Annotated in this window: 212 protein-coding genes, 2 tRNA genes, 1 other RNA gene, 3 pseudogenes and 1 riboswitch (1 of these 219 cut by a window edge); of the genes and pseudogenes, 117 read left to right on the top strand and 101 right to left on the bottom strand. The window is 55.2% G+C overall.

Annotated features, from left to right (window positions below):
• On the bottom strand, positions 1-95 hold the 5' portion of the coding sequence (gene uspB, locus ACVV26_RS01090; RefSeq protein ID WP_161658676.1) for a universal stress protein UspB. Its footprint begins 241 nt before the window's first position; the window shows 95 of its 336 coding nt (coding positions 1-95); the start codon lies at positions 93-95; its stop codon lies beyond the left edge, outside the window.
• A gap of 438 nt (positions 96-533) precedes the next feature.
• On the opposite strand from uspB, the gene uspA reads away from it, so the two are divergent.
• Together uspA and dtpB are read left to right on the top strand one after the other, a co-directional pair.
• Positions 534-971, top strand: coding sequence for a universal stress protein UspA (gene uspA, locus ACVV26_RS01085; RefSeq protein ID WP_312983007.1), 438 nt, complete (start codon positions 534-536; stop codon positions 969-971).
• Positions 972-1,209: 238 nt separating this feature from the next.
• The gene (dtpB, locus tag ACVV26_RS01080) at positions 1,210-2,682 is read left to right on the top strand and encodes a dipeptide/tripeptide permease DtpB (protein ID WP_474799622.1); all 1,473 of its coding nucleotides are present in this window, start codon (positions 1,210-1,212) and stop codon (positions 2,680-2,682) included.
• Between the two features lie 44 nt (positions 2,683-2,726).
• On the opposite strand, the gene ACVV26_RS01075 is transcribed toward dtpB, so the two are convergent.
• The 3 genes from ACVV26_RS01075 to ACVV26_RS01065 all read right to left on the bottom strand — a co-directional run bounded on the left by ACVV26_RS01075 (position 2,727) and on the right by ACVV26_RS01065 (position 6,323).
• Positions 2,727-4,046 carry an MFS transporter gene (locus ACVV26_RS01075; RefSeq protein WP_312983011.1) on the bottom strand — a complete coding sequence of 440 codons (1,320 nt, stop codon included), beginning with the start codon at positions 4,044-4,046 and terminating at the stop codon, positions 2,727-2,729.
• 271 nt (positions 4,047-4,317) lie between these two features.
• Positions 4,318-5,370: an inner membrane protein YhjD gene (gene yhjD / locus ACVV26_RS01070; protein ID WP_474799620.1), complete on the bottom strand. Its 1,053-nt coding sequence runs from the start codon at positions 5,368-5,370 to the stop codon at positions 4,318-4,320.
• A gap of 53 nt (positions 5,371-5,423) precedes the next feature.
• Positions 5,424-6,323, bottom strand: coding sequence for a LysR family transcriptional regulator (locus ACVV26_RS01065; protein WP_474799619.1), 900 nt, complete (start codon positions 6,321-6,323; stop codon positions 5,424-5,426).
• A 118-nt stretch (positions 6,324-6,441) separates the two neighbouring features.
• Between ACVV26_RS01065 and ACVV26_RS01060 the strand changes: the two genes are divergently transcribed.
• Positions 6,442-7,200, top strand: a complete 759-nt coding sequence (locus tag ACVV26_RS01060) for an SDR family NAD(P)-dependent oxidoreductase (protein WP_474799618.1) — start codon at positions 6,442-6,444, stop codon at positions 7,198-7,200.
• A 25-nt stretch (positions 7,201-7,225) separates the two neighbouring features.
• Here ACVV26_RS01060 and ACVV26_RS01055 read toward each other — a convergent pair whose 3' ends face one another.
• A complete protein-coding gene (locus ACVV26_RS01055) occupies positions 7,226-7,768 on the bottom strand; it encodes a GNAT family N-acetyltransferase (RefSeq protein ID WP_474799617.1) in 543 nt (180 codons plus the stop codon).
• 180 nt (positions 7,769-7,948) lie between these two features.
• On the opposite strand from ACVV26_RS01055, the gene ACVV26_RS01050 reads away from it, so the two are divergent.
• Together ACVV26_RS01050 and ACVV26_RS01045 are read left to right on the top strand one after the other, a co-directional pair.
• Positions 7,949-9,544, top strand: a complete 1,596-nt coding sequence (locus ACVV26_RS01050) for an STY4199 family HEPN domain-containing protein (protein ID WP_474799616.1) — start codon at positions 7,949-7,951, stop codon at positions 9,542-9,544.
• A gap of 9 nt (positions 9,545-9,553) precedes the next feature.
• Positions 9,554-10,522: a P1 family peptidase gene (locus ACVV26_RS01045; protein WP_474799615.1), complete on the top strand. Its 969-nt coding sequence runs from the start codon at positions 9,554-9,556 to the stop codon at positions 10,520-10,522.
• Here the strand turns inward: ACVV26_RS01045 and ACVV26_RS01040 are convergent.
• Positions 10,515-11,105, bottom strand: a complete 591-nt coding sequence (locus ACVV26_RS01040; RefSeq protein WP_474799614.1) for an ATP-dependent Clp protease proteolytic subunit — start codon at positions 11,103-11,105, stop codon at positions 10,515-10,517. The genes ACVV26_RS01045 and ACVV26_RS01040 overlap by 8 nt on opposite strands.
• 324 nt (positions 11,106-11,429) lie before the next feature.
• The gene (locus tag ACVV26_RS01035; protein WP_474799613.1) at positions 11,430-11,651 is read right to left on the bottom strand and encodes a hypothetical protein; all 222 of its coding nucleotides are present in this window, start codon (positions 11,649-11,651) and stop codon (positions 11,430-11,432) included.
• A 96-nt stretch (positions 11,652-11,747) separates the two neighbouring features.
• Between ACVV26_RS01035 and ACVV26_RS01030 the strand changes: the two genes are divergently transcribed.
• Positions 11,748-12,512, top strand: coding sequence for an Lnb N-terminal periplasmic domain-containing protein (locus ACVV26_RS01030; RefSeq protein ID WP_474799612.1), 765 nt, complete (start codon positions 11,748-11,750; stop codon positions 12,510-12,512).
• 16 nt (positions 12,513-12,528) lie between these two features.
• Complete coding sequence (locus tag ACVV26_RS01025; RefSeq protein ID WP_312983029.1) at positions 12,529-13,269, top strand: MipA/OmpV family protein; 741 nt, start codon at positions 12,529-12,531, stop codon at positions 13,267-13,269.
• A gap of 5 nt (positions 13,270-13,274) precedes the next feature.
• On the opposite strand, the gene ACVV26_RS01020 is transcribed toward ACVV26_RS01025, so the two are convergent.
• Together ACVV26_RS01020 and ACVV26_RS01015 are read right to left on the bottom strand one after the other, a co-directional pair.
• Positions 13,275-14,597, bottom strand: coding sequence for an HdeD family acid-resistance protein (locus ACVV26_RS01020; RefSeq protein ID WP_474799611.1), 1,323 nt, complete (start codon positions 14,595-14,597; stop codon positions 13,275-13,277).
• Positions 14,598-14,620: 23 nt separating this feature from the next.
• Positions 14,621-15,898 (bottom strand): MASE1 domain-containing protein, encoded by a 1,278-nt coding sequence (locus ACVV26_RS01015; RefSeq protein ID WP_474799610.1) that lies wholly within the window; start codon positions 15,896-15,898, stop codon positions 14,621-14,623.
• A 677-nt stretch (positions 15,899-16,575) separates the two neighbouring features.
• Between ACVV26_RS01015 and ACVV26_RS01010 the strand changes: the two genes are divergently transcribed.
• The 6 genes from ACVV26_RS01010 (at position 16,576) to ACVV26_RS00985 (ending at position 21,414) form a co-directional block, all read left to right on the top strand.
• The gene (locus tag ACVV26_RS01010) at positions 16,576-17,088 is read left to right on the top strand and encodes a ferritin-like domain-containing protein (protein ID WP_312983034.1); all 513 of its coding nucleotides are present in this window, start codon (positions 16,576-16,578) and stop codon (positions 17,086-17,088) included.
• A 71-nt stretch (positions 17,089-17,159) separates the two neighbouring features.
• Entirely contained in the window at positions 17,160-18,077 is a 918-nt protein-coding gene (locus tag ACVV26_RS01005; RefSeq protein ID WP_474799609.1) for a manganese catalase family protein, read from the top strand.
• A 144-nt stretch (positions 18,078-18,221) separates the two neighbouring features.
• Complete coding sequence (locus ACVV26_RS01000; protein WP_474799608.1) at positions 18,222-19,373, top strand: double-cubane-cluster-containing anaerobic reductase; 1,152 nt, start codon at positions 18,222-18,224, stop codon at positions 19,371-19,373.
• Positions 19,374-19,382: 9 nt separating this feature from the next.
• Complete coding sequence (gene yjiL / locus ACVV26_RS00995) at positions 19,383-20,150, top strand: putative 2-hydroxyacyl-CoA dehydratase activator YjiL (RefSeq protein WP_474799606.1); 768 nt, start codon at positions 19,383-19,385, stop codon at positions 20,148-20,150.
• Entirely contained in the window at positions 20,147-20,398 is a 252-nt protein-coding gene (locus ACVV26_RS00990; protein ID WP_474799605.1) for a putative Se/S carrier protein, read from the top strand. The genes yjiL and ACVV26_RS00990 overlap by 4 nt, the downstream gene beginning before the upstream one ends.
• Before the next feature lie 65 nt (positions 20,399-20,463).
• Positions 20,464-21,414, top strand: coding sequence for a bifunctional helix-turn-helix transcriptional regulator/GNAT family N-acetyltransferase (locus tag ACVV26_RS00985; protein WP_474799604.1), 951 nt, complete (start codon positions 20,464-20,466; stop codon positions 21,412-21,414).
• Between the two features lie 51 nt (positions 21,415-21,465).
• Here the strand turns inward: ACVV26_RS00985 and gorA are convergent, their stop codons facing one another.
• Entirely contained in the window at positions 21,466-22,818 is a 1,353-nt protein-coding gene (gorA, locus tag ACVV26_RS00980) for a glutathione-disulfide reductase (RefSeq protein WP_474799603.1), read from the bottom strand.
• A gap of 71 nt (positions 22,819-22,889) precedes the next feature.
• Positions 22,890-23,732, bottom strand: coding sequence for a 23S rRNA (adenine(2030)-N(6))-methyltransferase RlmJ (locus ACVV26_RS00975; RefSeq protein WP_474799602.1), 843 nt, complete (start codon positions 23,730-23,732; stop codon positions 22,890-22,892).
• 176 nt (positions 23,733-23,908) lie between these two features.
• On the opposite strand from ACVV26_RS00975, the gene prlC reads away from it, so the two are divergent.
• Both prlC and rsmJ read left to right on the top strand, forming a co-directional pair.
• The gene (gene prlC, locus ACVV26_RS00970; protein ID WP_474799601.1) at positions 23,909-25,951 is read left to right on the top strand and encodes an oligopeptidase A; all 2,043 of its coding nucleotides are present in this window, start codon (positions 23,909-23,911) and stop codon (positions 25,949-25,951) included.
• A gap of 8 nt (positions 25,952-25,959) precedes the next feature.
• A complete protein-coding gene (gene rsmJ / locus ACVV26_RS00965; protein ID WP_474799600.1) occupies positions 25,960-26,709 on the top strand; it encodes a 16S rRNA (guanine(1516)-N(2))-methyltransferase RsmJ in 750 nt (249 codons plus the stop codon).
• Position 26,710: 1 nt separating this feature from the next.
• Here rsmJ and kdgK read toward each other — a convergent pair whose 3' ends face one another.
• Positions 26,711-27,643: a 2-dehydro-3-deoxygluconokinase gene (gene kdgK, locus ACVV26_RS00960; RefSeq protein ID WP_474799599.1), complete on the bottom strand. Its 933-nt coding sequence runs from the start codon at positions 27,641-27,643 to the stop codon at positions 26,711-26,713.
• Between the two features lie 229 nt (positions 27,644-27,872).
• Here kdgK and pdeH point away from each other — a divergent pair, with 229 nt between their 5' ends.
• From pdeH to ACVV26_RS00940, 4 genes and pseudogenes are all read left to right on the top strand, one after another.
• The gene (pdeH, locus tag ACVV26_RS00955) at positions 27,873-28,646 is read left to right on the top strand and encodes a cyclic-guanylate-specific phosphodiesterase (protein WP_474799598.1); all 774 of its coding nucleotides are present in this window, start codon (positions 27,873-27,875) and stop codon (positions 28,644-28,646) included.
• Between the two features lie 58 nt (positions 28,647-28,704).
• Positions 28,705-30,765 carry an AsmA family protein gene (locus tag ACVV26_RS00950; protein ID WP_474799597.1) on the top strand — a complete coding sequence of 687 codons (2,061 nt, stop codon included), beginning with the start codon at positions 28,705-28,707 and terminating at the stop codon, positions 30,763-30,765.
• A gap of 642 nt (positions 30,766-31,407) precedes the next feature.
• Positions 31,408-32,064, top strand: coding sequence for a helix-turn-helix domain-containing protein (locus tag ACVV26_RS00945; RefSeq protein WP_474799595.1), 657 nt, complete (start codon positions 31,408-31,410; stop codon positions 32,062-32,064).
• A gap of 88 nt (positions 32,065-32,152) precedes the next feature.
• Positions 32,153-33,062, top strand: a pseudogene (locus ACVV26_RS00940) (integrase core domain-containing protein).
• A 345-nt stretch (positions 33,063-33,407) separates the two neighbouring features.
• Here ACVV26_RS00940 and ACVV26_RS00935 read toward each other — a convergent pair.
• The 3 genes from ACVV26_RS00935 to hmsP all read right to left on the bottom strand — a co-directional run bounded on the left by ACVV26_RS00935 (position 33,408) and on the right by hmsP (position 38,533).
• Positions 33,408-34,877 carry a M16 family metallopeptidase gene (locus ACVV26_RS00935; protein WP_474799594.1) on the bottom strand — a complete coding sequence of 490 codons (1,470 nt, stop codon included), beginning with the start codon at positions 34,875-34,877 and terminating at the stop codon, positions 33,408-33,410.
• A gap of 197 nt (positions 34,878-35,074) precedes the next feature.
• A complete protein-coding gene (locus ACVV26_RS00930) occupies positions 35,075-36,361 on the bottom strand; it encodes a dicarboxylate/amino acid:cation symporter (RefSeq protein WP_312983067.1) in 1,287 nt (428 codons plus the stop codon).
• Positions 36,362-36,538: 177 nt separating this feature from the next.
• The gene (gene hmsP / locus ACVV26_RS00925) at positions 36,539-38,533 is read right to left on the bottom strand and encodes a biofilm formation regulator HmsP (protein WP_474799592.1); all 1,995 of its coding nucleotides are present in this window, start codon (positions 38,531-38,533) and stop codon (positions 36,539-36,541) included.
• Positions 38,534-39,639: 1,106 nt separating this feature from the next.
• On the opposite strand from hmsP, the gene pgaA reads away from it, so the two are divergent.
• From pgaA to vapC, 6 genes are all read left to right on the top strand, one after another.
• On the top strand, positions 39,640-42,096 hold the full coding sequence (pgaA, locus tag ACVV26_RS00920; protein WP_474799591.1) for a poly-beta-1,6 N-acetyl-D-glucosamine export porin PgaA: 2,457 nt from the start codon (positions 39,640-39,642) through the stop codon (positions 42,094-42,096).
• 9 nt (positions 42,097-42,105) lie between these two features.
• On the top strand, positions 42,106-44,124 hold the full coding sequence (gene pgaB / locus ACVV26_RS00915; protein WP_474799590.1) for a poly-beta-1,6-N-acetyl-D-glucosamine N-deacetylase PgaB: 2,019 nt from the start codon (positions 42,106-42,108) through the stop codon (positions 44,122-44,124).
• A complete protein-coding gene (gene pgaC / locus ACVV26_RS00910; protein ID WP_312983074.1) occupies positions 44,117-45,445 on the top strand; it encodes a poly-beta-1,6-N-acetyl-D-glucosamine synthase in 1,329 nt (442 codons plus the stop codon). Before pgaB ends, pgaC begins: the two co-directional genes overlap by 8 nt.
• Positions 45,446-45,447: 2 nt before the next feature.
• Complete coding sequence (gene pgaD, locus ACVV26_RS00905; RefSeq protein ID WP_474799589.1) at positions 45,448-45,948, top strand: poly-beta-1,6-N-acetyl-D-glucosamine biosynthesis protein PgaD; 501 nt, start codon at positions 45,448-45,450, stop codon at positions 45,946-45,948.
• 142 nt (positions 45,949-46,090) lie between these two features.
• Positions 46,091-46,321 carry a type II toxin-antitoxin system VapB family antitoxin gene (vapB, locus tag ACVV26_RS00900; protein WP_312983077.1) on the top strand — a complete coding sequence of 77 codons (231 nt, stop codon included), beginning with the start codon at positions 46,091-46,093 and terminating at the stop codon, positions 46,319-46,321.
• Positions 46,321-46,725 carry a type II toxin-antitoxin system tRNA(fMet)-specific endonuclease VapC gene (gene vapC / locus ACVV26_RS00895; protein WP_474799588.1) on the top strand — a complete coding sequence of 135 codons (405 nt, stop codon included), beginning with the start codon at positions 46,321-46,323 and terminating at the stop codon, positions 46,723-46,725. The genes vapB and vapC overlap by 1 nt, the downstream gene beginning before the upstream one ends.
• A gap of 93 nt (positions 46,726-46,818) precedes the next feature.
• Here vapC and ACVV26_RS00890 read toward each other — a convergent pair whose 3' ends face one another.
• Entirely contained in the window at positions 46,819-47,349 is a 531-nt protein-coding gene (locus ACVV26_RS00890) for a hypothetical protein (RefSeq protein WP_474799587.1), read from the bottom strand.
• A gap of 133 nt (positions 47,350-47,482) precedes the next feature.
• Here ACVV26_RS00890 and ACVV26_RS00885 point away from each other — a divergent pair, with 133 nt between their 5' ends.
• Entirely contained in the window at positions 47,483-47,674 is a 192-nt protein-coding gene (locus tag ACVV26_RS00885; protein WP_474799586.1) for a toxin-antitoxin system HicB family antitoxin, read from the top strand.
• Between the two features lie 47 nt (positions 47,675-47,721).
• Here ACVV26_RS00885 and ACVV26_RS00880 read toward each other — a convergent pair whose 3' ends face one another.
• The 8 genes from ACVV26_RS00880 to dppA form a co-directional block, all read right to left on the bottom strand.
• Positions 47,722-48,756: a type II toxin-antitoxin system HipA family toxin gene (locus tag ACVV26_RS00880; RefSeq protein ID WP_474799585.1), complete on the bottom strand. Its 1,035-nt coding sequence runs from the start codon at positions 48,754-48,756 to the stop codon at positions 47,722-47,724.
• The gene (locus tag ACVV26_RS00875; RefSeq protein ID WP_474799584.1) at positions 48,756-49,067 is read right to left on the bottom strand and encodes a HipA N-terminal domain-containing protein; all 312 of its coding nucleotides are present in this window, start codon (positions 49,065-49,067) and stop codon (positions 48,756-48,758) included. Before ACVV26_RS00875 ends, ACVV26_RS00880 begins: the two co-directional genes overlap by 1 nt.
• The gene (locus ACVV26_RS00870; protein ID WP_474799583.1) at positions 49,052-49,183 is read right to left on the bottom strand and encodes a helix-turn-helix domain-containing protein; all 132 of its coding nucleotides are present in this window, start codon (positions 49,181-49,183) and stop codon (positions 49,052-49,054) included. The genes ACVV26_RS00875 and ACVV26_RS00870 overlap by 16 nt, the downstream gene beginning before the upstream one ends.
• Positions 49,184-49,572: 389 nt before the next feature.
• Positions 49,573-50,583, bottom strand: coding sequence for a dipeptide ABC transporter ATP-binding subunit DppF (dppF, locus tag ACVV26_RS00865; RefSeq protein ID WP_474799582.1), 1,011 nt, complete (start codon positions 50,581-50,583; stop codon positions 49,573-49,575).
• Positions 50,570-51,562, bottom strand: coding sequence for a dipeptide ABC transporter ATP-binding protein (gene dppD, locus ACVV26_RS00860; protein ID WP_151602793.1), 993 nt, complete (start codon positions 51,560-51,562; stop codon positions 50,570-50,572). Before dppD ends, dppF begins: the two co-directional genes overlap by 14 nt.
• An 11-nt stretch (positions 51,563-51,573) precedes the next feature.
• Complete coding sequence (gene dppC, locus ACVV26_RS00855) at positions 51,574-52,476, bottom strand: dipeptide ABC transporter permease DppC (RefSeq protein WP_474799580.1); 903 nt, start codon at positions 52,474-52,476, stop codon at positions 51,574-51,576.
• Positions 52,477-52,485: 9 nt separating this feature from the next.
• Positions 52,486-53,505 carry a dipeptide ABC transporter permease DppB gene (dppB, locus tag ACVV26_RS00850; RefSeq protein WP_125292718.1) on the bottom strand — a complete coding sequence of 340 codons (1,020 nt, stop codon included), beginning with the start codon at positions 53,503-53,505 and terminating at the stop codon, positions 52,486-52,488.
• A gap of 114 nt (positions 53,506-53,619) precedes the next feature.
• On the bottom strand, positions 53,620-55,224 hold the full coding sequence (gene dppA / locus ACVV26_RS00845; protein ID WP_474799579.1) for a dipeptide ABC transporter periplasmic-binding protein DppA: 1,605 nt from the start codon (positions 55,222-55,224) through the stop codon (positions 53,620-53,622).
• 729 nt (positions 55,225-55,953) lie between these two features.
• Between dppA and ACVV26_RS00840 the strand changes: the two genes are divergently transcribed.
• Entirely contained in the window at positions 55,954-56,862 is a 909-nt protein-coding gene (locus ACVV26_RS00840) for a LysR substrate-binding domain-containing protein (RefSeq protein ID WP_312983104.1), read from the top strand.
• On the opposite strand, the gene ACVV26_RS00835 is transcribed toward ACVV26_RS00840, so the two are convergent.
• Positions 56,845-57,675 carry an oxamate carbamoyltransferase subunit AllH family protein gene (locus tag ACVV26_RS00835; RefSeq protein WP_474799578.1) on the bottom strand — a complete coding sequence of 277 codons (831 nt, stop codon included), beginning with the start codon at positions 57,673-57,675 and terminating at the stop codon, positions 56,845-56,847. The two genes, ACVV26_RS00840 and ACVV26_RS00835, sit on opposite strands and share 18 nt — an antisense overlap.
• 239 nt (positions 57,676-57,914) lie before the next feature.
• Between ACVV26_RS00835 and ACVV26_RS00830 the strand changes: the two genes are divergently transcribed.
• From ACVV26_RS00830 to ACVV26_RS00800, 7 genes are all read left to right on the top strand, one after another.
• Complete coding sequence (locus tag ACVV26_RS00830; RefSeq protein WP_474799576.1) at positions 57,915-58,574, top strand: cysteine hydrolase family protein; 660 nt, start codon at positions 57,915-57,917, stop codon at positions 58,572-58,574.
• A gap of 71 nt (positions 58,575-58,645) precedes the next feature.
• Positions 58,646-60,196 carry an acyl-CoA synthetase FdrA gene (fdrA, locus tag ACVV26_RS00825; protein WP_474799575.1) on the top strand — a complete coding sequence of 517 codons (1,551 nt, stop codon included), beginning with the start codon at positions 58,646-58,648 and terminating at the stop codon, positions 60,194-60,196.
• A 3-nt stretch (positions 60,197-60,199) separates the two neighbouring features.
• Positions 60,200-61,603, top strand: a complete 1,404-nt coding sequence (locus tag ACVV26_RS00820) for a YlbE family protein (RefSeq protein ID WP_474799574.1) — start codon at positions 60,200-60,202, stop codon at positions 61,601-61,603.
• On the top strand, positions 61,600-62,553 hold the full coding sequence (locus tag ACVV26_RS00815) for a carbamate kinase (protein ID WP_474799573.1): 954 nt from the start codon (positions 61,600-61,602) through the stop codon (positions 62,551-62,553). Before ACVV26_RS00820 ends, ACVV26_RS00815 begins: the two co-directional genes overlap by 4 nt.
• A gap of 56 nt (positions 62,554-62,609) precedes the next feature.
• Positions 62,610-63,005 (top strand): allophanate hydrolase-related protein, encoded by a 396-nt coding sequence (locus ACVV26_RS00810; protein ID WP_474799571.1) that lies wholly within the window; start codon positions 62,610-62,612, stop codon positions 63,003-63,005.
• A gap of 17 nt (positions 63,006-63,022) precedes the next feature.
• A complete protein-coding gene (locus ACVV26_RS00805; RefSeq protein ID WP_474799570.1) occupies positions 63,023-64,621 on the top strand; it encodes a regulator in 1,599 nt (532 codons plus the stop codon).
• 122 nt (positions 64,622-64,743) lie between these two features.
• Entirely contained in the window at positions 64,744-66,294 is a 1,551-nt protein-coding gene (locus ACVV26_RS00800; protein WP_474799569.1) for a sensor domain-containing diguanylate cyclase, read from the top strand.
• Between the two features lie 78 nt (positions 66,295-66,372).
• Here ACVV26_RS00800 and ACVV26_RS00795 read toward each other — a convergent pair.
• The 5 genes from ACVV26_RS00795 to ACVV26_RS00775 all read right to left on the bottom strand — a co-directional run bounded on the left by ACVV26_RS00795 (position 66,373) and on the right by ACVV26_RS00775 (position 70,758).
• Positions 66,373-66,506, bottom strand: a non-coding RNA gene (locus tag ACVV26_RS00795) — RtT sRNA.
• A 35-nt stretch (positions 66,507-66,541) separates the two neighbouring features.
• Positions 66,542-66,618, bottom strand: a tRNA-Pro gene (locus ACVV26_RS00790).
• 89 nt (positions 66,619-66,707) lie between these two features.
• Positions 66,708-68,384 carry a kdo(2)-lipid A phosphoethanolamine 7''-transferase gene (eptB, locus tag ACVV26_RS00785; protein ID WP_474799567.1) on the bottom strand — a complete coding sequence of 559 codons (1,677 nt, stop codon included), beginning with the start codon at positions 68,382-68,384 and terminating at the stop codon, positions 66,708-66,710.
• Positions 68,385-68,673: 289 nt separating this feature from the next.
• Positions 68,674-69,873, bottom strand: coding sequence for an L-lactate MFS transporter (locus ACVV26_RS00780; protein WP_474799565.1), 1,200 nt, complete (start codon positions 69,871-69,873; stop codon positions 68,674-68,676).
• A gap of 174 nt (positions 69,874-70,047) precedes the next feature.
• Positions 70,048-70,758: an autotransporter domain-containing protein gene (locus ACVV26_RS00775; RefSeq protein ID WP_474801679.1), complete on the bottom strand. Its 711-nt coding sequence runs from the start codon at positions 70,756-70,758 to the stop codon at positions 70,048-70,050.
• A gap of 183 nt (positions 70,759-70,941) precedes the next feature.
• Between ACVV26_RS00775 and tag the strand changes: the two genes are divergently transcribed.
• Positions 70,942-71,505, top strand: a complete 564-nt coding sequence (gene tag, locus ACVV26_RS00770) for a DNA-3-methyladenine glycosylase I (protein ID WP_474799564.1) — start codon at positions 70,942-70,944, stop codon at positions 71,503-71,505.
• Complete coding sequence (locus ACVV26_RS00765; RefSeq protein WP_312983137.1) at positions 71,502-71,948, top strand: N-acetyltransferase; 447 nt, start codon at positions 71,502-71,504, stop codon at positions 71,946-71,948. The genes tag and ACVV26_RS00765 overlap by 4 nt, the downstream gene beginning before the upstream one ends.
• Here ACVV26_RS00765 and ACVV26_RS00760 read toward each other — a convergent pair.
• Positions 71,911-74,190 (bottom strand): molybdopterin guanine dinucleotide-containing S/N-oxide reductase, encoded by a 2,280-nt coding sequence (locus ACVV26_RS00760; protein ID WP_474801677.1) that lies wholly within the window; start codon positions 74,188-74,190, stop codon positions 71,911-71,913. The genes ACVV26_RS00765 and ACVV26_RS00760 overlap by 38 nt on opposite strands.
• 220 nt (positions 74,191-74,410) lie before the next feature.
• Between ACVV26_RS00760 and ACVV26_RS00755 the strand changes: the two genes are divergently transcribed.
• From ACVV26_RS00755 to ghrB, 6 genes are all read left to right on the top strand, one after another.
• Complete coding sequence (locus tag ACVV26_RS00755; protein ID WP_474799562.1) at positions 74,411-75,073, top strand: OmpA family lipoprotein; 663 nt, start codon at positions 74,411-74,413, stop codon at positions 75,071-75,073.
• Positions 75,074-75,186: 113 nt separating this feature from the next.
• Positions 75,187-76,206 carry a LacI family DNA-binding transcriptional regulator gene (locus tag ACVV26_RS00750; protein WP_474799560.1) on the top strand — a complete coding sequence of 340 codons (1,020 nt, stop codon included), beginning with the start codon at positions 75,187-75,189 and terminating at the stop codon, positions 76,204-76,206.
• Between the two features lie 108 nt (positions 76,207-76,314).
• Complete coding sequence (locus ACVV26_RS00745; RefSeq protein ID WP_474799559.1) at positions 76,315-77,064, top strand: sugar phosphate isomerase/epimerase family protein; 750 nt, start codon at positions 76,315-76,317, stop codon at positions 77,062-77,064.
• A 3-nt stretch (positions 77,065-77,067) separates the two neighbouring features.
• Positions 77,068-78,027, top strand: coding sequence for a sugar kinase (locus tag ACVV26_RS00740; protein ID WP_474799558.1), 960 nt, complete (start codon positions 77,068-77,070; stop codon positions 78,025-78,027).
• 43 nt (positions 78,028-78,070) lie between these two features.
• Complete coding sequence (locus ACVV26_RS00735) at positions 78,071-79,351, top strand: MFS transporter (protein WP_474799557.1); 1,281 nt, start codon at positions 78,071-78,073, stop codon at positions 79,349-79,351.
• A gap of 66 nt (positions 79,352-79,417) precedes the next feature.
• Positions 79,418-80,395, top strand: a complete 978-nt coding sequence (gene ghrB / locus ACVV26_RS00730) for a glyoxylate/hydroxypyruvate reductase GhrB (protein ID WP_474799555.1) — start codon at positions 79,418-79,420, stop codon at positions 80,393-80,395.
• A gap of 7 nt (positions 80,396-80,402) precedes the next feature.
• On the opposite strand, the gene ACVV26_RS00725 is transcribed toward ghrB, so the two are convergent.
• A complete protein-coding gene (locus ACVV26_RS00725; RefSeq protein ID WP_474799554.1) occupies positions 80,403-81,599 on the bottom strand; it encodes an MFS transporter in 1,197 nt (398 codons plus the stop codon).
• 78 nt (positions 81,600-81,677) lie between these two features.
• Between ACVV26_RS00725 and ACVV26_RS00720 the strand changes: the two genes are divergently transcribed.
• Positions 81,678-82,400 carry a MurR/RpiR family transcriptional regulator gene (locus ACVV26_RS00720; RefSeq protein ID WP_474799553.1) on the top strand — a complete coding sequence of 241 codons (723 nt, stop codon included), beginning with the start codon at positions 81,678-81,680 and terminating at the stop codon, positions 82,398-82,400.
• Between the two features lie 13 nt (positions 82,401-82,413).
• Here ACVV26_RS00720 and ACVV26_RS00715 read toward each other — a convergent pair whose 3' ends face one another.
• The 3 genes from ACVV26_RS00715 to ACVV26_RS00705 all read right to left on the bottom strand — a co-directional run bounded on the left by ACVV26_RS00715 (position 82,414) and on the right by ACVV26_RS00705 (position 86,267).
• Positions 82,414-83,784, bottom strand: coding sequence for a family 4 glycosyl hydrolase (locus ACVV26_RS00715; protein ID WP_474799552.1), 1,371 nt, complete (start codon positions 83,782-83,784; stop codon positions 82,414-82,416).
• A complete protein-coding gene (locus ACVV26_RS00710; protein ID WP_474799551.1) occupies positions 83,781-85,361 on the bottom strand; it encodes a PTS transporter subunit EIIC in 1,581 nt (526 codons plus the stop codon). The genes ACVV26_RS00715 and ACVV26_RS00710 overlap by 4 nt, the downstream gene beginning before the upstream one ends.
• Before the next feature lie 195 nt (positions 85,362-85,556).
• On the bottom strand, positions 85,557-86,267 hold the full coding sequence (locus ACVV26_RS00705; RefSeq protein ID WP_474799549.1) for a DUF3053 domain-containing protein: 711 nt from the start codon (positions 86,265-86,267) through the stop codon (positions 85,557-85,559).
• Between the two features lie 312 nt (positions 86,268-86,579).
• Positions 86,580-86,674, top strand: a riboswitch (guanidine-I (ykkC/yxkD leader).
• Positions 86,675-86,728: 54 nt separating this feature from the next.
• Between ACVV26_RS00705 and ACVV26_RS00700 the strand changes: the two genes are divergently transcribed.
• From ACVV26_RS00700 to ACVV26_RS00670, 7 genes are all read left to right on the top strand, one after another.
• Positions 86,729-87,784: a putative urea ABC transporter substrate-binding protein gene (locus ACVV26_RS00700; RefSeq protein ID WP_474799548.1), complete on the top strand. Its 1,056-nt coding sequence runs from the start codon at positions 86,729-86,731 to the stop codon at positions 87,782-87,784.
• Positions 87,785-87,799: 15 nt separating this feature from the next.
• A complete protein-coding gene (locus tag ACVV26_RS00695; protein WP_474799546.1) occupies positions 87,800-88,612 on the top strand; it encodes an ABC transporter permease in 813 nt (270 codons plus the stop codon).
• Positions 88,613-88,621: 9 nt separating this feature from the next.
• Entirely contained in the window at positions 88,622-89,422 is an 801-nt protein-coding gene (locus ACVV26_RS00690; RefSeq protein WP_474799545.1) for an ABC transporter ATP-binding protein, read from the top strand.
• A 9-nt stretch (positions 89,423-89,431) separates the two neighbouring features.
• Complete coding sequence (locus tag ACVV26_RS00685) at positions 89,432-90,151, top strand: urea amidolyase associated protein UAAP1 (RefSeq protein ID WP_474799543.1); 720 nt, start codon at positions 89,432-89,434, stop codon at positions 90,149-90,151.
• A complete protein-coding gene (locus tag ACVV26_RS00680) occupies positions 90,145-90,780 on the top strand; it encodes an urea amidolyase associated protein UAAP2 (RefSeq protein ID WP_474799542.1) in 636 nt (211 codons plus the stop codon). Before ACVV26_RS00685 ends, ACVV26_RS00680 begins: the two co-directional genes overlap by 7 nt.
• A gap of 74 nt (positions 90,781-90,854) precedes the next feature.
• Entirely contained in the window at positions 90,855-94,427 is a 3,573-nt protein-coding gene (uca, locus tag ACVV26_RS00675; protein WP_474799541.1) for an urea carboxylase, read from the top strand.
• A gap of 273 nt (positions 94,428-94,700) precedes the next feature.
• Positions 94,701-94,991 (top strand): HTH-type transcriptional regulator, encoded by a 291-nt coding sequence (locus ACVV26_RS00670; RefSeq protein WP_312983173.1) that lies wholly within the window; start codon positions 94,701-94,703, stop codon positions 94,989-94,991.
• A 149-nt stretch (positions 94,992-95,140) separates the two neighbouring features.
• Here ACVV26_RS00670 and ACVV26_RS00665 read toward each other — a convergent pair whose 3' ends face one another.
• The 5 genes from ACVV26_RS00665 to ACVV26_RS00645 all read right to left on the bottom strand — a co-directional run bounded on the left by ACVV26_RS00665 (position 95,141) and on the right by ACVV26_RS00645 (position 99,531).
• A complete protein-coding gene (locus ACVV26_RS00665) occupies positions 95,141-95,299 on the bottom strand; it encodes a Hok/Gef family protein (protein WP_474799540.1) in 159 nt (52 codons plus the stop codon).
• 324 nt (positions 95,300-95,623) lie between these two features.
• Entirely contained in the window at positions 95,624-95,782 is a 159-nt protein-coding gene (locus ACVV26_RS00660) for a Hok/Gef family protein (RefSeq protein WP_312983176.1), read from the bottom strand.
• Positions 95,783-96,070: 288 nt separating this feature from the next.
• The gene (gene glyS, locus ACVV26_RS00655; protein ID WP_474799539.1) at positions 96,071-98,140 is read right to left on the bottom strand and encodes a glycine--tRNA ligase subunit beta; all 2,070 of its coding nucleotides are present in this window, start codon (positions 98,138-98,140) and stop codon (positions 96,071-96,073) included.
• 9 nt (positions 98,141-98,149) lie between these two features.
• The gene (gene glyQ, locus ACVV26_RS00650) at positions 98,150-99,061 is read right to left on the bottom strand and encodes a glycine--tRNA ligase subunit alpha (protein WP_002435350.1); all 912 of its coding nucleotides are present in this window, start codon (positions 99,059-99,061) and stop codon (positions 98,150-98,152) included.
• A 161-nt stretch (positions 99,062-99,222) separates the two neighbouring features.
• Positions 99,223-99,531 carry a YsaB family lipoprotein gene (locus ACVV26_RS00645; protein ID WP_312983180.1) on the bottom strand — a complete coding sequence of 103 codons (309 nt, stop codon included), beginning with the start codon at positions 99,529-99,531 and terminating at the stop codon, positions 99,223-99,225.
• Positions 99,532-99,706: 175 nt separating this feature from the next.
• On the opposite strand from ACVV26_RS00645, the gene ACVV26_RS00640 reads away from it, so the two are divergent.
• Positions 99,707-100,702 (top strand): acyltransferase, encoded by a 996-nt coding sequence (locus ACVV26_RS00640; RefSeq protein WP_474799537.1) that lies wholly within the window; start codon positions 99,707-99,709, stop codon positions 100,700-100,702.
• On the opposite strand, the gene ACVV26_RS00635 is transcribed toward ACVV26_RS00640, so the two are convergent.
• The 4 genes from ACVV26_RS00635 to xylA form a co-directional block, all read right to left on the bottom strand.
• Positions 100,695-101,612 carry a GlxA family transcriptional regulator gene (locus ACVV26_RS00635; RefSeq protein WP_474799536.1) on the bottom strand — a complete coding sequence of 306 codons (918 nt, stop codon included), beginning with the start codon at positions 101,610-101,612 and terminating at the stop codon, positions 100,695-100,697. The two genes, ACVV26_RS00640 and ACVV26_RS00635, sit on opposite strands and share 8 nt — an antisense overlap.
• Positions 101,609-102,151, bottom strand: coding sequence for a cysteine hydrolase family protein (locus ACVV26_RS00630; RefSeq protein WP_474799534.1), 543 nt, complete (start codon positions 102,149-102,151; stop codon positions 101,609-101,611). Before ACVV26_RS00630 ends, ACVV26_RS00635 begins: the two co-directional genes overlap by 4 nt.
• 107 nt (positions 102,152-102,258) lie before the next feature.
• On the bottom strand, positions 102,259-103,713 hold the full coding sequence (gene xylB, locus ACVV26_RS00625) for a xylulokinase (RefSeq protein ID WP_474799533.1): 1,455 nt from the start codon (positions 103,711-103,713) through the stop codon (positions 102,259-102,261).
• A 43-nt stretch (positions 103,714-103,756) separates the two neighbouring features.
• Positions 103,757-105,079: a xylose isomerase gene (gene xylA / locus ACVV26_RS00620; RefSeq protein WP_474799532.1), complete on the bottom strand. Its 1,323-nt coding sequence runs from the start codon at positions 105,077-105,079 to the stop codon at positions 103,757-103,759.
• Positions 105,080-105,585: 506 nt separating this feature from the next.
• Here xylA and xylF point away from each other — a divergent pair.
• From xylF to xylR, 4 genes are all read left to right on the top strand, one after another.
• Positions 105,586-106,578 (top strand): D-xylose ABC transporter substrate-binding protein, encoded by a 993-nt coding sequence (gene xylF, locus ACVV26_RS00615; RefSeq protein WP_312983190.1) that lies wholly within the window; start codon positions 105,586-105,588, stop codon positions 106,576-106,578.
• A gap of 68 nt (positions 106,579-106,646) precedes the next feature.
• Entirely contained in the window at positions 106,647-108,188 is a 1,542-nt protein-coding gene (locus tag ACVV26_RS00610) for a xylose ABC transporter ATP-binding protein (RefSeq protein ID WP_474799531.1), read from the top strand.
• A complete protein-coding gene (gene xylH, locus ACVV26_RS00605; protein WP_144131862.1) occupies positions 108,166-109,347 on the top strand; it encodes a xylose ABC transporter permease XylH in 1,182 nt (393 codons plus the stop codon). The genes ACVV26_RS00610 and xylH overlap by 23 nt, the downstream gene beginning before the upstream one ends.
• Positions 109,348-109,443: 96 nt before the next feature.
• On the top strand, positions 109,444-110,622 hold the full coding sequence (gene xylR / locus ACVV26_RS00600) for a D-xylose utilization transcriptional activator XylR (RefSeq protein ID WP_312983194.1): 1,179 nt from the start codon (positions 109,444-109,446) through the stop codon (positions 110,620-110,622).
• A gap of 53 nt (positions 110,623-110,675) precedes the next feature.
• Here the strand turns inward: xylR and ACVV26_RS00595 are convergent, their stop codons facing one another.
• Entirely contained in the window at positions 110,676-111,500 is an 825-nt protein-coding gene (locus ACVV26_RS00595; RefSeq protein ID WP_312984211.1) for a protein bax, read from the bottom strand.
• 312 nt (positions 111,501-111,812) lie between these two features.
• On the opposite strand from ACVV26_RS00595, the gene ACVV26_RS00590 reads away from it, so the two are divergent.
• Together ACVV26_RS00590 and avtA are read left to right on the top strand one after the other, a co-directional pair.
• Entirely contained in the window at positions 111,813-113,849 is a 2,037-nt protein-coding gene (locus ACVV26_RS00590; RefSeq protein WP_474799530.1) for an alpha-amylase, read from the top strand.
• Between the two features lie 134 nt (positions 113,850-113,983).
• Entirely contained in the window at positions 113,984-115,240 is a 1,257-nt protein-coding gene (gene avtA / locus ACVV26_RS00585; RefSeq protein WP_474799529.1) for a valine--pyruvate transaminase, read from the top strand.
• A 4-nt stretch (positions 115,241-115,244) separates the two neighbouring features.
• Here the strand turns inward: avtA and ACVV26_RS00580 are convergent, their stop codons facing one another.
• Positions 115,245-115,733 (bottom strand): 4Fe-4S dicluster domain-containing protein, encoded by a 489-nt coding sequence (locus ACVV26_RS00580; protein ID WP_474799528.1) that lies wholly within the window; start codon positions 115,731-115,733, stop codon positions 115,245-115,247.
• 227 nt (positions 115,734-115,960) lie between these two features.
• On the opposite strand from ACVV26_RS00580, the gene ACVV26_RS00575 reads away from it, so the two are divergent.
• Positions 115,961-116,845: an ROK family protein gene (locus tag ACVV26_RS00575; RefSeq protein WP_474799527.1), complete on the top strand. Its 885-nt coding sequence runs from the start codon at positions 115,961-115,963 to the stop codon at positions 116,843-116,845.
• A gap of 24 nt (positions 116,846-116,869) precedes the next feature.
• Here the strand turns inward: ACVV26_RS00575 and yiaY are convergent, their stop codons facing one another.
• The 6 genes from yiaY to ACVV26_RS00545 form a co-directional block, all read right to left on the bottom strand.
• Positions 116,870-118,018, bottom strand: coding sequence for an L-threonine dehydrogenase (gene yiaY / locus ACVV26_RS00570; RefSeq protein WP_474799526.1), 1,149 nt, complete (start codon positions 118,016-118,018; stop codon positions 116,870-116,872).
• A 202-nt stretch (positions 118,019-118,220) separates the two neighbouring features.
• Positions 118,221-120,065, bottom strand: coding sequence for a selenocysteine-specific translation elongation factor (gene selB / locus ACVV26_RS00565; RefSeq protein ID WP_474799524.1), 1,845 nt, complete (start codon positions 120,063-120,065; stop codon positions 118,221-118,223).
• Positions 120,062-121,453, bottom strand: a complete 1,392-nt coding sequence (gene selA, locus ACVV26_RS00560) for an L-seryl-tRNA(Sec) selenium transferase (protein WP_474801999.1) — start codon at positions 121,451-121,453, stop codon at positions 120,062-120,064. The genes selB and selA overlap by 4 nt, the downstream gene beginning before the upstream one ends.
• Before the next feature lie 69 nt (positions 121,454-121,522).
• On the bottom strand, positions 121,523-122,131 hold the full coding sequence (locus ACVV26_RS00555; protein ID WP_474799523.1) for a glutathione S-transferase: 609 nt from the start codon (positions 122,129-122,131) through the stop codon (positions 121,523-121,525).
• Positions 122,132-122,229: 98 nt separating this feature from the next.
• Positions 122,230-123,366, bottom strand: coding sequence for an HlyD family secretion protein (locus ACVV26_RS00550; protein ID WP_474799522.1), 1,137 nt, complete (start codon positions 123,364-123,366; stop codon positions 122,230-122,232).
• A gap of 2 nt (positions 123,367-123,368) precedes the next feature.
• Positions 123,369-123,704, bottom strand: coding sequence for a DUF3302 domain-containing protein (locus ACVV26_RS00545; protein ID WP_474799520.1), 336 nt, complete (start codon positions 123,702-123,704; stop codon positions 123,369-123,371).
• A 654-nt stretch (positions 123,705-124,358) separates the two neighbouring features.
• On the opposite strand from ACVV26_RS00545, the gene ACVV26_RS00540 reads away from it, so the two are divergent.
• From ACVV26_RS00540 to ACVV26_RS00525, 4 genes are all read left to right on the top strand, one after another.
• The gene (locus ACVV26_RS00540) at positions 124,359-126,278 is read left to right on the top strand and encodes a PTS mannitol transporter subunit IICBA (RefSeq protein ID WP_474799519.1); all 1,920 of its coding nucleotides are present in this window, start codon (positions 124,359-124,361) and stop codon (positions 126,276-126,278) included.
• Positions 126,279-126,383: 105 nt separating this feature from the next.
• Positions 126,384-127,532, top strand: coding sequence for a mannitol-1-phosphate 5-dehydrogenase (mtlD, locus tag ACVV26_RS00535; protein WP_474799518.1), 1,149 nt, complete (start codon positions 126,384-126,386; stop codon positions 127,530-127,532).
• The gene (gene mtlR, locus ACVV26_RS00530; protein WP_312984186.1) at positions 127,529-128,119 is read left to right on the top strand and encodes a mannitol operon repressor MtlR; all 591 of its coding nucleotides are present in this window, start codon (positions 127,529-127,531) and stop codon (positions 128,117-128,119) included. The genes mtlD and mtlR overlap by 4 nt, the downstream gene beginning before the upstream one ends.
• A 55-nt stretch (positions 128,120-128,174) precedes the next feature.
• Positions 128,175-128,537 (top strand): YibL family ribosome-associated protein, encoded by a 363-nt coding sequence (locus tag ACVV26_RS00525; protein ID WP_474799516.1) that lies wholly within the window; start codon positions 128,175-128,177, stop codon positions 128,535-128,537.
• A gap of 53 nt (positions 128,538-128,590) precedes the next feature.
• Here ACVV26_RS00525 and ACVV26_RS00520 read toward each other — a convergent pair whose 3' ends face one another.
• Entirely contained in the window at positions 128,591-129,073 is a 483-nt protein-coding gene (locus tag ACVV26_RS00520) for a hypothetical protein (protein WP_474799514.1), read from the bottom strand.
• A 359-nt stretch (positions 129,074-129,432) separates the two neighbouring features.
• On the opposite strand from ACVV26_RS00520, the gene lldP reads away from it, so the two are divergent.
• The 3 genes from lldP to lldD are packed head-to-tail and all read left to right on the top strand — an operon-like array spanning position 129,433 to position 133,075.
• Positions 129,433-131,088, top strand: coding sequence for an L-lactate permease (gene lldP, locus ACVV26_RS00515; protein ID WP_474799513.1), 1,656 nt, complete (start codon positions 129,433-129,435; stop codon positions 131,086-131,088).
• A complete protein-coding gene (gene lldR, locus ACVV26_RS00510) occupies positions 131,085-131,867 on the top strand; it encodes a transcriptional regulator LldR (protein WP_312984178.1) in 783 nt (260 codons plus the stop codon). The genes lldP and lldR overlap by 4 nt, the downstream gene beginning before the upstream one ends.
• Positions 131,867-133,075 (top strand): FMN-dependent L-lactate dehydrogenase LldD, encoded by a 1,209-nt coding sequence (gene lldD, locus ACVV26_RS00505; RefSeq protein ID WP_474801996.1) that lies wholly within the window; start codon positions 131,867-131,869, stop codon positions 133,073-133,075. The genes lldR and lldD overlap by 1 nt, the downstream gene beginning before the upstream one ends.
• Before the next feature lie 38 nt (positions 133,076-133,113).
• On the opposite strand, the gene ACVV26_RS00500 is transcribed toward lldD, so the two are convergent.
• From ACVV26_RS00500 to yiiM, 3 genes are all read right to left on the bottom strand, one after another.
• Positions 133,114-133,425 carry a CcdB family protein gene (locus tag ACVV26_RS00500; RefSeq protein WP_474801993.1) on the bottom strand — a complete coding sequence of 104 codons (312 nt, stop codon included), beginning with the start codon at positions 133,423-133,425 and terminating at the stop codon, positions 133,114-133,116.
• 2 nt (positions 133,426-133,427) lie between these two features.
• Positions 133,428-133,664, bottom strand: a complete 237-nt coding sequence (locus ACVV26_RS00495) for a type II toxin-antitoxin system CcdA family antitoxin (protein WP_474799512.1) — start codon at positions 133,662-133,664, stop codon at positions 133,428-133,430.
• A 130-nt stretch (positions 133,665-133,794) separates the two neighbouring features.
• Positions 133,795-134,484 carry a 6-hydroxyaminopurine reductase gene (yiiM, locus tag ACVV26_RS00490; protein WP_474799510.1) on the bottom strand — a complete coding sequence of 230 codons (690 nt, stop codon included), beginning with the start codon at positions 134,482-134,484 and terminating at the stop codon, positions 133,795-133,797.
• A gap of 220 nt (positions 134,485-134,704) precedes the next feature.
• On the opposite strand from yiiM, the gene ACVV26_RS00485 reads away from it, so the two are divergent.
• Both ACVV26_RS00485 and ACVV26_RS00480 read left to right on the top strand, forming a co-directional pair.
• Positions 134,705-135,418: a hypothetical protein gene (locus ACVV26_RS00485; RefSeq protein ID WP_474799508.1), complete on the top strand. Its 714-nt coding sequence runs from the start codon at positions 134,705-134,707 to the stop codon at positions 135,416-135,418.
• 156 nt (positions 135,419-135,574) lie between these two features.
• Positions 135,575-135,802, top strand: a pseudogene (locus ACVV26_RS00480) (type VI secretion system tube protein Hcp); the annotation flags it as partial.
• Positions 135,803-136,000: 198 nt separating this feature from the next.
• Here ACVV26_RS00480 and sodA read toward each other — a convergent pair.
• Positions 136,001-136,618 carry a superoxide dismutase [Mn] gene (gene sodA, locus ACVV26_RS00475; RefSeq protein WP_312984171.1) on the bottom strand — a complete coding sequence of 206 codons (618 nt, stop codon included), beginning with the start codon at positions 136,616-136,618 and terminating at the stop codon, positions 136,001-136,003.
• Positions 136,619-136,903: 285 nt separating this feature from the next.
• Between sodA and ACVV26_RS00470 the strand changes: the two genes are divergently transcribed.
• Together ACVV26_RS00470 and rhaT are read left to right on the top strand one after the other, a co-directional pair.
• Positions 136,904-138,325, top strand: a complete 1,422-nt coding sequence (locus tag ACVV26_RS00470; RefSeq protein WP_474799507.1) for an arabinose isomerase — start codon at positions 136,904-136,906, stop codon at positions 138,323-138,325.
• Positions 138,326-138,522: 197 nt separating this feature from the next.
• The gene (gene rhaT, locus ACVV26_RS00465) at positions 138,523-139,557 is read left to right on the top strand and encodes an L-rhamnose/proton symporter RhaT (protein ID WP_474799506.1); all 1,035 of its coding nucleotides are present in this window, start codon (positions 138,523-138,525) and stop codon (positions 139,555-139,557) included.
• On the opposite strand, the gene rhaR is transcribed toward rhaT, so the two are convergent.
• Together rhaR and rhaS are read right to left on the bottom strand one after the other, a co-directional pair.
• On the bottom strand, positions 139,554-140,417 hold the full coding sequence (gene rhaR / locus ACVV26_RS00460; RefSeq protein WP_474799504.1) for an HTH-type transcriptional activator RhaR: 864 nt from the start codon (positions 140,415-140,417) through the stop codon (positions 139,554-139,556). The genes rhaT and rhaR overlap by 4 nt on opposite strands.
• Before the next feature lie 136 nt (positions 140,418-140,553).
• The gene (gene rhaS, locus ACVV26_RS00455; RefSeq protein WP_312984165.1) at positions 140,554-141,390 is read right to left on the bottom strand and encodes an HTH-type transcriptional activator RhaS; all 837 of its coding nucleotides are present in this window, start codon (positions 141,388-141,390) and stop codon (positions 140,554-140,556) included.
• Positions 141,391-141,679: 289 nt separating this feature from the next.
• Here rhaS and rhaB point away from each other — a divergent pair, with 289 nt between their 5' ends.
• The 5 genes from rhaB to rhaM are packed head-to-tail and all read left to right on the top strand — an operon-like array spanning position 141,680 to position 146,753.
• Positions 141,680-143,149 carry a rhamnulokinase gene (rhaB, locus tag ACVV26_RS00450; RefSeq protein WP_474799503.1) on the top strand — a complete coding sequence of 490 codons (1,470 nt, stop codon included), beginning with the start codon at positions 141,680-141,682 and terminating at the stop codon, positions 143,147-143,149.
• Positions 143,146-144,405 (top strand): L-rhamnose isomerase, encoded by a 1,260-nt coding sequence (gene rhaA, locus ACVV26_RS00445; RefSeq protein ID WP_474799502.1) that lies wholly within the window; start codon positions 143,146-143,148, stop codon positions 144,403-144,405. Before rhaB ends, rhaA begins: the two co-directional genes overlap by 4 nt.
• Before the next feature lie 51 nt (positions 144,406-144,456).
• The gene (rhaD, locus tag ACVV26_RS00440) at positions 144,457-145,281 is read left to right on the top strand and encodes a rhamnulose-1-phosphate aldolase (protein WP_474799501.1); all 825 of its coding nucleotides are present in this window, start codon (positions 144,457-144,459) and stop codon (positions 145,279-145,281) included.
• A gap of 12 nt (positions 145,282-145,293) precedes the next feature.
• Positions 145,294-146,442 (top strand): lactaldehyde reductase, encoded by a 1,149-nt coding sequence (fucO, locus tag ACVV26_RS00435; protein ID WP_474799500.1) that lies wholly within the window; start codon positions 145,294-145,296, stop codon positions 146,440-146,442.
• The gene (rhaM, locus tag ACVV26_RS00430) at positions 146,439-146,753 is read left to right on the top strand and encodes an L-rhamnose mutarotase (protein WP_474799498.1); all 315 of its coding nucleotides are present in this window, start codon (positions 146,439-146,441) and stop codon (positions 146,751-146,753) included. The genes fucO and rhaM overlap by 4 nt, the downstream gene beginning before the upstream one ends.
• Before the next feature lie 33 nt (positions 146,754-146,786).
• On the opposite strand, the gene ACVV26_RS00425 is transcribed toward rhaM, so the two are convergent.
• Positions 146,787-147,335 (bottom strand): helix-turn-helix domain-containing protein, encoded by a 549-nt coding sequence (locus tag ACVV26_RS00425; RefSeq protein ID WP_474799497.1) that lies wholly within the window; start codon positions 147,333-147,335, stop codon positions 146,787-146,789.
• 102 nt (positions 147,336-147,437) lie between these two features.
• On the opposite strand from ACVV26_RS00425, the gene ACVV26_RS00420 reads away from it, so the two are divergent.
• The 6 genes from ACVV26_RS00420 to ACVV26_RS00395 all read left to right on the top strand — a co-directional run bounded on the left by ACVV26_RS00420 (position 147,438) and on the right by ACVV26_RS00395 (position 153,315).
• Positions 147,438-148,097: an AzlC family ABC transporter permease gene (locus ACVV26_RS00420; RefSeq protein ID WP_474799495.1), complete on the top strand. Its 660-nt coding sequence runs from the start codon at positions 147,438-147,440 to the stop codon at positions 148,095-148,097.
• Positions 148,097-148,420 carry an AzlD domain-containing protein gene (locus tag ACVV26_RS00415; protein ID WP_474799493.1) on the top strand — a complete coding sequence of 108 codons (324 nt, stop codon included), beginning with the start codon at positions 148,097-148,099 and terminating at the stop codon, positions 148,418-148,420. The genes ACVV26_RS00420 and ACVV26_RS00415 overlap by 1 nt, the downstream gene beginning before the upstream one ends.
• A 180-nt stretch (positions 148,421-148,600) precedes the next feature.
• Positions 148,601-149,047 (top strand): PTS fructose transporter subunit IIA, encoded by a 447-nt coding sequence (locus ACVV26_RS00410; protein WP_474799492.1) that lies wholly within the window; start codon positions 148,601-148,603, stop codon positions 149,045-149,047.
• Between the two features lie 14 nt (positions 149,048-149,061).
• Positions 149,062-150,516: a PTS fructose-like transporter subunit IIBC gene (locus ACVV26_RS00405; RefSeq protein WP_474799491.1), complete on the top strand. Its 1,455-nt coding sequence runs from the start codon at positions 149,062-149,064 to the stop codon at positions 150,514-150,516.
• Complete coding sequence (locus ACVV26_RS00400) at positions 150,506-151,567, top strand: aminopeptidase (RefSeq protein ID WP_474799489.1); 1,062 nt, start codon at positions 150,506-150,508, stop codon at positions 151,565-151,567. Before ACVV26_RS00405 ends, ACVV26_RS00400 begins: the two co-directional genes overlap by 11 nt.
• 2 nt (positions 151,568-151,569) lie before the next feature.
• Positions 151,570-153,315, top strand: a complete 1,746-nt coding sequence (locus ACVV26_RS00395; protein WP_474799488.1) for a putative frv operon regulatory protein — start codon at positions 151,570-151,572, stop codon at positions 153,313-153,315.
• Here the strand turns inward: ACVV26_RS00395 and fdhD are convergent.
• Positions 153,305-154,135 (bottom strand): formate dehydrogenase accessory sulfurtransferase FdhD, encoded by an 831-nt coding sequence (fdhD, locus tag ACVV26_RS00390; protein ID WP_474799487.1) that lies wholly within the window; start codon positions 154,133-154,135, stop codon positions 153,305-153,307. The two genes, ACVV26_RS00395 and fdhD, sit on opposite strands and share 11 nt — an antisense overlap.
• A gap of 200 nt (positions 154,136-154,335) precedes the next feature.
• Between fdhD and fdnG the strand changes: the two genes are divergently transcribed.
• From fdnG to fdhE, 4 genes are read left to right on the top strand one after another with little or no spacing between them, the layout of a single operon-like run.
• Positions 154,336-157,386: a formate dehydrogenase-N subunit alpha gene (gene fdnG / locus ACVV26_RS00385; protein WP_474799486.1), complete on the top strand. Its 3,051-nt coding sequence runs from the start codon at positions 154,336-154,338 to the stop codon at positions 157,384-157,386.
• A 12-nt stretch (positions 157,387-157,398) separates the two neighbouring features.
• Positions 157,399-158,322, top strand: a complete 924-nt coding sequence (gene fdxH / locus ACVV26_RS00380) for a formate dehydrogenase subunit beta (RefSeq protein WP_312984135.1) — start codon at positions 157,399-157,401, stop codon at positions 158,320-158,322.
• Positions 158,319-158,954 (top strand): formate dehydrogenase cytochrome b556 subunit, encoded by a 636-nt coding sequence (gene fdoI, locus ACVV26_RS00375; protein ID WP_002435439.1) that lies wholly within the window; start codon positions 158,319-158,321, stop codon positions 158,952-158,954. Before fdxH ends, fdoI begins: the two co-directional genes overlap by 4 nt.
• On the top strand, positions 158,951-159,880 hold the full coding sequence (fdhE, locus tag ACVV26_RS00370) for a formate dehydrogenase accessory protein FdhE (protein ID WP_312984133.1): 930 nt from the start codon (positions 158,951-158,953) through the stop codon (positions 159,878-159,880). Before fdoI ends, fdhE begins: the two co-directional genes overlap by 4 nt.
• 43 nt (positions 159,881-159,923) lie before the next feature.
• Here the strand turns inward: fdhE and ACVV26_RS00365 are convergent, their stop codons facing one another.
• The 4 genes from ACVV26_RS00365 to ACVV26_RS00350 form a co-directional block, all read right to left on the bottom strand.
• Positions 159,924-160,298 (bottom strand): type II toxin-antitoxin system VapC family toxin, encoded by a 375-nt coding sequence (locus tag ACVV26_RS00365; protein WP_474799484.1) that lies wholly within the window; start codon positions 160,296-160,298, stop codon positions 159,924-159,926.
• 3 nt (positions 160,299-160,301) lie between these two features.
• A complete protein-coding gene (locus tag ACVV26_RS00360) occupies positions 160,302-160,544 on the bottom strand; it encodes a ribbon-helix-helix domain-containing protein (protein WP_474799483.1) in 243 nt (80 codons plus the stop codon).
• Positions 160,545-160,817: 273 nt separating this feature from the next.
• The gene (gene yicI / locus ACVV26_RS00355) at positions 160,818-163,142 is read right to left on the bottom strand and encodes an alpha-xylosidase (protein WP_474799482.1); all 2,325 of its coding nucleotides are present in this window, start codon (positions 163,140-163,142) and stop codon (positions 160,818-160,820) included.
• Between the two features lie 3 nt (positions 163,143-163,145).
• Entirely contained in the window at positions 163,146-164,549 is a 1,404-nt protein-coding gene (locus tag ACVV26_RS00350; RefSeq protein WP_474799481.1) for a glycoside-pentoside-hexuronide family transporter, read from the bottom strand.
• 291 nt (positions 164,550-164,840) lie between these two features.
• Here ACVV26_RS00350 and ACVV26_RS00345 point away from each other — a divergent pair.
• The 3 genes from ACVV26_RS00345 (at position 164,841) to ACVV26_RS00335 (ending at position 167,311) form a co-directional block, all read left to right on the top strand.
• Positions 164,841-164,935: transfer RNA gene (locus tag ACVV26_RS00345), tRNA-Sec, on the top strand.
• Between the two features lie 161 nt (positions 164,936-165,096).
• The gene (locus ACVV26_RS00340; protein WP_474799479.1) at positions 165,097-166,263 is read left to right on the top strand and encodes a tyrosine-type recombinase/integrase; all 1,167 of its coding nucleotides are present in this window, start codon (positions 165,097-165,099) and stop codon (positions 166,261-166,263) included.
• 22 nt (positions 166,264-166,285) lie between these two features.
• Positions 166,286-167,311, top strand: coding sequence for a ParA family protein (locus ACVV26_RS00335; RefSeq protein ID WP_474799477.1), 1,026 nt, complete (start codon positions 166,286-166,288; stop codon positions 167,309-167,311).
• Positions 167,312-167,383: 72 nt separating this feature from the next.
• On the opposite strand, the gene ACVV26_RS00330 is transcribed toward ACVV26_RS00335, so the two are convergent.
• The 4 genes from ACVV26_RS00330 to ACVV26_RS00315 all read right to left on the bottom strand — a co-directional run bounded on the left by ACVV26_RS00330 (position 167,384) and on the right by ACVV26_RS00315 (position 170,336).
• Positions 167,384-168,022 (bottom strand): hypothetical protein, encoded by a 639-nt coding sequence (locus ACVV26_RS00330; RefSeq protein WP_474799475.1) that lies wholly within the window; start codon positions 168,020-168,022, stop codon positions 167,384-167,386.
• Positions 168,023-168,752: 730 nt separating this feature from the next.
• Entirely contained in the window at positions 168,753-169,328 is a 576-nt protein-coding gene (locus ACVV26_RS00325) for a phage polarity suppression protein (protein WP_474799474.1), read from the bottom strand.
• An 18-nt stretch (positions 169,329-169,346) separates the two neighbouring features.
• Positions 169,347-169,583, bottom strand: coding sequence for an ogr/Delta-like zinc finger family protein (locus tag ACVV26_RS00320; RefSeq protein WP_002437740.1), 237 nt, complete (start codon positions 169,581-169,583; stop codon positions 169,347-169,349).
• A 3-nt stretch (positions 169,584-169,586) separates the two neighbouring features.
• Positions 169,587-170,336, bottom strand: a complete 750-nt coding sequence (locus ACVV26_RS00315) for a capsid protein (protein WP_474801990.1) — start codon at positions 170,334-170,336, stop codon at positions 169,587-169,589.
• 876 nt (positions 170,337-171,212) lie between these two features.
• Here ACVV26_RS00315 and ACVV26_RS00310 point away from each other — a divergent pair.
• The 7 genes from ACVV26_RS00310 to ACVV26_RS00280 all read left to right on the top strand — a co-directional run bounded on the left by ACVV26_RS00310 (position 171,213) and on the right by ACVV26_RS00280 (position 177,416).
• A complete protein-coding gene (locus tag ACVV26_RS00310) occupies positions 171,213-171,479 on the top strand; it encodes a helix-turn-helix transcriptional regulator (protein ID WP_313397213.1) in 267 nt (88 codons plus the stop codon).
• Complete coding sequence (locus ACVV26_RS00305) at positions 171,476-172,030, top strand: host cell division inhibitor Icd-like protein (protein ID WP_474799472.1); 555 nt, start codon at positions 171,476-171,478, stop codon at positions 172,028-172,030. The genes ACVV26_RS00310 and ACVV26_RS00305 overlap by 4 nt, the downstream gene beginning before the upstream one ends.
• The gene (locus ACVV26_RS00300; RefSeq protein WP_312320018.1) at positions 172,027-172,257 is read left to right on the top strand and encodes a hypothetical protein; all 231 of its coding nucleotides are present in this window, start codon (positions 172,027-172,029) and stop codon (positions 172,255-172,257) included. The genes ACVV26_RS00305 and ACVV26_RS00300 overlap by 4 nt, the downstream gene beginning before the upstream one ends.
• Positions 172,254-172,574 carry a DUF5375 domain-containing protein gene (locus tag ACVV26_RS00295; protein WP_313048861.1) on the top strand — a complete coding sequence of 107 codons (321 nt, stop codon included), beginning with the start codon at positions 172,254-172,256 and terminating at the stop codon, positions 172,572-172,574. The genes ACVV26_RS00300 and ACVV26_RS00295 overlap by 4 nt, the downstream gene beginning before the upstream one ends.
• Positions 172,575-172,588: 14 nt before the next feature.
• Positions 172,589-174,922, top strand: a complete 2,334-nt coding sequence (locus ACVV26_RS00290; protein ID WP_474799471.1) for a primase-helicase zinc-binding domain-containing protein — start codon at positions 172,589-172,591, stop codon at positions 174,920-174,922.
• A 378-nt stretch (positions 174,923-175,300) separates the two neighbouring features.
• Complete coding sequence (locus tag ACVV26_RS00285) at positions 175,301-175,999, top strand: hypothetical protein (RefSeq protein ID WP_474799470.1); 699 nt, start codon at positions 175,301-175,303, stop codon at positions 175,997-175,999.
• Between the two features lie 296 nt (positions 176,000-176,295).
• Positions 176,296-177,416, top strand: a protein-coding gene (locus ACVV26_RS00280; protein WP_105580531.1) for an IS3 family transposase whose coding sequence is annotated in 2 segments (ribosomal slippage) — positions 176,296-176,554 and positions 176,554-177,416 — 1,122 coding nt in all. Because the reading frame shifts where the segments join, the coding sequence is not laid out codon by codon here.
• 677 nt (positions 177,417-178,093) lie between these two features.
• Here ACVV26_RS00280 and ACVV26_RS00275 read toward each other — a convergent pair.
• Together ACVV26_RS00275 and ACVV26_RS00270 are read right to left on the bottom strand one after the other, a co-directional pair.
• Positions 178,094-178,225, bottom strand: a complete 132-nt coding sequence (locus ACVV26_RS00275; protein WP_474799468.1) for a hypothetical protein — start codon at positions 178,223-178,225, stop codon at positions 178,094-178,096.
• A gap of 148 nt (positions 178,226-178,373) precedes the next feature.
• Entirely contained in the window at positions 178,374-178,541 is a 168-nt protein-coding gene (locus ACVV26_RS00270) for a YlcI/YnfO family protein (RefSeq protein WP_474799467.1), read from the bottom strand.
• Between the two features lie 127 nt (positions 178,542-178,668).
• Between ACVV26_RS00270 and ACVV26_RS00265 the strand changes: the two genes are divergently transcribed.
• On the top strand, positions 178,669-178,977 hold the full coding sequence (locus ACVV26_RS00265) for a SymE family type I addiction module toxin (protein WP_312984117.1): 309 nt from the start codon (positions 178,669-178,671) through the stop codon (positions 178,975-178,977).
• A gap of 93 nt (positions 178,978-179,070) precedes the next feature.
• Here ACVV26_RS00265 and ACVV26_RS00260 read toward each other — a convergent pair whose 3' ends face one another.
• Both ACVV26_RS00260 and ACVV26_RS00255 read right to left on the bottom strand, forming a co-directional pair.
• Positions 179,071-181,653 carry a bifunctional diguanylate cyclase/phosphodiesterase gene (locus tag ACVV26_RS00260; RefSeq protein ID WP_474799465.1) on the bottom strand — a complete coding sequence of 861 codons (2,583 nt, stop codon included), beginning with the start codon at positions 181,651-181,653 and terminating at the stop codon, positions 179,071-179,073.
• A gap of 198 nt (positions 181,654-181,851) precedes the next feature.
• The gene (locus tag ACVV26_RS00255; protein WP_474799464.1) at positions 181,852-182,817 is read right to left on the bottom strand and encodes a sensor domain-containing diguanylate cyclase; all 966 of its coding nucleotides are present in this window, start codon (positions 182,815-182,817) and stop codon (positions 181,852-181,854) included.
• 550 nt (positions 182,818-183,367) lie between these two features.
• On the opposite strand from ACVV26_RS00255, the gene ACVV26_RS00250 reads away from it, so the two are divergent.
• Positions 183,368-183,898 (top strand): formyl transferase, encoded by a 531-nt coding sequence (locus ACVV26_RS00250; RefSeq protein ID WP_474799462.1) that lies wholly within the window; start codon positions 183,368-183,370, stop codon positions 183,896-183,898.
• A gap of 38 nt (positions 183,899-183,936) precedes the next feature.
• Here ACVV26_RS00250 and ACVV26_RS00245 read toward each other — a convergent pair whose 3' ends face one another.
• Both ACVV26_RS00245 and ACVV26_RS00240 read right to left on the bottom strand, forming a co-directional pair.
• The gene (locus ACVV26_RS00245; RefSeq protein WP_125292856.1) at positions 183,937-184,416 is read right to left on the bottom strand and encodes a YciE/YciF ferroxidase family protein; all 480 of its coding nucleotides are present in this window, start codon (positions 184,414-184,416) and stop codon (positions 183,937-183,939) included.
• Between the two features lie 221 nt (positions 184,417-184,637).
• Positions 184,638-184,805 (bottom strand): con-10 family general stress protein, encoded by a 168-nt coding sequence (locus ACVV26_RS00240; protein ID WP_183170747.1) that lies wholly within the window; start codon positions 184,803-184,805, stop codon positions 184,638-184,640.
• Positions 184,806-185,201: 396 nt separating this feature from the next.
• Between ACVV26_RS00240 and ACVV26_RS00235 the strand changes: the two genes are divergently transcribed.
• Positions 185,202-185,450 carry a ParD-like family protein gene (locus tag ACVV26_RS00235; RefSeq protein WP_312984108.1) on the top strand — a complete coding sequence of 83 codons (249 nt, stop codon included), beginning with the start codon at positions 185,202-185,204 and terminating at the stop codon, positions 185,448-185,450.
• Positions 185,447-186,229, top strand: coding sequence for a type I methionyl aminopeptidase (gene map / locus ACVV26_RS00230; protein WP_312984106.1), 783 nt, complete (start codon positions 185,447-185,449; stop codon positions 186,227-186,229). Before ACVV26_RS00235 ends, map begins: the two co-directional genes overlap by 4 nt.
• A gap of 26 nt (positions 186,230-186,255) precedes the next feature.
• Here the strand turns inward: map and ACVV26_RS00225 are convergent, their stop codons facing one another.
• Genes ACVV26_RS00225 through ACVV26_RS00210 form a run of 4 tightly spaced genes read right to left on the bottom strand, consistent with a single transcriptional unit; the run spans position 186,256 to position 189,361 of the window.
• Entirely contained in the window at positions 186,256-186,885 is a 630-nt protein-coding gene (locus tag ACVV26_RS00225; protein ID WP_474801987.1) for an amino acid ABC transporter permease, read from the bottom strand.
• Positions 186,886-186,931: 46 nt separating this feature from the next.
• Positions 186,932-187,711: an amino acid ABC transporter permease gene (locus tag ACVV26_RS00220; protein ID WP_474799461.1), complete on the bottom strand. Its 780-nt coding sequence runs from the start codon at positions 187,709-187,711 to the stop codon at positions 186,932-186,934.
• Positions 187,711-188,529: an amino acid ABC transporter ATP-binding protein gene (locus ACVV26_RS00215; protein ID WP_474799459.1), complete on the bottom strand. Its 819-nt coding sequence runs from the start codon at positions 188,527-188,529 to the stop codon at positions 187,711-187,713. The genes ACVV26_RS00220 and ACVV26_RS00215 overlap by 1 nt, the downstream gene beginning before the upstream one ends.
• A 1-nt stretch (position 188,530) precedes the next feature.
• Entirely contained in the window at positions 188,531-189,361 is an 831-nt protein-coding gene (locus ACVV26_RS00210) for an ABC transporter substrate-binding protein (protein WP_493341416.1), read from the bottom strand.
• A 675-nt stretch (positions 189,362-190,036) separates the two neighbouring features.
• Between ACVV26_RS00210 and nrfA the strand changes: the two genes are divergently transcribed.
• The 7 genes and pseudogenes from nrfA to ACVV26_RS00175 all read left to right on the top strand — a co-directional run bounded on the left by nrfA (position 190,037) and on the right by ACVV26_RS00175 (position 196,698).
• Entirely contained in the window at positions 190,037-191,482 is a 1,446-nt protein-coding gene (gene nrfA / locus ACVV26_RS00205; protein ID WP_312984095.1) for an ammonia-forming nitrite reductase cytochrome c552 subunit, read from the top strand.
• 45 nt (positions 191,483-191,527) lie between these two features.
• A complete protein-coding gene (gene nrfB, locus ACVV26_RS00200) occupies positions 191,528-192,094 on the top strand; it encodes a cytochrome c nitrite reductase pentaheme subunit (RefSeq protein WP_474799457.1) in 567 nt (188 codons plus the stop codon).
• The gene (gene nrfC / locus ACVV26_RS00195; protein WP_312984091.1) at positions 192,091-192,762 is read left to right on the top strand and encodes a cytochrome c nitrite reductase Fe-S protein; all 672 of its coding nucleotides are present in this window, start codon (positions 192,091-192,093) and stop codon (positions 192,760-192,762) included. Before nrfB ends, nrfC begins: the two co-directional genes overlap by 4 nt.
• Positions 192,759-193,709: a cytochrome c nitrite reductase subunit NrfD gene (nrfD, locus tag ACVV26_RS00190; protein ID WP_474799456.1), complete on the top strand. Its 951-nt coding sequence runs from the start codon at positions 192,759-192,761 to the stop codon at positions 193,707-193,709. Before nrfC ends, nrfD begins: the two co-directional genes overlap by 4 nt.
• A gap of 21 nt (positions 193,710-193,730) precedes the next feature.
• On the top strand, positions 193,731-195,599 hold the full coding sequence (locus ACVV26_RS00185; protein WP_474801981.1) for a heme lyase CcmF/NrfE family subunit: 1,869 nt from the start codon (positions 193,731-193,733) through the stop codon (positions 195,597-195,599).
• A pseudogene (gene nrfF / locus ACVV26_RS00180) lies at positions 195,592-195,930 on the top strand (heme lyase NrfEFG subunit NrfF); the annotation flags it as partial. The gene ACVV26_RS00185 and the pseudogene nrfF, both read left to right, overlap by 8 nt.
• A gap of 27 nt (positions 195,931-195,957) precedes the next feature.
• Positions 195,958-196,698 (top strand): TPR domain-containing protein, encoded by a 741-nt coding sequence (locus ACVV26_RS00175; RefSeq protein ID WP_474801978.1) that lies wholly within the window; start codon positions 195,958-195,960, stop codon positions 196,696-196,698.
• On the opposite strand, the gene hypF is transcribed toward ACVV26_RS00175, so the two are convergent.
• Complete coding sequence (hypF, locus tag ACVV26_RS00170; RefSeq protein WP_474799455.1) at positions 196,689-198,926, bottom strand: carbamoyltransferase HypF; 2,238 nt, start codon at positions 198,924-198,926, stop codon at positions 196,689-196,691. The two genes, ACVV26_RS00175 and hypF, sit on opposite strands and share 10 nt — an antisense overlap.
• The gene (gene hypA, locus ACVV26_RS00165) at positions 198,923-199,264 is read right to left on the bottom strand and encodes a hydrogenase maturation nickel metallochaperone HypA (protein WP_125292869.1); all 342 of its coding nucleotides are present in this window, start codon (positions 199,262-199,264) and stop codon (positions 198,923-198,925) included. Before hypA ends, hypF begins: the two co-directional genes overlap by 4 nt.
• Positions 199,265-199,742: 478 nt before the next feature.
• Here hypA and hybO point away from each other — a divergent pair, with 478 nt between their 5' ends.
• The 7 genes from hybO to hybG are packed head-to-tail and all read left to right on the top strand — an operon-like array spanning position 199,743 to position 205,993.
• The gene (hybO, locus tag ACVV26_RS00160) at positions 199,743-200,873 is read left to right on the top strand and encodes a hydrogenase 2 small subunit (protein WP_474799454.1); all 1,131 of its coding nucleotides are present in this window, start codon (positions 199,743-199,745) and stop codon (positions 200,871-200,873) included.
• On the top strand, positions 200,870-201,886 hold the full coding sequence (gene hybA, locus ACVV26_RS00155) for a hydrogenase 2 operon protein HybA (RefSeq protein WP_474799452.1): 1,017 nt from the start codon (positions 200,870-200,872) through the stop codon (positions 201,884-201,886). The genes hybO and hybA overlap by 4 nt, the downstream gene beginning before the upstream one ends.
• Complete coding sequence (hybB, locus tag ACVV26_RS00150) at positions 201,879-203,054, top strand: Ni/Fe-hydrogenase cytochrome b subunit (protein WP_474799450.1); 1,176 nt, start codon at positions 201,879-201,881, stop codon at positions 203,052-203,054. Before hybA ends, hybB begins: the two co-directional genes overlap by 8 nt.
• The gene (gene hybC, locus ACVV26_RS00145) at positions 203,051-204,751 is read left to right on the top strand and encodes a hydrogenase 2 large subunit (protein ID WP_474799448.1); all 1,701 of its coding nucleotides are present in this window, start codon (positions 203,051-203,053) and stop codon (positions 204,749-204,751) included. Before hybB ends, hybC begins: the two co-directional genes overlap by 4 nt.
• Positions 204,751-205,248 carry a HyaD/HybD family hydrogenase maturation endopeptidase gene (locus ACVV26_RS00140; RefSeq protein ID WP_474799445.1) on the top strand — a complete coding sequence of 166 codons (498 nt, stop codon included), beginning with the start codon at positions 204,751-204,753 and terminating at the stop codon, positions 205,246-205,248. The genes hybC and ACVV26_RS00140 overlap by 1 nt, the downstream gene beginning before the upstream one ends.
• Positions 205,233-205,721, top strand: a complete 489-nt coding sequence (gene hybE, locus ACVV26_RS00135) for a hydrogenase-2 assembly chaperone (RefSeq protein WP_474799443.1) — start codon at positions 205,233-205,235, stop codon at positions 205,719-205,721. Before ACVV26_RS00140 ends, hybE begins: the two co-directional genes overlap by 16 nt.
• 23 nt (positions 205,722-205,744) lie before the next feature.
• Positions 205,745-205,993 carry a hydrogenase maturation factor HybG gene (hybG, locus tag ACVV26_RS00130; RefSeq protein WP_474799441.1) on the top strand — a complete coding sequence of 83 codons (249 nt, stop codon included), beginning with the start codon at positions 205,745-205,747 and terminating at the stop codon, positions 205,991-205,993.
• Between the two features lie 5 nt (positions 205,994-205,998).
• On the opposite strand, the gene ACVV26_RS00125 is transcribed toward hybG, so the two are convergent.
• From ACVV26_RS00125 to ivbL, 4 genes are all read right to left on the bottom strand, one after another.
• Entirely contained in the window at positions 205,999-207,087 is a 1,089-nt protein-coding gene (locus tag ACVV26_RS00125) for an AAA family ATPase (RefSeq protein WP_474799440.1), read from the bottom strand.
• Between the two features lie 103 nt (positions 207,088-207,190).
• Positions 207,191-207,472, bottom strand: coding sequence for an acetolactate synthase small subunit (ilvN, locus tag ACVV26_RS00120; RefSeq protein ID WP_002435498.1), 282 nt, complete (start codon positions 207,470-207,472; stop codon positions 207,191-207,193).
• A gap of 3 nt (positions 207,473-207,475) precedes the next feature.
• A complete protein-coding gene (gene ilvB, locus ACVV26_RS00115) occupies positions 207,476-209,164 on the bottom strand; it encodes an acetolactate synthase large subunit (protein ID WP_474799438.1) in 1,689 nt (562 codons plus the stop codon).
• A 112-nt stretch (positions 209,165-209,276) separates the two neighbouring features.
• A complete protein-coding gene (ivbL, locus tag ACVV26_RS00110) occupies positions 209,277-209,375 on the bottom strand; it encodes an ilvB operon leader peptide IvbL (protein ID WP_125292878.1) in 99 nt (32 codons plus the stop codon).
• A 578-nt stretch (positions 209,376-209,953) separates the two neighbouring features.
• Here ivbL and tisB point away from each other — a divergent pair.
• The 3 genes from tisB to emrD all read left to right on the top strand — a co-directional run bounded on the left by tisB (position 209,954) and on the right by emrD (position 212,132).
• The gene (gene tisB / locus ACVV26_RS00105; RefSeq protein ID WP_125292879.1) at positions 209,954-210,043 is read left to right on the top strand and encodes a type I toxin-antitoxin system toxin TisB; all 90 of its coding nucleotides are present in this window, start codon (positions 209,954-209,956) and stop codon (positions 210,041-210,043) included.
• A 113-nt stretch (positions 210,044-210,156) separates the two neighbouring features.
• A complete protein-coding gene (locus ACVV26_RS00100; RefSeq protein ID WP_474799437.1) occupies positions 210,157-210,780 on the top strand; it encodes a histidine phosphatase family protein in 624 nt (207 codons plus the stop codon).
• A 167-nt stretch (positions 210,781-210,947) separates the two neighbouring features.
• Entirely contained in the window at positions 210,948-212,132 is a 1,185-nt protein-coding gene (emrD, locus tag ACVV26_RS00095; RefSeq protein ID WP_474799435.1) for a multidrug efflux MFS transporter EmrD, read from the top strand.
• Here emrD and ACVV26_RS00090 read toward each other — a convergent pair.
• The 5 genes from ACVV26_RS00090 to ibpA form a co-directional block, all read right to left on the bottom strand.
• Entirely contained in the window at positions 212,129-212,467 is a 339-nt protein-coding gene (locus ACVV26_RS00090) for a DUF202 domain-containing protein (protein ID WP_474799433.1), read from the bottom strand. The two genes, emrD and ACVV26_RS00090, sit on opposite strands and share 4 nt — an antisense overlap.
• Complete coding sequence (locus ACVV26_RS00085) at positions 212,460-212,807, bottom strand: YidH family protein (protein WP_474799431.1); 348 nt, start codon at positions 212,805-212,807, stop codon at positions 212,460-212,462. Before ACVV26_RS00085 ends, ACVV26_RS00090 begins: the two co-directional genes overlap by 8 nt.
• Before the next feature lie 116 nt (positions 212,808-212,923).
• A complete protein-coding gene (locus ACVV26_RS00080) occupies positions 212,924-214,585 on the bottom strand; it encodes a putative transporter (RefSeq protein WP_474799429.1) in 1,662 nt (553 codons plus the stop codon).
• A 154-nt stretch (positions 214,586-214,739) separates the two neighbouring features.
• Positions 214,740-215,168 carry a small heat shock chaperone IbpB gene (ibpB, locus tag ACVV26_RS00075; protein ID WP_474799427.1) on the bottom strand — a complete coding sequence of 143 codons (429 nt, stop codon included), beginning with the start codon at positions 215,166-215,168 and terminating at the stop codon, positions 214,740-214,742.
• A gap of 107 nt (positions 215,169-215,275) precedes the next feature.
• Positions 215,276-215,689, bottom strand: coding sequence for a small heat shock chaperone IbpA (gene ibpA / locus ACVV26_RS00070; protein ID WP_312985034.1), 414 nt, complete (start codon positions 215,687-215,689; stop codon positions 215,276-215,278).
• Between the two features lie 303 nt (positions 215,690-215,992).
• Here ibpA and ACVV26_RS00065 point away from each other — a divergent pair, with 303 nt between their 5' ends.
• Complete coding sequence (locus ACVV26_RS00065; protein WP_474799426.1) at positions 215,993-216,319, top strand: YceK/YidQ family lipoprotein; 327 nt, start codon at positions 215,993-215,995, stop codon at positions 216,317-216,319.
• Here the strand turns inward: ACVV26_RS00065 and ACVV26_RS00060 are convergent.
• From ACVV26_RS00060 to yidA, 7 genes are all read right to left on the bottom strand, one after another.
• On the bottom strand, positions 216,313-217,569 hold the full coding sequence (locus ACVV26_RS00060) for a YidR family protein (protein ID WP_474799424.1): 1,257 nt from the start codon (positions 217,567-217,569) through the stop codon (positions 216,313-216,315). The two genes, ACVV26_RS00065 and ACVV26_RS00060, sit on opposite strands and share 7 nt — an antisense overlap.
• Positions 217,570-217,649: 80 nt before the next feature.
• Positions 217,650-218,942 (bottom strand): MFS transporter, encoded by a 1,293-nt coding sequence (locus tag ACVV26_RS00055; RefSeq protein ID WP_474799422.1) that lies wholly within the window; start codon positions 218,940-218,942, stop codon positions 217,650-217,652.
• Positions 218,943-219,075: 133 nt separating this feature from the next.
• Complete coding sequence (gene dgoD, locus ACVV26_RS00050) at positions 219,076-220,224, bottom strand: galactonate dehydratase (protein WP_474799421.1); 1,149 nt, start codon at positions 220,222-220,224, stop codon at positions 219,076-219,078.
• A complete protein-coding gene (locus ACVV26_RS00045) occupies positions 220,221-220,838 on the bottom strand; it encodes a 2-dehydro-3-deoxy-6-phosphogalactonate aldolase (protein WP_474799419.1) in 618 nt (205 codons plus the stop codon). Before ACVV26_RS00045 ends, dgoD begins: the two co-directional genes overlap by 4 nt.
• Complete coding sequence (locus ACVV26_RS00040; protein WP_474799418.1) at positions 220,822-221,706, bottom strand: 2-dehydro-3-deoxygalactonokinase; 885 nt, start codon at positions 221,704-221,706, stop codon at positions 220,822-220,824. Before ACVV26_RS00040 ends, ACVV26_RS00045 begins: the two co-directional genes overlap by 17 nt.
• The gene (gene dgoR / locus ACVV26_RS00035) at positions 221,703-222,392 is read right to left on the bottom strand and encodes a D-galactonate utilization transcriptional regulator DgoR (RefSeq protein WP_474799417.1); all 690 of its coding nucleotides are present in this window, start codon (positions 222,390-222,392) and stop codon (positions 221,703-221,705) included. Before dgoR ends, ACVV26_RS00040 begins: the two co-directional genes overlap by 4 nt.
• A gap of 271 nt (positions 222,393-222,663) precedes the next feature.
• Positions 222,664-223,476: a sugar-phosphatase gene (gene yidA, locus ACVV26_RS00030; protein ID WP_474799416.1), complete on the bottom strand. Its 813-nt coding sequence runs from the start codon at positions 223,474-223,476 to the stop codon at positions 222,664-222,666.
• A 383-nt stretch (positions 223,477-223,859) separates the two neighbouring features.
• Between yidA and ACVV26_RS00025 the strand changes: the two genes are divergently transcribed.
• Positions 223,860-224,405 carry a hypothetical protein gene (locus tag ACVV26_RS00025; RefSeq protein ID WP_474799415.1) on the top strand — a complete coding sequence of 182 codons (546 nt, stop codon included), beginning with the start codon at positions 223,860-223,862 and terminating at the stop codon, positions 224,403-224,405.
• A gap of 132 nt (positions 224,406-224,537) precedes the next feature.
• On the opposite strand, the gene gyrB is transcribed toward ACVV26_RS00025, so the two are convergent.
• From gyrB to dnaA, 4 genes are all read right to left on the bottom strand, one after another.
• Positions 224,538-226,952, bottom strand: a complete 2,415-nt coding sequence (gene gyrB, locus ACVV26_RS00020) for a DNA topoisomerase (ATP-hydrolyzing) subunit B (protein WP_474799414.1) — start codon at positions 226,950-226,952, stop codon at positions 224,538-224,540.
• Between the two features lie 28 nt (positions 226,953-226,980).
• Positions 226,981-228,054, bottom strand: coding sequence for a DNA replication/repair protein RecF (recF, locus tag ACVV26_RS00015; RefSeq protein WP_474799413.1), 1,074 nt, complete (start codon positions 228,052-228,054; stop codon positions 226,981-226,983).
• Positions 228,055-228,201: 147 nt separating this feature from the next.
• Complete coding sequence (gene dnaN / locus ACVV26_RS00010; protein ID WP_474799412.1) at positions 228,202-229,302, bottom strand: DNA polymerase III subunit beta; 1,101 nt, start codon at positions 229,300-229,302, stop codon at positions 228,202-228,204.
• A 4-nt stretch (positions 229,303-229,306) separates the two neighbouring features.
• Positions 229,307-230,686, bottom strand: coding sequence for a chromosomal replication initiator protein DnaA (gene dnaA, locus ACVV26_RS00005; RefSeq protein WP_474799411.1), 1,380 nt, complete (start codon positions 230,684-230,686; stop codon positions 229,307-229,309).

Below are 230,686 nucleotides of genomic sequence, written 5' to 3'. Positions count from 1 at the left end.
ACCACAAGCAGCGCACGCAACGATGAGAAGTAGCGCGCCATATTGACGACGCATACCACACATAAGGCCCAAAACAGCGCAACAGTGCTTATCATAACACCTCCCCGGCGATAGCCACGGAGACACCCCCCGGACGACCGCACCCCCGATACCAAGTCAGTCAACTCGTTCCAAATGAGAGAGATACCAAAAGTCGATCGGGTTCACATTTATTTACCCGACTGACTCATTTAATAGTGTAGAAGATCAGGTTATTTTTTTGCCACATCGTTCTGGTCAATCATTCGTGATAATTGTATTTCGATTTAGAATGAATGCGGACACAGCGGATTGACGGATTTCTTCCTGGGCGATAAGGTAAAAAGAGACCGTTATGCTTAAGTCTTTCTATATCCTCATGCTTCAGGCTGAAGGATATCGTTTACAGGTTCCCGCGAGAGCGGTATGCAGGACGCGGGGCAAGGACATCATCGATAACCTAAAGCGTTGTCTGATCCATTGTCATCGACATCTTATGGAAGGAGTAAAAAATTATGGCTTACAAACATATTCTTATCGCAGTCGACCTCTCGCCTGAAAGTAAAGTGCTGGTCGAAAAAGCCGTATCTATGGCGCGCCCGTATAACGCCAAAGTTTCACTGATTCATGTCGATGTAAATTACTCCGATCTCTACACCGGCCTGATTGATGTGAATCTGGGCGATATGCAAAAACGCATTTCCGAAGAGACTCACCATGCGCTGAGCGAGCTGTCCACTAACGCCGGTTACCCGATTGCGGAGACCCTGAGCGGCAGCGGCGATCTGGGCCAGGTGCTGGTCGATGCCATTAAAAAATACGACGTCGATTTAGTGCTGTGCGGCCATCATCAGGATTTCTGGAGCAAACTGATGTCGTCTGCTCGTCAGCTGATCAACACCGTGCACATCGATATGCTGATTGTGCCGCTGCGCGATGAAGAAGAGGAATAATCGCCCTTTCTCGCTGCCCACGCCCGCTTATGCGGGCGTTTTTATTTCCGCCCTGCCAACGTAAATCACTGACTTCAATAAATTCATTAGTGTGATCTGCCGCTGCGATCGTTTTTCTCCAATATAATACCCTGATTTAAAACTCATTCTCGGCATTACTGGCCGATAAATGACAAAGCGGCGCGATCCTGACGCCGCGTACATACTTTTACTGGCGTCACCTTAAGGCAACGGAAAAATGAACAACTCTGCACCTGTCGGCTTACTGCAACAGCCGAAACCCTTTTTTATGATCTTCTTTGTCGAACTGTGGGAGCGCTTTGGCTATTACGGCGTTCAGGGCATTCTGGCGGTGTTCTTCGTCCAGCAGCTCGGCTTCTCGCAGGAACAGGCTTTTGTCACTTTCGGGGCATTCGCCGCGCTGGTGTATGGCCTGATTTCAATCGGCGGCTACGTTGGCGACCATCTGCTGGGCACTAAACGCACCCTGGTGTTAGGGGCAATCGTGCTGGCGATCGGCTATTTTATGACCGGCCTATCGCTTCACCAGCCTTCGCTTATCTTTATCGCCTTAGGGACCATCGCGGTGGGTAACGGGTTGTTTAAGGCCAACCCCGCGAGTCTACTGTCCAAATGCTATCCGCCGAAAGATCCCCGTCTCGATGGCGCTTTTACGCTGTTTTATATGTCGATCAATATCGGCTCGCTGCTATCGCTGTCACTCGCGCCGGTAATTGCCGAACGCTACGGCTATGCGGTGACCTACAACCTGTGCGGCATTGGGCTGATTATCGCGCTGCTGGTCTACTTCGCCTGCCGGGGCATGGTGAAGCACATCGGTTCTGAGCCGGACCACGCGCCGATGAGCTTCAAAAATTTGCTGCTGGTACTGGTGGGCACGGTCGCCATGGTTTTCCTCTGCGCCTGGCTGATGCATAACGTTATGGTCGCCAACCTGGTGCTGATCGTGTTATCCATCGTGGTGATTATTTTCTTCTTCCGTGAAGCGTTCCGGCTGGATAAAACCGGGCGCAACAAGATGTTTGTGGCCTTCATTCTGATGCTGGAAGCGGTGCTGTTTTACATTCTGTACGCCCAGATGCCCACTTCGCTGAACTTCTTCGCCATCAACAACGTGCACCATGACATTCTCGGTTTCACCATCAACCCGGTGAGCTTTCAGGCGCTGAACCCGTTCTGGGTGGTAGTGGCGAGCCCGGTGCTGGCGATGATTTACACCCGGCTGGGCAGCCGGGGCAAAGACCTGACCATGCCGATGAAATTCACCCTCGGGATGTTCCTGTGTGCTCTCGGCTTCTTAACCGCCGCTGCCGCAGGCATGTGGTTCGCCGATGCCCAGGGGCTGACGTCGCCGTGGTTTATTGTGCTGGTGTATCTGTTCCAGAGCCTGGGCGAACTGCTGATTAGCGCGCTGGGGCTGGCGATGGTCGCCGCGCTGGTACCGCAGCATCTGATGGGCTTTATTCTCGGGATGTGGTTCCTGACCCAGGCCGCCGCGTTCCTGCTGGGCGGGTACGTCGCCACCTTTACCGCGGTCCCGGAAGGGATCACCGATCCGCTGCAAACCCTGCCGATTTACACCGGTGTGTTCAGCAAAATTGGCCTGGTGACGCTGGGCGTGTCGATAGTGATGGCGATTATGGTGCCGTGGCTGAACCGGATGATTGCTACGCCGGAAGAGAAAATCTAAGGGAGTGTGGGCGCAGGCGATACGCTGCCGGCGCCCTTTTTAACTTACAGCGACTGATGCTTAGTCTCATGCGTCAGCAGCAACGCAATCAGCGTCAGCGCCGCCATCGACGCCAGATAAACCCCGACGTAAAACAGCCCGTAGTTCGCCTGTAACCAGGTGGCGATATACGGCGCAACGGAAGCCCCAAGAATCGACGCCACGTTATAAGAGAACGACGCCCCGGTATAACGCACTTCGGTCGGGAACAGCTCCGGCAGCAGCGCGCCCATCGGGCCAAAGGTCAGGCCCATAATGCTCAGGCCAATCAGCAGGTAAGCCATCACCATCGCCGGGTTGCCGGACTGCAACAGCGGCGGGAACACGAACAGCGCAAACAGAATAATCAGCGTGGTAATCACAATCATGCTCTTACGGCGACCGAATTTATCCGCCAGCACGCCAGCAATCGGCACCATCACGCCAAACCCGATCACCGCCATCATCAGCATCCACAGCACTTCGTTGCGCGGGAAGCCCAGGCCATTCGGCACTGCTGCGGTACTGAAGGTCATTGAATAGACCGTCATGATGTAGAACAGCGTATAGGTCGCCAGCATGATAAAAGTGCCCAGGATGGTGACGCGCAGATGTTTGGTCAGCAGCGTGCCCAACGGGACTTTCACCTGTTTGTTGGCTTTGGCGATTTTGGCGAATACCGGCGTTTCATGCAGGGAAACGCGCACATACAGACCAATCAACACCAGCACGGCGGAGAACACGAACGGCACGCGCCAGCCCCATGACATAAACTGCTCGTCGGTCAAAATCCACGACAGCAGCAGAAAGGTGCCGTTGGCGAAGAAGAAGCCGATAGGCGCACCCAGCTGTGGGAAAGAGCCGTACAGCGCGCGTTTACCGGCAGGCGCGTTCTCGGTGGCCAGCAGCGCCGCGCCGCCCCACTCACCGCCCAGACCCAGACCCTGGCCGAAACGGGCCAGGGCCAGCAGCAACGGCGCTAACACGCCAATGGTTTCGTAGCTGGGCAGCAGGCCGATCACTACCGTGGAAATACCCATGGTTAACAATGAGGCCACCAGCGTGGCTTTACGCCCAACGCGATCGCCAAAGTGCCCAAACACCGCAGAACCGATAGGACGCGCGATAAACGCGATGGCAAACGTCGCCAGCGACTGTAGCGTGGCGGCAGTCGGGTCGCCCTGCGGGAAGAAAATATGGGGAAAAACAATAACCGCCGCAGTGGCGTAAATGTAGAAATCGAAAAACTCGATGGCGGTGCCAATGAGTGATGCGACAACCACTTTACTGCGTGAGTTAACCGGAGGTGCGTCGTGATCAACGGATGTCGTGATGGATGCTTGCATATATTTTTCTTATTTATGTGAAACGAAATTGCATATTACGCATAGCAAAAGCCACATTTCAATGCGGCACAAAACGTGAAGTTGTTCAGAAAAGCGGCAAAAAGAGGATAATTTTCAGGCTCGCAATTTCACTTCTATGAAATGCTTCACACAAATTTTAAATCAGCATGAAAAACCAGAAATTGGTTAAATAAAAGTTACGGAATGGATTTATCGTCTAAAACGCTGGCTCGGGCTGAAGTTTTTTGCGTTTTACTCCAGCCCGGCCTGTTTATCGGTGGGATTTACCCGGCATCCGCTTGTCGTCTTTGTACTCTGCGGTGGCAATCCAGGCCGCGCAAAACAGCGTCAGACGGGCGAAGAAATAGAAGAACGCCATAATCCCCAGCACCGAGCCAAACGCCGCGCCGGAGGGCGAAGTCATCAGCGATGGCAGCGTCCAGGTCATAATGATTTTGATCACCTCAAAGCCCACGGCAGCCAGAATACTGCCGCGGATCAGCGCCTTTTTACGCGGGCGGTGGCGCGGCAGACGCCAGAAGATCCAGAAGAACAGCAGGAAGTTGGCGCACATCGAAATCGCCAGGCCAATCAGTTGCCAGACAGGTTTGAGCCACGGGATATAGTCGAGATACAGCCAGCGGATAATCATTTCCTGGGCCGCACCCGCCACGGACGTGATGGAAATGGTAATAATCAGCGCCACCAGCAGGCCAATCAGCGAGACAAAATCGCGCAGGTATTTTGCCCACCATTTTTCTTCATCCTGAGCGGTGCGCTCCCACACATCGCGCGACTGGGCGCGGATCGCCTCGCGCAGGTTGCCCATCCAGTTCACCCCGGAATAGAGCGCGACGGCGAGCCCGACGATCCCCACGGTGGTGCGCTGCTGTACGGCGGTATTGATGGTGCTTTTCAGGGTAGTCGCCAGCGTCTGGTCGCTGACGTTCATCAGGATCTTATTGAAAATGTCCTGCAACAGCGTCGGATGCGACGCGAGAATAAAGCCCGCCGCCGCGAAAGACACCATCAAAATCGGGATCATTGATAAGAAAGAGAAATAGGTTATTGCCGCGCCAAACTGGTTACCCAGCCGGTCGTTGAAGCGTTCCGTGGCCCGAATAATGTGGGCGATCATCGGGCGGCGCTCCAGTTTTTCTACCGTCTCGGTCACTTTGGCAATCGGCCCCTCGCCTTTGTCGCGGCTATCTTCCTGTTCAGGATGATCTTTTTTCGCCTCGTCAGACCGGGTATCCAGTTGGGGCACCGGCTTATAATCCAGATCGTTGGTCGGGCGTTTCGGGGTATTCTCCGGGGTTGTCATCGAACGCAATTCCTTGTCAGTGATAAGCATCATGGGAAAAGTATAGACTTACGTTAATCAACGTAACCTTTCATCACGCTTCCTAACCATTCCATAAATAAATGCACCCGCCGCGACAGGTTGCGGCGATGCGGGTAAAGCAACGACACCGGCATCGGTTCCGGGCGGTACTGCGGCAGGATTTCAATCAGCGTACCGCTGCGCAGAGCGTCTTTAATCCCCACGCGCGGCACCTGGATAATACCCAGCCCGGTCAGCGCCGCCGCCTGGTAAGTTTCGGTGCTGTTGACCGTTAAGATGCCGCCGGTTTTGACCCAGTGGGTTTGCTTATCCATCGCGTATTCAAACCCCTGGGGGCGGCTGCCAAAATGCGTGGAATAGTGCACCACCGCATGGCTGGCTAAATCCTCAAGCTGTTCAGGAAAGCCGAAACGCTCCAGATAATCCGGGCTGGCGCAGTTCACCACGGTGAGTTTACCAAGCGGGCGCGCCACCAGACCGGAATCTTTCAGGTGCCCGACCCGCACCACGCAGTCGAATCCTTCGCGCACCACATCCACCAGCCGGTCGCTGCTGCTGAGTTCCAGCTCAATGCCCGGATACTGCTGTAAAAACGCCGGCAGTTTCGGCATCACCAGATTTTTTGCGATGCGCAGTGGCATATCTACCCGCAAGCGCCCGCTAACGCTGGAAGGATCGTGCAGAAACAGCCCGTCCAGCTCATCAAGATTGGCCAGTAAATCGCGGCAGCGCTCATAGTAGACCATGCCGTCCTGGGTAAGCTGCACCCGGCGCGTGGTGCGGTGCAGCAGCCGCGTACCCAACGCATTTTCCAGCGCCTGGATTTGCCGCGATACGCTACCTTTAGGGAGTCCGAGTGTTTGCGCGGCCTGGGAAAAACTCTCCAGATCCGCCACCCGAATGAACAACTGCATTGCGTGAATTTTATCCATCGGTTGGGCTTATTGTTGTTGAAAACGAAACAGTGATGCGCAACGCAGCATCTTTATTGATTTCATAGCAGCTAATAAGCTTTCCCTCAACCACCGTAATAACGCAGACGAGGTTTTTATGACGCAACGTATCGCAATTGTGACCGGCGGCAGCCGCGGCCTTGGGAAAAACGCAGCGCTAAAGCTGGCGGAGAAGGGAATTGCCATTATCCTGACCTACAACAGCCAGCGCGAAGACGCAGACGACGTGGTGCGCGAAATTGAGAAAAAAGGCGTTAAAGCGCTGGCATTACAGCTTAACGTCGCCGAAAGCGACAGCTTTGCCGGATTTGCTAATGAAGTGAAGCAGCAGCTTAAACATGTCTGGCAGCGCGAGAGCTTCGATTATTTATTGAACAATGCCGGGATCGGCATTAACGCGCCGTTTACTGACATTACCGAGGCGCAGTTTGATCAGTTAGTGAACATTCACTTCAAAGGGCCATTCTTCTTAACCCAATCCCTGTTGCCGCTGATGAAAAATGGCGGGCGCATCCTGAACGTCTCCAGCGGCCTGACGCGGTTTGCGCTGCCGGGCTATTCCGCTTACGCCGCCATGAAGGGCGCGATGGAAGTGCTTACTCACTATCAGGCTAAAGAGCTGGGCGCACGCGGCATCTCCGCCAATATTATCGCCCCCGGCGCAATTGAGACCGACTTCGGCGGCGGTGCGGTGCGCGATAACGCTGAACTGAACAAGGCGATCGCATCACAAACGGCGTTAGGTCGCGTGGGCCTGCCGGATGATATTGGCGAAGCCATCGCCGCGCTGCTGGGCGACGGCCTCGGCTGGATGAATGCCCAGCGTATTGAAGTCTCAGGCGGGATGTACATCTAGCCAGCGTTTACGCCGGGCGGCGCTATCAGCCCGGCGTAAATTCTCGCGCCAGCAGGCCGAACAGCCAGTCGTCCTGCCAGCGATCGTCGAGAAAATAGTTTTCCCGCAGCGTCCCTTCCAGCACAAATCCGCTCTTCTCCAGCACCCGCTTCGACGGTTCATTGCCTACCGTCACCGTCGCGACCAGTTTCCGGTAATGGCAGACCTGAAACGCGTAGCCGCAAATTGCCTGTAACGACTCATAACCCAGGCCCTGACCGTGCACCCGCGTCGCCAGCAAATACCCCACTTCCGCAATCCCGTCGCCGCGATCGATAAACCCGGTCACGCCGAACGGTTCGCCGCTGCGCTTTTCGCGCATCACCAGGCACAGCCAGTGGCTGCTACCCGGCGCCCATCGTGGTAATCGGCTGTCAAACGCGGCGCGCATCGCCTCATCGTCGCGGGCCGACGCCAGATAGCGCGAGATGCGCGGGTCACGCTGAAGCGCCACAAAAAAAGGCCAGTCTTCAGCGGTAATTTGCTGATAAGTGATGCGGGTTGAAGTTACGTCGTCTGCGGGTTGCACGCGGGCTCCTGTTAAATGAAAAATATATCGAACGCTTTTCGCCCGATGGTAAGACATGTAAATGGTCTATCTTTGAGTTCACTGTCAGTAACGCTCAACACAGCAATATACATAATCATAATAATTTAGCGCTAATCCCAGGCAGAGCGGGTGGGCGCGTTAACGAGTGTAAGGATAACCATGACTCGTTCAGCACAGCTTATCGCAAGAGAACAATTCGAAGCAGCCTTGCAGGCGATCCGTCAGGCGTCGAAAGAGATCCTCTCCCTGCTCGGCAATCCGGTGGCGGAAGCCAAAGATCCGCAATGGTTTTTACAGCAGATGGATAACGCCCGGCAGCATCTCGGCAGTTGGGGGCTGGTCGCGAAGCGGCTGCATATCAACGATGCCGAACTGTCGCAATTTACCCTGCAATTACGCCATCTCCAGCAACTGGTGCCGCAATATGAAAGCGGGGCTGAAGTCAGCGCCACGGCGCTGATCGCCGCGCTGCGGTTTGTGGCGACGCTGGAGCTGGTGCGCCTGCGCCAGCCGCTGTTGCACTACAGCACGGATCTGGCGCTCAGCCAGCCGCCCCAGCCGCGCGCCGCCAGTGTCCAGTTACGGGGTCTGGAACTGATGCTAAAAAGCCTGATCCGCGAGGCCTGGCCGGATGAAGTGACGCTGGTCAACCATCTCAAAATGCTGTTCGGGGCTAACAAAGTGCGGCGCTGGCTGAAGTTCGCCAAACCCGGCGACATTCTCAGCGGGATGCAGTTCAGCGAACTGGCGCAACTGCTGGTGGATAAAAAAGAGTTCGCTAAACACTATGCCGCGCATTTTCCGGAAAGCGGCGCGTTAAGTTTCCTGATTGAGCCGCGTAAATCTCTGCTGACGTTTCTGGATGATGTGCGGCTGATCCGCAACCATGCGCTGGGCCAGCAACCGCTCTCATCGGTCCAAATGACGCTGCTGGAAAATTATTACGCCGCTATCACCTCTCCTGTCCAACAGCGTTATGTCCAGGGCAAAACCCAGGTGCATCCCGGCGGGTTCAGCGCCTGCGATGACGACGAACTCAGCGCCTTTTTTACCGATGCCGAACAAAAACACCAGACGATGAGCGGCGATATTTTCGAGATCCGCGATGCGATTGATTCACCACGCCACAAACCGCCGCGCACCCGCGAACAGCGTGAGCAACTGGTGGTCGGCGTATTGTGGGGCGCAGTGGGCCTGGTAGCGATAGCGATTGCCGTCGGAGGGTTACATCTGGTCAATCAGACCCGTAAACCCGTGGCGGCAAGCCCGCCAGCGGCCTATGCCGCGCCCGTTGAACCTGTCGAAGCCCGCGAGAGCACGCCGCGCCAGCAGTTAAATCGTCTGGGTATCGCCTGGGACGAAAACCATTTTCGTTCCGCGATTGACCGCGATGATGACCGCATCGCCCGGTTATTTTTACAGGCCGGGATGGAATGGAAAGTCTCCTGGACCGAGCAGGCGCTGGAGCGTAAACAGCATAACGTGCTGGATTTGCTGCTCGGTTATCGCCTGCAAATGAACGAACCCAAGCCGTGCCGACGGATGATTGCCTCGCTCGGCCACGCCCTTTCCCAGGGGCAAGCTTTTAGTTCAATCCGTAAGTCTTACCTGAAAGCGTTTTGCACCACGCCCGCCGTGGTCAAGCGCCAGGGCAGTGATTACGCCCAGGCGCAGGCGCGAGCCGCCGCCACGGGTGATAAAAACGATGAAAAATGGGCGGGGATCCAGAAAGCGATCTATAACGAAATCAAATAGCGCGAGGCCATGTCTATGCAAAACACCCACGGCAGTCTTATTGATGTTCCCGGCGTCAACGTCGGCCACGCCGCAGATGCATTAAAACAAACCGGCTGTAGCGTGGTGCTGTTTGAAGACGGCGCAGTGTGCGGCGTGGACGTTCGCGGCGCAGCGCCCGGCACCCGCGAGACCGACTTGCTCAATCCCACCAACTTGATCGACAAGGTCCATGCCGTGGTACTGAGCGGCGGCAGCGCCTTTGGCCTGGATGCGGCTTCCGGCGTGATGCAATGGCTGGAACAGCGCAAAATCGGCTTTGATGTGGGTGTGACGGTAGTGCCCATCGTCCCGGCGGCGGTGCTGTTTGATTTAACCTTCGGCGACCCGGCGGTGCGGCCCGATGCTCAGATGGGCTACCGCGCGGTGAATGCAGCATCGACAAACCCCTTCCCGTCAGGCAATACCGGCGCGGGCGTCGGGGCGACCATCGGCAAAATGGCGGGAATCGAAAAAGCGATGAAAGGCGGGCTGGGTACAGCCTCGATGACCGGACCGGACGGACTGATCGTAGCGGCGATGGTGGCGGTCAACGCGGTGGGCGAAATTCGCGACCCGCAAACCGGGCAAACTATCGCAGGCGCCTGCGATGCGCAGGGTCATCTGCTCGATATACAGGCCAGTGTGCTGAACAATCGCGATAGCCACTTCAGCGCGGGCACCAACACCACCATCGGGATTATTTGTTGCAATGCCGCTTTCACCAAAAGCCAGATGCAAAAAGTGGCGCAAATGGCCCATGACGGCCTGGCACGCACCATTTACCCGGTACATACCCTGAGCGACGGCGATACGCTGTTTGCCGCCACCACAGGCGGTGTCGAGACCACGGTCAACATCGTCGGGATGATGGCAGCGGAAGTGATGGCGGCGGCGGTGCTGGATGGGGTGCGCGCCGCACGCAGCGCGCATGGCGTACGCGGCCTGGCGGCTAGTTAATGTAGTACGCCACGTCGGTGGGTTTCATATCTGTCGCCGTCTGGGTAATCAACCCCTGGGTTTGCGCCTCTTTGTAATACAGTAGCTTACGATTCGACTCGCTGGATAAAATAGTATTCAGTTCCGCGTCATCGTATTTGGTACAGGTTTTATAAATTGCCGCAAACAGGTCATTCCCCATGGAAAGCGACTGGCTGAGCATTTTGATATCGTTAGGTTTCAATTCTTCGGAAACGTTAACCAGGGGCAGGGCCGCAGGATGCAGAAGAAACATTGCCTCAGGCATGCTACGGCGGTTTGGCGCGGCGCAATAGAGTAATGTCGCGGCAGAGGCGATTTGCGAAAGATTCACCGTTTCAATCGGCAGCGAGAAATTCTTAACCGCTTCATACCCTGCATAACCGGCATCCATTTCGCCGCCGGGGCTATTGATATACAAACTGACCTGTTTGGTATTCGGGTAATTCATGACGATACCATCCAGTGCTTTCATTAAGTTGGCGATACTGGCATTGGTGACAGACGTGTTATAAACAATTTTAATGGTGGAAACGTCCAGCGGCGTTAGCCGTTGTGTTTTCATTTCAATTAATTGCCCATAACTGCCAAACGAACAAAGACCCAAAATCATAATTAACGACAAGGTTATTTTTCGCATGAGAGTGGCCTTATAAAAGACAGTGTGTCAGAAAAATGAGGCACACGTAGCGTAGCAAAACGGCTTTTATTTGACAAAAACTCATCGCACGCCAGGGGAGTTTTTTTAATAAAATATAATATATTTCACTTAAGCTCGGCGATAATAAAATAGCCCGTCAGGCTTCTGGGATGACGGGCTATCTTAACTCGGTGGGGTTGATAAAAAACTTATTCTTTCATAAGGTCATTTTCATTCTCCTTTACGATATTATGCTTTTTTAGCGGTCACGGCTTTGCAGGCAAAATAAGTCACCAGGGCAATAATCAGCGGCGCAACGATATGGGGGTTAACATCATGGCCCGTTTTTTCTTGCACGATTTCAGTGAGATAATCGCAGCCCAGGATGATGGCAAAATAAATACACACCATCAGTGCCAAAAATTTTGGTTTAGTGAACGCATTATTTTTACGGTTATTTCGATTCATCATGATCACCACTCGTTAGCGGGCTTGCTTAATGATTGAAGCTTACGCCCGGGTTTATCAACCAATTATCAATATAGCGCTAAAAATTAGGAGCACGGGGTGTTTAAACGGTTATTCTTTCGGGATAACAATAAGATCCACTGGTCTCCCGGTTATGAAGAAAAGCCGGAGATCCTGTTTGGGCAAGACAATACTTTTACCATCAGGAACTTTCGTAATGCCTTCATGATCGATAATACCCTGCATTTTGAATGGCAGGATAAGACGCTTAATCTTGATGATATCGCCAGCGTCGATCTGGTTATCTCTTACTGGTCCAGCCGGCATATTGCCCATGTGTTTCTTTCTTTTGGTTTTTTCAGTGGCGACTATGTGGCGATTTCCATTGAAACCCGCCGGCGGGCTTCACAAACCTATTCCACCTGGAAAGGCTTTTTCAACACTTATGAATTGATTTACGTGGTGGCGGATGAAAGAGATTTAATCGGCGTACGGGCCAATATCCGTAAAGAGGATGTCTATATTTACCGGGTCAACGTGACCAAAGAAGTATGCAGGCAGGTATTTCTGGATTATGCCGAACGCATTAACAGCCTGAAAAACAGTGATGAGTTTTACAACACGCTGAGAAACAACTGCACCACCAATATCTTACGCCACAGCCGTAAGGCCGCGCCTGACTTTAAATACAACTGGATGGTGCTGTTAAGCGGTCATGTCGATCAATATTGCTACGATTTAGGATTGCTCGACAAAACATTCACCCTTGAAGCGTTACGGGCCAATAGCAAAGTCGCGGCGGTTGTCGGCACGCTCAATGACGATTATTCACAACGGATCCGGCCCGGTTACCATGAGCCATAACAATACAGGACGCAAAATGATGATCAAACGTACCGCCATTGGGATGGCGTTGCTGATACCGCTGAGCGGAGCCACAGCGGCGGAGATCGGCCTGGGCATCGAAGGTGAAGCGCAGTTTAACCCCTATAAGAGCTATAAAACCGACTACTCCGTCATTCCCTATCTGGGCTATGACAATAAGATCGTTTACCTGGACGGCACCGAAGCGGGGGTCTATTTCGTCAATGACGACAAGAACGAATTCAAAGCGCGCGTCTGGTATCTGGACGTGGAATTCGACCCGGACAACGCCCGCCAGTGGGCGATCCGCCAGCTAAACTCACGCCACAGCACGATGATGGCCGGGGTGAGCTATCAGCGCATCACCGATATCGGCGCGTTTCGCGGGGAGTTTTCCGGCGACACGCTCAATACCAGCAACGGGCTGATGGCGACGCTGGCCTGGGCCGGACAACTTGTCGCAGAGCCAGTGACGATTTATCCGCAGGCGGGCATCGACTGGTATAGCGACAAGCTGGCGCGTTATTACTACGGCATCAGCGAGCGCGAATCCGCTAAATCAGGGTTAGACGCCTGGTCCCCCAATGACGCCTTTGCGCCCTGGCTGGCGGTGGCGGCAGACTGGAAGGTGACTGACAATCTGCATTTCTACCTGCAACCGCGCGTCACCTTCCTGCCTTCAACGATACGCCACAGCCCAATGGTGGATGACAACATCCTTGCCGACATTGAGTCCGGGCTGGTGTGGTCGTTTTAAGCCAGTTATTCCTGCGCCGTGGAGCGTGTTTTCCACGGCATGCGTTTGTACCAGGGCTGTGGGACCGGATGAACAATGGCACGTAATGCCCGGGCGTAATCCATCACCAGGCCCGGCGTCCAGGCCATGGTTAAGGCTCTTTTACGCACCTGGGACGCGATCCACAGTTCCGGCATAAACAGCACTTTCAGGGTAGTCAGCCAGCTTCCCCGCCGGTTGGCTAACACCCCGTCCAGCGCCGCTTCCAGCGAATACGCCACGCTGCTTGAGCAGTTGCGGTAAGTCAGGTTGTAAATTTCATCTTTGCGATAATTCGTCCAGAACCGGTGCAGCGCCTCGCCGTTAAACCCGTGGAAATGGATTTTCATATCGGAATGGCACCAGTTGCCCGACTCCGTGACGTAATCGGGCTGATATTTCCCGGCGATGTCGTTGTCGTGGGTGGCTTTCAGCAGGCGGAAAAACTCAGACGGCGAGCGGTCGATATCTTCAGCCGGGTACAGGCTGACATAAACATGGGGAGACGCCTCCAGCGCCGCATGGCCGGTCGAGATCACGCCGTGGGCATCTACCGCAGCAATATAGCGGTTGATCACCGGGCGCGGTACCGCGGGTTCATTAGCAGAGCCTTCCGGCGTCCAGATATGCACGGTCAGCGGCGAGGTAAACTCCAGCGGCGGCGTCACCGACCCGGCGGCTTTTTCTGGCACCGGGCTGCCCTTCACTTTGGTGGTAAAGCCTTTGGCGAACTCACGCGGCACCATGATCTGGAACACCGAGGTAGCATTTTTTAACTGCCTTGCCCGCATCGCCACGCGCAGCGTGTTAATGCTGCCCGCTATCATCAACACCCCCAGGAAAAACGACACCGTGGCGCTGGAATGGGTAATTAAAAACCCGGCAAAGGCGATTTGCAGGCTGCCCATTACCAGCGACGCGCGCCAGCGCGGGAAACGCACCACCCAAGCGGAGGCAATAACAAACAGGCCGATGACGAAATACGAGAAGCCAAAAATCACCGACAGCAGGATATTACTGTAACGGGCATCCACCAGCATAATTAACGAAACGAAGAAAAAGACGCCGCCTTTAAAATAGAGCACCGCTTTTTGCGCGCCTATTCCGCTTGCCGCCACGCTCAGGGTGATCAGGCTCTCTAATAACAAAACGATGCCAAAGGTTTTTAACGGGAAATACGTTTGACCGTCAAAGCCATCAATAAAAATCAGAACGCCCGCGATACCCCACAATAAGCCACTTATCCAAAGATATTTGGCTTTATCACGCACAAATTCTGCACCGAAAAGCAATAATGCGATTTGTAACATAACGACTCTCCGCCTCTCTGCGCTTAACTGAACGTGGTGGTGCCACTGATTCGCCAGTTGCCAATAATAATGGGTTGTGACTGGTTATTAATCAGCACGTTGCCGCTGTCAGTGATGGTGACCCAGCGGTCATTTTTATCTTTAAACCGAAATGAGATAGTGGGCAGCTTATGCGCCTGCCCGATGTCGCTCCACTGGCGCTGAAATTTCTCGCGGTCGTCCGGGTGTACGCGTGCCAGCATTTTTTCTTTATCGGTCAGCTCGTCGGTAGCGATGTCGTCCAGCACATCCAGCGTGTGATCCCAGTAAAGTTGCCCGGTAACCAGATTGAGTTGATAGATAGCGTCGCGCGCGCTTTGCACGCCGTTACGATTATCCAGCCGCTGGGCGCTGCGGGTTAATACCCGAATAAATACCATTAATAACGCCGTGGCGGTTAAATAACATTGTGCAATCAGCAACGGCTCACCGGCTCGTAGCCCTTTAATAAAGAAGGGGCCCATTTTTTGAATCGAGAACCAGATAACAATCGCGCCGAGGGTTAATAACGCAAAGGATCCGCCCCGGTTGCCCCACAGTATCGCCAGCGCCACCGTTAACACGATGGGAATACAGGCCGCCGCAAAACGCAGCACATCGTAGCGATGGGCATTGAACGCATCGGTGATATATTTCACCGAGTCGCTGAATATCCAGGCGGTAATCAGGATCAGCAGCACCCACACAAAGCCCCCGGCAATCATTATCCTGCGGTGCATACCTTGAGTGCGCAGATGATTATTCAGGAAGCCCATAATGATGGTGGTGGCGAAGAGGATGCCGGTAACGTCGGCAATTAACCCCGGCCAGAACGTGCCGCTAAAGGATTCGTTGCGGAAGTACCACAACCCCCACGACAGCACCAGCGCATCTACCACGCTCACCAGCACCGTGGCAATCAGCCACATTACGATTTGGTGCAGGTCATCGCCTTCACGTGAAAACCGTCTGACAAGCCAGGCGATAGCCATGGTGGAAGGCATGGATAACACCGCAAACATCAGGTTAGTGGGGAAGTTATCCGTGGTGGTGTTATCCAGAATGAGGTTGAGAATGATGAAGCCGGCGAGAAATAGCCACCATTGCCGCCACGGCGCGCACAGAAACGCCGCCGTCGCGACCCCTGCCGGGAACCACACAATGGAAAAATCAAGGCTCGGATCATCAAGCTGTAGCGAGACCAGACCGGACACATAATAAATGAGCATCCAGATGGCAAAGGAAACGGTCTGATGCATAAACGGTGAGAGTTTGCCTTTCATCGGGACGTCTCGTTGGTTTCAGGAAGTCTGTATTATCGGCGATAATCCGAAAAGTTTCATAGCCCCAGGGTAAACGCAGCGACGATTTTTGCGCTTTTAAGCGCACCTGACGCAACGATATATCATATAAATCTCTCCTCCCGAATGGCTCGCTTGCACCGCCGGGTTTTTGCTATTTTTTACCGGGGCATTTGCTGTTATTTTCGTAGCGCAACACAAAACGCAACACGAAATTTATTTTTGTACACATATTTTATTTACCGCTTCGTTTTCAGCAAAACGGCACAGGCCAAATATATAAAATATTATCAGCGACAAACCTTCTATCCTGGCGTATGTCTGGTCTGTAAATTTTTATTAGCGTCCATTTAAGAAAAATCCTGAAACTATTCTAAATGACCACAACCGAGGATGAATCGGGCATTGGCGTCTATCCTTATGCAGGCCAGACAAAAAAACTGGCACGACGATAATACTCATTATTTTTTATTAAAAAACGATGGGTTACGGTCTGAGAAAACTACCGCGAAATCGAAGACCTGATATTTATCCGTGGGTGGTTCTGTTATTGCAGAACGGAACGGAGAATAAACCGACCGTTATTTTCGACCAGGATCGCCATGTCGAAAACGCGCCGGGAGATTTTCGATAAGGTGTTTAATCTAAGAGGAATAATCATGGCAACGACTTACGAAGAGAACTATCTGGACTGGGTAAGAGATGCGCATGCGATGGAGAAACAGGCTGAATCCATGCTTGAAAAAATGGCTGGACGTCTGGAGCACTATCCGGATCTGAAAGCCCGGATTGAGCAGCACATTGAAGAAACTCGCCAGCAGCAAACGCTTATTCAGTCCGTTATCGATCGTCACAATACCTCTAACTCCGCCTTCAAAGACGTCATGGGCAAAATGGCCGCTACCGGCCAGGCTATGGGCGGTATGTTCGCCGATGACGAAGTGGTCAAAGGCGCCCTCAGCAGCTATGCGTTCGAACACTTTGAAGTGGCCTGCTATACCTCGCTGATCGCAGCGGCGCAACTGGTCGGCGACCAGGAAGGCGCACGCATTTTTGAACAGATCCGTGAGCAAGAAATCGCGATGGCGGAGTGGGCATTAAATCATATTCCTGATGTTACCGAGCAGTTCCTGGTTCGTGACGCCGCACCAGGCGTTGAAGCCAAAAAATAATCCCTTCTTTTGCATGATGCCCGCCGCTAAGGCGGGCATTTCACTGCCTTTTACTTTTGCGGAGTGAGCTTATGTTCAGACATGTCAAAAAACTACAGTACACAGTGCGCGTATCAGAACCGAACCCTGGCCTGGCGAACCTGTTGCTTGAACAGTTCGGCGGCCCACAGGGCGAGCTGGCGGCGGCATGCCGTTACTTTACCCAGGGTCTGGGCGATGACGATCCGGGCCGTAAAGATATGCTGATGGATATCGCCACCGAAGAATTGAGCCACCTGGAAATCATCGGCTCGCTGGTGGGAATGCTGAATAAAGGCGCGAAAGGCGATCTGGCCGAAGGCACCGAAAAAGAGGGTGAGCTTTATCGCACCATCACCGGTAACGGCAACGATAGCCACCTGACCTCCCTGTTGTATGGTGGCGGTCCGGCGCTGGTGAATTCCGCCGGCGTTCCCTGGACAGCGGCGTACATCGACACCATCGGCGAAGTTACGGCGGATTTACGCTCCAACATTGCGGCAGAAGCCCGCGCCAAAATCATCTATGAGCGCCTGATTAACCTGACCGATGACGTTGGCGTAAAAGACGCGTTAGGCTTCCTGATGACCCGCGAAGTGGCGCACCAGATTTCGTTTGAGAAAGCGCTGTATTCGATTCGCAATAACTTCCCTGCCGGGAAATTGCCGCCAATCGAACAATACTCCAACGTTTACTTCAATATGTCTGAAGGCGATGACATGCGCGGTAGCTGGAACTCCGACGAAAACTTCACCTATGTGGCCGATCCGCAACCTGCGGTAGACGGTGGCGACGGTTTGGCAAACGTACAGCTGCCTCCTTCGCAGCAAGCCAATCTGGACAGCATGATTGCCCGCACCGCATCTGACCCGTCGGTTAACCCGGTCACCGGCACCGATATCGGTTCGGTTCCGCCGATCGAAAATGAAGCCGCCTCCAGCAAATCTCCGGTGAAAAAGCCGAAGAAATAAGGTAATACGTGACGGCTCACAGAGCCGTCACCGCCTCCCGCCCGAGTGACATATTCCCGCCAGAGATCAACAAAACCATTCATTCAGTGTGTCTATAATGCGGAGCCAATTTTACTCTCGCCCGTGTAACGGGGAAGGAAAAATATGTCTCTTATCACTGAATTACCCGCCATTTTCGATCAGTTCTCAGAAGCCCGTCAGAAAGGTTTTATCACCGTTATGGATCTCAAAGAGCAAGGCGTTCCGCTGGTCGGCACCTATTGCACTTTTATGCCGCAAGAGATCCCGATGGCCGCAGGCGCAGTGGTGGTCTCGCTGTGCTCCACCTCAGATGAAACCATCGAAGAAGCCGAAAAAGACCTGCCGCGTAACCTCTGCCCGTTGATTAAAAGCAGCTACGGTTTTGGGAAAACCGATAAATGCCCTTACTTCTATTTCTCCGACCTGGTGGTAGGCGAAACCACCTGCGACGGCAAGAAAAAGATGTATGAATACATGGCCGATTTTAAAGCGGTCCACGTAATGCAACTCCCAAACAGCACCGCCGACGCTGCGTCACGCGCGTTGTGGAAAGCAGAAATCCATCGCCTGAAAGACGCCGTTGAACAGCGTTTCGGCGCGACGATCACCGAACAGGCGCTGCGCGACGCCATCGCGCTGAAAAACAAGGAGCGCCGCGCGACAGCCAATTTCTACCACGTCGGGCAGCTTAATCCACCCGCGCTCAGCGGGATGGATATCCTCAAAGTGGTGTATGGCGCGACTTTCCGCTTCGATAAACAGGCGCTGATCGACGAGCTGAACGGCATGGCGGAACGCGTGCGCCAGGAATGGCAGGACGGCAAACGTCTGGAAGCGCGCCCGCGTATTCTGATCACCGGCTGCCCCATCGGCGGCGCAGCGGAAAAAGTCGTGCGCGCCATCGAAGAAAATGGCGGCTGGGTGGTGGGTTTTGAAAACTGCACCGGCGCGAAAGCCACCGAACACTGCGTGGAAGAGACCGGCGACGTGTACGACGCGCTCACCGACAAGTACCTGGCGATTGGTTGCTCATGTATTTCCCCTAACGACCAGCGCCTGAAACTGCTTAGCCAGATGGTGGAGGAGTACCAGGCCGACGGCGTGGTGGATGTCATTTTGCAGGCCTGCCACACCTATGCCGTGGAATCGCTGGCGATTAAGCGCCACGTGCGTGAACACCACCACATCCCGTATATCGCCATTGAGACCGATTATTCCACCTCGGATATCGGGCAGCTCAGCACCCGCGTGGCGGCTTTTATCGAAATGCTTTAAGGAGCGGTTGTGGCTGTATCAATAGGGATTGATTCCGGTTCCACCACCACCAAAGGCGTACTGTTGCAGGACGGCGCCATTGTGCGCCGCTTTCTGTGCCCGACGCCGTTCCGCCCGGAGACGGCGATCCGCGAAGCCTGGCAGAGTCTCAGCGCCGGGCTGGATGAGCGCCCTTTCCTCACGTTGACCGGTTATGGTCGCCAGTTGGTGGACTTTGCCGATAAGCAGGTTACGGAGATTTCCTGTCATGGCCTGGGCGCGCGCCTGCTGGCCCCGGATACCCGCACGGTGATCGACATCGGCGGACAAGACAGCAAAGTCATTCAACTGGATGAACAGGGTAACCTGGCCGACTTCCTGATGAACGACAAATGCGCCGCAGGCACCGGACGGTTTCTGGAAGTGATTTCCCGCACTCTGGGCGCAAGCGTCGACCAGCTTGACGCGATTACCCGTGGCGTGGAACCCCACGCTATCACCAGTATGTGTACGGTTTTCGCTGAATCTGAGGTGATTAGCCTGCGCTCGGCGGGCGTCGCCCCGGAAGCGATTCTGGCCGGGATCGTCAACGCGATGGCGCGCCGCAGCGCCAACTTTCTCGGCAGACTGTCGGCACAGGGCCCGGTATTGTTTACCGGGGGCGTTAGCCATTGTGCGGTATTCGTCGACAAGCTCACAGATCACGTGGGCATGACGGTGCAAACCCATCCCGACGCCCAGTATGCCGGGGCGGTAGGCGCGGCGCTGATCGGCCAGCAGCCGGGGAAACGCCGATGACCGAATACCTGTTTCTGTTCCACAATACCCTCGGCGTGGTGAAAACCCGCCGGGCTTTGCAGGCGGCGGGGAGGGATTTCCGCGTTACGGATATCCCTCGCCAGCTGCGCGGCGGCTGCGGGCTGTGCATCTGGATCGCCTGTCCTGAAGAGTCGTATCAGGAATGGGTTATGGCCGGGCTGACGGAATCGGTGTATCGGGTGCAAGGTGAACAATGGGACTGCATCGCCACGTATCCACCAGCGTGAATCGTTGACAGACATGCAAACAAATGGTTGTATTGCACAACTATTAAATCTTATCCGATGCCGCCATGATCGACTCTGCTATTATTAACGACATCCGTGTCTCCTCCCGTCTGATGGTTCGCGAACTGGGCTTTATGAATGCCACTCTCGCCGCCACGGAGTATTCTCCTTCCGCTGTCCATACGCTGGTGGAAATTGACGCCCACGGTGCGTTGACTGCCGCCCAACTGGTGCACATTCTCGGGCTGGAAAAATCCAGCGTCAGCCGGATGGTCAGTAAACTGATCGCTGCCGGTGAGTTGCAGGAAACGCCCTCAACACAGGACGGACGGGTAAAGCAATTGCAACTGACCGAAAAAGGCCGGGAAAGCGTCGCGCGGATCAACCAGTACGGCGCGATGCGGGTCGTCGACGCGTTGGAGCAGCTCAACCCTTCCCAGCAGCAGTCCGTGGCCCGTGGGCTGGCGGCCTATGCCTGCGCGCTGGAGGCTTGCCGTAACGGTGCGCGCGTTAGCGAGGCCAGCCCGTTTGAGATTGTCACCGGCTATCACCCCGGTATGATTGGCCGTATTAGCGAAATGCACGGCAGCGACTACGCCAAAAATTATGGTTTCGGGCACTTCTTTGAAGGCAAAGTCGCGTCGGGCCTGGCGGAATTTTGCGGGCGGCTGGACAAGCCCTACAACCAGATCTGGTTGGTGATGCATCACGGACGGATTGTCGGCTCGGTTGCCATCGACGGCGAGGATTTAGGTAATAACGAAGCGCATCTGCGCTGGTTTATCCTTGACGACGACTGTCGCGGCAGCGGTATGGGCCGCCGGTTGTTGAGTGAAGCAATAGATTTTTGCGACCAGCAGGGGTTTTCGGCAACGCAGCTCTGGACGTTTAGCGGGCTCGACGCGGCGCGTCGGCTGTATGAGTCGTTTGGATTTACGCTTGCCCGCGAATGGCAGGGCGACCAGTGGGGACGGGAGATGTTGGAGCAGCAGTTTACGCGGATGGGGCGTTCATAAAAAATGCCCACCATAAAGGTGGGCACTGGTTTCATTAATCCAGACAGCGAATTAACGCATCGTCACAAACTCTTCCGCCGCCGTCGGGTGGATTGCCACGGTATTATCAAAGTCTTTCTTAGTCGCGCCCATTTTCAGCGCCACCGCGAAGCCTTGCAGGATTTCATCCATCCCGAAGCCAATCCCGTGAATACCGACGATTTTCTCTCCCGGGCCAACGCACACAAGCTTCATGCGGCACGGCTGGCGGTGAGAGGTCACAGCGGTGTACATCGCGGTGAAAGAGGATTTATATACTTTCACCTGGTCATCGCCGTACTGCTCGCGCGCCTGCGGTTCGGTCAGGCCCACGGTGCCGATCGGCGGGTGGCTGAACACCACGGTCGGAACGTTGGTGTAATCCAGATGCTCTTCCGGCTTGTTGTTAAACAGGCGTTCGGAGAGACGGCGACCGGCAGCAACCGCGACTGGCGTCAGTTCCACGGCACCGGTGTTGTCGCCTACCGCGTAAATGCCTTCAACGCTGGTATTCTGGAACTTATCGACGACAATGTAGCCTTTTTCATTGGTTTTAACGCCCGTTACCGCCAGATTAAAGTTGTCGTTAGCCGGTTCGCGGCCAATCGCCCAGATCAGGCAGTCAACGGTTTCGCTGCGACCATCCTCCAGTTGCAGCGTCAGGCTGCCGTCAGCGTTTTTCACTACCGCTTTCGGGATCGCCTGGGTGTGCAGCGTCGGGCCTTCGGTGTTGATCACTTCCACCAGCGTTTCGACAATCAGCGGATCAAAGTTACGCAGCGGCGCGTGTTTACGCACAAACAGGTGGGTATCAGCGCCCAGGGCATTCACCACGCCAGCAATTTCCACGGCAATATAACCTGCGCCCACCACCGCAACGCGTTTCGGCATCTCGTCCAGCTCAAAGAAGCCGTCGGAATTAATACCGTATTCCGCGCCCGGAATCGACGGAATAGACGGGCGGCCACCGGTGGCGATCAGGATATGGTCAGCGGTAATGGTTTCGCCATTCACTTCCACGGTATGCGCATCGACAAAACGCGCGAAGCCACGGATCACATCAACAATGTTTTTCTTCAGCACCGTCTCGTAAGAGGTATGGATGCGATCGATGTAAGCGGTACGGCTGGCAACCAGTTTCTTCCAGTCGAAATGGTTCACGGTGGTATCGAAACCGTAATCCGGGCCGTACAGATGGATGGCTTCCGCGATTTGCGCCGCATGCCACATCACTTTTTTCGGCACACAACCGACGTTGACGCAGGTGCCGCCCAGCTCTTTGGCTTCAATCAGCGCGCACTTCTTCCCGTACATGGCTGCCCGGTTAATGGAGGCAATACCGCCGCTGCCGCCGCCGATAGCGAGGTAGTCGTAATGTTTGGTCATGAGTCTAATCCTTAATGTCTGATTGCCGCGATTGTATACCTGAAATCAATAGGTTCCATCGATGGCTGTGATTATTCCGGCACGATCCAACTGACGGTAGCGTGCCCGGTTCCTGCCGGCACCAGCTTTTTATGTAGCCACGGCAAAACGGTGTTCATCTGCTGTTCCAGCTTCCACGGCGGGTTAATCACAATCATCCCCGACGCGGTCATGCCGCGACGATCGCTGTCCGGCAACACCGCCAGCTCGATTTGCAGAATACGGCGAATGCCGGTTTCTTCCAGCGCGTGAACCATGCGTTTGATCTGCTGACGCAGGACTACCGGATACCACAGGGCGTACACACCGGTCGCAAAGCGGCTGTAACCCTCTTTAATGCCGGTCACCACCGCCTGATAGTCGGTTTTCATTTCATAGGGCGGATCGATAAGAACTAATCCACGACGCGACACCGGCGGCAGTTTAGCCTTCAGTTGCTGATAGCCATCGGAACGGCTGACGGTGGCGCGGTCGTCTTTCTGAAATTCGGAACGCAGCAGCGGGAAGTCGCTGGGGTGCAGTTCGGTCAGTTGCATACTGTCCTGTGGGCGCAGCAGCTGACGCGCGATCAGCGGGGAACCGGGGTAGTAACGCAGTTGCCCGCCACGGTTAAAATGCTCCACCGCGCCGATGTACGGCTCCAGTTCGGCAGGCAAATCATCCTGCTGCCAGATGCGCGCGATGCCTTCCAGATATTCGCCAGTACGCTCCGCATGTTCGCCGCTTAACTGATAGCGCCCTGCCCCCGCATGGGTATCCAGATAGAGAAACGGTTTCTCTTTTTCTTTAAGGGATTCAATGATAAGGCTTTGTACAGTGTGCTTCAGTACGTCGGCGTGGTTACCGGCGTGGAAGCTATGGCGATAGCTAAGCATGTAAAACGTTTCCAGATGGGATCTAAGGGTATGGGCACAGTATACCGGAAAGTTAACCCAACCGGGGATTGCCGACGGCGACCATTGAAATCCACTACACTAAACCCCAGATCACCACACAATGAACAAAGCGCCGCTCGATGCGCTTCACTTACCTTTTAATCAGGAACGCGCTTATGACCAATCCATTACTCGTCCCTTTCGAGTTGCCGCCCTTCTCCACCATTAAACCCGAACATGTGGTTCCCGCTGTGACGCAAGCGTTGGATGCCTGCCGTCAGCGTGTGGAAGAAGTGGTTGCGAAAGGCGCGCCGTACCGTTGGGAGACGCTGTGCCAGCCGCTGGCGGAAGTGGACGATCGTTTAGGGCGCATTTTCTCCCCGGTCAGCCACCTCAATTCGGTGCAGAACAGCCCGGAACTGCGCGAAGCCTACGAACAAACCCTGCCGCTGCTGTCTGAATACAGCACCTGGGTCGGCCAACATGAAGGGCTGTATAACGCGTACCGCGATCTGCGCGACGGCGAGCACTACGCCGCCCTCGATACCGCCCAGAAAAAAGCGGTGGATAACGCGTTGCGTGATTTTGAACTCTCTGGCATCGGTTTGCCGAAAGACAAACAGCAGCGCTATGGTGAAATCGCCGCGCGCCTCTCCGAGCTGGGCTCGACCTACAGCAACAACGTGCTCGACGCCACGATGGGCTGGAGCAAGCTGGTTACCGATGAATCTGAACTTTCCGGGATGCCGGAAAGCGCTCTGGCCGCCGCCAAAGCCCAGGCCGAGGCCAAAGAGCAGCAGGGTTATCTGCTGACGCTGGATATCCCGAGCTACCTGCCGGTGATGACTTATTGCGACAATCAGGCGCTGCGTGAAGAGATGTACCGCGCCTACAGCACCCGCGCCTCTGACCAGGGCCCGAACGCCGGGAAATGGGATAACAGCCCGATTATGGAAGAGATCCTGGCGCTGCGTCATGAACTGGCGGAACTGCTGGGCTTCGAAAACTACGCCCATAAATCCCTTGCCACCAAAATGGCGGAAAACCCGCAGCAGGTACTGGATTTCTTAACGGATCTGGCAAAACGCGCCCGTCCACAGGGTGAAAAAGAACTGGCCCAGTTGCGTGACTTCGCTAAAGCGCAGCATGGCGTGAACGAACTGCATCCGTGGGATATCGCTTACTACAGCGAAAAACAGAAACAGCATCTGTACAGCATCAGCGACGAACAGCTTCGCCCGTACTTCCCGGAAAACAAAGCGGTTAACGGCCTGTTCGAAGTGGTTAAGCGCATTTACGGCATCACCGCCAAAGAGCGCAAAGACGTTGACGTCTGGCACCCGGATGTGCGCTTCTTCGAGCTGTATGACGACAGCGGCGAACTGCGCGGCAGTTTCTATCTTGATTTGTACGCCCGCGAAAACAAACGCGGCGGCGCGTGGATGGACGACTGCGTTGGCCAGATGCGCAAAGCCGACGGCTCGCTACAAAAACCGGTGGCCTATCTCACCTGTAATTTCAACCGTCCGCTGAACGGCAAACCGGCGCTGTTTACCCACGACGAAGTGATCACCCTGTTCCACGAATTCGGCCACGGCCTGCACCATATGCTGACGCGCATCGAAACCCCAGGGGTGGCGGGCATCAGCGGTGTGCCGTGGGATGCGGTAGAGCTGCCGAGCCAGTTTATGGAAAACTGGTGCTGGGAGCCGGACGCGCTGGCGTTTATCTCTGGCCATTATGAAACCGGCGAACCGTTGCCGCAGGAACTGCTGGAGAAAATGCTGGCGGCGAAAAACTACCAGGCGGCGATGTTTATCTTGCGCCAGCTGGAATTCGGCCTGTTCGATTTCCGCCTGCATGCGGAATTCAGCCCGGATTTGGGGGCGAAAATCCTCGAAACCCTGGCAGAAATTAAGAGCCAGGTGGCCCTGATCCCGGGTCCGTCATGGGGCCGTTTCCCGCACGCTTTCAGCCACATTTTTGCCGGTGGCTATGCGGCAGGTTACTACAGCTACCTGTGGGCCGATGTGCTGGCGGCGGATGCGTACTCCCGTTTCGAAGAAGAAGGGATTTTCAACCGTCAAACCGGCCAGTCGTTCCTCGACAACATCCTGACCCGTGGCGGGTCCGAAGAGCCGATGGCGCTATTTAAACGCTTCCGTGGCCGCGAACCGCAGTTGGATGCGATGCTGGAACACTACGGTATTAAGGGTTAAACCCACTCGTGAACATCTGTTTAATTGATGAAACTGGCGCCGGAGACGGCGCCTTATCACTTCTGGCGCAGCGCTGGGAACTGAACCACGATGCGGATAACCCGATGGCGCTGGTATTAACGGCGGAGCATCTGGAATTACGCAAGCGCGATGAACCGAAGCTCGGCGGGATTTTTGTCGATTTTGTCTCCGGAGCGATGGCCCATCGCCGTAAATTCGGCGGTGGACGCGGCGAAGCGGTCGCTAAAGCGGTAGGTATTAAAGGCGATTATCTGCCGGACGTGGTGGATGCCACGGCAGGCCTGGGGCGCGATGCCTTTGTGCTGGCGTCGGTAGGGTGCCATGTGCGGATGCTGGAGCGTAATCCGGTGGTCGCAGCTCTGCTGGATGACGGCCTGGCACGCGGCTATCAGGACCCGGAAATCGGCCCCTGGCTGCGCGAACGGTTACATCTGATCCACGCTTCAAGCCTGACGGCGCTGGAAAACATTAACCCGCGCCCACAGGTTGTGTATCTTGATCCGATGTTTCCCCACAAGCAGAAAAGCGCGCTGGTGAAGAAAGAAATGCGGGTGTTTCAGTCACTGGTGGGGCCGGATATCGACGCGGACGGATTACTGGAACCCGCCCGACGTCTGGCGACCAAGCGCATTGTGGTCAAACGCCCCGATTATGCGCCGCCGCTGGCGGGCACCGCCACCCAGTCGGCGGTGACGACCAAAAGCCATCGCTTCGATATCTATCCGCCGCTGGTTTAGATTACTGCGGCATCGCCTCACGCGGAATAATCGCGCCGCGATACTGGATCACCGTGCTGGCGGTAAGGTGGCCGCGCTTCGCCGCCGCTTCGGCATCACCGCCGGTCAGACGCACCGCCAGATAACCGGCGCTGAACGAGTCGCCCGCTGCGGTGGTGTCGATCACTTTCTCTTTCGGCAGCTTCACCGCCGGGACCTCCAGCAGCGGTTCGCCGGCAATCGCCACCAGGCAGGAATCCGCGCCGCGCTTAATCACCACTTCGCTGACGCCTGCCGCCTGGGTGCGGGCAACCACTTCATCCACCGGCTTTTCGCCCCACAGCGCGTCTTCGTCGTCCAGCGTCAGGAACGCGATATCGGTGCAGGTCAGCATCTGCTGATAAACCTGTTGGGTCACTTCTTTGCTGGCCCACAGCCGCGGACGGTAGTTGTTGTCAAAAATGACCTTCCCGCCGTTGGCGCGGCATTCGCGCAGCAGCAACAGCAGTTTCTCACGGCTTTCCGGGCTTAAAATCGCCAGGCTGATGCCGCTTAAATAGATGTAGTCAAACTGCGCCAGCTCGGCGCAAATCGCCGGAGCCTGCTCGCTTTCCAGCCAGAAACGCGCGGCGGCTTCGTTACGCCAGTAATAGAAGGTGCGCTCGCCGGTCTCGTCGGTTTCGATGTAGTACAGGCCCGGCAGACGGTTTTCCATACGCTGGATCAGCGACGTTTGCACCTGCTCTGCCTGCCACGCTTCCAGCATCTGCTGGCTGAAGCTGTCCTGGCCCAGCGCGGTCACGTAGTGAACGCCTAGTTCCTGAGCATCCACCTGACGGGCGATATAAACGGACGTATTCAGCGTATCGCCGCCAAACCCGCGGTTTACTTCCGCGCCTTTCTGCGACAGTTCAATCATGCATTCGCCAATGACGGCAATCTTTTTCAACGACATAGTGGCCAACCCGGATTATCAAAATGATGCGCAGTGTGTGCTGCGAACGAAAAGTCGTCAAATATTTTAAAACAATGTTCCGATAATTTTTTTGAGCCAGGTGGCGATCCTGAAACTAAATCCACAAAAAACTGCCAGAATTGGTTACGAACGAAACATAAAGTTCTCAAGCGCGGGGCCGATAATCCCAATGTCCAGGTATGTCACCCCGTTAAACAGGACGACGACGATGAAGTTAAAGCAGGTCACTCACCGGCTGACAATGCCCGCCGCGAGTATCGAAAATTTAGAAGAGCATCGATATTGGTTGCAGTGTGAGCGTGCTTATACTTATCAGCCAATCTATAAAACCAACGGCAAACTGCTGGCGGTGGAGCTGTTGACGGTCGTCACGCATCCTGGCAACCCCCAACAACGCATCGCGCCCGATCGCTATTTTGCCGCCATCCCGGTGCGCCTGCGCCTGAGCGTGATTGAAGAACAGTTGCGGATGCTCAGGGAGCGAGAAAGTTTCTTCCAGCGCCACGAGGTGCTGGCATCGGTCAATGTCGACGGTCCTACGCTTATTGCTATGCGCGAACGCAGCGACATTCTGGCGCTGGTTAACGAACTGCCCTGGGTGCGCTTTGAACTGGTCGAGCACATTCGCTTGCCGGAAGATTCTAACCTTGCGGGCATGAGCGAGTTTGGCCCGCTGTGGCTGGACGATTTCGGCACCGGCATGGCGAATTTCTCGGCGTTAAGCGAAGTGCGCTATGACTACATCAAAGTGGCGCGCGAACTGTTTATCATGCTGCGCACCACGCCGGAAGGCCGTAATCTGTTTACCCAGTTACTGCAACTGATGAACCGCTACTGCAACGGCGTGATCGTCGAGGGCGTCGAAACGGTCGAGGAATGGCAGGATGTCCAGGCGTCGCCAGCGCTGGCGGCGCAAGGGTATTACCTCTCGCGCCCGGTCTGTTTCAGCACCCTTGATGAGGTAGAAATGCGGATGCTCTGATGCCCTTTCTCTGTGCTGAACTATCTTTATTAAAAAAGATAATCAGACAGAGGTGGGCATGACGCGAACCGGAAAAATTATAAGCGGAATAGCAGGCGCTTTTTTGTTGTTGGTTGTGGTGGTTGTCATTGTTATTGCAACATTTGACTGGAACAGGCTGAAGCCAACTATCAACCAAAAAGTTTCTACTGAACTGAACCGTCCGTTTGCTATACGCGGCGATTTACATGTTGCCTGGGCGCGCAATCGCGACGAACCGGGCTGGCGCAGTTGGGTGCCGTGGCCCCATGTGTACGCCAACGATATTATCCTGGGCAATCCGCCCGACATCCCTGCCGTCACGATGGTGCATCTCCCGCGCGTGGAAGCCACGCTTGCGCCGTTAGCGTTGCTGTCGAAAACCGTTTATCTGCCCTGGATCAAGCTGGTTAAACCCGACGCCAGGCTGATCCGTATTAATGAAAAAACCAATAACTGGACCTTCGATATGGCGAAAAGCGATAGCGAAGAAGAGGCGCAGCAGCCTTCGTCGTGGTCGTTCCGCCTGGACAATATTCTGTTCGATGAAGGACGCATCGCAGTGGATGACAGTGTCTCGAAGGCGGATGTGGAAATCCTGGTCGATCCGCTGGGCAAACCGCTGCCGTACAGCGAAGTGAGCGGTCAGAAAGCCAAAGACGACGATAAAAAACCCGGGGATTATATTTTTGGTTTGAAAATGAAAGGCCGGTACAACGAACAGAGCGTGCAGGGCAGCGGGAAAATCGGCGGTATGCTGGCGCTGCGCAGTGAAGGCACGCCGTTCCCGGTGCAGGCTGATATTCGTTCCGGCAATACGCGGGTAGCGTTTCAGGGCACCGTCAACGATCCGATGAAAATGGGCGGCGTCGACCTCCAGCTTAAATTCAGCGGTGACTCATTAGGTGAACTGTATGAACTGACCGGTGTACTGTTGCCGGATACCCCGCCTTTCGAAACCGACGGGCGTCTGGTGGCGAAAATCGATGCCGATAAAGGCTCGGTTTACGACTATCGCAGCTTCCGTGGCCGTATCGGTGACAGCGATATTCGCGGCTCGCTGACCTACAGCCAGCGCAAACCGCGCCCGAAACTGGAAGGCGACCTGGAATCGCGCCAACTGCGGCTGGCGGATTTAGGGCCGTTGGTCGGGGTGGATTCCGGCAAAGGCGCGGAGAAGAGCCGCCAGTCAGAGCAGAAAAAAGGCGAGAAGTCAGCACAACCGGCGGGCAAAGTGCTGCCGTATGACAAATTTGAGACCGATAAGTGGGACACGATGGATGCCGATGTGCGGTTCAAAGGACGGCGCATCGAACACAGCGCCACGCTGCCGCTAAGCGATCTCACCACCCACATTCTGTTGAATAACGGCGATTTACGCCTGAAGCCGCTCAAGTTCGGCATGGCGGGCGGCACTATCTCGTCCAATATCCATCTCGACGGCAGGAAAAGCCCTATGCAGGGCGAGGCCGATATTCAGGCGCGCCGCCTGAAGCTCAAACAGTTGATGCCGGACGTGGAACTGATGCAAAAAACGCTCGGTGAAATGAACGGTGACGCCGAGTTCCGCGGCACGGGCAACTCCATCGCCGCGCTGTTGGGCAGTAGCGACGGTAATTTAAAACTGCTGATGAACGATGGCCTGATCAGCCGCAACCTGATGGAAATCCTCGGCCTGAACGTTGGCAACTTCCTGGTCGGGCAAATCTTTGGCGACGAAGAGGTGCGGGTAAACTGCGCTGCCGCTAACCTGGATATCCGCCGGGGCGTGGCGCGACCGCAAATCTTCGCGTTTGATACGGAAAATGCGGTGGTGAATATTACCGGCACCGCCAGTTTTGCTTCAGAGCAGCTCGATTTGACCATCGACCCGGAGAGTAAAGGAATACGCATCGTGACGCTGCGCTCGCCGCTGTATGTGCGCGGCACCTTTAAAAACCCGGATTACGGCGTGAAGCCGGGGCCGTTGATTGCCCGTGGCGCGGTCGCTGCGGCACTGGCGACGCTGGTGACGCCTGCTGCGGCGCTACTGGCGCTGATTTCCCCGTCGGAAGGCGAAGCGAACCAGTGCCAGGTGATTTTGTCACAGATGAAGAAGTAAATATAAGGAGCGCGCCCGGCGAGGGCGCGTTTTGCACAGGGTTATGCATTTAAAGGGAAGACCGTTCGCGTTCCTTATTCTATCGCTTTCTGTGCTCAACGCGCATAAGAGCTATTTTAAAGGAAGCCATGTAAAAAACCGGAAAAAATTAAAATAAATAGCGCCTGATAAGGCAGGATAATGATAAATTCTTAAAATAGCATTTAAGTAATGTCAAATGACACTGAAAAGATAGAGACATTTTATAATTTAGCTTCTAATATTTATAAATCATTGATTTAGAAATGGTCACTAATGACTATTTCGGCACCAAAAAACTCAAATCTGAATATGTTAATAATGAGAGCAATATTTTAGAATAATGTTATAGCTAAAAGCCCCAAAAAAAATCGCAAGCTATTGATTTGGATGTTTTTTCAAAAAGTCGAGGCTTGCTTAAAAAATAAACAACCTGCTGCTTTTCCTTGTATGCTTTTACTGACCAAAGACAATGTTGAATTTTAATTCCTAAAGAGTGAGTAAAACCCTGGGTGCGTACACTTAATTAATTTCAAATAACAATTTAACACATATAAATTCCTATAATTTTTATCAGTATTAAAATCGCTGAAATTTCTCACATTCTTCGTGAATTTCATACCTATGAACTATAACTATAATGAGCATTACCGTGAACCGAACTCAACTCGAGTACCTCCTCAATATGCCATTGAGATCCTTGAGAAAATGCTACCGCACATCACATTCAAGGCCTATCCGGTCGGATACAGAATAAGTTATAGTGCAACCAAACAATCGCATGTTTATTTACTGCGAAAAGGGGTTATATCATTATACAGGCAACCAGATGATATCTTATTAGATATTTTCGAAGCTCCCATGCTGAGAGGCATCATTCCCCTACATGATATGTCGCAATCTGTTTTTACTTTTAAAGCCATTACGTCCATTGAAATGGCCATTGTAGACAGACAAAAATTCGAAAATTTATTGAATCAACTAGATTTATGGCAAACTTTTGCCAGTCATTTGCAGTTAGTGTCCAGTATGATGACAGAGATCTTGTTTAAGCTTATCTCACCTTCAGCTTTTGATATTGTACGTCTTCAGCTTTATGAGTTGATGGCAAAACCAGAATATATCCGTGAAACTATCACTATTGAAAGTTACATTAAGGGAAAATCAAGAATTTCCAGATCAGCAATTATGCGTATATTGTCTGAATTGAAGAAAGGTGGGTATATTACAGCGGAAAACGGCATTCTTAAAAAAATCAATTATATCCCTCAAAAATATTGATTATCCCTTTGTAAGGATCCCACATAATCGTGCCATTCATATTTAGAGATCATCCGGCATAATCATTCTGCCAACGAAGGAGATCGCTATGCGTAAAGTCCGTTTTACTGAGCATCTGATTATGGCTGTGATTCAGTCGGTTGAAGCCGAACGAACCGTTAAAGATGTCTGCCGGGAGGCCGGTATCGCTGAAGCTACCTACTACAACTGGAAGTCCAGATACGGTGGTATGGAAACTTCTGATATTAAAAAGATCAAGGTTCTTGAGGATGAAAACCGCTATCTTAAACAGATGTTTGCTGACTTGAGCCTGGAGAATCAGGCGCTGAAAGACGTTATCGAAAAAAGCTTTAAAGCCAGCTTTTAAACGTGAGCTGGTCACTCGTCTGATAACGACATTCGGGCTCAGTATCCGTCAGGCAACCTGAGCAGAACGGTTTATCACTACCGCCCGGATACCACGCGTGATGAACCCGTTATTGCCGCCCTGCAGGCAGTGGCTGAGCGATACCCACGATACGGTTTTCCGAAGCTTTTCCAGGTTCTGCGACGGCAGGGATACCTGTTGAATCACGAAAGGCTCCACCATATTTAGTGTCTGTTGAAGCTGAATTTTCGCCGTAAGGGCAAGCAACGGCTGCCGGTACGCCATCTCTCACCACTGGCTACGCCGGAAAGCGCTGAACCAGAGCTGGTCTGTCGATTTTATGCATGATGCGCTGGCTGATTGGGCAGAGAGGCACGCAGTAAAACTGGAGTTTATCCAGCCGGGTAAGCCGACGCAGAACGCTTTCATTGAGCGTTTAAACAGAGCATACCGTACAGAAATACTCGGTTTTTATCTGTTCAGAACGCTGAATGAAGTGCGGGAAATCACGGAGAAATGGTTATCAGAATATAACTGTGAATGCCCGCATTAATCACTGAACAATATGACACCGGAGGAATACCGAAAGCGCCATTATTTGGCCGGGATCTCAAAAAATACATGGAACTAAAACGGGTCTATTTACATATTTTCTTTTAAATTAAAACATTATGATTTGCCGCTAGTGATACACATTAGAGGATTTTTGATGGGTTATGCGGGTAGGATGAAGTATCATGTGAAATGGTTCTTTATAATTAACAATATTTCAACGCATATACAACAGAAAAGCAATCGCGGTGCCGACTACGCACCGCGATTAAACGACCAAAAAAACTGAGCGATCCCTTGAATTATAAAATGACTCTCAACCGCTCTTTTTCTCTCCAAATGTAATCGCGTTACATCTGTGAACGAACGCTATACATACTTAACACTTGTTTTGAATATTTCTCTTCGACCGAACAAGAAAATATTATTGCCCAGCAGGAGCCTCTGCTTCAGGAGAAGCATCCTCTACAACAGGTTCTTGTTCCATAATTTTGTCCCAGGTTGCCTTCAGCACTTTCACATCAAACTCAGGCTCGCCTTTCGGCTGCAAAAGAATCAATGCCATTTCGTGAGATAACTGCTGGCGCAAATCCTGGTTCAGCTGCTCTACCGTTAAGCCATTGAGAAAATCCTGACGCAGTTTCTGGTATTGCTCTGGCGCGATATCCACCACCTGGTTTTGCAGCGTACGCAGCCGCTGGTTAATCAAAATATCGGTGTCGGTACGGGCATAGGTTGCGAACAGCTTCTGCAACTCGCCTTTTTTCTGGTTGATCAGCGCATCAAATTCTTCCTTCGACAGCCCTTTGCTGCGCACATTCGCCAACTCTTTCGCCACCAGATTCAGGTTGCTGTCCAGCTTCTCGCCCGGCGATTCGATATTAATGGCGCACTGCGCGCGCTGGAACAGTACCCGGCAGTCAAAGCCGAGATTAAGATCTTTGACGTTGCTGCGGGTTAAGTACTGCTGCACGTGCCAGAACAGCGCTTCACGCGCCAGGTCGGCGCGCCAGTAGCGCAGCAGCGCGCTGGATTCGCGGATTGGCTGCCACGGCGTGTCCCAGGTAATACCAAGGCGATCCTGACGCACGGCATCCGTCATAATGCTGACCGGTTCATGGCGCAGCGGGGAAAGCGTCGGCACTGGCGCTGGGGTTTCACGTTTGCCCTTCAGGCTGCCAAAGGTTTTATTGATTTGCTCTGCAACCGCGCGGCTGTCGATATTGCCGACCACGATCAGCGTCATTGCATCTGGCGTGTACCATTTCTGGTAAAACGCTTTTAAATGCTCGGCGTCTACCGGTTGCTTCGGCGATTCAGAGGGATCGTGCCCCAGCAGCGTCGAGCCTTTCAGGCGGTAACGCCAACTGCCTTCTTTGGTATCGGCGGGCGCAGTCAGCACCATGTCCTGAGTTTGCAGCGCGTGAGTCACGCTCTGCGGCGTGATGGTCAGATTGCCTGCGGCATCCGCCAGCCAGGTCAGCGACTCTTTCAGCAGGTCGTTGCGGCTGTTCGGCAGGCTCAGGCTAAATTGCGTAAAGTCGTAGGAAACAACGGCAGGCGGCATTGGACGTTTAGGATCGATGCTTTGTTGCCATAAAGAACGCGCCTGGACGGGCTGTAAGCTGCCGCTTTGGGTAAGGGCAACCCGGGGTAAAAAATGGCTGTAACCTGTTTGCTGGGTACTTTCAGTCAGTGAACCGGTATTGATTAAAAAGCGAATTTCGATGCGGTCGCTGGGACGCTGTGGAGTAGCCAGAACCTGCCACTGAAAACCGTTTGAAAGTGTGCCCTGTTGCCATGCCGGGTCCGGCTGGAGCGCTTCTGCCTGCACGTTACCGGCAATGGCTAACAATAAGCCGCCGGTGAAAATTCGAGTAAATGTGCCCTGCATGTGAACCCCTGATCAACATTCCTGGTTAAAAACAAGCAAAGGCGGCCCGTCCTTTTTACGTGGGCCACCTAAGGTAACGTTTCGCTACAGCGTTTGACCGCGCAAACTGAAAAACGTCACGTTAAAAAGTAAAAATTAGGGCAATTATGCGCAGGAGCCCGCAGCGAGGGCAAGTCGCTGCGGGCAAATGAGTGATATCAAGAGGATAATTGTTGTTTCGTTTCGTTACTGTTGCGGTTGTTCAGGGTGTCATTGAGCTTTTTCTGGTCCAGTTCTTTTACCCATTTCGCTACGACGACTGTCGCTACGCCGTTGCCCACCAGGTTGGTTAACGCGCGCGCTTCAGACATGAAACGGTCAATGCCGAGGATCAGCGCCAGGCCCGCCACCGGTAAATGCCCAACGGCGGAAATGGTCGCCGCCAGCACGATAAACCCGCTGCCGGTTACCCCTGCGGCGCCTTTAGAGGAAAGCAGCAGCACTACCAACAAGGTGATTTGATGGAAAATATCCATATGGCTATTGGTCGCCTGGGCAATAAACACCGCTGCCATCGTCAGGTAAATCGAGGTGCCGTCGAGGTTAAAGGAATAGCCCGTCGGGATAACCAGCCCCACCACCGATTTACGGCAGCCCAGTTTTTCCATTTTATCCAGCATACGCGGCAGCGCGGATTCCGAAGAAGACGTGCCGAGTACGATCAGCAGTTCTTCACGGATATAGCGGATGAACTTGAAGATGCTGAAGCCGGTCGCGCGGGCGATACTGCCGAGCACCACCACCACGAACAGGATACAGGTGATATAGAAGCAGATGATCAACTGGCCCAGTTGCACCAGCGTGCCGACGCCATATTTGCCGATGGTGAACGCCATCGCGCCGAACGCGCCGATAGGGGCCAGACGCATGATCATGTTGATGATGCCGAAAATCACCTGCGAGAAGCTTTCAATCACGTTGAAAATCAGCTGGCCTTTGTTGCCCAGGCGATGCAGCGCAAAACCAAACATCACCGCAAACAGCAGTACTTGCAGAATGTTGCCGCTGGCAAACGCGCCGATCACGCTATTCGGGATCACGTCCATCAGGAACGCGACAATGCCCTGCTGTTCCGCCTGTTGGGCATACACCGCGACGGCTTTCGCATCGAGGGTCGCCGGGTCGACGTTCATTCCCGCGCCAGGCTGCACGATATTCACGATCACCAGGCCAATAATAAGCGCCAGGGTAGAGACGATTTCAAAGTAGAGCAGCGCCACCGCGCCGGTGCGGCCCACCGCTTTCATGCTTTCCATACCCGCGATGCCGGTTACCACGGTACAGAAAATAACCGGGGCGATAACCATTTTAATCAGTTTAACGAATGCATCGCCCAGCGGCTTCATCTGCGCGCCGAGTTCAGGGTAGTAGTGGCCGAGTAAAATCCCGATAGCGATGGCGGCCAGAACCTGAAAATAAAGACTTTTAAATATTGAGATTTTCATAGGGTGTCCTTGCGAGGAAATGTCCACAGGATGAACAGGGTCTTTATGCATCCTGTGGCGCTAAAAATAACACCCACCAAACAGTGCAGATATAACAATGCATCAAAATTGAAACATAAATGTTAAGAAACTTGAGCTGGCTCGCACCAGCCCCTGTCGTCGCGCTGCGCTAAAACCTCATACTTTCGGATTAGATAACCCGTTTTTTTCAAATTCGGCTGGCGTTACCGCTTTGCCAAAGAGATAGCCCTGGGCGACAACCACACCCGCGTCGGCTAACCATTGGCGCTGGGCATCGTTTTCTACCCCTTCGGCAATCACGTCCAGTTCCATGCTTTTCGCCATCGCGATAATGGCGGAAACCATGCTGTGGTCATCCGGAATGCCCTCTACGAAGTTCTTGTCGATTTTCAGGATATCCACCGGCACGGACTTCATGTGATGCAGATGACGCAGGCTGGCGTAACCCATCCCAAAATCATCCAGCGCAATGCGCACCCCGGCCTGGCGCAGCGGACGCAGAATATTCACTGCGGCATCGGGATCGTCGATACGGCGGCTTTCGGTCACTTCCAGAATCAGCGTGCCCGGTTTGATGTGATAGCGCGACAGCAGTTCCAGCACGTCATTCATCATGTTGTGGTGCAGCAACTGGAGCGCCGAGAGGTTCACCGACAGCGGCAAATCAATATTGCGCGACTGCCAGGCCGCCAGCAGGCGGCAGGCCTCTTCCAGGATCCAGTGCCCTACCGTAACCATCAGGCCGCAGGACTCAATGCGATCGATTAAATCTTCCGGCAGTTCCCAGTTGCCGTCCGGCTGTTTCTGGCGCAACAACACTTCGGCGCTGACCAGCTCACCGCTGCGCAAATCCACCTGCGGTTGCAGCCAGATGGCGAACTGGTCGCTGTCCAGAGCGGTAATAATGTCGCTCTCTTCGGTCAGGCGCTTTTGCGCCAGCGCCATTTGCACCGGGTCGAAGAACTGGATCTGGTTTTTGCCTTTGCGGCGCGCGCTAAAGGCGGCGGATATCGCCCGGCGATACAGCTGCTCCGGGCTTAAACCGCCATAAAACATGGCGATGCCGATGCTGGCGGTTGGGCGCAACTGAATCCCGTTAATCGGCAATTTTTCACCCAGCTCTTTTTGCAGACGCTGCGCCAGGGTAATCGCGTGCCAGGGTTCTTTTACCCCGTGGGCGATAATCGCGAAATCATAATGGCTGACCTGCGCCAGCACCATGCGCGGCGGCAGCGCCGCTTTCAGTTTACTCACCAGCGTCAGCAGCAAGACTTCGCGTTGTTCTTCATTCAGTACGCCCGCCACGTCCTGCAACGTTTCGCAGGCAATCACCAGTAACGCCAGCGGGTGGCTGTTGCCGGTGGATTGCTCCAGCAACGCCATTAGCAGCGGTTTATTGGGCAAATCCGTGGACGGGAAACGCGTGGCCTGGGATGTCATCTCTTCATGCTGGCGCAGCAGCGTTTGCTGATTACGGTTGTAACTGCGCACCAGCATGCCGATCTCATCGTCATGATGCAGGCGCAGCAGCGGCAGCTGATGTCCGAGCACGTCCTGGGCATCGAGATGATTCAGCTCGCGCGCCAGCTTACGCAGCGGACGCACCATCAGCCGGTTGATGCACCAGGTGATTGCCACGGACAGCATTAGCGACAGCAGCAGCCACGACGTCACCAACGTTGAAATGGCGCTGATAATGAATTTGTACATTCGCCAGGAATCCGCCTGCAGCACCAGATAGGCCAGCGGCTGCGGATTGGCGGGGCGCTCCAGTGAATAGAGCGGCAGAGAGATTTGCACCGGGATTTCAAAAATACGCGCGATCATCACCGGAATCGGCCTTTCAGGGGCAAAACTCACCCTCAGTGCCTGAAATTGGTTGGGCAGCACCACATCCGCGCGGCTAATCACACCGGCCGGTTTGATCTGCTGAAGGATGGCCTCCGCTTCAGGAATATCGGCTTTCAACACGGCGGCGGAAAGCGGCAGGCGCACGGAACGGGCAATGCTTTCCATCTGCATCGCGGTGTTATAACGATTTTGCTGCACGAAATGGAAAAGCAAAATCACAACAAAAATGAAAATAAAAACCACGGCAACGATCGAAACCATCGCCATCTGCTTTATCGTTAACGAACGACTGACTCGCAAGCTCTTTCTCCAAAGATACGACTACTCGCCAGGATACACTCATCATTATCCTGCGCGGGCAGAGTATACTGCATTGCGGTGGGTTTTAATCAGACCAGCAGGGGCTTTAAAGATTAATCCTGACACGCGTCAGCATGAGGCAACACCCGCTGCCGCTGCTTCGCCCTGTTGTTAAGCCGGTCCGTTCAGTCCCCTTACGCATACGCTCTCTTCCCTGCGGCCGAGATTAACCGCCCTGCGAAGAGTATAGACGCTGCACGGTGAGCGGCAGGCCCGTAGACCGGCAACTCCTCAGTGAGATCAGTAGATTGAACGCATCATTATTTTCACAGCGGGCCACTGAAATTTTTGCCGGTAAAATTCTCGCGTCCCGTTAAAAAAATAACGGCGGAAATTAAATAGCCCACATAAAATAACCGGTAGCTTAATTTAGAAAATCCGCAATACGAAAATAGAATAAATTTTAATCATGAGAAACCCGCGAAATCATACCCTCCTGTAATTAATTAAGCGCTATGGATATAACAACCGGTTCCTCGGCTTCTTTAGCAGAAAATGAGCAAAATAATGCTAATGGATGAGAAATAATAGTGCCCAGTATTGTACATAAACACAGGGTAAGGGCCGCTAAATATATAAAAAACCGGGCTATACTCATCGCCACATCGTTGTGGGAGATCATGATCGCTGTCACTTTTTTTAGCAAATTCAGTCTGTATTCCTTATGAAATAATTAATTTTCCTTAAGGAAAGAATATTGGCAAGTGCCTGTATTTCCTGTTTTTGTATAAGTATTAATTAAAAAAAATCTTATCACCAAACAGAAAACATTAACTATAATCACCGGTAACTTTGTTAAGTAACAGTGTTCAACCTGTAAATAATCTGGACACATAAATTTCGCTTGATATAATTTTTGCGTTTTCACCTGTGAATATGGAGTTTCACAAATATCTCTGACCGGGTGGTCAATAAGCCTTTCGCATGATTTATCTTTTAAAATCTGGGGAAACTCAGCAATTCCCCGGCCTTGATATATACGTATTGCAATATGCAATGTGTAGCGTTGACTGTCTCGGGCAGGAATAAAAAATATAAGGGGTGTTATGCGTACCGCACAGCAATATAAAAAGATTGCCTTCAGGCAAGGTCTACGAGCGTCCTGCGCTCTGGGTTTGTGTTTATTTTTTCCAGTACTGGCAAACGCAGCGGATACAAACTACGACCAACTCATTATTCAGGCGCGTGAAGGTAATACGCGCGGGTTGCTCGATTATATGCGGATGCAGGAACAGCAAAATGAACTGAACGCCAACCAGGTCGCCGACTGGCTACAGGTGGCGGGCTGGTCCGGCAACGATGCGGAAGTGACCCGCATCTGGCAACGCTATCACACCAGCATGGATATTCCCGCCCGGGGTGTCGCTGCCGCTGCGCGCGCGTACCGTAACCAGAAGCAATGGAACACGTCGCTCAGCTTATGGGAACAGGCACGCCAACTGGAACCCAATAACGATGACCTGCATGTCGGCTGGGTGATGACGCTGGCGGACGCGAAGCAAAACTACCGCGCCCTGGAGGAAGCCGAAGCGATGCTGGTCGCGGACCCAAGCGCGAAGCACTACCAGCTGCTGGCTTATGTTTATCGCTCACAGGGCAAAAGCTGGGATACGCTGTTCGCCACCACGCGCGCCGAGGGGATTGAACCCACTAACGCCGAGCTGGAAAAATCGCTGCTCGGTACGCTGTCGGCCAACCGCATCTCTGGCCCGGCGCTCAATATGTCTCAGTCCACCAATATCTCTCCGCAATTTGAACGCACCCTGGAAGCCGACGCCGCCGCCGAGCTGGTTCGTATGTCTTTCACCTCCACACGCAGCGAGAAAGACCGTTTTATCGTGGCCGACAAAGCTCTCGCCCGTTACGACGTGTTGCTGAAAAAATGGAAAGACGACCCCGACGCCGCCGTGGAGTATCGCCGCGCCCGTGTTGACCGCCTCGGCGCGCTGTTAAACCGTAACCGCTACAGCGAAGTGGTGAGCGAGTATGAATCTCTGCTGGCCGACGGCAAACCGGTGCCGGATTACGCGCGCCGCTGGGCTGCATCGGCGTATCTGGCTGACCGTAAACCGCAGGAAGCGCAAAAACTGTTTTCCGAGCTGTTCGGGCCGACCAACGCCGTGAACCTGCCTACCGATGATGAGCAGGACCTGTTCTACGCCTACATGGAAAGCGAGAACTACGCGTTAGCCCAACAGGAAGTGGTGCAGATCCTCGAAAAAAGCCCGTACCAGCGGCACTTTTACGGGTCGCCTACGCCAGGGCCGAACGATAAGTGGTTGCTGGGGCGTACTCTGCTGGTGCAGTACGAGGTGATGACCAACGATCTGCCCGCAGCGGAAAAACTCAGCTATAACCTGGCGCGCAGCGCGCCGGGCAACCAGGGACTGGTCATCAACTATGCGTCGGTGCTTGACGCGCGCGGCTTGCCCCGTGCCGCCGAGCGGGAACTGAAAATCGCCGAAGCGCTGGAACCCTCCAACCTTGAGCTGGAACGCCAGCAGGCCTACGTCGCGCTGGATCTCCAGGAGTGGCAGCAAATGGATCTGCTGACCGATGACGTGGTTAACCGCAGCGCTGAAGACCCGGCGAGCCAACGGCTCGACCGCATTCGCGATATTCATCATAAATCGGAATTGCGCATCAGCGGTTCGCAGGGCATTGACTCCGACAGCCCGGTGAGCGGTAGCCACGACTTCACGCTCAACTCGGCAATTTATGGCCCGCCAATGGGCGATAACTGGCGGCTGTTCGCGGGCTTCAACTACGCCAACAGCGAGTTTGAAGAAGGCAAAGGCATCACGCGGGATGCGCTGGGCGGCATCGAATGGCGCGCCCGCGATTACTGGATTGAAGCCGAACTGTCGAACCGTAACTACAACGGCGGCAACAAATTAGGCGCGCGGCTCTCCGGCTGGCACGACCTCAACGATAACTGGCGCGTCGGCGGCTCCGCCGAACGGCTGTCGCAAAACACGCCGTTACGCGCGATGCGTAACGATGTGACGGCGGATGGCGGTACGGCGTATGTGCGCTGGTACCAGAACGAGCGCCGGGAATATCAGCTCAGCGTCGCGCCAAGCTGGTTCTCTGACGGCAACAACCGGTGGGAATTCGGCCTGAGCGGCAAAGAGCGGATGTTAACCCGTCCAACCTTCACGCTCGATTTCACCCCCAGCCTGTACGGCAGTACCAACAGTAAAGAGAACGTGCCCTATTACAACCCGAAACAGGACTTTTCCGTTACGCCCGCCATTCAGGCGGAACACATCATGTACCGCCGTTATGAAACGGTATGGAGCCAACAGTTTGCCGCAGGCGTGGGTGCCTACTGGCAGAAAAATTACGACACCGGTTTGATTACCCAGGTGGGATACGGTCAGCGGTTGCAGTTAAACAATACCTTCGACGCCGGCGTCATGTTGACCTGGGACAAACGTCCCTACGACGGGAAACGTGAGCAAAACCTTGGCGTCGCCTTTGATCTGAATGTACGGTTTTAAGGATTAATCATGCTGAAACAAGTGTTCCGTATCGCACTGTTGGTGGCGTCCTGGTTGCTGATCACCGCCTGCGGTAACGCACAAAAGCCCCGTTTCCTGCCGCCGGAGCAGCGTCCGCAGCTGGAAGCCAACCGCCCCTGGCCGCAAAACAGCTTTTTAGTACTCGGTTACCATGACGTGGAAGATAACGCTGCCGATCAGCGTTATCTGTCGGTGCGTACCAGCGCCCTGAACGATCAGATGGCCTGGTTGCGCGACCACGGCTATCACCCGGTTAGCGTTCAGCAAATTCTTGATGCCCATAACGGCGTCCGTCCGTTACCTGCCAAAGCCGTATTACTGACCTTCGATGACGGTTACCGCAGTTTCTATGACCGCGTCTGGCCGCTGTTGCAGGCCTATAAATTCCCTGCGCTGTGGGCCCCGGTGGGAAGCTGGGTCGACGCGCCGCCGAACCAAAAGGTGAATTTCGGCGGCTTAATGACAGCGCGCAATAAGTTCGCCACCTGGGATATGGTGCGGGAACTGAGTAAATCGCACCTGGTGGAAATCGGCTCCCATACCTGGAACTCGCACTACGGTAGCCAGGCCAACCCGCAGGGAAGCCAACTGCCCGCCGTTGCTAACCGGTTGTATGACAAAAATACCGGTAAATATGAAACCGACGAGCAGTTCACCCAACGTATCGAAAGCGACGTGGTGCGCATAACCGATAAAATCACCGAAGTCACCGGCAAAGCGCCACGCGCCTGGGTTTGGCCATACGGTGCCTCCAACGGCACTTCGCTGGCTATCGCCAAAAAACACGGTTACCAGATGGCGTTCACGTTGCAGGATGGCCTGGCGAACGCTAACGATCTCAGCAGTATTCCGCGCATACTGATTTCCGATAACCCGAATATCCGCGAATTCGCCAATACCCTGAATCAGGTGCAGGAAGTCTGGCCGAAGCGCGTAATGCACATCGATCTTGATTACGTGTACGACAAAAATCCGGCGCAGCAGAAACGCAATATCGATAAGCTGATCCAGCGCGTGTACGACATGAAAATCACCCATGTCTATTTGCAGGCCTTCGCCGACCCAACGGGCGATGGCACCGTGAGATCGGTGTACTTCAATAACAGCATCCTGCCGGTGCGTGAAGATCTGTTTAACTATATGTCGTGGCAGCTACAAACCCGAACTGGGGTCGTCGTGTATGCGTGGATGCCGGTGCTGGCAGTAGATTTAGAGAAGTCGATCCCTCGCGTTGAGGCCTGGAACCCGAAAACCAATCGGGTAGAAAGGGGCAAACAGCACTATCAGCGGATCTCGCCGTGGAGCCAGGAAGGCCGCCAGCAAATCACCCAGCTTTACCAGGATCTGGCGCGCTATGCCTCGTTCCGCGGCATCCTGTTCCATGACGACGCCATGCTGACGGATTTTGAAGACGCCAGCCCGGTGGCGATGAACGCGTACCACGCCGCCGGTTTTAACGGCACTATCAGCGATATTCGCAGCAATCCGGAGACGTTCCAGCGCTGGACGCGCTACAAGAGCCGCTACCTGATTGACTATACCCGCTCCCTGGCCCAGGCGGTGCGGGATATTCGCGGCCCGTATGTGAAAACCTCGCGCAACATCTATGCGATGCCGATCCTCGAACCGGAAAGCGAAGCCTGGTTCGCGCAAAACCTCAACGATTTCCTCTCGACTTACGACTGGACCGCGCCAATGGCGATGCCGCTTATGGAAGGCGTACCTTTGCAAGAGAGTAATGCCTGGCTGGATAAGCTGGTACGAACCGTAGCGAAAGACCCGAATGCCCTGAATAAGACGGTCTTCGAACTTCAAGCCAGGGACTGGAACAAGGATGACAATCACTCGGAAATCAGCGGTGCGCAGTTGGCCGAATGGATGAAGCAGCTCCAGATGAGCGGCGCCAGACATTTTGGTTACTACCCTGATGATTTCATTAATGATAAGCCTGAGATGTCCCAGGTCAGACCGGCATTCTCATCTTTCTGGTATCCGAAAAATGATTGATCGTTTAATAGCTTTTCTCGTTCTTTGCCTGGTATTCAGCATCCCGCTCGGCGTGGCGGTGATCTTTACCGGCGAAATGATGCTGAACTTCGTGTTCTTCTGGCCGCTGTTTATGTCCGCCATCTGGATAACCGGCGGGATTTACTTCTGGTTCTACCGCGAGCGCAAATGGCCGTGGGGCAAAGAGGTGCCTCCGCCCGTGCTGGAGGGCAATCCGCTGATTTCCATTCTGATCCCCTGTTACAACGAGGGGCTGAACGCGCGGGAAACGGTGCAAGCTGCCATGGCGCAGCGCTATGAAAACATTGAAGTGATCGCCATTAACGACGGCTCTTCCGATAACACCGCCGAGGTGCTCGATATGCTGGCTGCGGAGTATCCGCGCCTGCGCGTTATCCATCTGGCAGAAAACCAGGGGAAAGCGGTGGCACTGAAAACCGGGGCCGCTGCCGCGCGTAGCGATTTCCTGGTGTGTATCGACGGTGATGCCCTGCTGGACCGCGACACCGCCGCCTATCTGGTCGCGCCGCTGTTGCAGTTCCCGCGCGTCGGCGCGGTAACCGGTAACCCGCGCATCCGTACCCGCTCCACGCTGATTGGCCGCGTTCAGGTGGGAGAATTCTCCTCCATCATCGGGCTGATTAAACGTACCCAGCGCATTTACGGGCAGGTGTTTACCGTCTCTGGCGTGATCGCCGCGTTCCGCCGCAGCGCGCTGGCGGAGGTAGGCTACTGGAGCCCGGATATGATCACCGAAGACATTGATATCAGCTGGAAATTGCAGCTGCGCCACTGGTCGATATTCTTCGAACCGCGCGCGCTGTGCTGGATTTTGATGCCGGAGACGTTAAAGGGTCTGTGGAAACAGCGCCTGCGCTGGGCGCAGGGCGGCGCGGAAGTCTTCCTGGTGAATATGCGCCGCCTGGCCGCCTGGGAATATCGCCGCATGTGGCCGCTGTACTGGGAGTTTACGCTGTCCACCACCTGGGCCTTTGCCTACGCCATGAGCGTGGTGCTGTTTGTGCTGGGTTACCTTGTGCCGATGCCGGAGGATTTACAGATCCACAGCCTGTTCCCACCGGCGTTTACCGGCCTGATGCTGGGCGTGGTGTGTTTAGTGCAATTCCTGGTCAGCCTGTTGATTGAGCGCCGTTATGAAAAAGGCATCGCCGGCTCGCTGTTCTGGGTGATTTGGTTCCCGGTGGTGTACTGGATGCTGAGCCTGTTCACTACCCTCGTCGCCTTCCCGAAAGTCATGTTGAAACGCCAGCGCGCCCGCGCGCGTTGGGTGAGTCCTGACCGTGGTATTGGGAGAATATAACGATGGAACATCCATTAATTTTCACCGAACAGCGCAAGCTGCCGAAATTTATCGATCTTGTTATGACCGCGGGTGCCTGGCTGGGGTTCGCTTATCTGATTTATTTGGGGCTGGTCAAGGCGCTGTCAGAAAACGCGTTTATGGGGCCGCGCCCGTTTGAATCCACGCTGGTCACCCTGGCGCTCTATTTTCTCATTGCGCTGATTAACGGACTGGTGCTGATCCTGTGGGCCAAATATAACCAGCTGCGCTTTCGCGTGGAACGCCGCAAACGCCGCCCGGCGCTGGCGGCCAAAGAACTGGCGGTCAGCTTTCATATTACGCCGGAACTGGTCACCGAACTGAATAAAGCGCGGGTACTGACGGTTTACCACAACTCCACAGGCGGCATTTCTTATGTGGACATTAAGCAGGGTATTAACGATAACCTGCTGCCTGCTCCGCCGCTAAAGTTGCAAATGATGCCCCCGCCGCTGCGCCAGAGGACACCGGCGACGTTATAGGGGGACGGTAAAGAAGAACGCCAGCGATACGCTGGCGTTTTTGTCTGGAATCATGGCCGCAATAAAATGTATATCCCATTGACATATCCCATGAGCCTTTTATTCTTTTAGATTAAATGACGTACACATACCGGAGGCCATCATGGGAAAAACGACTGTATTCAAAAGCAACCGCAGTCAGGCGGTTCGCTTGCCAAAAGCCGTTTCGTTACCGGAAGACGTTAAGCATGTCGAGATTGTCGCAGTGGGCCGTACCCGTATCATCACGCCCGCAGGAGAACGGTGGGATAGCTGGTTCGATGGCGAAGGTGTCAGCGATGACTTTATGTCCGACAGGGAACAACCGGCAGCGCAAAGCAGAGAAGATTTTTAATGCTTAAGTATCTCCTTGATACCAATATTTGTATTTTTACAATGAAAAACAAACCACAGACTGTCCGTGATGCTTTCAATCGGCATGACGGGCAAATGTGCATCAGTTCAGTGACGTTGATGGAACTGATTGTGGGAGCGGAAAAATCACTACAGGTTGAGAGAAACCTACACGCAATTGAAGGTTTTACCGCTCGTCTGGTGGTACTGCCTTACGACGCCGGGGCGGCTAATCATACGGGCCAAATCAGAGCGGAATTAGAGCGAAGAGGCTCAACAATTGGCGCTTATGACTACATGATAGCAGGCCATGCTCGTTCTCAAGGATTGATTGTAGTGACGAATAATCGGCGCGAATTCGATCGTGTGCCAGGGTTAAGGATAGAAGACTGGTCAGTGCAATAATCTTTTATTTATTAAAAGATTAACTGACAGTAATGTACCATCAGTGGCGTACATTACTGCCAGAACGCGGCAAATTTCGAAAATGAATCGTGGTTAATGAACGCCCTTTCCGCCTTCACCGCCAATCATCACCAACCCGGCTTCAGTCTGCACAAAGCGCGGCGCTTTAAGATCCGTGACCAGCACCGAGACTAATTCAGATAACAACCCGGTAATCGACGCCTCCTGTTGCGCCGTCTGCTGATGTTGTAATAACAGCAGAGCGAGCGCCGCGCAGTACTCCCGCAGTGTTTCGGAATCCGTTGAGAATGGGCCGCGATAATCACCTGGCGTTGCCGCATCGATGGTTAGCCTGTCGATAAGATGCAGTGGCAATGTCGCGTCTAACGCGCTTCTTAACACTTCCAGCCCGGCGAGTAACCGCCCGCACAGCGCCATGCGCTCGGTGTGGTTGTCGCTTTCAATCAGCGCGTCGGCAAGGTGACGGCAGCGGTCGAGTAATTCGAATAAATCCAGGCTGTTACCCAGTGGCGCAGAAAGCAGAAGCGGGATCGCAGAGTCGGTATCTGACTCGGGGAGCGTGATTTCAGGACGAGCGAATGTGGTACTATTAGCGTTAGCCATAGCGTTACTCCGTATAACGATTGTGGTTATACGCCTCGGTAGTGGTTCCAAGCACTCCGGGGCGTTGTTTATGGTGGTTTCGCTATGTTAAAGTGGCCACCAATGAAAGCTAAACTATTCCGTAGGTGGCCTCTTGTCAATTATCAAAAGAGATAAAAAATCGACAATTGGGGGACAGGCCCCACAATTCAAAATGCGTATTGACCCGGCATTGCGTGAGCAACTCGACGCCGAGGCCGCAGTACAAGGCGTAAGTCTGGCGAACTGGTTCAAAAACCTGGCGCGTGAGGCGTTACGGCAGAAAGGAATTGAGCCGAAGGGGTAAGACAGTTATCAGATTTTTGCCTGGCAACGTTGTAGAGCAATGAGTTTTCACAGCTCCACCTCATCCACATTCGTCAGCCGATGGAGCCGATGCCGATAGCACTGCAATACCAACGCCACATCGCTTTCAGGCATAAACGACGCGCGATAAACCTTCTCAACCGTCACCGCCTCTTTCTGCATCTGCGCAAACAGACGTAACACCACGGCACGCGCCAGCCCCATCGCCTCGCCCAGCAGTAAAAAATCTTTGCCGAGATATTCGCCGTAGTGGGTTTTCATGCCCGGAGCCCGATCCCGTTCCCCTTCTTCGCAGCGCAGAAGCGGCAATGCTAAAAACCCGCTGTTAAACGCGGCCGGATAAGGCGCAACGCTGACAAAATCATAAACCGGAGCCAGTTCAGGAGCGCCCGCGACCGGCAGGATCAGCCCAAAGTTACGCAAGTGTATATCGTTGTTGCCCAGCAGGTAAGCGTAAGCAATGCGCCGGAACAGGTCGATTTTAAACGCCAGGTTGTCATTAACGTGAGCAAGCAGGAACTCGGCCAGTTGTTGATAACTCACATACTGCTTGCCGTCTTCGCGAATTTTGCCGTACTTTTCGCCCACGTTCATCGCAGCGTCCAGTTGCTCCTGATGCAATGCTTTTCCCTGGGCGTCCCGGTCGAAGCGGCGCACGATAAAGGCGTATTCATCTGCATCGCCAGGCTGGGTGTTAGCAAAACGTACCAACCCGTGCGGTGGCACGGCAAACCCCAGGCGCGACATTAACGTCATAGTGGCGTGTTCGTTTTCCGCCAGGAAAGGAAACTCCGCCGGAGAGGGCTTGAGAATATAGTCGCCCTGATGATCTACCACGTTAAATGCGCCGTTTTGCTGTACGAACTGTAATTTGGGCTGATAGCCGGAAATACTCATGCCCGCCTGCGTCCTGGGTAGCTCAGCAATAAATTCGCTGCGGGAGAAAGGTAATTGCGGGTCAGTTCTCCCATTGCCGGTGAGCTGTTTTAAACCACGCGAGGAATAACCCGTCGCCTCATCGCGTGGATGCAACAGCGTCAGAGAGATTCGACAGTTTGTCATTACGCCTCCTCAGCCCTGAGTTGCACCGCGCCAATCAGGTTTTTACCGTTATCAATAAGCATCCCGAGCAGATCTTTTTCATCCCGCTGTTGAAGCTGGCTATAGCGATTCCTGAGCCAGCCTTCCGGAGCCAGTGAGACAAAAAAAGGGTGCAGCGTGGCGCAGTGAAAGGTGCGCTGACTGACCGGCAGACTCAGTGACAGCGGCGGCCCCTGATAGTTATCGCGATAGGTAAAGCGAAAACCGCTTGCTTCCTGCACCAGTTCGCCAACCGGTTCGCCATACAGCAACACGGTTACACGGCGGTGCATAGTTTCACCCCCAGCGTTCGGGCGACGGCCAGAACGGTGCCGAATTTGACCTGTTCAGGATCTTTAAACAGCCGTTTGAGGGTTGAGACCGATACGCCCGTTTGCAGCTCAAGCATGGCCAGATCGATGCCCAGCTGTTTACGTCGGTCATTGAGTAAAGTACCAAGCTCAGCGGGAGTTTCAATTGCTTGCGCGCTACCCGACGGTGCAGCAGCATCATGATTTAGCAGGTTTTGACGAATTATGATTAAGCTCTTCGCTCAGCGCTTGCAGTTTCCAGGTGACAGAGGCAAGGGTGTTTTCGTTCATAAATGAGCCTTATGAGGACAATAAATAATTTACAGCTCAAATAAGGAACGTAAAAAAGTGTTCTGGTCACATAAAGTCTATTTTATTTCGAAAAACAATAAAAAGTTTATATATGACCCATTGAAGGTTTCTTATAAGCATATGCGCCTATAAAAAAACCGGAGCAATAGCCCCGGTTCGTTCACGCTCCGTTACCTTACGGCAGCGGTTTTTCCCCGTTCTCATCCTGGTCCACTGCGAAGCAGGCGACTAACTGCCCGCCATAAGACTTCAACTGCGGCTGCAATTGGGTGCAGGGGCCGAAGCGGCGGCGGCAGCGGGCGTTAAACGCGCAGCCCGGCGGCGGGTTGAGCGGGCTTGGCAGCTCGCCGGTGAGTTTGATGCGCTCGCGTCGGTCGTCCGGGTTCAGGCGCGGCGTGGCAGAAAGCAGCGCCTGGGTGTACGGATGACGCGGATTGTTAAAAATCTCATCCTTCGTGCCTTTCTCCACGCAGCGGCCCAGGTACATCACCATCACTTCATCGGCAATGTGCTCTACCACCGAGAGATCGTGGGAAATAAATACATAGGACAACCCCAAATCCTGCTGCAAATCCATCATCAGGTTCAGCACCTGGGCGCGTACCGACACGTCCAGCGCGGAAACCGGTTCGTCGGCGATCACCACGTCCGGATCGAGCATCAGCCCACGGGCGATAGCGATACGCTGGCGCTGCCCGCCGGAGAACATATGCGGATAGCGGTCGTAATGTTCGGTTTTCAGGCCGACTTTCGCCATCATTGCCAGCGCTTTCTCGCGGCGCGCGTCCTTGCTGAGATCGGTGTTGATCAGCAGCGGCTCTTCGAGGATCTGGCCCACTTTTTTACGCGGGTTGAGCGATCCATACGGGTTCTGGAACACGATCTGGATTTTCTGGCGGCGCAGCTTTTGCGCCTGCGGATCGTGCTTAAGCAGATCCTGGCCCTGATAATAGAGCTCGCCGCCGGAAGGCGTTTCGATCATGGTCAGCAGACGGCCCAGCGTGGATTTCCCACAACCGGATTCGCCCACCACCGCCAGGGTTTTGCCGCGCTCCAGGCTGAATGACACGCCGTCCAGCGCTTTTACCAGCCGCTCCGGGGCAAACATGCCTTTTTTCACCGGGTAGTGTTTCTTTAAATCTATAGCCTGCAACAACGGTTGCGTGGTGGCCTCAAGCGTACTCATAGTTAGGCCTCCCGGCATCATCGAGTGGGTAGTGGCATTTCGACTGACGACCGTTGTCGACGGTGTTCAAATCGGGTTCTACGCTACGGCATTTGTCGGTGGCGTAGGGGCAACGCGGGTTCAGCAGGCAGCCGTTCGGGCGGTCGTATTTACCCGGAACCACGCCCGGCAACGACGCCAGACGCGCTTTATCCTGGGCAAACTCCGGCAGCGCGCGCAGCAGCGCCTGGGTGTACGGATGGCGCGGCGCGCGGAAAATATCCCGCGAGTCGCCCGCTTCTACCACCTGTCCCGCGTACATCACGATGATTTTATGGGCCGCTTCCGCCACCAGCGCCAGGTCATGGGTGATCAGGATCAGCGCCATGTTCTCGCGCTGTTGCAGCTCCAGCAGCAGCTCGATGATCTGCGCCTGGATGGTCACATCCAGCGCCGTGGTCGGTTCATCGGCAATCAGCAGTTTTGGCCGGCAGGCAATCGCCATGGCGATCATCACGCGCTGGCTCATCCCGCCTGATAACTGGTGCGGATACACGTCCAGACGCGAGGCCGGATCGGGAATGCCCACCTGGTTAAGCAAATCAATCGCCCGCTGACGGCGGGTTTTTTTGTTGCCGCCCTGGTGCACCTTGATGGCTTCCATGATCTGGAAACCCACGGTGTAACAGGGGTTCAGGCTGGTCATGGGGTCCTGGAAAATCATCGCCACTTCTGAGCCCACCAGGTTACGGCGCTCTCTTTCTGAAATGCGTTTCAAATCCTGGCCGTTGAACTCCAGGTTATCCGCCATCACGCGGCCCGGATAATCAATCAGCCCCATAATCGCCAGCGAGCTTACCGATTTACCGGAACCGGATTCGCCGACGATACCCACCACCTGACCTTGCTCCACGCTGTAGCTGACACGGTCAACGGCACGGAACGGGGTGCCTTCGTCGCCGAAGTGCACCGATAATTTATCTACATTCAATAACGCCATCTCGTGCCTCTTTACTGCTTGAGTTTGGGATCGAGCGCATCACGCAGGCCGTCACCCATCAGGTTAAATGCCAGCACCGTCAGCAGGATAGCCAGACCCGGGAAGGTCACTACCCACCAGGCACTTTGTGCGAACTGCAACACGTCGGAGAGCATGGTGCCCCACTCCGGTGTTGGCGGTTGCGCACCCATGCCGAGGAAGCCAAGGGCGGCCATATCGAGAATGGCGTTAGAGAAGCCCAGCGATGCCTGAACAATCAGCGGCGCGAGGCAGTTAGGGAAAATGTTGATGAACATCTGGCGCATCGCACCTGCGCCCGCTACGCGGGAAGCGGTCACGTAATCGCGGTTCACTTCCACCAGCACCGCCGCGCGAGTTAAGCGCACGTAGTGCGGCAGCGCCACGAAGGTGAGCGCCAGCGCGGCGTTACCGATCGACGGGCCGAAAATCGCCACTAGCACCAGCGCCAACAGCAGGCTGGGCAGCGCCAGCATGATATCGACCACGCGCATGATGATGTTATCGACGATACCGCCGAAGTAACCGGCAATCAGGCCGAGCACGATGCCCATCACCAGCGACAGTACCACCACCAGGCAGCCCACCAACAGCGACAGGCGCGCGCCGTACATCAGGCGCGACAGCACATCGCGGCCCACGTCGTCCGTACCCAGCAGATGCGCCAGGCTGCCGCCATCCTGCCAGGCAGGCGGTGCCAGTAGCGCGTCGCGGAACTGGTCAGCCGGGTTATAGGGTGCGATAAAGTTGGCGAACACGGCGATAAAAAGCACCACCACCACGTACACCAGCCCCACTACCGCGCCTTTGTTGCGTTTAAAGTAGTGCCAGAACTCCTGCATCGGCGTCATTGGCACCGGTGCGGCCACCACCTTGTTTTCTGTCATTTGCGTCATGATGGCCCCTTATTTCTTATGACGAATACGCGGGTTCACCACGCCGTACAGCAAATCGACCAGCAGGTTGACCAGGATAATCATGGTCGCCACCAGCAGTACACCGCCCTGCACTACCGGATAATCACGGCGTTGCAGCGCGTCAATCAGCCAGCGCCCCAGGCCAGGCCAGGAGAAGATGGTTTCGGTGAGGATCGCCCCCGCCAGCAGCGTGCCGACCTGCAAACCGATTACCGTCACCACCGGCAGCATCGCGTTACGCAGGGCGTGGACGATGATAACGCGCATACGGGTCAGGCCCTTGGCGCGCGCGGTGCGGATGTAATCTTCACCCAGCACTTCCAGCATTGAGGAGCGCGTCATACGCACAATCACCGCCAGCGGAATGGTGCCGAGCACGATGGCCGGTAAAATCATATGGGCCAGCGCATCGATAAAGTTGCCCTCTTCGCCCCAAATCGCGGTGTCGATCAGCATAAAACCGGTCAATGGATTGGCGTCGTCAAGGAACACCATGTCGCTCACCCGCCCGGAAACCGGCGTCAGGTTCCATTGCACCGAGACCAGCATGATCAGCATCATGCCCCACCAGAAAATCGGCATGGAGTAGCCAGTCAGCGCCAGGCCAACGGCGGTGTGATCGAAGATGGAGCCGCGTTTTACCGCTGCCAGTACCCCAACCGGAATACCCACCGCAACGGCGAAAATCATGGCGCAAACCCCGAGTTCCAGCGTAGCCTGGAAGCGAGGAACGAATTCGTCCCAAACCGGGAGACGGCTTTTTAACGAAATGCCTAAATCACCGTGCATCACGCCCCAGATGTAATTGACGTACTGCTGCCACAGCGGCTTATCAAGGCCGAGCGCCGCCAACATTTCAGCGTGACGTTCCGGAGAGAGCCCGCGTTCGCCAGCCATAATCATGACCGGGTCACCAGGGATCATATGGACGAATGCGAAGGTGAGTAGGGTGATGCCTATAAAGGTGGGAATAACCAACCCCAGGCGTCGAAGGATGAACTGCAGCATATCCCGAATTCTCAGTAATCTCCCGGCGCGTTGCCGCGTCAGGATTGTATTGCTCACAAATCTTTCACCCACTCCCCTGGCGGGGAGTGGGAATAAAAGCTCTTTTAACTTTTATTATTCGACAGAAACGTTTTCGAAGTGATGCTTGCCTAATGGATCAACCACATAGCCTTTAACTTCTTTACGCACAGGCTCGTAAACGGTGGAGTGAGCGATGATCAGCGCCGGAGCCTGGTCATGCATCACTACCTGAGCTTGTTTGTACAGTTCGATACGCTTGTTGTGGTCTTCCGCAGCACGCGCCGGTTGGATCAGATCTTCAAACGGCTTGTAGCACCAGCGAGAGTAGTTAGAACCGTCTTTTGCTGCGTCGCAGCTGAACAGCGTCGCGAAGAAGTTATCCGGGTCCCCATTGTCGCCGGTCCAGCCCATCATGACGGCCTGGTGCTCGCCCGCTTTGGCGCGCTTCAGATACTCGCCCCACTCGTAGGTCACGATCTTGGCCTGAACGCCGATTTTCGCCCAGTCAGCCTGAATCATCTCCGCCATACGGCGTGCGTTCGGGTTGTACGGACGCTGTACCGGCATCGCCCATAGCTCAACGGTAAAGCCTTCCTGACCGGCTTCTTTCAGCAGCGCTTTGGCTTTCTCAACGTCGTAGGTGTAGTCCTTAACGTCGTCGTTGTAGCCCCACATGGTCGGCGGGATCAGGTTTTTAGCCGCAACGCCGGCGCCCTGGTAAACCGCTTTGATGATCGCCTCTTTGTTCACCGCGTAAGTCAGCGCCTGACGCACTTTCACGTCATCAAACGGTTTCTTCTCGGTGTTGAAGGACAGGTAGCCCACGTTCAGACCGGCCTGCTCCATCAGGTTGATGTTTTTGTCCTGCTTCATGCGCGCGATGTCTGCCGGATTCGGATACGGCATCACCTGGCATTCGTTTTTCTGCAGTTTGGCGTAACGCACGGAGGCGTCCGGGGTAATGGAGAATACCAGGCGGTCGATCTGCGGTTTGGTGCCCCAGTAACCTTCAAACGCTTTGTACAGAATACGAGAGTCTTTCTGGTACTGCTGCAGTTGGAAAGGACCGGTGCCGATTGGGTTCAGGTCGACTTTCTCCGGCGTACCGGCTTTCAGCATGTTGTCAGCGTATTCTTTAGAGAGGATCGACGCGAAGTCCATCGCCAGGTCAGCCAGGAACGGCGCTTCCGGGCGAGTCAGCACGAACTGAACGGTTTTGTCGTCGACTTTTTTCACTTCAGAAATCAGCGCCGGGAGGCCCATGCCTTCGAAGTATTCATAGCTGCCGCCAGACACTTTATGGTACGGGTTCTGCTCGTTTTTCTGACGATCGAAAGAGAACACCACGTCGTCGGCGTTAAAGTCGCGCGTCGGTTTGAATTCTTTGCTGTCCTGCCACTTCACGCCTTCACGCAGGTGGAACGTGTAGGTTTTGCCGTCTTCGCTGACTTCCCACTTCTCAGCCAGGCCTGGGATCACTTCGGTAGTACCGGTTTTGAACTCAACCAGACGGTTGTAGATTGGCACGGAGCTGGCGTCATAGGTGGTGCCAGACGTGAACAGCTGCGGGTTGAAACCTTCCGGGGAACCTTCTGAACAATAAACCAGGGTTTTCGCTTGTACACTTGCTGCGACAGTCATCGCCACCAGGCTAAGACCAAATTTCAGCATCCCTGACTTCTTCAAGGAAATACTCATTATTCTGCTCCAATGTGATTTGTGTTGTGTTTACTCGCCCTGGTTCGTTTTACTCATCTTCGGGGACGCGTAGGCACCGGGAAAAACTCCGGGTGTGGCTGCGTTACCGTAGCTGTAAACCGAAATACGTTGAGTAATTACCGTCAGACCTTTTTTTGTTTTTTACCGGTCTTAACGGAATCTGCCCGAAGGGCAATGTGAGGATGGGGAATCCTTTCATTTGAATGTCTGAGTTGCAGTACAGATCGTCCATAAAGTGCCCCTCACGCCCTACAATCTGTCAACAGAATGTGAAAACGTCAATACAGGGCTCCGTTATTTACAACCGGGGTGAGAAACGGCAGACAAAGATTAAAAAAACTTCGCACCGCTATTTCCAGCACGGAAAATTATGCTACCGGCAACCTGGCAGAATAATCGTCTTGCTTATCTGCTCAGACCAGCCATATCCATTTGTTGACGATATTTGAAATTTCTTGAGCAATGGCGAAGATATGAACGCTAAATGCCGAAAAGTTTGCGCCTTTCAGCAAAAAATCCTGACGCTATCCATAAGTAGAGCGGAAAACCCACACCGGCTTTCATAATAAAATTCAATGAAAAATGTCACAAAACGGTGACGATGCGGTAAAAACGTTGCTAATTATCATTAACGAATTAAGTTCCAGTTTCTGCTGCGTAATTCTGATAGCCTGATAGCCCCTTACGGCGTTATCAGGAGGAAGGTGTATGCACATTACGGCCCAGGCTCTTCATGTGGTGATTACCACAGCGCGCTGTGGAAGTTTTGCGGCAGCGGCGGAAGAATTACATAAGGTCCCGACGGCCCTGAGTTATACCGTGCATAAACTGGAAAGCAGTTTGGGTGTGCGTTTATTTGAGCGCGATGGAAAACAACTGCGCCTGACGGAGGCCGGTCGCTTTTTTATTAAAAAGGGCGAACTGATCCTGGCAGAACTGGATGAATTAAGTTTTTCCACCCAGCGTATTTCCGCAGGCGTGGAAACACGGCTGAGCCTATCGCTAAATAACATCATCAGCCTGAAACCCATTTATGAATTATTGCGCGAGAGCGAGCGCCATTTTCCCCAAACCGAAATTCATATTTCCATTGATGTGCATGACGGCGTCTGGGACGCGTTACTGGATAAACGCGCGGATATCGCCATTGGCGCGCCGAATTTAAAAGCCGGTAATGAAATTCGCTGTGAAGATATCGGCACGGCGGAATGGGTATTCGCCATTAGCCCGGATCATCCGTTAGCCGCTTATCAGCGCCCGCTGCGCGCTGAAGATTTACGCCCGTGGCCCGCAGTCTGCATACGTGATACCTCGGTGCGGCTGGAGCCGAAAGTCGCCTGGCTGCTGCGCGGCCAAAAAGCGCTGGTGGCCCCGGATTACCACAGCAAAATCGCCATGCATCTGGCGGGACTGGGGATTGGTTTTCTGCCGTATCACATCTGCAAGCCCTGGCTGGATGACGGGCGCTTAGTCTGCATGACCATCGAAGAAGCCAAACAGCCGACGCCGCTCTATCTCGCCTGGTCGTCGGAACATTCGCGCCCGTGTTTTTCCTGGTGGATGGAACAGCTACGCAAGCCGGAAATCCAGCAGCAGTTTCTACAGCCGCTGGCCTGACAGCGCGCGCAGGGTAAAGAACAGGCCAGTTAACATGTCGTGGCCGGACGAATGACCGTATTCCGCCACGCGCAATAACCGGTGATTCAGCGATATGTTGCCAGGCGTGGTCAGCGCCAGCAGTTGCTCGCCGAAATGCCCGCGGCAGCCGTAGTAAAGCATTGCCCGGCTGATCGTGGTGGTGCGATCCAACAGAGCGGTTATTGCCGCCGCCAGGTCATCAACCCGGCGATGACGCGTCGTTTTCAGCGCAAACAACATGCCCAGCAAAAAATCATCCCCGGAGGGCGTCAGGCCCGCGCCCGCGCCGATCAGCGTTTTTAGCGCGTCACCCGGCGCTTGCGCGTCATCATCCAGCCAGGCCGCCAGTTGCCGCACCGCCTGCATCATCCGTTCATTGCTGCTGTGCAGAATATTCCAGATGCCGTACTCCGGCGCGATGACGGGCAAAAATACCCGCAGTTGCGCCAGTAAGTTTTCCGGGAAAACCGCATCGTGCGGTACGCGGGTGGACTGGCAGGGAGTATTCGTCAGCGTTAAACGACAGCCCGCAGCGGCAAACGTACCGTCCGTCTGCCACCTCAGCGTCTCACCAGCCGAAAACCGCGGACGCAAATCTGCGCACGCCATCCGCACCGCGCCGGGGGCCAGCGGGGTATCCTGCGTTAACAGCGTTAATAAATGATTGTCCGGCGTGGTGAGATTGCAGGCATGATGAAACACCGAGTGCACCACCAGCGCCCCGCCGTTCAACTGCTGCGGCACGCTGTCGCACATCACAATGGCCGTTAAATCGTTCAGTTTTCCGTTCACGTTTTCCCGCCTTTTTTTATCGCGATCACAAATTCGCGCTTTGCTTTTTCCACGTTTGACGTAATGGTCTATGGGCGATGTTTTCGCCAGGCCAGAGGCCGCAAGGCCTGAGCCATTGTGCCTGCAATAAAACCTCGCTGCCCTCAGTTTTTTTGAGGGTGAAGCAGAAATCCTTTTTGGGCGCGCGCCATGACGCTTTCCTACACTGACCAAAGAACATACACCAGCAAGGAGCAGGTATGAAAACCCTTGATGCACAACCTTTTGCGTACTCGTTCGACCCGGCGACCACTGCGCTTATCGTTATCGATATGCAACGCGATTTCGTCGAGCCCCACGGCTTTGGTGAAGCGCTGGGCAACGACGTTTCCCTACTGCGCCGGGCGATTGAGCCTTGTCGCCGCCTGCTTGAAGCGGCTCGCCACACCGGATTATTTGTGATGCACACCCGCGAAGGGCACCGCCCGGATCTCAGCAACTGCCCCACCGCAAAACTCACGCGCGGCGGCAAAACCTTTATCGGCCAACAGGGCAGCATGGGACGCATTCTGATCCAGGGCGAACCCGGCCACGACATTATTCCCGAACTCTATCCTCAGGCTGGCGAGCCGATTATTGATAAGCCCGGCAAAGGGGCATTCTTCGCCACCGATCTTCACCTCATTCTTCAGGCCCGTGGCATTACCTCGCTGATTATTTGCGGCGTCACCACGGAAGTCTGTGTTCAAACCACCGCCAGGGAAGCCAATGACCGGGGCTATGAAGTGCTCATCCCCGAAGATTGCTGCGCGTCGTATTTCCCGGAATTTCACCGGGCCGCCCTTGAGATGATCAAAGCCCAGGGCGCGATTGTTGGCTGGGTGAGCAACGCCGACGCCGTTATCGACGCCCTGCGTTAATTCCCCCGCTAAGGCTGTTTTTCTGCGCCGCGCGCTGCGGTGCAGGCACCCTATTATCTCAGGAACTGATAATGAAACTGCATTGCAAGAGTTACCCTAACCTGTACAAAGACTCGGTTTCTTTGATGCAGGTCTCCGCCAAACTTAACGCTTTTGAAGGCGTAAGCCAGGCGTCGGTAGCGATGGCCACCGACGCTAACATCGAGCGGATGCGCGACGCCGGGATGAACATTGAGATGGATGCCCGGCCAAACGATCTGCTGATCGCCCTGATGGCGGACGACGAAACTGGCGCAGCGGCGCTGGAGATGGCCGACGCGCTGTTGCGCCCGGATAACAGCCGCGACGGCCAGCAGAGCCTTGAACAGCGCGAGCCCACCAGCATCAGCATGGGTGTGGAAGACCAGCCGGACGCCACGCTGGCGCTGATCTCCGTGCCGGGCCGCTATGCGGGCGGCGAAGCGATGAAAGCCTTGCAGAACGGCCTGAACGTAATGTTGTTCAGCGACAACGTCCCGGAAGACGAAGAGCGCGCCATCAAAGAGTACGCCGCCGAACAGGGCCTGCTGGTGATGGGCCCGGACTGCGGCACCGCTATCGTTAACCACCTGCCCCTCGGCTTCGCGAACGTGATCCGCCCTGGCGCTATTGGCCTGGTGGCGGCCTCGGGCACAGGGCTTCAGGAAGTGAGCTGCGCCATCCACCACCTGGGCGAAGGCGTTTCCCAGGCGCTGGGCACCGGCGGGCGCGATCTGCATGACGAGATCGGCGGCCTGAGCATGATCCAGGCGATCCGCATGCTGGCCGACGATCCCGATACTCAACTGATTACCCTGATTTCTAAACCCCCCGCACCTGCGGTCGCCGGGACGGTGCTGCGTCTCGCCGCAGGCTGCGGCAAGCCGGTGGTGGTGCATTTCCTCGGCGCAGACAGCCAGGAGATCGCCCGCTATGGCGTAACGGTAGCCAACAGCCTGCAACACGCCGCCGCCGTCTCCGTAGCGGTACTGCGAGGGCAAACCCCGCCTGCACCGGAAGACCTGACCCCGCAGCAGATCGACCGGCTGCGCATTGAAGCCGGGAAAATGGCCGCCGGGCAACGCGATATTCGCGGTGTATTTGCCGGCGGCACCTTCTGTTACGAAGCCCAACTGGCGCTGATTGCCTCCGGGTTGACCTGCGAATCCAACTCCCCAGTAAAAGGCGCAACGCCGCTGCGCGACAGCCATCGCGGCCAGGGCCACAGTTTTGTGGACATGGGCGACGATGAATTCACCCAGGGCCGTCCGCATCCGATGATCGACCCGACACTGCGCGATGAGCGTTTAAAACGCGAGGCCGCCAGCCCGGAAACCGCCGTACTGCTGTTTGACGTGGTGCTCGGCTACGGCGCCAGCGCCGATCCGTGCGCCGGGCTGATGCCGCTATTACGCGAAGCGCAACAGAACGCCCAACAGCAGGGCCGCCACTTGCTGATTATCGCCCACGTTTGCGGCACCGAACGCGACCCGCAGTCGCGCCAGCAGCAGATCGCTGCGCTCACCGACGCAGGTGTGCTCGTCGCAGACAGCAACGTACAGGCCGCACAGATGGCGGCGTTTGTCGCTCAATTACGGAAATAGATTATGACTACGCTTTTTGAAAAACCGCTCAACGTGATCAGCCTGGGGCTGAGCAGTTTTGCCGACAATTTACGCGACGCGGGCGGCGATGTGTTGCACCTGAACTGGAAACCGGTCGCCGATGGCGACGCACTGGCCAACTGGCAACTCGCCACGCTGCTTAACGATCCGCGCATTAACGCCGCCAACGAACAGGCTATCGCCCGCTATCTGGAGGCGCAGCCGGAACTGGTGGGCGTCAGTACCGCCAGCGCGGCGATCCCGGCGCTTAACGGGCAAAAACGCATCCTCCACTCTGGCCCGCCTATCGCCTGGCAGGCGATGTGTGGCCCGGTGCAGGGCGCTATCGCCGGTGCGATTGTTTACGAAGGCTGGGCCAGCGATGTCGACCAGGCGATGGCAATGGCGGCGCGCGGCGATATCGCGCTGGAGCCTTGCCATCACTACGGCGCGGTTGGCCCGATGGCGGGGATTATCAGCCCGTCGATGCCGGTTTGGGTGGTGGAAAACCGCACTCACGGCAACCGCACATTCTGTAATTTCAACGAAGGGCTGGGCAAAGTTTTACGCTTCGGCGCGAACGGCGAAGAGGTGTTAACCCGCCTGCGCTGGATGGGTGACGTGTTAGCCCCGGCGCTGGCTAAAGCGCTGGAAAGCACAGGCAGCATTGAACTGAAGCCGATGATTGCTCAGGCGCTGCATATGGGCGACGAGTGCCATAACCGTAACGCTGCCGCCAGCGGTCTGTTCTTCAAGCGCATGGCCCCAACGCTGGCGCGCATTGAAAACGGCCCGGAGGCGCTGGAATTTATCGCTGCCAACGATCATTTCTTCCTGAACCTGTCGATGGCGGCCTGTAAAGCGATGCTCGACGCCGCGCGCGATGTGCCGTTCAGCTCGATGGTCACGGTAATGGCGCGTAACGGCGTTAACTTTGGCATTCAGCTTTCCGGCACCGGCAGCCGCTGGTTCCAGGCCCCAGCCAACCCGGTGGATGGCCTGTTCTTCCCCGGCTTTAGCGTGGAAGACGCGGCGGCGGATCTCGGCGACTCAGCCATCACGGAAACCGCGGGCATTGGCGGCTTCGCGATGGCGGCCTCGCCGGCGATTGTTAAATTCGTCGGCGGTACGCCGGTGGACGCCACCCGCCACAGCATGACCATGCAGGAAATCACCCTGACGCAAAACCCGGCCTTTACCCTGCCCGCGCTTAACTTCGCCGGTTCCGGTAGCGGCATCGACGCGCGTCGGGTCATCGACCGCACTATCCTGCCCGTCATTAATACCGGGATTGCCCATAAGCGTGCAGGCGTGGGCCAGATCGGTGCAGGCATCACTACCGCGCCGCTGCCGTGCTTTATTGAAGCCCTCGCCGCGCTGGCGGAAACGCTGGAGGGGAAACCATGAGCCAGAAAAAAATCGCCGTTGTCGCGGTGGGCGGCAACGCGCTGATCCGCAGCCGTGATGCCGTGTCGCTGGACGCGCAGTACCAGGCAGTCAAAGAAACCGCCCATCACGTGGTGGCGCTGATCGAAGCGGGCTGGCGCGTGGTGCTGACCCACGGCAACGGTCCCCAGGTGGGGTTCATCCTGCGGCGCAGCGAAATCGCCCGTGACGATGTGCCGGTGGTGCCGCTGGAATACGCGGTGGGCGACACCCAGGGCGCGATTGGCTTTATGTTCCAGAACGCGCTGTACAACGAATTGCAACGACGCGGCATCAGCGACACGCCGGTGAGCGCGCTGGTCACCCAGACGCTGATCGACCCCAACGACCCGGCGTTTAACGCGCCGGACAAACCCATCGGCGCGCATATGGATCGCGACGTGGCGGAAAAACTGGCCGCCAGCCAGGGCTGGAAAATCGCCGAAGATGCCGGGCGCGGCTGGCGGCGCGTGGTGGCCTCGCCGAAGCCGCTGCAAATCATTGAAAGCTCGGTGATCCGCCGTCTGCTGGAGGAAAACGTGCTGGTGGTGGCCTGCGGTGGCGGCGGCATTCCGGTTTACCGCAACGAAGACGGCACGCTCAGCGCCGCACAGGCGGTTATCGATAAAGACCGCGCCTCCGCGCTACTGGCACAGGAATTGAATGCCGACATGCTGCTCATTCCTACCGGGGTGGAGCAGGTGGCGATCAATTTCGGCACGCCAGAACAGCGCTGGCTCGACACGCTGACCTGCCAACAGGCGCAGGCGCTGCTGGATTCCGGCGAATTCGGCGCGGGCAGTATGGCTCCGAAAGTCGAGGCGATTGTTAGCTGGCTACGTCACGCCCCGGGTAAAACCGGGATTATTACCAGCCCGGAAGCCATGGGCGACGCCGTCGCAGGCCGCAAAGGCACACGCATTACCGATTGATTAAGTACTTTTTTCCGACACCAGGGAACCCATTTCTACACACTTAAGGAACAGTAATGATGAACGGCAACATTCTTCTGGCAGTAAACGGCACGCTGATGCGGGGACTCAAGCTCAACCCCAATATGCTGGCGGTCGGTGCCAAATTTGTCAGCAGCGCCAACACCGCGCCGTGTTACCGCTGCTGGACTATCAATGACGATCACCCCGGTATGCTGCGCACGCCCGGCGAAGGTGCACGCATCGCGCTGGAGCTGTGGGCGGTGCCGCCTGCCGGGCTGGGTCAAATCCTGCAAAATGAACCTGCCGGATTGTGCATCGGCAAAGTGGCACTGGACGACGGGCGCGAGGTGCTGGGGGTGTTAGCAGAGCCCTGGCTGGTTGAAGGTCAAAAGGAAATTACCGAACTGGGAGGCTGGCGCGCCTATACCGGCCAGCTCCTGGACGAATAACAGATAAGGAGAGCATCATGGGTTCTCAGTCTTCTGCTTTTCGCCCCAAACTCTGGGTGCCGGGCGATCTCAACGCCTTTTTCGGGCTATTCACTAACGTGCTGTTAAACGTGCTGGTCCTGAGCGGGCTGGCGTTGTACGTGGCGCAAATCCCGGCGGAAACGGTGTTTGGCCGTATTCTGCCTGCGCTGGGGATCGCGCTGCCTCTCGGCAACCTGTTTTACGCTTGGCTCGCCTGGAAACTGGCGAAGCGCGAAGGGCGCAGCGATGTGACTGCGCTGCCTTACGGCCCCAGCGTGCCGCATATGTTTATCGTGGTGTTCGTGGTGATGCTGCCAACGCTGCTGATCCACAAAGACTGGATGCTGGCCTGGAAGCTGGGGCTGATCTGGGCGATGATCGTCGGCGTGATTGTGCTGGCCGGGGTGATTGTCGGGCCAACCATCCGTAAATACACGCCGCGCGCCGCCATGCTGGGCACGCTGGCCGGGATTGCGATTGCGTTTATCGCCATGCGCCCGGCGTATCAGATGTTCGATACCGCGTGGATTGGCGTGGTCTGCTTCGCCATCATCCTGCTGAACTGGGTAGGTAACGTGCGTTTGCCGTTTGGTTTACCGGGCGGCTTGGCGGTAGTGCTGGTAGGCTGTCTGCTGGGCTGGGGCGCAACCCTGCTGGGCTTTAGCGACATAATGAACCCGGCGGCGGTAGACGAAGCGGCACAGCGCTTCTCGTTGCATCTGCCGTCGATTTCCGGGGATGTGTTCTCGGTGCCGATGGAGCTGGTGTGGCCGCTGCTGGTTACCGCCATCCCGTTGGGTATTTTCAACTTCACCGAAATCCTCAATAACGTCGAATCTGCGGCCGTAGGCGGCGACAGCTACAACCTGCGCGCGGTACTGGCGGCAGACGGCGTGGGCGCTATCGTCGGCGCGCTGCTGGGCTCGCCGTTCCCTCCGGCGGTGTATATCGGCCATCCGGGCTGGAAAGCCATGGGCGGGCGCATCGGTTACTCCCTCGGTACCGGTATCTGTATGGCGCTGGTGTGCTTCCTCGGCTTAACCGCCCTGCTGCTGTCGATCATTCCGCTGGTGGCCATTGTGCCTATCCTGCTGTTTATCGGGCTGGTAATTGGCGCGCAGGCGTTCCAGGTGTCGCCAAAACGCCATGCTCCGGCGATAGTGCTGGCGCTGGTGCCGAACATCGCCGAATGGGCGAAAACCCAGGTGGACGGCGCGCTGTCTGCGGCGGGCGCTAATCCCGTGCAGTTACCGGCAGACATCGCCGCCAGTATGGCGAACAACGGCGTGCTGTATCACGGCATGGCGACCACCGGCGGCGGCGCGGTGCTGGCAGGGCTGATGCTCGGCGCGATCGCGGCGTTTATTATCGACCGGCGCTTTAACTGGGCGGCAGTCTATTCCGCAGCGGCCACCATCCTGTCGTTCTTCGGGTTTATCCACGGGCACCAGATGGCGTTTAACGCCTCGCCGACCGTGACCTTTGGCTATGGCGTCGCCACGTTGATCTTTATCGTGATGGCCCTGCAACAAAGCAAAGCCGACGGCAAAACCGACTGGTCGCCGATTGATAATGGCGATGAGCCGATGCACTGATTACCGTGCCGTAAAAGGTAAAAAGCCCAACCCTCACGTTGGGCTTTTTGTCATTTAACTCCGCAAAATTTCTTAAGTATGGGTAAGCTGTAGAGGAAGACGTTTTCAACGGGAGCTGTGATTTGTCTTTTCGCCAGAATATAAGCAGAACGCTTGCGCTTGATACTTCGCTTGGCAGGACGCTGACGGTTTTTATCGCCTGTTTGCTGATCGGCACCCTTGCCGCCAATATTTTATCGTTATACCTCTCCTGGGAACGAACCGTACAGGAGGCGGAAAGCGAGGCGATTAACCTGTCGATTTCCCAGGCCAGGCAGGCCGAAGATACCTTTCTGCAAACCGATCTGGCACTCCAGCAGATCCGGCGCGCCGTGGGCAATGACGCGCCAAATGAACGGTATAACTACCTGCTGTCCGATTTAAAGGACCGGCTTCCTCAACTGCATGGCCTGTTTGTGTTTGACGCCCAGGGCAACTGGAAAAGTACCTCGTTTAACTATGCCCCGCCGGAAGTGAACAACTCGGACCGCGAGTATTTTACTTATCACCAACAGAACCGGCAGGCGGGCACCCATATCGGCCATGTGATCCGCAGCCGCACCACTGGCGACTGGATCATCCCCGTTTCTATGCGTATTAACGATCCGGATGGGGCGTTTGCCGGGGTGATTCTGGCAACCATCAAGCTGGATTACTTTAAAAAGTTTTATGCTTATTTCGAAATGGGCAATAAGGATTTGCTGGCGTTACTGTTGCTGGACGGCACCGCGCTGTATGTCCGCCCGTTTACCGAAACGGTGATCAACCGGAACCTCTCTTATAGCCCGCTATTTAAACGGGAGCTGGTTCGCGTGGATCAGGGTAGCGCCACCTGGCTGTCGGCGCTGGACGGGATAGTTCGGGTCTATGGTTTCGCCCGTATCGAAAACTACCCGCTGGTGGTGGTCGCGGGTTTTGACCGCTCTGCACTGCGTCGCCACTGGATTGAAGCCAATCTCACCGACTGGCTGATTAACGTGCTGCTGCTTGCCGGGCTGCTGGTGATGGGGCGCGTGGTGTTCAGGCAGGTGCGGATAAATAGCGACGACCAGCTTGAAATGTCTCACCTGAGAGATGATCTGGTGAAGATTAACCAGACCCTCCAGACTATGGCGATGGTCGATGGCCTCACCGGCCTGGCTAACCGCCGGAAATTTGATGCGGCACTGCTCCAGGCGCTGGCGGATTCAGCGATTACTGGTAAACCCGTTTCGCTGATCCTGCTCGATATTGACTACTTTAAACGTTACAACGACGCCTGCGGCCACGTAGCTGGCGACGCCTGTCTACGTATTGCCGGAAACGTGCTGGAAACGGCAGCGCTGCGTACCGATGATCTGGTGGCGCGCTACGGCGGCGAGGAGTTCGCCATTATCCTGCCGAATACGGCGGCGGAAGATGCGCTTAAGGTAGCCTGGCGGGCGGTGCGTCGAGTGAGTGATAAAAAAATCCCGCATCCGGCGACCGATAATGAGGAGCACATCGTGACCATCAGCGCAGGCTGCTATTCGGTTATTGGCACCGGCTCTGAACAGGATGTGGCGGCGCTGATCCGCGGCGCGGACCGCGCGCTGTATCAGTCGAAGGAACAGGGGCGAAACCGGGCGACGTGTGCGTCAGGTGAAGGGGAATAACGTTGGCCCCGGAGGTTCAAATCCTCACTGGCCCCGGAAAGCAAAAAACCCAACCTTGCGGTTGGGTTTTTCTAAATTTGGTCGGTGATAGAGGATGACTCGCCGCTGCGCGGCTCGCCCTTGCGGGCCGTTGCTGCGCAACGTTGTCTCGCTACGCTCGACTCGAACCTCCTGCCCCCGGAGGTTCAAATCCTCACTGGCCCCGGAAAGCAAAAAACCCAACCTTGCGGTTGGGTTTTTCTAAATTTGGTCGGTGATAGAGGATTCGAACCTCCGACCCCTTCGTCCCGAACGAAGTGCGCTACCAGGCTGCGCCAATCACCGAATTGCGGGGCGCATCTTACTGCCGCGCACCCCAACCGTCAATCCCTTAATCAAAAAAAGCCATCCGATCGGCTGAAAAGCCAGCAACCTTACTTCCCTTCCGGGACGTGGCACCAGTTGTTGTTCTCATTAATGCCGCCATCAGGCGAGGTGTAACCCAGGCAACCCATAATGGTGTCGTACAGCTCCACGTGGCGGCGCGGCACTTTCATGTTCGCCTGCTGCTTGAGGTGCTGGAACGAACGCTGATGCGCCGGGCTCTCCAGATATTTGTCAGACATCCACACCATCATCGGCACCCGGAACTGCTCCGGCGGCGCGATGTTGCGCGGCGTGCCGTGCAAATGCTCTTTCTCGTTGATGGATTCACCGTGATCCGCCGCGTAAAACACAATCGCTTTCTTATCGCGCAGCTGGTCGATCACTTTATCGATAAAGCTGTCGACGTAGAGCACAGTGTTATCAAACGCGTTGACCAGTTGCTGCTTGCTGCAATCTTTGTCGATGCCCATGCATTCCGGCTGGAACTTCGCGTAATCGCGGGTATAACGCTGAACGTAGTTATAATGCGACCCCTTGGTATGCAGGATAATCATATGCTTGCCGTTCGGGTGCCCGGCCAGGGAGTTTTGCATCTCGTTGACCAGCAGCATGTCGTCCACCTGCTTGCCGCGGTTGCGCGGCTCCGCGCCAATCTGTTCGCGGTAGGCGATGTTGTCCGCCATGGTGTTGCTGTAGAACCAAAGCTCGCTCTGCATCGCCAGCACGTCGGCGCTAAAGCCCAGCTGTTTCAGCACGGCAAACACGTTCTGTTCTTTCAGGGTACGCTGCGGATTGTCTTCCGCGCCGCCCTCACGCACAAACATACAGCGCAGCGAGAGCTTGGTGGCGGTGTCGCAGGAGTAACCCCGGAAGGCGACCAGATTCTTCTCTTTGGCGAGTTTCGGTGTGGTGTCGCGTTCGTATCCCAGCATACCCATGTGATCCCAGCGCGTGGTTTCACCGATGATAAACACCATGTAGGTGTCATCAATATCAGCAGGGGCCTGATAGCTGTACTTCTTAGCCGGGTTGATCAGCGATTTGTTGTCGTTGGACTCATCCACCTGCGCCCAGGCATACAGCCCCAGCGCCGACAGCCAGTTAGACGGCAGATAGGAGTTCGCCACAACGCCGCCATAGCTCGGCATATCCACGCCAGAGCGGCGTTCAACGTTCTTCTGCTGCATATCCAGCAGGCGAATCGGTGCCCACACCAACAGGCCCGCCATAATCACCACCGCCGCACTGCGTAAACGAACGCCGCGCGTGGTGAGCTGTTTCCACAGCGTGTCGTCACAGCGGTTAAACCAAATCAGCCACAGCGGGACCGCACTCACCAGCGCCATCCAGACGAAGAACCCCCAGCCGACCACCTCTTTGGACAAATCAATATCTGTGGTCATCACCGAGGCGATAATGCCGTAGCCAATCACCACATTCAGGAAGGTCATGTAGTAGCTGGCGCCGGACGAGAATAAAACAATCAATGTGGTCAGGACTTTCCATGCGCGCCGCCCTGACAGCGAAAGAATGCGCAACAGAAAAAAGGTGACTAATACCGTGCCGACCAGCTCCACGACGGCTGAAATTCCTTTTATGGCGGTAAAGTTTTGGGCGTATCCGTCAAAGCGACGGACAAAAACCGCGCAGTTTAAAAACAGGCCGATGTAAACCGCGATCAGAAAACTCAGTTTCTGATGCGTCATCGAATTCAGGTATTTCATGCAAAGCCCCTGGAACAGGTACAAAATTCTCTGACCCGTAACCGGGCGTCGAGTTCTAATAGCCAACAAAGCACCAGCAAAACGGGAAGATTCCTGGTGAGAGCGCGGCTAGTAGACCATAACGTTCAGTAAAAGTTGTGCGGAGTTAGCATTCAGGGACTGAATTTACAAATTAATGCTACTGAATTCTCATCTCCCGCCAAAAGCGTCTCCTTGTGGACAAGGGTCAGGCGAGGACGTAAAAAAGCCGCGCTTAAGCTTCAGCGCGGCCTTGATAACCTTATGTAAATCAGGCGTGGGCGTGTTTAAGCACCTGACGCTGCGGCTGACGGATGGTCGTGGACAGCGCCAGCGAGACAATCAGCAGCGCGAAGATCACGCAGAAGGTGACATAGAAACCGCCGAACAGCGAGGCGATGGCGGAACCGCAGATACTGCCGATACCGAACCCCAGGTAAATCACGCCGTAGTTTTTCGCCAGGTTGTTCAAACCGAAGAACTCGCTAACCAGCGACGGGTACACCGTGATGGTGCCGCCGAAGTTAAAGGCCACACAGGCGATAGCGGCGAAGAAGGTCATTTCATTCAACGGCGCGAACAGCAGCGCGGCCATGCCGACCAGGGAAATCACCTGGCCGATGGTGATAACGCGGATCCGCGACATTTTGTCAGACAGAATGCCCAGCACCAGGCGGCCGCTGAGGTTGGCGATGGAAATCACCGTCACGGCGTTGGCGGCAGAGGCCACATCCAGATTCACCAGGTTTTGGGCGATATCTTTCGCCACACCAATCACATACAGGCCGCTCATGCAGGCGGTCAGGAACATAGTCGCCAGCATCCAGTATTGCGGTTTACGCATGGATTCCGCGAGAGTGAAGTCATTGCTGGTGACACCGTTCACCGACTGCACCGGTTGGTTCGGGGCATCGGTCATCAGCATCGCGCCGAATACCACCATCACCAGAGCGATTGCGCCCCAAATCATAAAGGTGTGTTCCAGGCCGACGCTGGCCAGCAGGTGGCTGTCGATAAATTTAAAACCGAGGCTGCCAAGACCGTAGGCACCGATAGACAGCGCGGAGATCAGTCCCTTACGCTCCGGGAACCACTTCACGCAGTTAGAAAGTGTCAGCAAATAGCCCGCGCCATCCGCCAGGCCGACCAGCACCCCGGCGCTCAGCCACAGCATCATCAAATTGTGGGAATGGGCGGTAAGGAAAAAACCCAGACCGAGCAGTAAGCCGGAGGCGATCGTCACGCGCCGCACGCCGAAACGCTCCTGCAATTTCCCGGCGACGGAAGACGAGAGCGCCAGGCCGAGGCTCAGCAGGCCGAAGGAAAACGCCACCTGGCTGATGGGCACATCCAGCTTTTCGGAGAGCGCGCTGTTAAACAAACTCCAGGTATAGACAGAACCCAGCGCAAACTGGGTCACGATAGTGCCGAAGAGGGTAAGCCAACGGGTACGGTTTTGTAGGGCGTTCATGGCAGTTATCTCATCCAGAAAGGGAAAGTTATCTGCCTGTAAGCCTAACGAAAGCCCTTCAAACCAGGGGGTGAAACGCCATGAAGTGCCGTGAGAACGGAATGAACTGCCGCGAAGCGGGAATGAAACGCCTTGTATTCCATTCCCGCCTCGCTTTTGGAAAGCGGTTTTTACTCAGAACCGCGCATTAACGCCGAGGTTATAGGACGTCATATCCCCCGCCATAATCCCTTCGGACTGGGAGAACGACGCATAGGCCGCGAGATTTTTATTCAATGGCATATCGGCACCCACCGTGACGTCCATCCAGTTGCCATATTGATTCGCGGCAGGCACGGCATGCATGCCCGACTGGGATTTCCAGACGTTTTCGCCGTACTGCTGGTTGTAACTCACCTGCGCCCACGGGCGCACATAGCCGAATGACGAATCAACGCGCCAGCCCAGGGAACTCACGCTGGCATGCCAGAGCCGGTCTGCGCCGCCCGAACGCGCCACGCTGTCGCCATATTCATTGAACATCGATGCGGTGCTGCCGTCCCAGTGCCATGAGGCAACCGGGCCGGTGGTGACATTTTTGTAGACCGGGATCGCCAGCCCTACTCCCAGCGTCGACGGCTGGGTGGTATAGCTATTCTGTGCTGAGGTTATCAGATTAAAACCGGACGAATAGGCCATATCCAGCGGCGCATTAAGGCGTTCCGCCAGGATGTCGTTGTAATCGGGTTGGTGATCGCTGTCCCAGGTATAGCGCTCAAACGTATTACTTTCAGGGTCATCAACGCTATATTCTTGCTGCCAGGCGAAAGCACCTTGTGAATAAATGCAACATGCAAAAATCGCCACACTGCTTAACGTGCGGCGGCCACTACCTATAGTTGTCATCATTATGCGACTCCAGAAAGAGCCAAAATCCGGCGTTTTTTATTTTTTTGCCTGAGTGAGAGGCTGAATTACCCGAATAATTTGCGCAACTGTGGCTTGAATTACGAAGGGTATAGCCCTGAATTAACTATTGTCTTTTTCACTCAGACGTCAAGTAGGGTTACACAAAAAGAGGGAGATTTTATGCAGCGTTGTGGATGGGTAACTCAGGACCCCCTGTATCTTGCGTATCACGATACCGAGTGGGGCATCCCGGAAACCGACAGCCAGAAACTGTTTGAGATGATCTGCCTGGAAGGACAACAGGCCGGGCTCTCGTGGATTACGGTGCTGAAGAAGCGCGAAAACTATCGTCGCTGCTTTCACCAGTTTGACCCTGCCGCCGTCGCGCAGATGCAGGCCGCAGATGTCGACAGGCTGCTTCTGGACGCGGGGATAATTCGCCATCGCGGCAAAATTGAAGCCATTATTAACAACGCCAACGCTTTTCTGGCGATGGAGGCCAACGGCGAACCCTTTTCTGCGTTCGTCTGGTCGTTTGTTGACCATATCCCACAGGTGACTCGCGCGGCCGCCATGAGCGAGATCCCCACCACCACACCCGCCTCGGACGCGCTCTCCAAAGCGCTCAAAAAGCGCGGCTTTAAGTTTGTCGGTTCCACCATCTGCTACTCGTTTATGCAGGCCTGCGGGCTGGTGAATGACCATGTCACCGGCTGCATCTGCCACCCGGAGAATCAGACATGATCCGTGAATGCCAGCCTGCCGATCTGCCTGCGCTGCTGGATGTCTGGCTGGCGAGTACCACGGCGGCGCACCCATTTATCGATCCGCTCTACTGGCAGCAAAGTTTGCCGTTGGTGCGCGACAGCTACCTACCCGACGCGCATACCTGGGTTTATCTTGAAGATGGGCAGTTGCTGGGGTTTATCAGCGTCATGAACGCGTCGTTTGTCGGCGCGCTGTTTGTCGCGCAGCACGCGGCGGGGCGCGGTATCGGCAGCGCGCTGCTGAATGAAGCCAAGCGGCACTATGCCGCGTTAAGCCTTGAGGTGTACCAGAAAAACACCGTGGCGGTGAATTTTTACCACCGCCACGGTTTTGGTATTGAAGACAGCGCATGGCAGGAAGAAACCCAGCATCCGACCTGGATTATGCACTGGCAGGCGGATCAAACGCCGTCACGGTAAGCGCAGGTCCCTGATATTTCTCCACCCACGCCAGGGCTGTGTTTCCCGCGCAGCCGTTAGCCAGTTGGGAGGTAGGAATATCTTTGGTCAGCACGTTAACCGCGCCGTGCTTACACAAGCCGCCCGCCTGCTTATCCAGATCCGGCCACGCCCCTTCATGCAGGCAGATCACGCCAGGTTTAATTCCGTCGTCCACTACCGCGCCCGCCAGCACCTGCCCACGACCGTTCCACACCCGCACCACATCGCCATCTGCGATGCCACGTGAACGCGCGTCGTCCGGGTGCAGCGTCAACGGCTCGCGACTGGCCACTGCATACTGCTCACGCAACTGCGCGTAGTTAAGCTGACTGTGCAACCGGTGCGCGGGATGCGCAGAAAGCAGTTGTAACTGGCCCGGTTCGGCGTTGCCGTGCCATTCGTCCGGTGCCAGCCAGCTCGGATGACCCGGGCAGTCGGCGTAGCCGTAATCGGCAATGCGCTGAGAGAAGATCTCAATTTTACCGCTCGGGGTTTTTAGCGGATTGGCCTGCGGATCGGCGCGAAACGCCGCAAAGCGAATGAATTCGGCGTTTTGCGGGCTTTCCGGCATTTCGATCAACTGGTTCGCTTCCCAGAATGCCTCAAACGGCGGCAGCGTCACCTGCTGGGCTGCGCCGCGCTGCTGCGCCATGGCATAAAACTCGGCCAGCCATTGCAGCTCGCTTTTGCCTTCGCTGAACCGCACGCCGCCGCCCAGCTCCCAGCGCTCACTCAGCTCGGCGAACACGTCGAAATCATTGCGGGCCTCATACTGCGGGGCCACCACCTGCTTCATCGGCACCAGATGCTGGTTGCTGTAATCCCCGGTCATGGTGAGATCGTTGCGTTCAAACGAGGTGGTGATGGGCAGCACGATATCGGCGTGTTTCGCCGCCGCCGTCCAGAAGCATTCGGAAATCACCACCAGCTCCGGCGTCTGCCAGGCTTTAATCAGGCGGTTGGTGTCCTGATGGTGGGTGAAGTTGCCGCCGCCCGCCCACCAGATCATACGGATATTCGGGAAGCGCCGCGCTTCGCCGTTATGCTGATAAACCTCGCCGGGGCGCTCCAGCGCTTCCACAATGCGCGCCACCGGAATTTTCTCTACCGCGTCGGTGCCATTTTTCACCGACCCCTGCATCGAGCCGAGCACCGCCGCGCGTCGCGTCGGGTTGCCGCCATTAGCAAAGTGATAAGAGAGGCCAAACCCGCCGCCCGGCGTGCCGATTTGACCGAGCATTGCGGCCAGCGTTACCAGCATCCAGTGTTTCTGCTCACCGTATTGCTGGCGCTGCATTCCCCACCCCGACATCAGCATGGTGCGGTTCTGGCTGAATAACTGTGCCAGCTCGCGCAGCGTCTGCGCCGGTACGCCGCAAATCGGCGCGGCCCAGTCGGCGGTTTTCGCCACGCCGTCCTGCTCGCCCGCCAGGTAGGCCGCGAAGCGGTCAAACCCTTCGGTACAGCTATTCAGGAACGGCGCGTCGTGCCAGCCGTTTTCCAGCAGCGTATGGGCAATCCCCAGCATCATCGCCACGTCGGTGCCCATATGCGGGGCAATCCAGTCCATACGGTCGCCAAAGAACTGCACGGTTTCTGAGCGCATCGGGTCGATGCAAATCAACCGCTTGCCGCTGTTTTTCAGCGCTTCAAAATAGCCGATGCCCTGTTCATCGCTGGCGTTCCAGGCGATTTTCAACGTGTTGAGCGGGTTGGCGCTCCACAGCACCACCACGTCGCTGTGTTCGAGGATCAGCGGCCAGCTGGTTTGCTGCTGGTACACCTCATTACCCCCCACCACGTAGGGCATGATCACCTGCGCGGCACCGGTAGAGTAATCCCCGAGATGGCCGGTATAGCCCCCCGCCAGGCTCATGTAGCGCTGCAACAGGGTCGCGGCTTTGTGCAACACGCCGTTAGAGCGCCAGCCGTAGGAACCGGCAAAAATCGCCGACGGGCCCCAGGTTTCGCGGATGCGGTGATGCTGCGCGTCAATCAGCGCCAGCGCCTGGTCCCAGCTGATGCGCACATAGTCGTCATCGCCGCGCACGCCCTGGGGGTTTTGCGGGTTCGCCAGAAAGCCTTTACGCGCCATCGGATAGCGCACGCGGGTTTTGCTGTGCACCTGATCCGGCACAGCGTTTTGCAGCGAGTTATGATGTGGCGTGTTAAGCGCGCTGCCGGAAGAAAGAACGGTTTGTCCGTCGGTTTCTACCCGCATCGGCCCCCAGTGGGCGGCGGTTAATATGGTTGTGATTTGCGATGTAGTGGCCAAAGCAGCTCCTGGCGGTGTTTGCAGGTCAAAATCGGGGTTCTGACGACCCCATCGTTACTTTCGCTGACAAAATCAGACGACTTCCCAAAATTTTCTAACGATACACAGGTCATAATCAACCGCTACGCCCGGTTGTGGCAACGAAATAAATCATTGGGATTTGATAATGAAAAAACGCGTAATGGTTCTTGCGGCTGTGATCAGCGGCGCACTGGCAGTTTCTGGCTGTACCACTAATCCTTATACCGGCGAGCGTGAAGCCGGTAGCTCCGGCATCGGCGCGGGGATCGGCACGTTAGTCGGCGCAGGCGTCGGCGCACTCTCTTCCTCGAAAAAAGATCGCGGCAAAGGTGCCCTGATTGGCGCAGCGGCCGGTGCGGCCCTGGGCGGCGGCGTCGGGTATTACATGGACGTGCAGGAAGCTAAACTGCGCGACAAAATGCAGGGAACTGGTGTCAGCGTGACGCGAAGTGGCGATAACATCGTGCTGAACATGCCGAATAACGTCACCTTCGACAGCAACCAGGCTAACCTGAAACCGGCGGGCGCAAACACCCTGACCGGCGTGGCGATGGTGCTGAAAGAGTACCCGAAAACCACCGTTAACGTACTCGGCTACACCGACAGCACTGGCGGCAGCGACCTGAATATGCGTCTGTCACAGCAGCGTGCGGATTCAGTCGCCAGCGCATTAATCACCCAGGGCGTGGCGGTAAACCGCATCCAGACCCGCGGTATGGGCCCGGCGAACCCGATTGCCAGCAACGATACCGCAGAAGGGAAAGCGCAAAACCGTCGCGTAGAAATCACCCTGACCCCGATCCAGTAAACCGCTGCGCTGGCTGGCCCGGCGCAAAAAGTGTGATACTGTTGCCTCCCCCTTGCCTCCCATCACGGGAGGCAAACAGGGATTGTCTGTAGCACAACGGCACAGGGGCAGCGATGACACGATCCACGGCGCGCGCAACCATCAGCGATGTAGCCAAAGCGGCGAAAACCGGTAAAACCAGCGTCTCACGTTACTTAAACGGCGAAAAGCACCTGCTTTCCGACGATTTGCTGGCGCGTATCGAACAGGCTATCGCCACTCTCGATTATCATCCCAGCCAGATGGCGCGCGGGCTTAAGCGTGGCCGCACCCGGCTTATCGGGCTGATTATCGCCGATATCACCAACCCCTATTCGGTGAATGTGCTCAGCGGCATTGAAGCCGCCTGCCGCGAAAAAGGCTTTACGCCGCTGGTCTGTAACACCAATAACGAAGTGGATCAGGAGCTGCACTACCTGGATTTGCTGCGCAGTTATCAGGTGGAAGGCATTGTGGTGAACGCTGTAGGGATGCGCGAAGAAGGGTTAAACCGTCTGCAACAATCCTCGCTGCCGATGGTGCTGATTGACCGTAAAATCCCGGATTTCGCCTGCGACGTGGTGGGATTAGACAACACCCAGGCCGCTACCACCGCAACCGAACACCTGATCGAGCAGGGTTTTGAGGCGCTGCTGTTCCTGAGCGAACCGCTCGGCACCGTGAATACCCGCCGCGAGCGTTTACAGGCGTTTGAGCATACCGCCCAGCGCTACCCCGGCATTGTGGCGCAAAACGCTGAAATTCCGCTGCACGAAGCGGAAAAGCTCGATAACACGCTGCGCCAGTTTCACCAGACCTGGCGCGGGATGCGCAAAGCGGTGATTTCTGCCAACGGCGCACTGACGCTCCAGGTGGCCCGCTCCCTTAAGCGTATCGGCCTGCACTGGGGCAGCGATATCGGGCTGCTCGGTTTCGATGAGCTGGAATGGGCCGAACTGGCGGGCGTCGGCATTACCACCCTGAAACAGCCGACCTGGCAGATCGGTTACGCCGCGCTGGAGCAGGTGGTGCGCCGCATTGAAGGCACCAGCGACACCGTGCGCGAACAGGTTTTCTCCGGCGAGCTGATCGTTCGCGGCTCCACGTCTCGTTAATTTGCTTCGTGATGGCGATCATAAATTCGTCATGCCTGCCTTTTCTTTGGAACCGGTTCCATCTAGCGTATTCCTTATCGATGAAAAAAACGTCGCTGAGGAATAACCATGAAAAACGCGATTATTGTTGTCACTGCGGCCTACGGGAATTCACGCGTAACGGCCCTGGGCGGCCAGCAGGCGCTATTGCCGATTATTGCCGCTGCGGGTGCAGACGGCGTGGAAATCCGGCGGGAATTACTGTCTGAACCGGAACTGAATGCGCTCCCGACGCTTGCCGCCGCTATCGCGTCTCACCACCTCAAAGCCTGCTATTCCGCGCCCCAGGCGCTGTTTAATGACGATGGCACGCTTAACCCTAACCTCCCCGCCCTGCTGGAAGAGGCGCAGATCCTGAATTCATGCTGGCTGAAACTGTCGCTGGGCAATTTCCAGGCGAATCAGGCTGCCGAACCGCTGCGCGAGCTGCTGGTGGATTCGCCGGTCGCGCTGGTGGTGGAAAACGATCAAACCGTTTACGGCAGGCTCGCGCCGATGCTGCGCTTCCAGGCCGCCGTGTCGGTGATGAACCTGCCGGTCACGCTGACCTTTGATATGGCTAACTGGCTGTGGGTCGGCGAATCACCGGAAGCGGCTGCCAGCAAACTGGCCCCGCTGGTCAGCTATATCCATGTCAAAGCTGCTGAATCCCGTCATGCCCGCTTCCATGCGGTGGCGCTGGATGAGGCCGAGCCGCGTTGGCTGGCGCTGCTGGGCCAGCTACCGGGCGATGCGCCGCGTGGGATTGAATTCCCGCTGGAAGGCGACGATCTCACGGCGGTCACCCGTCATTACGTTAATTTGTTACGCGAGGTTTAAGCGATGTCTGACTCTCTGGATATCATCACCGTTGGTGAAGCCATGGCGATGTTTGTCGCCACCGAAACCGGCCCGCTGGAAAACGTCGAGCACTTCATTAAGCGCGTCGCGGGCGCGGAACTCAACGTAGCGACGGGCCTGGCCCGCCTCGGTTTCAACGTCGGTTGGGTCAGCCGCGTCGGCAACGATTCTCATGGCCGCTACGTTCTTGAATGCCTGAAACGTGAGGGCATCGATACCCGCGCCGTAACGATTGACGACCGCTATCCAACGGGTTTTCAACTGAAATCTAAAGCCGAAAATGGAACCGATCCCATTGTGGAATATTTTCGCAAGGGCTCCGCTGCCAGCCATCTGTCGGTAGAAGACGCTGGCTATATCGGCTTTAACTCAGCGCGGCATTTGCACCTGAGCGGCGTGGCGGCCGCCTTGTCCGAAACGTCACTGGCGTTGCTAAACCATGCGGCTTCGCTGTTCCGCAACCAGGGCAAAACGATTTCTTTCGACCCCAACCTGCGCCCGGTGCTGTGGAAAAGCGAAGCGCAAATGGTGGAACAGCTCAACAAGCTGGCGTTCCAGGCCAACTGGGTACTGCCGGGCATTAAAGAAGGCGAAATTCTTACCGGCTATCGCCAGCCCGAAGCGATTGCCGACTTTTATCTCGACCACGGCGTTCAGTGCGTGGCGATCAAAACCGGCGCGGATGGCGCCTGGTTCAAAACGGCTCAGGGTGAGCAAGGGAGCGTGGACGCCTGCCGCGTTGAGCAGGTGGTGGACACCGTTGGCGCGGGAGACGGCTTTGCCGTCGGCGTGATCAGCGGCTTGCTGGATGGACTCTCGATTCGCGACGCAGTACGCCGGGGTAACACCATCGGCGCAATGGCAATTCAGGTGCAGGGGGACAGCGAAGGCTTACCTGGCCGCGCCGAACTGGCCGAACGCGAACCGACGCTGTGTGCATAAATCATTTATCGGCCTTTTACCCTACGACTACAGAGAGATGCTTATGAAAAGCCCAACGAATGCGCCAAAACGCTGGCTGTATATCATGCCCATCATATTTATCACCTACAGCCTGGCCTACCTTGATCGCGCCAACTTCAGCTTTGCGTCTGCGGCTGGCATTAACGAGGATCTCGGCATCACCAAAGGCGTGTCATCGCTGCTGGGTGCACTGTTTTTCCTCGGCTATTTCTTCTTCCAGATCCCCGGCGCGATGTACGCCCAACGCCGCAGCGTGCGCAAACTGATTTTCATCTGCCTGATCTTATGGGGCGGCTGCGCGTCGCTGACCGGGATGGTCAGCAATATCCCGATGCTGGCGGCAATCCGCTTTATCCTCGGGGTGGTGGAAGCAGCGGTGATGCCGGCGATGCTGATTTACATCAGTAACTGGTTCACCAAATCGGAACGCTCGCGCGCCAATACCTTCCTGATCCTCGGTAACCCGGTGACGGTGCTGTGGATGTCGGTGGTCTCCGGCTACCTGATTCAGGCGTTCGGCTGGCGTGAAATGTTCATCATCGAAGGGGTCCCGGCGATTATCTGGGCCTTCTGCTGGTGGGTGCTAGTGAAAGACAAACCGAACCAGGTGAGCTGGCTGGCGGAGAGCGAAAAAGCCGCCTTGCAGGCGCAGCTGGAAGAAGAACAAAAAGGCATTAAACCGGTACGCAACTACAGCGAAGCCTTCCGCTCGCGCAACGTGGTGCTGCTGTGTATGCAGTATTTCGCCTGGAGCATCGGCGTTTACGGCTTCGTACTGTGGCTGCCGTCGATTATCCGCAACGGCAGTGAAAACATGGGCATGGTGGAAGTGGGCTGGCTCTCTTCCGTACCGTACCTGGCCGCCACTATCGCGATGATCCTGGTTTCCTGGGCGTCAGACAAAATGCAGAACCGTAAACTGTTCGTCTGGCCGCTGCTGCTGATTGGCGCGTTCGCCTTTATCGGCTCCTGGGCGGTTGGCGCAAACAACTTCTGGCTTTCCTACACCCTGCTGGTGATCGCCGGGGCCGCGATGTACGCACCGTATGGCCCGTTCTTCGCGATTATCCCGGAAATGCTGCCGAAAAACGTGGCGGGCGGCGCAATGGCGCTGATCAACAGTATGGGCGCGCTGGGGTCGTTCGTCGGCTCCTGGGTGGTCGGCTATCTGAACGGCGCAACCGGCAGCCCGTCTGCTTCCTACATTTTTATGGGTGTGGCGCTTTTCGCCTCAGTGTGGCTTACTCTGATTGTTAAGCCTGCTAATCATCAAAAACTTCCGGCAGGCGCACGCCATGCTTAAAGGCAACGGGCGGTGACAGGCCGCCCGTTTTGCCATCACATCCGACACGTTCCACGGAGAGAGTGAATGAAGCCGTCTGTAATTCTCTATAAGTCCTTACCCGATGACCTGCTAACCCGCCTGCAAAGCCACTTTGAGGTGACTGAACTCGACAGCATCAATGCGGAAAGCCAGGCGAAGCATGCTGAACTGTTCGCTAACGCGGTGGGCCTGCTGGGCTCCAGCCAGAACGTCGATGCCGCCCTGCTGGAAAAGATGCCGCAGCTACGCGCCGCCTCAACCATTTCGGTAGGCTACGATAATTTTGACGTCGACGCGTTAACCGCCCGCAAGGTGGCGCTGATGCACACCCCGACCGTCCTGACCGAAACCGTGGCCGATACCATGATGACGCTGGTGTTAGCGACCGCGCGCCGCGCGGTGGAAGTGGCGGAGCGCGTTAAGAAAGGCGAATGGCAGAAAAGCATCGGACCAGACTGGTTTGGCATTGATGTACACCATAAAACCATGGGCATTATCGGCATGGGCCGTATTGGCCTGGCGCTGGCGCAGCGCGCGCACTTCGGGTTTTCTATGCCGATTCTGTACAACGCCCGCCGTCATCACAGCGAAGCCGAAGAGCGCTTTAACGCCCGCTACTGCGATATCGGCACCCTGCTGGCGGAGTCTGATTTCGTCTGCCTGGTGCTGCCGTTGACCGATGAAACGTATCATCTGATCGGCGAGAAGCAGTTCAAAGCCATGAAATCTTCCGCCGTGTTTATCAACGCCGGTCGTGGCCCGGTGGTGGATGAACAAGCCCTAATCGCGGCGCTGAAAGCCGGCGAGATCCACGCCGCAGGCCTGGACGTGTTCGAACAGGAACCGCTGCCGGTGGAGTCCGAGTTACTGAAGCTGCCGAACGTGGTGGCGCTGCCGCATATCGGTTCCGCCACCCATGAAACCCGCTATAACATGGCGGCCTGCGCGGTGGATAACCTGATCGACGCGTTAAATGGCAAGGTCGAAAAGAACTGCGTTAACCCGCAGGTGCTTAACGGCTAATCGTGTTTTAGCCGCTTTCCACTTCGGTTGAGAGCGGCTGAACGCGCGGCGACGGGCACAGAAAGCAGGCCCACAGCGTCAACAGCCCGTACAGCACCACCGGCAGTAAAAAGCTATACCGCAGCGTCACCCCATCAATCAACACGCCCTGCAACCACGGCAGCACCGCGCCGCCTATTCCCGCCATAATCGCCAGCGCCGACGCCAGCCCGGCCTGATCTCTTGCGTCTTTCAACAACTGGCTAAAAATCACCGGGTAGAGAATGGCGTTCGCTAAGCCGGTTATCAGCAACAAATAGCCGCCGTGGGCGTTATTGAGGATCACCGCCGCCAGCACCAGCAGCATGGCGCTACAGGTCATGCACAGTGTCGCCATTCGCACGCTGATGCGATGCGCCAGGCCGCTAAACACGAAGCGTCCGACCAGCGCCCCGCCCCAGTAAATCGCCATCAACGACATCGCCTGGTCGATGCGCTTACCGCCGGTTTGTACCCACCAGTTGGCGGTACTGGTCGCCAGCGACACCTCAACGCCCACGTAAATGAACAATGCCAGGATATGAAAAACCATCCGCTTGCGCTGAAACAGCGCGCGGAAACTCGGCGTCGCCACGCGCACCGTGACATCGGGCAGGCGGCTGGCTTTGCCCAGCACGATAATCAGTCCCGCAAACAGCGCCAGCGCCCCCCAAAGCCAGCGCAGCGGCTCCTGATGCAGCGCGCTGTTAAGCGGAAAGTTCGCCAGCAGGACGGCGACGGCTAACGGCGCAAGCGTGGTGCCAAGCGAATTGAGCGCCGAGGCCAGCGACAGTTGGCTGACCTGGCGTTCCGGCCCGCTGATCGCCGCCAGATAGGGGTTAGTCACCACCTGTAACGCCGCGACGCCCGATGCCATCACAAATACCGCGTACTGGCTCAGGCGAAACTGATAAACCGCCAGGCCGAACGCCAGTAATACCGCCCCCGCCGCCGTTAACAGTAACGCGCTATACAGCATGCGCCGATAGCCCATCCGGGATAACAGCCATCCGCAGGGTAAACAGGTCAAAAACGGCGCCAGGTAGAACAGCGTGTTCATGCTGATGGCCTGTTGCCAGGTTAACTGGAAATAATCTAAAAAATAGAGCGGTAAGGTACTATTGATTGCGGTTATGGTTCCCCATAAAAAGAAAACCAGAATTAACACCCCTGTCGTCTTCGCCATGTGACGTTATTTCCTTTAAGCGTTATGCCGCGCCGCCCCGTATTGTGATAAAGTTTTGAGGATTATCGGGAGCGCTTAATGGACATCCAAAATTTATTTCGTGATATTAAATTCACTCGCACCGAATTACTGGTACTGAATTACATTCAGGAAAACCCTGAGTTATGCCTGAAAGAAGGGGTGCGCAGCGTGGCAGAAAAATGTTACAGCAACCCCTCAACCTTAGTCCGGCTGGCTAAAAAGCTAAAATTTAGCGGCTGGCTGGAAATGGTTTATTTCATCAAATTCAATATTACAATGCCGCGCCGGGATGTTACTAATGATGTCGACTTTATGAACATCCAGCCCGCCGAGTCGCTTGATACGCTGCTTCAGGGCCTGAACCACGAAAAAATCCTTATCCACGGCAGCGGGTTTTCTCAGCTTATCGCCCAGTATATTTATAATAAGTTTCTGGTTACTGGCGTGAATGCCAGCCTGGCGCTGTGGCCCGATTATGAGATCCTCGAACAAAAGACCACGGCTAAATTCGACTCCATCTGGATAATATCCAAATCCGGACGCAGCAGTTCGGCATTAAACTGGCTAAAAGCGCTGGAGAATAAAAATATCAATATCGTCTGTTTTACCGGGGATTATCAAAGCCCGCTAGCAACCCAGGCAGATACCGCGTTTATTATCCACGACCCGCAAAAGTACGATGATGATATTTACTGGTCCAATCCGTTTTTCGGCTACTGTATTTTAGGTTTTGAACATTTGTTGAAGCTGTGGTTTAACCGGCAAAATAAAGGGGCTTAACGCCCCTTTATTATCAGGCTTTGTTCGGCTCATCGATGTAGGCATGAACCAGTTTTTCCGCCAGGCTCCAGGAGCCGATCAGCGGATGCGCCATCAGCGCCCGCACCGCCAGGCTACGATCGCCGGTAAGGATCGCTTCCACACCCAGCCGCTCGTACTCTTTCACACAGGCAATCATGTTCTTCTGCGCCTGCGGCACATGGGCGGGTGTGACCGGTTTTAACCCGTCTTTGCTCAGGTCGCAGCTAATTTCAATCACATCGTCCGGGCGCAGGAAATCCAGAGTGCCGTTATTCGGGATCGACACCACGATGCGTTTGGTATCCTGGCTGTTGACCGCTTCGAGGATGTCCAGCGCCACGCCTGCATAGCCGCCGGTATCCGATTCTTCAATGAACTGTTGCAGCGTAAGGGGTTCCCTGGTGTGGAATTTTTCCTGCTGCGACTCATTTTGCATGTAGCTGTTTTCACGGCGTAAATAGTGCCGCATCCACACGCCAAAGGCGCGTTGCGGTTCGGCTTTGACATTAATACCGGACAACTCTTCACGCATTTCCCTGTTGATGCGGGCGATCTGTTCACCACGCGTCTCGCCAGACGCCTGAATCGCCGACAGCGCTTCTTCTTTGTAGTAGTAGTAATAGAGATATTCGTTCAGCAACTGGTTGTCGCACAGGCGCACCAGCTCCGGCGAGAAATATTGCATCGCGGTACGGGCATACAGTTCCGGCATGTTGACCAGTTTTTCCGTCACCGATTCGCCTTTTACCGTGATGTTGGTGAACCATGAGAAATGGTTCAGGCCGTAGCATTCCACGCGCAGATCGCGCTCTTCACAGCCCAGCAGCGCCGGTAACTCGCGGATCAGTTCCGAGGGCGCATCGCAAATCCCGTAAACGCGGCGCTTAAAACCGGACTTCACAATCGCTTCCGTCACCAGCCCTGACGGGTTGGTAAAGTTAAACAGGATCGCGTCGCTGGCCGCGTGCTCTTCAATCAGACGGCAGTATTCCAGGATTGCAGGCACCGAACGCAACGCCATAGCAAAGCCGCCTGCGCCGGTAGTTTCCTGGCCTAAAGTATTAAAGTTCAACGCGATACGCTCATCGCGAATGCGGCTTTCATCGCCGCCGACCCGCAACGTGGTGATGATGTAATTGGCGTCTTTCAGCGCCACCAGCGGGTCATTCGTCAGTTTGAAATCAATATCCGGGCGAATGGTAGTAAACACATAGCGCGCCAGTTCGCCGAACAACGCCAGATTCTCTTCAGAGCTGTCCAGGAAAACGACTTCTTTAAGATTGATGCGATGGGCATTGTACGCCAGGGATTTGGCTAAAAATGCCGAACGAACGCCGCCGCCACCTAATACTGCTAGTTTCATACGTTACTCCCGGTTGGTGTTTGCGCGAGCCAGACGTCCACTCGTGAGCGGATCTGCCCTACTCTCACGCCATAAATAACCTGCACTTCATTATTATTTCGCACGACGCCGTTAGCCCCGGTCGATTTAAGGACTGCCTCATTGACCTGCGTTAAATCTTTTACTTCCACGCGTAAACGCGTGAAGCAGTTATCTACGGAGAGAATATTTTCCCGACCACCCAGGCCTTTTATAATCTCGTCGGTTACATCTTTATTTTTTTGTTTATTCTTCGCCTGGTAATCCTGCTTGCTGTACAGCTTCACTTCGTCGTCATCTTCCCGGCCCGGAGTTTTCAGATTCAGTTTCACCACCAGCGTGCGGAATATGACGTAATAGGCAGCAAATTGCCCGATGCCGATCACGATATATAACGGCCAGCGGGTTAATGCCACCGGTAGCGGCAGGTTATAAATCACAAATTCAATTAACCCGGACGCACCCCACGGACGGACGCTAAACAGATCGCAGATCGCCTGGGATGCCGCCGTTAATGTGGCGTGGATCACCCACAGCAGCGGAGAAACAAACAAGAAGGTGAATTCAATCGGCTCGGTAATGCCGGTTAAAATAGAGGTAATGATCGCTGGCAATAAAATCGCCTTCGCCATCATCTTTTTCGCCGGGCTGGCAGTGTGATAGAACGCCAGCGCCGCGCCGGAGAGACCGAAGATTGTGGTCATTCCCTGTTGGGAGAAGCGCAGCGCGTCGTTCATCATCGGCGTTAAATCCGGGTGGCGCATATAGGCCAGGAAAATCGCCTGAGTGCCAGACACCGTCTGCCCGTCCACCGTGAGGGTGCCGCCAATCTGGGTTAACTGGAACGGCGACCAGACAAAGTGATGCAGCCCGGTCGGGATCAGGAATTTCTCGAAGAAACCATAGACGAACACGCCTGCCACACCGGCGTTTTTCATAAAGCCGGTCAGCGCGGTAATGCCGTGGGTCATCACCGGCCAGATGGTGGTAAAGGCGATGGCGTAAAGCAGTACCACGGGGGTCATGGCGATCAGGGTTAATTTCGCCCCGCCGTACATAGAAAGCGCGCCGGGTAATTCAATCTGCGACACTTTATTGTGAACCCACGCGATGGTGCAGCCCAGAATAATGCCGAGGAATACCCCCATATCCACCACCACAAAACCCAGCAACCGCGTTTGCCCGGTGCCGTAATATTCACCATTGATGGTGTCCGCGACCCGATGGGTTAATTCCAGCCACGAATGGTTAGCGCCCAAAAACATAATAAAACACATCACCGCCACCAGGGCGACTTCGGTTTTTTTATCTTTCGCGAGGCCGTAACTGATCCCCACGCAAAATAATAAACCTAAATTTCCAAACAGCGGCCAGAAGGTATCGCCTAATAGCTGGCCGATATTATGAATAACACTATTTTCAGGGATCAGAGAAGGATTGGTTAATACCGAACTGAGTGCGAGAATTAAACCGATTACCGGTAAAAATAATACTGCCCCGATCATCGCTCTGGAAAACTTTTGCATATTTTCCACGGTGCGTTGCCGAATTTCAGACATGGGATGTCCTTACGCTTTTGTTAGGGTAGAGGTGCGTTTTTTTATTGCTTTCAGTAGAAGAGTTATAACAAGCGGGGCGTGGGAATGAAACCTGTGCCGGTTAAATAGGCACAAACCGACAGGAAATGCACACCAGTTTCTCAACCGGGGTAAAAAAAAGCTTCCTCACATGGGATGTGCGAGGAAGCAGAACGATTATTGCAGCGAGTTAACCACGGCGGAATAGGCCTGATTAAACGCCTGATGCTGCGCAGCCAGCGGCCCAATCAACTGGTTGTACTGGCTTGCCTGCTGCGAGGTCGGGAACTGGATCCCGTTCGCTACAAAGCTCACCTGAGTACCCTGCTGGCCGATGAAATCGCCCACCTGCACCAGTTGCTGGGTAAAGGTCTGCGCCGCCGGGATCAGCGGTTGCAGCGCATTGGCCGGGTTGGTGACGACTTTTTCATACACTTTGTCGTAAACCGGTTTTAAATCATCCGCTTGCTTAAGCGAGGATTTAGAGCTGTCGGCCTGCATTTTTGCATTCTGCAACTGCTGGCTCAGCACGCCCAGTGAGCCATTAGCCTGGCGCAGCGGGTTGCTTTGGGTCATGTAATCCTGCGGAACGCGGATGGCGTTGACGCTATCGACCACCGGACGAATACCGGCATCCATAGCCTGATTAACCTGTTGGGAATAACCATAAATAATGGCGTAATCCGAGACAAACGGCCCGAATTGCTTTTTCTGATCCGCCGTCAGCGTCGGCAAACGTTCGCCGCTGCGCATCACCGTATTTTGCAGAAAATCGATAAACGCTTTGCGTTGATCGCCCTCTTTATCGAAGCAACCGCTCAGGCTGACCACCATGAGTAACGCCGCCAAAGGCGCAAACCAGCGAGAGCAGGACTTACCTGTCGCCATCTTTAAACTCCTTCACCCAAAAATACGCACACGACAACCCGTATGCCTTCAACGTTGACAAGGATAGTGCAGTCACGCCCCGCATGATACCCCCATAACACAAACTCTTTGCCCGCTGCTTCATGGCGGTGCGCTGTTGGGTGCCGTGTTGCACCGTGATGACGCAGCAGTTTTTACGACACCGTTAGCGCGAAATCACGCAGCCTATTGTACCGCAACAGTTTTTTAACGATTTACCGAAACTGGCATTCATCTTGCTCTGCTGACTATGCAGGGGGGACAGGCGGTACACCGCCGTCGCCAGACAATCTGGAAATGGATCGCTAGGGTTCCGGTCGCAAGACGCTGGTCCGAGAGCGATCGACCGCCCTCTGGCGGTTACACGGCGGGACAAAAGCCCGGGAGGATACGCGACTGGCTCGCGCCCTCCTGCTTATTCCGTCAACGTCAGAGGAACCATCATGCTTAAAGCCTGCCATAAAGGAATTCTGCTCGCCGCGCTGGTCCTGTTTAGCGCCACCGCCGCTGCGGCAAAACCCGCCTTCAAACTCTGCTGGTCGATTTATGCCGGATGGATGCCCTGGGACTATGCCCAACAGAGCGGCATCATCAAAAAATGGGCCGACAAATACAACATTGATATCCAGTTTGTGCAGGTTAACGACTATATCGAATCCGTGAACCAGTACACCGCAGGCGGATTCGACGGCTGCACCATGACCAATATGGATGCGCTGACCCTGCCCGCCAGCGGCGGCGTGGACTCCACCGCGCTGATTATCGGCGACTACTCCAACGGCAACGACGGCATCCTGACCAAATCCGCCGATAGCGTCGCGGCGCTGAAAGGCCAGCCGGTCAATCTGGTGGAGCTTTCCGTTTCTCACTATCTGCTGGCGCGGGCGCTGGAAACCGCGGGCCTGAGCGAAAAAGTTATCAAGGTGGTCAATACGGCGGATGCGGATCTGGTGTCGGCCTTCACCACGCCGGACGTTAAAACCATCGTCACCTGGAACCCCTTGCTGGCTGAAGCGCAAAAACAGCCGGGCGCGAAAACCCTGTTCACTTCCGCGCAAATCCCCGGCGAAATCCTCGACCTGCTGGTGGTTAACACCGCCACGCTGAAAAAACACCCGGAGCTGGGCAAAGCGCTGACCGGCGCGTGGTTCGAAACCCTGCAAACTATGCAGGGCGACGGCGAAACCGCCAAAGCGGCGCGCACCCAGATGGGGGAAGCGGCGGGCACTAACCTGGCGGGCTTCGACGCACAATTAGCCGCCACGCATCTGTTCACCACGCCACAGCTGGCGCTGGCCTTCACCAGCAGCCCGCAACTGAAAACCACCATGCAGAAAGTCGCGGAATTCTCTTTTAACCACGGATTGCTGGGTGAAGCCGCGCCGTCCGCCGACGTGGTGGGCATTGAAACGCCTGCGGGCGTCTGGGGCGATAGCCAGAACGTCAAATTACGTTTTAGCGACCAGTTTGTCCGCCTCGCGGCCAACAACCAACTGTAATCACGGAGGCGTCCCATGCGCAAAATCATCAACCTTCAACCGCAGCCGATGAGCCGGGTGCTGCTGGGCGCCCTTCCGCTACTGGCGATGCTGTTTGTCTATCTAATCGCCTCCGACGCGCGGCTGGCCGCCAACAGCGCCGATAAACTGCTGCCCGGTTTTGACGCCATGTTCAGCGCCATTGACCGGATGGCGTTTACCCCCAGCCCGCGCAGCGGGGAATATCTGCTGTGGACCGATACTGCCGCCAGCCTGCTGCGTCTGCTGAGCGGCGCGGTGCTCAGCGCGGTTATCGCCCTGACCTTCGGCCTGTTTTGCGGCGCGCTGCCTGCGGTACGCGCCTTTTTGTCTCCGCTGATCACCACCCTGGCACTGATCCCGCCGCTGGCCATTCTGCCGGTTTTGTTTATCTGCTTTGGCCTGGGGGAAGTGTCGAAAGTGGTGCTGATCGTGATTGGCATTACGCCGTTTATCATCCGCGATTTGCAGCTTCAGGCGATGGCCATTCCTCACGAACAGTTGATCAAAGCCCAGACGCTGGGCGGGCACAGCGGGCAAATCCTGTGGCGGGTGTTTCTGCCGCAGCTATTGCCGCGCCTGATTGATGCCGTACGCCTGTCGCTGTGCTCGGCGTGGCTGTTTCTCATCGCGGCGGAAGCCATCGCCGCCACTGAAGGGCTGGGTTATCGCATCTTCCTGATGCGCCGCTACATGGCGATGGACGTGATTTTGCCCTACGTCGCCTGGATAACCCTGCTCGCCTTCGCCCTCGATTTGCTGCTGCGGGTCGTGAACCGCCGTTGTTTCCCCTGGTACTACGCCCGCTGAGGAACCGCTATGCCTTTATTAGAACTGAAAAACGTCGGAAAAGAATACGACAGCCAGGTGGTACTGGAGCGGCTGAACGTCAGCGTTAAAGAAGGGGAATTTGTCACCATCGTCGGCGCGTCCGGCTGCGGTAAAACCACCTTTCTGAAAATGCTGCTCGGCACCGAATCCCCGTCCAAAGGGACCTTTTTGCTCGACGGCCAGCCGCTGGCCCAGGAGCCCGATGCCCAGCGCGGCATCGTGTTCCAGCGCTATTCGGTGTTCCCGCATCTGACCGTGATTGAAAACGTGATGCTGGCGGAAGAGTTCAGCCAGGCACGATGGTTAGGCCGCGTCTGGGGCCGCAAACGCGCCGCCATCCGCGAACAGGCGCGCGTGATGCTGAAGCAGGTCGGGCTGCTGGGCGCGCAGGATAAATACCCGCATCAGCTTTCCGGCGGGATGCAGCAGCGGCTGGCGCTGGCGCAGGCATTAATGAAACAGCCGCGCATTTTGCTGCTCGACGAGCCGTTTGGCGCGCTGGACCCTGGCATCCGCGCAGAGATGCACGTGCTGATTAGCTCGCTGTGGGAACGCCACAAGCTCACCATTTTTATGATTACTCACGATTTAAAAGAGGGATTCTCGCTGGGCTCGCGGCTGTGGGTGTTCGACAAAGTACGCCACGACCCGCAGGCACCAGAAGCGTACGGCGCGAGCATCACATACGACATTCCGCTGGATCGTAAACCCGCAGGCAGCGTGACGCCGCTGTTCCCTGACGCCCGGTATCCCCTCACCGAACAGCCCGCCGCGCTGTTTGGCCATTAACAAGGAGCCATGATGAACGCTTATCAAACCGAATTACCAGCGGGCAGCCACTGGTCGCTGATGATGCGCCAGGGCACCGCCCTGACCCTGACCGACCTGGCGGGCGGGGTAAACGCAGGCGTGCTGTTTTATAACCCTGAAAACCTGCTGGAGCGCTATAACGCGCCCGATACCCTGAAATGCCAGCACACCTTTCGGCTGACGGCGGGCCACTGTCTTTACTCGGATATGGGACGGATTTTTTGCGGTATCGAACAGGACAGCTTCGGCTGGCATGAGTCGGTCTGCGGCACCGCCAACGCCGCGCTGACTGAAAAACAATTCGGCGCGCGTGATTATCAGCAGGCGCGTAACGATCGCCACCAGAACGGCTACGACAGTTTTCTGGTGGAACTGGCGAAATACGGCCTCGGCAAACGCGATATGGCAGCCTGCCTGAACCTGTTCGCCCACGTCGCCGCTAACGATGACGGCAAGCTGGAACTGGTGCGCCAGGGCGCAGCGGGCGCGAGCGTCACCCTGCGTTTCGCGATGGATACGCTGGTCGTCTTACACACTTGCCCACATCCGTTAAGCCACGCGACGGCGTATCCGCGCCAGCCGCTGGGCATCCGCCTCGACGGCGAACGTAAGCCCCTTCCCGATCACTGCCTCGAACGCACCGAAAACCAGCGCGGGATGTGCAACAACCATCTTTATCATCTGAGTGAAGGAGCCTGCTCATGCTGACCGAAAGCGCGCGCAACCCGGCGGACGCGGCGTACCGCGCCACCGTCAAGGCCGGGGATTACTGGCTGTATAACATCACTGAAGGGCAAACCCTGCGCATTACCGATCTGGAAGGCAATCAGGCGGCGGATACGCTGTTTTTCAATGCCGATGACATCGCGGAACGCTACAGCATGTCGGACACGGTACGCGGCCAGGGCAACGTGTTTTTGACCACCGGCACGGTACTGCGCTCCAGCGACGACCGCCCGATGCTGGAGATCGTCGCCGATACCTGTGGCCGCCACGACACCCTGGGCGGGGCCTGCGCCACCGAAAGCAACACCGTGCGCTACGACCTGGAAAAGCGCCATATGCACGCCTGCCGCGACTCGTGGATGCTGGCGATTGCCCAGCACCCGGAGTTCGGTCTGACGCGCCGCGACATCACCCACAACATCAATTTCTTTATGAACGTACCGGTGACTCAGGATGGTGGGCTGTGCTTTGCCGATGGCATCTCCGCACCGGGGAAATACGTCGAACTGGTCGCCAAAATGAACGTTCTGGTACTGATCTCCAACTGTCCGCAGCTCAACAACCCCTGCAACGGGTATAACCCGACGCCCATCGCCGTCACGGTGTGGTGATCCGGCGCTGCGGGACGGCCCGCAACTCAGCGCTATCAATAACGCAGGACGACCTGCCCGCCGGAGAGCCGGTTATGTTAACTCGAATTCTTATCGCCAACCGTGGCGCGATTGCGGTGCGTATCATCCGCACTCTAAAGCAAATGGGCATCACCGCCATTGCCGTGTATGCCGAAGCGGATAAACACGCCGAGCACGTTCGCCAGGCAGACATTGCCGTGTCGCTGGGTGACGGCAACGTCCGAGGAACCTATCTCAATCAGGACAAATTGTTCACCATCATGCGCGAAAACGGCGCACAAGCGGTGCACCCGGGTTACGGATTTTTAAGCGAAAACGCCAGCTTTGTTGAGCGCTGCGAGCGTGAAGGGGTGGTGTTTCTCGGCCCGACAACCGAACAGATGGCGGCTTTCGGTCTGAAACACCGCGCCCGTGAGCTGGCGGAGCAAAACCAGGTGCCGCTATTACCCGGCAGCGGCCTACTGACCACGCCGGAAGCCGCGCAGGAAGCCGCAGAGAAAATCGGTTATCCGGTGATGCTGAAAAGCACGGCAGGCGGTGGCGGCATAGGGATGCAGCGCTGCGACGATGCGACGGCGCTCAACGAGGCTTTTACCCGCGTCAAACGTCTGGCAGGCAACAACTTCGCCGACGATGGCGTTTTTTTAGAGAAATTTATTGCCCGGGCGCGGCACATCGAAGTCCAGGTCTTCGGCGACGGCAGCGGCAGCGTTATCGCGCTGGGCGAACGCGACTGCTCGGCCCAGCGGCGTAATCAGAAAGTTATTGAAGAAACCCCAGCGCCGCGCCTCTCTGACGTCAACCGTCGTGCACTGCACGACACCGCGATCCGCCTGTGCCAGGCGGTAAATTATCGCAGCGCCGGCACCGTGGAATACGTCTACGACGATGTGTCTGAGCAGTTCTGGTTTCTGGAAGTGAATACCCGCTTGCAGGTGGAGCACGGCGTCACCGAGATGGTCTACGGCGTGGATATTGTCCGTTGGATGGTCGAGTTAGGCGCACAAACGCTGCCTGCGCTGGCTTCTTTAGTGACTACGCCGCAGGGCCACGCTATTCAGGTGCGTCTGTATGCCGAGGATCCGGCGAAAAATTTCCAGCCGGTGGCCGGATTGCTCAGCGAAGTGGTTTTCCCGGAACGGGTGGAGTCGGCGCAACTGCGCATCGATAGCTGGATTTCCGGCGGCTGCGAGGTCTCGGCGTTTTACGATCCGATGCTGGCGAAAGTCATCGTCCATGCCGATAGCCGTACACAGGCGTTAGCGGCGCTACAAAGCGCCCTGGATCAAACCCGGCTTTACGGCATCGAAACCAACCTGAAGTGGCTGCGCCATTTGCTGACCCTGCCGCAGGTTCAGCAAGGCAAGGTGATTACCGCCACCTTAGGTGAAGTCAGTTGGCAGCCCGCCACGCTGGATGTGCTGAGCGGCGGCACGATGACCACGATTCAGGATTTACCGGGGCGCGTGGGCTACTGGGACGTTGGCGTTCCGCCCTCCGGCCCGTTCGACAGCCTGGCGTTTGAGCGGGGCAACCAGTTGTTGCAGAACCCACGCGACGCCGCTGGGCTGGAAATCACCCTGCGCGGCCCGACGCTGCGCGTAAATCAGGCGTGTTCCATCGTGCTGACCGGCGCGGATATCGACGCCACGCTTGACGATGCGCCCGTCGCCATGCGCCGGGTGATAAACGTGCTGGCAGGCCAGACCCTCAAACTCGGCGCGGTACAGGGCGCAGGCTGTCGCAGCTATCTGCTGATTGCCGGTGGGCTGGATTGCCCGCATTATCTGGGCAGCCGCAGTACCTTTACGCTGGGGAAATTTGGCGGCCATGCCGGACGGGCGCTGCGCGCGGGCGATGTTATTCACCTCGCCGCACCGGAAATCCGCCCTGACGCCACGCTGCCCGCCGATGCCTGGCCGAGTATCTCCAGCCACTGGCAGTTGCGGGTAATTTACGGCCCGCATGGCGCGCCGGAATTCTTTACCGACAAGGATATAGCGGAATTTTTCGCGGCCCGCTGGCAGGTGCATTACAACTCCAGCCGCACCGGCATCCGTCTGATAGGGCCAAAACCCACCTGGGCGCGTCCGGACGGCGGCGAGGCGGGGATGCATCCATCCAACATCCACGATAATGCCTACGCCTTCGGCACGGTGGATTTTACCGGCGACATGCCGGTTATCCTGGGTCCGGATGGCCCGTCGCTGGGCGGTTTTGTCTGCCCGGCTACGGTCATTCATCAGGATTTGTGGAAGCTGGGCCAATTAAAAGCGGGGGATACGATTTCGTTCGCGCCGGTCACGCTGGAAGAGGCTGACAGCACACAACAAACCGCCAGCGCGTCGGGTGACGTTGCGCTCGATGCCCTGCCATCGCCAATTTTATGGCGCGACGATGCCCGTGACGGTATGCCTGCGATAACCGTTCGGGCGGCAGGCGACCGTTTTCTGCTGGTGGAATATGGCGAGCAGCGCCTGGATATCGCCCTGCGCTTTCGGGTGCATGCGCTGATGCAGCAGCTGGAAACAATGACGATCGCCGGGCGGCTGGAGATGACGCCGGGGATCCGCTCCTTACAGATCCATTTCGATCCGGCGCAGTGCCCGCGCGATGCGCTGATCGCCATTATCCGCGAAGCCGATCTCCAGTTACGGGATCTGCGTAACGCCAGAGTGCCGTCGCGCACCGTCTGGCTGCCGCTCAGCTGGGACGACGCCGCCTGCCGCGAGGCGATTACCCGCTACACCCAGTCGGTACGACCCGGCGCGCCGTGGTGCCCGAGCAATATCGAATTTATACGCCGAATCAACGGGCTGGATAGCGTTGAACAGGTCAAAGAGATTGTGTTTAACGCCTCGTACTTGGTGATGGGTTTAGGCGATGTGTACCTTGGCGCGCCGGTCGCCACGCCTATCGATCCGCGCCACCGGCTGGTGACCACCAAATACAACCCGGCGCGAACCTGGACGGCGGAAAACTCGGTAGGCATCGGTGGCGCCTATTTATGCGTCTATGGAATGGAAGGGCCCGGCGGCTATCAGTTTGTGGGGCGTACCCTTCAGATGTGGAATCGCGACCGCAGAACGGACGCCTTTACCCAGCCGTGGCTGCTGCGCTTTTTCGACCAGATCCGCTTTTACCCGGTCAGCCATGAGGAGTTAATAACACTGCGCGAGCGCTTCCCGTGGGGCGACCATCCCTTGCGTATCGAACAGGGTGAGTTCAGCCTGAGCGACTGGCAACAGATGCTGGAGCAGGACGCAGCAGATATTGCCGCTTTCCAGGATAAGCGCCAGAAAGCCTTTGATGAGGAACTGGCCCGCTGGCGTGCTGATGGCCAGTTCACTTTTGAAAGTGAAGTCGAATCGCAGAATGACAGCGATGAGGTTATCCCTGAAAGCTGTTGCGGCGTCGAAAGCCTGGTAGCAGGCAGCGTGTGGCAATGGCTGGTAAAACCGGGAGAACAGGTTGCGGAAGGTCAATTGATCGGAATTCTCGAATCCATGAAAATGGAGATCCCGATTACCGCACCGGTTGCCGGAACGATCCGCACTTTCCAGCGCCAGCAGGGAAATCAGGTGCAGGCGGGGCAATTATTAATGGTGATTGAACGCGCTGCGTAAGCGCCGAGCCTGCCGGCGATCCTCCCGGCAGGCTTGATCGAGGCCCCGGAGAGGATTTACCCATTATTTCTACCCAAAGGCATAAATTTTCTTAAACTTAATTGCTGTTATTTATGAGCAGGTTACCCTGGAATGTGCCGCAATTTACCGCTTAAAAAAATCTAATCGCGCGATTAATCACCAACGCAAGCATCCCTGATTGTATTTAGGGACTATTCTTAATGTGCTTCTTAGCGTTCACGATCCCGCAGTGTGATTTATGAGGAGTTCTCAATGGAATATAAAGATCCAATGGTTGAGTTGCTCAGCAGCCTTGAGCAGATTGTTTTTAAAGATGATTCACAGAAAGTGACCCTGACCCATAAGCCGTCTGCTTTTTCCGAGTTTGAGCAATTGCGAAAAAGTACCGGTTTGAAAATTGATGACCTGGCCCGGGTGATGGGCGTGAGTGTTGCCATGGTGCATGAATGGGAATCAAAACGCGTAAAACCCTCCAGCACCGAACTGAAGCTGATGCGCCTGATTCAGGCGAACCCGATGCTCAGTAAGCAGTTGATGGAATAATTTTATTGCTCTGTATCCTTTAGGTTTTCCTGGTCGTGACAACCCCCGTCTTATACGGGGGTTGTGTGTTTTAAGGGTAAGCGCGGGTGCCTTCAGGCCCAATCTTTCCAGTTGACTGAAATGCGGGAGATCGCTCCCCCGCATCGCAATTACCTCCCTGCTTCGTAAGCAAGGACCGCCCGTAATTCGCTGTTTTGTTCTTTAAGGGTGAGTTCACATAAACGATCTTTCACCATCCAGATAAAACAAAGCAGCGTTACGCATACGACTAATACACAAAGAAATGTGTATTTATACTTTACAGGCATAATTGCCTCCTTCGGTTGAAGGGGCTACAATCCAACTGTCTAGGTGGGATTGCGGCCCCGTTAATTAAATGGATTTAATTACGGGGCTTTCGTCTACCTAACCATTGCGTCATGCTCCGGCTAAATAACCTTGAGCACCCGAGCGTTATAGTAATGATTTTTATATCGCAGATAATTAACGGAACCGTTAATAACGCCGATGTTGTAGATAAATAAAATAGTTTTCAGATAATAGCTGAAAGGATGTTCAGGAATAAGTTTGGGTGCCTTCAGGCCCAACCCATCAGTTGACTGAAATGCGGGAGATTTCTCTCCCGCACTGCTTTACCTCCCTGCTTCGCAGGCAAGCACTGCCCGTAATTCACTGTTTTGCTGTTTAATGCTGAATTCACAAAGGCGATCCTGCACTATCCAGATAAAACAGAGAAGGGTTACACATATGACTAATACACTTAAAAATGTGTATTTATGCTTTACAGGCATAATTGCCTCCTTCGTTGGAAGGGGCTACAATCTAACTGTGTGGTTAGGATTGTGGCCCCGTTAATTAAATGGATTTAATTACGGGGCTTTTGTCTACCTAACCATTGCGTCATGCTCCGGCTAAATAGCCTTGAGCACCCGATAGTGATAATACTGATGTTTCTCTTGCGTATAATTAGCAGAACCATTAACAGAACGGCTATTTTTAATAAATACACTTCTTTTAAGATAACGTAAAAAAATAAAAACCCGCCATCAATAGCGGGTTTTTATTTATTACAGCAACCGTTACTGCAGCAGTGAAATATCCGCTACCTGCAGGAACAGCTCGCGCAGCTTAGACAGCAGCGTCAGGCGGTTAACGCGCAGTTCCGGATCTTCTGCCATCACCATTACTTTATCGAAGAACGCATCGACCGGCGCACGCAGGGCGGCCAGTTCAACCAGCGCCTGCTGGTATTCGCCCTTCGCAAAGGCCGGTTCCAGTTTGTCGCGCAGGATAACTAACTGACGCGCCAGTTCGAGTTCTTCCGGCTCTTTTAAGACTGAAGCGCGCACATGGTCGTGCAGCGTTTCGGTGGATTTCGCCAGAATATTCGATACGCGCTTGTTGGCCGCTGCCAGCGCAGAAGCCGCCTCCAGGGTACGGAAATGTGATACCGCCTTCATGCGGGCATCGAAATCCGCCGGTTTGGTCGGGCGACGTGCCAGCACCGCCTGGATGGTATCCACGCTGTGGCCTTCTTCCTGATACCAGGCGCGGAAACGGCCCAGCATAAAGTCGATGACATCATCTACCACGTTAGCGTTGGACAGCTTGCTGCCATACAAACGCACCGCTTCTTCGGTCAGGGTTTGCAGATCGAGCGGCAGGTTTTTCTCAACGATAATGCGCAGCACGCCGAGCGCGGCACGGCGCAGCGCAAACGGGTCTTTATCGCCTTTCGGATGCTGGCCAATGCCGAAAATACCCGCCAGGGTATCCATCTTGTCAGCAATCGCCACCGCACAGGCCACCGGGTTAGACGGCAGGTCGTCGCCCGCGAAACGCGGCTGGTACTGCTCGTTCAGCGCCACGGCAACGTCTTCCGCTTCGCCGTCATGACGGGCATAGTGCATCCCCATCACGCCCTGGGTGTCGGTAAACTCGAACACCATGTTGGTCATCAGGTCGCATTTAGACAGCAGGCCCGCACGCGTCGCATGATTCACATCCGCGCCGATCTGCCCGGCAATCCAACCGGCAAGCGCCTGGATGCGGTCGGTTTTATCGCGCAGTGTGCCCAACTGCTGCTGGAACAACACGGTTTCCAGACGCGGCAGATGGTCTTCAAGACGTTTTTTGCGGTCGGTATTAAAGAAGAACTCCGCATCCGCCAGACGCGGGCGCACTACTTTCTCGTTACCGGAAATAATCTGCTGCGGATCTTTGGATTCGATGTTTGCTACGAAGATGAAGTTAGGCAGCAGTTTCCCGTTATTGTCGTACACCGGGAAGTACTTCTGGTCGCCTTTCATGGTGTAAACCAGCGCTTCTGCCGGTACCGCCAGGAATTTCTCTTCAAATTTGGCGGTCAGCACCACCGGCCATTCCACCAGCGAGGTGACTTCTTCCAGCAGGCTTTCACTCAGATCGGCATTGCCGCCAATTTTGCGCGCCGCGTCTTCCGCGTCGGCCTTGATTCTGGCTTTGCGCTGCTCGTAATCGGCGATGACTTTACCGCGTTCCAGCAGGATTTCCGGGTACTGGTCAGCGCGTTCAAGGGTGAATTCTGGCTCGCCCATAAAGCGGTGGCCACGGATCACCCGATCGGACTGAATACCCAGAATATTTGCCGGGATGAGCTTGTCATCAAGCAGTAGCGTAACGGTATGCACCGGACGCACAAAATGAACGTCGGAAGCGCCCCAACGCATCAGTTTTGGAATCGGCAATTTTGCCAGCGAGACGCTGATCATGCCGGGCAGCAGCGCTTCAACGCTTTCGCCTTTGACATGAGCGCGGTACAGCAGCCATTCGCCTTTATCCGTGGTTAAACGCTCGGCCTGATCGACGGTAATACCGCAGCCGCGCGCCCAACCTTCCGCCGCTTTGCTCGGTTTGCCTTCGGCATCAAAGGCCTGGGCGATGGCCGGGCCACGTTTTTCAACTTCGCGATCCGGCTGAGACTCCGCCAGGTTAGCAATTTTCAATGCCAGACGACGCGGCGCAGCGAACCACTTAACGTCGCCGTGGGCGATATTAGCCGCATCGAGTTCAGCAGTAACATTCGCAGCGAAGGATTCCGCCAGGCTGCGCAGGGCTTTTGGTGGCAGCTCTTCAGTGCCGATCTCCACCAGAAAAGTTTTTTCAGACATGGCAGCCTCTTAATTGTTTCTGTTACACATCGGGAAGCCCAGCGCTTCACGGGAAGCGTAATAGGCTTCCGCCACAGCTTTAGTCAGCGTACGAATTCGCAGGATATAGCGCTGACGCTCGGTTACCGAGATGGCCTTGCGGGCATCCAGCAGGTTGAAGCTGTGTGCGGCTTTCAGAATACGTTCATAGGCTGGCAGCGGCAGCGGGTTTTCCAGCGCCAGAAGCTGCTGGGCCTCTTTCTCATACTGCTCGAAGCAGGTGAAGAGGAAATCCACGTCCGCGTATTCGAAGTTATAGGTCGATTGTTCCACTTCGTTTTGATGGAACACGTCGCCGTAGGTGGTTTTACCCAGCGGACCGTCGCTCCACACCAGGTCATAGACGCTGTCCACGCCCTGGATATACATGGCGAGACGCTCAAGACCGTAGGTGATTTCACCGGTCACCGGCTTACATTCCAGGCCGCCAACCTGCTGGAAGTAGGTAAACTGAGTAACTTCCATACCGTTCAGCCACACTTCCCAGCCGAGGCCCCAGGCACCCAGCGTCGGGTTTTCCCAGTTATCTTCCACGAAGCGAATATCATGAATCGTTGGGTCCATACCCAGCTCTTTCAGCGATCCCAGGTACAGTTCCTGAATATTGTCTGGCGAGGGTTTGATGATCACCTGGAACTGATAGTAATGCTGTAAGCGGTTCGGGTTTTCGCCGTAACGGCCATCGGTCGGGCGGCGGGAAGGCTGCACGTAAGCGGCCGCGATGGGCTCAGGCCCAAGCGCACGCAGACAGGTCATTGGATGTGAGGTGCCGGCGCCGACTTCCATATCCAGCGGTTGAACGATGGTGCAGCCCTGGCGGGCCCAGTAATCCTGTAAGGTCAGGATCAAGCCCTGAAAGGTCTTGGTATCAAACTTTTGCATGTTGATTTCGCACGCGATACGAGTGGGTTTAAGTGGAAGCGACCAGTATATACTCAAAAGGCTCAGGGTTGCATCACAGGGGCAACGGAACGGGGCGTCAAATCGGGCTTCAGGATGGAATTCCAGCGATTATTTAGGGTTATTACCCACAGTTGATAGCATTAACGCATCGACAGATGTAAAAACTGCCCATTCATATCGAACGCGCAGGTAAAACCTTCCTGGCGTGCGGTACTGCCCTGCATTTCGTAACTGCCCTGAAAAGCGTCGAAATCTGTAATGCGGATATTCTGGCTGGAAAGGTTATAGCGATGAGCAGCGTTTTCCCGGCACTGGTTTTCCATCGCCAGCGAGTGCATCGGCGTAACCTTTGCTTTTTGGGCGTGCTGCGGCTGCGTTTCCTGGCTGGCGCAACCGGCGAGGAGGATGACGGCGGCAAGCATAGAAAAGCGTATGGGTGTCGTAGTCATTATACTTTGCTACCAGTGAGTAAGGGTTTATCCGCGCATTCAGGTCAGAATGCATTGTGGCTGGCCCACGCGGCACGTCGCAAGCCGCAGGAAACAAACTCGGACTGATCCGAGGTACAGTGAATAATTATTAGACCGACACTAGCGGAATAGCAAAGTGTGAGCCGGGGAGAAAATGCAGCAAAAAATAAATTGGATAGATAATTTGCGCGGCATCGCCTGTTTGATGGTGATTATGATCCACACCACGACCTGGTATATTACCAACGCTGATGTCGTTACGCCGTTTAGTTGGAATTTTTCCAACGTTCTGAATTCCGCCTCACGCGTCAGCGTTCCGCTGTTTTTTATGATTTCAGGCTACCTGTTTTTTGGCGAACGCAGCGCCGAACGACGCCACTTTTTACGTATCGGGTTGTGTCTGCTGTTTTACAGCACCGTTGCGTTTCTCTATATCGCGCTGTTTACCTCAATCAGTCCACGTTTATCGTTAATCAATCTGTTTCAAAAACCGGTGTTTTATCACCTGTGGTTTTTCTTCGCGATTATCGTTATTTACCTGCTGTCACCGTTGATTGCGGTGAAAAAAGTCGGGCTGCCGGTAATTTTTGGGCTGCTGTTGGTGGCAGGCGTGATCGCCAACCCGAATACAGTGCCGCAAAGTTTTCACGGCGTGAAATGGCTACCGGTTAACTTGTATATCAACGGCGATACGTTTTATTACGTGCTGTATGGATTATTAGGCCGCGCCATCGGCATGCTGGAAACGCAGTATCGCCGCTATACCGTTATTGCCGCGCTGCTGTTTATCGCCTGCGTCACGTTAATCAGCCTGGGAACACATTCGGAACTGGCGCGTGAAGGTAACTTTAGCGACACCTTTTATCTCTACTGTGGGCCGCTGGTTTTCATCGCCGCATTGAGTCTGTTTGTGGTGGTGAAAAATACCCTTAACGCCCGTCCATTGCCCGGACTGGCATTAATATCTCGCTACTCGCTTGGCATTTACGGCTTCCATGCCCTGTTTATTCATGCGCTGCGCACTCGTCATATTGAAATCACGCACTGGCCGGTGCTGGATATCATCTGGATCTTTAGCGCCACGCTGATGGGTTCGCTGATACTTTCTATGTTATTGCAGCGGATTGATACGCGCAGGTTGGTCAGCTAGCGCGCTGCCGGGCGCGATACAACTGGCGGGGTGATGAAAACCCTGCGGCATGAGAAGCCTGCTCAACGCCCTGCCCTTGCAGCAATCGTTGTTCAGCCTGCGCCAGGCGAAGCTGCTCAAGATAATCGCGCACGCTAATGCCCAAATGCTGCTGGAACAGGCGTGACAGGTGGCGCGGGCTGACAAACACCCGCGCGGCGATATCCGGCAGCCGCCATTCAGATTCCGGTGAGCCCGACAGCAAATCCTGGGCTTTATGCACCGCCGGATGCATATGATTACGATAGCGCAGCCAGGGCGATAGCTGCGGGTCCTCACCCGAACGGCGAAACCACACCACCATTTCACGGGCCACGTCTAACGCCAGCTGCGGGCCATGCAGTCGGTTAATCAGATGCAGGGATAAATCGATGCCGGACGTGATGCCCGCGCTGGTCCAGATACCGCGATCTTCGACAAAAATCCGCCCTTCACGCACGATAGCGGCCGGTTCGGCAGACTTAAGCCGCGAGATCACATCGTGATGAGTAGTGCATTCCACGCCGTGCAGCAGGCCGGAACGTGCCGCCAACAGCGAACCGGAGCAGACGCAAACCAGCTGTAAATCTTCACGCTGAATGGCGGCGAGCTGGCGGCCCAGCCAGCGGCGCGCCTCCACCGCCTGCGGCGTATCGAAGTAACGCGCAGAGTCGCTGACGCCGGAAAGCACCAGCAGGCTCCCTTTCGGCAAACTGTCAGGAAGCGGGCCTATGCCGCCCATGGTCAACCCGACCGAGGTGCTGACTTCTGGTTGTGGCCCAATGTAGTGCAAGTTGAACGCATCACGTGCCAGACCCAGCGTTTCCGCAGGCCCGATCATGTCCAGCGCCAGCGTACCGGGCAACACCAAAAACCAGACATCTGTTTTCATCTCAGCGACTCCAGGCATTCAGAGACCGTTTGCACCGTGGCGAAGCGGCCTTCCAGCACCGTTTCAGTACGATGACGCAAGGTTTGGCTATCCAGAGTAATGTCTTTATAGCGCATCGCAAAGGTCAGCATTGCCTCAGAAACAAAACTTACCCGATACCCCAGGTCAGACGCCACGCGTGCTGTGGTTTCGCAGCACTGCTCGGTGCGTATCCCGCAAATAATCAGATGGTTGATTCCCCGGACGCGTAACCAGTGATCAAGCCCGGTGTCGGTAAACGCGTTATGAACATGCTTATGAAAAGTAACATCTGCCTCATGCGTCAGGAAAGGCATCGGCTTCACATAGCCGGACTCCAGCGAAAACGGCCCCTGGTCGGCAACGTGGAATATGTCCACTACCGGAATATCCAGCTTTTGGCAACCGGCAATCAGTTGAGAAATCGCCAGTTGGAAATCAGCAAAGTCGATATCTTCCCAGTAATCGCGATGAAAGAAAGAAACCTGAGAATCAATGTTAATCAATGCGGTGTGTGACATTTTAGGACGCCTCGCTCAGTGGGTGTAACCCCATTCTGGCAAGGCGTCTGAAAGCGGGTAATACCAAAAACGGACAAAGAAAGGTAAAACCAGGACGACTCACGTCGTTACTTCATCAAGGGCGCCAGATGCTGATAAATCTGCCGGAAGGTTTCACGTCTTTCGCTATAGCGTTTGACGTTAGCATCGTCAGGCTGATGCTGCTGCTCCAGATGCAACGGCGGCAGTAAATCCTGCAGCGGACGCCCAGGCGAAAGCGCTATCTGCGCCAGCCGCGCCGCGCCCAACGCCGGGCCGACATCGCCGCCGGTGCGGTAATCGAGCGTTTGCCCGCTGATATCCGCCAGCATTTGCCGCCAGTATTCACTGCGTGCCCCGCCACCAATGAGCGTGATGCTTTGCGGCTGCAACCCGCAGCTATGGACCACGTCCATTCCATCCGCCAGCGCATAGCCTACCCCTTCAAGCACGGCTTGAGCCAGTTCCGCCGGGCCGTGCTGATGGGTCATGCCAAAAAACACGCCTTTGGCGTTCGGGTTGTTATGGGGCGTCCGCTCGCCGGAAAGATAGGGAAGAAACCACACCGGGCCCGCATCAACGTTAGCCTGTTTTGCTGCGTCAATTAACGCCGGGACACTGCCCAAACCGGTAAGTTTCACCGCCCAGTCCAGGCAGGAAGCGGCGCTCAGCATGACGGACATCAGATGCCAGCGTTTGGGTAATGCATGGCAGAAACTGTGAACGGCGCTTTCCGGTTTCAATAAAAAGCCATCGCTAACCGCAAAGTAAACACCCGACGTTCCTAAAGAAAGCATTGCCTGCCCGGCATCGGCGATGCCCACGCCAACCGCGCCTGCGGCATTATCACCGCCGCCTGCAACGACCGGCACAGCAGGCATATTCCAGCGGCTGGCGATATCCGCCGTTAACGTTCCCGTGACTTCACTGCCTTCAAACAGCACAGGCATGTGCTGACGCGTTAACCCGCACGCCTCAAGCATCACCTCACTCCAGTCTCGTTTGCCGACATCCAACCACATCGTTCCCGCAGCGTCAGACATATCGCCGGCAAACTCACCGGTCATCCGCAAACGCAAATAATCTTTTGGTAATAAAACCTTATCGACCTGTTCAAACACCGCAGGCTCATGGCGTTGCACCCATAGCAGCTTGGGCGCGGTAAAGCCCGGCATCATCAGGTTACCGGTGATGGAACGGGAATCAGCGACCCGTGACTCAAGCAGTTGGCACTCTTCGCCGCAGCGGCCATCGTTCCACAAAATGGCCGGGCGCAGCACCCGCTGCTGTTTATCCAGCAGCGTTGCGCCATGCATCTGCCCGGCAATGCCCAGCGCTTTTACGTCACGCAGACTGTGCTGTGCGCCCAACGCCTGCATCGCCTTATCAGTTGCTTGCCACCATGAATCGGGATCCTGCTCTGACCACAGGGGATGAGGGCGCGATACCGTCAGCGGTTCGGAATGCGTCGCCAGCAGTTCGCCCTCCTCGCCCAGCAAAATGACCTTCACGCCCGAGGTACCCAAATCAATCCCGATATACATGGCGGCAACTCCTTAATCAGCGCCACCGTTGTGGCGCAGGGGTTTAACGATCGAACAGATAGTGATTCACCAGATTTTCCAACAGCTCCTGATGCCCGCTCTGATGACGCGGCGCCAGGTTCTGTTGCTCAGCGTACTTCGCTAATTGCTCCAGCGAGAGCTGTCCTTTCAGGATTTGCTGGCCCAGTTCACCATTCCAGCCGGCATAGCGTTTGGCAACGCGGCTATCCAGTTCACCGTCTTCGATCATGCGAGCGGCCACTTTCAGCGCCAGCGCCATGGTATCCATCGCGCCAATATGACCATAGAACAGATCGTATTTATCGGTACTTTGACGGCGCACTTTGGCATCAAAGTTCAGCCCGCCGGTGGTGAACCCGCCTGCTTTGATGATTTCATACATCACCAGGGCGTTCTCTTCCACGCTGATCGGGAACTGGTCGGTATCCCAGCCCAGCTGCGGGTCGCCACGGTTGGCGTCAACGGAACCGAATATGCCCAGCGCAATCGCCGTGGCGATTTCATGGTGGAAAGAGTGCCCGGCCAGCGTGGCGTGGTTAGCTTCGATATTGACCTTAATTTCTTTTTCCAGGCCAAACTGTTTCAGGAAGCCGTAAACCGTCGCCACATCGTAATCGTACTGATGTTTCGTCGGCTCCTGCGGTTTTGGCTCAATTAACAGCGTACCCTGGAAGCCGATTTTGTGTTTATGCTCGACCACCATTTGCATGAAACGGCCAATCTGCTCGCGCTCCTGACGTAAGTCGGTATTCAGCAGTGTTTCGTACCCTTCGCGACCACCCCACAGCACGTAGTTTTCGCCGCCCAGGCGGTGCGTGGCGTTCATGGCCGTGACCACCTGCGTGGCCGCCCAGGAAAACACGTCCGGGTCCGGGCTGGTTGCCGCGCCAGCGCCGTAGCGCGGATTGGTGAAGCAGTTGGCGGTGCCCCACAGCAATTTCACACCTGACTGCTGCTGTTTCTGCTCAAGCACATCGACCATATGGCTGAAATTATTCAAATACTCTTTAAGCGATGCCCCTTCCGGCGAGACGTCAACATCGTGGAAGCAGTAATACGGCACATTCAGCTTATGGAAAAACTCAAACGCCACCTCCGCTTTACGGGTCGCCAGCGCCAGCGCATCGCCTGGCTGCTGCCAGGGACGGTCAAAGGAGCCGACACCAAACATATCCGCGCCATTCCAACAGAACGTGTGCCAGTAGCACGCGGCGAACCGCAGATGATCTTCCATGCGTTTACCCAGCACTTTTTGGTCCGGGTTGTAATGACGAAACGCCAGAGGGTTCGACGTCTCTGGTCCTTCATATTTCACACGTTCAAGCTGGTCGAAATAATTTTGCATAATTAACTCCGTAATCAGAGAGCAGGTTCGGGCACTGTGTAAAATAATCCTGGATATTAGCCGCCCGTTACTCAATTACGTTATTTCACACTTCCATTAAGATAATGCACAAACGCGCCACCGGTCACAAAATCTATATTTACAGAAATGGCAAAACTGCGAGAAATTATCCAGAACCAGGCAATTCGTATTACTTGTTAAATTTAAAATTCGATCGCAGTCATAAAACAGAAAACAAACAAAAAAACGTAATGCCGGGACGAAAATCTGTAATTGAAGGTTTATCGCTTCCAGGTCAAAACTCTAAATGTTTACTGAAAAGAACGTCTCTTTACTCTGAGTTGTAATACGCCACTATCACTCTATACCCTAAATAATTTGAGTTGCGGGAAGGCGGCAAGGGAGCGAATCCCAGGAGCGTACATAAGTATATGACTGGGATGAGTGAGCGCAGCCAACGCACCGGCTACTTGAAGTATGACGGGTATATAACAGGTACTAACACTATGAAGATAAAGAACCTTACCCTCACCCTGTGCGCTTCGTTGCTGTTGACCAGCATGAGCGGCATCGCCAAAGAAGTGAAGATCGGCATGGCAATTGACGACCTTCGTCTGGAACGCTGGCAAAAAGACCGCGATATTTTCGTCAATAAAGCGGAGGCGCTGGGCGCGAAAGTCTTTGTACAATCAGCAAATGGTAACGAAGAAACCCAGATGTCGCAGATTGAAAACATGATAAATCGCGGCGTCGATGTATTAGTCATAATTCCTTACAACGGCCAGGTATTAAGCAACGTGGTGGCCGAAGCCAAACGCGAAGGAATTAAAGTATTAGCGTATGACCGAATGATTAATAACGCCGATATCGATTTCTATATTTCTTTTGATAACGAAAAAGTGGGTGAATTACAGGCTAAAACGCTGGTTGATAAAGTGCCGCAGGGTAATTACTTCCTGATGGGCGGTTCACCGGTGGACAATAACGCCAAACTGTTCCGCGCCGGGCAGATGAAAGTGCTGAAACCCTTTATCGATGACGGCAAAATTCATATCGTCGGCGATCAGTGGGTAGACGGCTGGCTGCCTGAAAACGCCCTGAAAATCATGGAAAACGCCTTAACGGCCAACAACAACAAAATCGATGCCGTTGTCGCTTCTAATGATGCCACCGCAGGCGGCGCAATCCAGGCGCTGAGCGCCCAGGGGCTGGCCGGTAAAGTCGCCATTTCCGGGCAGGATGCGGACCTCGCTGGCGTGAAACGTATTATCGCCGGTACTCAGACCATGACGGTGTATAAGCCGATCACCGAACTCGCCAATACCGCAGCGCAAATTGCCGTGGAATTGGGTAATGGGCAAACGCCGAAATCTGACGCGAAACTGAATAACGGGCTTAAAGATGTGCCAGCCCGCCTGCTGAATCCTATCGAAGTGGATAAAACCAATATCGAAACCACCGTCATCAAAGACGGCTTCCACAAGCAAAGCGATTTGTAATCTCTGGGCGCCCGCAGTCATTTGCGGGCGCTATCGGCCTGAATTCAACCGTGAACAACGGGGTTGGCATGCCTTACTTACTTGAGATGAAAAACATCACCAAAGCCTTTGGTGTTGTGAAAGCGGTGGATAACGTCAGCCTGAACGTCAGCGCAGGCGACGTGCTTTCTCTGTGCGGAGAAAACGGCTCCGGGAAATCCACGTTAATGAAAGTGTTATGCGGCATTTATCCGCATGGCAGTTTTGACGGCGAGATCTGGTTCGCCGGGGAAAAGCTCGAAGCGAGCCATATTCGCGATACCGAGCGCAAAGGCATCGCGATTATTCACCAGGAGCTGGCGCTGGTTAAACACCTCACCATTCTGGAAAACATTTTTCTGGGCACAGAGATCACCCGCCACGGCGTGATGGATTATGACACGATGACGCTGCGCTGCCAGAAGCTGCTGGCGCAGGTGAACCTGAACCTTTCGCCCGATACCCGCGTGGGTGATTTGGGCCTTGGGCACCAGCAACTGGTAGAAATCGCTAAGGCACTGAATAAACAGGTGCGGTTACTGATCCTCGATGAACCGACGGCGTCGCTGACCGAGCAGGAAACCACGGTATTGCTGAATATCATTCGCGATCTGCAAAATCACGGTATCGCCTGTATTTATATTTCTCACAAGCTGAACGAAGTTAAAGCCATCTCCAACACCATTTGCGTGATCCGGGACGGCCAGCATATCGGCACCCGCGATGCAGAGCAGATGAGCGAAAGCGACATTATCACCATGATGGTGGGCCGCGAATTAACCTCGCTTTACCCCAACGAACCGCATCAGGTACATGACGAGATTTTGCGCGTCGAGCACCTCACCGCCTGGCATCCGGTCAATCGCCACATTAAGCGCGTGAACGATATCTCGTTCAGTCTGCGGCGCGGCGAGATCCTGGGTATTGCCGGCCTGGTCGGCGCTGGGCGAACCGAGGCGGTGCAATGCCTGTTCGGCGTCTGGCCCGGGCGTTGGGAAGGCCAGATTATTATCGATGGCGCGCCGGTTTCAATTAAAAGCTGCCAGCAGGCCATTGCCCACGGTATCGCGATGGTGCCGGAAGATCGCAAAAAAGACGGCATCGTGCCGGTAATGGCGGTAGGGAAAAATATCACTTTAGCGTCGTTAAGCGATTTTACCGGTCCAGTGAGTACCCTGGATGATGCGGCGGAACAGCAGTGCATTTTGCAGTCCATCGCCCGGTTGAAAGTGAAAACCTCGTCCCCGGAACTGGCGATTGGCCGGTTAAGCGGCGGGAACCAGCAAAAAGCCATTCTGGCGCGCTGTCTGCTGCTTAACCCACGCATTCTGATCCTCGATGAACCGACCAGAGGCATCGATATCGGGGCCAAATATGAAATCTACAAGCTGATTAACCAACTGGTGCAACAAGGCATCGCCGTCATCGTTATTTCTTCAGAATTACCGGAGGTTCTCGGCCTGAGCGACCGGGTACTGGTGATGCATGAAGGACGTCTGAAAGCCAATCTGATCAACCAAAACCTGACCCAGGAGCAGGTAATGGAAGCGGCCCTGAGGAGCGAACCCCATGTCGAAAAGCAACCTGTCTGAAATAAAACTCGCTGCTCCGCTGGCGAAAACACCCGGTGGCCTGAAAGCACTTAACTTACAAGTGTTTGTCATGATCGCCGCCATCATTGTGATTATGCTGTTTTTTACCTTTATGACCGAAGGCGCGTATCTCAGCGCGCGTAACGTCTCCAACCTGCTGCGTCAGACCGCCATTACCGGCATCCTGGCGGTAGGCATGGTGTTCGTGATTATTTCGGCGGAAATTGACCTGTCTGTTGGCTCAATGATGGGGCTGCTGGGCGGCGCGGCGGCGATATTCGACGTCTGGCTGGGTTGGCCGCTGCCGCTGACGGTGGTGGTCACGCTGGCGCTTGGGCTGTTGCTGGGCACCTGGAACGGCTGGTGGGTCGCCTATCGCAAAGTGCCGTCGTTTATCGTCACCCTTGCGGGAATGCTGGCATTTCGCGGCATCTTAATCGGTATTACCAACGGGACAACCGTTTCGCCGACCAGTAATGCCATGTCGCAAATCGGCCAAAGTTATTTGTCTAACGGCATTGGTTTTGTCGTCGGTACGCTTGGGCTGATGGCGTTTATGGCGTGGCAATGGCGTGGCCGGGTACGCCGCCAGACCTTAGGATTACCCGTGAATGCCGCCAGCGGTACGGTAGGCAAACAGGCGCTCATCGCGGTGATCGTCCTGGGCGCGATCTGGTTGCTGAACGACTATCGCGGCGTGCCGACGCCGGTGTTAATCCTCGCGTTTTTGCTGCTGGGCGGGATGTTTATGGCGACGCGCACCGCCTTTGGCCGCCGGATTTACGCCATCGGCGGCAATATAGAAGCGGCGCGCTTATCCGGTATTAACGTCGAGCGTACTAAGCTGGCGGTGTTTGCGATTAATGGCCTGATGGTGGCGATAGCCGGGTTGATATTAAGCTCGCGGCTCGGCGCAGGGTCCCCTTCCGCCGGGAACATTGCCGAGCTGGACGCGATTGCCGCCTGTGTTATTGGCGGGACCAGTCTCGCGGGCGGGATTGGCAGCGTTGCCGGGGCGGTAATGGGTGCCTTTATCATGGCCTCGCTGGATAACGGCATGAGCATGATGGACGTGCCGACCTTCTGGCAGTACATCGTGAAAGGCGCAATTTTATTGCTGGCTGTCTGGATGGATTCCGCCACCAAGCGACGCGGCTAATAAACTGCGTAACCGATCGCAATGCCGGAGCGTAAAAACTCCGGCATCTTGTCATTTATGCTATTCAGGAAAGGGAAGAACTGTCAGGGCTACGTCATGTTTGAAAAACGTCACCGTATTACTTTGCTGTTTAACGCTAATAAAGCCTATGACCGGCAAGTGGTTGAGGGGGTAGGAGAATATCTTCAGGCGACCCAATCGAGCTGGGATATTTTTATTGAAGAGGATTTCCGGGCGCGTATCGATAACATTAAAGAGTGGTTAGGTGACGGCGTCATCGCGGATTTTGACGACAAGGAAATTGAGCTACTGTTGGCGGATGTGAATGTGCCAATCGTCGGCGTGGGCGGCTCCTATCATCGTGCGGAGCATTATCCTCCGGTTCATTACATCGCCACCGATAACTATGCCTTGGTTGAACAGGCCTTTCTGCATTTGAAAGAAAAAGGCGTACATCGCTTTGCCTTCTACGGATTACCTGCGTCCAGCGGCAAACGCTGGGCGGCGGAACGCGAACACGCGTTCTGCCAGCTCGTGGCCCAGGAAAAATACCGTGGCGTGGTGTATCAGGGCCTGGAAACCGCGCCGGATAACTGGCAACACGCCCAAAATCGCCTGGCAGACTGGCTGCAAACTCTGCCGCCGCAAACCGGCATTATTGCGGTAACCGATGCGCGCGCCCGCCACGTCTTGCAGGTCTGTGAGCATTTGCATATTCCGGTGCCGGAAAAGATTTGCGTGATTGGTATCGATAACGAAGAACTGACGCGCTACCTTTCACGGGTCGCGCTGTCGTCGGTGGCGCAAGGCACACGCCAGATGGGTTATCAGGCGGCAAAACTGCTTCACCGCCTGCTAGCTAATGAAACCCTGCCGCTGCAACGCCTGCTGGTGCCGCCGGTCAAGGTGGTTGAACGCCAGTCCACAGATTACCGTTCTCTGCACGATCCAGCCGTGATTCAGGCGATGCATTACATCCGTAATCACGCCTGTAAGGGCATTAAAGTTGAACAGGTGCTGGATGCCATTGGCATGTCGCGATCTAATCTTGAAAAACGGTTTAAAGAAGAAGTCGGCGAAACCATTCACGCCGTGCTGCACGCCGAAAAGCTTCATAAAGCGCGCAGTCTGCTGATTTCCACTTCGCTCTCCATCAACGAGATTTCACAAATCTGCGGCTATCCATCGCTGCAATATTTCTATTCGGTTTTCAAAAAAGAGTACGATGCCACGCCGAAAGATTATCGTGAACGGCATAGCGAGTTTTCCCGTTAGACAATAAAAAACCCGGCCTGATTAGCCGGGTTTTTCGGTTCATAGGTTATCAATTACATGTTCGCCGCCAGCAGCCGCTGGTTATCCTGATACATAGCAAACAGGTAATTGTTATAGCTCTGACCTTTGGTGGAGTAGCCTTTGAGCTTGTGGATCATATTGCTCGCCGTCAGCTCCTGGTCCGCTTTACGCAACTGGGCACGAGACTTACGGAACGATGAATACGCCGGATGGGTATTCAGGTTGTTCACGTATGCCGTCACGGACTCCTTCACGGATTCAAAGTGCGAGTAACCTTTCACTTTGCCGGTCCCGCTGTTGCAGTGTCTTTTCGAACACTTCATGCCAAAAAGGTTGTTATTGCTGCGGGCAAGTTTCGAGGTGCCCCAACCGCTTTCTGCGGCAGCCATCGTCGCAACCATACTGGTTGGAATGATGTCTACGCGCTCAAGCAATGTGTTCCACGGAATACGTTTAGTATTGCCGCTCCATTTCACGTCGTAGTTTTGGGCAATTTTCTTCAGACGCGCGCGTTCGCTCGGCGACCAGCGCCCGTCGTACTGTTTAGAGATAAGCCAGTTACGTTCCGCAGTAATCACCGCGTTTTGGCTGGTAATGTAAGGCATGACTGTCCGGAGAAACGCTTTTTTTCTTGGGGTCCCGGAAGGGTATTTTCGCAAATCAGGAAGTGAACCGCTTATTTCACTATTGCGAGAATACTCTTTTTTACTGCTTGCCTGGTGCTTACCGCTGGTTTTCTTAATCTGAGCTGTGTGACTCGTCGTCGTGTGCTGTTTTGCCAGCACTTCACCTGAAACTGCATAGGTGAAAAAGATGAGTATCGCCGCCCCGATTCGTCGTAATCGAGTCGATATCATTAGGTCTCCTGGTCGGATAAATGCATTCCAACACCTTATTCATGAGAAAAATTTGTGAACCGAATCTCAAATCTTACCAAAAATAACCTTCAAGAGCAGTAAAAGAAATAATACAAATCCGAAACCTTGTCACGTACGACCTTCTTATCGTAGTCAAAAATAATGAATTATCTGAAGCTTATCGCAGAAAAAAGCAAAAATGAGAGATGGCTCACTCATCCTGTGGATTCAGCCTCGCAAGGCTGAAACAAGGATGAGACTGGCTGGCGAAAATTTTGCCAAAATAGCAAAAACCCTAATGGAAGCCGCCTGATGAAGAAAAGCCTTCTTGCCCTGCTACTGTTGCCCGGCGCTGCGATTGCGCAGTGGAGCCTGCCCGATCTCCCTGCATTTGAGGAACAAAGCCCCGGCGTGTTTATCGCCCAGGGCACACTGGAAAAAGGCAACCGCCCGCTGCGTATAACCCAGGACGAACAATGCTGGCAGCCGAGCGGGGCAATCAAATTAAACCAGATGCTATCACTGGCACCCTGCGCGGGTGATGCGCCTGAATGGCGGTTGTTCCGCAGCGGCAATTATCAGGTGCAGGTCGATACCCGCTCAGGTACGCCCACATTGATGCTGAGTGTGAAACAGGATGAACCGCAAACCGCAGCGGCTGCGGTTCGCCAGTGCCCGAAATGGGACGGCAGCCCGGTCACCGTCTCGGTTAACGATCGCTTTGAAGAAGGCTCGCGGGTACGGGATTTCTACAGCGGCAACAGCGCGACCGTGACCGATGGCAAAATTACCCTGATGCCCGCCGCGACCAGCAATGGGCTGTTACTGCTGGAAGCAGAAGAGACTAACGATAAAGCGCCATTTAGCTGGCATAACGCCACCGTTTACTTTGTACTCACCGACCGCTTCGAAAACGGCAACCCTGATAATGACAATAGCTACGGGCGGCATAAAGACGGCATGGAGGAGATCGGCACTTTCCACGGTGGCGATTTACAGGGCCTGACGCAAAAGCTGGATTACTTGCAGGATCTCGGCGTTAACGCGTTATGGATAAGCGCGCCCTTTGAACAAATCCACGGCTGGGTCGGTGGCGGGACCAAAGGCGATTTCCCGCATTACGCCTATCACGGCTACTACACGCAGGACTGGACCACGCTTGACGCCAATATGGGCACCCGCGACGACCTTCAGAAGATGATTGACGGCGCTCACCAGCGCGGTATCCGCGTCCTGTTCGATATCGTGATGAACCACGCCGGTTACGCCACCCTGGCGGATATGCAGCAATACCAGTTTGGCGCGCTGTATCTGAAAGGTGATGAGATCACCAACATTCTCGGCGAGCGCTGGACTGACTGGAAACCCGGCCCAGGCCAGAGCTGGCACAGCTTTAATGATTACATTAACTTTAGCGATAAAGCCGCCTGGGAAAAATGGTGGGGTAAAAACTGGATCCGCACCGATATTGGTGACTATGACAGCCCCGGTTTTGACGATCTCACCATGTCGCTGGCGTTTCTGCCGGACCTGAAAACGGAGTCCATCACGCCCACCGGACTCCCCAATTTCTATAGTCAAAAACCCGACACCCGGGCGAAAGAGCGGCCTGACTACACGCCGCGCGACTATCTGACCCAGTGGCTCAGCCAATGGGTGCGGGACTTCGGCGTCGACGGTTTCCGGGTCGATACCGCAAAACATGTCGAAATGGGTGCCTGGCAGCAGCTAAAAAATCAGGCCAACGATGCGCTGGTGGAATGGAAAGCCGCTAATCCCGATAAAAAGCTGGACGACGCGCCTTTCTGGATGACGGGCGAGGCCTGGGGGCACGGCGTGATGCAGAGCGATTACTACCGTAACGGCTTTGATGCGATGATCAATTTTGATTATCAGGAGCAGGCGGCGGGTGCAGTAGATTGCCTGGCAAACATTGACCCCATCTGGCAGCAGATGGCGGACAAGCTCCAGCAGTTTAACGTATTAAGTTACCTCTCCTCGCACGATACCCGGCTGTTCCGTGAAGGCGGCACCCGCGCGGCGGAACTGTTGCTGTTAGCGCCGGGCGCGGTGCAGATTTTCTACGGCGACGAGACGGCCCGCCCCTTCGGCCCAACCGGCTCCGATCCGTTGCAGGGCACTCGCTCGTCGATGAACTGGCAGGATATCAAGGGCACGCAGGCCGAATCGCTGGCGCACTGGCAGAAAATTGCGCAGTTCCGCGCCCGCCATCCGGCCATTGGCGAAGGGAAGCACATTCCGTTGAGCGACGACAAAATCTATGGTTTTAGCCGCGTCCAGGGCGATGATACGGTAATGGTGGTTTGGGCAGGCGAACCGCAAAAATGACCCAGACGATTATGCCAGCAGAATCTACGTACCTGGCATAATCGCTAACATTCTTCTGGACGGGCCTGTTTGCGCCGTTGAACAGGTAGCGTTATCGTGAGCCTCTTTTATAAGTATTCGATATCAAGACGGCTATGACTTTTTCTCTGTTCGGCGACAAATTCACCCGCCATGCAGGCATTACACGCCTGATGGAAGATCTTAACGACGGGTTGCGCACGCCCGGCGCAATCATGCTGGGCGGTGGGAACCCGGCGCAAATCCCGGAGATGAACGACTATTTCCAGAAGCTACTGGGTGAGATGCTGGAAACCGGCAAAGTCACTGAAGCGCTTTGCAATTATGATGGCCCGCAGGGAAAAAGCGAGCTGCTGGACGCACTCGCCGCTATGCTGCGTGAAGAATTTGGTTGGGATATCGAACCACAGAATATTGCGCTAACAAATGGCAGTCAGAGCGCATTTTTCTACTTGTTTAACCTGTTCGCGGGTCGCCAGGCGGACGGCTCCACTAAAAAGGCGCTTTTCCCGCTAGCCCCGGAATACATTGGCTATGCAGATTCCGGCCTGGAAGAGGAGTTGTTTGTTTCGGCGCGCCCGAATATTGAGCTGCTGCCGGAAGGCCAGTTTAAATATCACGTGGATTTCGAGCATCTGCATATCGGCGAAGAGACTGCGATGATCTGCGTCTCGCGCCCCACCAACCCGACCGGCAACGTTATCACTGATGATGAGCTCATGAAGCTGGACGCGCTTGCCCACCAGCACGGCATCCCGCTGGTCATAGATAACGCTTATGGCGTCCCGTTCCCCGGCATTATCTTTTCTGAAGCGCGCCCGCTGTGGAACCCGAATATCGTTCTGTGCATGAGCCTGTCGAAACTGGGCCTGCCGGGCAGCCGCTGCGGCATTATTATCGCTAATGAAAAGATTATCTCCGCCGTCAGCAATATGAACGGCATTATCAGCCTGGCGCCCGGCGGCATTGGCCCGGCCATCGCCTGTGAAATGATTAAGCGCAAAGACCTGCTGCGCCTGTCTGAAACGGTGATTAAGCCGTTTTATCAGCAGCGCGTGCAGGAAACGATTGCCGTTATTCGGCGCTATTTACCGGAACAGCGGTGCCTGATCCACAAGCCGGAAGGGGCGATTTTCCTGTGGCTATGGTTTAAAGATTTGCCGATCACCACCGAACTGCTGTATCAGCGGCTGAAAAAACGCGGTGTGTTGATGGTGCCTGGGGATTACTTTTTCCCTGGGCTGGATAAGCCGTGGCCCCACACCCACCAGTGTATGCGCATGAACTATGTGCCGGAGCTGGAAAAAATTGAAGCAGGGGTGAAAATCCTGGCGGAAGAGATTGCGCTCGCCTGGCAAGAGGCCAGCGCATAACGGCTTACCACGCCGCCGCCCGGCGGCGTTTTTCCGCGCTGATTTGCTCGAGCTGTTTGGGGTCCATACAGCGTAACGCCGACGTCGGGCACGCCTCGACACACGCAGGGCCCGCTTCCCGGTGCCAGCATAAATCGCACTTCAATGCCTGTACCTGATGCGCGTTAACGGTGACGACTTCCATCGCGCCGTAAGGGCATGCCACCATACAGGTTTTGCAGCCGATGCAGCGTGCCTGATCCACATAGACAAAATCGCCCCAGCGGGAAATCGCCTGGGTGGGGCAAACCGCGCCACACGGCGCGTCTTCGCACTGGCGGCATACCGCCGCAGTGGACAGCATACCGGTTTTAACCACCCGGATACGCGGCTGGAAGACTTCCGGGCTTACTGCTGAGCAATCCTGCGATGCCTGATGTGAGACGACGCAAGCCACTTCACAGGTACGGCAACCGATGCATTTATTCGATTCGGCAACAATAAAGCGGTTCATTTCCCACTCCATCAGACCCTAAAAGAGCCAGATTGCCAGAAAACACCCGTCATTCTCTTTGATCCTGGCGGGTAAAGAGGCCAGTTTTCGCTCTCTAAGGATTCTGGCGTCAGCTGTTGCCAATACATTCCAGCTAGCTGCCTGTTTTTAAACCATTACCTTTATTTACATTCCGCGGGCGGGCCTCAGCCATAATTAGTTGTATGCCTCCCTGAAAGGAAAAATCTATGCAGCATTTCATTGGCTTCGACGTGGGTGGAACGCACATCAAACATGGCGTGATTGATGAAGAAGGTAATGAGTTGGTTTCCGATGAATACGACACGCCGGAAGATGAGCAAACGTTCCGCAAAAAATGGCAGGAAGTGGTTGAGTCATATCAGAAAGAACATGAGATTGTCGGCATTGGCGTGAGTTTCCCGGGGCACATTAATGCCCATACCGGTGTAGCGGCAAAAGCAGGCGCGCTGGAGTATATGGATGGCGTCAATCTGCTGGAATTGTTCGCCGAACTCACCGATTTACCCGCCATCGTCGAGAATGACGCCAATTGTGCGGCACTGGGCGAACTGTGGCGCGGCGCGGGGAAAGAATATAAAAACTTTGTGTGTATTACCGTCGGGACCGGTATCGGCGGGGGGATTATTCTTGATGGCGAGCTTTACCGGGGCTCACATTATCGTGCCGGAGAGTTTGGCGTGATCCCGGTGGGCAATAACGGCGAGTGTATGCATGAGGTCGCCTCCGCCAGCGGACTGATGGAAGCCTGTCGCCAGGCGCTGGCGCTGTCTGTGGATGAAATGCCGCACGGTAAGGAGCTGTTTGAACGCATGAACAGCGATGTTCATTTACGCGAAGCGATCGATGAATGGGCGCGTAATCTGGCGCGCGGCGTCTACAGCGTTATTTCGATGTTTGATCCGCAAGGGGTGCTCATCGGCGGCGGAATTAGCGAAGAGGAAAAAGTATTTCAGCTGTTAGGACGCCATCTGGAAACCTTTGAGCTATGGGATGATTTGCAGGTGCCGATCCAGCCCTGCGAGCTGGGCAATCAGGCCGGGCGATTAGGCGCGGTATGGCTGGCGAAGAAAAAAATCGCGCCCCGGAAATAAGGGCGCGAGCGTCACGACAGAAAGTTAAAATGCCGCCTGATAGATAGCCACAATCTCTTCATGGGACGCCTGAATCGGGTTGGTCAACCCGCAGGCGTCTTTCAGCGCATTCGTGGCGAGCGTCCCGAAGTCCTGCTCTTTGACATGCAGGTCGCGCAGGCCGGCCGGTATATTAACCCGTTTCGCGAGCTGGCGGATGGCCGCCACGCAGGCTTTTGCACCTTCCTGGGCGCTCATGCTGCTGACATCTACGCCCATTGCCTCGGCGCAATCACGCAAACGCGCGGCGGCTACGCGGCTATTGAACTGCTCAACGTGCGGCAACAGGATGGCGTTACACACGCCATGCGGCAGGTCGTAGAAACCACCCAACTGGTGCGCCATAGCGTGAACGTAGCCGAGCGAGGCGTTATTAAAGGCCATACCCGCCATAAATTGCGCATACGCCATGGCTTCACGCGCTACCAGATTATCGCCTTCCTCTACCGCGACCGGCAGGTGTTTGGTGATCATGGTAATGGCTTTCATCGCACAGGCATCGGTAATCGGCGTGGCGGCAATAGACACATAGGCTTCAATAGCATGGGTCAGTGCATCCATCCCGGTAGCGGCGGTCAGAGATTTCGGCATTCCCATCATTAATGCCGGATCGTTAACCGACATCACCGGCGTAACGTGTTTATCAACAATCGCCATTTTTATATGGCGTTGCTCGTCGGTGATGATACAGAAGCGGGTCATTTCTGACGCCGTGCCTGCGGTGGTGTTAATTGCAATCATCGGCAACTGCGGTTTTGGCGAGCGATCGACGCCTTCGTAATCCCGGATGTCACCACCGTTAGCTGCGACCAGAGCAATGCCTTTCGCACAATCGTGCGGAGAGCCGCCTCCCAGTGAAATAACACAATCACAGTGGCTGGCGCGCAACATCGCCACACCGGCTTCGACATTAGCCGTCGTTGGGTTGGGATGGGTGCCGTCAAACACAACGCTTTTGATATTGCGTTCCGCCAGCGCCTGTTGGAGCAACTCCGCCATCCCGAGTTTCGCCAGCATCATGTCAGTCACGATCAGCGCGCATTTGTAACCATAATCACGGGCAGTATTTAACGCATCATTTAATGAGTTCGTGCCAATAATATTTACGGCAGGAATATAAAATACGGAAGTCATACGTTTTTTCCTTAATAGATTTAAAAAACTTTTCCGTAATATACCTGCGCAATTCAAAAAGGAAGCCGCGAGCAATAAAAATAAATAATAAAAGTTGTTCTGAATAGCAATAAAGCAAAATTAAGAAGTTACTTATTATTAATTAAAATAAATCGAAGCAACGTATTTATAAAAATATATACATTGCTTCGCCGGTACGTTTTTACTGATGGCCAAACAGTGCCGCATCCCGTAATAAATGTTCGTTGCCGCGACGGCGAGTAAAACCGATGCGATCGAAGTACTCCAGGATTTGTATCGCCAGCTTCCTGCCCACATTCAGGCTGTCGCGGAAATCCGCCGCCTGGGTGGATCCTTTTTCGCTGTCCAGTCTGCGGATCAGGTCAGCGAACATCACAATCCGATCGTTACGGTAGTAGCGATCTTTCACGATCGCGGTAATCAGTCCCTGTAACGCAGCCTGACGCAGGAATTTACGCATTTCCTGTTCATCGGTGCCGGTTTCACGAGCGAGATCGCGTACCCACCACGGGTCGTCGCCAAATAGCCCGGCGATGCGATCCCAGCGCTGCTGCTGCTCAGGTGTAAAGCCCGCCTGATGCCCCGGTAAATGCAGCCAGCCCTGGTAGCTCACGATCAGCCCTGCCTCGCGCATTCTCTCGATCAGCGCCAGCACCAGCGGCTCTTCCTGCGAAGGCAGCGCCATACGCCGCAGGCGTTCACGCCCCGGCCCTGGTTCATCGCTATGCTGATCGTGATAGTAGCTGAGGGTATCCAGCAGTTTACGCTGCCAGCGCGCCGCCACTTCGGCGCTAAGTAAATGCTCGCCTGCCTGGAGCCGCTCAGGCCGGTTTAATAACGCCGCCAGGCCTTGCGGCGTCAGTTGGCGGTGCCAGGCGAAATCCGGCAGCGAAACTGCACCGCGCTCAAGATGTAGCGTCAGCGCATCGGCGTCGTCCTGCGCATCGGCAAGACGCGCCAGCCAGTCGAGAAACTCGCTCTGGCGTTTGCCACGGCGCGGCGGCTCCGTCAGTAGCACTCTACCGCCACCCAGGGTGTGCCTGGCGCTGATATCGCGCAAAATCACCCGATCGTTGTCGCACAGCCACAGCGGGGTATCCAGCACCAGCTCGGCAAAGCGCTCGTCGAGCAGGGAAATACGCCCGGTGATATGGCTGGCGGCGTGATGGATATGCAGCGGCTGCCACTGCTGGAACGGCGCCAGGGCATGCGCCTCGACAATTACCCGATCGCAAAGCTGGCGCGGCACGGTGGATAGCAGCCAGTCGCCCCGGCTAATCTGTTCTTTTTGGGCATCGCCGCTGATATTCAGCGCAATGCGCTGCCCGGCGCGCGCCTGTTGGGTATCGGTGTTTTGCGCGTGCAAGCCGCGCACCCGCATCGGCTTATCAACGCCCGTCAGCCACAGCATATCGCCAACGTTGACTTCGCCGCTCAGCGCCGTGCCGGTCACGACCAGGCCCGCACCCTTAACGGTAAACGCGCGGTCAATCGCCAGGCGAAAACGGTGCTCAACGGGGTGCGTTTGCGGTTGCAGTTCACGGATGTGCTGACGCAAGCCGTCAATGCCCTCAGCTTGCGTGGCGGCGGTGACAAACAGCGCCGCCGCAGACCACGCCATGCGCGCCAACAGGTTAGCCACCTCGGCTTTCACTTCATTAATCCGCGCCTCGTCGACCCGATCCGCTTTGGTCAACGCCACGGTGAGCGTTGGGCGTCCAGCCAGTTGCAGCAGGGTTAAATGCTCCTCGGTTTGTGCCATTACGCCATCGTCGCAGGCGACGACCAGCAGGGCATGATCGATACCGCCCACGCCTGCCAGCATATTGGCGAGGAATTTTTCATGGCCCGGCACATCGATAAAGCCAATAACCCGGCCATCTTCCTGCGGCCAGTAAGCGTAGCCCAAATCAATGGTCATGCCGCGCTGCTTCTCTTCCGGCAGACGATCGGCGTTCACGCCGGTCAATGCCTGCAATAGCGTGGTTTTGCCGTGATCAACGTGTCCTGCGGTGGCAATAATCATTTCGTCAACATCTCCATCAAGCGGGCTTCCTCTTCAAGGCAACGTAAATCCAGCCATACCCGGCCATCATAGATACGGCCAATCACCGGCGTGCTTAAACTACGTAGATCGCAAGCCAGTTTTTCCGCCGTGCCGCCACGCCCGTCGCGGGGTGTGAAGGTGATCGCCGCGCTGGGTAACCGATCGACCGGCAACGATCCACTGCCGATCTGCGACTGGCACGGCATAACGGCGACGTCGAATTGATCGCCAAAGCGCTGCTGCAAACCGGGCAACAGGCGTTGGGCCTGTTGATGGATCGACGCGGCATTGCGGGTTAACAACCGCAGCGTGGGAAGCTGTTGCTCCAGCGTTTCCGGGTGTTGATACAGGCGTAAGGTGGCTTCCAGCGCCGCGAGGGTCATTTTATCCGCCCTCAACGCGCGTTTTAACGGGTGGCGCTGCACGCGTTCGATCAGCGCTTTTTTACCCACGATAATGCCCGCCTGCGGCCCGCCCAGCAGCTTATCGCCAGAGAAACTCACCAGGCTGACGCCAGCGGCAATCAGCTCCTGCACCATCGGCTCTTTGGGCAAGCCGTAACGGCTCAGATCCGCCAGCGAGCCGCTGCCTAAATCCGATACCACCGGCACACCGAACGGGTCAGCTAACTGCACCAGTTCCGCTTCGCTGATTGCCCGGGTGAAGCCTTCAATATGGTAATTACTGGTGTGAACTTTCATCAACAACGCGGTGTTTTCACCGATCGCCTGCTGATAATCCGCCGGATGGGTACGATTGGTGGTGCCGACCTCCACCAGTTGGCAACCCGCCTGGCGCATCACATCGGGAATACGGAATGAGCCGCCGATTTCTACCAGTTCGCCACGCGATACCACCACCTCTTTGCCATCGGAACAGGCCGCCAGCATCAACAACACGGCGGCGGCGTTGTTATTGACGATGCAGGCATCTTCCGCGCCGGTAATGTCGCACAGCAGCTGCGCCAGCGCCCGGTCGCGGTGGCCGCGTCCGGCGTCGCCCAGATCGTATTCCAGCGTGATTGCAGAACGCATCACCTTTGCCACGGCCTCGATGGCGCTTTCCGGCTGCAAGGCGCGCCCCAGGTTGGTATGCAGCACCGTGCCGGTCAGATTGAACACCGCCCGGTACGCGCTCTGCGTGGCGGCGCTTAACCGGCTTTCACAGGCGGCAGCCCAGTGCTGGCTCCAGCCCGGCAGCAGGTGGGTTTCACGTACACACTGCCGCGCCTCGTCCTGAAGCTGGCGCAGCATATCGGCGACCTGGGTATGGCCCCAGTTTTCCAGTAAAGGTTGAAAAGCCGCATCCCGCAGCAGGCTGTCCGTTGAGGGGATCTGGCTATAGAGCGAACGGTTTTCTGTGGTCATGGCGCTGAATGGGTTATGGAAAATACCCATCAGTGTACAGGGGGCGATACCCCCTGTCATAGCAGGAGATCATGCCGTTGGCGGTTCAGTGCGGGCAAAGCTCTCGCGCTGGAACAAGGTTTCCACCAGTTTCACCAGTTTTGGGCGATCAACGCACCAGCCCGGCGACACGCGGCGGAAATTGAGATAACCAATGGCACAGGCCACAGCGATAGTGGCGACGTTGAGTTCATCCGCGTTAAGCGTGCCGTCCGCCACGTATTTTTCCAGCATATCCAGGCTGCGGCTGATTTTTTCGCGCTGGCGCAGCAGCTCGGTCTCGGACTGTTGCGCAGCCGGGCGAGCCTGTTCACGTACCGAGACCAGTCCCGCATCCATAATGCCGTCGGCCAGGGCTTCAATCTGGCGTACTTTCAGCGAGGCCATGGGATCACGCGGCAGCAGCGCCGGGGCGATCCCCAACAGCTCCAGATATTCCACAATAATGGGGGAGTTAAACCACACCTCGCCGTCGTCGGTCACCAGCGCCGGGACTTTGCCCAGCGGGTTGTACTGGACGATTTTATTCTGCGCTTCATACGGGGCATCGTTGACGAATTCAAACGTAATCCCTTTCTCAAGCATGATAATTGAAATCTTGCGTACAAACGGGCTGGTGTAGCTACCGACAAGCTTCATGACTGACTCCCTGGATAAACGCCAATAAAGCGATAAGTATGGCGCACTTCAGGCGAAATGGCAGGACGGCAATGCAACTTGCCGTCCCGTTTCCCTGATTAGTGATCGAGATAGAGATAGTGCATCCAGCTGGTCATGCGCAGCAGCACTTTGCGCATCACGGAGACGTGGGTGAAATGCTGCGAGTAGACGGCAACCTGGGCGTAAATGCCGTCCGGTAGCGCATCAATATCTTCACTGGGATCGAGAATAATCGTCGCTATCACCCCGTCGCCGCCGGGGGTAATATTGAGCGTTTGCAGCGTGCCCTGCGACTGATATGCGCCGGTAGGCACAATCGGGCTGATGCCCGCCAGTTTGCCGTGGAATACCTGGCCTGGCAGCGCGTTAAATACCACCTCCGCGTCATCGCCGGGTTGCAGACGCAGCAGCGAGTTCTGACGGAACGCGGCGATAACCTGGCGTTTTTGCTCGGGAATAAACACCATCACCGGGCGCAGCGGCAGGGCCGCCGCATAGGTGCCTGGGCGCACCAGCACCTGGGTGACGTAGCCATTTTCCGGGGCGCGCACTACGGTTTGCGACAGGTTGTAAGTCGCTTCCGCCACCTGGGCACGCAAACTGGCCACCTCTGACTGATCGCCAAACAGCCGGCTGTTGATTTGGCTTTTGATCTGCTGCTGATCGGCCAGCGACGCTTTCAACACCGCTTCCTGGGCCAGATATTGCTGGCGGGCAGTATCAATATCCCGTTCGGAAAATGGGTTGACCTTCGCCTGGCTGCCCCTCAAATAACGCTGATAATCTTTGAAAAATCTATCGCGTTCGGCAGTGGCTTGATCGGTAATCGCCACGGCTTCCTGCAATTGCGATTCCAGTACTTTGGTGGCGTTTTCCGCCGTGACTAAATCGGCCTGCAATTTTTTCAGCCGCGCGGCATAGCGCGTCGGGTCGAGCTTAAACAGCATCTCGCCCTTATTAATCAGCTGGTTTTGTTTTTGCGTCACTTCGATCACCACGCCTGTAACCTGCGGAACAATCGGTATAGAGATCACCGCCTTTTGCGCAGTAAAGGTATAAGGGTGGTTGTAATTCATTAATAAAATTAACGCGCCGACCAAAAATACGCCCCCCAGCGCCGCCGTAGGAATGGTCCATTTATTTACCGGTATTTTGAAAATTTTAAATATCAGCCACGCCAGCGCCACATAGGTGAGGATAATTAGCAGGTCCATAATTATTCACTCGTTTTATTGATTTCTGGAGGGTTCTTCTGACGCGCCAGCTCGTTTTCAAGCACGATAATACGCTGATTTAACGCATCAATTCTTTGGGTATCTTGCATTCCCCACCCGCGTTCTGGGCGATATAGCGTGGCCCATATCCATAAGAAGGGCCAAATAACATGAAGGGTAAAAAGACTGACCCAGCCAGCGACATGAATAGCATCGGCATGCGGGTGATTACGTTTTTTAGCAATTTCATAGGGGATGTCATGAATAATGATGATCCCGTAAAAAATCACCAGAAACACGACCACTAACACGCCAAGTGCAAAATAATTAAGAAACATTGTGGCCTCCATTGGGGAAACCCGCCTTGTCGCCACTGCGCTCATCCGCCGTCGCTTTCGGCAAAATCGTAGAAATGTCCTTAGTGATGGATAACGCTCAGCTTTCAGTGAGCCGATAGCGCTGTTATCGGGCTGTCATGATCTCTTGTTATTAAGTAGCCATTGCAAACCCGTACCGCTTGTTAATTCAATAATAGAATAATTTAGCAACGGGAGTAGCACATCATACCGAAGGATGATCGCCGTGTGCGGAATGTCGCAAAGTTACAGTCTGGCACCACGTCATAGTCAGGTTTGCTGTTGATCACATTCGGTTAAATCCGAGTCAATATTTATTGTGATCACCATCACAAATGAATAACAAACCAACCACGAAATAATGTGATCTTTGTCACATTTAACCCCGTAAAACTGCGCTTTCTTTACCTTTGTTCTTTTTTTACACATGGTATTTGTGATCTTGATCACCTCATATACCTGGCCTACCCCCTTTAAAAGGAGATATAAATCACATTATTTCCCATCAACTGGACAGTTGAACGATTCAGTGCCAGATTTCGCATCACCAGAACATTGAGCCGGCTACCTCTGCCGCCACGTTCACAATAAACCTCGGGCCGCAAGCCTGCGCGTAAACATAAGAAGGGGTGTTTTATGTCATCCGATATCAAGATCAGAGTGCAAAGCTTTGGTCGTTTTCTAAGTAACATGGTAATGCCAAACATCGGCGCATTTATCGCTTGGGGTATTATCACGGCGCTGTTTATTCCCACCGGATGGTTGCCGAACGAAACGTTGGCGAAACTGGTCGGTCCGATGATCACCTACCTGCTGCCGCTGTTGATTGGTTATACCGGTGGCCGTTTGATCGGCGGTGACCGTGGCGGCGTGGTCGGTGCCATCACCACCATGGGCGTGATCGTGGGCGCGGATATGCCGATGTTCCTCGGCGCAATGATTGCTGGCCCTCTGGGTGGCTGGGCGATTAAACATTTCGATAGCTGGGTAGACGGTAAGATCAAATCCGGTTTTGAAATGCTGGTAAACAACTTCTCCGCTGGCATCATCGGTATGATCCTGGCGATTCTGGCATTCCTCGGCATTGGCCCGCTGGTTGAAGCGCTGTCTAAAGTGCTGGCAGCAGGCGTTAACTTCATGGTTGTCCATGATATGTTGCCGCTGGCGTCCATCTTCGTTGAACCGGCCAAAATTCTGTTCCTGAACAACGCGATTAACCACGGTATCTTCTCGCCGCTGGGTATTCAGCAGTCTCATGAACTCGGCAAGTCTATTTTCTTCCTGATTGAAGCTAACCCAGGCCCGGGTATGGGTATCCTGCTGGCGTACATGTTCTTCGGTCGTGGCAGCGCCAAGCAGTCTGCGGGCGGTGCGGCAATCATCCACTTCCTGGGGGGTATCCACGAAATTTACTTCCCGTATGTGCTGATGAACCCGCGTCTGCTGATCGCCGTTATCCTCGGCGGTATGACTGGCGTGTTCTGCCTGAGCGTTCTGGGTGGTGGTCTGGTTTCTCCGGCTTCTCCGGGTTCTATCCTGGCGGTGCTGGCCATGACGCCGAAAGGTGCCTACTTCGCTAACCTGGTGTCTATCTTCGCTGCAATGGGTGTCTCCTTCGTGATCGCCGCTATCCTGCTGAAAACCAGCAAAGTGAAAGAAGAAGACGATATCGAAGCCGCAACCCGCCGCATGCAGGATATGAAAGCGCAGTCCAAAGGCGCGGCGACTCCGCTGTCTGCGGGCGAAGTGACCAACGACCTGAGCCACGTGCGTAAAATTATCGTGGCCTGTGATGCCGGTATGGGATCCAGCGCCATGGGTGCAGGCGTACTGCGTAAGAAAGTTCAGGATGCGGGTTTGACCAACATCTCCGTGACCAACAGCGCCATCAACAGCCTGCCGTCTGATGTGGATGTGGTCATTACCCACCGCGATCTGACCGAGCGTGCTATGCGCCAGGCACCGCAGGCCCAGCACATTTCGCTGACCAACTTCCTGGACAGCGGCCTGTACACCAGCCTGACCGAACGTCTGGTTGCCGCGCAGCGTCACACTGACAACGAAGCAAAAGTGCGCACCAGCCTGCAGGACAGCTTCGACGCCAACGACACCCACCTGTTTAAGCTGGGCGCGGAAAACATCTTCCTGGGCCGCACCGCGAGCAGCAAAGAAGAAGCCATTATTTTTGCTGGCGAGCAACTGGTAAAAGGCGGCTACGTACAGCCGGAATACGTGGATGCGATGCTGGAGCGTGAAAAACTGACCCCGACCTATCTGGGTGAGTCCATCGCGGTTCCGCACGGCACTGTGGAAGCGAAAGACCGCGTACTGAAAACCGGCGTTGTCTTCTGCCAGTACCCGCAAGGCGTGCGTTTCGGCGAAGAAGCGGACGATATTGCCCGTCTGGTTATCGGTATTGCGGCCCGCAACAACGAGCATATCCAGGTCATCACCAGCCTGACCAATGCGCTGGATGATGAAACCGTGATTGAGCGCCTGGCGAACACCACCAGCGTTCAGGAAGTTCTTGACCTGTTAAGCGGTAAGAAAGCGTAACTCCTTTCCCTCTCCCTTCACGGGAGAGGGTTTGGGTGAGGGGCACGACGTTCGGCTCTTCACCCCAACCCTCTCGGGTGATTCATATTTAGGAAGGTTCAGACAATGAAAGCATTACATTTTGGCGCAGGTAATATTGGACGTGGCTTCATCGGCAAACTGCTCGCGGACGCGGGTATCAGCCTCACTTTCGCCGATGTAAACCAGACCGTGCTGGATGCGTTGAACGCGCGTCACAGCTACCAAGTACACGTGGTCGGCGAAAATGAGCAAGTCGCTACGGTATCCGGCGTGAACGCGGTCAGCAGCATTGGCGACGACGTGGTCACCTTAATTTCTGAAGTCGATTTAGTCACCACGGCGGTCGGGCCGGTAGTGTTAGAGCGTATCGCGCCTGCCATCGCGAAAGGCCTGATTATGCGCAGAGCCAACGGCAACACCGCTCCGCTGAACATCATCGCCTGTGAAAACATGGTGCGCGGCACCAGCCAGTTGAAGGGCCACGTAATGGCGGCGCTGGCGGCAGACGATCAGGAATGGGTGGATGAGCATGTCGGCTTTGTGGATTCCGCTGTGGACCGCATCGTTCCGCCGTCCGAATCCGCCACTCACGATCCGCTGGAAGTGACGGTTGAAACCTTCAGCGAGTGGATTGTTGATAAAACCCAGTTTAAAGGCGATCTGCCGACCATTCCGGGCATGGAACTGACCGACAATTTAATGGCGTTTGTCGAGCGCAAACTCTTCACCCTTAACACCGGGCATGCTATAACCGCGTACCTCGGAAAACTGGCAGGTCATCAGACCATTCGCGACGCCATTCTGGATGAGAAAATCCGCGCCGTGGTGAAAGGCGCGATGGCAGAGAGCGGCGCAGTGCTAATTAAGCGCTACGGTTTTGATGCCGATAAACACGCGGCGTACATCCAGAAAATCCTGGGTCGTTTTGAAAACCCGTATTTGAAAGATGACGTTGAGCGCGTAGGCCGCCAACCGCTGCGTAAACTGAGCGCGGGCGACCGTTTGATCAAGCCATTACTGGGTACGCTGGAATACGGTTTACCGCACGACAACCTGGTGCTGGGGATTGCCGCCGCGATGCACTATCGCAGCGAACAGGACCCACAGGCTCAGGAACTGGCGCAACTGCTGGCAGACAAAGGCCCGCAGGCGACGCTTGCCGAAATCTCTGGTCTGGATGCCAACAGCGAGGTTGTGGCAGCGGCAGTTAACGCGTACAACGCGCAACCATGATGTGTCCGGGTGCGGTGCAACCCGCACCCGTTTTTAGATTGTCAGATATGCAGGCAAAAATGGAAGAAACACAGGCCTTTGAAAACCGAGTGCTTGAGCGTCTGAATGCTGGCAAAACCGTCCGAAGCCTGTTAATCGCCGCTGTAGAATTGCTTACCGAGGCGGTCAATATTCTGGTGCTTCAGGTATTCCGCAAAGATGACTACGCGGTGAAATATGCCGTTGAGCCATTGCTGGACGGCGACGGCCCGCTGGGCGATCTTTCCGTGCGATTAAAACTCATCTACGGCCTTGGCGTGATCAGCCGCGCCGAATACGAAGATTGTGAGTTATTAATGGCGCTGCGCGAAGAGTTGAACCACGACGGCAACGAATACGTCTTCACCGACGATGAAATCCTTGGCCCCTTCGGTGAGCTGCACTGCGTCAGCGCCCTGCCGACCGCGCCGGTTTTCGACGTCGACGGCGATCCGGAACTCAATGCCATGCAGAAACAGCGCTACCAGCAAATTGTCCGCTCCACGATGGTCCTCTCTCTGACTGAGCTTATCTCCCGGGTAAGCTTAAAAAAAGCCTTCCAGAAGTAAGCCCGCGCGCAATAGTGTATCCTTGCAATAAATTCCCATTATTTGAGTCTGTATCATGAAAGAAGTCGAAAAAAACGAGATTAAACGTCTGAGCGATCGTCTGGATGCCATTCGCCATCAGCAAGCAGGCCTGTCGCTGGTTGAGCACGCCGAAAAATACGCCGAGCTGGAAAAAGAAAAAGAAACCCTCGAAACGGAAATCACCCGTCTGCACGGCGTGGTCAGCCAGAAGCTCAGCAAAGAAGCGCAGAAGCTGATGGACATGCCGTTTAAGCGCGCCATCACCAAAAAAGAGCAGGCCGATATGGGCAAGCTGAAAAAAAGCGTGCGCGGTTTAGTGGTGGTTCACCCGATGACGGCGCTGGGCCGTGAAATGGGTCTGAAAGAAATGACCGGCTTTGCGAATAGCGCGTTTTAATTCTCGCCGAATTATTGCACCAGTTATTTCCACTGGTGCAAATTATTCCGTCTTTAAATTTTTACTTTCTGATCGCGTATAAAAATCTGGGTACAGTGATTACCGGTTTGAGTAAATAATTTCGTTACCCCGCCTGCGTTTTTTGACCACAATACGCCTGCCGCATCCGCCGTATAACGAAAATGTTCATCCTGATTTAATAAGCCTGCGCAATTCCCGGGCTGGGTGATAGTTGCCGTCATACTCGCATAGCAATAACCGCCTTCTTTGGCGAAGTGCACCGTCTGAATAACGGTATCGCCGATACTGCCGTACGTCATATCAATATCTACGCTCTTTTTTGCCTGTCCTTCAAAATAACGAATGTTAGTGCGGCGTTCATTGGCCGATTTTGCATTTTCGAAGGTGCTGTTAATCAATACATCGCAACCGGTAAACCCGATATTTCGCGCCATGGTGACCGGATCTGAATCATCCGCCGCGGCTACCGATGAAACAAAAACTAACGAGGCCAGCGCCGTTTTAAGCCAGGACATCACATTCTCCTTAACGTTATGCGCGTGGTGAGCAGCGCAGAGTGGCGCTTTTCATCATGCGTGAAAAATTTGCGTAACCTTTACCCTATCGGCTCGAAAAATCAGGACTTTAATTCAGGATCAATCAACGGACCGCTCAAAAAAGTGGCCCAACCAATTCGCAAAAATTTCCCCTCAAAAATCACAAACTCACAAAATACTCGTTACCACCACATTGCATACAGGCAACATTTGGTTAACCATTCATCGACACCGACCCTACATCACACTATTGGTAGGACCACTTTTACAAATGACGTGACGCAAAGCAGAGCGGAGACTCGTTGCGTAGGCGAATTTGCGGTCCTCGGGAGAATTGCATGAGCCTCTGGCAACAAAACTACGATCCGGCTGGTAACATTTGGCTTTCCAGTCTTATCGCATCGTTACCAATCCTGTTTTTCTTCTTCGCGCTGATTAAGCTGAAGCTGAAAGGCTATGTCGCCGCTTCCTGGACCGTGGCGATCGCGCTGGCGGTTGCGCTGTTTTTCTACGATATGCCTGCGGATAACGCCTTCGCGTCAGTGATCTATGGCTTCTTCTACGGCCTGTGGCCGATTGCCTGGATCATCATCGCAGCGGTATTTGTGTACAAAATCTCGGTGAAAACCGGGCAGTTCGACATCATCCGGTCATCAATACTGTCGATTACCCCGGACCAGCGCCTGCAAATGCTGATTGTTGGTTTCTGCTTCGGTGCCTTCCTTGAAGGGGCCGCCGGGTTCGGCGCGCCGGTGGCAATTACCGCCGCCCTGCTGGTGGGCCTCGGCTTTAACCCGCTGTACGCCGCCGGGCTGTGCCTGATTGTTAACACCGCGCCGGTAGCGTTTGGCGCGATGGGCATCCCGATTCTGGTGGCAGGCCAGGTGACCGGTCTGGATAGCTTTGAAATCGGCCAGATGGTGGGCCGCCAGCTGCCGTTCCTGACCATCATCGTGCTGTTCTGGATCATGGGCATTATGGACGGCTGGCGCGGCATCAAAGAGACCTGGCCTGCGGTGATGGTTGCAGGCGGCTCCTTCGCTATCGCCCAGTACCTCAGCTCCAACTTTATCGGGCCGGAACTGCCGGACATTATCTCCTCGCTGGTTTCGCTGGTGTGCCTGACGCTGTTCCTGAAGCGCTGGCAGCCGACGCGCATCTTCCGCTTCGGCGATATGGGCGCATCGGTGGTCGATCAAACGCTGGCCCGCAAAAACTATACGGCTCGCCAGGTAGTTCGCGCGTGGTCGCCGTTCCTGTTCCTCACCGCGACCGTCACGCTGTGGAGTATCCCGCCGTTTAAAGCACTGTTCGCCCCTGGCGGCGCGCTGTACGACATGGTGATTAACGTGTCCGTGCCGTACCTGGACAAACTGGTGGCGCGTATGCCGCCGGTCGTGAACGCCGCCACGCCGTATGCTGCGGTGTACAAATTCGACTGGTTCTCCGCCACCGGCACCGCGATCCTGTTCGCCGGGCTGATCTCCATTGTCTGGCTGAAAATGAAACCCACTGCCGCCATCAAAACCTTCGGCGAAACGCTGAAAGAACTGGCGCTGCCGATCTACTCCATCGGCATGGTGCTGGCCTTTGCCTTTATCTCCAACTATTCGGGCCTGTCATCTACGCTTGCTTTAGCGCTGGCGCATACGGGTTCGGCGTTTACCTTCTTCTCGCCGTTCCTCGGCTGGCTGGGGGTATTCCTGACCGGGTCGGATACCTCGTCTAACGCCCTGTTCGCCGCGCTCCAGGCCACTGCCGCCCAGCAGATTGGCGTATCGGATGTGCTGATGGTCGCCGCTAACACCACCGGCGGGGTAACCGGCAAAATGATTTCGCCGCAGTCCATCGCCATCGCCTGCGCCGCGGTAGGGCTGGTGGGCAAAGAATCGGACCTGTTCCGTTTCACCGTGAAACACAGCCTGATTTTCACCTGCATGGTGGGCGTGATCACCACGCTTCAGGCCTATGTCTTAACCTGGATGATTCCATGACAATAACCACGCTGCGCCTGGCTGACCAACTGGTCGAGCGTATTCAGGCGCTGATCGCGGACCAGCAGCTCGACGGCGGGATGCGCCTGCCGTCCGAGCGCCAGCTGGCGGTGATCCTCGGCGTCTCGCGCAACAGTGTGCGCGAGGCCATTCAGATCCTGATTCGCGAAGGCACACTGGTCAGCCGCCGGGGAGGCGGCACCTTTGTGCGCTATCAGCTCGAACCCTGGTCGGAACAACGCATCGTCCAGCCGATTAAAACGCTGCTGGCGGACGATCCGGGTTATCGCTATGACATTCTCGAAGCCCGCCACGCCATTGAGGCCAGTACCGCCTGGCACGCGGCGTTGCGCGCCACCGAAGCGGATAAAGAGAAACTGCGCTACTGCTTCGACGCCACGCTGAAATTCACCGAGCGTGACGACCCGGATCTCGCCGCCCAGGCCGACGTACGGTTCCACCTGGCCGTGGCGGAGGCGTCGCACAACGTGGTGCTGCTCCAGACCATGCGCGGCTTTTTCGATCTACTGCAATCCTCGGTGATGCAGAGCCGCCAGCGCATGTACCTCGAACCGCCAATTTTTTCGCAGCTCACCGAACAGCACCGCGAGGTGCTGGACGCCATTTTAGCTGGGGATGCCGAGCGGGCGCGCAAAGCCGTCACGCAACACCTCGGCTTTGTCCATTCCACCATTAAACGTCTTGATGAAGATGTGGCGCGCCAGGCGCGAGTCACCCGCCTGCCCGACATCGATGACAATTCCAGGGAGAACGAATGATGATTATTTCCGCCGCAAGCGACTACCGCGCCGCCGCTCAACGTATCCTGCCGCCGTTCCTGTTCCACTACATCGACGGCGGGGCCTATGCCGAATATACCCTGCGCCGCAACGTGGAAGACCTTTCTCAGGTGGCCCTGCGCCAGCGGGTACTGAAAAATATGTCCGACCTGAGCCTCGAAACGAAACTGTTCGACGAAACCCTGTCGATGCCGGTCGCCCTCGCCCCGGTCGGGCTGTGCGGGATGTACGCGCGGCGCGGCGAAGTGCAGGCGGCGAAAGCTGCGGATGCCAAAGGCATTCCGTTTACGCTGTCCACCGTGTCGGTCTGCCCGATTGAAGAGGTCGCGCCGAAAATTCAGCGTCCGATGTGGTTCCAGCTGTATGTCCTGCGCGATCGCGGGTTTATGCGTAACGCCCTGGAGCGCGCCAAAGCGGCGGGCTGCTCAACGCTGGTGTTTACCGTGGATATGCCGACCCCAGGCGCGCGTTATCGCGACGCCCACTCCGGGATGAGCGGTACCAACGCGGCGATGCGCCGTTACTGGCAGGCGGCAACCCATCCGCAGTGGGCGTGGGACGTGGGCCTGCACGGTCGTCCGCATGATTTAGGCAACATCTCGGCTTATCTTGGTAAGCCCACCGGGCTGGAAGATTACATCGGCTGGCTGGCCAATAACTTCGACCCGTCGATCTCCTGGAAAGACCTGGAGTGGATCCGCGAATTCTGGGATGGCCCGATGGTGATTAAAGGCATACTCGACCCGGAGGACGCTAAAGACGCAGTGCGCTTCGGCGCGGACGGAATAGTGGTTTCTAACCACGGCGGCCGCCAGCTGGACGGCGTGCTCTCCTCGGCGCGCGCGCTGCCTGCCATTGCCGACGCGGTGAAAGGCGATATCGCTATTCTGGCTGACAGCGGCATTCGCAGCGGGCTGGATGTGGTGCGAATGATCGCCCTGGGCGCAGATACCGTGCTGCTGGGCCGCGCGTATCTCTACGCGCTGGCGACCCACGGCCAGGCGGGCGTGGCGAACCTGCTGAATCTGATTGAGAAAGAGATGCGGGTGGCGATGACCCTGACCGGCGCGAAATCGATTAAAGAAATCAGCCGCGATTCACTGGTGCCGGACCCGGAGTTTACCTCGGTGTTGGCGTCGTTGCCGGCTTCAAGCGCCAGCGTGTCGAAGCGCGTGGATGCGGCGTAAAGTTGGGTCGCTCTCAGGGATGAGGGCGGATAGTTTGTTTAACTGATCCCATCCAGCAGAAAATCCAACGCTGATTTGATTGCATCACGTTGACTTGTGATGCTACAGACTTCTTCACCCAGCGCTCTTTCAGGAATACTCGCGAGTTCGTGAGTCATTAACACAAACTTTTCAGGCCCTACCGTCACAATGGGTGTAAGTCTGTCAGCAAGAGGACCCATGTACTTTTCTAAAGGAAAAAGCGGGATAACAACCCGGGTTGTACGGCGTCCGATGATGTCGCTCTGTACATTCAGAACATAAGGATAAAACGCCATTCGCCCGGTATTTTTATAAACCGTAAATTGCATCACTAAAACGACCTGTATTCGTCGGAGAACAGGCCGTTCTCCTCTGAAAGTTTATTCAGATAATCAATGGCCTGCGCGTTATCCTTCTGCCAGCGAGCAACTTGAATACTATGCAGTTCGGCACGAATAGCATTTTCAAACGTCTGAGATAAATTAACGCCGTGCGCTTTGGCTTCCTGAATTAATTCAGGAGCGGCGGTTACCGTAACGGTTTTTTTGTTTCGTTTAACTGTGGGCATGGTATGTGCTCCGAGCTGTGTTAATTACACATAAATTAGCATGAACACTGGTTAAAGTATGTACAAGATAAGACGCTTTATTTTTCTTCACCTCAAAATTGCGCTCAATTGAGGTGAAGTGAGATAAACATCACCGCGCTGGCTTCGCATTCCCCCACAACCGACGCGAATAATCCTCGATCTGCCTGGAAATACGCCTTTTTTGCATCGTTCGGGTCCAGCTTACCGATAGCCCTGCTGCGCTTAGCAGGCGGTGATACTGTTCATCATCAAACGGCATATGCCAGGCGATGGCGGCGGCATCGCGGATGCTGACGTCACTGGTGCGCGACGCCAGTTCCAGCGGCGCGTCGGCGCTGACGGTGCCGCCCTGGATCACGCGGTATAGCCAGCCGGTGCGCGCGGTTTGCTGCATCAGCAATGACAAATCGCTGATGGCAAAATGGAAATTAACTTTGAAGCACGGCGAGCGCGGCTGAGTGACCTGAATCAGCGCCTCACCCCATCGGAAAATATCACCGATATAGACGTTGTCCTCGGTTAGCCCGACGGTAGAAATATTTTCGCCAAATGCGGGGGCGACAAACCGATCCGCCTGCGCCGGGAATTCACGCGTCCACTGGGCGTAATGCTCGCGGGGATAGTGGCATAGCGCGCGATCAGGTCCCCCATGGATCACTTTTTCCGCCTGCTGATCGCCTTCCAGACCCAGATCGGTCAGGGTTAACGCACCTTCGACCTGAACCTTGGCGATGGCGCTGGGGCGGCTGCCGGGGTAATCACGCACCTGGCCGATGTAAATGTCTGCGGGATAATGCATCTGCTGCTCCTTATGCGGATACAAAAAAAGCGAGCCTCAGGCTCGCTTTATTAATGCAATATTGCAAGCTGATTTTTAGTAGCATATGTTAAAAATACCTTTTACTTACTTTCTTATTCAATCAGGGAAATTGATAAAATCTGATTTTGGTAAACATTTTCATAAACATATAATACAGGCGTACAATGCTATCAGTCATCATTAGCCGTAAGGATATAAGATGCAAGCATCCGATTATTTAAGGATAAAATATCAGCCCGACAGGCAAATAGCTTTAACGACTCAAGATGCAATAGGAGGGGTTTTACATTCTGCAAAAGGAGTTGCATCTGATATTTATGCCGGTATTGAACGGGCCAGTTGGTATTCATCGTGCTTTATTCCGCAATACACTGATATTTGCCAGGAGCTCAAGTCCGAAGAAATACGCTCGCTTTATTCTATTGAGTCTATATATCGACATCGAGATGTCATTGCATACATGCTTTATTTGTATTTCAAAATGGTATGTGATGATGTTGAAGAAGATAACTCAGAAGGCTCGGCACGTAAGTTGATCAAGAAGATGACAGGTCTGGCTTCCCATATGAACATTGCTGGAGGGACGCGGTATGCTTTTGCGGCGGCAGCTTCTGTTGCGCTTTCTCAGTCTGGCTTCATATCTAAAATCGTTGTTGAACGTTTATCAGCTAAACTCCCTCAAGCGGTTTTTGCGCTTCAGTTCTATGGAATTCAACAAAAATGCGCCCTTGCCGCCCGACACCTTAAAGTTATGACTCCCGAGTATTATTGGATTCTGTATCAGGAAAAGCTTGAAATGCTTTACTATTTTATCGAGCCGATGCTTTCTGAGATCATCAAAAAAGTGAAATCAAAAATCTACTCAAATCTTGATGAACTGGCAGATTTCATACAAGGCAACTTTGATGTTTAAAAGTTTAATAACGCTATTATTAGAAAGTGTGGTTTTCCCTGCGTTAGTCATAGCTTTTGCTCTGTTATGGTTTCATCTATTCCCAGACCATTGTCTGCTATTAACATTGATTACGGTTATTGTTTTGATTTGGCTTTTTCCACGTTTTACCTCAAAGCGATAATAAAAATGTATACGATTACAGATGCAGGGATGGAGAGAGAATATTTCAACATCATTCTGGAGAATGTGAAACTCACGTCGATTACGCCTGATCTTTACCCCGGAGCATCTACAGGTATGCATCTTGAAACTGTTCTCCTGCGCTACGAGAAAATTACGTGGAAACACTGCGACGGTAATATCATTTATACCGATGAATGGAATCATCGAGCCGTTTATTAAGAAAGCAGAACAGAAATCAGTTAACTATGAGATTTTAAGTCGCTTCAATAGGCGAAGGTATGTTTTGATCCAGCCACTTGCCAGAATTCAGGTTAAGCAGGCTATTAGCATGATAAAAGAAGCGGTGGACATTTCATTTCTTAAGAAAAAAACGCCTGATGTAATACATCAGGCGTTTTAAAGTAAACCTGACAGGAATTACTTAGCAGCAAAACGTGCAGCAGCTTCGTCCCAGTTCACCACTTCCCAGAAGGCTTTGATGTAGTCAGGACGTTTGTTCTGATATTTCAGGTAGTAAGCGTGTTCCCACACGTCCAGGCCCAGAATAGGGAAGCCGGATGCGCCAGAGATGGCTTCACCCATCAGCGGGCTGTCCTGGTTTGCAGTAGACACCACAGCCAGTTTGTCGCCCTGCAGCACCAGCCACGCCCAGCCGGAGCCGAAGCGCGTTGCCGCCGCTTTCTCAAAATCTTCTTTGAATTTTTCCACGGAACCGAAATCGCGTTCGATAGCTGCTTTCAGGTCGCCCTGCAGCGTGGTGCCGGTTTTCAGGCCTTTCCAGAACAGGCTGTGGTTCGCGTGGCCACCTGCGTTGTTGCGCAGTACGGTTTTCTTGTCAGCCGGAACCTGATCCAGCTTAGCGATCAGTTCTTCTACCGGCAGGTTAGCGAATTCAGGCAGAGACTCCAGCGCTGCGTTAGCGTTGTTGACGTAGGTCTGGTGGTGTTTGGTGTGATGGATTTCCATCGTTTGCTTATCGAAATGCGGTTCCAGGGCGTCGTAAGCGTAAGGCAGGGATGGCAGTGTATAGCTCATTTTTCATCTCCATTATTGTCGGGCGGCAAACGGCCCTTTTCAGAACCGGTGTGTTAACGCCGCGTAATCAGTGGGATCATTATAGTTAATTAAATGATATTGAAAATGTTTATCAATGCCGCATTTATTATAAGGTTATTCACAACAGGAATAAGTCAATTTGCGAGGCGCTTCACAGTGATAACGGTTTTTCTGCCAGGTACTTGCCGGGATGGCAAAAATACGAAGGTAGCTACCGGGTAAACGGGCCATAGTCGATGCTCCTCATGTTCCCTGGAGCAAAAAATGACGATAAATATCGCACTTTTTGGGATTGGCCTGGACACCTACTGGCCGCAATTTAGTGGTCTCGAACAGCGCCTGACGGATTATCTGTCGCGCATCCACCAGCGCCTTTCCTCCCCTGAACGTCACATCATTAATGGCGGCCTGATCGATAACGTCGCCAAAGCCGACGCCTACGCTGCCGAACTCAACAACCAGCCGGTTGACGCGATCTGCCTCTATATCAGCACCTACGCTCTCAGCGCCACGGTACTGCCGCTGGTGCAGCGCATCAACAAGCCGGTGATTATTCTGGCGCTTCAGCCGGAACCCGGCCTGCCTTACGCCGCGATCCGCGCCCTCGCCGATCGCGGTGCCCGCACCGGGGAATGGCTGGCCCATTGCCAGGCATGCAGCGTGCCGGAACTGGCGAACGTGTTTAACCGCGCGGGTATTCGTTATCAGCTGTTATTTGGCGCGCTGAAAGACGATGACGCCGTCTGGCAGGAGGCCGACGCCTGGCTTAACGCGGTAAAAGTGAAGCGGGCGCTGGCGGCTGCACAGGTAGGCGTGTTGGGGCATTACTACGATGGCATGGTCGATGTGTACAGCAACATGACCAATCTGTCGGCCCGGCTCGGCGTGCGCTTTAAGCCGCTGGAGATGTGCGAGGTGGCGGAGTACCGGGAAAACGTCACGCTGGCGCAAACCCAGGCCAAATGGCAGGAGCTGGAACAGGCGATGCATATCGATCCGGCCTGCGAGCAGTCAGAGCTCGATCGCGCGGTGCAAACCGCCTGCGCGCTGGATGCCCTGGTGGAAAATAACCAGTTGGCGGCGCTGGCCTATTACTACGAAGGACGCAACGGTAACGCCTACGAGAACATCATTACCTCTGTGATCATGGGTACGACGCTGCTCACCGGGCGCGGCATCCCGGTGGCGGGCGAGTACGAAATCAAAAACGTGTTGGCGATGAAAATCATGCAACTGCTGGGCGCGGGCGGTTCGTTCTCGGAACCTTACGGGATCGAATTCTACGATGATGTGGTGCTGTGGGGCCACGACGGCCCGGCGCATCCGCTGATGGCGGACGGCGAGGTGCGTCTGGTGCCGCTGCCGGTGTATCACGGTAAACCCGGTAAGGGCGTGTCGATCCAAATGACGGTCAAACCCGGTCCGGTAACGTTTTTATCGGTGGTGGAAGACGCGGATAACCGCGTGATCCTGCAATATGCCGAGGGCGAGGCCGTGGCGGGTGAGACACTGGATATCGGCAATACCAATAGCCGTTACCGCTTCCCCATCAGCGCCCGGGATTTTACCACCCGCTGGAGCCTCGGTGGCCCATCGCACCACTGCGCGATTGGCATCGGCCATCAGGGCGCATTGCTGGAAAAACTCGCCTGGCTGCTGGCCATTCCGGCGGTGAAAATCGCCTGATCCTCCCTCCTCCTGGTTGCCGCCAGGAGGAGAAAATTCGAACTGTGATCCCGGTCTTACCCACCCACTGTTTTTTGCCATTTATGATGTGCGCGCGGCAGTTGCCCGAAGGTAGCCCTGTTCCTGTATCCCTAAACTCGTCGTCATTGGGGGTGTGCTCGAACCCCTGGCCATTCGACAAAATGAGGAATTAAAGAATGAGTAACGCAATAACGATGGGGATCCTCTGGCACCTTATTGGCGCGGCCAGCGCCGCCTGTTTTTACGCTCCCTTTAAGCAGGTAAAAAACTGGTCATGGGAAACCATGTGGTCAGTGGGCGGGATAGTGTCGTGGATTGTTCTGCCCTGGGCGGTCAGCGCCGCGCTGCTGCCTGATTTCTGGTCCTACTACGGTTCGTTCAGCGCTTCCACGCTGCTGCCGGTATTCCTGTTCGGCGCGATGTGGGGCATCGGCAACATCAACTACGGCCTGACCATGCGCTATCTCGGCATGTCGATGGGCATCGGGATCGCCATCGGCATCACCTTAATCGTCGGTACCCTAATGACGCCAATTCTGAACGGCAAATTCGGCGTACTGGTGGGCACTCCCGGCGGGCAAATGACGCTGCTTGGCGTGTTTGTGGCGCTGATTGGCGTCGGGATCGTCACCCGCGCAGGCCAGTTGAAAGAGCGCCAGATGGGCATCAAAGCCGAGGAGTTCAACCTCAAGAAGGGGCTGATTCTGGCAGTAATGTGCGGCATTTTCTCCGCCGGGATGTCCTTCGCGATGGATGCGGCGAAGCCGATGCATGAAGCCGCAGCGGCGTTAGGCGTCGATCCGCTGTATGTCGCCCTGCCGAGCTACGTGGTGATTATGGGTGGCGGCGCGGTGATTAACCTCGGCTTCTGCTTTATCCGCCTGGCGAAAGTGCAGAACCTGTCGGTCCGCGCCGACTTCTCGCTGGCTAAGCCGCTCATTATCAGCAACGTGCTGTTCTCAATGCTGGCCGGCTTGATGTGGTACTTGCAGTTCTTCTTCTACGCCTGGGGCCACGCCAAAATCCCGGCACAGTACGACTACATGAGCTGGATGCTGCATATGAGCTTCTATGTGCTGTGCGGCGGCCTGGTCGGGTTGATTATGAAAGAGTGGAAATCGGCGGGACGCCGTCCGGTGGGCGTACTGAGCATCGGCTGCGTGGTGATTATCATCGCCGCCAACATCGTTGGGCTGGGGATGGCGAACTAACTCTCCCGCACGCCCTCGCGTTTTAACCATTCATGACACTGCTGACGCCACAACCGTGGCGTCACGCCCGTTTCACGGGTAAACACCACCGAAAAGTAGTTGCTGTCCTCAAAGCCGCAGCGCGAGGCGATATCGCTAATCAGCATATCGGTACGGCGCAGCAAATATTGCGCCTGGCAAATGCGCAGCTGGCGCAGATAGTGATTGATGGTCATCCCGGTTTGCTGGCGAAAGCGCTGGCGCAGCGGGCGCTCCTGTACCTGGTGGTGCTGGCAAAACGCCTGTAAATCGAAGGCGTTATTCACGCTGTTGTCGAGCGCGGCAATCAGTAGATCCAATACTTCCCCCTGCCCCGGCGCTCCGGCATTATCGGGCTGATAACGATGGCGGCGCAGCGTAATGCACAGTTGCAGAAACAGGCTTTCGCTCAGGGTACGTGACAGCGCGTCGTCTTTCGGGCTTTCATGTTCGAGCTGGCTGATGATTTGCCGCGCCTGGGCGATACCCTGGCTGTTCAGCCGCCAGCGCGGGCTATCCGCCTGCGGTTTCAGCAGCGTATCCCAGTCCACATTGAGCGTGAGCCGTTCCGGGCAGTAGATGATGTTGTGCAGCACCAGATCGTTGACTGACTCATAGCTGTGGCGATCTTCCGCCTTGATATAAAACAGATCGCCGCAGGTAATGCGCCACGGGCGGTCGTTCAGCACGTGTAAGCCATTACCGCGCCACACCATCACCAGTTCGCAAAAATCGTGGGTATGTTCAGCGAACACGTTTTGCGGATAGCGGTCCGCTACCGCCACCGGCTGCATGGGTGAGGCAAAAAAATCTGCTTTTTTGAGGATCAACTGAGCGGCCAATGTTTGCCCCCGAAGTGAGTCAGAGTGGAAATACGCAAGTTGCCCGCTACGCAGCCTGTCAGGGCGGCGTAGCGGGCCGGGTCGCAATCGGAAATTATTGAATTTCCGGAGACAAAAAACGGTGATGCTGTTCGCGTTACTGGAGTTGGCGATCGCGGCCCTGGCGTATATCGCGCGGAGAGAAACAGAACTCACGCTTAAACAGTGTGGAAAAGTGGTTACTGTCGCCGAAACCGCACTGATATGCGATATCCGTGACGCTCTCCTCGCTGTGGCGCAGCAAATGGCGCGCGCGCATTAAACGCAGCCGATTCAGATAACGTTGGGGCGTCAAACCGGTTTGCTGCTTAAGCTGGCGATGCAGGGTGCGTAGCGACAGGTCAAACTGCCCGGCCAGGGTCTCCCAACAAACTTCGCTGGAAAAGTGCTCCTCAAGCCAACCAATCATCATATTTAGCCGGTTATCCGCGCCAGCGGACTGGTCGGCCAGGCTGCCTTTACGGATCTGGATCAGCAACTGCATAAACAGAATTTCACGCTGAGCCAGGCTATGGGTGTCGCTGGCATTTCCTAATACTTCCAGATCTGCCAGGAGATTTTTCACCTGTGCCAGCACTTGTGCCGGAACGCGCCAGTGGGAAGGATAAATACCGTCCTGCTCCTGAGGCAGCAGTTTATCCAGCCCGGCAAGGAAGCTGAACGCATCCGGGGCGCGATAGAGAACGTTGGTCAGGCACAGGTTCTCGGTGTGTTCGAACAGGTGTCTGTCGTGATCGCGCACAAAGCACACCGAACCACCGCTCAGGGTATAGGGCTGGCCGTTAAAGATGTGCGCGCCGGTGCCGTGTTCGACAATAACAATCTCATAAAAATCATGGTGATGTTCCGGGAATGCCGACTGCGGCAAGCGAGGCTCGATCGCCACGGTCGCGGCGCTACACGGGAAAAAATCGCTGCATGTTAAGACGGTCATTTTCACCTCCCACCAATGAAATTTCGCTTGATAGTAGATAACCGCCCCACGCCGTACCTTAACTTTTCGACGCTAAACGGCGCAAATTGTGTTCGTTTTTTAAGAATCCGCAGGAAAGATCGGGAATTGCGGCAAGGCTCACAACCCACCTGAAATGCAAACTGTGAGTTCACTCACGTTCACCTTTGGCTTCTTGCCAGTGCGGGTTTGACGTTGTCAGTGGCGAGAAGGTGACGCGCCAGGCTTCTTTTTAGACTGATGGGCAATGATTCAGATAAGGATTCCCATCATGTCTATTCGACATAGCGTTGCCGTTGATCTGGGTGCCTCAAGCGGTCGCGTGATGCTTGCGCGCTTCGACACGGCCAGCCGCGATCTGCAACTCACCGAGATCCACCGCTTCACCAACGCGCTGATCCGCGACGGGCAGTTTGATTGCTGGGACGTGGACGCGCTGGAAAGCGAGATCCGTTTCGGCCTGCAAAAAGCCTGCGAACAGGGCGTCGCTATCGACAGTATCGGTATTGATACCTGGGGTGTGGACGTCGTGTTACTGGATGCGCAGGGCCAGCGCGTTGGCCCTGCGGTGGCCTATCGCGATAGCCGCACCGACGGCATTATGCAGCAGGCGTGCGAATCCCTGGGCCGTGACGAGATCTATCGCCGCACCGGCATTCAATTTTTGCCTTTTAACACGCTGTACCAACTGCGTGCGCTAACCCAGCAACAGCCAGGCCTGGTGGAAAGCGTGGCGCATGCCCTGCTGATGCCCGATTACCTGTGCTATCGCCTGACCGGGGAGATGAACTGGGAATACACTAATGCCACCACCACGCAACTGGTCAATATCAATACCGATAACTGGGACGATACGCTGCTGGAGTGGGCGGGCGTACCGGCGCGCTGGTTCGGCAAACCGAGCCATCCAGGCAGCGTGGTCGGCCACTGGGTCTGCGCCCAGGGCAATCACATCCCGGTGGTGTCTGTCGCGACCCACGATACCGCCAGCGCGGTGATCGCCGCGCCGCTGGAAGGCAAAGACGCCGCGTATCTCTCATCCGGCACCTGGTCGTTGATGGGTTTTGAAAGCAAAACCCCCTACGCCCACGCCGATGCCCTGGCCGCCAATATCACCAATGAAGGCGGCGCGGAAGGCCGCTACCGGGTGTTGAAAAATATCATGGGCCTGTGGCTGCTCCAGCGCGTCATTAAAGAGCACGACATCACCGATCTGCCTGCGCTGATTGAACGCGCCCGCCAGCTTCCGGCCTGCCGCTGCGTGATCAACCCGAACGACGATCGGTTTATCAATCCGCCCAACATGAGCCTGCAAATCCAGGCCGCCTGCCGGGAGAGCAGTCAGCCCGTCCCGCAAACCGCGGCGGAGCTGGCGCGTACCATTTTCGACAGCCTGGCGCTGCTGTATGCCGATGTGCTGCACGAACTGGCGCGGCTGCGCGGCAAGCCGTTTACCCGCCTGCATATCGTCGGCGGCGGCAGCCAGAACCATTTTCTCAATCAACTGTGCGCTGACGCCTGCGGGCTGCCGGTTTCCGCCGGGCCCATCGAGGCCTCGACCCTCGGCAATATCGGCTGCCAGCTGATGGCGCTGGATGAAATCTCTGACGTCGACGACTTCCGCCGGGTTATCCAGCAAACCAGCTCACTCACCACCTTTACGCCCAATCAACATAGCGAAATTGCCCGCGTTGCTGCGCAGTTTCAGCAAACCCATCAAACAAAGGAGCTTTGCGCATGACTACTTCTATTAATCAGGCATGGGAACTGGCTAAACAGCGTTTCGCCGCCGTTGGCGTCGATGCCGAACAGGCCCTGGCGGCCCTCGATCGTCTGCCGGTCTCCATGCACTGCTGGCAGGGCGATGACGTCGCCGGTTTTGAAAACCCGGAAGGCGGGCTGACCGGCGGCATCCAGGCCACCGGTAATTATCCGGGCAAAGCGCGTAACGCCAGCGAGCTGCGCGCCGATCTGGAACAGGCGATGAGCCTGATCCCTGGACCGAAACGCCTGAACCTGCACGCCATCTATCTGGAATCCGATACGCCCGTTGAGCGCAACGCCATCAAACCAGAACACTTCAAAAACTGGGTGGAATGGGCCAAAAAACAACATGTTGGCCTCGACTTCAACCCGTCCTGCTTCTCGCATCCGCTGAGCGCCGACGGTTTTACCCTGTCGCACGCTAACGATGAAATTCGCCAGTTCTGGATCGACCACTGCAAAGCCAGCCGCCGCATTTCCGCTTACTTTGGTGAGCAACTGGGAACGCCGTCGGTAATGAACATCTGGATCCCGGACGGCATGAAAGATGTGCCGATTGACCGTCTTGGCCCCCGTCAGCGCCTGCTCGCCGCGCTGGATGAAGTTATCAGCGAGAAGTTCGATGATGCCCACCATATCGACGCTGTTGAAAGCAAACTGTTCGGGATTGGCGCAGAAAGCTACACCGTCGGCTCCAACGAGTTCTATATGGGCTACGCCGCCAGCCGCCAGACCGCATTGTGCCTGGACGCGGGTCACTTCCATCCCACCGAAGTGATTTCCGACAAGATTTCCGCCGCCATGCTGTATGTGCCGCGCCTGCTGCTGCACGTCAGCCGCCCGGTGCGCTGGGACAGTGACCACGTGGTGCTGCTGGATGATGAAACCCAGGCCATCGCCAGCGAAATTATTCGCCATGACCTGTTTGACCGGGTGCATATCGGCCTCGATTTCTTTGACGCCTCGATTAACCGCATCGCGGCATGGGTTATCGGCACCCGCAACATGAAAAAAGCCCTGCTGCGCGCCCTGCTGGAGCCGACCGATCACCTGCGCAAGCTGGAACTGAACGGTGATTACACTGGTCGTCTGGCGCTGCTGGAAGAGCAGAAATCCCTGCCATGGCAGGCTGTGTGGGAAATGTACTGCCAGCGCAACGATACCCCGGCGGGCAGCGAATGGCTGGAAAGCGTCCGCGCCTACGAAGAAAGCATCCTGCGCAAACGCGCGTAACGACTCAGGTTCACAGGGGCCACTGGCTGGCCCCGTAAAGGAAACAACACTATGCAGACTATTATTAATTCCTGGTTCGTTCAGGGCATGATCAAAGCCACCACCGACGCCTGGCTGAAAGGCTGGGACGAGCGCAATGGCGGCAACCTGACGCTGCGCCTGGATGAGGCGGATATCGCAGGTTATCAGACCGATTTCCATGCCAAACCGCGCTATATCGCCCTGAGCCAGCCGATGCCGCTGCTGGCGAACACGCCGTTTATCGTCACCGGCTCCGGTAAGTTCTTCCGCAACGTGCAACTGGCCCCGGCAGCCAACCTCGGTATCGTTAAAGTCGACAGCGACGGCGCGGGTTATCACATCCTGTGGGGCCTGGAAGACAGCGCGGTGCCGACCTCTGAACTCCCGGCGCACTTCCTGTCCCACTGCGAGCGCATTAAAGCCACCCAGGGCAAAGACCGCGTGATTATGCACTGTCACGCCACCAACCTGATTTCGCTGACCTATGTGCTGGAAAACCGCACCGACGTCATCACCCGCAAACTGTGGGAAGGCAGCACCGAATGCCTGGTGGTGTTCCCGGACGGCGTGGGCATTCTGCCGTGGATGGTGCCGGGCACCGATGAAATCGGCCAGGCGACCGCGCACGAAATGGGTAAACATTCCCTGGTGCTGTGGCCGTTCCACGGCGTATTCGGCAGCGGCCCGACGCTGGACGAAGCCTTCGGCCTGATTGATACCGCCGAGAAATCCGCCGAGATCCTGGTGAAAGTCATCTCTATGGGCGGCATGAAACAAACTATCTCTCGCGACGAGCTGATCGCGCTGGGCAAACGCTTCGGCGTCACCCCGCTCGCCAGCGCGCTGGAACTGTAAAGGACAACAGCCATGAGCTTTTTATTAGCATTGCCGAAAATCAGCCTGCATGGCGCAGGAGCCATTGGCGATATGGTTAAACTGATCGCCGGGAAAAAATGGGGCAAAGCGCTGATCGTCACCGACGGTCAACTGGTGAAAATGGGCCTGCTGGATAGCCTGTTTACCGCGCTGGGCGCCCATCAGCTTTCATACCAGCTATTCGATAAGGTGTTCCCTAACCCGACGGAAGCGCTGGTGCAGCAGGGTTTCGCCGCGTTTAACGAGGCGCAGTGTGATTACATCATCGCCTTCGGCGGCGGCAGCCCGATTGATACTGCCAAAGCGGTGAAGATTTTAACCGCCAATCCGGGGCCCTCCACCGCTTACTCTGGCGTCGGTAAAGTCACCCATCCGGGCATGCCGCTGGTGGCGATTAACACCACCGCCGGTACGGCGGCGGAGATGACCAGCAACGCGGTGATCATCGACAGCGAACGCCAGGTGAAAGAGGTGATTATCGACCCGAATATCATCCCGGATATCGCCGTGGATGACGCCAGCGTGATGCTGGATATCCCGGCCGCCGTCACCGCTGCCACGGGTATGGACGCCCTGACCCACGCGGTAGAAGCCTATGTCTCGGTGGGCGCGCATCCGCTGACCGACGCCAACGCGCTGGAAGCTATCCGCTTAATCAGCCAGTGGCTGCCGCAGGCGGTGGACAACGGTCACAACCTGCAAGCGCGCGAAATGATGGCGTACGGGCAGTATCTGGCGGGAATGGCGTTTAACAGTGCCGGGCTTGGCCTGGTGCACGCGCTGGCGCATCAGCCGGGCGCGACCCATAACCTGCCGCACGGCGTCTGCAACGCGATCCTGCTGCCGGTCATTGAGAACTTTAACCGCCCGAACGCCGTGGCGCGTTTTGCGCGTGTCGCCCAGGCGATGGGTGTGGATATCCACGGCTTAACCGACGAACAAGCCAGCCATAAGGCCATTGATGCGATTCGCGCGCTGTCTGCCCGCGTCGGCATTCCGTCGGGTTTCGCCGAACTGGGCGTGAGCAAAGCGGATATCGAAGGCTGGCTGGATAAAGCGCTGGCCGATCCGTGCGCGCCGTGCAATCCACGTACCGCCACCCGTGACGAGGTGCGGGCGCTGTACCTGGAGGCGTTATGATCCGCAAAGCCTTTGTGATGCAGGTGAACCCCGATGCGCATGAAGAGTATCAACGCCGTCATTCGCCAATTTGGCCAGAGCTGGAGGCTGTTCTTAAGCAGCACGGTGCTCATCACTACGCTATTTATCTCGATGCACAGCGTAACCTGCTTTTTGCAACCGTAGAGATCGAGTCAGAAGCCCGCTGGAACGCGGTGGCGGAGACCGGGGTATGCCAACGCTGGTGGAAACATATGCGTGAAGTGATGCCAGCTAACCCGGATAACAGCCCGGTAAGCGAAGAACTAAAAGAAGTGTTTTACCTGGAGTGAGTCATTTAGCCCGGCAAAAAAAGCCGGGCTTTTTTAATTCTGTTCCGCCACCAGCAGGGCCTGGGTATCCGGCTCCAGCGCTTTAAAAATGTGCTGGCGATCGGCGGGGTAGCAGATGTAATCCCCCTCGCCCAATTCTTCTGGCGCTTCCGTCAGCCCCACCATCGCACGCCCTTTGGTCACGATAATATGCTCCACCGACCCCGGCGGATGCGGCTGTGAAACGCGGTCGGCACCCGGCTGCGTCAGCAGCAGATACACGTCGCGCCGCGCCCCCGCCGGGCAGGCAGCCAGCAAAATTGCCTGATAGTTGGCTTCCCCGGCGATCACTTTCATCCCCTCGCCCCGGCGGATCACCTGCGTCATCGGCAACTGCGGCTCCAGCAAACGGGCGAAAGGTATATCCAGCGCCACACACAGCGACCACAGTGTCTCCAGGCTGGGGTTGCCGTTACCGGACTCCAACTGTGACAGCGTGGATTTAGCAATCCCGGCGCGGCGGGCGATTTCCGCCAGCGAAAGCCCGGTGCGCTGGCGTTCCCGCACTAGACTTTTAGCAATAACGCTAATTGGCTGCGTCATAAAACGGCCTCATGTTCAATAAACCGAACGAATCGTTCATCTTGATAATCGGTTGTGAAGCGTTCATTATAATGGATAAACGTTCGATATGGCTAAAAAAGTATGAAACATCCCTTCTCTTCCCTCAAAGGCGACACCATAAAAGCCATCCTGCTGGTTTGTCTGGCCGTTGGCGTCGTGGGCATGTCCTACGGTTCGCTGGCGATGGCGTACGGCTTCCCGATTTGGGTGCCGTTTGTGTTGTCGGTATCGGTACTGGCTGGCGCATCAGAATTTCTGTTTATCGGCATCGTCGCCAGCGGCGGTAACCCGCTCGCCGCTGCGGCTGCGGGTTTGCTGGTTAACGCCCGACATATTCCGTTCGGCGTGACGGTGCGCGATCTGGTGGGCAAACGCGCCGCCAGCTATCTGGGCTGCCATATCATGAATGATGAAAGCGTGGTGTTTGGCCTGTCGCAACCCACTCCGGAGCAGCGCAAAGCCGCCTACTGGCTGTGCGGTCTCGGCGTGGCGATTATCTGGCCGCTGGGCGCGCTGCTTGGCGCGGGCGTCGGCAAACTGCTGCCCGCGCCGGAAACCATCGGCCTGGACGCGGTCTTCCCCGCCATCTTACTGGCGCTGGTGGTTCCGGCCTTTAAAAACCGCACCACGCTGATCCGCGCCTGTAGCGGTGCGGCGCTTTCCCTTGCCGCCGTGCCGTTTGCCCCCGTCGGGCTGCCGGTTTTGCTGTCGCTGTTTGGCTTACTGACGAGGAAGAAATAATGGAAAACATGACGCTGTTTATCGTCGGGATTGCAATGTTATCGGCAGGCACCTATCTGATGCGGCTCGGCGGCGCGAAGTTAGGCAGCCGGTTGGCGCTGTCTGAACGCGCCCAGGCGCTGCTTTCCGACGCTGCTACGGTGTTGCTGTTCTCGGTCGCGCTGGCGACCACGTTTTATGAGGGCGAGCATTTCGCCGGGATGGCGCGGTTGCTCGGCGTGGCGTTTGCGGTGTTCCTCGCCTGGCGCAAGATGCCGTTGATCGTGGTAATTATCGCGGCGGCGGTGGTCACGGCGCTGCTGCGCCTGGCGGGTATTCACTAAAACCGCCGTGATTTTCTGAATTTTTCCTTTGCACGCCGTGCCGCGCTGTGGACGTGGCGTGGCGCACAATTTCACCTCTCAACTCATGGCAAAAATGTCGCCCGCCTCTGACATACGCGCTGTTATTTAACGCGCATCCGCCCCGTAAAATCATCAGGCATTATCACAGGGAGTGAAGCTATGCCATTAATTACCCTATCGGATATCAATTTCGATATCGAAGGCAACAGCGCCTATTCCATTTTAAAAGCGCTGGCCCGTCATGCTTATCAGCAAGGCCACGTCAGCGATCAGAATCGCTTTTTGCAGACGCTGCTGCTGCGCGAAAAAATTCATTCCACCGGTTTCGGCGGCGGGGTGGCTGTACCGCACGGTAAAAGCGCCTGCGTGACGCGCCCGTTTATTCTGTTTGCCCGCAGCCGTACCCAGCGCGTGGACTGGAAATCGATGGATGACCAACCCGCCAACTGCTGGATTTGCCTCGGCGTGCCTGAAAACGCCGATGCCGCCCAGGTCAGCCTGATCGGCACGCTGTGCCGAAAAATTATCCATCAGGATTTCACTGACCAGTTGAAAACCGGTAGCGAGCAGGAGATCGTCACGCTGCTTAACGCCACCCTTCAATAACTGCGAGACGCGATATGGAAAAGCCTATCAGGATTGTCGCCATCACCAATTGCCCGGCAGGGATTGCGCACACGTATATGGTGGCCGAAGCGCTGGAACAGAAAGCCCGCGCGTTAGGCCACGTGATTAAGGTGGAAACTCAGGGCTCCAGCGGCGTGGAAAACCGCCTCAGCGTGGAGGAAATTGACCAGGCCGATTACGTGATCCTGGCGACTGGACGTGGACTGACCCGCGAAGACCGCGCGCGCTTCGCCGGTAAACAGGTTTACGAAATCCCCATCTCGAAAGCGCTAAAGAATATCGACCAGATTTTTAACGGGTTAGCCACCGAATCCACCCAGATGGCGGCAGACAGCGCCGTGCGGCTCGGCAAGCAGGAGTTCGAAAGCGGCAGCATCATGAGCCACTTAATGGCGGGCGTCTCAGCGGCTTTGCCGTTTGTGATTGGCGGCGGTGTGCTGGTCGCTGTCGCCAATATGCTGATGCAACTGGGGATGCCGTATCAGGACATGAGCCAGGGCGCGCCGTCGTTCACCTGGATTATCGAGTCCATCGGCTATCTCGGGTTCAAATTTATGATCCCGATTATGGGCGCGTATATCGCCTGGTCGGTGAGCGATAAACCGGCGTTCGCGCCCGCGTTTTTGGTTTGCTACCTGGCGAACGACAAAGCGCTGCTCGGCACGCAATCTGGCGCAGGTTTTCTTGGCGCGGTGGTTCTGGGGCTGGCGATTGGCTACTTCGTGCGCTATTTCCGGCGGCTGAAGCTTGGTAAAGCGCTCCAGCCGCTGCTTGGCTCGCTGTTTATCCCGTTCATCACCCTGTTTGTATTTGGCGTGCTGACGTACTACGTGCTGGGCCCCTTTATGGGCGGCCTGATGGACGGTCTGTTGCACTTCCTGAACACCATCCCGCCGTCCATGAAGATGGGCGCGGCATTCATGGTGGGCGCGATGCTGGCCTTTGATATGGGCGGCCCGATCAACAAAACCGCGTGGTTTTTCTGTTTTTCCCTGCTCGAGAAACACATTTATGACTGGTACGCCATCGTCGGCGTGGTGGCGCTAATGCCGCCTATGGCCGCCGGGATCGCGACCTTTATCGCGCCGAAACTGTTTACCCAGCAGGAGAAAGACGCCGCAGGCAGCGCCATTGTGGTCGGCGCGACGGTGGCGACCGAACCCGCAATTCCTTATGCCTTAGCCGCGCCGCTACCGATGATCACCGCCAATACCCTGAGCGGTGGCATCACCGGTATGTTGGTGATCGCCTTTGGTATCAAACGCCTGGCGCCGGGGCTTGGGGTGTTCGATCCGTTTATCGGGCTGATGTCCCCTGCCGGGTCGTTCTATCTGGTGCTGGCGATAGGTCTGGCGCTCAATATCGGTCTGATTTTGCTACTGAAAGGCGCATGGATGAAACATAAAGCTCGTAAACAGGCGCTACAGGAGCTGTCTCATGAACACTGAATTACTGGAATCACTTTGCCTGGCGACGGCGGTCAGCGGCGATGAGCATGACGTGCGCCAGCTGTTACTCTCCCGGCTGGAAGGCATCAGCGATGAGATCGTCTTTGACGGCCTCGGCAGCGTCATCGCCCGTAAAGGCTCGCGCGGCCCGAAAATCGCCATCGTCGGGCATATGGACGAAGTGGGTTTTATCGTTAAGCACATCAGCGCCGACGGCTTTATCCGCTTCGACACCATTGGCTCGTGGTGGAACCAGTCGATGCTGAATCATCAGGTGGCGATCCGCACCCGCAGTGGCGTTAGCATTCCTGGCCTGATGGGATCTATCGCCCCCCACGCGCTGAGCGAGAAGCAAAAGCAGCAACCCGTCGAACACGGCGAGATGTTTATTGATATTGGCGCAGCCAGCGCTGCCGAGGTCGCAGCAAGGGGCGTTGCGGTGGGTGATTTTATTAGCCCACAGCCAAATTTCGCCCGTTGGGGCGATGATCGCATTGTGGCTAAAGCGCTGGATAACCGCGTGGGTTGCGCGCTGATGGTTGAACTGATGCAGCGCGTAAATAATCCTGAGATTACGCTGTTAGGCACCGGCACGGTGGAAGAAGAAGTGGGCCTGCGCGGTGCCCAAACCTCCGCCGAGACCAGTAAACCCGATATGGTGATCGTGTTGGATACCGCCGTGGCGGGCGATATTCCCGGCATCGACACGGTGCATTTCCCGCTGAAGCTGGGCGCTGGGCCGGGGATCATGCTGTTCGATAAGCGCTATTTCCCGAACCAGAAACTGGTGGCGGCGTACAAGGAACATGCCGAAGCTGAATGGATGCCGTGGCAGCTGTGCACCATGAAAACCGGCGCAACCGACGGCGGGCGCTACAACGTCATGGGCGGTGGACGACCGGTAATTTCGCTGTGCCTGCCGACGCGCTATCTGCACGCAAATAGCGCCATGATCTCTGTTCGGGACTATGACGCGCTGCTCACCACGCTTGCCCGGTGGTTGAATCAACTGGACAGCGAGCAAGTGGCTGCCTTTCGTGATTTCCGCTGACGATGCTGAACGCCCGCCAACTCGCTCTGCTGGATATGCTTGAACAGCATAAGCAGCCGATGGCGCAGCTTGCCCGTACGCTGGAGGTCTCCGGGCGCACGGTGCTGCGGGATATCGATTACGTGAATTTCACCCTGAGCGGCGCGGCTGCCATTGTTCAACCGGGTAATGGCGGCTACCAGCTGGAGATTTACGATCGGCATAACTACTTTCGCCTGCTCCAGCGTCATGATATTGATGACCAACTCCTGGCGCTGCTGCTGTTAAACACCTTCACGACGCGTGCACAGCTGGCGGATGCGCTGACCATGCCGGAAAGTATCGTCAGCGATAAACTGCTGCGCCTGAAGCAGCGTTTCGGGCGTACCGTTACGTTAGCCAGCCGCCCCAATGCCGGTCATTTTATTAACGAGCCGGAAGCAAAGCGGATTTTAATTCTGGCGAATCTGATAAAAAAAGATCCCGACATTTGCCAGCCTCAGGGCATCACGACGCGCCTGTATCAGACGCTGCGCGATACGCCGGACAGCCAAAACCCGTTCACCGTCATCAGCAACGATTACCAGGCCTCGGTGCTGTTGGCCGTCTATGCATTACGCAATGCGCTGACGCTATGCCCGCAGACGGAAATAGCGCCGTCGGTACGCGCCCGCTACGACGCGGCGGGGCTTTATCTGGGCGATAACGGCTTACGCCATGCCAGCGCGATTCTCCACGATCTGGCCCAATGCGCCGCGCGCGTAAACCGGAACGGGATTGAACGCGCCGTTAACAGTCTGATGAAGCAATACCGGCTGGAGCCCGCCGACGGGCAGCTTATTGATGATTTAACCGGGCATATCACCCGCTGCGCGGCGTCCCCGGTCTGGCTAAGCGACAGCCGTCAGGGCAGCATGAATCACTTACGCGCTGCCTGGCCGGTGGCCTTCGATTTAAGCATTGGCTTTATTGCCAGTCTGCGGCAGCAGTTGGATATCGCCCTGTTTGACAGCGACCTTATCGGCCTCTATTTCGCCTGCGCACTGGAGCGTAACCCCGGCGAAAAACATGCGTTAATCCTGCTGTGCGAACAAAACGCCATCGCCACCATCAACAAAATGGCGATTGAACGGGAACTGCTGAATTGCCGGGTGATGATCGTTAATACATCCGCAGAACTTGTGGCGCTACGAATCGAAACCGACCCCGTACTGGTGATTAACAACAGTTATTCGGTGATGGACTGTCACGGGCCGGACGTCCTGACCATCAAAAATATCATCGGCGCAGCGGGCATCAGCCTGATCAAAGAGCATCTCGAATCGGCGTTGATTCGCCAGAAAATCAGCGACTGGCTGCCCGCCGCGCACAGCTTTCACTACATCAATCAGCCCAGTGAAAGCTGGCTTGAGATTGTCGAGTCAGTCTGTGAAAAACTGACGGAACGCGGGCAGATCACCGCCGCCGATGCCGCACGGATACGCCAGCGTGAAACCGAAGGCGATAATCTGGTGATCAAACACGTGGCGGTGCCCCATAGCTGGAGCGAGAAGCAGCCACAGTTTCGCGGCTATCTGGTATTACTGGCGAATCCGGTGAAAGTGAATGATGAGAAGGTATTTCACCTGCTGGTGGCCTGCGTCAGCCCTTCCGCGCGTGAAGAGCTGAAGATTTTCAGTTATCTGGCCAGTATGCTGCAACGCCACGACACGCCAGCTATCGCCAGCGCCCGCAGTTACGAGGATTTTGTTAAGTTAATCAGGCTGTAATGACGCGTTGCGGATGGGTATACACCGTGGCCCGGCCCTGTTTAGCAAAGCCCACCAGCGTCAGATTGCAGCGTTGCGCCACCTCCACCGCCAGAGTCGTTGCGGCAGACACCGCAATCAGGATCTCGACGCCGCACAGCGCCGATTTCTGCACCATCTCATAGCTGGCGCGGCTGGAAACCAGCACCGCGCCATCGCGCCAGCCTTCGCGCGCCCGGCGGCCCATCAGTTTGTCCAGCGCCACATGGCGGCCAATATCTTCGTGGCCGCCGAGCATATCACCGCCTGGATTTAACCACGCCGCCGCATGGGTGCAACCGGTCATCTGGCCGATGGGCTGCACGCTGCGCAACTGGCTGACCACGCTATCGAGGTTGTTGAGGTTGAAGGTCTGGGTAAACGGCAGCGGCGCAACCGGCCTGCCAATATCGTTAAGCTGCTCAACGCCGCAAACGCCGCAGCCGGTGCGGCCCGCCAGCGCGCGACGGCGCTCTTTCAGCCCCATAAAACGGCGGCTGGACAGCTCGATTTGCACTTCGATGCCGTTGCAATTGTTAACAATATCCATCCCGAAAATATCCTGGGGGGAGTCAATAATGCCTTCCGATAGTGAAAAGCCCAGCGCAAAAAGCGCCAGATCTTTCGGCGTCGCCATCATCACAACATGGGAAATGCCGTTGTAAACCAGCGCAACGGGAACCTCTTCCGCCAGCCAGTCGCTTTTCGGGTGGGTGAGATCATCGTGCTTCCACAATTCACACGCGCGGACGCCGGTGAACCCGGTCACATTTTCAACACTATCAAGAAGATTGTTATTCACTTTTTGTTAACCGTATTGGAACACCCTTAACACTATTGTGGTATTCTGGGGGAACTATCCCTCCTGGAAGGAGGGCTAATCCAGCAATTCTGAACCTTTGCGGATACAACCGCAAAATAAAAACAAAGACCCAATGAATTTCGTGCGCAGGATAGCGAAAAACAGCGGGGAAGTGACAATGTCAAAACAAGGAGCGATCCATGCAGGTCAGCAGAAGGCAGTTCTTTAAGATCTGCGCTGGCGGTATGGCAGGCACCACGGCAGCAGCGCTGGGCTTTGCCCCCAGCGTCGCGCTTGCGGAAACACGGCAATATAAATTGCTGCGCAGCCGCGAAACCCGTAACACCTGTACATACTGCTCCGTTGGTTGTGGGCTGTTGATGTACAGCCTCGGCGACGGCGCAAAAAATGCGAAAGAATCCATCTTTCACATTGAAGGCGACTCGGACCACCCGGTCAACCGTGGCGCACTGTGCCCGAAAGGCGCAGGTTTAGTCGATTTCATTCACTCAGAAAGCCGTCTCAAAGCCCCGCAATATCGCGCGCCAGGCTCTGATAAATGGCAGGACATCAGCTGGGATGAGGCATTTGACCGCATCGCTAAGCTGATCAAGCAGGACCGCGACGCCAACTTTGTGGCGCAAAATGATAAAGGTGTGACGGTAAACCGCTGGCTCACCACCGGGATGCTGTGCGCATCCGCCTCCAGTAACGAAACCGGTTATTTAACCCAGAAGTTTTCCCGCGCCCTCGGCATGTTAGCCGTGGATAACCAGGCGCGTGTCTGACACGGACCAACGGTAGCAAGTCTTGCTCCAACATTTGGTCGCGGTGCGATGACCAACCACTGGGTAGATATGAAGAACGCCAACCTCATCGTGGTGATGGGTGGGAACGCGGCAGAAGCGCATCCGGTGGGATTCCGCTGGGCGATGGAAGCCAAAATCCACAATGGCGCGAAACTGATTGTTATTGACCCACGCTTTACGCGTACCGCATCGGTGGCCGATTTCTATACCCCGATCCGCTCTGGTACTGACATTGCTTTCCTGTCAGGCGTATTGCTGTACCTGTTAACCAACAACAAATTCAACCGTGAATACGTTGAGGCGTACACCAACGCCAGCCTGATCGTGCGTGAAGATTACGGCTTCGACGACGGCCTGTTTACCGGTTATGACGCCGAAAAACGCAAGTACGACAAAACCTCCTGGAACTACGAGCTGGATGAGAACGGCTTCGCTAAACGCGATACCACGCTGAGCCATCCGCGCTGCGTGTGGAACCTGCTGAAAACGCACGTTTCCCGCTATACGCCGGATGTGGTTGAAAACATCTGCGGCACGCCGAAGGCGGATTTTCTGAAGGTTTGCGAATACATCGCGGAAACCAGCGTTCACGACAAAACTGCATCGTTCCTGTATGCACTGGGCTGGACCCAGCACTCCGTGGGTGCGCAGAACATCCGCACCATGGCGATGATTCAGTTGCTGCTCGGCAACATGGGCATGGCAGGCGGCGGCGTCAACGCCCTGCGCGGTCACTCCAACATTCAGGGCCTGACCGACCTCGGCCTCCTGTCCCAGAGCCTGACCGGCTATATGTCGCTGCCAAATGAGAACCAGCCGGATATCCAGACCTATCTCGCCGCCAACACGCCGAAACCGCTGCTGGAAGGCCAGGTGAACTACTGGGGCAACTATCCGAAATTCTTTGTTTCGCTGATGAAAGCCTTCTATGGCGACAAAGCGACGGCGGAGAACAGCTGGGGTTACGAGTGGCTGCCGAAGTGGGACAAAGGCTACGACGTCCTCCAGTACTTCGACATGATGCACCAGGGCAAAGTGAATGGTTACTTCTGCCAGGGTTTTAACCCGGTGGCCTCATTCCCGAATAAAAACAAGGTTGTGGCGGCGCTATCGAAACTGAAGTTCCTGGTGACCATCGATCCGCTCAATACCGAAACCTCCACCTTCTGGCAAAACCACGGTGAGCAGAACGACGTGGATTCGGCGGCAATCCAGACCGAAGTGTTCCGTCTGCCCTCTACCTGCTTCGCCGAAGAGAACGGTTCTATCGTCAACTCTGGCCGCTGGTTGCAGTGGCACTGGAAAGGCCAGGACGCACCGGGCATCGCGCTGAACGACGGCGAGATCCTGGCGGGTATCTTCCTGCGCCTGCGCAAGATGTACGCTGAAGAAGGCGGCGCGTGCCCGGAGCAGGTGCTGAACATGACCTGGAACTTCCTGACGCCACATAACCCGGCACCGGAAGAAGTGGCGATGGAAAGCAACGGGAAAGCGCTGGCGGATATTACCGACCCGGCCACCGGCGCGGTAATCGTCAAGAAAGGCCAGCAGATCAGCAGCTTCGCGCAGTTACGCGATGACGGCACCACCTCAAGCGGATGCTGGATTTTCGCCGGTAGCTGGACGCCGGAAGGCAACATGATGGCGCGCCGCGATAACTCCGACCCGTCTGGCCTTGGCAACACGCTGGGCTGGGCATGGGCGTGGCCGCTAAACCGCCGCATCCTGTATAACCGCGCCTCCGCCGACCCGCAGGGCCAACCCTGGGATCCGAAGCGCCAGCTTCTGCGCTGGGATGGCGCAAAATGGAGCGGTGCGGATATTCCGGACTACAGCACCGCAGCGCCGGGCAGCGATGTCGGGCCGTTCATCATGCAGCCGGAAGGCATGGGACGTCTGTTCGCTATCGATAAGATGGCCGAAGGTCCGTTCCCGGAACACTACGAGCCGTTTGAAACGCCGCTCGGCACCAACCCGCTTCACCCGAATGTGGTGTCCAACCCTGCCGCCCGCGTCTTTAAACATGACCTGGAAGCGATGGGTAAAGCCGATAAGTTCCCGTATGTCGGGACCACCTATCGTCTGACGGAGCACTTCCACTACTGGACCAAGCACGCCCTGCTCAACAGCATCGCCCAGCCGGAACAGTTTGTGGAAATCGGTGAGAAGCTGGCTAACAAGCTGGGCATCGTCCAGGGCGATACCGTGAAAGTCTCCTCTAACCGTGGCTATATCAAAGCCAAAGCGGTGGTGACCAAGCGTATTCGCACCCTGAAAGTGAACAATCAGGACGTCGATACCATCGGCATTCCGATCCACTGGGGCTACGAGGGCGTGGCGAAAAAAGGCTTTATCGCGAACACGTTGACGCCGTTTGTCGGCGACGCCAATACCCAAACGCCAGAATTTAAGGCGTTCCTGGTGAACGTGGAAAAGGTGTAACGGAGACGACTTATGGCTTATCAATCGCAAGACATTATCCGTCGTTCCGCGACTAACGGTTTCACTCCCGCGCCCCACGCGCGGGAACACCAGCAAGAGGTGGCGAAACTTATCGACGTGACCACCTGCATCGGCTGTAAAGCCTGTCAGGTGGCCTGTTCCGAGTGGAATGACCTGCGTGACGTGGTGGGAAATAACGTCGGGGTGTATGACAACCCGGCAGATCTCACCGCGAAATCCTGGACGGTGATGCGCTTCTCGGAAGTGGAGCAGAACGACAAACTGGAATGGCTGATCCGCAAAGACGGCTGTATGCACTGCGCCGACCCGGGCTGCCTGAAGGCATGCCCGGCGGAAGGGGCAATCATTCAGTACGCTAACGGCATCGTCGATTTCCAGTCAGAGCAGTGCATCGGCTGCGGCTACTGCATCGCCGGCTGCCCGTTCGACGTGCCGCGCCTGAACCCGGAAGACAACCGCGTCTATAAATGCACCCTGTGCGTAGACCGCGTCACCGTGGGCCAGGAACCGGCGTGTGTGAAAACCTGTCCGACCGGGGCGATTCATTTCGGCTCGAAAGAGGACATGAAAGAGCTGGCCAGCGAGCGCGTGGCGGAACTGCAAACCCGTGGTTACGACAAAGCGGGCCTGTACGATCCGGCGGGCGTGGGCGGGACGCATGTGATGTATGTACTGCATCACGCCGACAACCCGAATCTGTATCACGGGCTGCCGGAGAACCCGGAAATCAGCGACACCGTTAAATTCTGGAAAGGCGTCTGGAAGCCGCTGGCCGCGATTGGCTTTGCCGCGACCTTTGCCGCCAGCGTGTTCCACTATGTCGGCGTCGGCCCGAACCGGGCGGATGATGAAGAAGACAATCTTCACGAGGAGAAAGACCAGACTCGTGACGATCGAGAGGAGGGGCGCAAATGAGGAAACGTAACACCATCGTGCGCTACACCGCGCCCGAGCGCATCAACCACTGGGTCACCGCCTTCTGCTTCATCCTGGCGGCGGTGAGCGGGCTGGGGTTCCTGTTCCCCTCCTTCAACTGGCTGATGCACATCATGGGGACGCCGCAGCTGGCGCGCATCGTCCACCCGTTTGTCGGGGTGGTGATGTTTGCGTCGTTTATCATCATGTTTTTTAGATATTGGCACCACAATCTAATCAATCGTGAGGATATCTTTTGGGCGAAGAATATTCGTAAGATCATCGTTAACGACGAAGTAGGTGACACCGGGCGTTATAACTTCGGCCAGAAGTGCGTTTTCTGGGCGGCGATTATCTTCCTGGTGTTGCTGTTGGTGAGCGGCGTCATCATCTGGCGCCCATATTTTGCACCCGTCTTCTCGATTCCGGTGATCCGCGTGGCGCTAATGGTACATTCGTTTGCCGCGGTCGCCCTGATTGTGGTTATTATGGTGCATATTTACGCCGCTCTGTGGGTGAAAGGCACCATAACCGCAATGGTCGAAGGCTGGGTCACCTCCGCATGGGCGAAGAAACATCACCCGCGCTGGTATCGCGAAGTGCGCGAAAAACAGGATAAATCGACTGAATGAGTATTCGCATCATCCCGCAAGATCAGCTGGAGAAGGGCGAAAAACATACGGCGGATATGATTCCGCCGTTATTGTTCCCCCGGCTGAAAAACCTCTATAACCGCCGCGCAGAGCGTCTGCGCGAGCTGGCTGAAAGCAACCCGCTGGGCGACTATCTGCGCTTCGCCGCGCTGATCGCCCATGCCCAGGAAGTGGTGCTGTACGACCACCCGCTGGAGATTGATTTAACGGCGCGCATCAAAGAGGCCGCCGCGCAGGGTAAACCGCCGCTGGATATCCACGTCCTGCCGCGCGACGCCCACTGGCAGAAGCTTCTGCACTCCATGATTGCCGAGCTGAAGCCAGAAATGAGCGGCACGGCGCTGGCCGTCATCGAAAATCTGGAAAAGGCCTCCGGCCCGGAACTGGAAGAGATGGCGAGCGCGCTGTTTGCTGCCGATTTCAGTACCGTCAGCAGTGATAAAGCTCCGTTTATCTGGGCGGCGCTGTCGCTCTACTGGGCGCAAATGGCGAGCCTGATCCCCGGTAAAGCGCGCGCGGAATACGGCGAGCAGCGCCAGTTCTGCCCGGTGTGCGGCTCAATGCCGGTTTCCAGCATCGTGCAGATTGGCACCACCAACGGCCTGCGCTATTTGCACTGCAACCTGTGCGAAACCGAGTGGCATGTGGTGCGCGTGAAATGCAGTAACTGCGAGCAAACCCGTGATTTGCACTACTGGTCGCTCGATAGCGAACAGGCAGCCATCAAAGCGGAAAGCTGCGGCGACTGCGGCACTTACCTGAAGATCCTGTATCAGGAAAAAGACCCGAAAGTTGATGCGGTAGCGGACGATCTGGCTTCGCTGGTGCTGGATGCGCGTATGGAGCAAGAGGGCTTTGCCCGTAGCTCTATTAACCCGTTCCTGTTCCCGGGCGAAGGGGAGTAATTCCCCTGTCGCGTTAATTCCCGTCTTCGGTTGAGGGCGGGAATTAATTTAATAAATAGGGAATCACCACGCCGTCCAGCCCGCTAAAGTCTTTACTGTTCCGCGTAATGAGCTGACGAGCATTAACCTGCGCTGTTGCCAGAATAATCGCATCAGGCAACTTCATGTTGTGCTGCTGGCGGAGCATCACGCTACGTTCTGCAACCTCTGGCGAAATCGGCAAAACCGTAAAGGTACCCAGCGCTTCACGAGTAGGGGATTCCTGGTTGTATTTTTTTGCCCCCACCATCACTTCCATCCACGTGATCAGGCTGATAGCACGGTTAACCGGATAGTGTTCCAGCGTCTTTCCCGCCTGGGCATGCCCGCAAAATAAATCAATTAAGATATTAGTATCAAATAGAGCCAGCCCTTCCATGCTTTACCACTCCTCACGTAATTTGCGCTCATATTCAAGCCCATCTTCAACGCCCTCCCCCCACAGTCCCTGAGCCCGCTGAATAACATCCTGGGTCTGTCGATCAAGATATTGCTCTATGGCTTCACGTAATAATTCTGCGCGTGGAAGATTGCGCCGCTGTTTAAGATGATCGAGTCGGCGGATAGCGTCGTCAGACAGATCAAGAAGTATTCTTCCCATAGCATCCTCGAATGTCATTAGCATATATCACCTCAGTATATCATTTTTGCCTGGTTAGCAATCACCTTACCCTGTGTAAGCCTGACACTTTTAAAAACCGAAATTAACCTTTCGCGCTGTAACAAATCATGTTTTGCGAGATGCTTTCCAGAGGCTTTTTTTAGTAAATCAGATGTTATTACTCGCGAGATGCTTTTGACTGGCTATGATGCCTATCTGACCACCTGCCAGCGCTGGCCTGGCGTGTGGCAGACCGAAGATAACAGAACGCCGCCCGAAGGCGGCGGTGAAGAAGATTTACAGCGTGACGCTAAACGACAGTTCGCCGCTAATCGGAGTAATAATAATGCCTAACTCACCCGGGCACGAACTGGCATTGGCAACCTCTCTGAGTTGGTGAATATTGCGCAGGCAGAGCGTCCAGTTGGTGGCATTGCCTTCACCGTGCACCATCAGCTTATGGCCCTCGCGCTTAACATACAGCGTAAAAGCCACCGAACCGTTTGCCATCGGCACGTCGCACTGCGCTTCCCTGCCATCATCAAGGTTGAACAGCTGGAATGCGGTGCCATCATGCCATGCGTAATCCGGCTTCTGGTCATTATTTCCAAGGGCGAGCAGCGTGTTGTCGCGCACGTACACCGGCAGGCTTGAGAAGTCATGGCGCTGTTTCAGCCAGCGGCTGCCTGACTGTTCGTCGTTATGCCACAGATGTGCCCAGCGGCCTTCCGGTAGCCAGAACGACACCTCTCCCGCCTCGCTGAACACAGGGGCCACCAGCAAGGAATCGCCCAGCATATACTGGCGGTCGAGGTAATCGCAGGCCGGATCGTCCGGGAATTCGAGCATCATGGCGCGCATTATCGGCGTACCGCAGGCATTCGCCGTGACCGCCTGGCGGTACAGATAGGGCATTAAGCGGCATTTCAGCTCGGTGAAGTGGCGCACCACGTCGCAGGCTTCGTCATCATACGCCCACGGCACCCGCCAGGATTTGCTGCCGTGCAGGCGGCTGTGGCTGGAAAGCAGCCCAAAAGCGCACCAGCGTTTGTAAACGTGCGCGGGCGCGGTGTTCTCGAAGCCGCCGATATCATGGCTCCAGAATCCAAAACCCGACAGCCCAATGGATAACCCGCCGCGCAGGCTCTCCGCCATGGATTCATAGTTGGCATAGCAATCGCCGCCCCAGTGTACCGGGAACTGCTGCGCGCCCACGGACGCCGAGCGGGCAAACAGCACCGCCTCTTCTTCGCCGAGGGTCTTTTTCAGCACGTCCCACACCAGCTCGTTGTAGACGAAAGCGTAATGGTTATGCATTTTCTGTGGGTCGGACCCGTCATACCACACCACATCGGTGGGGATGCGTTCGCCGAAGTCGGTTTTGAAGCAGTCCACGCCCATCTTCACCAGCCGCTTCAGATGATCGGCGTACCATGCGCTCGCCGCCGGGTTGGTGAAATCGACAATCGCCAGGCCTGGCTGCCATTTATCCCACTGCCACACCGCGCCGTTCGGGCGCTTCAGCAGATAGCCTTTCTCCATTCCTTCGCGGAACAGCGGCGATTTTTGGCCGATATAGGGGTTGATCCACACGCAGATTTTCAGGCCGCGGGCTTTCAGGCGCTGCAACATGCCCAACGGATCCGGGAACGTCGCCGGGTCCCATTCAAAATCGCACCACTGGAACGCCTTCATCCAGAAGCAGTCGAAGTGGAACACGTGCAGCGGCAGCCTGCGCTCGGCCATACCGTCGATAAAACGGTTCACGGTGGCTTCGTCGTAATTGGTGGTAAACGAGGTGGTGAGCCACAGACCAAACGACCACGCGGGCGGCAACGCCGGGCGGCCCGTCAGGCGGGTATAGCGGTCCAGCACCGCTTTCGGCGTCGGTCCGTCGATCACAAAATATTCGAGATACTCCCCTTCCACGCTGAACTGCACTTTCGAGACTTTCTCAGAACCGATTTCAAACGACACGCACTCAGGATGATTCACCAGCACGCCGTAGCCGCGATTGGTCAGGTAAAACGGGATGTTCTTGTACGCCTGCTCAGTGCTGGTGCCACCGTCGCGGTTCCAGGTCTCCACCGTCTGGCCGTTGCGCACCAGCGCGGTAAAACGCTCGCCCAGGCCGTATACGGTTTCGCCCACGCTGAGATCCAGCCGCTCGAACATATACTGGCGCGAGGCAATGCCGTCCTGCACGTAACCGTTGTTTTTCATCTGGCTGCCAGTGATGCGCACGCCATCACGCAGGAAATCGAGCGCCCAGTTTTCACCTTTGGTCACCCGCACGCTCAAATCGCCGCTTTTCAGTTCAGCAAATTCCGGCGTGTTGCGTATCTCAACCTGCACATTATCCATCACGTTAAGCGGGTAATGCGGGCCGTTGTCGACTGCGCCCTGAAAATGCTCAATACGCACGCCGATGATGCCCTGCTGCGGGGAGAAAAAGCGCAGGGTGAATAACGGCGTGTCGAGCTGCCAGGTACGCTCGCGCACGTCGCGCGGCGCGGCATACACCACCATCTCGTTGCCATGCTGTTCAACATCAAACACCTGAAGCGGATGCGTTAACGTCAAGCCCGGCTGGATAAGCCAGTTTCCATCGCTGATTTTCATCTGTTATCCCTCTGAATGATTCAGGTCTTTGCTGACCGGTGACTTTTCAAATTCCCGCTGATGGCTGCGCGCGCTCTGCCCCAGCTCGTTGAGGATGTTGCGTAATAGCGGCGTTTTCAGGGTGTAGAAGCGTTTGGCGATGAGGGCGCTCAGCACGTAACAGATGCCCGGCACGAGGGTAAACAGCGCAATGATAATGGTGATGGTGGCGCTATTTTGCGTGTGTGCGGAGGCGTCATAGCCGCCGCCTGCCAGCATCCAGCCGATCAGCGCGCCGCCCAGCGCCAGGCCCAGTTTCAGTACAAACAGCGTACCCGCAAAGCTGATGCCGGTGAGGCGTTTGCCGTTGCGCCATTCGCCGTAGTCCACGGTATCGGACATCATGACCCACTGGATCGGCGTGACGAGCTGGTGCAGTACGCCGATGGCGAAGATAAACACGAACATCAGGACGGTGGATTCCAGCGGCACAAAGAACATCGCGACGCTTAACATCGCCAGCGCGGCGTTGGTCCACCAGAACACGCTGACTTTGCATTTCCAGTCGGTGAGCGGTTTGGCGAGGGCGCTGCCAATCAGGTTACCAACGCAGTAAATGCCGAGGAACCAGGAGAACAATCCCGCATCCCCCATAATCCAGGTGACGTAATACATCATCGCCCCGCCGCGCACGCACACCGCCAGGATATTGAGGAGGGTGAGCAGCCCGACGACACGCCACTGGTCGTTTTGCAGGATATCGCGCAAATCTTCACGCATGGTGGAGGTGCTGGGTGGCGCTTCGACGCGCTCTTTGGTGGTAAAGAAGCAAAACGCCAGCATCAGAAAGGCGACTACCGCCAGCACGGCGATCCCACCCTGGAACCCGAACGCCTTGTCATCGCCGCCAATCAATTTTACCAGCGGCATCATCAGGACCGTGGAGAGCATGCCGCCGAGGGTCGCCAGCACGAAGCGCCAGGATTGCAGAGAGATACGTTGCTCCGGGTCGCTGGTGATCACACCGCCCAGCGCGCAGTACGGGATATTAACCACCGTATACATCAGGGTCAGCAGCGTATAGGTGACGGCGGCGTAAATCATTTTCCCACTCATGCTCAGGTCTGGCGAGCTGTAGGCGAACACGCACACCACGCCGAAAGGCAACGCGCCGAAAAGCACCCACGGACGAAATTTGCCCCAGCGGCTGCGGGTGCGGTCGGCAATCAGGCCCATCGCCGGGTCGGAAATGGCATCCAGCGCGCGGGCCAGCAGGAACATGGTGCCGACAAACCCGGCTGGAATACCGAAGATGTCAGTATAAAAAAACATCATATAAAGCATGACGTTATCAAACACGATATGGCTGGCGGCATCTCCCATGCCGTAGCCAATCTTCTCTTTAACCGATAACACTTGATCGCTCATGGCGGCCATCCTTATCACACAGCGTAAAATTTCGCTTAAGGTGTTTTAGCCCCGCACAGCGACGCGTGGAATTGTGTTTTCTGGTTATTTATTTATGTTAATTGTTTTCTGTGATCGAATTAACTCATTGATATTTAAATTAATTAGTTTTTGTGACAGATAGAATTTTCTTATTCATACGGTAGATGATTTTTGTTTACGCGTAAGGCGAGAAAAAAGAACGCAGCGGGTATTGGTAAGCGCCTGAAACGCGCCTATAATGCGCCGGCCTCCATGTAGCAATGAAGGCTCGGAAGATCGTCGTCTCCGGTGAGGCGGCTGGACTTCAAATCCAGTTGGGGTCGCCAGCGATCCCGGGCAGGTTCGACTCCTGTGATCTTCCGCCAAAATTGCTCCACCCCCATCCGAGAAAGTCTCAAAAACCCTTTATTTTCAATAATAATTGTCAATTACTTATCCGTAACCGTCCAGTAAGTTCTCCCTGAATCCGTGAAAAATATGTATAGTGGTGTGTATAGATTTTTTATACACATTTTGACTTATACACATGGCACTTACAGACATACAAATCAGACGAGCAAAACCTCAGGAAAAACCCTACACCTTGAACGATGGGCAAGGCCTGTCATTGCTTATCAATCCCGATGGTTCGAAGGGCTGGCGGTTCCGTTTTCGCCTCGCTGGAAAAGCGCGGTTAATGTCATTTGGCAACTACGACTTGATAAGCCTTGCTGAAGCTCGTGAAAAGCGCGAGATCGCACGTAAGCAAGTTGCTAATGGCATTGATCCGGTTGAAGAACGGAAGGCGCAAAAACTGGCACAGCAGCTTTCAACAGAAAACTCATTCGAAGCCATAAGCCGCGAATGGCATGCAAACAAAGCCGACCGCTGGACAGTGGCATACCGCGACGAAATCATTAAGACCTTCGAGCAAGATGTTTTCCCGTTCATCGGCAAACGTCCTATAGGTGAGATCAAACCTTTAGAATTGCTTGAAGTGCTGCGACGAATAGAGAAACGTGGAGCACTGGAGAAAACACGTAAGGTACGCCAGCGGTGCGGAGAGGTTTTTCGCTACGCGATCATAACTGGCCGAGCTGAATATAACCCTGCCCCTGATTTAGCTATCGCATTGGCCGTACCGAAGCAAAAACATCATCCTTTTTTATCCGCCGAAGAATTGCCTCATTTTATTCGGGATCTTGAAGCGTATACCGGCAGCATCATCACTAAAAATGCGACGAAGATAGTTATGCTTACTGGTGTACGAACGCAAGAAATGCGCTTCGCCACATGGGAAGAAGTTGATTTGGACAAAGGGATTTGGGAAATCCCCGCAGAACGAATGAAAATGCGCAGGCCGCATATTGTTCCTTTATCTACCCAGGTCATTGACCTATTTAGGCAACTCAAACCTGTTACCGGTCATTACCCTTATATTTTTATCGGCAGAAACAACCGCAGTAAGCCAATCTCGAAAGAAAGTGTGACGCAAGTCATTGAACTTCTTGGTTACAAAGGTCGTGCGACAGGTCACGGATTTAGACACACAATGTCGACTATCCTACATGAACAAGGATTTGATAGTGCATGGATTGAAATGCAACTTGCACATGTGGATAAAAATAGTATTCGAGGAACATATAACCATGCTCAGTACCTTGAAAGAAGAAGGGAAATGCTTCAGTGGTATAGCAACTATCTTTTAAAGTAATAATTTCCATTAAGGATTTCGAATGAAAATAATATCTTTATTTAATCATAAAGGTGGCGTTAGTAAGACAACTACGACTTTTAACATGGGGTGGATGCTAGCTGATCTTGGCTATAAAGTTTTAATAGTTGATGCTGATCCACAATGTAATTTGACGGCCTTAGCTTTGGGTTATTCGACCACTGATGATTTTGATGAAATATATAAAAACAATCCAAACTGTGATATTTATAGTTGCATCAAACCTGTTGTAGATGGTTCTTTAGGAAAAGTTATACCATCCGACCCATTAGTCACAACAAATCCAAATTTAAGTTTATTGTGTGGTAGCATCTATTTATCAGAAATTGAAACACAGATTGGAGTTGCGCTGACAACCAGCGCTGCTATTCCCGCAATTAGAAATATCCCCGGCAGTATCGGAGCTTTTTTGCGTGAGACAGCACGGAAACATGATTTTGATTATGTCCTTGTTGACATGAGCCCCAGCGTTGGAGCATTAAATGAATGTCTCTTAATGTGCAGTGACTATTTTATAGTTCCTACATCACCAGATTTCTTCTGTGCTCAGGCAATAAAGTCACTCGCGAAAGTCCTTCCTAGATGGAACAGCGAGATAAATAGCTTTAGAGATAGTAAAATATTATATCCATTCCCTATTGAACCACCGAAATTCATCGGCTTTATATCTCAGAAGTATCGTCCAAGAAACAATTTACCAGTAAAATCTTTTCAAAGATGGATTGATATCATCAAAGATGAGGTCACTAATACATTAATACCAGCTTTAAATCCTATCAATATGTCTATTTCGGCTTATGATTTTGAAAATGCCTGCCCGTCAAAAGAGCCTTTTAATTTAGCGAATATTTCAGATTTTAACTCACTAATTGCTCAATCTCAAAAACATAGTACCCCGGTATTTTCCCTCTCAGATGCACAAATCGAGCAAAATGGAGTAATACTGGATACAATGAAAGAAAACAGGAACGAGTTCAGCAATAATTTTAATGAGTTAGCTCGTTCAGTTGCTACGTTGGCAATTTGATAATACTTAGACCGAGGCTACGTTCAGCTCGGTCTAAAATGCTTATTTTAGTGAATTAGGATAAATAGTATATCAATCGCAATGATCTAGAATGAATTTTACCCACTGCGCGTATCTATAATCACCTACTTTTATTGAGTAGGTTTGCAAGTTATCAAGCCGGTGTGGCTCTTGCTTTGAATAGAAAAAGAGTAATTCTCCACCTTCCCAATTGCATACTATCTTCCTTAAATAAACCTCATCAGAAACTGCTAACCCATGGAAGTCAGCTTCACATGGAAATCTTGAATTTAGATATCTAGTCGCTTCCATAAACAATAAAACTATGTCTATGAAATCTTCTGCTTCCTCAAGAGTTGCATCTCGATACTCGTGCTCAATTTCATTTCTTATTTTATTTATTTTATCTATTACTCTAGGTCTAACTATTCCAACTCCTTCTAGGAAATCCATCTTTTTTGGAAAGTTCCTTAGATTCTTCTGGAAGTATTCGCCACCACAAAACGCTCGACAAAGAATATCCACTCTCATATGTAATGCCGATTTTGCATTTCGCACTGCATTATTCAGATTTCGGCGTTCATTTCCTGAATTCAAATCATCAATTGCATCTTGTAAGTATGTAGTAGGTTTTAAATAATCTTTTTGCCCTATATGGCTCCAGCAGCAATCTGGGTAAACATCTTCGTCCAAATCATCAGGAATCAACACAATACGCCCTCCTAAGAATAGAGTTATAATTATTTCCTTCACGTACTTTCAGATTGAATTTACCAAGATTTTATATTACATAAGAAAATGGTGCTAATCCCGATTGAATAACTCACAATTGCAGTAATCATAGCATATCTGTGTCTCGCAAATCTTTCATTGACCCTATGGCTTAATGTAACCCAAAGTTATTAGATGTAAGGTCAGCGCGCAATGCTTTCCCCGCCTCGCCTGCACGCTTCGTGGGTCTGTTTTCATGTAGGTGCATGGCGAGGCTCAAGATGCAACAGGCCCGAATGCATCAGATGAATGCATGGGCAGGAGGTGAATGCTTTAAGAGGCAACAGCATCAACACCGAAATAACTGATTTCCTTCATCCTCCGGGCGGCCTTTTCTTGCACTTCTCCTGACCGACTCAGAGGCTCGCCTCGCCCTGGAACGGCACCGCACCATCCACCGAGACTCCCACGAACCCGAGCGGCGCAGCGAAAAGCTCAGGCCGCTAAATTAAATATAATTAAATAAATACGTTACCGCTGGCGCGCAGTGCTTTCCCCGCCTCGCCTGCCCGCTTAAGGGATCGGTTTTAATGCAGGTGCATTTACGGGCTCAGGCCGCGCCGTTACTGGCGCGGGAAGGGGTCAAAAGGGTACATAAACGCATGCAAAACCATGCACCCTGTGGATGCATGGCTTAATTCAGGAAAAACAGCAGGTTTTTCGGGGATTTTCAGGCGGGGCGTTGCGCGGTCATTTCTGCACACCGGCGCGCATAAATCCGGTGCTGAACGGGTGTATATTTTTGCTGATTATCCACCCGCGAAGCCGCATCGGGCCTGCGTCCGGCGGCGGTTAAAATGTCATTATCCTGCGCACAGTAACTAACTTCTTTTTCGTCGCTCAGCCAGTTGTTCAGGGCTTCGCGAAAATAACCGGCGGCACGGTCGAGGGCACGGTGTCTGACCAGCTCCGGCTGGCCGTTCAGCGCCTTTAATTCCGGGGCCAGTACGGCGGCAAGCGTTGCGCCGTGCTGCTGCATAAATCCGTCAAGACCGTTCTGCATACTGACGCGCTGTAATGCTTCATGCGAGCGGATATAGCGACCGGCCGCCTGGTTAATCTGCCATTTTTTCACGTCGATAATTTCGCGCAGCTCCGCAAGTCTCACCGGGCAGTTTTCAGTGTCACCGGTCAGGTACTGATAGAGCGCCTGCTCTGCCTGCGTCAGTTCAGCTTTAAGCGTCAGCCAGGCGGCTTTGTCTGCCTGACAGACTTCAGAGGCCTGTTGTGTGGTTAATGTGGTCACGGTTATTTTCCTGTCAGATTACTGCGTGGCGGATGGTCGCTGCGTTCTGGCCCTGCCGGACTCAGCTTTAATAAAATCATCCGCCTCACCCCCTTCTGACGGCGGGCGGATAATACTGTCGATGGATTCCATCGAACGGAAACTTGCTGAACAGAGCAGATTGGTGCACTGGTAATAGCGGTGTTTCACACTTTCCGACAGATAGCGGCTGGTACGGGCGTGTGCCGCCTGTTTGCAGAACGGGCAGTGGATCATGATTTACTCCTTCATCCCGTTACCGGCTTTTTTTGCGGCCAGTGACTGCGCGAGTTTCAGACGGCTGACCGGGCTGTTATAAAGCTTCATATCCACACCGGTCAGCGCCGGGCGGTGCATGCCGGTAACGGACAGCACCGGCTCCTGGTCCAAGTCAAACTGATACATGACCGTCCTTCTCATCAGGCTTTCCCCGAGTTCACGGGCAGCGGTGGCGTGTGCCGCCGTGTCTCCCCGCAGCTCCAGCGAACGGACACGCAGCACAAAAGCACGTACCAGCGCTGTGTCGATGCCGGTCTGCGCACAGGCCCATTCCCCGTCTGCATAAGTGGTGAATGCTGTGTTGTGGGTGGCCGTGTATTTATCAGCCGTGCCACATGCGCCGAGCATCGCACGGGATTTATCATCCTCCAGTTCAGCAATCAGGGCGGTGAACTCCTCCGCCAGCTCGCGGCTGGCAATACGCTGACTGTGTTCGGCTTTCATTTCGGGGGTGATGTTGCCGCGCAGGCTGCGAAACCGGCTGCGCCAGCTCTGCTCCGCCTCGGCACTTTCATCCCGTGCGGCCTGCCGCTCCTGCTCGCTGCGACGAATGGCCGCCTCAATGTCATACAACTTTTTCATGCTGGCCATATGCGCGTCACGGGCCTGCGTGAATGCATCCAGTGCAACGGCCACGCGCTGTTCGTTTTCCTTCTGCTGGTTTTCGCCCATCGACTTCATGGCGGTGGCAATAATTTCTGCTGGCTTAATCATTTCAGGTTCTCCGTGTGTTCAACCTGAATAAATTCTGCCGCGACCCAGACAACAAGACGATTCATTCCAGTTGTGGCAGGTCTGGCACAAAGAGAGGAAAACCCGGCTCGCCAGAAAGAGGTGGCAGGAAAACCTTACTTACCGTTTGTTTTTTTACTTATAACTGTTCACTCTGTTCACCGGAAATAAAATAATAAGTAATACAGTAATTTAAAGGATGAACAGTTGAGGGTATGACTGTTCACCGTCTGTTCACCACTGTTCACCTTGCCTGTTTTGGTGAACGTTTGACTCTTAGACTTTTTTCCGGTTAATCAGCATTAAATTAATAAATACAAGTAATCAGGAACGGGCCATTACTTTGCCAACATTTGCCAAAAAGTGGCCAACGTTTGCCACGGTATAAAAAACGCTCTGTTGTGTGGTCAGCTACCACAAAATGACTTGTTGCCCTGCGGCAAAATATTCACAGAATAGAGAGCTACCCGAGGCCGGACGGACACGACCGGCACTGTATGGACTTTACGAGGTAGCCCGATGCTCACAGTTTCTTTTCTCTCATATCCCGCACATTTCACGGCGCAGTTTTATTTAACTGGTGCAATTTGTGATGTCTTTAAGACTGATGAATAACTAATAACACCACCGCATTTTTCAGATTAATTAGCAATTAAAGCTCCTTTGTATATGCAATTCAGTTATGGCCGGTTTTGATTAGTTTTTACAGGTTTTGTTTTGTTTTTACCGGCCTGTAGTCAATGTTTATTTCATTAAAAAACAAACATGACCTGAAGAAAAATATACACATAATAGGGAGCTACCCGAGGCCGGACGGACATGACCGGCACTGTATGGACTTTATGAGGTAGCCCGATGCACACTGTTTTTTCTTCCCCGTCTTCTGCCCCTGCCGCGCCACTTATGCCGGTCTCTGACAGCGTTCAGGAACGTTTTATCCGTCTGCCCGAAGTGATGCACCTGTGCGGCCTGTCACGCTCCACCATTTACGACCTCATCAGCCGCGAGGCTTTCCCGAAACAAATCTCGCTCGGCGGGAAAAACGTGGCGTGGGCACAGTCGGAAATCACCGCATGGATGGCTGACCGTATCGCCGACCGTAACCGGGGATATGACGCATGATGACCGCTCTGCAAAAAGCCCCTTTTTCTGGCTTGCGCCCGTTGTGGGTTTCCTGGTACAGTTTCCCCGCTGTCGCAAAATCGGCAGCCGGGCGTAGGAACCCGAGTTACTTATTGGCGACAACAGACGCGCCTTGCGTCTTTTTTTACGTCGTTGCTCTGGCACACCCATTTTTCGGGCTGTGGTGTTTCTGCATACATCATGGTCTCGCAAGCATAATGGTGGTCCGGGCGGGGCAGCCTTCGGGCTGGCCGGTTTCCAATAAGGCCGGTATTCCTACCCCCGTCCGGGTCACCACCCATGAGTGTAGGAACTCCGGTGGTGGCAATAACCGCTACTTATTGGAGTCTGCCGTCATGGCTACTATCCTCGCCCCGTCATACCCTCAGTTCGTCTTTGTCTTTGCGGCCATCCGTCGCGCTGACCGTAAACCCCGTGTCCGTATGCTGCGCACCGTTGCCGGTGACGAGCGCTCTGCCCGCCGTGCCCTTGTCCGTGATTATGTCCTGTCATTTGCCGGTCGCCTGCCGGTTGTGGAGGTGCGCCCGTGAAAGAGCTGACCCTGACCATCACCCACGCTGACCTTGTGAGCCTTGAGCATCTGCGTAACGTCGGCCAGTTCGTCGGCGAAATGTTACAGTTACAGGACACCACCACCGGTCACGACACGGAACAGCATTTACAGCTCGCCTCGGTCATTCATCTTATGACCGCCCGCCTCGACGATGTGGTCGAGCGCTGTAACCAGCGCTGGCTCACTGAGGAGGTACGCGCATGAAACAGCCATTACCGCCCGTACTGCGCGCCGCGCTCTATCGCCGTGCCGTGGCCTGTGCCTGGCTGACCCTGTGCGCGCGTCAGCAGCGTTATCCGCACCTGACCCTCGACACGCTGGAAAGTGCCATTGCCGCCGAGCTGGAGGGCTTCTACCTGCGCCAGCACGGCGAGGAAAAGGGCCGCCTGATTGCCTGTGCCCTGCTGGAAGATTTAATGGAAGCCGGGCCGCTTAAGGCCGCCCCGTCATTGTCCTTTCTCGGGCTGACCGTGATGGATGAATTATGCGCCCGCCACATCACCGCGCCGGTACTGCACTGAGGGAGACCACCACAATGAAAATGAACGTAACGGAAACCCTGAAACAGGCATGCGGCCACTGGCCGCGCATTCTCCCGGCGCTGGGTGTGAAGGTGATTAAAAACCGTCATCAGGCCTGTCCGGTGTGTGGCGGCTCTGACCGCTTTCGCTTCGATGATAAAGAGGGGCGCGGGACGTGGTTCTGTAACCAGTGCGGCGCGGGGGATGGCCTGAAACTGGTTGAGAAGGTGTTTGACGTCTCACCCTCAGAAGCCGCCGGAAAGGTCAGCGCCCTGACCGGCAGCCTGCCGCCGGTTGCCCCGGAAATGATTGCGGCCGCAGAAGCCGGAACGGAGGCTGACCGAAAAGCGGCCGTCGCGCTTGCCGCAAAACTCATGACGAAAACGCGCACGGCCACCGGTAACGCCTACCTGACCCGCAAGGGCTTTCCCGCGCATGAATGCCTGACCCTGACGGTCACGCACAAAACCGGCGGCGTGACCTACTGCTCCGGTGATGTGGCCGTGCCGCTTTATGATGAAAGCGGGGTGCTGGTAAATCTCCAGCTTATCAATGCAGACGGCATTAAACGCACCCTGAAGGGCGGCGCGGTGAAAGGGTGCTGTCACACCCTTGAAGGGAAAAAACAGGTCGGGAAACGTCTGTGGATTGCGGAGGGCTATGCGACCGCGCTCACCGTGCATCACCTGACCGGTGAAACCGTGATGGTGGCGCTGTCCTCCGTGAACCTTCTTTCTCTGGCGAGCCTTGCCCGTCAGAAGTACCCGACCTGTCAGATTATCCTTGCCGCCGACCGTGACCTTAACGGCGTGGGCCAGACAAAAGCGGCAGCGGCCGCACAGGCCTGTGACGGTACTGTCGCCCTGCCGCCGGTGTTTGGTGACTGGAATGATGCGTTTGTCCGGCAGGGCGAGGAGGCCACGCGCCGGGCGATTTATGACGCCATCCGCCCGGCGGCGCAGAGCCCGTTCGACACCATGAGCGAGGCAGAATTTACCGCCATGAGCGCCAGTGAAAAGGCGATGCGGGTGCATGAGCACTACGGCGAGGCGCTGGCGGTGGATGCGAACGGCCAGCTTCTGTCCCGCTATGATGCAGGTATATGGAAAATCATTCCTCCGTCTGAATTTGCCCGCGATGTGGCCGGGCTGTTTCAGCGTCTGCGCGCCCCGTTTTCATCGGGGAAAATTGCCTCCGTGGTGGAAACCCTGAAACTGATTATTCCTCAGCAGAACACCCCGGCGCGGCGGCTGATTGGCTTTCGTAACGGTGTACTGGATACCGGCACAGGCATTTTCAGCCCACACCACAAATCACACTGGATGCGCACCCTGTGCGATGTCGATTTTACGCCACCGGTTGAAGGGGAAACGCTGCAAACCCACGCACCGCATTTCTGGCGCTGGCTTGACCGTGCCGCCGGTGGCCGGGCTGACAAACGCGATGTGATACTCGCCGCGCTGTTTATGGTGCTGGCTAACCGCTACGACTGGCAGCTCTTTCTTGAAGTGACCGGGCCGGGTGGCAGCGGCAAAAGTATACTGGAGAAAATAGCGACCCTGCTTGCCGGTGAGGATAATGCCACGTCAGCAGATATTGATATGCTGGAAGACCCCCGCAAGCGTGCCGCCCTGACGGGTTTCTCGCTTATCCGTCTGCCGGACCAGGAGAAATGGAGCGGTGACGGTGCCGGGCTTAAGGCCATCACCGGCGGCGATGCAGTCTCGGTTGACCCGAAATACCAGAACCCGTACTCGACGCATATTCCGGCGGTGATTCTGGCCGTGAACAATAACCCGATGCGTTTCACTGACCGCAGCGGCGGGGTGTCGCGTCGGCGGGTGATTATTCACTTCCCGGAACAGATTGCGCCGGAGGAGCGCGACCCGCAACTCTGTGACAAAATCGCGCACGAGCTGGCCGTTATTGTGCGTCAGCTTATGCAGCGGTTCAGCGACCCGATGAGCGCCCGCGCACTGCTCCAGTCGCAGCAGAATTCCGACGAGGCACTCAGCATCAAGCGCGACGCCGACCCGGCGTTTGATTTTTGTGGCTATCTGGAGGCGCTGCCGCAGACGAACGGGATGTTTATGGGTAACGCCAATATCGTCCCGCGCCAGCCCCGTAACTATCTCTATCACGCCTATCTGGTCTATATGGAGGCCAACGGCTACCGGAACGTGCTCAGCCTGAAAATGTTCGGGCTGGGGCTGCCCATGATGCTCAAAGAATACGGCCTGAATTATGAGAAGCGGCACACCAGACAGGGCACGCAGACCAACCTGACCCTTAAGGATGAAAGCAACGGCGACTGGCTGCCGAAGTGCGACGAACCCGCAGCGACATAACCCACTTCAGACCGGCAACAGCCGGTCTTTTTCTTTCTGACCATTGCCACAAGGTGAATAATCTACCGTTCACCCTTCACCATCAGCTCACCATTTAACCCCATGAAATTACGGTATAAAAATGGAAGGTGAACAGAGTGAACAGTAAAACCTGAAAAAACTTTTTACCCCCCCCCTCGTTGCCTGACCCGGCGCAACCTACGCGAGCAAAAATTACAAAGGTGAAGAGTCGACTGTTCACTCTTCACCAACCCATCACCACTTAACATAGTGATTTAAAATGGAAAATTAGAGAGGTGAACAATGTGAACAGTTAAATGCAAAAAAACTTTTTTTGCGTATGATGTCGGTATGAGGCTTCACAAGAGAATTTGAATAATGGATAAGACTAGAGACTTTATTCTTGGAGGGCTTTGTCGCTATGGTTTGGCTGATTTGCCCGGCAGACCTTACGATTCTGCTTTTGAATTAATAGCCTCCTCACCAATCCGCAAACGCCTCATTGTGATGGGTTTTAATGGTTCGTCGGCAGATTCTCATATGACCAACAGCGAGTCTATTATTCAGGATCATTCAAAGCCTCTTGTCTCGAATGTCCATTTAGGGACGCAAGGGGAATGGGGAATTACTCACCTAGCTAAGCGACTACAACAGATACCTATCAGCCTTGGTTACAGATGGGAAGATGTGGTATTTACTAATGCTCTAATGATGTGTTCAACCAATGCCTCAGCACTCAAACAGGAGGCGAGTCGACACAAACTAACTGTCGAACAACTCGTAAAATACTCAACAAGATTTTTTGAGAATGTCACAATCCCTCTGTGTAAGCCTGAACTGATTGTCGCTTATAGCAACAGTCTACAATCCCTTTCAGCAGCAAATATTTTACTAAAACACTTCGGAGATCCAAGCACTCTCATCTATACGCAACAGAAGGGTTATTACACAACATTCGCTTTCTCAGCCGTACTAAATGATATGAAAATCCCTGTAATATGTGTCCGTCATATGTCTAGATTTAAACCTTCCGAAGAGTTAATTGAAACAGCTCTAGAGATGATGAAGAGACTTTAGCTTGATCAGTCAGATTGAACCATACACTTGAGACAATGTGTATAGAGATGTGTATAACGCAAACACAAATCAACGCAAAGTCAATTAAAAAACAATAGGTTAAATCATAAAAAGAACTCCTGTGATCTTCCGCCATTTTTATCTCTATCCGCTCGGTTAATTCCCCGTGTTTCCTAAAACATTTCCAGTAAATAAACACATCACTGGCGGTGAGTTTCATCCTGGTGACCTGCTCCCCGTTGATTAATACACCGCGATGTTAGTAATGTCTTCATAAGCCACATGAGGACATCCCCATGAAGAAGCGTTTTTCCGAAGAACAGATCATCAGTATTCTCCGAGAGGCCGAAGCCGGGGTTTCTGCCCGTGAGCTCTGCCGCAAGCACGCCATTTCCGACGCCACCTTTTACACCTGGCGTAAGAAGTATGGCGGTATGGAGGTGCCCGAGGTTAAGCGCCTGAAGTCGCTTGAGGAAGAGAACGCCCGCCTCAAGAAGCTGCTCGCTGAAGCCATGCTGGATAAGGAGGCGCTTCAGGTGGCTCTGGGGCGAAAGTACTGACGACAGACCAGAAGCGGGAAGCTGTGGTGTTGATGTGTGATGCGACCGGTCTGTCGCAACGTCGTGCCTGCAGGCTTACAGGTTTGTCCCTGTCGACCTGCCGCTATGAGGCTCAGCGACCGGCTGCTGATGCGCATTTATCAGGGCGTATCACTGAGCTGGCACTGGAGCGCAGGCGTTTTGGCTACCGACGCATCTGGCAGTTACTGCGCCGTGAAGGCCTTCATGTTAATCACAAGCGCGTGTACCGCCTTTACCACCTTAACGGGCTGGGCGTAAAACGCAGACGACGTCGTAAAGGGCTGGCAACAGAACGTCTGCCGCTGCTCCGCCCGGAGGCGCCCAACCTGACCTGGTCGATGGATTTTGTCATGGACGCGCTGGCCACCGGTCGCAGGATCAAGTGCCTGACCTGCGTGGACGACTTCACGAAGGAGTGTCTGACGATTACCGCCGCATTCGGGATTTCAGGCGTTCAGGTCACGCGAATTCTGGACAGCATTGCACTGTTTCGCGGCTATCCGGCGACGATAAGAACGGACCAGGGGCCGGAGTTTACCTGCAGAGCACTTGACCAGTGGGCTTATGAGCATGGGGTGGAGCTGCGGCTTATCCAGCCGGGCAAGCCAACACAGAACGGATTTATTGAAAGTTTTAACGGACGATTCAGGGATGAGTGCCTCAATGAGCACTGGTTCAGCGATATAGTTCACGCCAGGAAAACGATTAATGACTGGCGGCAGGATTATAACGAGTGTCGTCCACATTCATCGCTGAACTACCAGACTCCGGCTGAATTTGCAGCGGACTGGCGAAACGGGAAATATGAAGAAAAACCAACCGACATTACTAACTGAAGGTTGTATCTAATCCTGGGGGCAGGTCACTGGTTCTCTGTCATACTTAGCCGACTACGACGTTTTTAGCCCGGATAAAGTGCAAGAAAAGGGCCTGAACAAAACTCAATTTGTAAGTCTTACTTACAGGTTCGACAGGAAAGCACTCGAAAGGCAAGTCGTAATACTTTTCACTAACGCCTGCTTGTTATTGCTGTTATGACTTACCGAGTCCGTTCCATTCGAGAGCCGCTATTCCGCAGCCCAAACGCCCCGAGAATACAAGAGCAGAAACTTTTAATGAACCATGAATGGCCTAAAAAACAAGTTAACTATATATGTGAAAGAGAGCACATTTGTTCCCAAGCAATTTATAATATTCTTGCAATTCTTATTTTGTTAATAGAAGGGAATCAATATGGAATGGCTTATCGGTGGTTTTGTACTATTAGTGATAATTGGAGTATTTTCGAAACCCGGAAGATGCGATGTTTGCAATTTACGTTTCAATAAAAATTATTATACATGGCAGATAGATGGAAAAAAGCAACGCTTGTGTCCAAATTGTAATAACAAAATGAAGAGAAAAATAAGCTCACAACGTTTTAAAAGAAAGTTCGGTTAAAATGATTTTATATATCTATAGACACTATTTTTACTAAAAAGCAGCCATAAATTGACTGCTCTTTTAATATTGTTTATTTTTTGGATTTTCCTGCATCAGAGCGCTTCTTTCTAACAGTACCATCATTATTGCGATCTCTGGGCTGCTCGCCACCGCCCGGTTTAGGTACATTTACGTTTGGATTGAGTGGTCTTCTATCAGCCATTTTCTTTCCTTAATAGTTAAGATTAGACAATAACGCCACTCCATAAACTATCGCTTATATAACAGCTATCAAGGGAAAAATAATAATTTGTCTATAAAAACACACTATTCTTATCAAGATAATCATTAATAGTTATTTAATAATTCTACTAATTATTCTCATTTTTTAACCGTATCCTGCAAGCTTCTTTAACCCACTTACTAAAATTCCCTTTCCCAGCAGCTTTCTCAATCTGTTCCAGTAAATCATCTTCGAAGCGGATGTTTTTCATAGTGCTTTTAGTACGGTCAAAACTGAGCTTCTTTTTATCTTGCATGGTAGGTACCATTTAAGTTAAGTTATGCTCAGATGGTACCTACCATCTGAAACCGAATCAAGCGACGCTCTAAAGTGCTGCAACACAAGAGAGCGTCTAACCACCACCAACTATCAAGGAGTTGATCATGGCTACCAACCATTCTACCAAATCCCCCCGCACTTCCAGAACAGACAAACCTCTCATTGTGGGATATCGACCGCAAGGCGGGGATACCAGCACGCCGCAAATTACGCTTTCCGGTAAATGGCTCGGTGAGGCCGGATTTGAACCCGGCCAGCATTACACCGTAAAAGCGAGCGATGGCTGTCTGGTAATTATGGCAATGAACTCGCGTGAGGAAGAGTTACTCGCCGAGTTAGAAACCACGCTCCGCACTATGGCGGAAATGAAGCGCTCATTAAGCCAGATCGGGAATGCCTTTAAAGCAGCCTGATTTTGCAAAGAGGCAGGCGCAAAGCCTGCCTCCATAACAAACCTGCTATCACCAAAGCAAAGCGTTAAAAGCCATCATGCCCTTTCACCGCATTCACACACCAAACCCCACACTAAAATCCAGTTTATCCAGCGCCACAGGCCGTCCGATAAAATACCCCTGCGCCTCATTGCACTGGTATTCTTTCAGCCGTTTTAACTGCTCCGCCGTTTCCACGCCTTCGGCGGTTATCGCCAGCGAATAGGCCTTACCAAGCCCAATAATATTCTCAACGATAATTTTGGCGTTATCAGACTCTTCCATAGCGAACACAAACGATTTATCCAGCTTTATCCCGTCAAACGGGAAGCGCTTGAGATAACTTAATGCCGAATATCCCGTACCAAAATCATCAATCAGGAAACGAACGCCAATTTCTTTTAGTTGCGTCATCGTTTCCAGCGTAACCTCAGGATTGGAAATCGTGACGCTCTCGGTTATTTCCAGTTCCAGCCGCGACGGATCAAGTCCGGTTTTTTGCAGAATGGTTTTCACCCGCTTCGCCAGGCCACCGGTATTAAACTCCACCGCCGAGATATTCACGGAAATCTTTAAATCCGATGAAAGACGCATACTGTCGAGGCAGGCTTTTTCAAGCACCAGATCGCTCATGGCGATAATCAGGCCCGTCTCTTCCGCGAGAGGAATAAACTGATCCGGCATCAGTAATCCATAGCGCGGATGCTGCCAACGGACCAGCGCTTCAACAGCGGCAACACGCGACGTTTGAAGATCATAACGGGGCTGATAGACCAACTGGAATTGCCCTTCGCTCAACGCCTCGCGGAACTCTTTTTCCATTTCCCGGCGCTGGATTAAATACTCGCCCATATCCGGCTTGTAGAACACCCAGTTATTACGCCCGGTGTTTTTCGCTTTATACAACGCAATATCGGAAAAGCGGATTAAATCGCTGGCATCCATTGCATCCTGCGGCGCTAATGCAATCCCCATGCTCACGCTGATATGTACTTCATTCCCGTTAACCATAAAAGGACGGCTTATTTCTTTGGTGATGCGCTGGCAAAGTGTCTCAATATCTTTTTGAACATAAATATCCGGCAGAATAAGGATAAATTCATCACCCCCCTGCCGGGCGACGAGATCGACTTTTCGGGTGCAGGCGCGCAACCGGCTGGCGACTTCGTTAAGCAGTTCATCACCCGCGTTATGTCCAAATAAGTCATTAACCGGTTTGAATTTGTCCAGGTCGAGGCTAATCATTGCCAACGGATGCGCCGGATCGGGCAGCGAGCGCAGCTTACCTTCCAAAAACTCTTTCATTCTTAGCCGGTTAGGTAGCCCTGTTAGCTCGTCATGGCGCGATAAATACTCTATGCGTTCTTGCGCTTCTACCTCGAGCGTCACATCAGTTACCGTGCCGCGAAATCCCAACGAACCGTCATCCATGATGGCGCGTTTCGCCACCAGGTTGCAGTACCGCTGATGCCCATGCGCGGAATAATAGCGGGCCTTTTTGATGGTGAAAGTGCTGCCCGCCTGCGTGTTAAGCAGCCATTGGGTAAAAGCAATTTTATCTCTGGGGATGAAATCCAGCATGCTCCGTCCAATCCAGCCCTCTGAATGATGGCCGGTAATGCCGGAAAAGCGGTCGGACAGCCACGTCAGGCGCGACTGGCTATCGGCTTCCCATATCCAGTCGGTGGTGGCTTCGATAACGTCGCGAAAGCGCCGTTCGCTTGCCGCCAGCGCTTGCCGGCTCTGCTCAAGAAGAAATACGTTTTCATCGTTTCTTTGCGCTTTGATGAGTGCGCCGCGCCGCATGGCCCAGGTGAACGTTAGGGTCGAAAGCATCAACAGCACGATTAACGGCAGTTCCCGGCTCATTAATTCTTTACCTGGATCATCGCTTCGCCACTCAATCAGCACATTGCCGCTATCGATTGGCAAAATAAGCTGCGCTTCCCGATAATTCGGTTTGGTTTGCAACATGCTTCCGTAGGTATGTACTTCCTGAACGCCATATTCGTTGCCCATCTGGCGCATTTTGGCTGGCGTCAGGACATCAACAAAAACCATCAGAGAGGCGTCACCCACCACGGGCGTAATGCTTTCATCATCGCCTGCCGTGATCCGGGCGGCGGCCAGTAAAGTCAGTTGTCCATTCGCCATCAGTAACCGCGAGATAGCTTTGCCCTGGGTTTGAGAAAGGTCGTTTATCAGTTCAGCGGTGACGCTGCGGTTGAGCCATTTCTCGAAAGATTGGCTGTCAAGACGGCCCTCAATCACGCTGTAGCGGGTTTCGCCAGTCGACGAAAGAACAAACACGCCCTCATAGTGGTAATTGGTATAAAGCGACTCGCCAAGGTTTTGGCTGTCCCATGCCCATTGCACATTAATCTGCTTATGAAGATTGTTGTACGCCTCCCCCCAGTCGGCGTTGTCCATTAAATTGGAGCGTATTTTTTCCTGTCGAGTAGTCAGCGCTTTTTGCAAAAGCAGGCTGCTGCGGGCGTCCGCTTTATCGTTAAGATTGTCGGCGATATAAAAAAGGCTCACTATCGCTGCCAGAAAAAGACAGCTCAGCAGCGCCACGGTAACAATAAATGTTTTCTTTACTATCCCGCTGGTTTCCCCTGAAAACGTGCCTACGTGATTAAAACGCTGCCAGTTCATTTTTTCTCCACCTCTTAATGGGTGAGTAAGAGTTAGCCTGCAAAACGGCTTCACCAGTAAAGGGGTTATCGGCAAACCCTGACCGTTATTGGGTACTGGCTATCCGTTTTGCTAACTGGATCATCTAATGAGGATCCTGATGATACGCGTAAGGTTTATGGTCATTCGCCTGGATCCCTGTAAACAGGCGCATGCGACTTACCGCGGGTGTTTTTTTCTTTTCTCGGTAAAGGTTGTCATGCTGGACAGTTCCAGCAAGCTCATCAGTGAACCGTGAACGTCTGGATCATAATTCGTCAGGCCGTAGGCATAATTAATGTGATAAGGCTTTTTTGATTTGTTATTAAAATCATCCATAAAAGATTGCAGATTGAACAGATAACTCTCGTCTGCATTATCAGTATGATGTTCCAGTAAAACAGCGAAGTCGCCTCTTCCTAAATACGCGCCGATATCATGCTTTTTAAGTGTGGATTTTATACAGGCTGCAAACGCTTTGAGGACAGTATCAGCCTCTTTATCGCCCATAATATCTCTTATTGATTTAATACTCTCAATTTCAAAATAGATCAGGCTGAAAGGAAGCTGATATTTAGTAAACTTCTCAAAACGTTTTTGACCGATTTTAAGGAAGCTTTGCTTATTCATCAGTTCGGTGACGTTATCCGCCATAGTCTTGCTGATAATAAGAAACTCATCCTCAACAATCGCCGCAAAATCAATCAGCGCATTGGCTTCTTCCATCGAAAAATCGCGCGGGACGCTGTCAACGATACAGAGCGTGCCGGCAATCATGCCGTCCGGCAACCGCACCGGATACCCTGCATAGAAACGCACGTGCGGCTCGCCGGTTACGAAGGGATTGTCGTGGAATCGTTTATCCTTCAGCGTGTCTTTAACCACAAATACCCCTTCTGAAAGGATGGCATGGGCGCAAAAAGAGGTGCTGCGCGGGGTTTCCCGTATATCGACGCCTGCGCTGGACAGTACCCACTGCCGCTCCCTGTCCAGTAAACTTAGCGAGGCGACAGGAACGTTAAAGGTTATCCTCATCAGACGGGTCAGTCTGTCGAATCTTTCATCGTTGTTTTTATCTAACAGATCAATTAAATAGAGTGACTTTAGGCGTTCTGCCTCATTGGGTGGCGTGTCAGGAAATATCATATTTTTTCTCAGGCGTTACATCTATACATTAATTATCTTAGGTGAGACGGAAAGAGATGGGCAACTTAATTTCATTCGCAATGTGATGCTCACGTTTAAATACTGGTGAGATATGCCAGCGGATAGGGAATGATATTTAAGCCAAGGAAGAGAAAAATGCTTTCTGTTTGTTATTAAATAAAAAGCAATGGCCTAATCATCATTTTATGTTTTAGCAAACCCTTCTGAATTATATTTCATATATCTTACGGCATAGAATATCCAGCAACCGCTTTTTCTGTATTCATTCCGTAGGCGTCTTATCTCCTCTGATAAGATTAATTGTTTTTTGAATCGAGCGATATTGACTCAAGGTTTTAAATGCACTTGTTCGGTATTACCGAACAAGTGCCCCTCTAACCTGTAACGCCACGCTCACTGCCTGAGGGCACCACTCTGCACCAGGCCCGGCGACGGGCCTGTGTGACTCTTATTTTCCCAATCTTTCCTGATACCAACCGGCTTAGCTTTGCTACAGTTTTCTAATGATGCTTAATTTCAGGAACCATGCATGAAAATCGCCTGTCTGGGTTGGGGCTCACTTATCTGGAAACCGGAAAATTTACCTGTTGTCGGAGAATGGCAAACCGATGGCCCACTGTTACCGATCGAATTTGCCCGCGTCAGCGACGGCGGCGAACTGGCGACGGTGATTTGCGTTAACGCTGCACCCGTTCAGGTGCTCTGGGCCTGGCTTGATTTCGAAGACGTCACCGTTGCCTGTGATGCGTTACGCCAGCGGGAAGGCATTGATGAAGAGCGCGTGGATGGTGTCGGGCTACTGATCATAGACGATACGCCGGAAGGCGAACTGGCGGAATGGGCGCAGGAACACAGTATTGAAGCCGTGGTCTGGACCGCATTGCCGGCGAAAAGCGCGGAAATGGAAGGGCGTGCGCCGACGGTGACCGAAGCCGTCGCTTATCTGGATAGTCTGACGGGAGAAACGCGCGAGCACGCGCGGGATTACATCAAGAGCGTCCCTGAACAGATCGACACGGCCTATCGCCGGGCAATTGTTGAGGCGCTGGGGTGGCAGTAAGCAAAAAACGGCCTGCTTTCGCAGGCCCGCTTTGCTGACTATTTGTTACCTTCCGCGATACCGGTCAGTTTGGTATCGGTGGCTTTTTCCTCATTGAGAGTCTCTTCCAGCAGTTTTGCTGCTTCTTTATAGCCCAGTTTCAGGGCCAGGGTACGCAGCGTACCGTAGGAAGCGATCTCGTAGTGCTCCACTTTCTGTGCTGCACCGATAAGCCCTTCATCACGCAGCGTACCGGCTTCCACCGATTCGATGATTTCCTGCGCTTCTTCAACCAGGCCTTCCAGCGCATGGCACTTCATGCGACGGATGCGAACACCCTCTGTCAATTCAACCAGTTGGTCGATACGCTCAATCTGGCCGCGGGTTTCTTCGAGGTGCGCCTCAAAGGCCGCTTTCAGATTCTTATCGGTTGCTGCACGTGCCATTTTTGGAAGCGCGCGGGTAATCTGCTTTTCCGCGCTGTAAATATCTGACAGCTCGTGAATAAATAGATCTTCAAGTGTCTTAACTGAAGGCATAATATATTCCTCGTCTCGTCATCTTTGCCGTTACGGTTAATTATTGTGCATAAAAAACGGCACCCCTTTTCACTGAACGCAAACTTCCTGCGTAAGGGATACCGTTTGTATGCTTCGCTTAAAAATTAATTAAGCGGATAATAGAAACAACCTTCATTTAATTAGGTAATTAAACGGCTGCTAATTTCAAAGGTAGGTAAATTTACCCAACGGTACCCGACTTAACGACCGCCGCCGCTGCTTTTACCGCCTTTTTTCCCCGCTTCGGATGCTTTCTGCGGGTCATTTTTGAAATTACCGCCGCTGTTTTGACCGCCTTTTTTGCCGGCCTCAGAAGCACGCTGTTTATCTTCTGCAAAATTACCTGAACCGCCACGATGCTGAGTCATAATAATTTCCTCATTATGTTTTGGTGAAAGTTTTAATAAATTGGGAAGCGTTATTCCCGTCAAGCAGTGTTAACTATAGCCTGCATCACACTTCGCGCAAGAATAAAATCCACTGCCGTCAGGTAATATATCCTGCAAATAAGATTTATCTCAGCATTAAATATGTGGGTAAAAAAACTAACTCCTTAAAATTGTGTCGTTTTAATAATTTTTAATAATTTTGGAGATCATATTTTGATAAAATCAATCTAAATATTCGTTATTAAAAAAATCATCTATCACTATTTCTTATAGTTTCCAGAAATATATCCTATATCCAGAACCGGTAAACGGCAGTCGCCAGCACCGGGATCGCGTGGTAATATACGAAGCGTATATGATTCGTATAGGTGAATGATGGGTATCGTTAAGATCTCTGATTTGATGCATGAAAATCTGCGTGTCGCCAGCAACGCCATGAGCCGTTCGATTAATGCCCAGGCGGAACACTGGATGAAAATCGGCATGCTGGCGGAGCTGTATCCGCACCTCACCCACCAGCAGCTCGCCCGCGCGCTGGTACAGGCTGAACTCAAAGGCGGCGTGGATATCACCTCTTTACTGGATGACACGCTTCCTGAAACCCAGGAAGGTGCCACTCAATGACCATTGTTCTGCATACCCAAAAAGAAATTGAAATGGCGCGCGCCGCAGGCCATGCCGCCGCCAGGGTGCTGGAAATGATCGCGCCGCATGTGCGTCCCGGTATCTCCACTGACGAGATCGACCGGATCTGCCACGATTATCTGGTTAATGAGCTGAACGTGATCCCGGCGAACATTGGCTACCACGGTTACACCAAAACGGTCTGCACCTCGGTCAACCACGTGGTGTGCCACGGCATCCCTTCGGACAAGCTGCTGAAGAAGGGCGACATCGTTAATATTGATGTGGCGATTATCAAAGACGGTTGGTACGGCGATACCAGCCGCATGTACTTCGTGGGCGAACCGTCCATACGGGCACGTCGCCTGGTGGAAGTGACCTACGACTCGATGGTCGCGGGGATCAAAACCGTGCGTCCGGGCGCCACGCTGGGTGATATCGGCGCAGCGATCCAGCGCGTGGCGGAAGATGCTGGTTTCTCGGTAGTACGTGAATACTGCGGGCACGGCGTAGGGCGCGAATACCATGACGAGCCGCAAATCCTGCACTACGGTATACCGGGCACCGGCATCGTGCTGGAGCCGGGGATGATTTTCACTATTGAGCCGATGATCAACGCCGGTAAGCCCGCCACCAGCGTGCTGAGCGATGGCTGGACGGTGGTGACCAAAGACCGTTCGCTGTCGGCCCAATGGGAGCATACCGTGGCGGTCACCGAAACCGGTTATGACCTGCTGACGCCCTGGCCGGACGGCGTTGGTCATTACGCTCCGCTATAAAAAAGCGCGCCAAAGCGAGCATGACATTATGGCTGCAAGGCCCGCCGCTGCCAGCGGCGGGCCAAAACGCCCAGCCCGCTGCACAGCAGGTAATAAACCACGCCGACGAAGATAAAAATCGCCGCCGGGTAAATCTGCACCCGGCTGTTTACCTGCCCGGCCACCGTGGTCAGCTCCGGCACGTTGACGATAAACGCCAGCGACGTGTCTTTCAGCAGGCCGATAAAAATCCCCACCAGCGACGGCAACACATTGCGCAGCACCTGCGGCAGCAGGATCAGCAGGAGCGCCTGCCAGGGACTAAACCCCTGGGTCTGCGCGGCTTCATATTGCCCGGTCGGCAACGCCTGTAATCCGGCAAGCGTCGAGTGCATCACCGATGCCGAGGTAAACCACGCCAGCGCCAGCGTCACCGTGACCGCGCCCGGCAGATCGATGCCCATCATCATCGGCAGCAAATACCACAGCCAGAAGATAACGAAGATCAGCGGAATGCCGCGGATCAGTTCCGCCCAGGCAAACAGCACGCGGCGCACCACGCCGGAATAACGCCATGCCACGCACGCCAGCGCAATCCCGCCGGGCAGCGCCAGCACACCTGCGCCAAAGGCCATCATCAGGGTCAACAGCACCCCGCCCGGCTCGCCCTGGGCCATGCGGCCCCACAGTAAATAGTCGAGGTTATCGGTAATCACGGTGATATTAGCGATCACGTTGCACCTCGCGTTGCGCGATAGCACGCTGGGCCACGGGTTTGCGGCGCGCACTTCCCGGCCCAATCCTGCCGAGCACCAACCCCATCACCACGCCGAGTAATAAATAGAGCACAGTACCGACGGCAAACGCCTCCAGCGCGTGGGCGTTATAGCTCTCTATCTGGCGGACCTGGTACGTCAGCTCAGCAAACCCGATGCCGCTGGCCAGCGACGACAGTTTCATCAGATTCAGATACTGGCCGACAATGGGCTGCCACGCGTTCACCAGCCCCTGCGGCAGCAGCACACAGCGAAACAGCGCCCAGGTGGAAAAGCCCTGGGACAGCGCCGCTTCGCGCTGGCCGGCGGGGACGGCGCTCAAGCCCGCCTCAATCTCCTCAATTAAAAATGCCGAGGTGAATACGCCCAGCCCCCAGGCCGAGCAGAGAAATTCCGGCGTCAGCCACCAGACATCGCCCGGCAGAATCGACCAGGCATGATCGGCATTGACGAAATCGCGCACCGCCAGCGGTAGCAGGTTCCAGGCCGCGAAATACCAGAACAGCAATTGCACCAGCAGCGGCGTGTTGCGGAATACCGATACCCAACTTGCCACGGCGGCACGCCCGCCAGCGCCGCCCGCCAGCCGCAGCGCCAGAAACAGTACGGCCAGTACGGTAGCCAGCGCCATGCCGATTAGCGACACCCACACCGTGGTCAGAAAGCCCGAAATAATCCATTGCAGAGGAAGCCCTGTCAGCACCCCCTGCCAGTCCAGGTTAACCATCAGTCGGGCCGCTCTTGGTGTAAAGGGTCGAGCACTTTCTTCAGGAAGCGCTGGGCGCGGGGATGTTGCGGCGCGGAGAAAAACTGCGCCGGGGCGGCCACTTCAAGGATGTCGCCGCCGTCGATAAACACCACGCGATCGGCAATCTCCCTGGCGAACTGCATTTCATGGGTTACCACAATCATGGTGATGCCGCTGTGCGCCAGAGACTTCATCACATACAGCACTTCGCCGATCGTTTCCGGGTCCAGCGCCGAGGTGGGTTCATCAAACAGGATAATCTGCGGCGAGGAGGCCAGCGCACGGGCAATCGCCACGCGCTGCTGTTGCCCGCCGGAAAGCTGCGCCGGCAGTTGATCGGCTTTGTCCGCCAGGCCGACCTGCTGCAACAGCTCGCGGGCACGCTGGTCCGCCGCCGCCTGTTTCCAGCCGTGAACCTGCACCAGTGCCAGCGTGATGTTCTGGTGCGCGGTCAGATGGGCATACAGATTGAATTGCTGGAACACAAACCCAACCCGGCTGCGAAGCTGGCGCAGCGCGCGGCCCTGAATGCCGTGGGTGGGTTTATTGTCGATCAGGATATCGCCGCCGCTCAGCGGCTCAAGCTGGTTGATCAGACGGATCAGCGTGGATTTGCCCGAGCCCGAAGGCCCAAGGATCGCCACCACTTCGCCCTGATTGATCGTCAGATTGATGCCGTTCAGTACCCGGTGATCGCCGTACTGTTTCACGACATCACGAAACTCAACGCTCGCCTGCTCCAGATGTGAAAAATCCGCGGACGATGCCGCGGAACGTGTGATGAGGCCAGACAGCATATTACTTCGCTTCTATGGTAAAGGAACGCGGCTGCGGAGTCTGGGTAGACGGGCCAAACCAGGTGTCGTAGATACGGCTGGCTTCGCCACTCTTCTCAAGGTTCACCAGTTCGTCATTCACCGCTTTCAGCAGCGCGGTTTCGCCTTTTTTCACGCCGACGCCGATCTCTTCTTTACTCAGCAGGTCCGGCAAAATTTTAAAGTTGGCTTTATCCGGCGCGCCTGCCAGCAGGCCAGCCAGAATTGTGCTGTCCTGGGTGATGGCCTGAACGTTGCCGTTACGCAGTGCGGTCAGGGCCAGCGGGATATCGTCATACGCCAGCACCCGAGCCTGCGGGTAACGCTGGTGCAGCGCCTGCTCGCCGGTAGTGCCTTTTACCGCACCAATGCGCGCGCGGCTGTAGTCATCCAGCTTGTCCGGGGATTTCGCCGGGACCAGGAATTGCTGGCCGGTGACAAAATACGGGGTAGAGAAATCGATCACCTGGGCACGTTCCGGGGTAATGGTGATATCCGCAACAATCAGATCCGCTTTGCCGGACTGCAATAAAGGAATACGGTTTGCCGGGTTGGTGGCAACCAGTTCCAGCTTCACGCCGAGGGATTTTGCCAGCGCTTTGGCGAAATCCACGTCGTAACCGACAATTTCATGGGTTTTCGCATCCACGGAACCGAACGGTGGGTTAGCATCAAAGGTCGCCACTTTCACGACGCCCGCTTTTTTAATATCGGCTAATTGATCGGCCTGCACGGATGAGGCAGCAAAACCGCCTAATGCCACCATTGCCAGAGCCAGCAGTGCTTTGCGCTGTGTGCCAAGTTGATGTGCCATAGTTTCCTCTGATTACCCTGTATTTATTAGTTTGTGGTATTACGCTCCCATAAGTTTTTCGCTTCTACAAATGCCAAAAATGACTTAATACATACAAAAAAGTTATTAGTGAACAGGCTGTTAACCATGACGGAATGCCCTGTTACCCGGAACGACAAAACGAGCGGTGATTTGCTTTATAGCGGTAGATACGTCGGTGCACACAGCGTCCTGGGTGTCTGGATTGCGCTGAACTGGATTCATTTATTAAGAACGTTTAAATGATAATAAAATGACGACCCCCCCTATTTTTCTTTTTAAAAACCCGGCATGTTAAGCCTCATTAAATTAAATATCTGTCTAAACATGTATTTTTGATGCAAATCATGTTCAATACCCCTTTGGGGGTATTTTTAATATTCCGTGATCGCCGATTACACCGTTTTTTTAATTCTGCAATCAACGTCATTTATTTTACTGCAATTAATAATCGTTACTTAACTACTTGTTCCCACTGCGCATTTATCCATAACCTATATATTTACTTACTCTTCTTTACTCTTGATCGAAAACAATATTTTTAATGGGGTTTTTGCTAATTTACGCTCAGAGCAATGTCGAGATGGCAATTATTGTCATTCCCTTTAGTGAATAAAAATAACCGCACTGACGCGGCTTACTTTGGACGGAACGCTCATGGCCAGGATAAGCAAATTTCTTCCCTACTTCTGGAGCCTATTCGCCGGCTTATTGTTGTTAAGCCCGGCGCACGCAGAACAAGCTCCTGCTGCAACCGCACCCGCGAAAATTGAAGCGCATAACGAAGTTTTCGCCAATAAACATGCCGATCAATTCAATTCATGGAAATCCACCAGCGAGCAATCTGAACGTGAAGATGCGCTGGCGGAAGACCCGAATATGGTGGTCCTGTGGGCGGGTTATCCGTTCTCGCGGGATTACAACAAACCGCGCGGCCACGCTTACGCGCTCACCGATGTACGTGAAACCCTGCGTACCGGCGCGCCGAAAACCGCTGAAGACGGCCCGCTGCCCATGGCCTGCTGGAGCTGTAAAAGTCCAGACGTCGCCCGTCTGATTCAGAAGGACGGCGAAGCGGGTTACTTCCACGGTAAATGGGCGCGCGGCGGGCCGGAAATCGTTAACGATTTAGGCTGTGCCGACTGCCATAACACCGCGTCAGATGACTTTGCGAAAGGCAAACCGGCGTTAACCCTGTCCCGTCCTTATGCGGCGCGCGCCATGGAAACCATCGGTAAACCGTTCGATAAAGCCAGCCGTCTGGATCAGCAGGCCATGGTCTGCGGCCAGTGCCACGTTGAATACTATTTCGACGGCAAAGACAAAGCGGTGAAATTCCCGTGGGATAACGGCCCGAACGTTGACGGGATGGAAAAATACTACGACGAGATCGCCTTCTCCGACTGGGTCAACCCGCTGTCAAAAACGCCCATGCTGAAAGCGCAGCACCCGGAATATGAAACCTGGAGCGCAGGTATTCACGGCAAGAATAACGTGACCTGTATCGACTGCCATATGCCGAAGATGCAGAACGCCGAAGGCAAAATGTTTACCAGCCATAAGATTGGCAACCCGTTCGATACCTTCGATCAGACCTGTAAAAACTGCCACACCCAGACCAAAGAAGCACTGCAATCTGTGGTCGCCGAGCGTAAAGCAGCCATTCAGGATCTGAAGCGTAAAGTGGAAGTACAGCTGGTTCATGCGCATTTCGAAGCCAAAGCCGCGCTGGATGCCGGTGCGACCGACGAAGAGATGAAACCGATTCAGACCGATATCCGCCACGCGCAATGGCGCTGGGACCTGGCAATCGCGTCTCACGGCGTTCATATGCACGCGCCGGATGAAGCGCTGCGTATGCTCGGCACCGCGCTGAATAAAGCCGCCGACGCCCGCGCTAAGCTGATTCGTCTGCTGGCCACTAAAGGCATCACCGAAGAAGTGAAGCTGCCGGATATCTCCACCAAAGCCAAAGCCCAGGCGGCGATTGGCCTGGATATGCAGAAAATCAACGCAGAGAAACAGGACTTCCTGAAAACCGTAGTACCGCAATGGGACGAGCAGGCGCGTAAAAACGGATTGCTGGGAACTGAAGGCAAATAACCCCTAATGCCGCCCCGCAAGGGGTGGCAAAAACCTGGAGTCAATATGAGCGTACTACGTTCGTTATTTACTGCTGGGGTGCTGGCGTTAGGCTGTTTATGGATATTACCCGTACAGGCTGCGCCGTCTTCCCAGACAGATACCGATTCGCAGTGGACCGTGACGCAACAGCGCAACCCTGATAAAGCGTGCCTGGATTGCCATAAGCCCGAAAAAGAAGGGATGCACGGAAAACACGCAGAGGCCATCAACCCGAACAACAATTTGCCGGTTACCTGTACCAACTGCCACGGCAATATTTCGCCGGAACACCGCAACGGCGTGAAAGATGCCATGCGGTTTAACGATCCGATGTACACCGTTGAGCAGCAGAACAGCGTCTGTATGGCGTGCCACCTGCCGGAGCAACTGCAAAAAGCGTTCTGGCCGCATAACGTGCATGCCACCAAAGTCGCCTGCGCCAGCTGCCATAATCTGCATCCGAAGCAGGACACCATGCAGACCCTGAACGATAAGAGTCGGATCAAGCTTTGCGTCGATTGCCACCGCGAACAGCGTGACAATCCTGCGTTCAATCCCTCCTCGGTTCATCTGGGTAAGGATCATCCATGACATGCTCTCGTCGTCAATTCGTTACCAGAATGGGGGCATTGATCGCCGTGAGCGGAACGATGGGAGTTTCAATTGCTCAGGCGCTCACCATCAACGGCGTGCGCTACGGCATGATCCACGACGAGTCGAAGTGTATTGGCTGTACGGCCTGCATGGACGCCTGCCGCGAAGTGAACAATGTGCCTAAAGGGGTATCGCGTCTGACGATTATTCAGAGCGAACCCATCGGCGAGTTTCCGGATGTGAAATACCAGTTCTTCCGTAAATCTTGCCAGCACTGCGATCACGCGCCGTGCGTGGACGTGTGCCCGACCGGCGCATCGTTCCGCGACGCGGCGACCGGCATCGTGGATGTGAACCCCGACCTGTGCGTAGGCTGCCAGTACTGCATCGCCGCCTGCCCTTACCGCGTGCGGTTTATCCACCCGGAAAACAAAACGGCGGATAAATGCGATTTTTGCCGCAAGACTAATCTCAAGGAAGGCAAACTGCCGGCCTGTGTGCTTTCATGCCCCACCAGCGCACTGACCTTCGGCAATCTCGACGATCCCAACAGCGAGATTTCGTTGATGCTGGCGAAGAAACCGACCTACCGTTACAAGCTGGCGCTGGGCACTAAACCCAAGGTGTACCGCGTGCCGTTTAAATATGGGGAGGTCACCCAATGAACCCCGTGAATCCAACCCCGTTCCATTTTGAATCACTGGTATGGGACTGGCCGATTGCCGTCTATCTGTTTCTGATTGGTATTTCGGCCGGGCTGGTTACGCTGTCGATTCTGCTGCGCCGTTACCACCCGGCGCTGGGCGGCTCGCAAAGTACCCTCATCCGCACCACGCTGGTGCTGGCACCGACCACCATTATTCTCGGCCTGCTGATCCTGATTTTGCACCTGACGCGGCCCTGGACTTTCTGGAAGCTGATGTTCCATTACAGCCTCACCTCGGTGATGTCGATGGGCGTGATGCTGTTCCAGGTCTATATGGCGGTGATGGTAGTCTGGCTGGCGAAAATCTTTGAAAGCGACGTGCTGAAACTGCAACAGCGCTGGCTGCCGCGCCTCACGTTGGTGCGTACCGTGCTCGGCTGGCTGACGCCGTTTCAACGTTCAATCGAAACGCTGATGCTAGTGCTGGCGGTGCTGCTCGGCGCGTATACCGGCTTCCTGCTGTCGGCGCTGAAGTCCTATCCGCTGCTGAACAACCCGATCCTTCCGGCGCTGTTTTTGTTCTCGGGGATTTCATCCGGCGCGGCGGTGGCGCTGCTCGCCATGTTCCGCGACCCGCATAACAAAGAGGCGCACTTTCTCCATAAGCTGGAAACGCCGGTGGTCTGGCTGGAAATCTTCCTGCTGGCGGCGTTTTTCGTCGGCCTCGCGTTAGGGGATGACGGGAAAATGCGTTCGCTGGTGGCGGCGCTCGGCGGCGGGTTCTGGACCTGGTGGTTCTGGATCGGCGTAGTGGGCATCGGGCTGTTAATTCCGATGCTGCTGAAACGGCTGCTTCCTCAAGCCGCAACGCCTTCTGGCGTGCTGTTGATCAGCGGTGCCAGCCTGACCGGCGTCTTATTACTGCGCTTTTTTATCCTCTATGCGGGGCAATTAACCGTTGTTTGAACAGGATGAACAGTGGAACTGATGTTGCCCGAGCTTGGGTTTATAGCACTGCTTCTTGCCTGTGGTATCTCGGCGGCGACAGCCTGGCTGGCGCTTGCCGGATACTGTTCTCACTGGTCCGGCGTTTCGCGCCTGGCCAGTTCTCTTACCCTCGCCCAGTTCGGCCTGCTACTGCTGGCCTTTGGGTTGCTGATCCTGGCGTTCCTTACCGATGATTTCACCCTGATGTATGTGGCCCAGCACGGCCACCGCCAATTGCCGTTTGGCCTCAAGCTCGCCGCCGTCTGGGGTGGGCATGAAGGGTCATTATTGCTGTGGGTGCTGTGTTTATCCGGCTGGAGTGCCCTGTTCGCCTGGCGCTATCGTCACGCCCAGGACCCTTTTTTCGCGCTGACGCTCACCCTGCTCGGTATCATTACCGCCGCGCTGCTGATCTTCGTGCTGCTGTATTCCGACCCGTTTACCCGCATTTTCCCGCCCGCCATTGAAGGGCGCGATTTAAACCCGATGCTGCAACATATCGGGCTGATCCTGCATCCGCCGCTGCTGTATCTGGGCTACGGCGGCCTGACCGTCGCCGCCGCTGTTTCGCTTGCCGCCCTGCTGCGCGGAGAATTTAACGCAGCGATGGCCGGGCTATGCTGGCGCTGGACGGTGCCCGCCTGGAGTGCCTTAACCGCCGGTATCGTGCTCGGCTCCTGGTGGGCCTACAGCGAGCTGGGCTGGGGCGGCTGGTGGTTCTGGGACCCGGTGGAAAACGCTTCGTTACTGCCGTGGCTCACCGCCAGCGCGTTGATGCACAGCCTGTACGCCACCCGCGCGCGCGGCGTGTTCCGCCACTGGTCGCTGTTACTGGCGATTTTCGGGTTTATTTTCAGCCTGTTGGGGACGCTCATCGTGCGGTCGGGCGTACTGGTGTCGGTTCACGCCTTCGCGCTGGATAACGAACGCGCCGCCCCGCTGTTCACCTTATTTATCGCCCTGAGCGCCGGCGCGCTGGCGCTGTACGGCTGGCGCGCCAAAGAGTGGAAGCCTGCGGCACGCTTCGCGGGATGGTCGCGGGAAACCTGGCTATTGCTGTGTCTGCTGCTGTTTACTGCCGTGGTCGTGATTGTCGTGTTAGGCACGCTGTATCCGATGCTGTATACCCTGTTCGGCTGGGGCAAAATTTCGGTAGGCGCGCCCTATTTCAATACCGTGCTGCTGCCGTTTGGCCTGGCGATGTTACTGGTCATCGGTCTGGCGGCGGGAAGCTACTGGAAGCGCAGCCCACGCTGGACGCGCCTGCGCCTGTTCGGCTCGCTCGCCATCGGCGTGCTGGTCGCAGTCGCCCTGCATACTCATGGGATGATTGTCGCCTGCGCCACAGCGCTGGTGTGCTGGGTATTGAGCGCGCAATGGCTGACCTCGCCCGCTCTGTTAACGCGCCAGTTGCCGATGCTGCTGGCCCACACCGGCGTCGGGATTTTTGCCCTGGGGATTGTGTTCTCCTCCGGCGAAAAACAGGAAATGAGCCTTAACGTCACCCAGGGCGAGCAGGTCAGCGTGGCGGGCTACCAGTTCCGCTTCCACACCCTGAATCTGCTGGCCGGAAAAAACTATACCGCTGAGCAAGCGATTATCGACATCAGCCGGAATAACCAGCCGATTGCCCAGGTCGCCCCGGAGCGGCGTTTTTACACCGCCCGTAGCCAGTTGATGATCGAGCCGGGTATCGCCTGGAATGTGCTAACTGAATGGTATGTGGTGATGGGTGAAAAAACCGGCGATAACCGTTACGCCATGCGCTTTTACGTGCAGAGCGGCATCCGCTGGGTGTGGTTTGGCGCCGGGATCATGATGGCGGGCGCGCTACTGGGCTGGTGGCGCGGGAGAAAAGCCTATGCGTAAGCTCATCATCCTACTGTGGGTGCTGCTCGCGCCGCTGTGCCAGGCGCAACTGGTGGACACCTGGGAATTCAACAGCCCTGAACAGCAACAGCAGGCGCTAAAAGTGGCCGGGCAGCTACGTTGCCCGCAGTGCCAGAACCAGAGCCTGCTGGAATCCAACTCGCCAGTGGCGGTCAGTATGCGCCATGAAGTGTATGCCCTGACCGAAGCGGGCAAATCCGAAGCGGAAATCATGACCTTTATGACGTCGCGCTACGGGGAGTTTGTTCGCTATAACCCACGGCTCCAGCGTGAAACCAGCGTTCTGTGGTTTACACCGCTGGCCCTGCTGCTGGGCATTGGCCTGACGATGGTGTGGATGCGGCGGCGCGGCGCGCGCAGGCAGAGCGATGTGATCCGCCGCGCTCAGGGCGCAATTGCCCGCCATGCGCAGTCGCAAACTCAGGATGAAGCGTTAAAACAGGAGCTGGCGCAGGATATTCCCGATACGCCAGCGGCTAACTGGCAGCCGCAGCGCGCGCTGCCTGCCCGCGCGGTATGGTTATCGCTTGCAGCGGTACTGATTATCAGCGGGGGAATTTACGCGTTAACGGGCCGCGCGCCGGCGGTGATGGCTGAGCATAAACGTCTGGCCGATCCGCTGCTGAATTTTACCGACGAAGAAAGGGTGGAACAGCAGCTCGCCGCGCTCCAGCAAAAAATCCGCGCCAATCCACAGGACAGCACGCTGTGGGCGGAACTGGGCGAATACTATCTTTACCGCAACAGTTACCAGAATGCGTACCAGGCGTATCAGCGCGCGATGCTGTTGCGCGGCGAGAATGCCGAGCTGTGGTCGGCGCTCGCCACGGTGCGTTACTACCAGGCCGGACAGAAGATGACCGAAGAAACCCGCCAGCTTATCGACAAGACCCTGGCGCTCGACAGTAACGAAGTGACGGCCCGCATGCTGCTGGCCTCCGACGCCTTTATGCATGCCGATTACGCCGAAGCCATCAGCCAGTGGCAACGGCTGCTCGATCTCAACTCACCGCGCGTTAACCGGGCGAAGCTGGTCGAAGCCATTAATATGGCGAAGATGCTGCAAAATCAGGGCTGATTGCGCAGCCAGTGCGCTGCTGCCACTACCGCCTGGCCGAAGGATACCGCGCCGTCCCCCGCCGGAAGCTGCATTGGGAAACACAGATCGAAATCCGCCAGATAACTGGCAAAGCGCGCTTTCAGTAACCGGTTATGCAGCACGCCGCCGGAAAACACGATCGTATTAATACCCCGCAGCCGGGCGTGATGACGCGCCATTTCCGCAAATCCCTGCGCCAGCGCGTCGTGAAATGCGTACGCCCGCTCGGCATCCGGCGCTTGCCAGGCCAGCCACTGCTGCCAGAAAGCGGCCATATCCAGCGCATCATTGATAAACGGCAATGTGACCAGATGCGCGGTCTCCACCGCCTGCATCGCCAGCGCTTCCAGCCGACAGGCGGCTTCGCCCTCATAGCTTTGTGCGTCCGGCGCAAGGCCCAGCGCACAGGCCACCGCATCAAACAGCCGCCCGGTCGACGAGGCCAGCGGCGCATTAATTTGCCGCTCAATGGCGCGTGCCAGCACCTCCCAGGCGTGTGAGTGCAATACTTCAGCTTCTGGATAGCCCTGCCAGTCAGGCACAAACGCCTGCCACTGCGCCAGCAGATTACGCCACGGCTGGCGCGCCGCCAGATCGCCGCCGGGCAGCGCCACCGCCGGTAATCCGCCCAGCCGCTCACAGTGATCATAATCCACCAACAGGCACTCACCGCCCCACAGTTGGTCATTCGCGCCGTAGCCGATGCCGTCGAGCGTGAGCGCAATAACCGCGCCGCCATCCAGCGGCCACTGATGCTCTGCCAGGCAAGCGGCGGCATGGGCGTGGTGATGCAATACTCCATCTGGCGAGGCATTCATTTCGCGGCCCATCTGGCTACTGAGGTAACCCGGATGGGCATCCACCACGACCCGCGCCGGGGTGAAATCATACAGCTCACGCATTATTTTCAGCGCCAGCCGCCACTGCTCAGGGACGCGTTCTTCGGTGAGATCGCCCAGATGCTGGCTCAACACGGCGCTGTTGCCGCGCAGCAAACAGAAAGTGTTTTTTAGATCCGCGCCCACCGCCAGCACGGGCGGTAGCCCTTCAAAACCCGGCGGCAGCGCAATCGCGTCGGGCACATAGCCACGGGCGCGGCGCAGCACTTCGCCGCTCTGGCGCACAACGGAATCATCCATGCGCTGATTAATCTCGCGGTTATGCAACAGCCAGCCGTCGGCGATATCCGCCAGCTCATCCAGCGCCTGCTGATTGGTGATGGCGGGCGGTCTGCCGTTCAGATTGCCGGAGGTCATCACCAGCGGCGCGCCAAACGCCTGTAACAGCAGATGCTGCAACGGGTTAGCAGGCAGCATCACGCCCACTTCGCCGAGACCGGGGGCGATATGGCAGCTCAGGCCGGAAACGGTTTGCGCATCCACCAGCACCACCGGCGCGGCGGGGGATCGCAACAGAGACAGCGCCGCATCGGGCAGGCCTGCGCCATCCGGCAGCATCACCGCCAGCGGTTTCGCGGGGCGCTGTTTGCGTTCGCGCAGCCGTAACACCGCGTGGTCGCTGCGCGCATCTACCGCCAGGTGCATCCCGCCCAATCCTTTGATAGCGACGATCTCGCCGCGTTGCAACGCCGCCACGGCAGCCTTCAGCGCGTCATCGCGATACAGGGTTTCATCGCCCTGCGGCCAGAAAAGCTGCGGGCCGCAAACCGGGCAGGCCAGCGGCTGGGCATGGAAACGGCGGTCCAGCGGGTTGCGGTATTCACGCTCGCAGTCCGGGCAGAGCGGAAACGCCGCCATCACGGTGTACGCGCGGTCATAAGGCATCGCCTTAATAATGGTGAGCCGGGGGCCGCAGTGGGTGCAGTTGGTGAACGGATAGCGGTAGCGCCGGTTGCCAGGGGTATTTATTTCTTCGAGACAGGCCGGGCAAGTGGCAGCATCGGGGACGATTTGCGTATCCATCGCGCACTGCTGGCTTTGTACGATGACAAAATCCTGCGGCGCGGTATCCCAGAATATCTCACTGCGCGTCACGGAATGGATAGCGGCCAGCAGCGGACATTGCGCGTATAGCCGCGCGACAAAATCGCCTTCGCCGCCAGCAATACGCACCACCACGCCATTACCGGTATTGCAGACGTCGCCTTTAAGATCCAACTGCTGCGCCAACTGCCAGACAAAAGGCCGGAATCCGACGCCCTGGACTTTACCGCGAATATGCAGCTGCACGCCGGGGAGCCGGGTCATTCGACCTCCATTTCGCGCACCCGCATCGCGTTGCCCTTATCAATCTGGATCTCCCAGGAGCCGCAGTGCGGACAAGGTGATGCGTGCTGTTCGGCGCTAAACGCGCTGTCGCAGGCAAAACACCAGCCTTTCGCCGGCACAATATCAATATGAAACTGCGCTTCCGACGCCACGGTTCCCCGGCGTGCCACCTCAAGACCAAACTGCAAAGAGGAAAGCTCCACGCACGCCAGTGCGCCGACATCCAGCCAGACATGGGTGATGCGCTGGAAATGTCCGGTAGCGGCTTGATCTTCCAGTAACTGAATAACGCCCTGGGCTAACGATAATTCATGCATATTTTAAAGTGTGAATTTAAAATTAAGAATACATGTATATACCCTGCCTGAATTCCATTTATTTTTCATTGATGGATAGCAAGGTGTAATTACTAAAAACCGATCAAATTGTTTTAACAAAGTTACCATCAACCCGCGTGATAAGCCGCCTTGCGGCACGTTATCAATAATTCTTCTCAATTAAGATGTTATTATTATCAGATACCCATTACGGGTTATATTTTGCGCAAGATTAACTTTTTTAATTATCGGAATATTCATCTTTTGCCATTACTGAAACGTTCAGCCTCACAATATTGTTCATCGCGTGGAATCAATTAAAGTTTAGTTGATAAGTGTCAAAAAAATAATTATCAAAAGTTTCACTGTATAGCCCACAACGAAAACAAGGACTTTATGCTCGTGAAACTTCACGTCGCAGGGGAGATCGCTTCCCTGCGCCCGGAGCGTTCAGGGCAGAGGCTTTCGGGAGAACAGCATGTCCGAAGGACAAAACGCTTTTTATCATAATGGTATTTCACGTCGTGATTTCATGACGCTATGTGCAGCATTGTCGGCAACGATGGGGTTAACAGGCACTGCGTCAGCGGAGATGGTAGAAGCCATGTCTTCGCCGTCCCGTCCGCCGGTAGTCTGGATTGGTGCGCAGGAATGTACCGGTTGTACGGAATCGCTTTTACGCTCAACGCATCCCACGGTGGAAAACCTCGTGCTGGATGTGATTTCCCTTGAATACCATGAGGTGCTCTCCGCCGCCTTTGGTCATCAGGCTGAAGCAAACAAACATCGCGCCCTGGAGCAGTACAAAGGCAAATTTGTGCTGGTGGTGGATGGGTCGATTCCGCTGAAAGACGGCGGCATCTACTGCATGGTGGCGGGTAAGCCCATCGTCGAGCATATCCGCGAAGCAGCGGCCAATGCGGCGGCAGTGATTGCTATCGGTTCCTGCGCGGCCTGGGGCGGCGTCCCGGCGACGGGCGTGAACCCAACTGGCGCGGTTTCGCTTCAGGATGTCATTCCCAACATTCCGGTCATCAATATTCCCGGCTGCCCACCGAACCCACATAACTTCCTGGCGACCGTGGCGCATGTGATCACCTTTAACCGTCCGCCGAAGCTGGATGCCAAAAACCGTCCGCTGTTCGCCTATGAGCGCCTGATCCACGAGAACTGCGAGCGCCGCCCGCATTTCGATGCCGGACGCTTTGCGCGTGAATTCGGCGATGAGGGCCATCGCCAGGGCTGGTGCCTGTACCATTTAGGCTGTAAAGGGCCAGAAACTTACGGCAACTGCTCGACGCTGGAGTTTTGCGATGTGGGCGGCGGGATTTGGCCGGTCGGCATCGGCCATCCTTGCTACGGCTGCAACGAAGAAGGTATCGGCTTTAAAAAAGGCATCTTCCAGCTTGCCGAAGTGCATCAGCCCACGCCGCGTGCGCAGGTGCCAGAGGTGAATCGCCCGGAAGGCGGCGCAGTCTCCATGAGCGCAGTCGGGCTGCTGGGCGCGGTGGTTGGCGCAGTTGGTGGCGTCAGCGTGATGGCGGTGAAACAGCTTGGCCGTAAAAATCCAGCCGATAAATCCGCTGCGGATCGGGAGGAGAAGCATTGAACCGGCGTCACTTTTTTAAGCTGGCTTCCGGGGGCGCAGTATTAGCAGGGATGGCTCCCGCCGTACAAGCCGCAGCAGAAAACCGCCCACCGATCCCCGGTGCGCTCGGCATGTTGTTTGACTCGACCCTGTGCGTGGGTTGCCAGGCCTGCGTCAGCAAATGCCAGGAAATTAACCATCCACAAACCAACGAATACCGTGGGGATACCTATGCCCACGGCGATAACACCTGGTCGGTGAACGACAAGCTCAGCCCCTACACCAATAACATCATCCAGATTTGGCGCAGCGGCGATGGCACCCATAAGAACCAGGAAAAAGACGGCTACGCGTTTATTAAGAAGCAGTGCATGCACTGCGTCGACCCGAACTGCGTCTCCGCCTGCCCGGTCTCGGCGCTGACCAAAAACCCGAAAACCGGCATCGTGCAGTATGACAAAGACGTTTGCACCGGCTGCCGCTACTGCATGGTGGCCTGCCCGTTCAACGTGCCGAAATACGATTACGATCATCCGTTCGGTTACATCCACAAGTGCGAACTGTGTAACCAGAAAGGCGTTGAGCGGCTCGATAAAGGCGGTTTGCCCGGCTGTACCGAAGTCTGCCCCACCGGCGCGGTGATTTTCGGCACCCGTGAGGAACTGATGGCGGAGGCCAAAAAACGTCTCGCCCAGCAGCCTGGCAGCGAGTACCCCTATCCACGCCAGCGGGTGAACGGCCAGGATGTCTATTTGCATCCGGTTGCGCATTATCAGTCGCATATTTATGGCGAAATGGAAGGCGGCGGCACCCAGGTGCTGGTGCTGTCGGGCGTTCAGTTTGAGCACTTTGGGCTGCCCGCACTCGATCCGCTGGCAACCGGGGCGCGCTCCGAGCACGTCCAGCATTCACTGTATAAAGGCATGATTTTGCCGGTGGCGGCGCTGGCGGGCATCACTTTCTTGGTGCGTCGCAACTCCCGTATTCAGCATGAACAGGGTTCATCTCATAACAAGGAGGATGGCCATGAGTGACCATGCGCTTCGTCCCCTCGGCGGCAAGCTGTTTACCTTCAGCATCAAGGTGCTCGCGCCGCTGGTGATTATCTGTTTCCTGCTGGTCGCCAAACGTCTGGTCATGGGAATTGGCGATGTCTCCGATCTTAACGGCGGCTACCCGTGGGGCATCTGGATCGCCTTCGACCTGCTGATCGGCACCGGTTTTGCCTGCGGCGGCTGGGCGCTCGCCTGGGCGGTGTATGTATTTAACCGCGGCGAGTATCACGACCTGGTGCGCCCGGCGCTGCTGGCGAGTTTGTTCGGTTACTCTATGGGCGGGCTGTCGATCACCATCGACCTGGGCCGCTACTGGAATATGCCTAACTTCTTTATGCCCACGCACTTCAACCCCAATTCGGTGCTGTTTGAAACCGCAGTCTGTATGACGATTTACATCGGCGTGATGAGCCTTGAGCTGCTGCCAGCGCTGCTGGAACGGCTGGGCTGGAAAGTGTCGCTGCGCCGTCTGAATAGCGTGATGTTTTTCATCATCGGTCTTGGGGCGCTGCTGCCGTCCATGCACCAGTCCTCAATGGGTTCATTGATGATTGTGGCGGGCTACAAGGTGCATCCGCTGTGGCAAAGCTATGAGCTGCTGCCGCTGTTCTCGCTGTTAACGGCGTTCATCATGGGCTTTTCGATTGTGATTTTCGAAGGCTCTCTGCTGAAAGCCAGCAATACCGTCAAACAGGATGAAACGCCGCTGTTCCGTAAGCTCACCACTGTGATCAAGGTATTCCTGTGCCTTTTCCTGGTGCTGCGCATCGGTGAAGTGGTGTGGCACGGCAAGCTGCCGCTGGTGTTTGCCGGCGACCGCTACTCGTGGCTGTTTATCGCCGAAATCGTACTGCTGGCCTTGCCGCTGGTGATGCTGCAAAGTGCCATGCGCCATAGCGCACGCGGGCTGTTTATCAGTGCGGTGTGCCTGCTGCTGGGCGCGGCGCTGTGGCGTATGAACTATTCGCTTATCGCTTACGATCCGGGTAACGGCTATCACTATTTCCCCACCGCCAGCGAAATCCTGATTTCCATCGGCTTCGTCGCCGTTGAAATCGCCGCATACGTATTACTTACCCGTTTACTGCCAATTTTACCTGCGCAACAGGGCCGGTCAGAACACATTAAGGAAGAGATAAAATTATGAGTCAACGTATCACTATTGATCCCATTACTCGCATCGAAGGCCACTTGCGGATCGACTGTGAAATTGAGCAGGGTAAGGTGGTTAAGGCATGGTCCTCCGGCACCATGTGGCGCGGCATGGAAGAGATTGTCAAAGGCCACGACCCGCGCGATGCCTGGATTATCGTACAGCGTATCTGCGGAGTGTGTACCACCATTCACGCTATCGCCTCGGTGCGCGCGGTGGAAAACGCCCTGAAAATGGAGATCCCGGTTAACGCCCAGTACATCCGCAACCTGATCCTCGCCGCTCACCAGATCCACGACCATATCGTGCATTTCTATCAGCTTTCCGCGCTCGACTGGGTGGATATCACCTCGGCGCTGAAGGCCGACCCGGAAAAAGCCGAAGCAATGCTGAAAGGCGTATCGACCTGGTCGCTGAACAGCGCGGCGGAATTCACCAAAGTGAAGCAGAAGATCCAGGCGCTGGTGGACAGCGGCCAGTTGGGCATTTTCGCCAACGGCTACTGGGGCCACAGCGAAATGAAGCTGTCTCCGGAAGTGAACCTGATTGCCGTGGCGCACTATTTACAGGCGCTGGAGTGCCAGCGCGATGCCAACCGTATCGTGGCCATCCTCGGCGGTAAAACGCCGCACATCCAGAACCTGGCGGTAGGCGGCGTGGCAAACCCGATCAACCTTGACGCGCCAAGCGTGCTGAACCTTGAGCGGTTGATGTACGTGAAGTCGTTTATCGACAAGCTGGGCGACTTTATCGAGCAGGTTTACAAACCGGACGCGGTGATTTTCGCCGCCAGCTATCCGCAATGGCTGCAACTGGGTAAAGCCGCCGATTTCTACCTGGCGGTGCCGGATTTGCCGGTCGATCGCAAAGGCGAAACCTTCGCTATCCCCGGCGGCTATATGAAAGGCGCGGATTTCACCACTTTCCGCCCCATCACCAGCCATACCGACAAATATCTCATCGACGGCATTGAAGAGAGTGGCAAACACGCCTGGTACAAAGACGACCAACCACTGAAACCGTGGGAAGGCGAAACCAATCCGCAGTACACCGGCTGGCAGGAAGACGGCAAATATTCCTGGGTGAAAGCGCCAACGTTTTACGGCAAACCGGTGGAAGTTGGCCCGCTGGCCTGGCTGCTGTGCGGCCTGGCGGCGAAGCACGAAGGCACCGTCGCCCATTACGAAGGCATGAGTAAGCTGTATCAAACCCTGACGGGCCAGACGCTGACGCCGGATCAACTGCAATCTACCTGGGGCCGCATTCTGGGCCGCGCGGTACGCACCGGCGTATTGCAGGATTCACTAACCCAGCAGTACCAGTTGCTTATCGACAACATTAAGCGCGGCGATTATGAGACCTTCGTGAAGCCGGAATTCCCGGCGGGCGAAATCCGCGGCGTGGGTTTTGAAGAGGCGTCACGCGGCATGTTGTCCCACTGGATTGTGATTAAAGACGGCAAGATCGCCAACTATCAGGCGGTGGTTCCCTCGACCTGGAATGCCGGACCGCGCAACTTTAACGATGAGCCGGGCCCGTACGAGCGCGCGCTGATCGGCACCACCGTTGCCGACCCGGAAAAACCACTGGAGGTAGTGCGTACCGTACACTCCTTCGACCCGTGCATGTCCTGCGCGGTACATATGGTGGATCTCACCGGCAAAGAGCTGAGTAAGGTTAAGGTGCTGTAATGCGCACACTGGTATTAGGGATTGGAAATCTGCTGCTGAGCGACGAGGGGATTGGCGTTCGCGCCATTCAGGCCCTGGAAGCGCACTATAAGATCCCCCCGGAGGTCGAGCTGTTTGACGGCGGCACCTCCGGCATGGAGCTGATGGAAGCCATGGCAGACCGGGATTTGCTGATCGTGGTGGATGCGGTGCGCAGCAATCACGAGGCGGGCAGCGTGTTTATCCTCGAAGATGACGAGGTGCCCGCGCTGTTTACCGAGAAACTGTCTCCGCACCAGCTTGGCCTGTGTGATGTGCTGATGGCGCTGAAAATGACCGGGGAGTATCCCCGGAAGTTGATTCTGATTGGCATCGAACCGGCGTCTCTGGCGCCGGGTATGACGCTAACCGCCACCGCGCAGCGGGCGCTGGAAGTGGCGCTGCGCGAAGTGCAGCGCCTGCTGGCCGAACACGGAATGGAAATACAACGGCAGGATGAACCATGTGCGACGATCTGATCTGGGACGTGAAAGGCTGGCGTAACAGCCCGGCGGCAGCGCTCGAAGCGCAGTTTAACCGCGTCGCCGAACTGCAAATGGCCGATCTGCCGTTTTATCAGGCGCATATGTCCATCAAAGCCTGTGGCTTTCAGCTTTTTGAAGGCCAATGGGTGGGGGCGATGCTGACGCCCTGGATGCTGGAACTGGTGGTACTGCCCGGCCCGGACCAGCAGTGGCCGCGCCGTCAGGTGGGCTCCCGGCTGGCGTTAACCTTCCCGGCGGGCGACATGGCGTTTCGCGTCGGCGAGTTATCGCCGGAACTGCATTACGTCGCCTGTTCGCTGATGTCGCCGCTCGATCCGCGTCTCAATGCTGAGCAGGCCATTATGCTGGCAGAAAACAGCGTCAGCCTGGCGCTGTCGTTACCGGTGCGACGCGACGCGCCGGTCAATATGAGCCGCCGGGCCTTACTGCGCGGCAAAGTCGCCTGAGTTAAGCATTACAGGAGTGAATTATGTGCCTGGGCGTTCCGGGGAAAATTATTGCCGTCGGCGAAGAGATCCACGAGCTGGCGACGGTGGAAGTTAACGGCGTGCAGCGTCAGGTGAATATCGCACTGGTTTGCGAAGAGAGTCCGCAAGACCTGCTGGACCGCTGGGTGCTGGTGCACGTTGGGTTTGCCATGAGTATTCTCGATGAGGACGAAGCGCGCGATATGCTTAGCGCGTTAGAAAATCTCACCGGCGAGGCCTATCTGCATTAATCCTGTTATGAGAGACGCGTCATCTGCGTCTCTCCCTCTTCCATCCCCAGTTGATACAGCGTAAAGGGGGTGTATTGTTCAATCAGATTCGCCAGTTCCGGCGAGTGGCTGGTCAGCCAGATTTGCGAAAAGCGCGAAGCTTCGGCGATCAGTTTCGCCAGCGCGGGCAGCATTTGCGGGTGCAGGCTGTTTTCCGGCTCATTCAGGGCAATAAACGCCGGAGGGCGCGGGCTCAATAACGCCACGGCCAGGCACAGAAAACGCAACGTCCCGTCAGAAAATTCGGCTGGCTCCAGCGGACGGGTTAAGCCTTCACGCTGCATCAGCAGTTGAAAACGTCCGCCCGGATTTTCACAAAAGAACCGGCAGCCCGGAAATGCCTGATCGAGAATCGACATCAATAGCCCTTCATCGCCAATTTCAACGATGGTCTGAAACGCCGCCGCAAGGTTCGCGCCGTCGCTGGCTAAAACCGGGGAGCGGAATCCCACCTGCGGCTCGCGCAGCGCGGAGTTTTTCGATACCGCAAACTCATGATAAAACCGCCAGTTACGCATCGCTTCGCGCATTTGCGACACTTCCGGGTAAAGATGCGGTTCGCCCAGTTGCCCGAACACCGATTCGTTCTCATACAGCGTGCCGCTGTGGGTCACTTTTTCATGATGGACATTGTTTAAGAACACCGCCTGATTTTTACGGCGCATGAGCTGTGCCGACGCGCGGCGCTGATGATCGCTCAGCCAGATGCTCTCTTCTTTAATTACCGGATCGAGGTTAAACAGCGAGGGATACGGTACTTTCTCGACAAAACCGAACTGCAATTCGTATTCATAGCTTTCGGTTTCCACCGCCAGCGTTACGCGGCGCTTTTCATCACGCCGGCTTTGCCCGGCCCAAAACACCTTAAGTATGCCGCCTTCTGCGGCGAGTTCCTGCGAAAACGCGCCCTGCGCGGCGCTGTGCATCAAATGAATCGCTTTGTAAACGTTGGATTTACCGGTGCCGTTCGGCCCAAAGATAATATTCAGCCGTTCAAGCTCCAGCGACAATCGCTTGATGGAGCGGTAATTTTCAATATGCAGCGTTTTGATCACAGATACCTGCCGGGCTAACGGGCTGTGGAGCTCAACGCCACAGCCGGTTTATCATCAGCCCGAGGGTAAAGTAACTTTTCGCGTGATGCAAAACGTCAGCGCATTACTGGAAAAACAATTCCAGTTTATTAAACACGCCCGGATCGTCCTGATGGCGGATAATCTGGATCACGTCTTCCAGCTTGTCGATTTGGCTGACCATTTGTTCCAGACGCTGGTCCTCTGCGACCTGTAGCCAGATGCGGCTGTGGTCGCCGTCCGGTAGCGGCAAACACAGAATGCCTTCCACGTTGAACGCCCGACGGGCGAACAGCCCGCACACATGCGACATCACGCCAGGGTGGTTGCGTACCGTCAGTTCCAGAATTACGTTTTGTTGTTGCATGGCTTATTCTCCTACCATCTCTGTATTAGCCGCACCTGGCGGAACCATCGGGTACACTTTTTCCTGCGCATCAATACGCACGTGGATCAAACAAGGGCCTGGGCGAGCCATCGCTTCGCGCAGCGCCGCCTGCGGGTCCTGCGCCTCGTTTAAATCACAACTGCCCATTCCAAAGCCTTCGGCGATTTTGATGAAATTGGTCATGCCCGGATAGGTGGCCTCAAACACGTTCTGCTTGTAGAACAGGCTTTGCTGCTGATGCACCAGCCCCAGCGCCTGGTTATTCATCAGGATCACTTTGATGTTCAGGCCGTTTTCGGCGGCGGTTGCCATCTCCTGGATGTTCATCATCAAACTGCCGTCACCGGAGAAGCAGATGATCTGGCGCGCCGGTTCCGCCAGCGCAGCGCCAATCGCCGCAGGCAGACCAAAGCCCATAGTGCCCAGGCCGCCTGAGGTCAGCCACTGACGCGGACGGCGCAGCGGGTAAGCCTGCGCTGCCCACATCTGATGCTGACCCACATCGGTGGTGATGATGGCGTCTTCTTGCGCACAGGCTGCCACCGCTTTGATCAAGCCGTAATGGCACAACGGATCATCGGCATTGGGCATACTGAACGGAAATTCCTGTTGCAGCGACGCCACCAGCGCACGCCACGGCGCACGTTCAGTGGGCATAATGCGCGGCGTCAGTTGCGTCAGCACTTCAGCCACGTCGCCCTGAATGGCGATATGCGGCTGTTTGATTTTGCCCAGCTCGGCGCGGTCGATATCCACATGGATAATTTTGGCGTTCGGGCAGAATTCCTGGGTTTTGCCTATCGCCCGGTCATCAAAACGCGCGCCGAGAACAATCAGCAAATCCGCTTCCTGCAAAATAAAGTTGGTGCTGCGCGCGCCGTGCATCCCCAGCATACCCAGCGACAGCGGGTGATCGGTGGGCAGTACACCCAGCGCCATCAGCGTCATGGTGGTGGGTAAGTTAGCCTGCTCCGCCAGCTTGCGCACCTGCGGCGCGGCATTGAGGGTGCCGCCGCCCAGATACAACACCGGGCGCTTCGCCTGGTTGATCATCGCCGCCGCATCGGCGACCTGCTGCGGGTTAAACGCCGGGGCAGGCGCACAGCGGCCCGGCTCCGGGAAGCTCTCAATGTCGATTTCCGCATTCTGAATATCCTTCGGAATATCAATCCATACCGGCCCCGGACGGCCTGACTGGGCGATGCGGAATGCGTCGCTGATCACCTGCGGCAGTTCGCTGATATGGCGTACCAGATAGTTATGCTTGGTGATGGGAATGGCGATGCCGTAGGTATCCACTTCCTGGAACGCGTCCGCGCCGATCATTGAGGTGGCGACCTGGCCGGTAATGCAGACCATGGGAATCGAATCAAGACGCGCATCGGCAATCGCCGTCACCAGGTTAGTCGCGCCCGGTCCGCTACAGGCGATGCACACCGCCGGTTTGCCCTGGGTCCGCGCCATGCCCTGGGCGATAAAGCCCGCGCCCTGCTCGTGGCGCGCCAGAACGTGGCGAATTTTTGTGCTCTGGCTCAGCGCGTCGTATAACGGCAGAACGGTGCCGCCGGGAATGCCGGTTACGGTGGTGATGCCCTGACGCTCCAGCAAATGAACGATCAGTTGCGCGCCGGTAAAGCGTTGTGGTTGTGAAGTTGTGCCCATTGTCGCCATGCTCCAGTCCTTTCTCTTTCTGGGCCAGCTTTACTTTCCGGGCGAGATAAACAAGAAACCCCGCTCGGTTGCGCCGGCGGGGTTTTTGGAATCGATGCGTTGACTCGGGACCCTACGGCGCATTGCCGACGACCACCACCACACGCACGACGACCACCGCGGCAGGTTGCGCGGTTAGTAGTAGGTCGGAAGCGTGCATGAATGCGGTCATGGGATCTCAGTTCTTGATCAACGGTAAAATTTATACAAACACAGCGTTGCGTTGCTGACAAGGGGTTTATTGTGTGCAGAAAAAAATCCGTGAGATTTATCACAAACGCATTCAACCCAACGCAGCAGGGAAAAATCAGGATTAACGCTTAAAAAATGGAGAAATTCAGGCGGAACTGAAAAACAAAAAACCCCGCCAGAAGCGAGGTTTTTTGGAGCGGTTTTGCGGATGGTCGCCGCAAAAGCACACTGTGTTACGTCAACTTAATAACTATACGACCAATTGACCGCTATCGCAAACATTGCGGCGGTTTCAGGCAGGTTAACTATAGATCCCAGCGGGTAAGCTGTCCAGAAAATACTGTTCATTTATACAGTATTTATCTATAATGAAGTGGCTGTTCACTGTGTGCGATACGGGGCCGTGATATGCGGCGCAAAGCAAGTCCTGGCTGAAACGGGTGGTGCCGTCAGTGCCTTAACCCCGTGAGAGCACACTGTGTTACGCCAACAAAGCTGCTGGCAACAGGCAACGGAGAGGTACGTCAGCGGCGTGCTCCTTGACCAGAGGAGACGCGTATGAGCGGAATGGATTGGGTTATCCTTGTCCTTAAACTCATTGTTGCATTGCTGCAACTGCTTGATGCAGTCCTGAAATACCTGCGGTAATTCAGGGTCAAGCCGCACCAAAGGAGGGCGGGCAACCGCCCTCCTTTAACACTGGCTTTTTTCAGGTTTCGCTGACGTGCTAAGGTAGCCTCTTTCTCTAAAGGAAACGGTCAGTGAGCAAGTCGGTGCGTTTTATTGTGGTGCGCCACGGTGAATCCGAGTGGAATCAGCAGGATATTTTGCAGGGGCAGCTTGAGAGCCCCACCAGCGCACGAGGGCTTCGGCAAATCGATGCGCTGCTTGGGGCGCTGGCAGGTTACACCTTTCGCGCCGTAATAAGCTCCCCGTCGCAGCGTGCGCTCACCACCGCACAGGCTATTGCCCAGGCGCATTCCGCCACACTCCATCTCGACCCTCGTCTGCATGAACAGCACCTTGGCGATTTCCAGTCGCTCGCTACCGCTCAGATCCTGGCGCGCGATCCCGCCATTGGCGACGCGCTGTTTTCGGGGGATGTCGCAGTAGTTCCAACCGGCGGTGAAAGCGTGATGGAAGCGGCGAACCGGCTGCATCAGGCACTGCTTGAATGGGATGCTGAAGGTGATACCTGCATTATCACGCACGGCAATACGCTGGCGGGTTTGCTGTGGCTTTTAAATGGCGCAGATTTCCGCGAGCCCTTTACCCGTTATAGCCCACACAATTGCAGCTTTTCGACGCTGGTTCGCCAGGGCCAAACCCTGGAGATCGAAAACTGGGGTCTGGCAACCCATCTGTTGAACGGCAATCTGTTGTAATCTGGCGCTTTCTGGCAATATTTGTTGCCGAAAGGCGTTTACAACCCACTTCTCCCAGTCGCCCGCGATGATCTGGCGATATCTGCCTATTGTGGTAGATTCCTCTCGCTTTTAAGCGCTATCCAGAAAAACATTCCACCGAAAAATAAGAAATCGTATTCATCGCTATGAAAAAGCTGACGAACTCTCATCTGCTGTTAATGCTGATTATGCTTATCGCCGTCGGGCAAATGGCGCAAACCATTTATATCCCGGCGATTGCTGATATGGCACGCGATTTACAGGTGCGCGAAGGCGCAGTGCAAAGCGTCATGGCCGCCTATTTACTGACTTACGGCGTCTCACAACTGATTTATGGCCCGGTCTCGGACCGCGTAGGCCGCCGCCCCGTTATCCTGGTCGGTATGACTATTTTTATGCTGGCGACGCTCATTGCGCTGCGCACCACCAGCTTGCCGGTGCTGATCGCCGCCAGCGCGTTACAGGGAATGGGAACGGGCGTAGCGGGTGTGATGGCTCGCACCATGCCGCGCGATTTGTTTGAAGGCTCTGCGCTGCGCCACGCCAATAGTCTGTTAAACATGGGGATTTTAGTCAGCCCGCTGCTTGCGCCGCTGATTGGCGGCGTGCTGGATACGGTGTGGGGCTGGCGCGCGTGCTTCGCATTTTTACTGGCGCTGTGCGTAATGGTAACGTTTAGCATGGCGCGCTGGATGCCGGAAACCCGTCCGGCGCAGGCTCCACGCACCCGTATTATCACCAGCTATAAAACCCTGTTCGGCAACGCCGCGTTTAACTGCTTTTTGCTGATGCTGATTGGCGGGCTGGCCGGTATCGCGGTGTTTGAAGCCTGCGCAGGGGTACTGATGGGCGCGGTACTGGGCCTGAACAGCATGGTGGTCAGCGTGCTGTTTATTCTGCCGATCCCGGCGGCGTTTTTCGGCGCGTGGTACGCAGGCCGTCAGAATAAGCGCTTTTCTTCGCTGATGTGGCAATCAGTGACGAGTTGCCTGCTGGCCGGGGTGCTGATGTGGATCCCAGGCTGGTTCGGCGTCATGAACATCTGGACGCTACTGCTGCCCGCCACGCTGTTTTTCTTCGGCGCGGGTATGCTGTTCCCCCTCGCCACCACCGGCGCGATGGAGCCATTTCCGTTTCTGGCGGGCACGGCAGGCGCGCTGGTCGGCGGCCTGCAAAACGTCGGTTCCGGGTTGCTGGCCTGGTTCTCCGCGCTGCTGCCGCAAACCGGGCAAGCCAGCCTGGGCATGTTAATGACGGCGATGGGCGCGGTGATTTTGCTGTGCTGGCTGCCGCTGGCCCATCGCGAACAGCAGCAAAGCCATCTGGTTTAACGCAACAACGTCAGGATGTTATGCAGGTGGGATACACAAAACAGCAGCGCCAGCATCACCACCGCCAGGGCGATTAATAATTTGCCGCGCAGCGATCGGCGGTCTGAAAAATCGCAGCGCGCAATATCCATCAGGTTGCGTTTATGGACAAACACATAAATCAGCACGCTGACCAGCGCCAGTATCACCAGCGACAGCCAGAACAGCGCCCCCGCCTGATACCAACTGTGGCGCAGCGCTAAGGCCAGCAGCGCACCGTAGCCCAGCAACGTGCGCAGCCAGGCGAGCGAAGTGCGTTCGGGTTGTAAACCCGGATCGCGCTGCGAGTCAGCCACCGAGTATCACCATCGCAATCACCACCGCTGCAATCAGCATCATGGCGACGCTGAGGGTTTTCAGGCTGCGGGTATAAACAAAATCCTGCTTCAGGCGCATCGCTTTTTCATTATTCAGCCAGCGCAAATAGCCATACAGCGCGATGCCGCCGGAAAAAACACACAGCAGCAGCGACATGATTTCCCGTACCAGGGGGGTGGCGAGTTCCGGGGCAAGCTGATCGAGCCCCACCCCTGCCGCCAGGAAACCCAGCGCGGTGCGTATCCAGGCTAAAAACGTGCGCTCATTGGCGAGTGAGAAACGGTAATCCGGCGCTTCCCCGATCTCCGAAATTTTCATGTTTATTCCTTATGCCCGGCATGACGGAGCCGGAAATCTTTTATAGCCTGGCATTATTTTATCGATAAAAAAACCGGCGCTGTTAACGCCGGTTTTTGAGGGGGAAAGACGCAATGTTATCCCATTCCCCAGAACAGCACCGCCAGCAATTGCGGCGTGATGATGCGTAAAAACATCACCAGCGGATAAACCGTGGCATAAGAGAGCGCCGCTGCGCCGCTGGTCGCGTGAAGGTTGTTCGCGAACGCCAGCGCGGGCGGATCGGTCATTGAGCCTGCCAGCATCCCGCACAGAGTCAGGTAGTTCATGCGGGCGAAAATTCGCGCCAGTAAACCGACGGTGAGCAGCGGCACGGCGGTGATAACCGCGCCATAGGCAATCCAGCTAACCCCACTACCGGCCAGCAGTGTATCAACAAAATCGCCGCCGGACTTCAGCCCTACCACCGACAGAAACAGCACAATCCCCAGTTCGCGCAGGGCGAGGTTGGCGCTGGGCGGCATAAACCAGTACAGCTTGCCGATGGTGCCGATCCGCCCCAGGATCAGCGCCATAATCAACGGCCCGCCCGCCAGGCCCAGCCGTAGCGCCGCCGGGAAACCGGGGATAAACAACGGAATGGATCCTAATAACACCCCCAGCCCAATGCCGATAAACACCGGCAGCATTTGCACCTGCTGCAATTTTTGCTGGGCGTTACCCACCTCCGCCGCCACCGCGTCGATAGACGCCGGACGCCCGACCAGGTTCAAAATATCGCCAAATTGCAGGCTGGCGTTGCTGCTCGCCACCAGTTCGACCCCGGCGCGGTTAAGCCGCGAGATCACTACGTCATAGCGCTGTTTAAAGTGCAGATCGCGGATTTTCTTGCCGAACACTTTTTCGTTGGTTACCACCACGCGCTCAACGCGCAGTTCGGTGCCGTGAGTCGACAGTGAGGTATCCACTTCTTTGCCAATCACCAGTTGGGCGTTGTGCAAATCGTTTTCGCGCCCCACCAGGTGCAGCAAATCGCCCATCTGAACCACGGTAGTCGGCGATGGCACCATCAGCACATCTTCACGTTTTAACCGCGAGCAGATAATGGTGTCGCTGTTGAGGATCGGGACATCCTGAATCGCCAGCATATTGAGGTTGGGGTTTTCGACGCGAATATTAATGGTGTGCAGTTGGGCGTGACTAAAGCCATTGCTGGCGTCGTGCTGGGCGGCTTCGCTATCAACGTTAATGCGAAATACCAGTCGGATCAGCCACATGGTCATCAGGATGCCGCAAATACCGAACGGATAAGCCATAGCGTAGCTCATCCCCATCTGATCGACGATGGCGGTGGGTGTGCCCAAATCGGTGAGGATCTGCTGCCCTGCGCCCAGCGCGGGGGTGTTGGTCACTGCGCCGGAGAAAATACCCAATACCGCCGGTAATGGAATATCGAAAAGCTTGTGCAGAATAGCGGTGACCACGCCGCCAAGCACCACGATCAGAATAGCGAACAGATTAAGCCGCAGCCCGGAAACGCGCAGCGAGGAGAAAAAGCCCGGCCCGACCTGGATGCCTATCGTATACACGAACAAGATCAGCCCGAACTCCTGGATGAAATGCAGCATATGCCCGTTAAGGCCAATCCCGGCCTGCTCGACAAAATGACCGACGATGATACCGCCAAACAGCACGCCGCCGATGCCAAGCCCGACCCCGCGAATTTTGACATTGCCGATCCATAACCCTACCACCGCTACCAGTGCCAGGATAGAGACGGTTAACGCTATCTCACTCATACCGGTTCCCTGTGTAACACACCCTTGTTATTGGGGATTCTGGCAGAGCTATAGCGGAATGAATGGGGGTTAGCGCACAATTTACGGGGGGATGTAATACGATCGGGGTAGTTCGGAGAGATGCGCTCCCGAAGTGGGGAGCGCGTGGTACGTTTTAGCTATTCAGCGCGGGGCGTTCGCTGATGGCGATACGCTGCGGCGCGATGGCTTCCGGGATATGGCGCACCAGGTCGATATGCAGCAGACCGTTGTTGAAGATGGCACCGGAAACGTCCATATGCTCGGCCAGGGTGAAGCTCAGGTTAAACGGCTGAGTCACTAATCCCTGATGCAACCACTTCGGCTCCTGCTCCGGTTTCTCTGGCGTACCTTTCACGGTCAGGCGCGTGCCTTCCAGCTGGATATCTAAATCCTGCTGGCGGAACCCGGCCACCGCCAGGGTAATGCGGTAGTGGTTGTCATCGCTTTTTTCGATGTTATACGGAGGAAACGTCTGGGTTTCTGCGGTGCTTTGCAGTGCATTAGCCAGTTTGTCGAAACCAATCCACTGGCGTAGAAGCGGGGATAAATCGTAGTTACGCATGGTTGTTCTCCTTCATAGAAGCGAGTGAATACCTGCAAGCTCAGGCTCGCAGTGTGCTCCCAATCGGCAAGCACGGGGATTAAGGCCGCGCGGCGCGGCCCAGGGAATTAGTTGATTTCGATACGGCGCGGTTTATTCGCTTCAGGAATAACGCGTTCTAAATCGATATACAGCAGGCCGTTGACCAGGTTCGCGCCGCGAACGTGGATGTTTTCAGCCAGCTGAAATTTGCGCTCGAAGTTGCGCTCGGCGATACCCTGATACAGATAGGTACGCTCTTTCTGTTCGGCTGCGTGCGCGCCTTTCACCACCAGCATGTTGTCCTGGGCGGTGATGTCCAGTTCGCTTTCGGCAAAACCGGCGACAGCAATCGCAATGCGGTAATGGTTTTCGTCAACCAGCTCTACGTTATACGGAGGGTAGCCGCCGTTGCTTTGGCTCTGGTTGTTTTCCAGCAGGTTGAACAGGCGGTCAAAACCAATCGCGGAACGGTAAAGCGGGGAGAGATCGAAATTACGCATAAAAATAAGCTCCTGAAATCAGCGAGAAATTGTCTGCCTTCCCGTCGGGACAGGCGGTAAGTCAAAACGTCCTGTCGGCACGTCTTTGATGACTGTATCTGTAAAATGGTGGTGCTTGTCGCCATTTCAAGAGTAAAAGCAGATGATTTTTTGTTGGTTTACGTTTCTTTGCGTAGACTGGTTTAAGCGAAGGGGATAAAAAGGCAAAGCCACCCTAACAAATTGTCACGGCAGTGAATTTTTGAGGAAGCGAAGCCTCATTCCTTAATCGACGCGTTGCCACAACATAAAGTAAAAATGACAATGAAAATATGTATACGGATTTTGATGATCGGCTGCGTGCTTACGCTACTGAGCGGCTGCTCCAGCGTAATGACCCACACCGGCGGCGGCGAGAAAGGTGTCTATCCGGGAACGCGCACCAGCGCCGAGCACCTGGGTGATGACAGTATCAGTTGGGGATTTAAGCCACTGATTGCCCTGGATCTGCCTTTTACCGTGGTGATGGACACGGTGTTATTGCCCTGGGATATCTTCCGTACCGACAAATCGGTGAAGTCGCGGGTTGAAGAGAGCGAGCAGAAGAATCACGCCGTTAACAGCGTGATCCCTCCGGCAAACTATCAGTGACCGGTTTCCACCATCCAGAGCTGCTGATAACCGTCTTTGTGCGCCATCCAGGCGACATTTTTCCCGTCCAGTGAAAAGACCACAGCGTCGCCAGAAGGCGAATGCTGCTGGGTGAGCGGCGTAATCGCGCCGGTCTTAGCGTGGCACAGCACCACGCTACCCTGCTGAATAAACCCGATCCATTCACCGCCCGGGTGCCAGTTAAACGCCGATTCCACACCCGCGTCGCCAGTGGTGAGCTGCTGCGGTTCGCCGCCGTTTGGCGAGATCAGCCACAGTTGCGCCACGCCCTGCTCATCCCGCATTAAAAAGGCAATGGCATCACCCTGCAGATTGCTGCGCACCCAGTGGCGTGGGCTGGTCGCCAGGCCTGGCCAGGCGCGCGAGTGCGTAAAGGTTAATCGCCGCTGGATCACGCCCGCTGGCGGCGCGGGTAGCGTGGTGCCGGTGCCTTCGAGCGGCGCATTACCTGCCTGTTTCCAGCCGGCTTCGTGCTCCGGCAAATCAACGATAAACAGCTCGGGGACTTTCTCACCCGTCACGCTGCGCGTATCGCCAATAAACGCCAGCGCCCGGCGCTGCGTACTGCCATCTGGCTTGCGATACCCGCACTCGCCAATCCAGCCCTCTTCATAGGCGCGATTGATCTCATCGCTGCCTGGAGTCGGCTCTGGCGTGGTACGGCTGACCAGCGCGCACCAGTATTGCCCGGCATACTCGCGTGGATGAACGCAGGGCGGCGTCACCGGGCCGAAAGGCAGCGCCACGCCGACGTTACGTAAATCCAGCGTCGGGTCATACTCATGCAGTACATGATCGTTATAGGTAAAACTTACCCATTCACCGTCCGGGCTGAATACGTGGACGTGGCTGCCGCCGCGCAGCGCGCCGGGGGTAAACGGCGGGGTAATATCCATAGCATCCAGGTTCTGCGCGATGCCATTTTCCAGCACCACGCCGCGACGATGGTGAAAATCATACTGCCAGTCTGCGTCCGGGTTTTCCGGGCCGTGGATAAACACGTACTGCGCTTTCTGCGGGTTCACCGTCACCACGCCGACATTCGCGCCCTGGGTCGCCCGGTAGAGTACCTCAACATCTCCCGTCTCGACGTTAACCCGTTCTATGGTTTCACCGGTAAAAGATGCCCCGGACGGACGCACGTCAAACGCCAGCCAGCGGCTGTCTGGCGTCCAGGTATTGATGTTGGTGAGTTGATGATTGCGGGGGGCAAACGTGAGTTGTTTCATAGACAGGCTCGTTCGGATAACGGTAATGCCCATCATAATACGCTAAAAACCAGACGCCCGATGGCAGGCGTCTGGTTTTATTAACCGACCCGTTTTACATCGCCAACCAGCAAAATGTACGAGCAGGCACCAATCAGCGCGACCGCTGAGATATACACCAGCGCTGGCGCAAATCCGTAGCCCTGCGCTAAATAGCCCACCACCAGCGGTACCGTAATCCCACCCAGGCCGCCGACAAAGTTAAACACTCCGCCCGTGAGGCCAATCAAACGCATCGGCGCGAGTGAGGAAACCAGCGACCAGGTGATGGATGCAAATCCGTTGCCAAAGAACGCCAGCGCCATCAGCGCCATAATCCACACCGGATCGTTGGTGTAGTTTGCGCCCATAATGCAGGTGGAAATGAGCAGCCCGCAAATGATCGGCGTTTTACGCGCCACGCCCAGCGAATGCCCACGCCGCACCAGCCGATCGGCGACCCAACCTGATAACAGCACCCCGAAAAACGCCGCCAGGAACGGCACCGTTGTCATAAACCCGGCTTTTAACGCGGTGATGCCTTTTTCCTGGGTGAGGTAATTCGGGAACCAGGTCAGGAAAAACCACAGCGTCGAGGTTACGGCAAACTGGCCTAAATAGACGCCCAACAATTTGCGGTGGAAAACCAGTTTCCAGTCGGCACGGGTCAGCGGCGTGCGCGATTTTTTCTCTGCCGGGGCATCGCCATCCACCAGACCGCCGCCGTCGCGGATGTACTCCAGTTCCGCCTGGTTAACGCCTTTGCTACGACGCGGCGGCTGATAGACTTTTATCCAGATAAACGACCAGATAATGCCGATCCCGCCGGTGACAATAAACACCCAGTGCCAGCTCAGCAGTTCCTGGATCCAGATGAGCAGCGGCGTCAGGAATGCCAGGCCGACAAACTGCCCGGAAGTATAAAAGCCCACTGCCGAAGCACGCTCATGTTCCGGAAACCAGCTGGTCACCATGCGGTTATTGGTAGGAAACGCTGGCGCTTCAAATATGCCCGTGATGGCGCGTAAACCTATTAACGATAATAATCCCGTCGCGAAACCCTGAAACAGGGTCGCCACCGACCAACCGAGAATGGCGATAAAATACGTTAAGCGCGACCCGACGCGATCTAAAAACCAGCCGCCGGGGATCTGGCATAAGGTATATAACCAGGCGAAGGCGGAAAAGACGTAGCCCATTTCCGCTTTGGTAATGCCGAATTCCTCCTGAATATGGGCAGAAGCCACCGCCAGATTGGCGCGGTCGACATAACAAATCACGACGGTAATAAAGATCATGACCAGCGTCAGGTAGCGGCGGCGCGTAGGTTTTGCCGCAGATACGGAAATATCCATGATGTTCTGTCTCCAGATTTTGGCATGACGAGGACCCTCACCATGCCCTGTGAAATACAGAGGGTGATGTATCGAATTATTTTTTTACGGCTATTACTGAGGCGTTTTTATTTCACTTTCGCTGAGCGCGTCATTACCACTCCGCGACGCTGCCATCGGCATGTCGCCATAATGGATTTCGCCAATCAGTTGCGCTTTTACTGCGTGCAATAACCTGCTCCTCGTCGATTTCCACACCGAGCCCTGGTTTCATTAACGGTTGGAAATAACCGCCGTCCATTGCGAAGTCTTGTTTATTTTTAACGAAATCGAGCAGTTCTGCGCCCTGGTTATAATGGATGCCCATACTTTGTTCCTGTAGCACGGCATTGCGGGAAACAAAGTCGATATGCAGACACGCCGCCAGGGCAATCGGGCCGAGCGGGCAGTGCGGCGCCAGGCCGACGTCGTAAGCTTCTGCCATCCCGGCGATTTTAAAGCATTCGGTAATACCGCCCGCGTGGGACAGATCCGGTTGCAGAATAGCAATGCCGCCCGCTTCCAGTACCCGCTTAAACTCAAAGCGCGAGAACATGCGTTCGCCTGCGGCAATCGGAATAGGGGTTTGGGCAGCCAGGCGCGGATAATATTCCGCCTGCTCGGCTAACACCGGCTCTTCAATAAATAACGGGCGGTACGATTCGAGTTCTTTAATTAATATTTTCGCCATCGGCGCGCTGACGCGACCGTGAAAATCCAGGCCAAATTCGATGGTATTGCCAAAGGCTTCACGAATTTGCGCCACAGTGTTGACGGCGGCATCGACTTTGCGGGAGTCATCAATAATGCCTAATTCTTCGCAGCCGTTTAATTTAAAAGTGTCGAAGCCAATTTTGCGCAGTGTTTCAATACCGGCAATCACTTCCGCCGGACGGTCGCCGCCAACCCAGCTGTAGGCTTTAATTTTATCGCGCACCAGGCCACCCATTAACTGCCATACCGGGGCATTTAATACTTTGCCTTTAATATCCCATAACGCCTGATCGATACCGGCAATGGCGCTCATTAAAATCGGGCCGCCGCGATAAAATCCGCCGCGATACATAATTTGCCACAGGTCGTTGATACGCGCCGGGTCCTGGCCAATCAGCATTTCACCCAGTTCATGCACCGCTGCCTCAACCGTGCGGGCGCGGCCTTCAATCACCGGTTCGCCCCAGCCAACAATGCCTTCATCGGTTTCGATTTTTAAGAACATCCAGCGGGGTGGTAAGCGGTATGTGGTGAGTTTGGTTATTTTCATTTCACTGCCTCTCGATACGCATTAATAAATGCTTGTGCTTGTTCCTCGGTACGGCTGAGCGGCTGCCCTGCCCGGTAAAGATCGCTGCCAAGACCCGCGCCGATACACCCCGCGTCCAGCCACTGCGCCAGGTTCTCGGGGGTGACGCCGCCAACGGCGAACACCGGTACATCAGCAGGCAATACGGCTTTCAGCGCTTTGATGTACTCAGGCCCAAAGGCCGAAGACGGGAATACTTTCAGCGCCTGCGCGCCCGCATCCAGCGCCGCGAACGCTTCCGTGGCGGTGGCGCAGCCGGGGCAAACGGTCATGCCGTATTCCACCGCGCGCTGGATGACGCCAGCGTTGATGTTTGGCGTGACGATCAGTTTGCAGCCCATCTGCGCCAGCTGGACCACCTGCTCCGGTTGCGTCACCGTGCCTGCGCCAATCAGGGCTTTATCGCCATACATTTCCACCATCGCAGGGATGCTCTGCTGCCAGTTCGGCGAATTAAGTGGAATTTCTACTGCCTGAAAACCTGCGGCGATAATCGCACCCACATGCTGTGGGGCTTCCTCCGGGGTGATACCCCGTAAAATCGCGATGAGGGGAAGTTCAGTTTGCCATCGCATGGGCAATGCTCCTTATACCTGCCTGAAAAGCGTTGTCGCCTTCAAGCGTGCGGGCGGTAAATCCCAGCCGCGCCAGAGCGCGCTGATAGCGGGCGCACAGCTTAAGATTGGCGACCAGAGTGATGGGCTCAGCTTTGGCGGGTTGATAGTGGCGCAGCTGCGTGGCCACCTCGTTGCCAATCAACAGCCCGGAAAGAAAGTCGCTGACGTGGGCGCGCGGCAGCGTGCCGAGAACGTGGGAGGCACGGACCTCAAACAGACGCGTGATGATGGCGTCATCATGGATACCCTGCTCCAGGCCGGCGTCAAACGCGGCAAGATCCTCCTGCTGTTCGCCAATGCCGACGCCCACCAGCGAATGGGAGAGCAGCAGGTGATGCAGTTCACCGGTCATCACGGTGCGAAAATCGAGTATGCGTTCAGCATCGGCCTGCACCCATTTGCAGTGGGTGCCCGGCATGATGTACAGCGATGCGGGCGCTAATGCGGCTGCGCCGATAAGCTGGGTCTCCTCACCACGGATCACGTTATGGTTATCGTCACGGTCCACGCGCAGGCCGGGAATAATCCACACGTTGGGGATAACGGCGGTAAGCTGATCGCCAATCGCGTTAAATGCGACAGGGCAAGGCAGATAGGGCGCGTTGATCCACCCGGCATTGCTGCCGACCATCCCGGCCATCAGAACCGGCGTATTTGCCTCGCGCCAGCCTTCGGTAACGCTATTTAGCACCGCTTCCGGCGTCTGGCCGTTCAGCCGGGTGACGCCGCTGGCAGATTGTCGGCTATCGAAGCATTCTCCGTCCTGGTACAGCCAGGCGCGAAGATTGGTTGACCCCCAGTCGATAGCGATATAACGAGATGTCATGTGATTTCCTTAAGCCGGCGTGTAGAGCTGGCGATCATATTCAGCGCCGCCTGTTCGGCCGCGTTGCCGTCCTGATGACGGATGGCGTCGAATAACGCTTTGTGCTCCTGAAGGGTCTTCGGCATGTTGGCCTCATCGCCCATCCAGGTCCGTTCAAATACTGCGCGCTGCAATGAGCTGATCGCCACATTCAATTGCTGCAAAACCGGGTTATGCACCGAGGCCAGCACCGCCTCGTGATAGCGAATATCCGCCTCGTTAAAGGCGTCGCGATCCTGATTGTTGGCGATCATGTCATTCAGTGCCGCTTCGATTTGCGCCAAATCGCTTGAGGTGGCGCGCTCGGCGGCCCAGCGGGCGATGGCCGGTTCCACCAGGTTTCGCACTTCGCTCATGGCGCTAATCAGGCGCGGGTCATAGTCGTTTTCCAGCACCCATTGCAGCACCTCAGTATCGAGGTAGTTCCACTGGTTACGCGGCGCGATAAACGCCCCCCGGTAACGCTTCATTTCTACCAACCGTTTGGCAATCAACGTGCGAAACACTTCTCGGATGATATTGCGCGAGGTTTCGAACTCCTCACACAGGTCCGCTTCTGCGGGCAGCGCCGCACCCGGTACATATTTACCGCTCACAATCTGGCGGCCCAACGTAATCGCGATGCGATCGGTTTTGGTCAGTGTCATGGCTTTTCCCTGGTAATCCACACATCCCTTTACTTTACCGTGACCGTCGGTTTCCGCCTCAATTTTGAAGTACAAACGTGAAGCAAGTTGCCATGATGACAACAACAATGTAGTACAACATTACATTGTTGTACTACAATTTAGATCACAAAAACAACAATTCGCGATCGAGAGTGGATCGGGACATCAGCAGGCGATTCATAGAAGGGGAAGGAAAAGCGTCAGAGAGACAGGCCGCCGGGAGAGCGCCAGGCGGCGGGATACGAGGCGGTTATTGCAGGACGAACTTCTCAATGGCGTAGGCCACGCCGTCTTCAAGGTTGGTTTTGGTTTCAAAATTCGCCACGGCTTTGACGGAATCAATCGCGTTACCCATCGCCACGCCGAGTCCGGCGTATTCAAGCATCGCAATATCGTTTTCCTGATCGCCGATCGCCATCACCTCTTCCGGCTTGATATTCAGCGCATCCGCCAGCGATTTCACGCCGGTGCCTTTGGTGACGCGTTTATCGAGGATTTCCAGGAAGTACGGCGCGCTTTTCAGCACGGTGTACTTTTCTTTCACTTCAGCCGGGATGCGCGAAATGGCTTTGTCGAGCACCGCAGGCTCATCGATCATCATGACTTTCAGGAATGTCATGTTCGGGTCCATTTTCTCCGCTTCGCAGAACACCAGTGGAATGGTAGCAACAAAGGATTCATGCACCGTGTAGTAGCTGATATCGCGGTTGGCAGTGTACAGCGTGTTACGGTCGAGGGCGTGGAAATGCGAGCCGACTTCGCGGGAGAGTTTTTCCAGATAACGATAATCGTCATAGCTCAGCGGCGTTTGCGCCACGGTACTGCCGTCGCTGGCTTTTTGCACCAGCGCGCCGTTGTAGGTGATGCAGTAGTCGCCCGGCTGCTCCATGTGCAGTTCTTTCAGATAGCTATGAACCCCTGCGTAAGGGCGGCCAGTGGTGAGAACCACGTTGACGCCCTGCGCGCGCGCCTTTGCGATAGCGTCTTTAACACCGGGCGAAATGGTGTGATCGGGCAGCAAAAGCGTGCCGTCCATATCAATTGCGATGAGTTTTATCGTCATAGGGTTCTTTTGAGGTAGTGGGTTTGGTTCATGCTAACGCGATTCCGCTCAAAAAACAGCAGGGAAGAAGGGATAAAGGGGGACAGGAATACAGCACAGATTCCTCTTTTGCTGACAGGGATGATGATTTGCATTTGAGGTGACAGGTCTTATCAATGGTTACTTTCGCTTACTGAGAAATAGAATATTGATCATTTATATATAACAAAATTTAACCCTATCCTCTGCAACGATTGAACCCTCCATTTTTTATTTTACCGTAAAGTGGGTTTTGTAATTTACATGAGAGATAAGCTAAACCTCAATACAGTAAATCGCTTATGTTTATTACAGTTGAAAATACATTCACTATAAATCATTATTTATAATGTAAGGATTTAAAAATGGCAGAAATTGAACATGATATTTCCCTTGATGGTGAAGGGACAGCAAATAACCCGTTAAAAGTAAAGGTTTCAACAGCGCAGTCAAATATTTTATCGGTAGATGCTACCGGTGTTTATCTCTCTGGTACGCACCGTATTATTCCTAAGTTTACTGCGGGTACACTCTGGGCTCTTTTTAATCCCGTCAAAACGTTTCCCGATGGATCTATTTTGCTTCGTGATACCATGACGCTTAAAAATCCACAGCATACTACAAGTATGTCAGGCATTAGCCAATACTCGACATTTGATGTATCACTTGGGCAATATTTCCTGGATGAGAAGGGTAACCCTATTAATACACAAATATCAGCAAAATATTCTGCTACGTCTACGAGTGAGATCACTGCAACAGTTACTGTTATTATGTCCGCAATGCCTACAGCGGCTTACGACATCTTTAATGATACACCGTGGCCGCCATCTCCAGATGCAGGGAAAAATTTTGCTATTAAATTTTTTGGGATCGTTGGTTATACTCCATCCCAAATGTCTCTGGAGTAATATCTGAGAGATTAGAAAATATTTATTTTTAATATAGCTCAGCAAAAAACAACCTGTTAATTATAGTTTCATTATTATAAATATATAAAAGCCCGGTACGCTTTCGCTACCGGGCTTTTTTTAATGATACTATTAAATATCGATATTCGCCGCTTTCAGGGCGTTCTCTTCGATAAAGGCGCGGCGTGGTTCAACTGCATCACCCATCAAAGTGGTGAACAGCTGGTCGGCGGCAATCGCATCTTTAACGGTAACGCGCAGCATACGACGGCTTTCCGGGTCCATGGTGGTTTCCCACAGCTGTTCCGGGTTCATTTCGCCCAGACCTTTATATCGCTGGATCGCCAGGCCACGACGCGACTCTTTCACCAGCCACTCCAGCGCCTGTTCGAAGCTTTCTACCGGCTGACGGCGTTCGCCGCGCTCGATAAACGCATCGTCTTCAATCAGGCCGCGCAGCTTCTCGCCGAGCGTGCAGAGACGGCGGTATTCCGCGCCGATAACAAACTCGTTATCCAGAACGTAATCAGTATCGACGCCGTGAGTACGCACGCGCACCACCGGCTCGAAATGATGCAGTTCCTGGTTTTCACGGATATCGTACTTCCATACACTGCCGTGAGTTTCGTTCTCGTTCAGCACGGTGATCAGCTGGGAAATCCAGCGGGTCACTTTAGCTTCATCAGACAGATCCGCTTCAGCCAGCGTCGGTTGGTACACCAGCTCTTTCAGCAGCGCGCGCGGGAAGCGGCGCTCCATGCGGTTGATCATCTTCTGAACAGCGTTGAACTCGGCCACCAGCTTTTCAAGCGCTTCACCCGCCAGTGCTGGCGCGTTGGCATTGGTATGCAGGGTAGCGCCGTCCAGCGCGATGGAAATCTGGTACTGATCCATCGCGTCATCATCTTTGATGTACTGTTCCTGTTTGCCTTTTTTCACTTTGTACAGCGGCGGCTGGGCGATATACACGTGGCCGCGCTCAATGATTTCCGGCATCTGGCGATAGAAGAAGGTCAACAGCAGGGTACGAATGTGCGAGCCGTCGACGTCCGCATCGGTCATGATGATGATGCTGTGATAACGCAGTTTATCCGGGTTGTATTCGTCGCGGCCAATGCCGCAGCCCAGCGCGGTGATCAGCGTGGCCACTTCCTGAGAGGCCAGCATCTTGTCGAAGCGGGCTTTCTCCACGTTGAGGATTTTACCTTTCAGCGGCAGAATGGCCTGGTTCTTACGGTTACGCCCCTGTTTGGCAGAGCCGCCCGCCGAGTCCCCTTCCACCAGGTACAGTTCAGAGTGGGCCGGGTCGCGTTCCTGGCAATCTGCCAGTTTGCCCGGCAGACCGGCCAGATCCAGCGCGCCTTTACGACGGGTCATTTCACGGGCGCGACGCGCCGCTTCACGCGCACGGGCCGCATCAATAATTTTGCCGACCACGATTTTGGCGTCGCTCGGGTTTTCCAGCAGGTATTCGCTCAGCAGTTCGTTCATCTGCTGCTCAACCGCAGATTTCACCTCGGAAGAGACCAGTTTGTCTTTGGTCTGGGAGGAGAATTTCGGGTCCGGCACTTTCACGGATACCACGGCAATCAGGCCTTCACGCGCATCGTCGCCGGTGGCGCTAACTTTGGCTTTTTTGCTGTAGCCTTCTTTGTCCATGTAGGCGTTCAGGGTACGGGTCATCGCCGCACGGAAGCCTGCCAGGTGCGTACCGCCATCACGCTGTGGAATGTTGTTGGTGAAGCAGTAGATGTTTTCCTGGAAACCATCGTTCCACTGCAGCGCCACTTCCACGCCGATGCCGTCTTTCTCGGTGGAGAAATAGAAAATGTTCGGGTGGATCGGCGTTTTGTTCTTGTTCAGGTACTCAACAAACGCCTTGATGCCGCCTTCGTAATGGAAATGGTCTTCTTTGCCGTCACGCTTATCGCGCAAACGAATCGAAACGCCGGAGTTCAGGAAGGAGAGCTCACGCAGGCGTTTCGCCAGGATCTCATATTCAAATTCGGTTACGTTGGTGAAGGTTTCCAGGCTCGGCCAGAAGCGGACCAGGGTCCCGGTCGCCTCGGTATCCCCCGTTACCGCCAGCGGCGCTTGCGGCACGCCGTGTACGTAGGTTTGCTGGTGAACTTTACCTTCGCGGCGGATCACCAGTTCAAGTTTCTGGGACAGGGCGTTCACTACCGATACGCCTACGCCGTGCAGGCCGCCAGAGACTTTATAAGAGTTATCGTCGAACTTACCACCCGCGTGGAGCACCGTCATGATCACTTCTGCCGCAGACACCCCTTCTTCCGGGTGAATGCCAGTCGGAATACCACGGCCATCATCCGTTACAGAAACGGAGTTATCGGCATGGATGGTGACGACGATGTCTTTACAGTGTCCGGCGAGCGCTTCGTCGATAGCGTTATCTACCACCTCAAATACCATGTGGTGCAGACCGGTGCCGTCATCCGTGTCGCCGATATACATACCCGGGCGCTTACGCACCGCATCCAGCCCTTTCAGGACTTTGATACTCGAGGAGTCATAGGAATTCGACATCAACGTTTCTCGCTCATTAGTTCTTGGGTTAATCCGTTATTTTACCCTGTTCCACGGCGAACATCTTCGAATTTTTGTCCGCCATATCCATCACATGTTCTGCACTTATCGCACTCACAAAGACTTGTGACTGAGTCGCCTTTAAGCGGCTCGCCAGCAGGCCGCGACGTGCATCATCCAGTTCAGAGGCAAAATCATCTATCAGGTAGAGACAGCGGCGTCCGCTCTCTCGGGTTAAAAACTCACCCTGCGCCAGGCGCAACGCGCACATCAGCAGTTTGAGCTGCCCGCGGGAGAGCGTGTCCTCTACCGGGGCGCCGTCGGCACGGATCCGAAAATCCGCTTTATGAGGCCCGTGCGCGGTGTAGGTCAACATTCTGTCGCGCTCAAAATTGCGCACCAGCACGTCGGCATAATCGCTCTCTTTCTCCCAGCCGCGCTGGAAAGAGAAGGTAAGCGTGAATTCAGGTAAAAATTGCTGGCAGGTATCTGCCATATCTTCGGCGATGGCGCGGCTGTAATCACTGCGCCATTGGCTGATTTGTTCGGCCAGCGGGATCAGTTCTTTATCCCACGGGCGAAGCTGTTCGTAGCGGGTGACCTGGCGCAGCGCGGCGTTACGCTGCTTGAGCAGCCGCTTTAAATTGCTCCAGGCGACAAAGAAACCCGCCTGATTATGGAAGCATCCCCAATCCAGGAACGCTCTACGGTATTTGGGGCCGCCGCCGAGCAAAGTAAACCCCTCAGGGGTAATTAATTGCATCGGCATCATCAGCGCCAGTTCCGCCACTTTATGGCCGTCGGTGCCGTCAATGCGCACTTTGCTGTCGCCTTCACGGTCTTTAGTCAGGCCGATGGCGGTCTCCCGCTCGCCCTCTTTTAAGCGCCCGTGCAGCACAAACGCATCCTGTTCGTGGCGGATCACCCGGCCAATCTGCAAGCTGCGAAACGCACGGCCATGACCGAGCGTATAGATCGCTTCCAGCACGCTGGTTTTGCCGCTGCCGTTAGCGCCAACCAGGAAGTTAAAGCCGGGAGAGAGTTGGAGATCCGCGCTTTCGATGTTGCGGAAATTTTTAATGAGAAGACGCGTCAGTGACATATATGGGTTTCTTCGGGCCTGGGCGTAATCGGCGCAGCCAGTTTCAACGCGGACTGCGCGCAGACCCTGGAGCGTACACGAAGTACGTGACAGGGGCGAGCACAGCCCAGGTTGAAAATGGCAAGTAAGATAGCCCGATATTTTCCACTACAGTCTCATGGGCATAACAACGTAAGCCGCGCTTTGGCTGGCTGCATCTTCAATCTGCACACTCGACACCGAGTCCGTCAGCAGAATGCGCACGTTCTCGCACTTAAGCGCATTCAGCACGTCCAGCACGTAGCTGACGTTAAAGCCGATCTCCATCTCGGAGCCCGCGTAAGTTACGTCGAGGATCTCTTCGGCTTCTTCCTGTTCCGGGTTGTTAGCGGTAATTTTCAACTGGTTTTCGCTGACATAAAGACGCACGCCGCGGAACTTCTCGTTGGAGAGAATGGCCGCACGGGCGAACGCCTGTTTCAGCAGGTCACAGCCCGCGTCCAGGTGTTTGTCCGGGTTCTTCGGCAACACGCGACGGTAATCCGGGAAACGACCATCCACCAGCTTGGAGGTGAAGATATAGTCGTTAACGTGAGCGCGAATATTGTTGCTGCCGATCTGAATGCGCAGCGGGCTATCGCCGCCGTCGAGCATACGCATTAGCTCAAGCACGCCTTTACGCGGCACGATCACCGAATGGTTCGGCAACGGTTGGCCAACCGGCATCGCACATACCGCCAGGCGGTGACCATCAGTCGCCACGGTACGCAACTCTTCGCCTTCGGTTTCAAACAGCATGCCGTTCAGGTAGTAACGCACGTCCTGATGGGCCATAGAGAACTGGGTGGCTTCGATCAGGCGCTTCATGGTGGCCTGCGGGAGCGTAAACTCTACTTCGCTCTGCCAGTCGTCCAGATTCGGGAAGTCCGCCGCAGGCAGCGTAGAGAGCGAGAAACGGCTGCGCCCGGAGCGCACCAGCATTCTGTCGCCTTCCAGCGTGACGGCGATTTCCGCCCCTTCCGGCAAGCCACGGCAGATATCGAAGAATTTACGCGCCGGCACGGTGGTCGCGCCCGCCTGATGCGGTAACGACAGCGCCACGCGCGCGATCATCTCCATTTCGAGATCGGTCCCGGTCAGCGAAAGGGTCCCGTCCGTTACCTGCAACAGCAGGTTTCCGAGGATCGGTAACGTCGGACGGCCGCCTAACGGGCCGCTAACCTGCTGGAGCGGTTTTAATAAATGTTCACGTTCAACGGTAAATTTCATAGCGTCACGAAGATAATGTTCTGATTAAGTTGGAGAAATCTTCTTTGATATCATGGCTTTCTTCACGCAACTGCTCGATTTTACGGCAGGCATGGAGAACCGTGGTATGGTCACGGCCGCCAAACGCATCGCCGATTTCCGGCAGACTGTGGTTGGTCAGCTCTTTGGCCAGCGCCATCGCCATCTGGCGCGGACGCGCTACCGAACGGGAACGCCGTTTGGAGAGCAGATCCGCCACCTTAATCTTGTAATACTCCGCCACCGTCTTTTGAATATTGTCGATGGTGACCAACTTTTCCTGAAGCGCCAGCAAATCGCGCAGGGCTTCACGCACGAAATCAATGGTGATCGCCCGCCCGGTAAAGTTGGCGTTGGCGATAACGCGGTTCAGCGCCCCTTCCAGTTCACGCACGTTGGAGCGCAGGCGCTTGGCGATAAAAAACGCCACTTCGCCCGGCAGACGAATATCGTTCTCGTCGGCCTTTTTCATCAGGATCGCCACGCGAGTTTCTAGCTCAGGCGGTTCAATGGCAACTGTCAGCCCCCATCCGAAGCGCGATTTCAGACGATCCTCCACCCCGTTGATCTCTTTTGGATAACGATCCGAGGTAAGAATGATCTGCTGATTGCCTTCCAGCAGGGCGTTAAAGGTATGGAAAAACTCTTCCTGTGAACGCTCTTTATTGGCGAAGAATTGAATATCGTCAATCAGCAGGGCGTCCACCGAACGGTAATAGCGTTTGAACTCTTCGATGGCGTTGTTTTGCAGCGCTTTCACCATGTCCTGAACGAAGCGTTCAGAGTGCATATAAACCACTTTGGCATTGGGTTTACGCGCCATGATGCCGTTGCCGACCGCGTGCAACAGGTGGGTTTTACCCAGGCCGGTGCCACCATAAAGGAACAGCGGGTTATAAGCGCCGCCAGGATTATCTGCCACCTGACGGGCCGCCGCGCGCGCCAGCTGGTTAGATTTACCCTCAACGAAATTATCAAAGGTATGTTTTACGTTAACGTTGGAACGGTATGACGGTTCTGCAGGCGCGGGCACGTTATCCCAGGCCGGACGTGCCGGCGCGGCAGGCGCAAGCTGAGCAGGCTTAGCCTGGCTTGGCGGGATGGCATTACTGCGCACCACGGGCTTGGTTCCCACTTCAAAACGCAGCAGCGGGGCATCGGCACCGCAGAAATCATTCAGCAGCCCATTAATATTATTGAGGTACTTATCCCTGACCCAATCGAGCACGAAACGGTTTGGCGCATACAAAGCCAGCGTGTTGTCGCTCAGTTCCGCCTGTAGGGGGCGTATCCACATACTGAATTCTGTGGCTGGTAACTCATCCTGCAATCGGGCAAGACACTGCTGCCAAAGCGAAAGTGACAC

This window comes from Atlantibacter sp. MEI4A-1023 (assembly GCF_056155425.1).
The sequence above is the reverse complement of the archived record's forward strand: the minus strand, read 5'-3'. Positions and strand labels throughout refer to the sequence as shown.

Bases quoted from the DNA above. Each gene is read 5' to 3' on its own strand.
- uspA (WP_312983007.1), top strand. From the start codon at position 534: ATGGCTTACAAACATATTCTTATCGCAGTCGACCTCTCGCCTGAAAGT.
- dtpB (WP_474799622.1), top strand. From the start codon at position 1,210: ATGAACAACTCTGCACCTGTCGGCTTACTGCAACAGCCGAAACCCTTT.
- ACVV26_RS01075 (WP_312983011.1), bottom strand. From the start codon at position 4,046: ATGCAAGCATCCATCACGACATCCGTTGATCACGACGCACCTCCGGTT.
- yhjD (WP_474799620.1), bottom strand. From the start codon at position 5,370: ATGACAACCCCGGAGAATACCCCGAAACGCCCGACCAACGATCTGGAT.
- ACVV26_RS01065 (WP_474799619.1), bottom strand. From the start codon at position 6,323: ATGGATAAAATTCACGCAATGCAGTTGTTCATTCGGGTGGCGGATCTG.
- ACVV26_RS01060 (WP_474799618.1), top strand. From the start codon at position 6,442: ATGACGCAACGTATCGCAATTGTGACCGGCGGCAGCCGCGGCCTTGGG.
- ACVV26_RS01050 (WP_474799616.1), top strand. From the start codon at position 7,949: ATGACTCGTTCAGCACAGCTTATCGCAAGAGAACAATTCGAAGCAGCC.
- ACVV26_RS01045 (WP_474799615.1), top strand. From the start codon at position 9,554: ATGTCTATGCAAAACACCCACGGCAGTCTTATTGATGTTCCCGGCGTC.
- ACVV26_RS01040 (WP_474799614.1), bottom strand. From the start codon at position 11,105: ATGAAAACACAACGGCTAACGCCGCTGGACGTTTCCACCATTAAAATT.
- ACVV26_RS01035 (WP_474799613.1), bottom strand. From the start codon at position 11,651: ATGATGAATCGAAATAACCGTAAAAATAATGCGTTCACTAAACCAAAA.
- ACVV26_RS01025 (WP_312983029.1), top strand. From the start codon at position 12,529: ATGATGATCAAACGTACCGCCATTGGGATGGCGTTGCTGATACCGCTG.
- ACVV26_RS01020 (WP_474799611.1), bottom strand. From the start codon at position 14,597: ATGTTACAAATCGCATTATTGCTTTTCGGTGCAGAATTTGTGCGTGAT.
- ACVV26_RS01015 (WP_474799610.1), bottom strand. From the start codon at position 15,898: ATGAAAGGCAAACTCTCACCGTTTATGCATCAGACCGTTTCCTTTGCC.
- ACVV26_RS01010 (WP_312983034.1), top strand. From the start codon at position 16,576: ATGGCAACGACTTACGAAGAGAACTATCTGGACTGGGTAAGAGATGCG.
- ACVV26_RS01005 (WP_474799609.1), top strand. From the start codon at position 17,160: ATGTTCAGACATGTCAAAAAACTACAGTACACAGTGCGCGTATCAGAA.
- ACVV26_RS01000 (WP_474799608.1), top strand. From the start codon at position 18,222: ATGTCTCTTATCACTGAATTACCCGCCATTTTCGATCAGTTCTCAGAA.
- ACVV26_RS00990 (WP_474799605.1), top strand. From the start codon at position 20,147: ATGACCGAATACCTGTTTCTGTTCCACAATACCCTCGGCGTGGTGAAA.
- ACVV26_RS00985 (WP_474799604.1), top strand. From the start codon at position 20,464: ATGATCGACTCTGCTATTATTAACGACATCCGTGTCTCCTCCCGTCTG.
- gorA (WP_474799603.1), bottom strand. From the start codon at position 22,818: ATGACCAAACATTACGACTACCTCGCTATCGGCGGCGGCAGCGGCGGT.
- ACVV26_RS00975 (WP_474799602.1), bottom strand. From the start codon at position 23,732: ATGCTTAGCTATCGCCATAGCTTCCACGCCGGTAACCACGCCGACGTA.
- prlC (WP_474799601.1), top strand. From the start codon at position 23,909: ATGACCAATCCATTACTCGTCCCTTTCGAGTTGCCGCCCTTCTCCACC.
- kdgK (WP_474799599.1), bottom strand. From the start codon at position 27,643: ATGTCGTTGAAAAAGATTGCCGTCATTGGCGAATGCATGATTGAACTG.
- pdeH (WP_474799598.1), top strand. From the start codon at position 27,873: ATGAAGTTAAAGCAGGTCACTCACCGGCTGACAATGCCCGCCGCGAGT.
- ACVV26_RS00950 (WP_474799597.1), top strand. From the start codon at position 28,705: ATGACGCGAACCGGAAAAATTATAAGCGGAATAGCAGGCGCTTTTTTG.
- ACVV26_RS00945 (WP_474799595.1), top strand. From the start codon at position 31,408: ATGAACTATAACTATAATGAGCATTACCGTGAACCGAACTCAACTCGA.
- ACVV26_RS00935 (WP_474799594.1), bottom strand. From the start codon at position 34,877: ATGCAGGGCACATTTACTCGAATTTTCACCGGCGGCTTATTGTTAGCC.
- ACVV26_RS00930 (WP_312983067.1), bottom strand. From the start codon at position 36,361: ATGAAAATCTCAATATTTAAAAGTCTTTATTTTCAGGTTCTGGCCGCC.
- pgaA (WP_474799591.1), top strand. From the start codon at position 39,640: ATGCGTACCGCACAGCAATATAAAAAGATTGCCTTCAGGCAAGGTCTA.
- pgaB (WP_474799590.1), top strand. From the start codon at position 42,106: ATGCTGAAACAAGTGTTCCGTATCGCACTGTTGGTGGCGTCCTGGTTG.
- pgaC (WP_312983074.1), top strand. From the start codon at position 44,117: ATGATTGATCGTTTAATAGCTTTTCTCGTTCTTTGCCTGGTATTCAGC.
- pgaD (WP_474799589.1), top strand. From the start codon at position 45,448: ATGGAACATCCATTAATTTTCACCGAACAGCGCAAGCTGCCGAAATTT.
- vapB (WP_312983077.1), top strand. From the start codon at position 46,091: ATGGGAAAAACGACTGTATTCAAAAGCAACCGCAGTCAGGCGGTTCGC.
- vapC (WP_474799588.1), top strand. From the start codon at position 46,321: ATGCTTAAGTATCTCCTTGATACCAATATTTGTATTTTTACAATGAAA.
- ACVV26_RS00890 (WP_474799587.1), bottom strand. From the start codon at position 47,349: ATGGCTAACGCTAATAGTACCACATTCGCTCGTCCTGAAATCACGCTC.
- ACVV26_RS00880 (WP_474799585.1), bottom strand. From the start codon at position 48,756: ATGACAAACTGTCGAATCTCTCTGACGCTGTTGCATCCACGCGATGAG.
- ACVV26_RS00875 (WP_474799584.1), bottom strand. From the start codon at position 49,067: ATGCACCGCCGTGTAACCGTGTTGCTGTATGGCGAACCGGTTGGCGAA.
- ACVV26_RS00870 (WP_474799583.1), bottom strand. From the start codon at position 49,183: ATGCTTGAGCTGCAAACGGGCGTATCGGTCTCAACCCTCAAACGGCTG.
- dppF (WP_474799582.1), bottom strand. From the start codon at position 50,583: ATGAGTACGCTTGAGGCCACCACGCAACCGTTGTTGCAGGCTATAGAT.
- dppD (WP_151602793.1), bottom strand. From the start codon at position 51,562: ATGGCGTTATTGAATGTAGATAAATTATCGGTGCACTTCGGCGACGAA.
- dppC (WP_474799580.1), bottom strand. From the start codon at position 52,476: ATGACGCAAATGACAGAAAACAAGGTGGTGGCCGCACCGGTGCCAATG.
- dppB (WP_125292718.1), bottom strand. From the start codon at position 53,505: ATGCTGCAGTTCATCCTTCGACGCCTGGGGTTGGTTATTCCCACCTTT.
- dppA (WP_474799579.1), bottom strand. From the start codon at position 55,224: ATGAGTATTTCCTTGAAGAAGTCAGGGATGCTGAAATTTGGTCTTAGC.
- ACVV26_RS00840 (WP_312983104.1), top strand. From the start codon at position 55,954: ATGCACATTACGGCCCAGGCTCTTCATGTGGTGATTACCACAGCGCGC.
- ACVV26_RS00830 (WP_474799576.1), top strand. From the start codon at position 57,915: ATGAAAACCCTTGATGCACAACCTTTTGCGTACTCGTTCGACCCGGCG.
- fdrA (WP_474799575.1), top strand. From the start codon at position 58,646: ATGAAACTGCATTGCAAGAGTTACCCTAACCTGTACAAAGACTCGGTT.
- ACVV26_RS00820 (WP_474799574.1), top strand. From the start codon at position 60,200: ATGACTACGCTTTTTGAAAAACCGCTCAACGTGATCAGCCTGGGGCTG.
- ACVV26_RS00815 (WP_474799573.1), top strand. From the start codon at position 61,600: ATGAGCCAGAAAAAAATCGCCGTTGTCGCGGTGGGCGGCAACGCGCTG.
- ACVV26_RS00810 (WP_474799571.1), top strand. From the start codon at position 62,610: ATGATGAACGGCAACATTCTTCTGGCAGTAAACGGCACGCTGATGCGG.
- ACVV26_RS00805 (WP_474799570.1), top strand. From the start codon at position 63,023: ATGGGTTCTCAGTCTTCTGCTTTTCGCCCCAAACTCTGGGTGCCGGGC.
- eptB (WP_474799567.1), bottom strand. From the start codon at position 68,384: ATGAAATACCTGAATTCGATGACGCATCAGAAACTGAGTTTTCTGATC.
- ACVV26_RS00780 (WP_474799565.1), bottom strand. From the start codon at position 69,873: ATGAACGCCCTACAAAACCGTACCCGTTGGCTTACCCTCTTCGGCACT.
- ACVV26_RS00775 (WP_474801679.1), bottom strand. From the start codon at position 70,758: ATGACAACTATAGGTAGTGGCCGCCGCACGTTAAGCAGTGTGGCGATT.
- tag (WP_474799564.1), top strand. From the start codon at position 70,942: ATGCAGCGTTGTGGATGGGTAACTCAGGACCCCCTGTATCTTGCGTAT.
- ACVV26_RS00765 (WP_312983137.1), top strand. From the start codon at position 71,502: ATGATCCGTGAATGCCAGCCTGCCGATCTGCCTGCGCTGCTGGATGTC.
- ACVV26_RS00760 (WP_474801677.1), bottom strand. From the start codon at position 74,190: ATGCGGGTAGAAACCGACGGACAAACCGTTCTTTCTTCCGGCAGCGCG.
- ACVV26_RS00755 (WP_474799562.1), top strand. From the start codon at position 74,411: ATGAAAAAACGCGTAATGGTTCTTGCGGCTGTGATCAGCGGCGCACTG.
- ACVV26_RS00750 (WP_474799560.1), top strand. From the start codon at position 75,187: ATGACACGATCCACGGCGCGCGCAACCATCAGCGATGTAGCCAAAGCG.
- ACVV26_RS00745 (WP_474799559.1), top strand. From the start codon at position 76,315: ATGAAAAACGCGATTATTGTTGTCACTGCGGCCTACGGGAATTCACGC.
- ACVV26_RS00740 (WP_474799558.1), top strand. From the start codon at position 77,068: ATGTCTGACTCTCTGGATATCATCACCGTTGGTGAAGCCATGGCGATG.
- ACVV26_RS00735 (WP_474799557.1), top strand. From the start codon at position 78,071: ATGAAAAGCCCAACGAATGCGCCAAAACGCTGGCTGTATATCATGCCC.
- ghrB (WP_474799555.1), top strand. From the start codon at position 79,418: ATGAAGCCGTCTGTAATTCTCTATAAGTCCTTACCCGATGACCTGCTA.
- ACVV26_RS00725 (WP_474799554.1), bottom strand. From the start codon at position 81,599: ATGGCGAAGACGACAGGGGTGTTAATTCTGGTTTTCTTTTTATGGGGA.
- ACVV26_RS00720 (WP_474799553.1), top strand. From the start codon at position 81,678: ATGGACATCCAAAATTTATTTCGTGATATTAAATTCACTCGCACCGAA.
- ACVV26_RS00715 (WP_474799552.1), bottom strand. From the start codon at position 83,784: ATGAAACTAGCAGTATTAGGTGGCGGCGGCGTTCGTTCGGCATTTTTA.
- ACVV26_RS00710 (WP_474799551.1), bottom strand. From the start codon at position 85,361: ATGTCTGAAATTCGGCAACGCACCGTGGAAAATATGCAAAAGTTTTCC.
- ACVV26_RS00705 (WP_474799549.1), bottom strand. From the start codon at position 86,267: ATGGCGACAGGTAAGTCCTGCTCTCGCTGGTTTGCGCCTTTGGCGGCG.
- ACVV26_RS00700 (WP_474799548.1), top strand. From the start codon at position 86,729: ATGCTTAAAGCCTGCCATAAAGGAATTCTGCTCGCCGCGCTGGTCCTG.
- ACVV26_RS00695 (WP_474799546.1), top strand. From the start codon at position 87,800: ATGCGCAAAATCATCAACCTTCAACCGCAGCCGATGAGCCGGGTGCTG.
- ACVV26_RS00690 (WP_474799545.1), top strand. From the start codon at position 88,622: ATGCCTTTATTAGAACTGAAAAACGTCGGAAAAGAATACGACAGCCAG.
- ACVV26_RS00685 (WP_474799543.1), top strand. From the start codon at position 89,432: ATGATGAACGCTTATCAAACCGAATTACCAGCGGGCAGCCACTGGTCG.
- ACVV26_RS00680 (WP_474799542.1), top strand. From the start codon at position 90,145: ATGCTGACCGAAAGCGCGCGCAACCCGGCGGACGCGGCGTACCGCGCC.
- uca (WP_474799541.1), top strand. From the start codon at position 90,855: ATGTTAACTCGAATTCTTATCGCCAACCGTGGCGCGATTGCGGTGCGT.
- ACVV26_RS00670 (WP_312983173.1), top strand. From the start codon at position 94,701: ATGGAATATAAAGATCCAATGGTTGAGTTGCTCAGCAGCCTTGAGCAG.
- ACVV26_RS00665 (WP_474799540.1), bottom strand. From the start codon at position 95,299: ATGCCTGTAAAGTATAAATACACATTTCTTTGTGTATTAGTCGTATGC.
- ACVV26_RS00660 (WP_312983176.1), bottom strand. From the start codon at position 95,782: ATGCCTGTAAAGCATAAATACACATTTTTAAGTGTATTAGTCATATGT.
- glyS (WP_474799539.1), bottom strand. From the start codon at position 98,140: ATGTCTGAAAAAACTTTTCTGGTGGAGATCGGCACTGAAGAGCTGCCA.
- glyQ (WP_002435350.1), bottom strand. From the start codon at position 99,061: ATGCAAAAGTTTGATACCAAGACCTTTCAGGGCTTGATCCTGACCTTA.
- ACVV26_RS00645 (WP_312983180.1), bottom strand. From the start codon at position 99,531: ATGACTACGACACCCATACGCTTTTCTATGCTTGCCGCCGTCATCCTC.
- ACVV26_RS00640 (WP_474799537.1), top strand. From the start codon at position 99,707: ATGCAGCAAAAAATAAATTGGATAGATAATTTGCGCGGCATCGCCTGT.
- ACVV26_RS00635 (WP_474799536.1), bottom strand. From the start codon at position 101,612: ATGAAAACAGATGTCTGGTTTTTGGTGTTGCCCGGTACGCTGGCGCTG.
- ACVV26_RS00630 (WP_474799534.1), bottom strand. From the start codon at position 102,151: ATGTCACACACCGCATTGATTAACATTGATTCTCAGGTTTCTTTCTTT.
- xylB (WP_474799533.1), bottom strand. From the start codon at position 103,713: ATGTATATCGGGATTGATTTGGGTACCTCGGGCGTGAAGGTCATTTTG.
- xylA (WP_474799532.1), bottom strand. From the start codon at position 105,079: ATGCAAAATTATTTCGACCAGCTTGAACGTGTGAAATATGAAGGACCA.
- xylF (WP_312983190.1), top strand. From the start codon at position 105,586: ATGAAGATAAAGAACCTTACCCTCACCCTGTGCGCTTCGTTGCTGTTG.
- ACVV26_RS00610 (WP_474799531.1), top strand. From the start codon at position 106,647: ATGCCTTACTTACTTGAGATGAAAAACATCACCAAAGCCTTTGGTGTT.
- xylH (WP_144131862.1), top strand. From the start codon at position 108,166: ATGTCGAAAAGCAACCTGTCTGAAATAAAACTCGCTGCTCCGCTGGCG.
- xylR (WP_312983194.1), top strand. From the start codon at position 109,444: ATGTTTGAAAAACGTCACCGTATTACTTTGCTGTTTAACGCTAATAAA.
- ACVV26_RS00595 (WP_312984211.1), bottom strand. From the start codon at position 111,500: ATGATATCGACTCGATTACGACGAATCGGGGCGGCGATACTCATCTTT.
- ACVV26_RS00590 (WP_474799530.1), top strand. From the start codon at position 111,813: ATGAAGAAAAGCCTTCTTGCCCTGCTACTGTTGCCCGGCGCTGCGATT.
- avtA (WP_474799529.1), top strand. From the start codon at position 113,984: ATGACTTTTTCTCTGTTCGGCGACAAATTCACCCGCCATGCAGGCATT.
- ACVV26_RS00580 (WP_474799528.1), bottom strand. From the start codon at position 115,733: ATGAACCGCTTTATTGTTGCCGAATCGAATAAATGCATCGGTTGCCGT.
- ACVV26_RS00575 (WP_474799527.1), top strand. From the start codon at position 115,961: ATGCAGCATTTCATTGGCTTCGACGTGGGTGGAACGCACATCAAACAT.
- yiaY (WP_474799526.1), bottom strand. From the start codon at position 118,018: ATGACTTCCGTATTTTATATTCCTGCCGTAAATATTATTGGCACGAAC.
- selB (WP_474799524.1), bottom strand. From the start codon at position 120,065: ATGATTATTGCCACCGCAGGACACGTTGATCACGGCAAAACCACGCTA.
- selA (WP_474801999.1), bottom strand. From the start codon at position 121,453: ATGACCACAGAAAACCGTTCGCTCTATAGCCAGATCCCCTCAACGGAC.
- ACVV26_RS00555 (WP_474799523.1), bottom strand. From the start codon at position 122,131: ATGAAGCTTGTCGGTAGCTACACCAGCCCGTTTGTACGCAAGATTTCA.
- ACVV26_RS00550 (WP_474799522.1), bottom strand. From the start codon at position 123,366: ATGGACCTGCTAATTATCCTCACCTATGTGGCGCTGGCGTGGCTGATA.
- ACVV26_RS00545 (WP_474799520.1), bottom strand. From the start codon at position 123,704: ATGTTTCTTAATTATTTTGCACTTGGCGTGTTAGTGGTCGTGTTTCTG.
- ACVV26_RS00540 (WP_474799519.1), top strand. From the start codon at position 124,359: ATGTCATCCGATATCAAGATCAGAGTGCAAAGCTTTGGTCGTTTTCTA.
- mtlD (WP_474799518.1), top strand. From the start codon at position 126,384: ATGAAAGCATTACATTTTGGCGCAGGTAATATTGGACGTGGCTTCATC.
- mtlR (WP_312984186.1), top strand. From the start codon at position 127,529: ATGATGTGTCCGGGTGCGGTGCAACCCGCACCCGTTTTTAGATTGTCA.
- ACVV26_RS00525 (WP_474799516.1), top strand. From the start codon at position 128,175: ATGAAAGAAGTCGAAAAAAACGAGATTAAACGTCTGAGCGATCGTCTG.
- ACVV26_RS00520 (WP_474799514.1), bottom strand. From the start codon at position 129,073: ATGTCCTGGCTTAAAACGGCGCTGGCCTCGTTAGTTTTTGTTTCATCG.
- lldP (WP_474799513.1), top strand. From the start codon at position 129,433: ATGAGCCTCTGGCAACAAAACTACGATCCGGCTGGTAACATTTGGCTT.
- lldR (WP_312984178.1), top strand. From the start codon at position 131,085: ATGACAATAACCACGCTGCGCCTGGCTGACCAACTGGTCGAGCGTATT.
- lldD (WP_474801996.1), top strand. From the start codon at position 131,867: ATGATTATTTCCGCCGCAAGCGACTACCGCGCCGCCGCTCAACGTATC.
- ACVV26_RS00500 (WP_474801993.1), bottom strand. From the start codon at position 133,425: ATGCAATTTACGGTTTATAAAAATACCGGGCGAATGGCGTTTTATCCT.
- ACVV26_RS00495 (WP_474799512.1), bottom strand. From the start codon at position 133,664: ATGCCCACAGTTAAACGAAACAAAAAAACCGTTACGGTAACCGCCGCT.
- yiiM (WP_474799510.1), bottom strand. From the start codon at position 134,484: ATGCATTATCCCGCAGACATTTACATCGGCCAGGTGCGTGATTACCCC.
- ACVV26_RS00485 (WP_474799508.1), top strand. From the start codon at position 134,705: ATGCAAGCATCCGATTATTTAAGGATAAAATATCAGCCCGACAGGCAA.
- sodA (WP_312984171.1), bottom strand. From the start codon at position 136,618: ATGAGCTATACACTGCCATCCCTGCCTTACGCTTACGACGCCCTGGAA.
- ACVV26_RS00470 (WP_474799507.1), top strand. From the start codon at position 136,904: ATGACGATAAATATCGCACTTTTTGGGATTGGCCTGGACACCTACTGG.
- rhaT (WP_474799506.1), top strand. From the start codon at position 138,523: ATGAGTAACGCAATAACGATGGGGATCCTCTGGCACCTTATTGGCGCG.
- rhaS (WP_312984165.1), bottom strand. From the start codon at position 141,390: ATGACCGTCTTAACATGCAGCGATTTTTTCCCGTGTAGCGCCGCGACC.
- rhaB (WP_474799503.1), top strand. From the start codon at position 141,680: ATGTCTATTCGACATAGCGTTGCCGTTGATCTGGGTGCCTCAAGCGGT.
- rhaA (WP_474799502.1), top strand. From the start codon at position 143,146: ATGACTACTTCTATTAATCAGGCATGGGAACTGGCTAAACAGCGTTTC.
- rhaD (WP_474799501.1), top strand. From the start codon at position 144,457: ATGCAGACTATTATTAATTCCTGGTTCGTTCAGGGCATGATCAAAGCC.
- fucO (WP_474799500.1), top strand. From the start codon at position 145,294: ATGAGCTTTTTATTAGCATTGCCGAAAATCAGCCTGCATGGCGCAGGA.
- rhaM (WP_474799498.1), top strand. From the start codon at position 146,439: ATGATCCGCAAAGCCTTTGTGATGCAGGTGAACCCCGATGCGCATGAA.
- ACVV26_RS00425 (WP_474799497.1), bottom strand. From the start codon at position 147,335: ATGACGCAGCCAATTAGCGTTATTGCTAAAAGTCTAGTGCGGGAACGC.
- ACVV26_RS00420 (WP_474799495.1), top strand. From the start codon at position 147,438: ATGAAACATCCCTTCTCTTCCCTCAAAGGCGACACCATAAAAGCCATC.
- ACVV26_RS00415 (WP_474799493.1), top strand. From the start codon at position 148,097: ATGGAAAACATGACGCTGTTTATCGTCGGGATTGCAATGTTATCGGCA.
- ACVV26_RS00410 (WP_474799492.1), top strand. From the start codon at position 148,601: ATGCCATTAATTACCCTATCGGATATCAATTTCGATATCGAAGGCAAC.
- ACVV26_RS00405 (WP_474799491.1), top strand. From the start codon at position 149,062: ATGGAAAAGCCTATCAGGATTGTCGCCATCACCAATTGCCCGGCAGGG.
- ACVV26_RS00400 (WP_474799489.1), top strand. From the start codon at position 150,506: ATGAACACTGAATTACTGGAATCACTTTGCCTGGCGACGGCGGTCAGC.
- ACVV26_RS00395 (WP_474799488.1), top strand. From the start codon at position 151,570: ATGCTGAACGCCCGCCAACTCGCTCTGCTGGATATGCTTGAACAGCAT.
- fdxH (WP_312984135.1), top strand. From the start codon at position 157,399: ATGGCTTATCAATCGCAAGACATTATCCGTCGTTCCGCGACTAACGGT.
- fdoI (WP_002435439.1), top strand. From the start codon at position 158,319: ATGAGGAAACGTAACACCATCGTGCGCTACACCGCGCCCGAGCGCATC.
- fdhE (WP_312984133.1), top strand. From the start codon at position 158,951: ATGAGTATTCGCATCATCCCGCAAGATCAGCTGGAGAAGGGCGAAAAA.
- ACVV26_RS00365 (WP_474799484.1), bottom strand. From the start codon at position 160,298: ATGGAAGGGCTGGCTCTATTTGATACTAATATCTTAATTGATTTATTT.
- ACVV26_RS00360 (WP_474799483.1), bottom strand. From the start codon at position 160,544: ATGCTAATGACATTCGAGGATGCTATGGGAAGAATACTTCTTGATCTG.
- yicI (WP_474799482.1), bottom strand. From the start codon at position 163,142: ATGAAAATCAGCGATGGAAACTGGCTTATCCAGCCGGGCTTGACGTTA.
- ACVV26_RS00350 (WP_474799481.1), bottom strand. From the start codon at position 164,549: ATGAGCGATCAAGTGTTATCGGTTAAAGAGAAGATTGGCTACGGCATG.
- ACVV26_RS00340 (WP_474799479.1), top strand. From the start codon at position 165,097: ATGGCACTTACAGACATACAAATCAGACGAGCAAAACCTCAGGAAAAA.
- ACVV26_RS00335 (WP_474799477.1), top strand. From the start codon at position 166,286: ATGAAAATAATATCTTTATTTAATCATAAAGGTGGCGTTAGTAAGACA.
- ACVV26_RS00320 (WP_002437740.1), bottom strand. From the start codon at position 169,583: ATGATCCACTGCCCGTTCTGCAAACAGGCGGCACACGCCCGTACCAGC.
- ACVV26_RS00310 (WP_313397213.1), top strand. From the start codon at position 171,213: ATGCACACTGTTTTTTCTTCCCCGTCTTCTGCCCCTGCCGCGCCACTT.
- ACVV26_RS00305 (WP_474799472.1), top strand. From the start codon at position 171,476: ATGATGACCGCTCTGCAAAAAGCCCCTTTTTCTGGCTTGCGCCCGTTG.
- ACVV26_RS00295 (WP_313048861.1), top strand. From the start codon at position 172,254: ATGAAACAGCCATTACCGCCCGTACTGCGCGCCGCGCTCTATCGCCGT.
- ACVV26_RS00290 (WP_474799471.1), top strand. From the start codon at position 172,589: ATGAAAATGAACGTAACGGAAACCCTGAAACAGGCATGCGGCCACTGG.
- ACVV26_RS00285 (WP_474799470.1), top strand. From the start codon at position 175,301: ATGGATAAGACTAGAGACTTTATTCTTGGAGGGCTTTGTCGCTATGGT.
- ACVV26_RS00275 (WP_474799468.1), bottom strand. From the start codon at position 178,225: ATGGCTGATAGAAGACCACTCAATCCAAACGTAAATGTACCTAAACCG.
- ACVV26_RS00270 (WP_474799467.1), bottom strand. From the start codon at position 178,541: ATGCAAGATAAAAAGAAGCTCAGTTTTGACCGTACTAAAAGCACTATG.
- ACVV26_RS00265 (WP_312984117.1), top strand. From the start codon at position 178,669: ATGGCTACCAACCATTCTACCAAATCCCCCCGCACTTCCAGAACAGAC.
- ACVV26_RS00260 (WP_474799465.1), bottom strand. From the start codon at position 181,653: ATGAACTGGCAGCGTTTTAATCACGTAGGCACGTTTTCAGGGGAAACC.
- ACVV26_RS00255 (WP_474799464.1), bottom strand. From the start codon at position 182,817: ATGATATTTCCTGACACGCCACCCAATGAGGCAGAACGCCTAAAGTCA.
- ACVV26_RS00250 (WP_474799462.1), top strand. From the start codon at position 183,368: ATGAAAATCGCCTGTCTGGGTTGGGGCTCACTTATCTGGAAACCGGAA.
- ACVV26_RS00245 (WP_125292856.1), bottom strand. From the start codon at position 184,416: ATGCCTTCAGTTAAGACACTTGAAGATCTATTTATTCACGAGCTGTCA.
- ACVV26_RS00240 (WP_183170747.1), bottom strand. From the start codon at position 184,805: ATGACTCAGCATCGTGGCGGTTCAGGTAATTTTGCAGAAGATAAACAG.
- ACVV26_RS00235 (WP_312984108.1), top strand. From the start codon at position 185,202: ATGGGTATCGTTAAGATCTCTGATTTGATGCATGAAAATCTGCGTGTC.
- map (WP_312984106.1), top strand. From the start codon at position 185,447: ATGACCATTGTTCTGCATACCCAAAAAGAAATTGAAATGGCGCGCGCC.
- ACVV26_RS00225 (WP_474801987.1), bottom strand. From the start codon at position 186,885: ATGGCCCAGGGCGAGCCGGGCGGGGTGCTGTTGACCCTGATGATGGCC.
- ACVV26_RS00220 (WP_474799461.1), bottom strand. From the start codon at position 187,711: ATGGTTAACCTGGACTGGCAGGGGGTGCTGACAGGGCTTCCTCTGCAA.
- ACVV26_RS00215 (WP_474799459.1), bottom strand. From the start codon at position 188,529: ATGCTGTCTGGCCTCATCACACGTTCCGCGGCATCGTCCGCGGATTTT.
- ACVV26_RS00210 (WP_493341416.1), bottom strand. From the start codon at position 189,361: ATGGCACATCAACTTGGCACACAGCGCAAAGCACTGCTGGCTCTGGCA.
- nrfA (WP_312984095.1), top strand. From the start codon at position 190,037: ATGGCCAGGATAAGCAAATTTCTTCCCTACTTCTGGAGCCTATTCGCC.
- nrfB (WP_474799457.1), top strand. From the start codon at position 191,528: ATGAGCGTACTACGTTCGTTATTTACTGCTGGGGTGCTGGCGTTAGGC.
- nrfC (WP_312984091.1), top strand. From the start codon at position 192,091: ATGACATGCTCTCGTCGTCAATTCGTTACCAGAATGGGGGCATTGATC.
- nrfD (WP_474799456.1), top strand. From the start codon at position 192,759: ATGAACCCCGTGAATCCAACCCCGTTCCATTTTGAATCACTGGTATGG.
- ACVV26_RS00185 (WP_474801981.1), top strand. From the start codon at position 193,731: ATGTTGCCCGAGCTTGGGTTTATAGCACTGCTTCTTGCCTGTGGTATC.
- ACVV26_RS00175 (WP_474801978.1), top strand. From the start codon at position 195,958: ATGCGGCGGCGCGGCGCGCGCAGGCAGAGCGATGTGATCCGCCGCGCT.
- hypF (WP_474799455.1), bottom strand. From the start codon at position 198,926: ATGACCCGGCTCCCCGGCGTGCAGCTGCATATTCGCGGTAAAGTCCAG.
- hypA (WP_125292869.1), bottom strand. From the start codon at position 199,264: ATGCATGAATTATCGTTAGCCCAGGGCGTTATTCAGTTACTGGAAGAT.
- hybO (WP_474799454.1), top strand. From the start codon at position 199,743: ATGTCCGAAGGACAAAACGCTTTTTATCATAATGGTATTTCACGTCGT.
- hybB (WP_474799450.1), top strand. From the start codon at position 201,879: ATGAGTGACCATGCGCTTCGTCCCCTCGGCGGCAAGCTGTTTACCTTC.
- hybC (WP_474799448.1), top strand. From the start codon at position 203,051: ATGAGTCAACGTATCACTATTGATCCCATTACTCGCATCGAAGGCCAC.
- ACVV26_RS00140 (WP_474799445.1), top strand. From the start codon at position 204,751: ATGCGCACACTGGTATTAGGGATTGGAAATCTGCTGCTGAGCGACGAG.
- hybE (WP_474799443.1), top strand. From the start codon at position 205,233: ATGTGCGACGATCTGATCTGGGACGTGAAAGGCTGGCGTAACAGCCCG.
- hybG (WP_474799441.1), top strand. From the start codon at position 205,745: ATGTGCCTGGGCGTTCCGGGGAAAATTATTGCCGTCGGCGAAGAGATC.
- ilvN (WP_002435498.1), bottom strand. From the start codon at position 207,472: ATGCAACAACAAAACGTAATTCTGGAACTGACGGTACGCAACCACCCT.
- ilvB (WP_474799438.1), bottom strand. From the start codon at position 209,164: ATGGCGACAATGGGCACAACTTCACAACCACAACGCTTTACCGGCGCG.
- ivbL (WP_125292878.1), bottom strand. From the start codon at position 209,375: ATGACCGCATTCATGCACGCTTCCGACCTACTACTAACCGCGCAACCT.
- tisB (WP_125292879.1), top strand. From the start codon at position 209,954: ATGAGCGGAATGGATTGGGTTATCCTTGTCCTTAAACTCATTGTTGCA.
- emrD (WP_474799435.1), top strand. From the start codon at position 210,948: ATGAAAAAGCTGACGAACTCTCATCTGCTGTTAATGCTGATTATGCTT.
- ACVV26_RS00085 (WP_474799431.1), bottom strand. From the start codon at position 212,807: ATGAAAATTTCGGAGATCGGGGAAGCGCCGGATTACCGTTTCTCACTC.
- ACVV26_RS00080 (WP_474799429.1), bottom strand. From the start codon at position 214,585: ATGAGTGAGATAGCGTTAACCGTCTCTATCCTGGCACTGGTAGCGGTG.
- ibpB (WP_474799427.1), bottom strand. From the start codon at position 215,168: ATGCGTAACTACGATTTATCCCCGCTTCTACGCCAGTGGATTGGTTTC.
- ibpA (WP_312985034.1), bottom strand. From the start codon at position 215,689: ATGCGTAATTTCGATCTCTCCCCGCTTTACCGTTCCGCGATTGGTTTT.
- ACVV26_RS00065 (WP_474799426.1), top strand. From the start codon at position 215,993: ATGAAAATATGTATACGGATTTTGATGATCGGCTGCGTGCTTACGCTA.
- ACVV26_RS00060 (WP_474799424.1), bottom strand. From the start codon at position 217,569: ATGAAACAACTCACGTTTGCCCCCCGCAATCATCAACTCACCAACATC.
- ACVV26_RS00055 (WP_474799422.1), bottom strand. From the start codon at position 218,942: ATGGATATTTCCGTATCTGCGGCAAAACCTACGCGCCGCCGCTACCTG.
- dgoD (WP_474799421.1), bottom strand. From the start codon at position 220,224: ATGAAAATAACCAAACTCACCACATACCGCTTACCACCCCGCTGGATG.
- ACVV26_RS00045 (WP_474799419.1), bottom strand. From the start codon at position 220,838: ATGCGATGGCAAACTGAACTTCCCCTCATCGCGATTTTACGGGGTATC.
- ACVV26_RS00040 (WP_474799418.1), bottom strand. From the start codon at position 221,706: ATGACATCTCGTTATATCGCTATCGACTGGGGGTCAACCAATCTTCGC.
- dgoR (WP_474799417.1), bottom strand. From the start codon at position 222,392: ATGACACTGACCAAAACCGATCGCATCGCGATTACGTTGGGCCGCCAG.
- yidA (WP_474799416.1), bottom strand. From the start codon at position 223,476: ATGACGATAAAACTCATCGCAATTGATATGGACGGCACGCTTTTGCTG.
- ACVV26_RS00025 (WP_474799415.1), top strand. From the start codon at position 223,860: ATGGCAGAAATTGAACATGATATTTCCCTTGATGGTGAAGGGACAGCA.
- gyrB (WP_474799414.1), bottom strand. From the start codon at position 226,952: ATGTCGAATTCCTATGACTCCTCGAGTATCAAAGTCCTGAAAGGGCTG.
- recF (WP_474799413.1), bottom strand. From the start codon at position 228,054: ATGTCACTGACGCGTCTTCTCATTAAAAATTTCCGCAACATCGAAAGC.
- dnaN (WP_474799412.1), bottom strand. From the start codon at position 229,302: ATGAAATTTACCGTTGAACGTGAACATTTATTAAAACCGCTCCAGCAG.